Below are 229215 nucleotides of genomic sequence, written 5' to 3' on the forward strand. Positions count from 1 at the left end.
AGTCCGCCGCCCGCCGCCTGCGGGACGCCGCCTCGGCGCAGGACGCGGCGGCGCGGCGCTGCGCGGAGCTGGACGCGCTCTCCACCCGTGCGGCGAGGGGAGTCCACCGGCTCGCCCCGCTGCGCGAGGAGTACGACCGTGTGGCCCGGCTGGCCGGTCTGGCGGCCGGCACGTCGGCGGACAACGAACGCAAGATGCGCCTGGAGTCGTACGTCCTCGCCGCACGTCTGGAGCAGGTGGCCGCCGCCGCGACGGTCCGCCTCCAGCGGATGTCCTCGGGGCGCTACACCCTCGTGCACTCCGACGACCGGGCGGGCCGCGGACGCAGCGGGCTCGGACTGCACGTCGTGGACGCCTGGACCGGCCGGGAGCGCGACACGGCGACGCTCTCCGGGGGCGAGACCTTCTTCGCCTCCCTCGCCCTGGCCCTCGGGCTCGCCGACGTGGTCACCGACGAGGCCGGCGGGGTCCGCCTCGACACGCTCTTCATCGACGAGGGCTTCGGCAGCCTCGACGACCAGACCCTGGACGAGGTGCTCGACGTCCTCGACTCGCTGCGGGAACGCGACCGCAGCGTCGGCATCGTCAGCCATGTCGCCGACCTGCGGCGCCGCATCCACGCCCAGCTGGAAGTGGTGAAGGGGAGAACGGGGTCGGTCGTACGGCAGCGGGGTGCGGAGGCGTGAGGCGAACGGCCGGGGCCCGGACCGGGGCGGTCTCAGTGGCCCAGCGGGCGGCGCGGCAGCGGTGAGGAGTAGACGACGCTCGTCGTCACCGAGCCCAGTGTGCCGATCTTGCCCGAGACCGTCTCCAGGTGAATCATCGAGCGCGCCGCGACCTTGATGACGAAGCAGTCGTCGCCCGTGACGTGGTGCGCCTCCAGGATCTCGGGCGTCGCCTCGATGAGGTCGTGGAACGGCTTGTAGTTGCCGTTCGGATACCGGAGCCGTACGAACGCCAGGATCGGCAGTCCCAGGCTCTCGGGGTCGACGACAGCCGCGTACCCCTGTATGACGCCCGCCTCTTCCAGACGGCGTACCCGTTCGGTGACCGCGCTCGCGGACATGGAGACGGCACGGGCCAGCTCGGCGAAGCTGGACCGGCCCTCGCGCTGGAGGACATCGAGGATGCGCCAGTCGGTGGCGTCCGGGGAATACGCGGTCATCCGTGATGGATACCAGGTGAATCCCCGGCCGATCAACCCCGATGCAGTGGATCGTCACTTCAAGATGGAGATCGACGGACGTAGATTTCTGGCCAGGAAGTCCCGCGAGATCGGTGCGGACGAGGCACCGGGGTGGCGAAGGCGGCACCGGTTCGGCGGGGCTCGGGAGAAAGGCCAGACCATGACTGCGACTGCCGACGCCACCCGGAACGGCACGGTGACCGTTTCCGCGCCGACCACCGCCACGGAGGGCACGGTGACCGGTTCCGGGGCACGTTCCGTGACGGTGGTGAACCCCGTTCTGCGGGTGGCGCCCGCCTCGCCGGCCGCCGCGGCCGCCTACTTCGGGGCGAGCCTCGCGTTCCACGCGGACGTGTCCGACGTGGCCGCCGCTCTCGCCGCCGGCGGTGACCCCGGATTCGTCGTCCTCGACTCCCGCTCCACCGAGTCGTGGGACCAGGGACACATTCCCGGCGCCGTCCACCTGCCGACCGCTCTCATCGCCGAGCAGGCCGAGCAGCTCCTGGACAAGTCGGTGCCCGTCGTCACCTATTGCTGGGGCCCCGGCTGCAACGGCGCGACCCGAGCGGCCCTCGCCCTCGCCGAACTCGGCTTCCAGGTCAAGGAGATGCTCGGCGGCTTCGAGTACTGGGCGCGCGAGGGTTTCGAGTTCGAGACCTGGGAGGGTCGTGAGCGCCCTGCCGCGGACCCGCTGACGGCGCCCGTGGACGCGGACGCCTGCGGCTGCTGACCCCGAGAGGGGGCCCTGCTCCGTCGGCCTCGACACCCGCGTCCGCCGCCGATGTCCGACTCCGGCCTTCTGCGGCGCCTGCGCCACCGGGGTGAATCCCAGCCGTGTAACTTCTGCGCATGGCCAGATACGCGGACCCCGGTGCGGTCCAGTGGGTGGAGTCGGGCGGCGGGCCGCTCATAGCGATCCCGGAAGTGGTGCTCCCGTTCTGGTCGGGGGCCGGCGGCGACGACATGTCCTGCGACTACGACCGGGCGTGTGACGTCGACGGGTTCGTCGGGCTCCTGCCCGTCGGCGACACCAGGGCACTGGTCCTCGGCGACGAACCCGCCTCGACCGCCTACCTTCCCGAGCACGGCACCTTCGTACGCTGGTGCGCCGCCGAGTCCGAGGACGAACTGCTCGCCGTCGTCCCGGCGGCGCTGGCGGCGGCCGTGTGGGAACCCGAGGTGCAGTGGAACGTGCCCGGCCCCGTCGTCCTGTTCGACGCGGCCTGGCCGGGCACCGCCTCCGAGCGCACGGACCATGTGAGGGTGGCCCTCGAACCGGGCCGGTACGGGGTCCGCGCGGCCCGTGTGGAGCCGGGACCCGAGACATGGGTGGGCCTCGTACAGCTCCGTCGGCTGACGCACTGACCCCGCACTGAGCCCGGGCGCGACGGCCGGACTCCACCCGGCGTGCGGCGGTCGGGGCCCCCTTCCCCGTAGCGGCCGGGGGAGCCTTCCGTGCGTACCGGGCCGTGCCGTCGGGTGCCGGTGCCGTGGGACACCGGCAACCGGCACCGGCACCTGACGGGCCGATCCCGGCCGCCGCGTGGGGCCGTCAGAGCCGGGACAGCTCGTCCACCAGGTCGTCCAGGCCCAGGGAGCCCTGGGACAGTGCCGCCATGTGCCAGGCCTTGGCGTCGAAGGCGTCACCGTGACGCTTCTTCGCGTTCTCGCGGCCCAGCAGCCAGGCGCGCTCGCCGAGCTTGTACCCGATGGCCTGCCCGGGGATCGTGAGGTAGCGGGTCAGCTCGCTCTCCACGAAGTCGGCGGGGCGGCTGCTGTGCGAGCCGAAGAACTCCTGCGCCAGCTCCGGGGTCCAGCGCTCGCCCGGGTGGAACGGCGAGTCGGCCGGGATCTCCAGCTCCAGATGCATGCCGATGTCGACGATGACCCGGGCGGCCCGCATCATCTGCGCGTCGAGGTAGCCGAGCCGCTGCTCCGCGTCCGCGAGGAAGCCCAGCTCGTCCATCAGCCGCTCCGCGTACAGCGCCCAGCCCTCGCAGTTGGCGCTGACCTGGCCGACGGTGGCCTGGTAGCGGGACAGGTCGTCGACGACGTACACCCACTGCGCGAGCTGGAGATGATGGCCGGGCACACCCTCGTGATACCAGGTCGAGACGAGGTCGTAGACGGGGAAACGGGTCTGCCCCATCGTGGGCAGCCAGGTGCGGCCCGGACGGGAGAAGTCCTGCGAGGGGGCGGTGTAGTAGGGGGCCGCGGCGCCGCCGGGCGGGGCGATGCGGGACTCCACCTTCCGTACCGGCTCGGCGAGTTCGAAGTGCGTGCCGTCCAGCGCCGCGATGGCCTCGTCCATCAGCTCCTGGAGCCAGGTCCGGACTTCCTCGACGCCCTCGATGTGGCGGCCGTGCTCGTCGAGATGGGCGAGCGCGACCCAGGGAGTCGCGGCGCCGGGCAGGATCTTCTCGGCCTCGGTCCTCATCTCGGCGAGAAGACGGTGGTACTCGGCCCAGCCGTACGCGTACGCCTCGCCGAGGTCGAGATCCGTACCGTTGAAGTAGCGCGCCAAACGGGCGTACCGCTCATGGCCCACCGTGTTCGGCGCGCCCTCGATCGTGGGCGCGTACACCTCGCGCATCCAGTCCCGGAGGGCGACCAGGGCCTCCGTGGCGGCACGCGCCGCCGCGTCCAGCTCCACCCGCGCGGAGTCGGGGCCCGCCGAGACGAAGTCCTCGAACCAGCCGCGGCCCTGCCCGTCCGTGTCCGACCACTCGGTGAGCTGCTCGATGAACGTCGCGGTCGGGCGCGGGCCCGCGTACAGCTTGCGGTCCAGCCCGAGCGCCAGGGATTCCCGGTAGCCCGCGAGCGCGGCCGGTACCGCGCGCAGCCGCTCGGCGACCGTGGCCCAGTCCTCGTCGGTCTCCGTCGGCGTCAGGGTGAAGACCTCCCGCACGCTGTGCGCCGCCGTGTGCAGATTGCCGACCGACCGCAGGCCCTCGCCCGCGTCGTGGACCGCGAGGGCGGCGGTGAGCCGCTCACGCAGCAGCCGGCCGCAACGGCGCTCGATGTCACGGTCCGCGCCGGGCCGGCGCTCCGCCTCGTCCAGCCGCGCGAGCGTCACCCGCGCCAGCTCGGCGACGGCCTCCTGGCCGGCGGGCGAGGTGTCGGGAAGCCTGCCGTGACTTTCCTTCACACCGAGGTAGGTGCCGAGAACCGGGTCGAGGGCGATGAGCTCGTCGACATAGGTGTCGGCGACCTCGCGGGGCAACGGGCTCTTCGTCTGTGACATGAGCACATCCTCATACGGGGGCGGGCGCCACGTCAGCCCGGCCAGCCGGGCTTTTCACCGCATCAGCCGGATTTCGCCGGAGGCGAAGCGCCCGGCGCGACGGGCGGCAGCAGGGGACCGCAGTCCCACTGCTGGAAGATCAACCGCGTCTCGACCCGCGCCACTTCACGCTGCGAGGTGAACTCGTCGAGCACCAGCCGCTGCAGATCCGCCATGTCCGCGACGGCGACATGGACGAGGTAGTCGTCGGGGCCGGTGAGGTGGAAGACCGTGCGGGACTCCGGCAGCACCCTGATCCGGTCCACGAAGGGCCCCACCAGTTCCCGGCGGTGCGGCCGGACCTGCACGGACAGCAGCGCCTCGAGACCCCGTCCCAGCTTCGAGGGGTCCAGCCGCAGCTGATGGCCGAGAATCACTCCTGCCCGCCGGAGTCTGGTCACCCGGTCCAGGCAGGTCGAGGGCGCGACCCCGACCTGCGCCGCGAGATCGCGGTACGTCGTCCGTGCGTCGTTCTGCAAGAGCCGCAACAGATGAAGATCCACCGGATCGAGTACGACAGAATCGGCCATGGCGCGAACGTAACACGGGATGTGGCGCCCGAACCCCGTCCGGTGTTCAGGCTTCGGCCCATGGACTCCGTTGTGTACGACACCCACGGCGCGTACGACGCGCAGGACGACCTGAACGGCGACGGTCAGGTCTTCCCCGTTCCCACGGCCCGGGCACTCGCCACCGAAGCCGTGCACGCCGGCCGGGAGGACCTGGCGGCGCTGGGACTGCACGCGGCCCCGATCGACCTGTCCACCACCTACCCGTCGTACGACAGCCGTGGGGAAGCCGCCCGGATCGACGCCTTCGCGGCCGACGGAGCCGAACCCGAGGGCCCGCCCGTCTACGCCCGTCTCGGAAATCCGACCGTCGCCCGCTTTGAGACCGCCCTCGCGCGTCTCGAAGGCACCGAGAGCGCGGTCGCCTTCGCGAGCGGCATGGCCGCGCTGAGCGCCGTCCTCCTCGTACGGAACGCGATGGGGCTGCGCCACGTCGTCGCCGTACGTCCCCTGTACGGCTGCAGCGACCACCTCCTCACGGCCGGGCTGCTCGGCAGCGAGGTCACCTGGGTCGACCCGGCCGGCATAGCCGACGCGCTGCGTCCGGACACGGGCCTCGTGATGGTCGAGTCCCCGGCCAACCCGACACTCGCCGAGCTCGACCTCCGGGCCGTGGCGCACGCCTGCGGTTCCGTGCCCCTCCTCGCCGACAACACCTTCGCCACGCCCGTGCTGCAACGCCCCGCCGAACACGGCGCTCGCCTGATCCTGCACAGCGCCACCAAGTACCTGGGCGGACACGGAGACGTGATGGCCGGAGTGGTCGCGTGCGACGAGGAGTTCGCCCGGAAGCTGCGCCAGGTGCGGTTCGCGACGGGAGGCGTCCTGCATCCGCTGGCCGGCTATCTGCTGCTGCGCGGCCTGTCGACCCTGCCGGTCCGGGTGCGGGCCGCGTCCTCGAACGCCGCGGAACTCGTCCGCAGGCTCGCCGCCGATCCGCGCGTCGCCCGCGTCCACTATCCGCGCATCGGCGGTGCCATGATCGCCTTCGAGGTCCACGGCGACCCGCACGACGTCATCGCCGGAGTCCGGCTGATCACCCCCGCCGTGAGTCTCGGCAGCGTCGACAGCCTCATCCAGCACCCGGCCTCCATAAGCCACCGCATAGTCCCCACGGAGGACCGCCACGACGCGGGCGTCAGCGACCGCCTGCTGCGCCTCTCGGTGGGCCTGGAAGACGTGGACGACCTGTGGTCCGACCTGGACGGCGCACTGGGGTTCACGAGCGAGGGCTGAGGACCGGGGCGCGAAGCCGGGGCAAGGGGCCGGGCCGAGCACCGGCCGGCCGGTGTGTGGACCGGCGGGCCGGTGGCGGACGGAACGGCTGACCGCCGCCGCGCCACCGGAACCCGGTGTTCCCGCGCCGGGCGGAGCAGGTGACGGCCGGTCCCTGCCCGGCGTCCTCGGGCGGGCAGCGACCGGGATTAGCGTTCGTGCCGTACGGCGACCTGACGGCGCTGCGGGCACGGACCCGGAGGAGCGGGCGGGCTTCGGCCCGTACACACCGGTGGCGCCCGGGGCGGCGGGGCGGCGGGGCGGCGAGGCGACTCGCCGCCCCGCCGAGCCCGGCGGGGCAGCCGCGGCTGGAGTGGGCGGGTCGGGGGCCCGAAGGCTCGGGGCTAGTCCCGCCCGGCCCGCGTGCTGGTCCCCGGCTGCGCCTGCGCCTGTGCCTGGACCTGGTCGTACGGCAGCCGTGAGGTCACCGGTGCCGCCTCAAGGCGGGCGGTGATGACCAGGGTGCCCTCCTCGATCTGGTAGTCGAGCGGGAGGCCGAGGCTGCGCATGGCGGACACCATGCCGGTGTTGGACGCCTGCGTCACGGCGTACACGCTCCCGCACCGGGCCTCGACGGCCATCGCCACCAGGCGGCCGATCAGTTCGCCGCCGATTCCGCGCCGCTGCCAGTCGTCCTCGACGAGCAGCGCCACCTCCGTCTCGTCGCCGTCCCAGAGGAGGTGGCCGAGGCCGACGATCCTGCCGGACGCGGTCTGTACGGCCAGGGTGCGTCCGAAACTGGGGCTGAGCAGGTGGTTGAGGTAGCGGTCCGCGTCCCCGACGGGGCCGTGGTACCGCATGCTCAGCGTGCGCGGCGAGCAGCGCTCGTGCATCGCCTTGGCGGCCTCGAGGTCGGAGACGTCGGCACGCCGTACCGTGATCGCGTTGCCCTCGGGCAGTGTCAGCAGATCCTGTCCGCGCGGAATGCGCGGACCGAGCCGCGCGTCCAGCTCGACGAGGGCCCGGGCCCGCGCGAACTCGGTCGGCGTGAACGGCAGATACGGCCGCTCCACCGTGATCACCCCGCCCTCAGGTGCCCGCAGCCGCATCACCGTGTCCTCGAGTGCCCCCTCCACGGGAGCCCCCTCCGCCGCCCGGCCGGAGCCGGGGGACTTGGCGGGCAGCGAGCGGATCGTGCACCGGCCGAGCAACTGCCGCAGTGCGAGCGGCAGTTCGGACGCGTCGAGGGCCGTACGGGTGGCCAGGCCCAGTACCCGGGTCGGCGCGTCCACCAGATCGTGGGCGTCGGCCCGCTCGATCCAGGTCTCGGTGCCGCCCGCCTGGGCCACGTTCCGGATGATCTCGGTGGTGGCCAGCTCCGCGGGGGCGCGCAGCAGGAACTCGTCGACGGTCCCCTCGGCCAGCGGGTGCGTCTGGAGGCTCAGGATGTCGACCTGGTGCTGCGCGAGCGCCATGCACAGCGCGGCCAGCGAGCCCGGGGCGTCCTTGACCGTCGTACGCATCCGCCACAGCACGGTCGTCTCCGCGACGGTCACCGGTGTGGAGGTGCCTTCCTCTTGCCCAGACGGCCCGGCCGCTCGCCCGGCCGCGAGCGGCGGGGCGCCGGTATCGCTCGTCGGCGGCGCGTGACCGTGGCGCCGTGCCCACCATGTGTGGAACCCGGCCGTGGCGGCCAGGATCACGGCGGACGTCACCAGCAGCGCGGGACCGTCCGGCCCGTGCCCGATCAAGTTGGCCACTCCGTCCGCGACCGCCACGGCCGTGAACAGCGCGGCGAGTTCGACGAGGTCGCGCCGCCAGTGGTGTACGGGGCGTCCGTGCTTCGCACGCGTCACATCAGACATGTCTGGAGTCATACAGCCACTGTGAAGGAATGGTGTTGCGTGATCACGAACGGCTTGTGACTGATCGGTTAAGTGTCGTTCTGCACCTTTTGCAGTTCTTTTTACGGGTCTTTTGCCTCGAACGCGCGATCGGTCCACCCTCCCTGGTCAGGGCCGCGCGGCTCGCGTCGCCATGCCCGCGGGTTGGGAGGTCCTACGTCAGGCGGCGGCCTCCTGCGTCAGCGCCGTCCGTAGCCGGCGGGCCTGCACCGCCACCCTGGACGAGCCGCGCCGCCCGGCGGCCCCGGCGAGATGCGTGAGATCACCGCGTGCCCCGGACCGCTCGGCGCAGTCGGCGGCGACGGTCAGCAACTCGCCCAGCCCCCGGACGGGTCCGCCGCTCGCCCCGTCCGCTGTGAGATCGGCGAGCAGGGCCGGCAACAGGTCGCGCAGTACCGACCAGACGGTGGCGTACGCGCCCGTGGCCGCTGCCGTGCGTATCGACTCGGCCAGCCGGGACGGCTTCACCGCCCCCCGGCGCACCAACTCGCCGACGTCCGCGCCGAGTCGCCCGGCGTCGAGCTGCCCCCGCGCGGCAAGGATCAACAGGGCGTCCACCGCGGCGAGCCGGTCCTCGGGATGCCGGGCTCCGAGCCCGTACGCCAGGCACAGGTGCAGTGCTTCGCCCGCCGTGCCGTCCGCCTCCGCGAGCAGCGGCAGAATCGCGGCGTCCGCGCGGCTGTCGTCCACCGCGACCATGCTGATGTCGCGCAGCAGACGCGCCGCCACCAGCTCCCGCCGTCCCGGTACGACCGCCTGCCAGTGCTGCCTCTCGGCAACGTCCCAGTGCCGGCAGTAACGGCGGTCCTTGAACACGGTGAAGGGGCGTCCCAGCAGCCGGAACTCCGGGGGGAACGAGCCCTGTATCTCTTCGAGTTCGCCGAGTTCCAGCAGGATGCGGACGCCTGCCGTCCGCCGGCGGCTCACGGGCAGCACCGGCGCTTCGGCGGCGAGCCACTGGGCCAGCCGGTATCCCTCGGGACTGCCCAGTGCCCGGGCCCGCGCCGCCGCTGCCTCCGCCGTCGCACGGTCGTCGCGCCGTACCCGCAGGAGTGCCTGGGCGAAGTCGGCGGCTCCCGGACGGGCGTCGAGCCGCCGGTACTCGGTCAGGCGTGCCACCAGCTCGTCCGGCTCCAGCGATCCGGTGGCCCAGGTGGGTGTGGCCAGCAGGAACGGCATCGGCTCGGCGCGGAGCCGGTACGCCACCTCCCACAGGCGCGCGTCCACAGCGCGCGACAGGGCGCTGTGCTGGCAATTCCCGTTCGTCGGGCCCTGCTGCACCGCCGCATGCAGGGTGTCCATGCCGACCTGCTCGAACAGGGCCGCCAGGACCACTTCGAGACCGTGCGGCGCCTCCCGGAAGCGCACGCTCGCGGTCGAGTACCGCGGATCGAGATCCTTCCACCAGCAGCGTGCGACCACGGGTCCGAGGGCCTCCACCAGACCGGCCCGATCACGATGGGCGTGGCGGACCAGACCGTCCAGGGTGCGTTCGAGCGCGGCAACGCCACCATCGGAGGCCAGCAACGCGCTGACCTCCTCGGCCAGTTCGGCCGCCGAATCCGGTGCCGCCGCCAGCCGTGCCGGCTCCGGAACGGGCGGCAGCACCTCCTCCTGGGCGGCCGAATCGGAGTCGAGGGCTTCGATGCCGAGGCTTCGCTGAGCCCGGATCCGCAGCCCCGGGCTCAACTCGGCCGCGAATTCGCCGAGTCGATGCCGCGTGACTCCCGAGTCGCCCAGGGCGGTGACATGGCGCTCCACCAGCTTCAGCGCACGCTCCTGCACCTCCGTGTCCTCATGTCCGAAGGCCTGCGCCACCGCGGGCAGCAGCACATCGGCCGTGGACGGATCGCGTTTGAGGACTTTGCCGAGCAGGATGAGCTGAGCCCGTACGAGCTTCCTCTCCGTACGGAAGAGCACGCCCGAGGACATCTCGGCCAGCTGTCGGGGCGTCAACTCACCGTCCAGTGCGAGAGAGGCGAGCACCGACTGCGCGTGCCAGGCGACGGCCGGCACGGCCTCGCAGGCGAGCGCCGTCCAGTCGGCCGAGCGCTCGCGTTCCTCGTCACGTGTCGGGGCGAGGCACGACAACAGACGCAGGAACACCCGCTGGTCGGCGGGGGCACCGCCGCGCAGCATCCGGGCCACGCAGGCGTCCACCAGGACCTCGCGGTCCAGAGTGCCTTCCTCGGCCAGTTCGGCGAGGGCGTTGTACCAGCTGCCCGGGCCGTCGCCGAAGAGCCAGGCGATCTGCCCCGTGACGTCCAGTGACTCGAAGAGCGCGGCGATCATCCGGGGCAGGTGCGGCTCCTGGCGCAGTCGCTGCGCCACGGTGCCCCCGCTGTGCCACGAAGCACCGATGTGCTCGAACCAGCCCTGCACATAGGCATCGGTCGTCGGCACCTCGCAGCCGGACAGCCCCACCAGCCCCGACAGCAGGGCGAACGGGATCCGGGAAGTCACCGGCCGAGCGGCGAGCCGGTGCGTCAGGTCGGTCAGCCAGTCGGTCTCGCGGTCGCCCAGCACATGGAGGAGGACACCGGGGGAGGCCTGGGACCAGCGCATGTCGGCCGCGGCGATCCAGGTCGCCGCACCGGCGGCGCCGGTGTGGCAGGCGGCTCCCGCCGCGTGCAGCGCGGGATGGGCCACCCGTGACGCCGCGTTCCACGGCGCGGTCCGCAGTTCCTTGCGCAGTTCCTTCAAGTCGGGCAGGCAGGCGCGGCGCTCGCCGTCCGTCATCCCGTCCAGGAGACCGGCGGCCTCGACCGTGTGCCCCGCCCGTACCGCCTTCAACAGCGCTTCGCCGCTCATCACGCATCGCCCCCGTCGACCGGAACTTCCATGAATTCTTCGCGTCGTCCGCCGGCCGGAGCCGGAGCCGGAGCCGGACCGGCCCCGTGTCCGGCCCGTGTGCCCCGCCGCACCATCCGCACCGCGAGGGCATGCTTGCAGGGCCCCCGTCCGCCCCGGTACTTCGCCCACCACAGGCAGGAGCAGCTCAGCGTTCCCGCGTCGTCGCGGACCCGGTGCACATGCCCGTCGTCGGCGGTCACCGTGCCGATGGCACCGTCCAGGGCGACCGCCCCCGCGGCGACCAGGGAACGGGCCGATCGCAGCCGCGGATTGTGCCGCTCGACCCGGTCCGCGTCATAGGGCAGTTCGCGGTGGAAGTACGCCGCCTCCGCGGTGTCGTACCCCACGCGCCCCGACGTGCCCAGCCGGACCAGGGCGGCCCTGACCCGCTCGGCCGGCAGACCGGAGGCGGCGGCCAGGTCACCCACGTCGACGCGCGGCTCCCAGGCCAGGAGCACCGCGATCAACTCCGCGTCCTCGGCGGCCTCGTCGGTGGACAGGGCGTCCAGTACGCCGCCCTCCCCGGAGAAGCCGCGGGAGGCGTCCGGCGACAGGGTGAGGGTGAGCCGCATGCCGGGCAGGACGGCCTCCCAGGCGCCGGCCGCGGCGGCGTCGCCGGTGACCGGTGGGCCGTACACTCGCAGGGACGTCGCATGGCGCAGCACCCGCTGGAGCGCGATCAGCCGCTCAGGGCCCGGCAGACACACGGCGCCCGGAACCGGTCGCGTCGTCGGGCGCAGCCCGCGGCCCGCCGGCACCACCCAGCGCGCACCGCCCGACGCCCCGCGCGTGGTGCCACGCGGGAGCGAGCGCAGGAACCGGACGGCCTCCGCCGCGGGCAGCTCGGCCCGCAGATCGAACCCGGCCGCTGTCACCTGGGCCTCGGCGAATCCCCGCAGCCAGCGGTCGGGCAGCGGCACCTTCTTCTCCACCACCGGCCCGTCCAGCGTCGTCACGGCCATCTCGTCGGGGCCGACCCGAAGGTGCAGCGGGTCGTCCGTGCCGATGCGTGAAAGGGCTTCGCGGAGCGGGTTGTTGACGTCGACATTGGTCGTCCCGTGACCGATCTCGCCGCCGTCGAGGCCCGCTGTCAGCACGTCCAGGCGCGCGTACACCCCGCCGCAGCCGGAGAAGGACTCGAACCGCAGCCGGTCGCCGTTGCCCGTGACCACCGGGTCCAGGGAGGCGCGCAGCTGCCGCTGGTAGTAGCGCGCCGCCGCGACGTCGGCCACCGCCAGAAGCCCCGCGGCCGCCACCTGAGGCGACCTCAGAAAGCCCGCGAAGAACCGTGGGTGGTCCTTGATCCCGCTGGGCGTCGCGCCCCGCGAGGTCTCAAGTCCCAGGCGTCGTCCGCCCGGCGCGGACTCCAGCGCGGAGGGTCGGGTGTAGGCCACGGCCTGCAAAGATCGCGTCATGGAAAAACCGTAGAGGCAACCACTGACAATCGGCTCTGACCTGCGACGACTTGCTCTTCGGTCGACTCCGGCGGTGGGTGCGCGATGCCGCGCACCGGGGGATGACTCCGGTGCGCGGCGCACGGTTCGAGGGTACGGGAGCCGGACGCGTCGCACGGCCGACCGGGTGCCGTGCGCGGCCGCCCGCCGTCCGCTCACGAGTCATCCGTCTGCCGTCTGCCGCCTGCCGCGCCGACGCCTGCGGCGGGTCCCGCTACTGCCCGACGCGCCCCGGCTGGAGCACCTGAGTGAACAGCACGGACCCGTCCTGCTCCCGGAGCCGGACCGTCAACTCGCCGCTGTCGCCGTCGATGTCGACCTCGCCGAAGAACTGGTAGCCGCCGGCGGGCGAGACGTTCGAGGCGACGGGCGCCTTCACGAACACCCGCTCAGGACCGAACGTGTTGTCCAGCGCGCTCGCCGGGAAGGCGCCGGCGTTGAGCGGACCGGACACGAACTCCCAGAACGGCTCGAAGTCGGTGAACGCGGCCCGCGACGGCTGATAGTGCTGTGCCGAGGTGTGGTGCACATCGGCGGTGAGCCACACGGTGCCCGTGATCCTCCGGTGCTTGATGAACCGCAGCAGCTCGGCGATCTGCAGCTCACGTCCGAGCGGCACGCCCGGATCGCCCTGCGCCACGGCCTCGATGTTCGGCTTGCCTTCGGTCGTGTCCGGCACGACGAGGCCGATCGGCATGTCGGCGGCGATCACCTTCCACACGGCACGCGAACGCGACAGCTCGCGCTTCAGCCACTCCAGCTGTTCGGCGCCGAGGATGCCCTGCGGGTCCGTGGTCTGGTTGCCGGGCGAGTTGGCGTTGCGGTAGGTGCGCATGTCGAGGACGAAGACGTCCAGGAGCGGACCGTGCCGCACGACGCGGTGGACGCGGCCGTCCCGGTCGCCGGGCCGCAGGGTCGAGATGGGGAAGTACTCGCCGAACGCGCGCCGGGCCCGGGCGGCCAGTACGTCGACGCTCTTCTCCGTGTAGCGCGTGTCGGTGGTCGCGATCACCTCGCCCGGGTACCAGTTGTTGCGCACCTCGTGGTCGTCCCACTGGACGATGGAGGGCACCTGGGCGTTGAACCGCTTGAGGTTCTCGTCGAGCAGGTTGTAGCGGAAGTTGCCGCGGAACTCCGCCAGCGACTCGGCGACCTTGGACTTCTCCTCGGTCGTGACGTTCCGCCATGTGCTGCCGTCGGGGAGTGCGGCGGTCGCGGCGATCGGGCCGTCCGCGTAGATGTTGTCGCCGCTGCACAGGAAGAAATCCGGGTCGAGCCGGGCCATCGCGTCGTAGATGCGGTAGCCGCCGATCTCCGGGTTGATGCCCCAGCCCTGCCCCGCCAGGTCACCCGACCACAGGAAGCGCACGCCGCCGCGCCGCCCGTGCGGGGTCGTGCGGAATGTCCCGCCGACCGGCTCTCCGGTGCGCCGGGGGTCGTCCGGGTCGGCGAGCAGGACGCGGTAGTGGATCTGTTCGCCGGAGGGCAGTCCGCGCAGCCGGGTGGTCCCCGTGAAGTCCGTGTCCGTGCCGAGCAGCGGGCCGTGCCATCTGCGCGGGTTGCGGAACGACTCGGTCGCCGAGGTCTCGACGATCATCCGGGCCGGGCGGTCGGACCGGACCCAGACCAGACCGGAGTCGGCGGTCACGTCGCCGGCCTGGACGCCCCAGCCCGCCTTCGGCCGGCCGGACAGGGTGAACGCGGGTGCCGAGGCGAGCGCGGTGGGCAGAGCCAGTGCCCCCGACGCGGCGAGAGTGCCGCGCAGCACGCTGCGGCGGTCTGGGAGGGAGCTGGGCGGACGGTGCGACATGAATGCGCCTCCGGGGACGGATTCGGCCAGTGTGCAGTGCCACAACTACTGGTGCGCCGCAGCGCACACGGAAACCGTAGGTGAACAACTGACCCTGGAAGAGGGGGAATTGCCGACGAATCCGGGATCCGGCGGGTGGACGCGGAAGACCGGCCGCGCATCGGGCCCGCGGCGGACCGGGTGCGAGGCGCCGGTGCGGGCGCTGACGGAGCCCGGGGGAAGACCGCCTCCGGTGCTCCTCAGGTGGCAGCAACCCACAGGGGACCTTCCCAAGGGACACTCCCGCCTGCTCGGTGTCGCCGGACGCCTGGCCCGAGGAGCCGTCATGGGCTTGCCTCGGTGGGCCGGGGCCCCACATCGGCCCCCGCGCCCCGTACGGCGTCCGCCATCAGCCGTACCCCGTCGCGTATCCGCGCGGGCGACAGATGCGCGTACCCCAACACCAGCCGTACGCCGTCCACGGCCGTCTCTCCGTAGTGTGCCGTGAGCCGGACCACCGCTCCGGCCGCCGCGGCCAGTTCCAGGAAGCGGTCCTGCGGCCCGTACCGGGCGGGCAGCGCGGCGACGACGTGCAGGCCCGCCGCGATCCCGGACACCTCCGCGCCGGGAAAGTGCTCCTCCAGGGCCGCCACCAGGGCGTCACGCCGCTCCCGGTAGGCACGCTGGCAGCGGCGCAACTGCCGGTCGTAGTCACCCCGTTCCACGAAGCGGGCCAGGAGCGCCTGGTCGAGGACGGGGTTGCCGAGGTCCATCGTGCGTTTGCGCTCGACGACCTCCTCGACATGGGCCGCGGGGACGAGCAGCCAGCCGAGCCGCAGCCCCGGGGCGAGCGATTTGCTGACCGAGCCCGTGTACGCGACATGCTCGGGGTCGAGCCCCTGCAGGGCGCCCACCGGGGCACGGTCGTAGCGGAAATCGCCGTCGTAGTCGTCCTCGACGACCAGCCCGTCCACGGATCGGGCCCAGTCGAGGAGTTCCGTGCGGCGCCGCGCCGAGTACGCGATGCCCGTGGGGAACTGGTGGGCGGGCGTCGTCACCACGGCGCGCACGCCGGACGCCTCGAGCGGAGCGATGGCGAGGCCTTCGCCGTCGAGGGGCAGCGGTACGGTGCCGACGCCGGCGGACGCGAACAGGGAGCCGTGTTCCGGACTGCCCGGATTCTCGACACCCACGCCGGTCGCCCCGCGCGCGTGGAGCACGAATCCGAGCAGCGTCATCGCCTGCGCGACCCCGGAGACCACGATGACGCGTTCCGGGTCCGCGACCACGCCCCGGCGGCGAACGAGCAGTTCCGCGAGGGCGGTCCGCAGCCTCGGCAGACCCCGCGGATCCGGGTAGCCCAGTGCCTGGTGGGGCAGTTCGGCCAGCACTCCGCGGTGCGCCGCGGCCCACGCGGCACGCGGGAAGAGGGACAGGTCGGGGGTTCCCGCGACGAAGTCCGCCCGCACCCCGGCCGGCCGCGGCGCGAGGTCACGCGCGCGTGGACCCACCGCACGGACCGCGCCGCCGACCCAGGTGCCGGCACCGCGGTCGCTGCGCAGATACCCTTCCGCCGTCAACTGCTCGTACGCCTCCGTGACCAGTCCCCGCGACACGCCGAGATCACCGGCCAGCTCACGGCTGGACGGCAGCCGGGTGCCGGGTGCGAGCCGCCCGGAACGGACCGCCTCGCGCAGCGCGGCCTGCAATGCGCGGCCACGCGCGCGTGCCGGAGCGGCCGCGGCCGGCAGGAGCAGTTCCCAGGCGGCCGACCAGGGTGCGGCGCCGGGGCGAGCGTGGTTCGGCGGCCCGTCGCGATTGGTCCCCGATGACGTCATGGAAGTGGACCTTAAACCGGACCACGTTCCTTCATAGCGTCACGGTCATGAACGCCACCACCATTCGGGGCGCCCTGCTCGCCGCCCTCGCCTGTGTCCTCGTCGGAGGTTCCTTCACCGCCAACAGCGTCCTCGGCCACTACCCGTACGCGGGCGGTCAGTTCCTCCGCTACGGCCTCGCCTGTGTCCTTCTGCTGCCCCTGGTCGGCCGGGGCGGTGCCGCCCCGCTGCGGCGGCTGACGGCCCGCCGGTGGGGGCGCCTCGCGCTGCTCGCGGCCGTCGGTATGGTCGGCTTCAACCTCGCGGTGATCGCCGCCGAGCGCACGGCCGAACCGGCGGTCCCGGGTGTCTTCGTGGGCTGTGCCCCGGTCCTCGTGGCGGTTCTCGTGCCTCTCCAGGAAGGCCGTCGGCCACGACGCCGCGTCCTGTACGGGGCGTCGCTCGTCGCCCTGGGCGCCTTCGCCGTTCAGGGGTGGGGCCGCACGGACGGGACCGGGATCGCGTACTCCGTGGGCGCGCTGGCGGGGGAGGTCGGCTTCGCCGTGCTGGCCGTGCCCGTCCTTCGCCCCCTAGGGCCACGGCTGCTGTCGGCCACCGTGTGCGGGATCGCCGCGGCCGAGTCGGCGGTGGCAGGGGTGATCACCGACCGCGGAGCGTGGCTGCGCGTACCGGACGCCACCGAGGCGACGGCACTGCTGTGGCAGGCGGCGGTCGTCACGGTCGTCGGCTTCGTCTGCTGGTACATGGGCATGCAGCGCATCGGCGCGGAGCGCGCCACCCTGTTCTCCGGCCTCATCCCCGTGGCCGCCGCCTGTACCGCGCCGCTCGTGGGCACGGGCGCCTACGGGGTCCCTCAGGCTGCGGGAAGTGCCCTGGTGGGTGCCGGAGTCGCCCTCGGATCAGGCGCGTTGAGCCTTGTCGTGGGGCGTGGCTCACGGGCTGGGTCCGAGGGGGACGGTGGCCGGGGCTCGAAGGCTGCCGCCGAGGGCGGCGGGCGGCGCGCCGCCCGCGCGGGCTTCGCCGGGGCGTCGCGCCGCCGCTCAGCTGCTGCCGTCGAGGATGACGCGGGCCACGAGCGCCGGGTCGTCGTTCATCGGGACGTGGCCGCAGCCGGGCAGCCGCACCAGCCGTGCCCGCGGAATGATCTGCTTGGCCCGGATGCCCTGGCGGCGCACCAGCAGCCGGTCACGGGTTCCCCACGCCACGGTGACGGGAAGCGTCGGGATGTCGTCCGTGAACTGGACGGTCGTCCCCGCCCGGAGGGTCTCGGTGAATCCCTCGGCGTGGGCCAGCGCGAGCGTCTCGGCGACGACGGCGTCCGGTGAACGGCGGCCGGGCCGGGCGTAGATGGTGCTGGTCAGCACCGCCCGCCCGGCCGCCGAACGGGAGAGCCGTTCGACGATCGGCAGAGGCATGCGCCGGGCGGCCTGTCGCATGGCGAGCAGCACCCCGAAGGCGTAGCGCCGTTCCACCGGTGACCAGAAACCGGCGGGCGACAGCGCGGTGACGGACCGTACGAGCTTCTCGCGGCCCAGTTCCAGGGCCAGCAGCCCGCCCAGCGAGTTGCCGGCGACATGCGGCCGCTCGATCTCCAGCGCCTCGCACAGCGCGCCGAGCACGGGTACCACGGTCGCCAGGTCGTGGGTGAGTCCTTCGGGCAGCGCCGGGGACGCGCCGAAACCGGGGAGGTCGACGGCGATGACGTCGCGCTCGGCCGCCAGGATGGGAATGACCGGGTCCCAGGCCTGTCGGTGGTGACCGATCCCGTGCAGCAGGAGCAGCGGTTCACCGGCGCCCACGCGCGCGTAGGACAGGGTGACCGCCCTCGGGCCGCGCGAGGAGGGAAGGCTGACGGAGACCGTGTCGGACATGGGACTGCTCCTCGTCTGGGACGCCGTGACCATCTTGTAGACAGCTTGTCAGCAATTGCTACCGACGGGTAGCCCCAGGTCGCCATGAACCGTACGACGTGGGGCCGGGCAACCCGGAGCCGGATGCTCGTGTCCCGCCGCTGTCCTCCAGGTCCCGCGCCGATACGCTCCCGCTCCTCGCGTCCGGCGCTAGCGCGCCCTGCGCACCTCCACGTTGAAGTCCGGGTGCCCGACACCCTGGAACAGGCCCAGCCACAGGGGCAGATACATCTCCACCGCCCGTGCCGTCCGGATGCCCCCGAGGTCGAGAACACGGTGCGCGGGCCAGCCGAACTCGCCCAGCAGCGCCGTCACCTGCTCCTTGGCGTTCGTGTCGTCACCGGAGACGAAGATCTGGTGCTCGCCCGGCACCCTGGCGGGGTCCACCATCACAAGGCAGTTGACGGTGTTGAGGCTCTTGACGACGCGCGCCCGCGGGAACGCGCGCTGGATCTGCTCGCCCACACTGTCCGACTCGACGGGATCGAGCCGCAGCTCGCCCTCCTCGAACTCCATGGGGTTGGAGACGTCGAGCAGCACCTTGCCGTCCAGGTGTCCCTCGCCGGCCGCCCGCAGCACCGCGAGCGCCACCCGCCCGCCCACGGCGTTCACGATCACCTCGCCGAACGCCGCGGCCTCCGCGAACGTGCCGTGCGACGCTCTTGGACCCGAGCTGTCGGCCCACTCGACGGCCGCCGCGTTGTCCTTCGTGCGCGAACCCAGCGACACCTCGTGACCCAGCTCGACCAGTTTCCCGGCCAGCGTGCGCCCGACGTCGCCCGTGCCCAGAACCGCGTACCGCATCGTCGTTCCTCCCGTGTCGACCGAGCGGGCCGCCGGCGGCCCGCGGTCATTGTGCTCCGGGAGCGGCGATTTCGCCTGGACACGGAGGAATGTGTCGGGTGGGATGGTGCGGTGGCCATCGACACCGCGACCGACATCTTCGAAGAGCATCGCCCCGTACTGATGGGCGTGGCGTACCGCATGCTCGGCCGGGTGGCCGACGCGGAGGACGTCGTCCAGGAGGCGTGGCTGCGCTGGTCGGCCGACGACCGGTCGGACGTACGGGAACCGCGCGGCTACCTGGTCCGTGTCACCACCCGGCTCGCCATCGACCGGCTGCGCCAGGTCCAGTCGCGCCATGAGGCGTACGTCGGGCCATGGCTCCCGGAGCCGTACGTCACCGACTTCGGCGACAGCGTCCCGGACAGCGCCGAACGAGCGGTCCTCGCCGACTCCGTCTCCCTCGCCGTTCTCGTCGTCCTGGAGTCCCTGTCACCGCTGGAGCGCGCGGTGTTCGTCCTGAGGGAGGCGTTCGGCTATCCGTACGCGGACATCGCCGCCGTCCTCGACCGGGGCGAACCGGCGGTGCGTCAGCTCGCCGGGCGGGCGCGCAAGCACGTCGGGGAACGGCGGCCGCGCTACGAGGTCGACCCCGCCGAACGCCGCGACCTCACCGAGCGATTCCTCGCCGCGGCGGGCGACGGAGATCTGGAGGGCCTCATGTCCCTGCTGGCGCCGGACGCGCGCCTGATCGGCGACAGCGGAGGCCTGGCCCAGGCGCCCCTGCGAGTCCTCGACTCCGCCGACAAGGTCGGCCGCTTCGTCATCGGCGTCGCCAGGAAGGGCGTACCCGGCCTGTCGTTCCGCTTCCTCGAGGTCAACGGCGGCTTCGCCGTGGTCGCACTGTCCGACGGCAAGCCGGACAGCGTCATCCAGCTGGACGTCGCGGACGGCCGCATCCAGTGCGTCTACATCGTGCGCAACCCGGAGAAGCTGGTTGCCCTTTCCGCCGACTAGCTCCGCACGACGCTCCTTCCGAAGGGCTCCGCCGGAGTCACGGAAACAGTGCGAAAGCCCCCGTCCCACAGACGGGGGCTTTCGGCGTTGTGACGCGAACATCGCCCAGCGAGAACACCCCGTGAACCCTCCGCGGCCGGGCACCTGTGCAAACCGTATGGGATCGATGATTGGTCTTGACCAAGGGTGGGGGCGGCCCTATGGTCGCAGGGATAGTGCAGGAACCTTTAATAAACAAGGGCGTTAAAACGCCGCCGGGCCACGGCGATTGCGGAGGACAGGGTGGGGACCACGCAGTTGGAATCGGTGCCGGAACCTAAGTACTGGCATCTCAAGACCGTGCTCAGCGAGGCACTGGACTCCGAGTTCACCGTGGGCGAGATCCTGCCCAACGAACGTGATCTGGCGGCCCGTTTCGGGGTCGCCCGGGCCACCCTGCGCCAGGCGCTCGAACAGCTCGAACTGGAAGGACGCCTGCAGCGCCGTCGTGGTGTGGGCACCACCGTCGCCCCACCGCGCGTGGGTGTGGCCGTGGGAACCGAACAGCAGGTGTGGCCCGGGGCGGTCGGCGACGCCTGGCACGCCGCGGACTGCACCCTGGCGGCACCGCCCGCGTCCGTGGCCGCCGTCCTGGAGACAGCCGCCGGCGAGCAGGTGCACGTCGTGCGCCGTTCCCGGGTGACACACGGTCAGCCCGTCGCAGCCGAACTCCTCTACGTCCCGGCGTCCTCGGTACCGGACCTGTCGGCGATCGACGCGCCCTCGGGCGCCGCACGCGCGCGTGCCGTCCTGCGGGAGCTTCAGAGGCTGGAGCTGGAGGGCCAGGACAGCGCCGTCGAGCTCGGTTCGGCCCGCGCGGACGACGCCAAGGAGCTCGACCGCCTTCCCGGAGCGCCCGTTCTCGTCGTCACGACCCGCTTCTTCACCGAGGGACGTACCGCCGCGGTGTCCGTGGCCACGTACCGCGCGGACACCTGCCGGCTCACGTTCGGCGACTCCGGCGGCGTGGAGATCCACCACGACCCCGAGCGCCGCGCTTCCTGAGCCGTCCCGCCCGGACCCGCCGCGCTCTTCGAGCCACGCCCCGGATCACACCCGCCGCGCCCCGGAAACACCCCGGGGCGCGCCGTTTTTCCGCCATTGCCGTGCCGGTACATCCGTGCCGCCATGGTCATGCCCGCCCCGGGGCCGTGCCGCCGACGCCTCAGCGGCGCGCCGTCACGGTCCCCTCCACCGCGAACAGCTGCTCCTCCACATGGTCGAGGGCCAGCCGCAGCGCCCCGGTCGCCACCGCCGCTTCGCCCAGCAGGGAGAGGGCCACCTTGGGCGGGCGCAGGCAGTAGCGCGCCAACTCCCGCCGCAGCGGCTCCAGTACGCCGTCCAGACCGGCCGCCCAGCCGCCGATGACGACCAGCTCCGGGTCGAGGGCGAGGACCAGGGCCGCAACGTCGTGCACCAGCCGCTGGATGAAACGGTCCACCGCCGCACGCGCTCGCTGGTCGCCGCCCTTGGCCAGCGCGAACACCTTGGCGACCGCCTGCTCGTCGAGCGGGTGCAACGGCTCGTCCGTGGTCGACAGCAGCGTCTCGGGGGTGACGTCACGGCCCAGCAGGTGCAGCGCGCCGATCTCACCGGCCGCCCCGCCGTACCCCCGGTGCAGCCGCCCGCCGATCAGCGAGCCGGCGCCCGGACTGAGGCCCGCCAGGACGAACACGACGTCGTCGGACTCGGTCGCCGCACCCTTCCAGTGCTCGGCGACCGCCGCCGCGTTGGCGTCGTTCTCGACGAGCACCGGGCACTTGAAGGAACGGCTCAGCCGCTCGCCCAGGGGCAGACCCGTCCACTCCGGCAGCGCCGTGCCCAGGCGCACCGTGCCGTCCGCCTCCACGATGCCGGGGCTTCCCACCCCCACCGCCCGCAGGGAGCTGCGGGCGACACCGGCCCTGCGCAGCAGTTCGGCGACCGCCATCCGAAGCCGTTCCAGCCGCTCGTCGGCGGACGCCGTCTCGTCCACGTCCTTGGCCATCGCGCCCATCACGCGCCCGTCCAGGTCGGCGAGAAGCGCCGCGACACGGTGCGGGCCGATCTCCAGGCCCAGCAGATGCCCCGCCTCGGCCCGGAACCGGAACCTGCGCGCCGGACGCCCCTGGCGCCGCGTGGCGCCCTCCTCGGCCGCCTTCTCGACGACGAGCCCGTTCTCGATCAGCCCCTCGACGACGCCCTCGACCGTCGGCCGCGACAATCCGGTCACCCGGGTGATCTCGGTGAGGGTCGCGCAGTCCGTGGCACGCAAGGCGTGCAGCACCACCGCGGAATTGATCCGTCGCAGCAGAGAGGGATCCCCGCCGGTCAACTGCCCCAACGTCCGTCCTCCCAGCTTGTACGCGTGTTGGCCGGATCGTACTCGGAGCCGGGGACACCGGCGAGGGCCGGGGACCCTTTGCCCTTCACGGGGCGTCGCCGGGCCGGTTCCACGGGTGCCGTCAGCCCGGCGCCACGAACCCCGACTCGTAGGCCGCGATGACCGCCTGAGTACGGTCCCGGGCCCCCAGCTTCGCCAGTACGGCGCTGACGTGCGACTTGACCGTCTCCGTCCCGACCACCAGCCGCGCGGCGATCTCGGCGTTCGACATCCCCCGGGCCATCAGCCGCAGCACGTCCGCCTCGCGCTCGGTCAGTGCTGCCCGCTCCATGGCCGCCCGCGCGGCCGGATTCCCGCCACTGTCCCCGTACTCGGCCGCCAACTGCCGTACGGAGGCGGGGAACAGCAGGGACTCGCCCTCGGCGACCAGCCGCACCGCGTGCACGATCTCGGCGGGCCGCGCCCGTTTCAGCAGGAAACCGTCGGCGCCCGCGCGCAGGGCCTCATAGACGTATTCGTCGTTCTCGAACGTCGTGACCACGAGGATCTTCGGCGGATCGGTGACGGTCCGCAGCACCGCGCGTGTGGCCTCGATGCCGTCCATCAGGGGCATCCGGACATCCATGGCGACGACGTCCGGCCGCAGCTGCCGGACCAGCGGGATCACCGCGGCACCGTCGGCGGCCTCACCGACGACCTCGATGTCGGGCTGCGCCTCCAGAACGGCGCGCAAGCCCGCGCGGACGAGGGGTTCGTCGTCGACGAGGAGAACACTGACCGCCATCCGGCCAGCCTAGATCAGCGCAACGGCAGCTCCGCGCGCACCTGCCAGTCACCCTCGTGCGGGCCCGTCCGCGCGCGGCCGCCGAGCAGCGCGGCCCGCTCCCGTATGCCGCGCAGGCCGCTGCCCCGTCCGGGCCCCGTGATGCCGGCCGGCAGCGGATTGCGGACCTCCAGGGCCAGCGTGCCGTCGCCGACCTCGATACGGACCCGCACCGGGACGCTCCCGGCGTGCCGCAGCACATTGGTGAGCGACTCCTGGAGGATGCGGTACCCCTCCCTGGACACCGGACCGGGCACGGTCTCCAGGGGGCCCGCCACCTCGGCGTCCACTTTGGCTCCCGACGTGCGCGCCGACTCCAGCAGCCGGTCGGCGTCGGTCAGCGTCGGGCGGCTGCTCGCGGGACGCTCCGCCTCGCGCAGCACACCCAGCACCCGCTCCAGGTCCTCCAGGGCGGCCCGGCCGGTGTCCTCGATGGCGGCCAGGGCGCGCTCGGTGAACGCGGGGTCGGCGGCCGCCCGCGCGGCACCGGCCTGCACCACCGCGACCGTGAGCGCGTGGCCGATGGAATCGTGGAGCTCACGGGCGATGCGGTTGCGCTCCAGGAGCTGCTCGGTGCGCTCCTCCAGGGCGGCGAGCCGCTCGCCGGGGGAGGGGCCGAGGAGCCGGCGCGCGAGTGCCGTGATCACTTCACCGAGGCCGACCACCCCGCCGTACAGGGCGAGCAGGGGCAGCGGGACGAGCAGCGCGCAGCTCCAGTGCGGGTCGAGGAACATCATCACGGGGTCGCCGGCCGACCGGTACCCGATGGCCGCGCTGCCCAGGTCGATGGCGAACAGGGGCATCCAGACGGTGACCCCGCAGGCCACCCATCCCAGCAGGATGCGCGCCTCCAGCCAGAGCACCGTCCGCCACCGGTCCCGCCAGGTGACCGAAGGAGCGACCGAGAACACCCGGTCCTCGCCTCTTCGCTCGTCCGGAGACAGCATGAACCGCGCCTGCACACCCTCGCCCCGCCGCACGGCGGGGATCAGCCCCAGCGGAACCACCAGCAACGCGGGCATCCACGGCTTCGTCATGTCGATGAACAGCCACACGCTGGTGAACAGCATCGGCACCCACAGGTGCAGCAAACGCGTGTACGTCGTCCCCCACAGCAGCGGGCGCAGAAACCGGGCCATCGCGTCATCGTGCCAGCCGGCACCGACAACGGACCTCCCCCGGGCGGGGGAGAGGATCTCCACCCTCGGGGGAGGTGAGGACCGGCCGACGACGGCCACGCTGGGGCCATGACCAGCATCGACGTCCACGACCTGACCAAGGAGTACGGCGGCAAGCGCGCCGTGGACCGCCTGACCTTCAGCGTTCTCCCGGGCCGCGTCACCGGATTCCTCGGCCCGAACGGCGCCGGAAAGTCCACCACCATGCGGCTCGTGCTGGGCCTGGACCGGCCCACGTCCGGCACCGCCACCGTCGGGGGCCGCGCCTACGCCACCCTCGACGAACCGCTCCGGAAGGTGGGCGCCCTGCTCGACGCCGGGGCGGCGCACGGATCGCGGACCGCCCGGGACCATCTGCGGGCGCTCGCCGCCACCAACCGCATCCCCGAACGCCGGGTGGACCAGGTCCTGGAGGAAGCGGGGCTCGCCTCGGTGGCCCGGCGCCGGGTGAAGACGTACTCCCTGGGCATGCGTCAGCGTCTGGGCATCGCGGCGGCGCTCCTCGGCGACCCGCCCGTGGTGCTCCTCGACGAACCGTCGAACGGGCTCGATCCGGAAGGGATCATCTGGATCCGGGAACTGCTGCGCCGGCTGGCCCGTGAGGGGCGCGCCGTCCTCGTCTCCAGCCACCTCATGAACGAGACCGCGTCCTTCGCCGACCAGCTCGTCGTCCTCGGCCGCGGCCGTCTTCTCGCCGACATGCCCATGCGCGAGTTCATCCACGCACGCGTGCGGCATCGGGTCCGGGTGCGCAGCACGGACAGCGGCGCGTTGGCGGGCCTGTTCGCGGAGCACGGTATCGAGGCCGTCGAGGGCGAGGACTGCCGCTGGACCGCCCTCGACGCGCGGCTGGAGGACATAGGGCGCCTCACCTCGGCCGCCGGTCTGCCGATCCTCGAACTCGCCGCGGAGGAAGGCACGTTGGAGCAGGCCTATCTGGATCTGACAGCCACCGAGACCGAGTTCGCCGCCCCGACCCAGCCTCAGGAGGTCTGACCGTGTCCTTCGCACCCGTACTCCGCGCGGAATGGATCAAGATCCGAACCCTGCGCTCGCTCCTCTGGGGCCTGTTCGCCGTCCTCGCGGCCACGGTGGCGTTCTCGGCACTCGCCGGGCTCGACGACTCCGACGGCCAGGAGTTCGACCCGCTCTTCTCGACCTTCTTCGGTGTCAGTTTCGGCCAGATCGCGGCCATCACCTTCGGGGCGCAGGCGGTCTCGGCCGAGTACCAGGGCGGTGCCTTGCGTGTCTCGCTGTCGGCGGTTCCCGACCGGGGTCGCTGGTTCCTGGCGAAGACGGTGGCGATCGGCGGACCGGTCCTGGTCGTCGGTCTGGTCACGGGAGTGGCCAGTCTGGTGGTGGGGACGTCCGTGCTCGGTTCCCGAGCGAAAGGGCTGACCTGGGCGGAGGAACTCCGGGGAGTGGTCGGCTGCGCGATCTACCTGACCCTGATGGCCCTGTTCGCGGCGGGCCTGGCAGCCGTCCTGCGGAGCGGGGTCGCCACGTTGAGCATCCTGATCCCCTTCCTCCTGATCGTGTCCTTCGTCGTCGGGGGAGCGTCGGGGAGCATCGCCGACTTCCTGCCGGACAAGGCGGGGCAGACGGCTCTGCACGAGACGTCGGACGGTGCCCTGGGCCCCTGGAGCGGCCTCGCCGTGACCGCGCTGTGGACCGTCGCGGCACTCGGTGCGGGCGCGTGGAGCGTCCGGCGCCGGGACGCATGACCTCAACGGCCTCCTGACGCCTCACCAATTGTCAGTGGTGGCCGCTTTACTGGACGGCATGACCATCGCGCAGCACCTCGCCACGATCGACCGGCTGTGCTTCGAGGAGTTTCCCCCGGAGCCCGGCCGGTCGGATGTCGGCTCCGCCGGACCCGGTTACCACATAGCCGAGTTAGCGACGAGTGGGGACTTCTGGGAAGCCGACGGCGCGGCACGTGAGGAGACCGAAGAGCAGTACGAGGCCGACCGGGACGGTCTCTCGGAGCTGCTCACCGGCCGCTGGGGTCGTCCGGAACTCCTGAGTCTGTCGAGCGCTTTCGAGCGGGCGACGGACGGCGAGGAGATACCCGAGCCCTGGGGGCTCCTGAGTTCGCACGTGCCCGATGTGCACCTCTGGAAGCCGGAGGGGCAGGACCGCTGGATCGCCCTCGGTATCTCGCAGTGGGACAGCGAACTGCCGTTCCAGCTGCTGGCCGTCGTCACGGAGATCGACCCACCGTGACTCACGGAGCCTGCGCCGCCGCCCGCAGGCGGCCGTACTCCTCGGCCATCGTCGCCGCCGTCCAATGCGCGTTGAGCCCGCTGGGGTTGGGCAGGACCCACACCCGGCTCGAGCCGATCGTCCGCTCCTGAGGGCCGATGCGGGCCTTGCGGTCGTCGAAGGCCGCCCGGTACGCGGTCACCCCCACCACCGCCAGCCACCTCGGGCGCAGCCGCTCGACCTTCTCGGCGAGCAGTCGTCCGCCCTCGCGGTACTCCTCGGCGCTCAGCTCGTCGGCCCGCGCGGTCGCGCGGGCCACCACGTTGGTGATGCCGAGTCCGTAGGAGAGCAACTCGTCCTGCTCGGACGGCTTCATGAGCCGCGCAGTGAACCCGGAGAGATGCAGTACCGGCCAGAACCGATTGCCGGGCCGGGCGAAGTGATGGCCGGTGGCCGCCGTCATCAGGCCCGGATTGATGCCGCAGAAAAGCACCGAGAGGCCGTCCGCGACGACATCCGGCACGAGCCGGTCGCGGGCGGCCTCCAGGTCCGCGGGGGTGAGCCGTGTCAGAGGATCGCTCCGGGCGTGTAGCCGGCGGCCTCGGGGTGCTGCTTGAGGATCTCCTCGACGCGCCCGACGACGACGGCCACCTGGTCGGCGGCGGCGCCCGTGAAGGACAGCTTGTCGGCCATCAGCTCGTCGAGCTGCGCGCGGTCCAGCGGGATCCGCTCGTCCGCGGCGAGCTTGTCGAGCAGCTCGTTGCGCTCGGCGCCCTGCTCACGCATGGCGAGGGCGGAGGCGACCGCGTTCTCCTTGATCGCCTCGTGGGCGACCTCGCGGCCGACACCGGCGCGCACCGCGCCCATCAGGACCTTGGTCGTCGCGAGGAACGGCAGGTAGCGGTCCAGCTCGCGGGCGACGACGGCCGGGAAGGCGCCGAACTCGTCGAGGACGGTCAGGAAGGTCTCCATCAGACCGTCCAGCGCGAAGAACGCGTCCGGCAGCGCGACGCGGCGCACGACCGAGCACGACACGTCGCCCTCGTTCCACTGGTCGCCGGCCAGCTCGCCGGTCATCGACGCGTAGCCGCGCAGGATGACCATCAGACCGTTGACGCGCTCGCAGGAGCGGGTGTTCATCTTGTGCGGCATCGCGGACGAGCCGACCTGGCCGGGCTTGAAGCCCTCGGTGACCAGCTCGTGCCCGGCCATCAGCCGGATCGTCTTGGCCGTCGAGGACGGGGCGGCCGCCAGCTGCACCAGGGCGGTCACGACGTCGTAGTCGAGGGAGCGCGGGTAGACCTGGCCGACGGAGGTGAAGGCCTGCGAGAAGCCGAGGTGCCCGGCGATCCGCTGCTCCAGGTCCGCGAGCTTGGCCGCGTCCCCGCCCAGCAGGTCGAGCATGTCCTGCGCCGTGCCGACCGGGCCCTTGATACCGCGCAGCGGGTAGCGGCCGAGCAGCTCCTCGAGACGGCCGTACGCGACGAGCAGCTCGTCGGCGGCGGTCGCGAAACGCTTGCCCAGGGTGGTGGCCTGTGCGGCGACGTTGTGCGAGCGGCCGGCCATGACCAGCTCGGCGTACTCGCCGGCGAGCTTGCCCAGACGGGCGAGGACCGCCACCGTACGGTCGCGCATCAGTTCCAGCGAGAGCCGGATCTGCAGCTGCTCGACGTTCTCGGTGAGGTCGCGGGAGGTCATGCCCTTGTGCACGTGCTCGTGCCCGGCGAGGTCGTTGAACTCCTCGATCCGCGCCTTCACGTCGTGCCGGGTGACCTTCTCGCGCTCGGCGATGGAGGCGAGGTCGACCTGGTCGAGGACACGCTCGTAGTCGGCGATCGCGGCGTCCGGCACCTCGATCCCGAGGTCCTTCTGGGCGCGCAGCACGGCGATCCAGAGCTGACGCTCAAGTTTCACCTTCTGCTCGGGGGACCAGAGCGTGGCGAGTTCGGCGGAGGCGTAGCGTCCGGCGAGAACGTTGGGGATACGGGGCTTTGCAGGCGCGGCAGTCACGTGTGTGGAGTTTACCGGCTGTCCGGCGCCGGTCCTGTTACGCCCGCCGCGTCCCGAATGCGCAGGTCGGGGCGGAGCGGCACCCCCCGGCGGACCGGGGTGTGCGTGAGAGGTGCGGGGACGGGACGGAGGTGCCGCGCGGGGGCGGGCACCACAGACCGCGTCGTCGCTCCTGCCGGCCGCCGGTGGTCCCGGCGGAATGACGCTCAACTTCCTTTGAGTAAAAGAGAGTTGTTCATCGTATTGGGTAGGGAGATGTCTTGGTGGATCGATTCCGCAGCGCCGTACTCAGGACCCTGAACGCGGGGGGCGGCTTCCGTAGCCCGCCCGCGCGTGGGGATCGGGGTGGGACTGCTCGCTGCCGACCACAGCGCGCAGGCCCCCGTAGGTCTTTGAGGTGAACCGGTCGTGGGCGAGGGTGAGCTCGGCCGTGATCAGCTGGTTGCGCTCGTCATTGACTTCCTCGATCTCCTGCATGAGTGAGGAGTTCTTGGCGCGGAGTGCCGTGTTCGCGTTCCGCGCCTCGTCGAGGGCTCGGGCATGGCTGCCGAGTCTGATGGCTGTGATGGTGGCCCTGCGGGCCATGGCTTTCTCTCGCTGGGACAGCTCCAGCTCGCGTTTGTGCATGTCCAGCTCGAGGTGTCTTCGGTGCTCCACCAAGACGCTCAGATCATGCCGTGTGCGGGCGTCGACCTGGTTGACCGTGTGACGGAGCAGGGCTGCGAGCACCCCTGCCACTCCCATGGTCAACAGGCCGACCCCGACTGCCGCCAACTCCCATGCATGGTGCCAGACGCCTCCGCCCACGAATGTCCAGCCGGCTGTGCAGCTGGCGGTGGACGCGAATGCCAGTCTGTACGCCACGTTTTTTTACCCCCTTGCAGTGGCCCCCCGGTTGTCGTCGGCATCGAGGTCCTTCTGGAGCTCGATCGCTTGGACGATGTTCCCGCTGAGCATTGTGCGGATTCTGAGATCAGTGATTCCCCATGCGTCCATGGCCTCCTCCGGGGTGAGTGTGACTGAGGCTACCCTCCGTACCGCAGGCTGAGGCCCGTGTTCCGGAGGAAGCATTCCGCTGTTGACCAACATCTCCCGCTGGTCGAGGCCAAGCACTGACGCCCATGTCGTCAGCTGCGAGGGGAGGGGGAGGGTCTTGCCTTCGAGTGTTCTGCTGATCGTCGTCAGGCTCACTCCAATCGCGATGGCCAGCTGAGCCCGGCCACCGGCTCGTGGGCGGACGTCGTACCCGGCCGCTGTCGCGGCGTTCGTGAGGTACTCGCCAACCCTCCTTGCGAGAGCTTGTCGCTCACCGCGGGACTCGTGGGGGGACTCTTCCATGCTCCGCATGCCCGGAGAGTAGCGCGCATGTATGCAACTTGCACGCGACTTGCATGCGTGCATCTTCGCAGGTCAACGGCTGTTTGGGCGTCATGCCAGGCCAAGGGGGACGGCTCGCACTCCAGTTCCCAACAAAAAGTCCCGTCGTCATACCGGCGAAGCAACTTGCGTACGTGTACGCAAGTTGCATATGTTGCATGACTGTGAGTTAGTCGCACGTATGCAAGTCCCTTTGAGGGGACCCTATTTGCACCGCCTCGGCATCAGCTCGACCACGTCCGGAGCTGCGAGGCATCTGCGGGGGACGCCTCGAAACCTTCGGACACGACGACCCGGTCATCCGGCGCCCGAGGCCGGCCATGCCGGAGCGGACCGTCGCAGCACCTGCCCACCGCAGTTCATCCACTCATGAACGGAGTAGGCCTTGATCGCCGAGGCTAACGCCGCAACACCGCGGTTCGACACTAGAGAACCGGCCCTTATCGCCCGCGCACTCGCGGGCGACCGGGACGCGTTCGGGGAGCTCTACGCTCTGCACCACCCCGCGGTGCTGGCCTACGTACAGCGCCGTGTACGCAATCGGCAGGTCGCCGAGGACATCACCGGCGAGACCTTTCTCAACGCCTGGATGAAACGCGGCACTTTTACCTATCGCGGCGTCGGCTTCGTCGGGTGGCTGATCACCATCGCCCGGAACAAGGTCATCGACCATTGCAAGAGCGCGCAGCGGCGTGAGTTCGTCGTCGAGGACATGCTCGGTTTCGACGAGGACCTCACCGTCAGTACGGAGGACACCGTACTGATCGGTCTGGACGAGGAGTTGTTGCGTCAGGCGCTGGAGCAGTTGCGGCCGCCGCAACGCGAAGTCCTCACACGTCGATTCCTGATGGAGTTCTCGGTGCTCGAGACGGCGCGCCAGATGGAGCGGACCGAAGGCGCCGTGAAGACCCTCCAGTTCCGGGCTCTGGCCAAGCTGCGCAGCGAGTACCTGGGGGTGGCGGCATGACCACCGTGCCCGGGATCCGTACGGCCGTCGAAGCGCATCTCGCCGAGCAACTCGGCACGTTCGCCCGGGAATTCGTCGCCGAACTGGAAGCGCAGGGGAGGCTGGTCGAGGTGGGCGGTGCCGGTGTCCTCGAACGGCTGCGGACACAGGTCGAGACGTGGCAGAACTGCCCGGAGGCCTACCACGCGGCCGTCGACACGATCGTCGAGGACTGCGGATACCCGAGTGAGGTGGCGATGAGGATCGCCACCGCCCTGAACCGCAAGGGGCTGATCCCCGGCGGCGAGGACCGCGCGCCGGAGCCGGCGCCCGAGCCCGAGCCCGAGCCCGAGCTCGAGTCCGGGCCTGGGCCTGGGCTCGAGAGTCGGCGTGCTTCCGTCCCCTCACCGAACCGCAAGGGACTCATGCCCGTCGGCGAGGACCCCGAGCCGCGGCACGACCGTACCCCCGCGTCCTCGCCTCTGGTGCCGGCCGCACGCGGCGCGATCGTGCTGCACCTCGCCGACCGCGGCGCCGGACGGGCCATGGTGGAGCACGGGGCGGCGCCGGTGCCCCGACGCGTCGACGGCGAGGTGCCGCGGGTCCGGCCGGCCTCCGCGCGGACGCGCGCCGTCGGATGGGGCAGCGCCTCCGCTCGCGCGGTCTCCGTCGCCGCGGCCCTGCAGTCCGACCACCTCGCGCGCCTCGAAGCCATGCAGATCAGCGCGGACGGCGAGCGGGTCACCGTGGCCATCAAGGCCACGTGCCTGGCCGACTGGGAGTACTGGCTCGACGCGATCGGGGCTCCCCGCAACGTCCGGACCAGGACGGCAGGGCACGCCCAGGTGGCAGCGGGCACTCTGGACGGAGTGGCTGTCCACCTCACCGCGCACGGTGTCCCCGAACTCCTCCAGGAAGCGAGCGACGCCGCCGCCGACCCCTTCTACCTCTGGGGACGGATCTACGACCTCGGAATGGGGCAGGTCGACCGGGTCGACCGCATCTGGCTGTCCCTCGGCCGGCGACAGGACGAGCGCGGGATGCCCCTGCTGATCCTGCGGGGAACGGACGGTCCTCCGTATCCGCTGGCTTCGATCGTCATGGCGCACGGCCCGCTGACGGCCACCCCGCCCCCCTCCGAACTCCCCACCGACGGAATGGCCGGCGACAGTGCGTGACGACCACCGGGCGCCACCGCTTCGGCTGGCTGTTTCTCACCCGTGGTGCCCCGCACCTCTGCACGAGGCGACCCGAGGCCATGTGTCCACTGCGGTTCCGGGGTTGTGTACTGCACCTGGCCCAGAACATGCCTGATCTGCAGTAGGCGCGGCTGCTCGATGTGGCTGGTTTCCCACCCTCCCGGTGGCTCGCCGCGGGGGCGCCGATGGGGCACATCGGCCCTGATCCGTCCACCGATGGCGTGACGGTGCGAAAAGGTACGCACACGCTTTTGCCCCGGCCACGCCCGCGAGCCGTTACTGGGAGTTCCTTCGGCGGTGGTCAGGGGCGTACTTCTCAGGCCCACGCATGAGTGCTTTGATGTTGATCCCGGCTGGGTTTCCCGGCTGGCCTGTTACTTGTCATCCACTCCAGGGTGGCGAGACGGCTCCTCTCCATGCTCCGCAAAGCTGGAGGGGCCGTCGGCCGGGTCCGGCACACGCTGCCGGGCCCGGCCGTAGTTCCGGGGCGCGTGAGTGAGCGCATCAACAGCACTCCCGCGCTGTCAAGCGCCCCCCGTGCGCCCTGTGGCGGTCGAGGGGCGAACCGGTAGCGTCCTCTTCATGCGGAGCATGGGCCGCCGTGTCACTCGAGAGAGGGGCACGGCGGAAGCCGCCGGATCGGCGCCCCCTTCAGCCCTCGTGGCCACCGCGTTCAGCCTCCCCGGCACACGGACGTGACCCGGGATTCCTGGAGTCCCCCCGGTGGATCACGGCCTCAGCCGCCGTGCCCACCCGTGACCGGACCCTCGTAGGGAAGCAGCTCCGGCCGTTTCGCCGGAAGTCCGTCACCGGACGAGCGCCCCGTCAGCCGTCGCCCGATCCACGGCAGCAGATGCCGCTGGGCGAAGCGGGCGTCGGCGCCGCGGCGGGCGACCCAGCCGGGCGGTGCCGTGGGCGCCATCGGGGTGTGCCACTCCGCGTCCTCCGCCTCGTACCCGAGGGTCTGCCAGACGGCCTCCGCGACCCGGCGGTGCCCCTCGGCGGACAGGTGCAGCCGGTCCACGTCCCACATGCGCGGGTCGGCCAGCGAGGGGGCTCCGTAGAGGTCGACGACCAGCGCGTCGTGCCGCTTCGCGAGCTCGTCGACGACGGTGAAGAGCTCCTCCATGCGGGGCCGGAAGCGTTCGAGCACCGGACCGTTGCGGCCGGGGCTGCGCATCAGGACGAGCCGCTCGCAGGCGGGGGCGAGCCGCTCCACGGCCTCCTCGAGGAGACCGCGGACACGTCCCATGTCGACCTTGGGCCGCAGGGTGTCGTTGAGGCCGCCGACCAACGTGATCACATCGGGCCGCATGGCGGCGGCCACGTCCACCTGCTCGGCGACGATCTGGCCGATCAGTTTGCCGCGTACCGCGAGGTTGGCGTAGCGGAATCCGGGCGTCCGGGCGGCCATCCGGCCGGCGAGGAGGTCGGCCCATCCGCGGTAGGAGCCGTCGGGCAACAGGTCCGACATGCCCTCGGTGAAGGAGTCGCCGACCGCGACAAGGCTGGTGTAGGTGGCATTCGTCTGCATGGCGGGAAAGATGGTAACCCGAACACATACTCATCGGTCGGTCGGGCTCCCGGGCCGGTCGACCCCGCAGGTCCTTCGGGCAGCCCCGCCCGGCGGCGGCGACAAAACCCACCTCCGTCCGGACGGCCCGGGTAGGGGCGACCTCCGCCCGGACGACCCGCGATCGGCCACCTCCGCCCGGGGACCCCGCCCGGGCGATCTCGGCCCGGGAACCCCGCTCGGGCGCGCCCCCGACCCGGCAGCGGTCGCCCAGCCGGGACCGCCCCCCAGCCGGGATCGTCGTCGGCCGTCGGTTCCTACGCCGGCTGCCCGAAGAGTTCTCTCAGGACGTCCTCCATCGTCACCAGCCCCGTGAGCCGTCCGTCGCTGCCCATGACCGCCGCGAGATGCGTACGGCTGCGGCGCATCGCCGTCAGGACGTCGTCCAGCGGGGTGCTCTCCCGGACGCGAGCGATGGGCCGCATGTCCTCCACGCGGAACGGCACCTCGCGCGGAACGGCGTCCAGCGCGTCCTTGACGTGCAGATATCCGACGATGCGGCGGCCGTCGTCGACGACCGGGAAGCGGGAGAAGCCCGACTCGGCCGACAGCCGCTCCAGTTCCTCCGGAGTGACGCCCACGCGTGCGTAGACGACGCGTTCCACCGGGAGCACCACGTCGTGCACCGGACGGCGCCCCAGTTCCAGCGCGTCGTGCAGCCGCTCCTGGGCGCGATGGTCGATGAGCCCCGCGGCACTGGAGTCCTGGACGAGGCGGGCCAGTTCGTCGTCGGAGAAGGTCGCCGTGACCTCGTCCTTCGTCTCGACCCGCAACAGCTTCAGCAGTCCGTTGGCGAAGGCGTTGACCGTGAAGATGACCGGGCGCAGCGCGCGCGACAGCGCGACGAGCGGCGGCCCCAGTATCAGCGCCGTACGCACGGGTTCCGCGAGGGAGATGTTCTTCGGAACCATCTCGCCGAGCAGCATGTGCAGATACGTCGCCAGGGCGAGCGCGATGACGAAGGAGACCGCGTGGCCCGCACCGGAGGGGACGCCCATCGCGTGGAACACCGGCTCCAGCAGGTGCGCGATCGCGGGCTCGGCCACGATGCCGAGCACCAGCGTGCACAGCGTGATGCCCAGCTGCGCGGTCGCGAGCAGCGCCGAGACGTGTTCGAGGCCCCAGATCACGCTTCGCGCCCGCCGGTCGCCCCGCTCGGCGTGCGGCTCGATCTGGCTGCGGCGCACCGAGATCAGCGCGAACTCGGCGCTCACGAAGAAGGCGTTCACGACGAGCGTGGCGAGCCCGATCAGCAGTTGTACGGCGGTCATCGCGCGCCCTCCTCGGCGTCGTGCGGCGCGTGCAGCAGCACGCGTGCGGCCCGCCGCCCCGAGGCGTCCACCACGTCGAGCCGCCACCCGGCGACCTCGACGGTGTCCCCCTCGGCGGGGATGCGGCCGAGCTCGGTCGCGACGAAACCGGCCAGCGTCTCGTACGGCCCGTCGGGAACCCGCAGTCCGACGCGGGCGAGCTGGTCGGTGCGGGCGGAGCCGTCCGCCGAGTACAGCGCTCTGCCCTCGTCGTCCGTGCCGACCGGGGCGAGGTCGGGTGTCTCGTGCGGGTCGTGCTCGTCGCGTACCTCGCCGACGACCTCCTCGACGATGTCCTCCAGCGTGGCGACGCCTGCCGTACCGCCGTACTCGTCGATGATCACGGCCATCGTGCGCTTGCCGACGAGCCGGTCCAGCAGCCGGTCGACGGTCAGTGATTCCGGTACGAGCAGCGGCTCACGCATGATCTGAGAGACGGCGGTCTGTGTCCTGCTGTCGGCCCGCACGGTCAGCACGTCCTTGATGTGCGCGACGCCGACGACCTCGTCGAGACTGCCGTGGTAGACGGGGAAGCGGGACAGGCCGGTCGCCCGGGTCGCGTTCGCCACGTCCTCGCAGGTCGCCTGGACGTCCAGGGCGATGACCTGGACGCGGGGCGTCATCACGTTCTCCGCGGTCAGGTCGGCGAGGTTGAGGGTGCGCACGAACAGCTCGGCGGTGTCCGCCTCCAGCGCGCCCTCCTTGGCGGAGTGACGGGCGAGCGCCACCAGTTCCTGGGGACCTCGGGCGGAGGCCAGCTCCTCGGCGGGCTCGAGGCCGAAGCGGCGTACGACGTGGTTCGCCGTGTTGTTGAGATGCGCGATGAACGGCCGGAACGCGGCGCTGAACCAGCGCTGCGGAGTGGCCACCCGCTTGGCCACGGCCAAGGGTGAGGAGATCGCCCAGTTCTTGGGGACCAGTTCACCGACGACCATCAGGAAGATCGTCGAGAGCGCCGTACCGATGACCAGGGCCACCGAGCGCGAGGCGGAGGCCGGGACGCCGACCGCCTCCAGGGGACCCGCGATCAGTTTGGCGATCGAGGACTCGGACAGCATGCCGACGACCAGGTTCGTCACGGTGATGCCCAGCTGGGCGCCGGACAGCTGGAAGGTGAGGTTCCGTACGGCTTTGAGGGCGCCCGAGGCGCCTCGCTCGCCGCGCTCCACGGCACGCTCCAGCTCGCTGCGCTCGACCGTGGTCAGCGAGAACTCCGCCGCCACGAAGCCGCCGCAGGCCAGCGACAGCAGAACCGCCACCAGCAGCAGGAACACTTCCGTCATCGGGTCACCTCCGTTCCATGATCGGCCAGGGACGGGGGGATCGCGCGATGTCCGGGGCAGCCGTGGGGAACACGGCTCCGGCTACTGGGAGGCTCGCCCATGGGCGGACGCTCACACCTTTCGTTGGAGGACCGATGGTCCACCAAGGGTAAAGGACGGGCAAAGGGGCCTCCTTGGCGGCCTCCGCCCGGCGCTGCGGAGCCTCTAGTCGGTGAGCGGCTTCACCCAGCGCCGCCAGTGCTCCTCGGGCGCATACCCGGCGGCCCGCCAGGCATGGTGGGCGATTTCGTTCTTGCGCAGCACCATGGCGTCCCCGCGCCGCCCTCCGAGCCGTACGAAACGTTCCTCCGCGGCGGCGAGCAGGGCCGAGCCGATGCCGAGGCGCCGCCGTCCGGGATGAACGGCCAGCCGGTACAGATGGCAGCGCCAGCCGTCGAAGCCGGCGATCACGGTGCCGACCAGCTCGCCGTCGCGCTCCGCCAGGAGCAGGGCCTCGGGGTCGCGGGCGACCAGCCGCTCCACGCCGTTCCGGTCGTCACTGATGCTCGTGCCCTCGGCGGCCACCTTCCAGAAGGCGAGCACGGCATCGAGGTCCTCGGGCCGCGCGGCCCGTATCCGCAAGTCGGTCATGGGCCGATCCCATCACGGAGGCCGGGCGCGGGCCCCGTATTCCATCATGCGGACGGTCAGCGGCCGCGCAGCTCACGGACCACGGGAGCGAAGGCCTCGAGGTTCGGCTCCAGCACGGTCAGATACGAGAATCCGAAGCGCTCGCGCCGGGCCCGCACCTGCTCGACGATCTGCTCGACCGTGCCCACCAGGACGACCGGCAGATCCAGGACCTGCGGCTCGGTCAGATGAGGGATCCGGGGCAGCCACGGCCTGATGGCGGTGCCACGGTCCTCGGTGACGCCGACGATCTGGATCAGCAGGTTGAGCTCGGCGGGTTCCTCGCGGGAGGCGGCCGCCTTCCGGTAGAGCGCGACGCGTTCGTCGAGTTCGCCGGCCGTGATCGGCTCCAGGGTGCCGTCCTGCCGGGTGCGCGCACCCGTGAACGACACGATGTCGGCGTGCTCCGCGGCGATACGGAGCATCCGGTCGCCGTTGGCTCCGATCAGCAGCGGCACCCGCGGCTCCGGTGCGGTCGGAGGCCCGGAAGCCTCACTGCCGGGCCGAGGCGGCACGTGTGGGACCAGACCGGAGCCGAGGGGACCGAGGATCCGCCCCAACTCCTCGACCGTGTGCCGAAGACGGTCGACGCGCTCGCGCGCGGTGCCCCAGGGCAGACCCGCCGTCTCGTGCTCCGCCGGTACGTATCCGGTGCCGAGGCCGAGTTCGAGACGGCCGCCCGTCAGCGCGTTCGTGGTGGCCACCTCACGGGCCAGCAGGGTGGGGTTCCAGAAGGCCGCGTTGAGCACGAACGTGCCCAGCCGCGGCCGCTCGGTCGCCTCGGCGGCGGCGACCAGCGAGGGGAACGGGGCGGGCATGCCCAGATGGTCCGCCACGGTGATCACGTCGTAGCCGAGCTCCTCGGCGCGGCGGCACTTGGCGCGCCACTCGGCGGCGGACGCCGGGGTGAGCAGGCTGACACCGAAACGGAACGGGCGTGACATGAACGTTCCCTCCCTGTCGGGGACCTGCCCCGGTCCGGGTGGACCGGGGCGAGCCGGTCACTCGTGCGCGATGGCGTCGAGCACGTTCATGCGCGACGCACGCAGTGCCGGGAGCAGCGCCGCGACGATGCCGACGACGGCCGAACCGACCACGACCGCGACGATCGTCGTCCAGGGGATCGCGAGCGCCTTCATGCCCTGCAGCGCGAGCACCTGCTGGACACAGACGCCCCAGATGATTCCCAGCGCCAGTCCGAGGACGGCGCCGAACACGGCGATCACCACCGACTCCAGCCGGATCATCCGGCGCAGCTGGCGCCGGCCGAGCCCGATGGCGCGCAGCAGCCCGATCTCGCGGGTGCGCTCCACGACGGACAGCGCGAGGGTGTTGACCACGCCGAGCACCGCGATGACGATCGCCAGCCCGAGCAGCGCGTACACGAGGTAGAGCAGCACGGCGATCTGGTCGTGGATGAGCTTCTTGTAGTCGGCCTGGTCGCGGACCTGCACCTGTGGGTAGGGCTCGAGGGTCTTCTCCAGGCGGGGGCGCAGCTGGTCCGGGGTGGTGCCCGAGGCCGCGTTCACGTAGAGCGCGGAGTCCTGACCGCCGGGCACGAACTTCTCGATCGTGCCGAAGCCGATGACGAGCCCGCCCTGCATCCCGAACCCGTCGCTGCCGTCCTGGTCGGTGAGCGCGCCCACCGTCAGCTCGGTCTTGCGGCCGGCGGGGAACTCGACGGGGATCGTGCTGCCGACCCGCACGTCGTGGTCCTTCGCGAACTCCGCGTCCATGGCGATGCGACCCTCGCCGAGCGCCGCCGCCGTGTCGCCCTGCGCGTACGTGATGTGGGCGACGTCGTCGAGCCGCTCGTCGTAGGCGGAGGCGGCCGTCTCGATCCTCTTGCCGTCCGGCAGCCGCACCGCGACCGGAGTGAACCGCTGGCGGACGACGAGCCCGACGCCCTCGGTGGCGCGGACCTTGTCCGTGAGCTCCTTGGAGAACGGGACGAAGTTGTCGTTCTGGATCACGAAGTCGGCGCCGAGCGTCTTGTCGATCTGGTCGTCGAAGGATTTGCTCATGGACGCGCTGGCCACGGACATGCCGCCGACCAGGGCGAGTCCCACCATGAGCGCGGCGGCGGTGGCGCCCGTGCGCCGCGGATTGCGCAGCGCGTTGCGCTGACTCATCCGGCCCACCGGGCCGAAGATCGCCGGGAAGGCGCCTCCCAGCACCCGGATCACCGGCCGGACGAGCAAAGGCCCCGCGATCACCGTCGCGATCAGCGTCAGGACGACACCGAGTCCGAGCAGGGAGGCGGACGTCGATGTCTTCGACGAGGCCGCGCATCCGGCGAGTGCCGCGGCCCCGGCCGCCCCGACGACACCGCCCACCACGGCCCGTACCCGCAACGACCTGCCCACACCCGCGACCTCGGCGTCCGCGAGTGCCGCCATGGGGGAGACGCCCGCCGCGCGCCTGGCCGGGAGATACGCCGCGACATAGGTGACGCCGACCCCGACGACGTACGCCGCCACAGGAGTTCCCCAACCGATCACCATCTCGGTGGACTTGAGGTTCATGCCGAACGTGCTCATCAGCTTGATCAGCCCGATCGCCAGCCCGATCCCCGCCGCGAGGCCGAGGGTCGAACCGACCAGGCCGAGGAGCAGTGCCTCGGTGAGCACCGACCGGCGCACCTGACGGCGGTCGGCGCCGAGGGCGCGCAACAGGCCGAGCTCCCGGGTGCGCTGGGCGATCAGCATGGAGAAGGTGTTGACGATGAGGAATATCCCGACGAGCACGGCGATCCCCGCGAAGCCGAGCATCACGTACTTGATGACGTCGAGGAATCCGCCGAGTTGGGCGGCGGCCGACTCGGCCTGCTCATCGGCGGTCTTCAAGTCGTACGTCTTGGTGTCGAGTTCGGCGGCGATGCGCTGCTTGAGCAGCTCGTCGCCGACACCCGGCGCGGCGTCCACGGAGATGCTCGTGGCGACGTCGGGGCCGCCCAGCAGCTTGGTCTGCGCGGTCGGGGTGTCCAGGAAGATCAGCGCGGCACCGGGGTTGGTGGTGGTGAAGGTGGCGATCCCGACGATCCGCACCTGGAACGAGCCGGGCTGTGCCTGCACCGTCAGGGTGTCACCGATACCGAGGTGCTTCTTGTCGGCGGTGTCGGCGTCGAGCAGTGCCTCTCCGTCGCCCTTCGGCTCGTGTCCGGAGGTCAGCTTCACCGGACTGCGTTCCGTGATCTCCCAGTTGGTGACGATGGTGGGAGCGCCTGTCGTCGGTCCGACCGACTTGTTCTCGCTGTCGACGACCGGGGCGTTCTCCACCGACGCGTCCACATGGGTGGCGGCGACTCCGTCGACCTTGGCGATCCGGTCCGCGAGCGAGGCCGGCACCGTCTCCGTGGCGCCGGTCGGAAGCTGCGAGTTCAGGTCGTTCTTCGGCTCCACGGTCACATCGGCCGAGGTGGAGGCGAAGAGCCGGTCGAACGTGCGCGTCACCGTGTCCGAGAAGATGAGACTGCCCGCGACGAAGGCCACGGACAGCACGATGGCCAGTGCCGAGAGCAGCAGCCGGCCCTTGTGCGCGAAAAAGCTTCGCAATGTCGCCTTGAGCACGACCGCCTCAGTCCTTGTCGAGGGTTACGTCGCCGGAGCCGCTGTCGGGAGCGGCCTCGCCGGAGCTGCCGGGGGCGGCGTCGCCCTTGCCGGTGACGGGAGCCGTTCCACCCGTGTCGCCGACGCGGGCGCTGCCGTCGGAGTCCCCGTCGGGAACGGGGTCACCGGCCGCGCCGCGCCCGCCGTCGTAGGTCACCCGGATGGTGTCGAAACGCTTCATCCGCTCCAGCACGGCCTCCGCGGTGGGACGCTCCATCTCGTCCACGATGCGCCCGTCCGCGAGGAAGAGGACCAGGTCGGAGTGGGCGGCCGCGCCGGGATCGTGCGTGACCATGACGACGGTCTGGCCCAGCTCGTCGACGGCCTCGCGCAGGAAGCCGAGGACTTCGAGGCCCGCGCGGGAGTCCAGGTTGCCGGTCGGCTCGTCCGCGAAGATCAGCTCGGGCCGGGAGGCGAGCGCCCGCGCGCAGGCGACGCGCTGCTGCTGCCCGCCGGACAGCTGGGCGGGCCGGTGCTTCAGCCGGTCGCGCAGCCCGAGGGTGTCGATGACCTGGTCCAGCCACTGCTGGTCGGGCTTCTGGCCCGCGATGTCCATGGGCAGCGTGATGTTCTCCGCCGCGTTCAGTGTGGGGATCAGGTTGAACGACTGGAACATGAAGCCGATCCGGTCCCGTCGCAGCCGGGTCAGTTCGCGGTCCTTCAGCCCGGTGATCTCGGTGTCGCCCAGCCACACCTGTCCGGCCGAGACGGTGTCGAGGCCCGCCAGGCAGTGCATGAGGGTGGACTTTCCGGAGCCCGAGGGGCCCATGACGGCGGTGAACCGGCCGCGCGCGATGTCCACGTCGACCGAGTCGAGGGCCAGGACCGCGGTCTCGCCGGAACCATATGCCTTGGTCAGGCCGCGGGCGCGGGCGGCGATCCCGTCCCCTTCCGCGCGGCCGGGAAGATGCTCGGCAGCAGCTGTGGACAAGACCGCCTCCTCTGTGATGGATCTCCGGACTCCTCGTCCGCGCCTGAGCGTAGTGTGATCGGAGGCACACTCGGTATCCCCCCTGAGTGCCGGATGGTCTCCGCCCCAGGGTGTGGCCCTGATACCGATGTAAGGGGCACTCTCCACCGGAGTTCTCCACCCCCCGGTCCGGGCGGCCCTCTTGCCGGTGCTAGTGATTCCGCGCTAGCTTCGAAGGATGGCGAAGACTCAGCTGAACGTCCGGGTGGACGAGGGCACAGCACGGGCCGCCCGGGAGCGAGCCCTGGAACGGGGGATGAGCGTGAACCGCTACATCGAAGAACTCGTCCGGCAGGACACCGGGGAAGTGGGCCACACCTTCGTGGAGGCCGCCGCGGACTTCATGAAGCAGTACGAGTCCGTCTTCGCCGAGGAATTCGGCGCGGACCGTGAAGGCACCCGCGAAGGTCGTCGTTGATCCCTTGAGCAGTCTCAGAGTCGATCTTGCCTGGCTCCTCATGATCGCCGAACAGAAAACGCCCGGAGATCCCCAGGTCACCGACTGGGGTGCCCTCGTCGCCGCGGTCAGCCGGCACGAAGCGGAGATCTTCGGCATCCCCGTCTACGACAGCCCGCACGCCCGCGCCGCCGCGCTGCTCCAGCTCCTGCTGCACGTCCCGGCACTCGAACGCTCCAACGCGATGTTCGCCTCGGCCGTCGCGTACGCCTATCTCGTCGCCAGCGGCCTGAAGGTCGTCACCTCACCCGAACAGGTGCGGGAGCTGGCCCGCCTCGTGAAGAGCGGCGAGGCCACGGTGCACGACATCACGAACGAACTGCGCCGCTGGAGCCTGTGACACCGTCCGTGCCCCGCGGCCCGATCCGAACGACGGCCCCTAGCCGAGCGGTCGGCGGGCCGTGCCCAGGACGCAGTACGAGGTGGGCAGGCGCGGCCCCTTCTCGGGCATCAGCAGCCGCCGGTAGGGGCCCAGTTCGAAGCCCGCCGCACGCAGGGCGGCGATCGGGTCGCGGGACAGATGGCAGCCGCCGTTCAGCCGCGGCCACACCGTGCGGTCCAGGCCCCGCTGGGCGGACGCCATCACCCGCCCGCCGCCCCTGCCGTGCTCGAAGAACCGCACCGTGCCGCCGGGGCGCAGCACCCGCCGCACCTCGGCGAGCGCCCTCGGCACGTCCCGCACGCTGCACAGCACCAGGGAGAGCACGGCGGCGTCGTACGCCTCGCTCTTGACCGGCAGGGCCTCCGCGGCACCCGGTGCCACATCGACCGGCACCTCGCTGCGCAGCGCCGCCTCCACGGCCAACCGCCGGAGCAGCCGCTCGGGTTCGATGGCGACGACTTCCGCGACGGTGCCCGGATAGTGCGCGAAGTTCAGGCCGTTGCCCGCGCCGATCTCGATGACCCGCCCCGACAGCCCGGTGAGCAGCCGGTCGCGTACCCGGCCCATACCCATCCGGGTCTCGGCGGCGACACTGACGCGGGCGTAGTAGCGGGCGAACACCGGATGGTGCACGGCCTCCGGAGAGACCTTGCCGGAGCCGGCCGGCCGGAGCGACATGAACGGCATGACGGACCTCCCGGGAGGACGGGTCTTACCGGGATTCTCCCCTCAGGAGGCCCGGCGCACGCGCGGGGCATGCCGGTGCCCTCTTCATGGAGGGGCCACGGGAAGGGGCGCCGACGCCGATGCGCGCGTGGACGGCAGGCCGTGTCGCCCTGGTGTCCATGTCCGGGTACGCCGGGGTGCGGAGACGAGGCTCCTCGCTCCCGCCGTGTCGCGGGAGCGAGGTGCCCGTCAGATCCTGTGCGCCGCGGCGAAGGCGTCGGCGTTCCAGCGTCCGCCCAACCGATGGTCCAGCCAACTCGGCGCCCCCGTACGGAACTCGGCGGGCGAACGGGCCCCCGCGCCCGCCGGTACCGCGCCCAGCAGGGGCCCCCCGGACACCGCCGGGAGGTCCGCGAGATTGCACCGCATCGCCAGATCGGGGGAGTCCGGCCAGCTGCCGATCACCACGCCCGCGAAGTCCAGCTGCCGGCGCCGCAGTTCACGGGCCGTCAACTCCGTCGTGTTGAGCGTGCCCAACCCCGCGGAAGCGACGACCAGCACGGGTGCGTCGAGCAGCCCAGCCGCGTCCGCCAGCGTCCCGTCCTCGTCGTCGAACCGGACGAGCAGGCCACCGGCGCCCTCGACCAGCACCAGATCGTGCTCGGTGGCCAGCTTGGCCGCGGCCTCCGCGGTCACCTGCGGAGACACCGGCGCGAGGCCGGCCCGCCGGGCGGCCGTCGAGGGCGCCAACGGCTCCGGATAACGGCCCAGTTCGAGCGTCGTGACGGCACCCGCGAGCCGGGCCACCTCGTCGGCGTCGCCGCGCTCGTGCGGACGTACACCGGTCTGCGCGGGTTTCAGGACGGCCACGGACCGCCCTGCCGCGAGAGCCGTGGCGGCGACGGCGGCTGTCACGACCGTCTTGCCGACCTCCGTGCCCGTCCCCGTGATCACCAGTACCGGCATCTCAACCCTCCCGCGCCGCCGCGCACACCGCGCGGGCGATCCGTGCCAGATCCGTGTCGCCCGTGACGTACGGCGGCATCGTGTAGACGAGGTCGCGGAACGGCCGCAGCCACACGCCCTCGCGCACCGCGGCGGCCGTCGCCGCCTTCATGTCCACCTCGTGGTCGAGCTGGACGACCCCGATCGCGCCGAGCACCCGTACGTCCCGGACACCCGGCAGGGACGCCGCCTCCGCGAGGCCGTCCCGCAGACCCGTCTCGATCCGCTTCACCTCGGTCCGCCAGTCCTGGCCGAGCAGCAGGTCGATGGACGCGCACGCCACCGCCGCGGCGAGCGGATTGCCCATGAAGGTCGGTCCGTGTGCGAGCACCGGGACCTCGCCGCGCGAGATGCCGTCGGCCACCCGCGAGGTGCACAGCGTCGCCGCCATCGTCAGATAGCCGCCGGTCAACGCCTTGCCGACGCACATCACGTCCGGGGTGACTCCCGCGTGGTCCGCCGCGAACAGCTCACCCGTACGGCCGAAGCCGGTGGCGATCTCGTCGAAGACCAGCAGCACGTCGTGCGCGTCGCACGCCTCGCGCAGCACCCGCAGATATTCGGGGGAGTGGAAACGCATCCCGCCCGCGCCCTGCACCACCGGTTCCACGATGACGGCGGCGAGCTCGTCGGCGTGCCGCCCGATCAGCTCGCGCAGCCGGTCGGCGTACGCCTCCTCGTAGCCGGTCGGCGGCGCCTCGGCGAACACCTGACGCTGGAGCACGCCCTGCCACAGCTCGTGCATCCCGCCCTCGGGGTCGCACACCGACATGGGCTGCCAGGTGTCCCCGTGATAGCCGCCGCGCCAGGTCAGCAGCCGCTGCTTGCCCGGCCGGCCGAGCGAGCGCCAGTGCTGGAGGCACATCTTGACGGCGACCTCGACGGAGACCGAACCGGAATCGGCGAGGAAGACGTGCTCCAGCCCCTCCGGAGTGATGTCGACCAGTAGTTTCGCCAGCCGTACGGCGGGCTCGTGGGTGAGCCCGCCGAACATCACGTGGCTCATGCGCTCCAGCTGGCCGCGAGCCGCGTCGTTCAGGACCGGGTGGTTGTAGCCGTGGATCGCCGACCACCAGGACGACATGCCGTCGATCAGCTCGCCGCCACCTTCGGCCAGGCGCAGCCGGACCCCGCTCGCCGACTCCACGACCAGCGGCTCCTGGCGGCCGGGCATCGGCCCGTACGGATGCCAGACGTGCCGCCGGTCGAGGTCGAGCAGTTCCCGTACGGACAGGTCAGGCATTGGGCGCGAGGTCCGTCCCGGCGCCGCGGCGGCGCACGGAGACAAGGTCCGTGCGGGCCTCGGCGGGCGCCGCCGCCGATGCCGGAACCGCAGCCGCGGAACCGCACACCCCGCCGTCCGCGTGGGACCCGCAGCCGGACTCCGTCTGCGACCCGCACCCGGCGCTGTCGTGCGATCCGCATCCGGCTTCCGCGTGCGATCCGCAGCCGCCGGCCACCGACGCCCGGTGCTCCGGCAGCGTCACCTCGCCCGCGTTCTCCACCTCGAAGCCGGCGTCCGCGATCATCTCCAGGTCGGCCTGGCCCGCCTGGCCCTCGCTGGTGAGGTAGTCACCGAGGAAGATCGAGTTGGCGAGGTTCAGGGCGAGCGGCTGGAGGGTGCGCAGATGCACCTCGCGGCCGCCGGCGATGCGGACCTCGACGTCCGGGCAGACGAACCGGACCATGGCAAGGATGCGCAGACAGCGCTGCGGGGTGAGGTTCCACTCCTTGGCGAGCGGGGTGCCCTCGAAGGGGATCAGGAAGTTCACCGGAACGGAGTCAGGGTCGAGCTCGCGCAGCGCGTACACGACGTCCACGAGGTCCTCGTCCGACTCACCCATGCCCGCGATCAGACCCGAGCAGGCGGACAGCCCCGCGGCGTGCGCCTTCTGGACCGTGTCGACCCGGTCGGCGTACGTGTGGGTGGTCGTGATCTCCCCGTACGTCCCCTCGGACGTGTTCAGGTTGTGGTTGTAGGCGTCCGCGCCCGCCTCGCGCAGCCGTTCGGCCTGGCCGTCGGAGAGCAGGCCGAGGCAGGCGCACACCTCGACGTTCTCGTTCTGGTCCTTGATCGCCTTGATCGTGTCGGAGACCCGGTCCACGTCACGGTCCGTCGGGCCGCGCCCGCTGGCCACCAGACAGACCCGCTTGGCGCCCCCGGCGAGCCCGGCCGCCGCGGCCCGGGAGGCCTCGTCGGGCTTGAGCCAGGTGTACTTGAGAATGCCCGCCTTCGAGCCGAGGCGCTGCGAGCAGTAAGAGCAGTCCTCCGGGCACAGGCCCGACTTGAGGTTGACGAGATAGTTCAGTTTCACCCGTCGGCCGAACCAGTGCCGGCGTACCTTGCCGGCCGCGGCCACCACGTCGAGCACGTCGTCGTCGGAGGTGGCCAGTACGGCCAGCGCCTCGTCGCGGGTCGGCAGCTCGCGCCGAAGCCCCTTGTCCACCAGCGTGTTCAGCAGGTCCATGAGGTCCGATCCTGGACCATGCGACCGCTCTCGGCCAAGGAGAGTTTGCACAACAGAGATGGTTCGACGTGTGGGTATTGCCACATCCTGGGCCGAAGGAGCGACCGCTAGGGTCTGTGCACTGCCTACAAAGCACCCGCCACCGCACTGGCCACGAGCCCCGGAGGACACATGGCGTTCGGCTGGATCGACGAGCAGGCCGAGGCGCGCCGCCGGGCCGGACTCGTGCGTACGTTGCGCCCGCGCCCCGCCGACTCGCCGCTCCTCGATCTCGCGAGCAACGACTACCTCGGGCTCGCCCGCCATCCGGAGGTCACCGAGGGCGCGGCACGGGCCGCTCGCACGTGGGGCGGCGGCGCGACGGGCTCCCGGCTCGTCACCGGCACCACCGAACTGCACGGCGAGCTGGAACGCGAGCTGGCCGACTTCTGCGGCTTCGAATCCGCGCTCGTCTTCTCCTCCGGATACGCGGCCAACCTCGCCGCCGTCACCGCGCTCGCGCCGCACGGCTCGCTGGTCGTCTCGGACGCGGGCAACCACGCCTCACTGATCGACGGCTGCCGGCTGGCCCGCGGCACCACACAGGTCGTGGGGCACGCCGACCCCGACGGCGTGCGCAAGGCGCTCGGCACCCATGAGGGACCCGCCGTCATGGTCTCCGACACGGTCTTCTCGGTGGACGGCGACGCGGCACCGCTCGCCGGGCTCGCCCTCGCCTGCCGGGAGTACGGCGCCGGACTGGTCGTCGACGACGCGCACGGACTCGGTGTCCTGGGCGACGGCGGCAGGGGCGCCGCGTACGCGGCGGGGCTCGCGGGAGACCCGGACGTCGTCGTGACCGTCACGCTCTCCAAGTCGCTCGGCAGCCAGGGCGGCGCCGTCCTCGGCCCGGCTGCGGTCATCGATCACCTGATCAACGCGGCGCGCACCTTCATCTTCGACACCGGTCTGGCGCCGGCGGCGGCGGGCGCGGCCCTGGCGGCGCTGCGGCTGCTGCGCCGCGAACCCCGGCGGGCGGCGCGGGCGCGCGAGGTGGCCACGGCACTGCACACCCGTCTGACGGCGGAGGGTCTCGCCGCGGTACGACCGGACGCCGCCGTCGTCTCCGTGCGGGCACCGTCCCCCGAACGAGCGGTGCGATGGGCGGCCGACTGCCGCGAGGCGGGCCTCGCCGTCGGCTGTTTCCGTCCCCCGTCGGTGCCCGACGGTATTTCGCGGCTGCGGCTGACGGCCCGCGCGGACCTCACCGATGAGCAGATCGAGCACGCGGTGGACGTGATCAGCCGGAACCGGTGAGCCGGTGAGCCGTGGAGCCGTGGTGCGGTGCACCGGTGCGCTGTGCGGGTCAGCTCAGTCCGGTGATGAACCCCTCCCAGACGCCAGGGGCGAACAGCAGGGCGGGGCCGGCCGCGTTCTTGGAATCGCGCACCGCGACCATTCCGGACCAGGGCCCGGAGACCGGACGTGCCGTCTCGACGCAGTTGTTCATTCCCGTGCTGCGGCTGCTGCGCAGCCATCGCACGCCGTGCAGTGAGGTACTGGAGGGTACGTACCGAGGCATTGCAGACATGGGGGTGCCTCCTTACGCGCCGTCAGCTATCCCGGCGATGTAGTCCAACGAGTCCTCGGGCGAAAGGGCGTGGAACTGAAGGGCGTTGAAGGCCTCGGTGTAGGCCTGGAGGTCTTCTTTCCGCTCGAGGTAGAGGCTACTCGTCAAGTGGTCGAGAACAACCACATCCAGATCAGTTGTGTTCGGAAATGAGAAAATAACGAAAGGCCCGGTGACTCCGATGTGAGCTCCGGCGGCGAACGGCAGTACCTGGAGCCGTACTTGAGGCAGGATGGCGGCCTCCCGCAGCCGGCACAGCTGGCGTGCCATGACCTCGGGACCGCCGACCTCCCGCCGTAACACCGCTTCGTCCAGCACCGCGGCCAGCCTCAGCGGCGGGTCCGAACGCAGCACGTCCTGCCGGGCCAGACGCACCTCGACCAGGGCGTCGAGCTTGTTCTCCTCCAGTCCGTCCACGGCGGCCCGCGTCACCGCGCGGGCGTAGTCCGGCGTCTGCAGCAGCCCGGGTACGACGGAGGTCTCCAGGGTGCGCATGCCGCTGGCCCCCGACTCCAGACTGATGAAGTCGCGGTACGCGGGCGGGAGCACCCCGCGATACGCGTGCCACCAGTGATGACGGCCGTTGCCCTCGGACCCCGCCAACACGACGAGGAGCTGGCGCAGTTCCGGATCCTCGACGCCGTACGCGTCCAACAGGCGTTCCACATCGGCCGGTTTCACCCCGCTGGTGCCGGTCTCGATGCGGCTCACCTTCGACTGGTGCCAGCCGAGCAGGCGGGCCGCCTCACCGCTCGTGAGGCCCGAGCCCGCGCGCAGCGCGCGCAGTTCGGCGCCGAGCTTGCGGCGGCGCACCGCGGGACCGTGCTGCATGGCCGTTCTCCTTACTCCCTCCAAGTCGCCCGAATACGCTCTGCCGACGCAGAGTTCACCGCATCGAGCGACAGATATATGCATTACTCGGTGGATCGCACCCGTGACCCGTCCGGTAATGGCAGTCTGGCGCAAGCACCAGTCCGGGACCGTACTCGAACCGTCCGCTCGGTGTCGGGCTCCGGTCCCGTGGGAAAGGGACGACGTCGCCATGGCAGATCACCAGGAAGCATCCGTCACGCTGCGGAGCGAACCCGTCTCGGTTTCCACGGCCCGTAAATTCGTCGCCGAGGTGTTGGCCGAATGGGGCCTGCCGTGCGACTCCGAAGTCGCCGAAACAGTACGGCTGATCGTGTCCGAACTGGCCACCAACGCCGTCCAGCACACCTTCGGGCAGTCGCCCACCTTCACGGTCGACGTACGTCTCGACCGGGAGGAGCACCTGCGCATCGGAGTCACCGACAGCCATCCGCGTTTTCCGAAGCGGCTGCCCGCGGCTGTTCAGCAGGACAACGGCCGCGGCATGGTGATCATCCGCTGGCTGGCCGCCGAATGCGGGGGCAGACTCACCGTCCGGCCGACCACGGAGGGCGGCAAGACGGTCTCCATCGAACTCCCGTGGACGGTACCGGTCCAGCCGGTGACGGCCGGGGGCCCGCAAGAGCCTTAGCGCCCGCGTTCGGAGAGGCCGTCTCGAAGAGGGGCTGCTGCGGACCGGCCCTTCGGACAGGGTCGTCCGGTGAGGCGATTCCGACGGCCGTTCGGACAGGGGCTTTCTGAGAGGCGATTCCGACCGGCCCTTCGGACAGGCCCTAGCCCTCCGCGCGACTGCCGGGCCGGTGCTGTCCGGCCCGCCCGAAGGCGCCGCGCAGCAGGGCACGGAACGCGTCGGCCGCGGGGGCCGTCACATCCGTCCGGTGGACGACGGAGATCGTACGGCGCAGATCACCCGGCTCCAGCGACCGCGTCCCCACCGGCGTCGCCGCGGTCGCCGCCACCATCTCCGGCACGACCGCGATCCCGAGTCCGGCGCTGACCAGCGCGCACACCAGCGCGTACCCCGGAGTCTCGACGAGCACCGCCGGCGTGGCCCCCGCCCGGGCCAGCGCGGCTTCCACACCCTGCCGGGGAGGGTGGTCCGGGGCCATGCTGATCAGCGGCTGCCCGGCGAGCTCGGCGAGCGGCAGCCGTGCCGAACCGCCCGCGAGGATGTGACCGGGGGCGGTCACCAGCACCAGTTCCTCGACCAGGACCGGCTCGATGCCCACGGACGACGGCAGCGGGACCGGTGCGGCGGGCTGGTAGGTGTGTGTGAGGGCCAGATCCACCTCGCCGGCCGCCACCGCCGCGATCCCGTGCGGGGGCTCGTAGTCGGCGACCGTGAGTTCCACGTCCGGGTGGGCCCGGCGGAAGGCGCTGAGTACGGGCGGCAGCAGATGGATGCCCGCCGTCTGGAAGGTGCCGAGCCGCAGCGTGCCGCCCGACAGTCCCGCCAGCCGGGCCAGTTCGTGCCGGGCCAGCTCCATCTCGTCGAGGACCCGGCGGGCCCGTGCCACCAGCAGTTCACCCGCCCCGGTGAGCCGTGTCCCGCGATGGGAGCGCACCAGCAGCGTCGCCCCCGCCTCCCGCTCCAGCTTCGCCACCTGCTGGGACAGCGCCGGTGGGGTGTACCCGAGACGTTCGGCGGCCCGGGTGATCGACCCCGCCTCGGCGACCGCCACCAGCGCCGCGAGTCGCGTCGGGTCGTACATCGATTCCCTCCCGGGTCCGGCGGCACCACGCTGGAGGCACAGGATCGCCGGGTCTGAACGAATGCTCGGGTCTGAACGAAGGCTCAGGTCTAAACGAACGCTTAAGACCGGGGCAGGATATTCGACATACCTCCTGAAGGCCCGGACCGGGCAGCCTGGGGGGCATGGACGCACAGCTGGTCGCCTTCACGGGCGTCGCCGCGGGCATGGTCGCCATGCCGGGCGCGGACTTCACCGTCGTCGTACGCAACGCCCTCGTCTCGCGCCGGGCGGGAGTCGCGTGCGCCCTCGGTATCGCGGGCGGGCTGCTGCTCCACACCGCGCTCGCCGTCGCCGGGGTCGCCGCGGTCCTCACCGCCGTACCGGCGCTGTTCCGGACGCTCCAGCTGCTCGGCGGTGCCTATGTGCTGTACCTGGGCCTGCGCACGCTGCGCTCACTGGAGCGCCCGCGCGGGGTGGTGTCCGACGGGGCGGACCCGCGTCCCGGAGAGGCCGTGGCGGGGGAGGAGCGACCGCGCGCGAGGGCGGCGGGGGAGGCGGACCCGGGTGCGCGCCCGCTGCGGCAGGGCTTCGTCACCAACGCACTCAACCCGAAGGCGCCCATCACCTTTCTCAGCCTGCTGCCGCAGTTCGTTCCGGCGGGCAGTCCGGCGATGCCGCGGACGCTGCTCCTGGCGCTCATCGTGGTCGTTCTGGCCCTGCTGTGGTTCCCGGCGGTCGCGCTGCTGGTGGACCGGCTCGGACGGTGGCTGCGCGGGCCGCGGGCCGCACGCGTCGTGGAGGGGGTCACCGGCGGCGCCCTCACCGTTCTGGGCCTCGTCCTGGTGCTGGAGCCGCTGAGGAGCTGAACCGGACCTCTCGCCTCGTCGCGAGGCGGGCGTGCGGGGCCGGGCCGGGCCGGTGGTCATGGGGAATCAGAAACCGGTCCTGGCCGGGTCGCACCCGGTTCACGAGCCAGGTGGCCCCGGGGCGGCGGCACGTGGGCCGCCGCCCCGGGGGCAGAGTCAGCTGACCCTGCCGTACCAGACGCTTCTCGTCCAGATCTTCTGGAGCTTCACCACTTCCCCGGTCTTCGGGGAGTGCCAGATCTTTCCCTTCCCGGCGTAGATGCCGACGTGGTACACGTTCCGGCCCGAGTGGAAGAACACGAGGTCACCGGCCTTGCGGTGCGAGGCGGAGACATGGTGCGTCTTGTTGTACTGCGCCGCGGCCGTACGAGGCAGCTTCTTGCCCGCCTTCTTGTACGAGTAGAGCGTGAGCCCGGAGCAGTCGAAGCGGTGCGGTCCCGTGGCGCCCCACTTGTACGGGGAGCCGTGCTTGGACGCCGCGACCTGGAGTGCCTTCGTCGCAGGTGTGGCCGCCTGGGCGTCGGGTGCGACGCCGGGGACCACGAGGCTGCCGCCCACGGCGGCGATGGTGAGCGCCGAGGCCGTACCGGCCCGGGTCCACAGCGACGGGACACGATTGAGCGCAGTCATGCGCAACCCTTCGTCAGCCGCCTGTGAAGGATGACCTGTCGGATTCGGGCTGGCGAAGTTGCCCGGCCGCTGCTGCGGCTTCACCCCAAGGACCGCCCGGATTGCTCCGGCGGACCGTCGTGCTGGGTCCTCCACTCCTGCCGATGCACATCTGTCGACCGGTCATCCAGGCGGCGGCAGGACTCGGCGTCCGCCCGGACCGCCCCGCCGCTGCGGCGGGGGCTTGTCGTCGGAAGGGATCTTCACTCATCAGTGTCGGAAAATCCGAGCGGAACCGGTGTTTTGTGGGCTTACTCACCACTCACCCGTTCGGGTGGACACCCCTCCGTTCGAGGGGGTGTTGGGGACACCGACCATGCCCGCACCTGCGACGAAGGGCTCATCCGGCCTTTCTGCTCCGCGTGTTGCGCAACTTGAACGGGTCGCAGAAAGGATCGTTCGCTACGCCATCGGGGGGTACACCATCCGGTCCGTTTGTGTCCCGGGCCGGACGGCGCGGAGTCGTGGCGCGTATCGGCGCCGGTGTGGGTGCGTCAACTGCCGGAATCGGGCGGCACGGTGACCCGGGCCGCCCGCCGCTCTCCGTCGAGAACCCGCAGGGCCTGAGCCAGGGTCGGGGCGTGCACCTCGCTCTCGCCCCGCTGGTGCATCAGCGTCAGGGCGTCCCGCAGGGCCACCGCCTTGCCGACCAGCGCCTGAGCCGCCCTCAGGCCGCGATAGGTGTCTCCGGGGCGGGCCGGGTTGATACGGCCGAGCAGGTCGACCACGTCGAGGTAGCGGTCGATCAGCTCGGCCTCGGCGCGGGTCAGCGCGGGCAGCGGGGGGAGGTCCGGGATCATCGGCCGCTCACCTCGCACCGGGGGTCGCGCGCGAGGCCTTGCGGCTCGGGACGATCCGGTCGATCAGCCCGTAGGCCAGCGCCGCCGGCGCGTCGAGGATCTTGTCCCGCTCGATGTCCGCCGCGACCCGTTCCGGGCTCTGTCCCGTGTGCCGTACGAGCATCTCCTCCAGCGTCGCGCGGGTGCGTGCCAACTCGTCGGCCTGAATGGCCAGGTCGCTCGCCTGCCCCTGGATCGGCTCCGGGACCGACGGTTGGTGGATGAGGACGCGGGCTCCCGGCAGGGCGAGCCGCTTGCCCGGAGCGCCGCCGGCCAGCAGGACGGCGGCGGCCGAGGCCGCCTGGCCGAGGCAGACCGTCTCGACGTCGCAGGTCACGAACTGCATCGTGTCGTAGATCGCGGTCATCGCGCTGAAGGAGCCGCCAGGGGAGTTGATGTAGAGCGAGATGTCCTGCTCGGGCGCCTGGTGTTCGAGGTACATGAACTGGGCCATCACATCGTTCGCCGAGATGTCGTCGATCGGCGTCCCGAGGAACACGATCCGCTCGCTGAGCAGCTTCGAGTACGGATCCTGCGTCCGGTGCCCCGTGCTGGTGCGTTCGGTGAACTCGGGCAGGACATGGCGGGCGGACGGGCTGGTCATGTCGAGCACCTCCTCTGGTTCGACGTATGTAAAAAATGTACAGGACGTACGTCGCTGGGGAAGGGGGCCATGCTGAGAGCGAAACGGCGGCCCGCCGGGCCGGGAAGCGGTCCGCAAGCGTCCTCTCCCGCCGGCAGGCGGGATCTTGTGCACCCCGTGGTGCCGCCGGGCCCGGTCTAAGCTGGACGTCATGGCCTACGAGATTCCGGTGACGCAAGCCAGGGCTGAGCTCGCCGAACTGATCAATCGCGTCGTGTACGGCGGGGAGCGCGTCGTCGTGACGCGGCACGGAAAGCCGCTCGTCGCCCTGGTCTCCGCCGCCGACCTGGAGCGCCTCGAAGAACTCCAGGAGCCCGCGGACGAGCAGGTGATCAGCGCGCTGTCCAGCGTGCGCGAGGTCGCGTCCGCGCCCCGCGAACGCCAGCGGTTCGGCATCGCCGCGGAGCACCGGGGGCCCAGCGCCTCCTAGCCGCCGGGGGTTCGGTACGGGCCACGGCGGGACTGTGCGGCGGCCCACCGGGCATTCGCAAGGACTGGTGTGGTGCAACGTCGTCGTGGGCGTCGGCCACTTCAGTACGTGGCGCCCGCTGATTCCAGCGGCTCATCCTCCGCTAGGAGCGCGTCGCCGGTCCGAGGCGGCGGCGATGCGCTCGCTGTCGGCAGGTCGCTCCGCAGTAGCGGGCAGGGCGGCCGGTGGACCGAGCCTCGAGCCCGGCCCCGCACTCCTCGCACCGCGGCGCCGCGTGAAGAGTGGCGGGCGCGTCACGAAATGCTCGCTCTTCCGTGACGAGTGCTGGACTCCGCAGGCTCTCCAGCGCCAGCCGTACCACGCGGTTGCCGCCGTTCCGGTCCGGGTGGGCGGCCCATATCGTCACGCACCCGATGGTGAGCGCGGCGACATCGTCCGCGCTGACGTCGGTGCGGACCCCACCGGCCTGCTTCGCCGCGGCGAGCAGTTCGTCGAGTGCCTGGCGGAACCGTCGCGCCGACGCGGCCAGGTTCGGGCGCGGCCAGCTCGTTTCCGTGGTCAAGGCCTCGCACGCATGCTTGCGCCCTTTGGACGTTTCGACGACCTCCAGGAGGAAGCCGAAGAACGCCGCGACAGGGTCAGTGCGGGCCGCCCACCGCCGAGCGGCGTCCACCTGGGCGTCGACCTGCTGGACGAGCACGGCCTCCAGCAGGATCTCCTTGCTGGGGAAGTGCCGGTACACGGTGCCGGCACCCACCCCCGCCTGCCGTGCGATCGCGCCGAGCGAGACGTCCGGGCCGTGCTCGTCGAACGCCCGCGAGGCGGCGGCGAGCACCTTCCTGCGATTACGGCGGGCATCGATCCGGCCGACGTCCTCGGGAGCTGCGGTCATGTCACGTAATCCCTTGTCCGTCGGACTCAACCGGGTGGAGCATTCCACATCGACCCCGGGCCCGAGCCGACCGTGCCCACCGACAATCCCGGGGCGGAGGACGACATGACCACTGACCGCTTGGTCCTCGTGACCGGTGCGACCGGTCGGCAGGGCGGTGCCACCACCCGCCGGCTCCTGGCGGCCGGCAGGCCGGTGCGCGCGCTCGTGCGGGACGCGACCGCTCCCGCCGCCAAGGCACTTGAAACCGCCGGGGCCGAGCTCGTCCGCGGCGACTTCGACGACCCGTCGAGTCTGCCTGCAGCGTTGGAGGGAGCAGCGGCACTGTTCGCCGTACCGCCCGGAGCATTCGGGCCGTCCGGCTCCGACGCCGAGCGGGAGTTCGCCCGGGGCCGGGCACTGATCGATGCCGCGGCCGCCGCGGGGATCGGGCACGTCGTGTTCACGGGCGTCGCGTCCACGCCGGGTCGCCCGGGCGGCTCAGAAGGGAAGCAGCGCATCGAGGACCACCTGCGCGAGCGGATCCGGTCAGTGACCGTGCTGCGCCCGGTGCGCTTCATGTCGAACTATCTCGGTTCGACGCCCATCGGTCTCGACGGCATCGTCCACGGCGTGCACCGGCACATCTTCCCACCGGACGAACCTGTCCAGATCATCGCGGTGGAGGACATCGCCGAGTTCGCCGCGCTGGCCTTCGACCACCCGGACCGATTCGCGGGGAGAAGTCTGGAGCTGGCTGGGGACGCGCCCACCCCGGCCGAGGCAGTCGCCGCGATCAGTGAGGCCACCGGTGCCGCGGTGCGCTACGAGCAGATCACCCATGCCGAGGCCGCTGCACTCAACCCCGGGATCGCCCAGGTCCGGGAGCGCTGGGCAGCCGGATCGCGCTGGCACGCCGACATCGAGGTGCTGCGCGTCATCCACCCCGGACTGCGGACGCTCGCGGACTGGCTCGCCGAATCCGGCGCCACCCTGCTGCGCAAGCGACTCCTCGAAACCGCCTAGTACGCCAGCTGTCGGCCGTGCTCCTGCTGGTGGGGGCGGTGAGCGGACGGGTGCGGTCACCGTTGATCATCATGCCTTGTGTGGAGCAACGATGTGACGGTGGCCGTGTCCAGCCGGTCCGCAGCGCGGCCCACCGGCTCGGCCCGACCGGCGACGCCACCGTCAAGTCCGGTCCCGCACCGGTCATGCAGGCGGCAAGCCCCATGCCAGAGGTGAAGATCACGATCCGCGGCTGGAGCGCCAACCCGTATACGGCCCGGGTCGCTGCGGCGTCGCGGCTTTCCAGGATGCCGGCGCGGTCGGGCGAGACGGAACCCGGGAAGCGGGGCGGGCGCTCGTGGGTGACGGTGTGCGGTCGGCCGGCCCTGGGGGGACCACAGGCTGGTTAACGTCCTCGAAACTCCGGCCAACTAGCGTGCGCATCCACGCCACCAGGGGTTTTGGTGGCTGCGGCCACCGGGCCCCGCACGGTCCGGAGCGAGGATGTGAGGTGGGACGCCGTGCATTTGACCCCGCACGAGCAGGAGAGGCTGCTGATCCATGTGGCCGCCGACGTCGCCGAGAAGCGCCGGGCCCGCGGGCTGAAACTGAACCACCCCGAAGCCGTCGCCCTGATCACGTCGCACATCCTCGAGGGCGCCCGCGACGGCCGTACCGTCGCCGAGCTGATGTCCTCCGGGCGCAAGATCCTCACCCGGGACGACGTCATGTCGGGCATCCCCGAGATGATCCACGACGTCCAGGTCGAGGCGACCTTCCCGGACGGCACCAAGCTCGTCACCGTCCACGACCCGATCGTCTGACGGGAGAGCAGGCGCCATGATCCCCGGAGAGATTCTCTTCGCCGACGAGCCCGTCGTCTTCAACGAGGGCCGTGAGGTCACCCGTATGACCGTGCTCAACGCCGCCGACCGCCCCGTCCAGGTCGGCTCCCACTACCACTTCGCCGAGGCCAACCCCGGGCTGGACTTCGATCGCGCCGCCGCGCGCGGCAAGCGGCTCAACGTCGCCGCCGGCACCGCCGTGCGCTTCGAGCCCGGGATCCCCGTCGACGTCGAACTCGTCCCGCTCGCCGGCGCCCGTGTGGTGCCCGGCCTGCGCGGGGAGACCGGAGGTGCCCTCGATGCCTGAGATCTCGCGTGCCGTGTACGCCGACCTGTTCGGCCCCACCACCGGCGACCGCATCCGCCTCGCGGACACCGACCTGCTGATCGAGATCGAGGAGGACCGCTCCGGCGGTCCCGGACTCGCCGGTGACGAAGCGGTGTTCGGCGGAGGCAAGGTCATCCGGGAATCCATGGGCCAGGCGCGCGCTACGCGCGCAGACGGCACCCCGGACACGGTCGTCACCGGTGTCGTGATCATCGACCACTGGGGGATCGTCAAGGCCGACGTCGGCATCCGCGACGGCCGGATCTCCGGTATCGGCAAGGCCGGCAACCCGGACACCATGGACGGTGTCCACCCCGACCTGGTGATCGGCCCCGAGACCGAGATCATCGCGGGCAACGGGCGCATCCTGACGGCGGGCGCCATCGACGCGCACGTCCATCTGATCTGTCCGCAGATCGCCGACGAGGCGCTCGCCTCCGGCATCACGACGCTCGTCGGCGGCGGTACCGGCCCCGCCGAGGGCTCCAAGGCGACCACCGTCACGCCCGGCCCCTGGCATCTGGCCCGGATGCTGGAGGCGATGGAGGGGTACCCGCTCAACTTCGGTCTGCTCGGCAAGGGCAACACCGTCTCGCACGAGGCGATGCTGTCGCAGATCCGGGGCGGCGCGCTCGGCCTGAAGATCCATGAGGACTGGGGCTCGACGCCCGCGGCGATCGACGCGGCGCTCACCGTCGCCGACCGCACCGGCATCCAGGTCGCCATCCACACCGACACCCTCAACGAGGCCGGGTTCGTCGCCGACACCCTCGCGGCGATCGGCGGACGCGGCATTCACGCGTATCACACCGAGGGTGCGGGCGGCGGGCACGCGCCGGACATCATGTCCGTGGTCTCCGAGTCGTACGTGCTCCCCAGCTCGACCAACCCGACCCGGCCCTACACCGTCAACACCGCCGAGGAACACCTCGACATGCTGATGGTGTGCCACCACCTGAACCCGGCGGTGCCCGAGGACCTGGCCTTCGCCGAGTCCCGGATCCGGCCGTCGACCATCGGCGCCGAGGACATATTGCACGACCTCGGCGCCATCTCGATCATCTCCTCCGACTCCCAGGCCATGGGCCGCGTCGGCGAGGTCATCATGCGGACCTGGCAGACGGCCCACGTGATGAAGCGGCGCCGGGGGGCGCTGCCCGGTGACGGCCGCGCGGACAACCACCGGGTCCGTCGCTATGTCGCCAAATACACCATCAATCCGGCGCTCGCGCAGGGCCTCGCGCGGGAGATCGGCTCCGTCGAGACCGGCAAGCTCGCCGACCTCGTGCTGTGGGAGCCCGCGTTCTTCGGGGTCAAGCCGCATCTCGTCATCAAGGGCGGAATGATCGCGTACGCGCAGATGGGCGACGCCAACGCGTCGATCCCGACGCCCCAGCCGATCCTGCCCCGGCCGATGTTCGGGGCGATCGGGCGCGCACCGGCGGCGAACTCGTTCAACTTCGTCGCGCCGCTCGCCATCGAGGACGGGCTCCCGGAACGGCTCTCGCTCGGCAAGCGGTTCGTGGCCATCGACTCGACGCGGGCGGTCACCAAGGCCGACATGCGGGAGAACGACGCACGGCCCGAGGTGCGGATCGACCCCGACAGCTTCGCCGTGCACATCGACGGCGAACTCGTCGAGGCGACTCCGGCCGCCGAACTGCCCATGGCCCAGCGTTACTTCCTCTTCTGATGTCCAGGGCAGCGCTTCTCGTCCTGGCCGACGGCCGCTTTCCCGCCGGAGGGCACGCGCACTCCGGCGGGGCCGAGGCGGCCGTCAAGGCCGGGCGGATCACCGGAGCGGCGACCCTGGAGGACTTCTGCAGGGGCCGGCTGCACACGACCGGACTCGTCGCGGCCGCACTGGCCGCGGCGGCCGCGCTCGGGATCGATCCGTCGGCCCTCGACGCGGCCGCCGACGCCCGCACGCCCTCGCCGGCGCTGCGGGTCGCCGCGCGGCGGCTCGGACGGCAGCTCGTGCGGGCGGCCAGAGCGACCTGGCCCTCCGCCGAACTGGACGCGCTGGCACGGGAGTTCCCCAAGGGCTCCCATCAGCCGGTGGTGCTGGGCGTGACGGCGCGGGCTGCCGGACTGGGGCCCGAGGACGCCGCATATTGCTCCGCGTACGAGTGCGTCAGCGGGCCGGCGTCGGCGACGGTGCGGTTGCTGAGCCTCGACCCGTTCGACGCGACGGCCGTGCTGGCCCGCCTCGCACCGGAACTCGACGTCGTCGCCCACGCCGCGGCCGGTGCGGCGCGGCGGGCTCTCGACGACGGGGTCGAGGCGCTGCCCGCGGCATCGGCACCGCTGCTGGAGATCGGCGCGGAGGCACACGCGGCCTGGCCGGTACGCCTCTTCGCGTCGTAGAAGTCATCGCTTCCGGGGCAGCCGCCCCCACACCCCCGCCGTCGGCCCGCACGGCCCGGTCCGCGAACGCCGGACAGGCCGCCTCGCGTCGGCGCGGACCGAATGAAGTTGGAGCCGTACCGTGCATCTCGACCACACGCATCACGGGCCGTCCGCGATCAGCGCCGACGCCCACCGTCCCGACGGCTCGCGCCGTGCCCTGCGGATAGGGCTCGGCGGCCCCGTCGGTTCGGGGAAGACCGCCACCGTCGCCGCGCTCTGCCGGGCGCTGCGCGACGAGCTGTCCCTCGCCGTCGTCACCAATGACATCTACACCCGCGAGGACGCCGAGTTCCTGCTGCGGGAAGCGGTGCTGCCGCCCGAGCGGATCACGGCCGTGGAGACGGGCGCCTGTCCGCACACGGCGATCCGGGACGACATCTCCGCGAACCTCGAAGCGGTCGAGGACCTGGAGGACGAGATCGGGCCGCTGGACCTGATCCTCGTGGAGTCCGGGGGCGACAACCTCACCGCGACCTTCTCCAAGGGGCTGGTCGACGCGCAGATCTTCGTGATCGACGTCGCGGGCGGGGACGACATCCCGCGCAAGGGCGGCCCGGGTGTCACGACGGCCGACCTGCTCGTCGTGAACAAGACCGACCTGGCGCCGTACGTCGGGTCCGATCTGGGCCGGATGGCGGCCGACGCCAAGGCGCAGCGGGCCGAACTTCCCGTGGTCTTCCAGTCGTTGCGGACCGAGGGCGGGGTCACTGCGGTCGCCGGCTGGGTACGGGAACGGCTCGCGGCGTGGAAGCCGTGACGACGGCGGGAGTGCGCGCCACCGCGCGGATCGAGGCGCGGGACGACGGCCGGGGCGGGACGTCGCTGCCCGTACTGGACGGGGAGGGGCCGCTCGCCCTGCGCCGGGTGCGGAGCGGCGGGTCCGAGGCGCGCGTGATGCTGGTCGGGGCGATGAGCGGACCGCTCGGCGGCGATCACCTCACCGTCGAGGCGCGGGTCGGTCCGGGCGCGCGGCTGCGGGTCGGCTCGGCGGCGGCCACCATCGCCCTGCCGGGACAGACCAAGGGCGAGGCCCGCTACGACGTGCGCCTCGATGTCGCCGACGGCGGCGAACTGGCTTGGCTGCCGGAGCAGTTGATCTCCGCTGGTGGCAGTGAACTGTCCGTCTCCTCGCGCGTCGACCTCGGGCTCGGTGCCCGGCTCGTCCTCCGGGAGGAGCAGGTGCTCGGGCGGGTGGGTGAGGAACCCGGGCGGCTCACCAGCCGTCTCACGGTGCGACGCGACGGCCGGGCCCTGCTCGACCAGGAGTTGGCGTGCGGTCCCGGCGCACCCGGTGGCTGGGACGGGCCCGCCGTCCTGGCGGGACATCGGGCCATCGGGCAACTCGTCGTCGTACGACCGGAGTTCGAAAGGGAGGTGCCGTCGGCGCGACTGCTGGGAGAGTATGCCGCGCTGACCCCGCTCGCCGGGCCCGCCGTGCTCGTGACGGCACTCGCCCCCGACGCGCTGTTGCTGCGCCGGGTGCTGGACGGGGCGCTGCGTGAGCTCGCCTGAAGTCGGCAGTCCGTGCGTGCCCGAAGTCAACAGCCTTTGAGGGAAGGCTGGTTCGCGGTACATTCACCGCTCAACGGAACAAGGCGTACCGGCTATCGGATTAGTAAAGAACCCGGGTCACATCTGTTCTCAGGGACCTCACAGCGGCAAGGATCCCCGTATCACTCGCAACGATGTACGGGGAGGTACCCACTTGAGGTCCAAGAGACCGACAAGACGGGTGACAGCGCTCGGTTCGGCCGGAGCACTGGTTACGGCGACCCTGATAGCCGGAGCCGTGGCGGCCCCGTCGGCCACCGCCGACTCGCGTCACGGTCAGAGCTACGGTCAGAGCCGTGAGCAGCGCGGCGCGGCCGTCGCCGCCGAGCGGGCCGCCAAGGCCGGGATCGACTGGCAGGACTGCCCGGCGGACTGGGGCTTCGAGAAGCCGATCCAGTGCGGCTGGGTCAGCGTGCCGCTGGACTACGCCCACCCGAACGGCAAGCAGATCAAGCTGGCCGTGGACCGCATCGGGAACACCGGTACCAAGGAGGAGCGCCAGGGCGCGCTCGTCTACAACCCGGGCGGCCCCGGTGGTTCGGGCATGCGCTTCCCGCGCCGTGTCACCACCAAGAACCCCCTGTGGGCGAACACCGCCAAGGCCTACGACTTCGTGGGCTTCGACCCGCGCGGCGTCGGCCACTCGGCGCCCATCTCCTGCATCGACCCGCAGGAGTTCGTCAAGGCGCCCAAGGCGGACCCGGTCCCGGACTCCGAGGCCGACAAGCGCGCCCAGCGCAAGCTGGCCGCGGCGTACGCGGACGGCTGCGCCGAGCGCAGCGGCAAGGCCGTGCTGGCGCAGATGACCACGCCCAACACGGCACGCGACCTGGACGTCATCCGGGCCGCGCTCGGTGAGAAGAAGCTCAACTACCTGGGCGTCTCGTACGGCACGTACCTCGGCGCCGTCTACGGCACGCTGTTCCCGGGCCACGTGCGCCGCATGGTCGTCGACAGCGTCGTCAACCCGTCGCGCGAGAACATCTGGTACCAGGCCAACCTGGAGCAGGACATCGCCTTCGAGGGCCGCTGGAAGGACTGGGAGGACTGGGTCGCCAAGAACGACGCCACCTTCCACCTCGGCGACACCCGCGCCAAGGTGCAGGACCAGTGGCTGAAGCTGCGCGCCACCGCGAAGAAGAGCCCGCTGGGCGGCGTCGTCGGCCCCGCCGAGCTGATCTCCTTCTTCCAGAGCGCTCCGTACTACGACTCGTCGTGGGTGCCGACCGCCTCGGTGTTCAGCAAGTACGTCGCCGGTGACACCCAGGCGCTCGTCGACGCAGCGTCCCCCGACCTGTCCGACACGGCGGGCAACATCTCCTCGGAGAACGGCAACGCCGTGTACACGGCCGTCGAGTGCACCGACGCCCAGTGGCCCACCAGCTGGAGGAAGTGGGACCGGGACAACACCCGGCTCCACAAGGACTACCCGTTCATGACGTGGGCCAACGCGTGGATGAACCTGCCGTGCGCCACCTGGCCGGTCAAGCAGCAGACGCCGGTGAACGTGAAGACCGGCAAGGGTCTGCCGGCCGTCCTGATCGTCCAGTCCACGAATGACGCCGCCACGCCGTACGTCGGCGCCGTCGAGCTGCACAAGCGGTTCAAGGGCTCCCGCCTGATCACCGAGCAGGGCGCGGGCTCGCACGGTGTGACCGGTCTGGTCAACCCGTGCATCAACGGGCGGGTGGACTCCTACCTGCTCACCGGCAAGACGGACGCCGCCGACGTGACGTGCGCGCCGCACGCCACTCCGCAGCCGTAGTCCTCGCTGCACGAGGGGGCGGCCGGTCCGACCGGCCGCCCCCTCGGTCGTACGCGTCACCTCGCCGCCTCAGGACGCGAGCCAGGCGTCCTCCGCCGCGTAGTCGAACAGATCCCCGTAGTTCCTGAACATCGCGGGATACGCCTCACGCCAGTCCCGCCCCGCGAGCTGCCGCTCGATCGAGGCGATCGTCTCCGGGAGCGTGTCGGCGTACCGGATCACGGGGCGATGGCCCAACTCCCGCTCGGCGGCGCTCATGTCGCAGATCACGGGCCGGGGGACCGACCAAGGGGTGTCGCCCACGGTGGGGGACGGGGGAGGCCCGTCGACGAGGACGTCCTCCGTCCGGGCGCCCATCACCGCGTCGATGGCCCGCGCGATCTCCGCCACGGTCGGCGCCTCGGGGTCGCACGCGTTGAGGACCCGCGAGCCCGGTCGCGCGGCGGCCAGGCGGATCAGCTCGGCGAGGGTGTGGACGCTCACCGGATGGAAACGGCTCGCGCCGCCGAACGCGAGGATGCGCCTGCGGCGGCCGTCGAGATTGCGCTTGACGACATACAGCTCGCGGGGCGTGCGGCAGTACGGGCCGTGGACGGCGCCCGCCCGCAGCAGCGTCGTCGGCAACCGGTCGCCCGCCGCGAGGAGTTCACGCTCCAGAGCCACCTTGCGCGTGCTGTACGTCGACTCGCCCGGAGGGACGGTCCCCTGGCTCTCCGGAATCGGCAACGGATACGAGGGGAAGCCGTCCGGCTCGGCCTGCGTGTCGAAACCGCGCCCCTTGTCGTCCTCGTACACCGACACGCTGGAGATGACGACCGCCGAACCGACCCGGCCGGCTAGCGCCGTCAGCTGCCGCGCGTGGCCGGCTCCGTACGCCACGATGTCCACCAGCGCGTCGCACCCGTCACCGACCACCGTGGCCAGTGCGGTGTCGTCCTCCCGGTCCAGCGCGGCCGTGCGCACCTCGGCGGGCCAGCCGTCGTCACGGCCGCCGCCGCGCGACGCGGCCGTCACGTCCCAGCCGTCCCCTGCGAGCGCTTTCACGGCCGCGCGCCCGATCTGTCCTGTCGCTCCGATCACCACAGCACGTCTCATACGTAAGAAACGTACAGGACGTACGTATGAGTTCCCGGCTGGATCAACGCAGCGGCATCCGGGGGAACTTGCGCCCCGCCTCGGCCTTCTCCGCGGCCTCCTCCGCCTTGACGACGGCCGCGTACCGGTCGACGTACTCCTGCTCGGAGAGGCTCAGGATCGCGTACATGATCTCGTCGGTGATGGCGCGCAGGATGGCCTTCTCGTTCTCCATCCCGGCATAACGCGAGAAGTCGAGCGGCTTGCCGAAGCGGATCACCACGGGGTGGATCCGCGGGAGCTTCCTGCCCGGGGGCTGCGCCTCGAACGTGCCGATCATCGCGCAGGGGATGACCGGGGCCTGGGCCCGCAGGGCCATGACCGCGACGCCGACCTTGCCCTTGTAGAGCCGTCCGTCGTGCGAGCGGGTGCCCTCGGGGTAGATGCCGAGCAGCTCGTCCTTGCGCAGCACCCCGAGTCCCTCGCGGATCGCGGCCTGCCCCGCCTCCTTGCCGGAACGGTCCACCGGAATCTGCCCGGCGCTGCGGAAGAAGGCGGCCGTCAGCCGCCCCTTGATGCCGGGCCCCGTGAAGTACTCGGCCTTCGCGAGGAAGGTGATCCGGCGCTTCAGGATCGCCGGCATCAGGAAGTGGTCCGCGAAGGACAGGTGGTTGCCGGCCACGATGGCAGGGCCCGACGACGGAATGTGCTCAAGGCCCTCGATCCGAGGCCGGAAGACCAGTCTCAACAGTGGACCCAGAAGCACATATTTGAGCACGTAATAAAACACTGGGGCGCTCCTCATTTCCCCCGGGGAGCGATCAGTGTAGGCGCGGCCGTCGCCGGGCGTAACCAGTGCGGTGTCACCCTCTGTGGCCTCTTGGCCGGTATCAGACCCCTTGCGTCAGGACTTTCTCAAGGGCCCCTAGAGCCGACTGGAGTTCCTCGGCCGTGATGGTGAGCGGCGGCGCCAGCCGGATGGTCGAACCGTGCGTGTCCTTGACCAGAATCCCCTCGTCCATCAGGCCCTGGCTGATCTCGCGGCCCGTGCCGATGGAGGGGTCGATGTCGACGCCCGCCCACAGCCCGCGCGAGCGGAAGCCGTCGACGCCCCGGCCCACCAGGGCCGTCAGCCCGTCCCGCAGGAGGACGCCCAGCTCGGCGGCCCTGCGCTGGTACTCACCGGTCTCCAGCAGCCCGACGACCGCCGATCCGACCGCGGCGGCCAGCGGATTGCCGCCGAAGGTGGAGCCGTGCTCACCCGGGCGGAGCACCTCCATCACGTCCCGGCGTCCGACGACCGCGGAGACCGGCACGATGCCGCCGCCGAGCGCCTTGCCGAGCAGCAGCAGATCGGGGACGACCGACTCGTGTTCCACCGCCAGGGTGGTGCCGGTACGCCCGAGGCCGGACTGGATCTCGTCCGCGACGAACAGACAGCCGGTGCGGCGGGTGAGCTCGCGGACGCCGGCGAGATAGCCGTCGTCCGGGATGACCACGCCCGCCTCGCCCTGGATGGGCTCGAGCAGCACGGCGGCCGTCGTCTCGTCGATCGCCGCCTCGAGCGCGGCCAGGTCGTTGTACGGCACGACCCGGAAACCCGGAGTGAAGGGGCCGAAGCCGGTACGGGCCGTCTCGTCCGTGGAGAAGCTGACGATCGTGGTCGTACGGCCGTGGAAGTTGTCCGCCGCCACCACGATGGTGGCCCGGTCGGGTTCGACGCCCTTCACCTCGTACGCCCATTTGCGGGCCACCTTGATGGCGCTCTCCACCGCCTCCGCGCCCGTGTTCATCGGCAGGACCATGTCCAGGCCGGTCAGCTCGGCCAGGGACTCGGCGAATCCGGCCAGCTTGTCGTTGTGGAAGGCCCGCGAGGTGAGGGTGAGACGGTCGAGCTGGCGGTGCGCGGCCTCGATCAGCACCGGGTTGCGGTGGCCGAAGTTGAGGGCCGAGTAGCCCGCCAGCATGTCGAGGTAGCGGCGGCCCTCGACGTCCTCGACCCAGCTGCCCTCGGCGTGCGCGACGACCACGGGCAGCGGGTGGTAGTTGTGCGCCAGGACAGGAGCCTCGGCTCGGATCAGTTCGTCGGAGCTGCGCGTACCGGCGACGGCGGACGCAGTCGTACGGGCGGGAGCGGTCATGAACGGATCTCCTGAGTGCAGCACTTGATGCCGCCGCCGGCCTTCTGGAACTCCGAGAGGTCGACGGGGACGGGGATGTAGCCGTGGCGGACGAGCTGTTCGGCGAGGGCCTCGGCGCGCGGCGCGATGAAGACATGACGGCCGTCGGAGACCGAGTTGAGGCCGAAGGCGAAGGCGTCCTCGCGGGTCGCGAGCACCGCGTCCGGGAACAGCCGGGCGAGCACCTCGCGGCTGCCCGGGGAGAAGGCCTCCGGGTAGTAGGCGATGTTGTCGTCGTCGAGGACGAAGAGCGCGGTGTCCAGGTGGTAGAAGAGCGGGTCCACCAGCTGGAGGCTGATCACCGGGACGCCGAAGAACTCCTGGACCTCGCGATGGGCCTCGGGTGTCGTGCGGAATCCGGTCCCCGCGAGGACATAGCGGCGCGTCGGGACGAGATCGCCCTCGCCCTCGCACACCGACTCGGGGCGGTAGACGTCGAAACCGGCCGCCTTGAACCAGGTCTCGTACGCGGTGGACTCGGGGCGGCGCTCCGGCGCGTGGAAGGACGAGCCGAAGACACGGCCCTCCAGGACGAGCGCGCAGTTCGCGGCGAAGACCATGTCGGGAAGGCCGGCCACCGGTTCGACGGAGTCGACGGTGTGGCCGTGCGCGCGATAGGCGCTGATCAGCGCCTTCCACTGATCGCGCGCGAGATCGACGTCCACGGGGGTGTCGGGACGCATCCAGGGGTTGATCGCGTACTGCACGGCGAAGTGTCTGGGTTCGCAGACGAGAAAGCGCCGGGGGCGCGGCACACGGCTGTCGGGCACAGAGAGGTTCCTCCGCTTCCTGCGGTGTCGGCTGATGGGATGCCTCCACGGTAAGAAGCGGGGGATACGGACGACAAGCGACGAGAGCTGCGCGTATACGCAGTACTACTGCGCAATGTGCCGGATCAGCGCACGTTTCCTGCGTCGTCCGGGGCTGCGTACGTCGCCCCGGCCTCCGGGGCCTCGGGCAGCAGATGGGACAGCACCATGTAGCTGATCGTCTTCCGGATGAAAGGTTCCACCCGGATGCGTTCCAGGATCTCCTCGAAGTGCTCCACATCGACGGCCCGCACATGCAGCAGCGCGTCCGCGCCCCCGGTCACGGTCATCGCCGCGGTGATCTCCGGATGGTTGCGCACCACCTCCGCGAGCCGCCGGGGCGGCGCCGCACCCTCGCAGTACACCTCGACGTACGCCTCCGTGCGCCAGCCGAGCGCCACGGGCTTCACCGTGGCCGTGAACCCGGTGATCACGCCCGTCTCGCGCAGCCGGTCGACCCGGCGCTTGACCGCCGTCGCGGACAGTCCGATCGCCGCGCCGATCTCCGCGAAACTCGTCCTGGCATTGGCCATCAGAGCCGTGATGATCTTGCGGTCGAGCTCGTCGAACATCGCGGGCTTGCTGTTCATGGCGGCACTGTATCCAGCGACGGCGTCCACCCGGCCGGGGACCACGTCCATGTCCCGCGCATGTCCAGCCGTGGCAATCGCTCTTACACTCCACTCTCATGCTGCGCGCGCTCGCCGTCGACGACGAACAACCGTCCCTCGAAGAACTCCTGTATCTGCTGAACGCCGATCCCCGGGTCGGCAGCGCCGAGGGAGCGAGCGACGCGACCGAGGCGCTGCGCCGGATCAACCGGGCCCTGGAGTCCGGACCCGGCGGGCCCGAGGCGATCGACGTCGTCTTCCTCGACATCCACATGCCCGGCCTGGACGGGCTCGACCTGGCCCGGCTGCTCGGCGGGTTCGCCCAGCCGCCGCTCGTCGTGTTCGTGACCGCCCACGAGGGCTTCGCCGTGCAGGCCTTCGACCTCAAGGCCGTGGACTACGTCCTCAAGCCCGTACGCCGAGAACGGCTCGCCGAGGCGGTACGGCGGGCCGTCCAGCTCCGGGACACCGCACCCCTGATCCCCGTCCACGAGCCCGACCCCGACCACATATCCGTCGAACTCGGCGGAGTGACCCGCTTCGTGGCCGTCGAGGACATCACCCATGTCGAGGCACACGGCGACTACGCCCGGCTGCACACCGCGCAGGGCAGCCACCTGGTGCGCATCCCGCTGTCCACCCTCGAAGAGCGCTGGCGCCCCCGCGGCTTCGTCCGCATCCACCGGCGCCACCTCGTCGCGCTGCGCCACATCGGCGAACTCCGCCTGGACGCGGGCACGGTGAGCGTCCTCGTCGACTCCGTCGAACTCCAGGTCAGCCGCCGTCACGCCCGCCAGCTGCGCGATCTGCTGCTGCGCCGGACCACGAGCTGAGGAGGGCGGCATGCCGCAGGACCCCACCGAACGCCGCGTGGTCGTCACCGGAGCGCCCCGGCGCACCCGACGGACCTCCGGCTACTACCGGCCGCGCACCGAGATCGACGAACAGACCACCCTCGGCCACACCTACGTCCGCTCCCTGATGCGCAGTCAACTTCGAGCGGCACTCGTCGTGTTCGCCGTTCTGGTGCTGCTCGTCGGCCCGCTGCCGCTGGTCTTCGCCGCGATGCCGGACGGCGCGACCCTGGAATGGGCCGTCCTCGGCTTCTGCGTGTACCCGCCGCTGGTGCTGCTCGCCCGCTGGTACGTACGGCGGGCCGAGCGCAACGAGAAGGACTTCGTGCGCCTGGTCGGGGACCGCTGAACCGTGAACGAGAACTACTCCGTTCCCGCGGTCGCCCTCGTCGTCGTCGCGACCGTCCTGGTCGGCGCGTTCGGGCTGCGCATATCCCGGACCACCTCCGACTTCTACGTCGCCTCGCGCACCGTCGGCCCCCGGCTCAACGCGGCAGCGATCAGCGGCGAATACCTCTCCGCCGCCTCCTTCCTGGGCATCGCCGGCCTGGTCCTCGTACAAGGCCCCGACATGCTCTGGTACCCCGTCGGGTACACCGCCGGCTATCTCGTCCTGCTCCTCTTCGTCGCGGCTCCGCTGCGCCGCTCCGGCGCCTACACCCTGCCCGACTTCGCGGAGGCCCGGCTCGGCTCCCAGGCCGTCAGGCGGCTCGCCGGGGCGTTCGTCGTCGGTGTCGGCTGGCTCTATCTGCTGCCCCAGCTCCAAGGCGCCGGGCTGACACTGGCGGTGCTGACCGACGCGCCCGACTGGTTCGGCGGGGTGCTCGTCGCCGTCGTCGTGGTGGCCACGGTCGCCGCGGGCGGCATGCGCAGCATCACCTTCGTGCAGGCCTTCCAGTACTGGCTCAAGCTCACCGCGCTGCTGGTCCCCGCGCTCTTCCTGATCCTCGCCTGGCAGTCCCACGGCGCCCCCCGCGACGCCTTCGACGAACCCCCGGCCTTCCGCGAACGGCGCCTCGTCCAGTTCGACGCCACGCTCGACCTGAAGCTGTCCCGGCCGCTGACCGTCACCGCGACGGGTACCGTCGACGGCCGCCGGTACGAGGACACCCGCGTCCGGCTCCCGCCGGGCGCCCACCACCTCGAGCGCGGCACCCGGCTGACCTTCGACCGGGGCGACCCGGTCCCAACGGCCGACCGCGGCGGCAACGGCGCCATGTCGACCTCGCTGGCCGCCGGACGGGAGGAACGCCCGCTGTACGCCACCTACGGGCTGATCCTCGCCACCTTCCTCGGCACCATGGGCCTGCCCCACGTCGTCGTCCGCTTCTACACCAGCCCGCACGGCGTCGCCGCCCGCCGCACCACCGTCGCCGTCCTCGGCCTGATCGGCGCCTTCTACCTCCTCCCGCCCGTCTACGGAGCGCTGGGCCGCCTGTACGCCCCCGAACTCAGCCTCACCGGCGACGCGGACGCCGCCGTACTCCTGCTGCCCGACCGGATGATCGGCGGAGTCGGCGCCAACCTCCTCGGGGCGCTCGTCGCGGGCGGCGCCTTCGCCGCGTTCCTCTCGACCGCGTCCGGACTGACCATGGCGGTCGCGGGCGTGCTCACCCAGGACGTGCTGCCCTCCCGGGGCGTACGGCACTTCCGGCTCGGCACCGTGCTGGCGATGGCCGTGCCGCTCGCCGCGAGCGTGCTGGTGGGCGGGCTGCCCGTCGCCGACGCAGTGGGGCTCGCGTTCGCCGTGTCCGCCTCCTCCTTCTGCCCGCTCCTGGTGCTGGGCATCTGGTGGCGGCGGCTCACCCCACCGGGGGCGGCCGCCGGAATGCTCGTCGGCGGCGGCGCGGCACTCGTCGCCGTCGGCGCGACCATGGCCGGCTATCCGGGCACGGGGTCCTTGCACGCGCTGCTCGCCTGGCCGGCGCTCTGGTCGGTGCCGCTCGGCTTCGTGACCATGGTGCTGGTGTCCCTGGCCACCGCCACCCGCGTACCCCCCGGGACGGCGGCGATCCTGGCCCGCTTCCACCTCCCGGAGGAACTCACGGACGGCCAGGTCCGCGCGGCGGTGAGCGGAACGGCGAGCGCGGCCGCGGGCGCGAAGGAGTCCGGGGTATGAGGGATTCGGCCGACGGGGTGCGAGGTGAGGGGTGTTCGCTGGGTGTGTGGCAGGTGCGGCGGCCTCCGAGAGGGCTGCGCGGGTACGGCTGTTCGGGCGGCCGGTGGCCGGGCCGCGGTGGTGACCGACGCTCGCCGGGGCGGTCGTACACGCGCGGCCTCGCGGGCGGGGCGGTGACCGGGTGAGTGGATTTCTCGCCGGGCTCTGTGTCGCCGTACTCCCCCTGCTGGCAGCCGGGTTCTGGCTCGGCAGGCGCACCGCGCGGCCCGAGAGCCTCGGCGGACTCGGCACGCCGGTCGAGCACGCCACCTTCCAGACCCTGCACACCGCCTCGCTGGCCGCGCCCCCGCTCCGCGCGGGACTCACCGAGGAGACGGCCCGCCGGTCCGCCCGGCGGCTGCGCACCCTGCTCGGCACGGACGCGCTGTGCCTCACGGACCAGGAGACGGTCCTCGTCTGGGACGGTGCCGGGGCCCACCACCGCACCGAGATCATGGAACGGCTCGGCGGCCCCCTGGAGACCGGCCGCGGCGAGGCCTTCCGGCTGACCTGCGACGAGCCCGACTGCCCGCTGCGCTGGGCCGTCGTCGCACCGCTCACCGTCGACGAACGGGTGCACGGAGCGCTCGTCGCCTGCGCGCCCCGCGAGTCGGCCGTCCTCGTACGCGCCGCGGGCGAGGTCGCGCGCTGGGTCTCGGTCCAGTTGGAGCTCGCCGACCTCGACCAGTCCCGGACGCGGCTGATCGAGGCCGAGATCAAGGCACTTCGCGCCCAGATATCACCGCACTTCATCTTCAACTCGCTGGCCGTGATCGCCTCGTTCGTCCGCACCGACCCGGAGCGCGCCCGCGAACTCCTTCTGGAGTTCGCCGACTTCACCCGCTACTCGTTCCGCAGGCACGGCGACTTCACCACCCTCGCCGACGAACTCCACGCCATCGATCACTACTTGGCGCTCGTCCGGGCCCGCTTCGGCGAGCGGCTGTCCGTCACCCTGCAGATCGCGCCCGAGGTACTGCCCGTCGCGCTGCCCTTCCTCTGCCTTCAGCCCCTGGTGGAGAACGCCGTCAAACACGGCCTCGAGGGCAAGACCGACAAGAGCCACATCAGCATCACCGCGCAGGACGCGGGCGCCGAGGCACTGGTCGTCATCGAGGACAACGGCACCGGCATGGACCCCGAACGGCTGCGCCGCATCCTGTCCGGAGAGGTCAGCCCCTCCGGGGGGATCGGGCTCTCCAACGTCGACGAACGGCTGCGCCAGGTGTACGGGGACGATCACGGCCTCGTCATCGAGACCGCGGTGGGGGCGGGTATGAAGATCACCGCTCGGCTCCCCAAGTACCAGCCGGGCGTGCACTCGGCGGCACGCCGACCGCGACCATGAGCGGCGCGGACGGCGGTTCGGGGCCGGGGGAGGGGAGTGGCCGAAGCGGCGGGCCGGGACCTTGCGGGTCGTCGGCCGAGGCGGCGGGCGGGGACCCGGGGACTGCGCGGCCGGAGCGATGGCCCGGGCTCAGGCGCTGCGTGAGACCACCATCCCCAGCGTGATCAGGCCGAGCACGACCCAGCCGAACCACAGCCAGCCGTTACTGCCCAGCGCCACCGTGTAGGCCGTCACCATGACGAGCCCGCCCACGGTGAGCACCCCCATCGTCTTCGTCGTACCGGGCATCGCAACACCCTCCTCCAGGCGGGTCCGCGACGCGGGCCGTGGCCTTTGGGGCCATTTTCACCCGGAGGGAGGAGGTTCGCCAGGGCCCGGGGGACTACTGCGCTCCCCGCGGCGGTCGTTGGCCTTCCTCGATCGAGCAGATCACCAGGTAGTACGGCCGGGCCCACACACCCGTACTGCGCAAGCCATGACTCCAGTGATCGGTGGGGTCGTAGCCGTACCGCTCCGGTGGCGCGTCGACCGCGCACTGGTCGTTCGCCTGCTCCAAGGCGTCCGTCCCGGGCCGGTACACGCTCAGGTGGGTGATCTCGACGACCTTTCCCTGATGCTCCTTGTCGCAGGCGACCAGCTCGAAGTGCGTACTGACCCGCGCCTCGCCGCCCACATGGCCCAGGCAGTCGTCCCGCTGCATCTGCGTCGCGTCCGTGAAGGTCATCCCGTAGGGACGGAGCTCCCCGAGCGGCCCGAACACCGGCCCGTGCCGGCCCGCGAGCAGACAGGCGACGGTGCCGCCCGTGGTGGCGAAGCCCTCCCGGGTGGGCACGACGGCCATGCTCCTGACGTTCCAGGCGAGCTTGCGGGCGGTGCCCTTGGTCTTCTCCTCGCACCGGCGCGAGCCGTCGCGGCGGGCCGCCTCGAAGGAGGGCGCCTTGATCACCGCCATGACCTGCGCGTCGGGGCTCTCGTCGTGGCAGCTGGTGTCCAGCCTCAGCCGTGGCACGGTGGCCGCCTTCGAGAGGGACGGATCGCCGTAGACACAGTCGCCCCGGTGGAGGGGCTCGGTGAGCCCGACCACCTCGCCGTACGGCAGCCGGGCCGCCTGGTGCGCGCCCGCGTACCAGACCACCCCGGCCGCCAGGCCGAGCGCGAGCAGCCCCGCGACCACGGCCTGCGGGGCGCGTGGCCGCTGCCGCCGTCGCCGCCCGGGGGGTCCGGGGACCGGGGCGGGCGGCGCCCCGGTCCAGGGCGGTCCGAAGCCCTGGCCGTGCCCCGGCAGAGGCCCACCCGTCTCCGAACGGTCGAACCCGCGCCGCGGCGGCGGTGTGTACGAGCCATGAGCATGACCGGTCGGTGCGTACGGGCCGTGGGCATGACCGGTCGGTGCGTACGGGCCCGGCCCCTGGGCCGTCGCCGGGTACGGACCCGCGATGGGGGCGGCCGGGGCAGCGGGCGTGGCGGGCGTGTGGCCACCGGGTGCCGCCAGGCCGCGGTCCTGGGCCGGACCGTGCCCCGCGGCCCGGTTCTGGGCCGGGCCGTGCCCCGCGGCGGCACCCGGTGCCGGGTACGCGCCCGGCAGGGCCCGGCTCCGGTCTCCCGCCGGGCCGGACACCCCCGGGGACGCGTCGGACGTGTCGAGCCCCGACCACGGTGGCTGCGAGCCCGTGTCGAGACGGGTCGGTGGATGAGGCTGTGGGGTGAGAATCCGGGCCAGCGCCGACGCCGTGTCCTCCGCGGACAGCCGCAAGGCCGGATCCTTGACCAGCAGCGCCTCGACGACCGGTCGCAGGGCACCGGCCCGCCGCGGTGGCGGGGCCTCCTCCAGAACCGCGGCGGTGATCGCCTCGAGGTCGGTGTCCCGGTCGAACGGTCCGTGGCCCTCCACCCCGAAGTACAGGGTGCAGCCCAGCGAGAACAGGTCGGCCGCGGTGGTCGGCGGACCGCCCGTGGCCCGTTCCGGGGCCAGATAGCCGGCGGTGCCCACCAGCACGGACGTCTGGGTCCAGCGGGTCTCCAGGGAGTCGGGCTGGACCGATATCCCGTAGTCGGTGAGGAGAACGCGGGCCCCGGGGTTCCCGGTGCGGTCCGGGGCGAGCAGGATGTTGGCGGGCTTCACGTCCCGGTGCATGATCCCGCGCTCGTGCCCGGCGGTCAGGGCGTCAAGGACGGCGAGACCGATACGGGCACATGCGTCGGGGGCCAGCGGACCGCGCCGGGCTAGCCAGTCGCGCAGATCCTCGGCGCCCGCCACGTACTCCATCACGATCCATGGCAGGCCCTCGTGCTCCAGGACGTCGTGGACCGTGACGACGTGCGGGTGGCCGCGCAGTACCGCCGCGTGCCGGGCCTCGGCGCGGGCCCGCGCTGTCCGGGACTCGTGTTCCGCACCGCTCTCCGGGATGTCACGGAACCTGATCTCCTTGAGCGCGACGTCGCAGTCGAGCCGTTGGTCGTGCGCGAGCCACACGTGACCCATCCCGCCCGATCCGACCTGGTCCACGAGCAGGTACCGGCCGGCGATGATCCGGCCCACGCCGGACTGAGGTGCTCCCGTCATCAGGTCGCTCCCCCGTCGGGGGAGGACGGTCCGACGGAGTCACCGACCCCACCGGAATCGGCCCCACCGGAATCGGCCCCACCGGAATCGACCGAACCGGACTCACCGGCGCCGGTGTCGCCGGTTCCCGGGGTGGTGGGGCCGACGGGACCGGTGGTGGTCTGGCCGGTCGCGGTCTGGCCGGTGGTGGTGGCGCCGGCGTCGGTTCGGCCCGCGGTGGTCGTGCCGGCGTCGGTTTCGCCCGCGGTGGTCGCACCAGTGGCGCCGGTGCCTGCGCCGGTCCCACCTGTGGCGCCGGCGCCCGCACTGGTTTCGCCCGCGCTTGTTGCGCCCGTGCTTGCGGCGCCCGTGCTGGTTTCGCCTGCGGTGGCCCCTGTGTTCGTTGCGCCTGTGCTGGTCTCGCCCGCGGTGGCACCTGTCGTGGTTCCGCCCGCGCTGGTTTCGCCCGCGCTCGTCTCGCCCGCGGTGGCCCCTGTGTTTGTTGCGCCCGTGCCGCTCTCGCCCGCGGTGGCCCCTGTCGTGGCCCCCGTGGTGGTTTCACCCGGTCCCGTGCTGGACCCGTCCGGGCTCGATGTCGGCCCACCGGTGTCCTTGGGCGTGTCCGGGGCCTCGACGTGGTCCGTGTCGGAGACGACGAACAGCGTCACGGGCTCGCCCCACTCCAGGGTGCTGCCCTCGACCGGCCGGGAGGAGGTGACCCGGACGTCGTCCCGGGGCAGGGAACCGCCGTCATAGGCCAGGGCCAGTCCCGCGTTCGCCAGCCGGGCGCTCGCCTCGGCGAACGTCAGGCCCGTCACCTGCGGCACGGTCTTCTGAGCGTGCGGGTCGAAGGGTGTGTCGTCCGCGCCCGCCGTGCCGAGCGGGCGCGTGATCCCCCGGTCGGGGTTCTCGACGTCCACGAGTCGGAGCCGGTCGATCCGCGCCTTCCCCGGTGGCGGCTCGACGACGACGATCCCGTCCGGACGATATCCGGACCATTTCCTGTTTCCGCCCTTGAACTGCACCGAGGCCTTTTCGATGTTCGCCTCGGACGGACGCAGTGGGTTGCCGCAGGAGCACTTCACCGCGGGAAGCCCCTGACGGTCGACCAGAATGGCGATTCCGGTCTGGAGCAGGGCGTCGAAGGGGACGGCCTTGCCGTGTTTGTACTCGTGATTCGTCACGAGGGTGTCGTGACGCAGCACAACGGGTGTGAGTCGATCGACATATCCGGGGATCTCGGCCGGCCCGATATTCAGCACGCGGGCCCATTCCCGCGCCTTGGCAGAGTTCTTGGGGGCGGTGAGGAATTTCTTGAGCTTCCCGACGGCGCAGGTGCCGGGCCGCGCCGAGCCGCCGAAGTCGGGGGCGGGCCCACCCGATCCGTCCGGCCGGGGTGTGCCGCCGTTCCCGCCCTGCCCACCGGAGTCCTGGTGGCCGCCGGGTGCACCTCCGTACAACCCTGGACTGTTGCTGGCCTGCACCCCGCCGATCGGCCGGGCCCGCTGTGTGCCGGTGGTGTCCTTGCCGAGTGCGCCGTCCTCCTCGAAGAAGGGATGGGCCTGGGAAACCCCGGCGGCCACGGCACGTATGGCGAACAATTGATCGGATTTACTGCATCCGCTGATTACCAGTACGGAAACCAGCAGTAAAGCCATCCTGCCCGCCGCCGATAACCCGGACCTTCGCATGGACGCGTGAAATGTCATGACCGCTCCCCCTCGCGGTTTCCCCCCTGGACCCCGCGATCCGGAGACCGGGCACGGAGCTTCGTCTCCATGCTACTGAAGGGAAATGCCTTTCACGCAAGCGCGAATGACGCGGTTGAATCAGTTGCCGCGTGCGTTGAGGGAGGCCAGATAGGCGTTGTATGCCTCGAGTTCCTTGTCGCCGTCGCGGTCCGCGGCCCGGTCCTCGCGCTTGGCCTGCCGCTGCTCCGAGCCGTACCACTGGAAGAGCAGCGCGAGCAGGACGAGGACGGAGGGGATCTCGCTGAACGCCCAGGCGATGCCGCCCGCGGCGGTCTGGTCGGCGAGCGCGTCGATGCCGAGGGAGGCCGACGGATTCTTGTACGCCTCCACCATCGGCTCCGAGGCCATCATCAGCGCGATGCCGAAGAACGCGTGGAACGGCATGCCCGCGAACAGCTCCAGCATCCGCATCAGGTAGCCCGGGCGGTGCGGGCCCGGGTCCACGCCCATGATCGGCCAGAAGAACACCAGCCCGACGGCGAGGAAGTGGCACATCATCACGATGTGGCCCGCGGTGGAGCCCATCAGGAAGTCGAAGATGGGGGAGAAATACAGCGCGTACAGGCTCGCGATGAACATCGGGATGGTGAACGCGGGGTGCGTGACGATCCGCATGTACCGGCTGTGCAGGAACATCAGCAGCAGCTCACGCGGCCCCTTGTTGCCCCGCTTCGCCGCGACGGGCAGCGCGCGCAGCGCCAGCGTGATCGGCGCCCCGAGCAGGATCAGGATCGGCGACAGCATGCTGATCACCATGTGCTGCACCATGTGCACGCTGAACATGACCATGCCGTAGTCGTTCAGCCGGGTGCACATGACGAGCATCACGGTCAGCACGCCGATGACGAAGGAGGCCGTACGGCCCCACGACCACGCGTCGCCGCGCCGTGCGAGTCGCACGACACCCCAGCCGTACAGCCCGAGCCCGAGCAGGCACGCGACGAGAAAGAACGGGTCCGCGGACCACACGAGCCCCCGCCCCAGCGTGAACGGCGGCAGATCCATGGTCATGCCGTGCCCGCTGTGATCCATCCGCCGGCTCCTGTTTCTGGGGGTACCTCCCAGGCCCTTTTAAGGCACTGGGGGAGGTTGTGTGCTGTCTGTCCGCACCAGAGTAGAACCGCCCCCGGCCGCTGCTGCGACCGGGGGCGGTTCGGGCTGTCTGCGTCTCAGAGCACGCACTCCGCCTCGGCGTACCGCTCGTCGGGAACCGTCTTCAGGGTCTCGACCGCCTCCGCGAGCGACACCATCACGATGTCGGTCCCGCGCAGTGCGGTCATCTTCCCGAACTCGCCCCGGTGCACGGCCTCCACGGCGTGCCACCCGAACCGGGTCGCGAGCACACGGTCGTACGCCGTCGGCGTTCCGCCGCGCTGCACGTGCCCGAGGATGACCGGCCGGGCCTCCTTGCCGAGTCGCTCCTCCAGCTCGATGGAGAGCTGCCGGGCGATGCCCGCGAAGCGCTCGTGGCCGTAGATGTCCTTGCCGCCCTCGTCGTACTCCATCGAGCCCTCGCGGGGCTTCGCGCCCTCGGCGGCGACCACGATGGCGAACCGCTTGCCCGCCTCGAAGCGCTCGCCGACCCGCGCGGCCAGCTCCTCGATGTCGAAGGGGCGCTCCGGTACGACGATGGCGTGGGCGCCCGCGGCCATGCCGGAGTGCAGCGCGATCCAGCCGGTGTGGCGGCCCATGACCTCCACGATCAGCACGCGCTGGTGGGACTCGGCGGTGGTCTTCAGCCGGTCGAGGGCCTCGGTGGCGACACCGACCGCCGTGTCGAAGCCGAAGGTGACGTCCGTGACCGCGATGTCGTTGTCGATGGTCTTCGGCACGCCGACGATCGGCAGGCCGCCGTCCGACAGCAGACGGGCCGCCTTCAGCGTGCCCTCTCCGCCGATCGGGATGATCGCGTCGAGCCCGAGGTCCGCGACGTGGCCCTTGGCCCGCTCCACGCCGTCACGCAGATGCGCGGGCTGGACCCGGGACGAGCCGAGCATGGTGCCGCCGCGAGCCAGGATTCCGCTCACCGCGTCGAGGTCGAGCTTGAGGTAGTCGCACTCCAGGAGACCCTTCCAGCCGTCCCGGAAGCCGATGACCTCGTCGCCGTGGTCGACGACGGCGCGGTGTACGACCGACCGGATGACGGCGTTCAGGCCGGGGCAGTCGCCGCCGGACGTGAGGACACCAATGCGCATAGCCCGAAATACCTTCTCAACGTGGGCCGGGGACCGGACCACGTTGTCCGGCGAGGATCCCCGCCACCCTACCGGCGGGAGGGGGCCCGGCCGTACCGTGCGTCCGCCTGCTGGACGCACCCGCTCACCTGTGCGGATGTGCTGTCAGACGGGCTCCGGAACGGGCTGCGCGGAGCCGTCCTCGAGCGGAAACGGTCCTCCCGGGAAACGCGAAGAGGTCCTCCGGGGAAACGCGAGGAGATCCTCCCGGGAAACGCGAAGAGGAACCGTTCCTCCTTGAGGAACGGTTCCTCCGGCCCGCCGGGCGGGCAGGTGCTACGCGGGCTGCTGGGCGGACGCGATGCGCTCGGTGCGCAGCGCTTCGTACCAGCGGTCGTCGATCGGCGGCAGAGCGTTGACGTCGAGGGCCAGCTTCAGCAGCAGGTCCGCGATCTGCGGATTGCGGGCGAGGACAGGCCCGTGCATGTACGTACCGAACACGGTGTCGTTGTACGCGCCCTCGGTGCCGTCCCCCGTGCCGTTGCCCTTGCCGAGCCGCACGTTCGCGAACGGGCGGGCGGTGGGCCCGAGGTGGGTCACGCCCTGGTGGTTCTCGAAGCCGGTCAGCTGGGGCAGGCCGAGCCGCGGGTCGATGTCCGCGAGGACGTCGCCGACGCACCGCTCGCCCTCGCCACGCGTGGAGACCACGTCGAGCAGGCCGAGGCCCGGCTCGCGCTGGCCGAGGTCGTTGATGAACTCGTGCCCGAGGATCTGGTAGCCGGCGCAGACGGAGAAGACGATCGCGCCGTTGCCGACCGCGCGGTGCAGACCGCCGTCGCGGCGCAGCCGCTCCGCGGCGAGCCGCTGCGGCCGGTCCTCGCCGCCCCCGATGAGGTAGATGTCGCCGGAGGTGGGGATCGGCTGGTCGCTGCGCACGTCCACGCGGGCCACGTCGAGGCCGCGCTGACGGGCCCGGCGTTCCACGACGAGGGCGTTGCCCTGGTCGCCGTAGGTGCTCAGCAGGTCCGGATAGATCCACACCAGACGCAGGCTGTTGTCACTCATTCTCTTCGTCCTCCGTGGCTCAGTTGCCGACACGACGCCTCAAGTCCTGGAATGCGGTGTAGTTCGCGATGACCTCGATGCGTCCGGGCGGTGCGAGCTGCACGGCCTGGTCGAGGTTCTCGCAGACCTGGAACTGCTGGTTGGCGACTTCGAGGCGCACGGCGAGGTCCAGCTTGCGGTCGCCGAGAACGAAGATCGGGTGCCCGGTCAGGCGGGTGTAGTCGACGTCCCACAGCCAGGAGGTGTCGGTGCCGTCGGCGCCGCGCGCGTTCACCGACAGGATGACCGGGGTCGGCGGCGGGTCGATCAGGGAGAAGGTCTCCAGCCAGCCCGCGGGGTTCTTGGCGAGCAGCAGACGCAGGTCGCGCTGCATGAACTGCACCACGTCGTAGCGTCCGGCCACCGCCTGCACCTGGTACATGCGCTCCAGGGCGACCTGCGGCGGCACCCCGAACACGGCGGCCACGGCGGCCGACGAGGCGGCGTTCGCCTTGTTGGCGCGGCCCGGCAGCTGGAGGTGGATCGGCCAGGCGGAACCGTGCGGGTCGAGGACGTGGTCCCCGGCCAGGGCCCAGGTCGGCGTCGGACGGCGGAAGCCGCAGTCGCCGCAGAACCAGTCGTCGCCGGGGCGCTGCATCACACCGCCGCAGGACGGGCAGGACCAGGCGTCGTCCTTCCACATCTGACCGGCCGCCACCCACATGACGTTCGGCGAGGAGGACGCGGCCCAGACCACCAACGGGTCGTCCGCGTTGGCGACCACGACGGCCTTGGAACCGGCCAGCCCCTCACGCCAGTGCTCGGCCATCATCCGCGTCTCGGCGGCCCGGTCGAGCTGGTCGCGGGAGAGGTTCAGCAGCGCGATGCACTTCGGGTCGGTGTCACGTGCGACACCGGCGAGGTACTTCTCGTCGACCTCGATGACCGCGAACTTGGCGTCCGACCCCCCGGCGAGTGCCGACGTGATGCCCGCGGGCATGTTGGCGCCGAGCGCGTTGGACACGACCGGGCCCGCTGCGCGCAGCGCCTCCGCGATCAGCCGGGTCGTCGTGGTCTTGCCGTTGGTCGCCGACACCAGGATCACGTCCAGGTGCGTGGCGAGCCTCGCCAGCAGGTCGGGGTCGAGCTTGAGCGCCACCCGGCCGCCGATCACCGATCCGCTGCCGCGTCCGGCGGCTCGCGAGACGGCTGCCGCCGCCTTGCCCGCCGTCACGGCCAGCTTGGCCCGCGGCGACAGCGGGTCCGAGTTGCCTGACATCGTTTCTCGATCCTCCTTGCGGTACGCGCCGCGCCCCTGCCCCCGGCACCATGTGGGCCTCAGCCTATCGAGATCCACTCACGTGCCCGAATCGCGGCACCACCTCGGTGCCCGCGCGACATGCGCGCGCTTCCCAGGACCGTACCCTTGCCGCCATGCGACACGGTTCCATCCCGGGCACCCACGGGCGCGTCCGGCCCCTCACCCTGCTCGGCGACCCCGTCCTGCGTACGGCCTGCGAGGACGTCACCGACTTCGGCCCTCAACTCGCCGAGCTCGTCGAGGACATGTTCGCGACGATGTACGCGGCCGAGGGCGTCGGCCTCGCCGCGAACCAGGTCGGCGTCGGACTCAGGGTCTTCGTGTACGACTGCCCGGACGACGACGATGTCCGCCATGTCGGACATGTGGTGAACCCACGTCTTGTCGAGGCGGACGGAGTGGTCCTGCGCGGACCGGAAGGCTGTCTCTCGCTGCCCGGCCTCGAGGCCGGCACCGAGCGGTACGACCACGCGGTCGTCGAGGGCCGCACGGTCACCGGTGAGCCGGTGACCGTGCACGGCACCGGCTGGTTCGCCCGGTGCCTCCAGCACGAGTGCGATCACCTCGACGGCGGGGTGTACGCGGACCGCCTCGCCGGGTGGCGCCGGCGGCGGCTGCTGCGCCAGGTGGCACGGGCTTCCTGGAGCGGCTGAGAACAGTCTTGCGCGGTGGGCCGCGTCCGGCCCGCGGCGGTCCTGTTCCGTGGGCCGTGCACCGCCCCCTCGGGCGGTGCGACGCGCCCTCCGCGGCGCTTCGGCCGCGCGGGCACGCACCGGCCGCGGACTGACGGGGCGTCCGCCTGAGCCCGGGTCAGAATCCCGGTCCGCCGACGCGGTCGCCCGCCGCCGCGAGGCGACCCCACAGCAGGTCGGCCAGGCTTCGCACCAACTCGGCTCGTGTGCAGGGCCGTTCGCCGAGCCACCAGTCCCCGGCGGCGTGCATCATGCCGACGATCCCGTGGCCCCAGACCCGCGCCAACTGCTGGCTGCCCGGACCGAGATCCACCCGCTCCTCGATGACCTCGGCCAGTTCCTCGCCCATGCGGCGCAGCACCGGCGCGGAGTACTTGCCCACGTCGAAGCCGGGGTCGCCCGGCTGGCCGCCCTCCGCCGGATGCATCAGGAACCGGTAGACCTGCGGGCGGGCCTCGATGGCGGCCAAATACGTATCGAGCGTCGCCTCGACGCGCTCACGCCGCTCGGCCGGGGCGTCCAGTGCCGCCCGCAGCGCTCCGAGGAGTGCGTCGGTGTGCCGCTTGGCGAGTGCGGCGTAGAGCCCGCCCTTGTCGCCGAAGTGGCGGTACAGAATCGGCTTCGTGATGCCCGCCTCGGCGGCGATGGCGTTCATGGAGGCCCCGGGGCCGTCGCGGAGCACCACTCTGTCGGCGGCTTCCAGCAGCTCGCGCCGGCGGCGGTCGGCGGACCTCTGCTGATCGGTCCGCTGTGTGGTGTCCATGTGCTCTCCCCACCCGTGGTGATTCGGTGACGCCTGCGCAAACTAACACTGATCGCCGTATGGGTATCGAACGGGCTGCCGAGCGGAGCTCGGGAGTTGACTTTTTCTACTAGCCGGTAACAGACTCCAGTTACCGCAAGTAACAGTTTAGTGCAGCGCTGGAGGGGACATGGCCGAGTTCACCATGGAGCTCAACGACGAACAGAAGGAGGTCCGGGACTGGCTGCACGGCTTCGCCGCCGATGTCATCCGCCCCGCGGCCGCCGAATGGGACGAGCGCGAAGAGACTCCCTGGCCGGTCATCCAGGAAGCCGCGAAGGTCGGCATCTACTCCCTGGACTTCTACGCCCAGCAGTACTTCGACCCCACCGGCCTCGGTATCCCGATGGCCATGGAGGAGCTGTTCTGGGGCGACGCGGGCATCGCCCTCTCCATCGTCGGCACCGGCCTCGCCGCCGTGGGCGTCCTCGCCAACGGCACCGAGGAGCAGATCGGCACCTGGATCCCGCAGATGTACGGCGATGCCAACGATGTCAAGGTCGCCGCCTTCTGCTCCTCCGAGCCGGACGCCGGCTCCGACGTCGCCTCGATGCGCACGCGTGCCGTCTACGACGAGGCCAAGGACGAGTGGGTCCTCAACGGCACGAAGACCTGGGCGACCAACGGTGGCATCGCCAATGTCCACGTCGTCGTCGCGGTCGTCGACGCGGACCTCGGCTCCAAGGGCCACGCCTCCTTCATCGTGCCGCCGAACACGCCCGGCCTGTCGCAGGGCCAGAAGTTCAAGAAGCACGGCATCCGCGCCTCGCACACCGCCGAGGTCGTCCTGGAGAACGTCCGCATCCCCGGCTCCTGCCTGCTCGGCGGCAAGGAGAAGCTCGACGAGCGCCTGGCCCGTGCCCGTGAGCGCGTCAGGGCCGGGGGCGGCGAGCGTGTGAAGAACGCCGCCATGGCCACGTTCGAGGCGTCCCGTCCGGCCGTCGGCGCCATGGCGGTGGGCACCGCGCGGGCCGCGTACGAGGTCGCCCTCGACTACGCGAAGACGCGTGAGCAGTTCGGCCGCCCGATCATCGACAACCAGGGTGTCGCCTTCCAGCTCGCCGACATGCGCACCTCGATCGACGCTGCGCGGCTGCTGGTGTGGCGGGCGTCCTGGATGGCGATCAACGGCAAGCAGTTCACGGCGGCCGAGGGATCGATGTCGAAGCTGTTCGCCAGCGAGACGGCGAAGAAGGTCACCGGTCAGGCGATCCAGATCCTCGGCGGCAACGGCTACACGCGGGAGTACCCGGTGGAGCGGATGCACCGTGACGCGGCCATCTACACGATCTTCGAAGGCACCAGCGAGATCCAGCGGCTGGTGATCGCCCGGACGCTGTCCGGGATGCCGATCCGGTAGAGGGTCCGCGCGGGCGGGGGCGGTAGCGGCCCCGCGCTCGGTTCCCCGCAGCCTCGCACCCGTCACCGGGCGCCCGTCACCGGGCACCCGTCACCGGGCATCCGTCACCGGGCACCCGTCACCGGGCACCCGCGGATCACGGGTGTCCCAGTCCCATGGGGCGTCCGCACGCCCGGCCCGAGGGTGAGCATGTCCGGCTCGCCTTCGGGACGACGAACACCGGCTGGACCTGGGACATCGCACCGGACCGCGCTCGACCGGGGGCGCCGGGTCCCGGCATGGCACCCTGGTCGAAGGGGCTCGGAGTCAGCCGGACCGAAGGAGCACGCGATGACGCCGACGGCCAGGGAACTGCTGGAGAGCACCACCGGGAAACTCGCCCCGGATCCCCATGCCAACCGGCTGCTGCCCGTGATCGCCCGGGGCGCCGCCCAGCGCAGCACGCTCGCGGCCCTCGCCCTCGAACAGCGCCATGTGATCGCCGCGGATCACCGCGCGTTCCTGCATCTGGCCGAACGGTCGGCGATCGGCACCCGGACCTCGGCCCCCGACCCGGCGTGCGCGGCCTTCTTCGAGATGCTCGCGGAGGGTGAGGCGCTGGCCCAGGACCGGCTCGCCGCCTTCGCCGCCGCCGTGGGGGCCGACGAGGCACGGGCGTCCGCGTACGAACCGCTCGCCGACTGCCAGGCCTACCCCGCGTACGTCGCCTGGCTCGCCCTGAACGGGGAGCCGGTCGACGTCGTCCTCGCGCTCGGCGCCGACTACGCGGCGTGGGGTGGCTATTGCGAGACCATCGCCGAGGCCCTGCGCCACCACTACGGCTTCGGCGACGAGGCCTGCGGCTTCTTCGACTTCTTCGCCGCGCCCGCCCCCGAGCTGGAGCGCAGGGCGCTGGGCGCCGTGCAGGCCGGGCTCGACGCCGGGCGGGTCTCGCAGGACGACGTCCACCGCCACGGACGGCTGCTCCAGGCGTACGAGACGAAGTTCTGGCACGCCCTGTGGGAGCTGGACCAGCGGGTCGTCTGACGCCGGGTCTGCGGGGCGTCAAGGGCGGGTCGTTGCGGGGTTCGGGCGGCCGCCGCTCAGCGGGCCGCCCGTCGCCCGTACGGGCCGGAGGCCGGGAGGGAGCCCGTCGCTCAGCCGCCGCTCGTCCCGCTGCTGTGCGCGATGCAGGCGACGTCGATCCGGTCGGCCAGCTTGGCCAGCTCGATCGTGAGCGCGGCCACCGTGTCCTCGTCGAGGCCGTCCTGGCCGGCCTCCACCAGATGCAGCCAGCGGCCGCCCACCGTGCGGAGCAGCTTGCTGACGTCGGCGGCCGACACCTGCAACGTGCCGCGGTCGTCGACGATCAGAGGGAGGGTCACTTCGCGGTTCACAGGGGGGATCGTAACTGCGGAACGCTCACGCTCCGTGCCATACGGTGGTGATGTTGCAGAACTCTCGGATTCCGTGCCCCGACAGCTCACGCCCGTAGCCCGACCGCTTCTCCCCGCCGAAGGGGAACGCCGGGTGCGAGGCCGTCATCCCGTTGAAGAAAACCCCTCCCGCGTCCAGATCGCGGACGAACCGTTCCCCCTCGGCCTCGTCGCGCGTCCAGACGTTCGAGCTGAGCCCGAACGGGGTGTCGTTGGCGATGGCGACCGCCTCGTCGAGGTCGGCCGCCCGGTACAGCGTGGCGACGGGCCCGAAGGTCTCCTCCTGGTGGACGCGCATCTCGGGGGTGATGTCGGTGAGCACCGTCGGCGCGTAGTACCAGCCGTCGCCGAAACCGTCGGGGCGTCCACCGCCGCACAGCACCGTCGCGCCGTTCTCCACCGCGTCGTCGACGAGTTCCTCCAGGTCGGCGCGGCCCTGCTCGGTGGAGAGCGGCCCGATCTCGGTGTCCTCCTCGAGCGGGTCGCCGACCTTGAGGGCCCGCATGCCCGCCGCGAAGCGCTCCGCGAAGACGTCGAACACGTCGGTGTGCACGATGAACCGCTTGGCGGCGATGCACGACTGACCGTTGTTCTGCGCACGCGCCGTCACGGCGATCTTCGCGGCGCGCTCGACGTCGGCGGACGGCATCACGACGTACGGGTCGCTTCCGCCCAGCTCCAGCACCGTCTTCTTCACCTCGTCCCCGGCGACCGAGGCGACCGCCCGCCCCGCCGGTTCGCTTCCGGTGAGGGTGGCTGCCTTGACGCGCGGGTCGCGCAGGATGCCCTCGACCGCTCCCGACCCGATCAGCAGCGTCTGGAAGCAGCCCTCGGGGAAGCCCGCCCGGCGGAACAGGTCTTCCAGGTAGAGGGCGGTCTGCGGCACGTTCGAGGCGTGCTTGAGCAGGCCCACGTTGCCCGCCATCAGCGCGGGCGCGGCGAAGCGCACCACCTGCCAGAGCGGGAAGTTCCAGGGCATCACGGCGAGCACGGGGCCGAGCGGCCGGTAGCGCGCGAGGACTCTGGAGGCCCCGGAGTCCGCGGCGTCGGCGGGGGCGGCCAGTTCGTCGGCGAGCAGGTCCTCGGCGTGGTCGGCGTACCAGCGCATGGCCTTGGCGCACTTGGCGGCCTCCGCCCGGGCCTGCTTGACCGGCTTGCCCATCTCGGTGGTCATCACCCGGCCGATGTCCTGCACGTCCCCGTCCAGGAGCTCCGCGGCCCGGTGCATCAGCCGGGCGCGCTCCGCGAAGGACGTGGTGCGATGGGTGCGGAACGCGGACTCGGCTGCAGCGAGCCTGCGCTCGATCTCCTCGGCGCCGAGCGCGTCGTACGTCTTGAGCGTCTCGCCGTTCGCCGGGTTCACCGTCGCGATGGGCATGGCCGACCTCCTGAAAGCGGGCTGTTCCTCGACCCTCCCGCGCGGCGCGGTGCGGCGCAACGCGGAGGGCGTCTCGGGGAGCCGGTGCACCTGGCCCGGACACCGGTTCTCAGCCCGAGTGCTCCGCCAGCCGGTCGAGGAACACGGCCTGTGCCTTCACGATCAGCGTCCGGGCCCGGTCCGGGGTCATCCACTCCACCCGGTCCAGCTCGGGGAACTCCTGCCGCTGTCCCGACTTCGGCGGCCACTCCATGGTGAACGTGCCGGGGACCACGGCCGCCGGATCGAGATCCGACTCGATGGCCCAGGCCGTGACGACCTTGCCGTTGGTCTGCGTGACCTCGCCGAGCGGGACCGCCTCCCCGTCGGGCGGCGGCAGCCCGAGCTCCTCCCGGAACTCGCGACGGGCCGCGTCCCAGGCCGTCTCGTCGGGCTCGTACTCGCCTTTGGGAACGGACCAGGCGCCTGCGTCCCGCCGTGCGAAGAACGGGCCGCCCATATGGCCGAGCAATACCTCCAGGCCGTTGTCGGTGTGCCGGAACAACAGCAGTCCGGCGCTCCTCTTTCCGTGCTGCTTTCCGCTCATCGCGTCACCTCCGGGTGTGCGGCGAGCAGCGTGTCGACCGTGTCGGCCTCGGCCGGCGGTTTGTCCTCGCGATAGCGCACGACCCGGGCGAAGCGGAGGGTGACCCCGGCGGGGTAGCGGGTGGACCTCTGCAGGCCGTCGTACGCAATCTCGACGACGAGTTCGGGCCGTACGGTCACCACGTGCCCGTCGTCCTCGACGGCCAGCTCCCGGAGCCGTTCGGTCTGCCAGGTGAGCATCGCGTCGGTCATGCCCTTGAACGTCTTGCCGAGCATGGCGAAGGAGCCGTCGCCGGTGCGGGCGCCCAGGTGCAGGTTGGAGAGCTTGCCGGTGCGCCGCCCGTGGCCCCACTCGGCCGCGAGGACCACCAGGTCGAGGGTGTGCACGGGCTTGACCTTCAGCCAGGACGCTCCGCGCCGCCCCGCGCTGTACGGGGCGTCCAGGGCCTTCACGACGACGCCCTCGTGGCCCCGGGCGAGCGTGTCGGCGAGGAACTTCTCGGCCTCGGCGGCCTGGTCGGGCCCCGGCACCAGCGTCCGCCGGACCCGCATCGGCTCGGGCACCAGCCGTGCCAGTTCCGCGTGCCGCTCGGTGAACGGCAGGTCCAGCAGCTCCCGCCCGTCGACGGAGAGGGCGTCGAAGAAGACGGGGGAGACGGGCACCGTCCGCGCGGCCGTCGCCACGTCCACGCGGGACCCCACCCGGCCGGCCGTCTCCTGGAAGGAACGCGGCCGCCCCTGGTCGTCCAGCGCGATCACCTCACCGTCCAGGATGAACCGCTCGCCGCGCAACTCCAGTGCCGCGTCGGTGAGTTCGGGCAGCCGGTCGGTGATGTCGTCGAGGGTGCGGGTGTAGACGCGGACGTCCTCGCCGTCGCGGTGCAGCTGTACGCGGATGCCGTCGAGTTTCTCCTCGACCGCGCAGGCGCCGAGCTTGCCGACCGCCTCGGACACGGAGGCGGCGGTGTGCGCCAGCATCGGGAGCACCGGGCGGCCGACGGTGAGCCGGAAGCCGTCCAGGGCCCGCGGGCCGTCCGCGAGGAGGGCCCGCGCCACCGCCTGCAGCGAACCGGCGAGCATCACCGCCCGGCGTACGTCCCCGGCGGGCGCGCCGGTCGCCTCGGCGAGCCCCTCGACCGCGACCGCGTCCAGCGCGCCCTGACGCACCTCGCCGGTGAGCAGCCCGAACAGGAAACGCTGTTCGTCCTCGGTGGCCGCCGCCATCAACTCGCCCACCAGGCGGGCCCGTTCGGCCTGTGATCCGGTGCCGGAGACCTGGCCGAGCGCGGTGAGCCGGGCGTCGACCTCGCGCACGGTGAGGGTGGGCTCGACGGCCGGGTCGACCTGTCTGCTCAGCACCTTCCAGCCGATGCCGAGCCGGCCCTGCGGCAGCCGGCCCGCCAGATACGGGATCACGATCGGCACGTCGTCCGCTTCGGCATCCCGGAACAGCTCCGCGAGCAGAGCTGTCTTCCGGGACCGCGCCGAGGTGGCGGCGACCTCCTGGGACACATGGGCGAGCCGGCTCAGCAGCATCTAGCCATGGTGCAACGCCGACGCCGGGTTCACACCCGTACGCGGCGGGGCCCGGTCGTACGGCGTCCGTCGCCGCGTGGGGGCGCCGGTGTCGCGGAGGTGCGCCGGGGCCTCGCCGGAGGGGGCGGCACGGGACCCATGGGTTGCGCCCCCGGGCGATGCCGGTCCACGGTCGCGCGATGCCGGGTCGGCCGTCCCGTGCGGCCGCACGGCCTCGCGGGACGGGGCGCCCGGCTCGCCCCCGGGGTGGCCCGGTCCCGCCCCCGCGCGGGCGGGATTCCTGGCCTGCCGCCGGGCGCCCGAGCCGTGCCACCGTGCGGAGGAGTCTCCGGCCCGTTGCACGGCGGCGGCATGGCCTGCCCTCCGCTCGGAGGGCAGGACCGGGCCCCGCTCCCGGCGGTCTAGCCCTGCCCCCGCGCCACGGCCGCGTCGATGTCGGTGAAGAGCAGTTCGCCGTTGAGCGTGGCCGCCGCGCGGTAGCCGCCGCTCGCCGCGTTCACGACCTGCTCCGCGAAACCGGCGGCGTTGCCCGCCGCCCAGACGCCGGGCACGCTCGTCAGTCCCGTCGGGTCCACCACCGGATACGAGCCGAACGGCGTCTCGCGCAGCTCCGCGCCCAACCGGTCGAGCAGACCGGTCTGCGGCACGGGCCGCGGCGCCACGAACAGCACCGAGCGGTCGTGCGTGGTCCCGTCCGCGAGACGCACACCGGTGAGCCGGTCGGCGACGACCACGAGCTCCGCGACCTCGCCCGGCACCACGGCGACCCCCGCCGCGGCGAGCCGGCGCAGGTCCTCGTCGGAGAGCTCGTCCTCGCCGACCGTGTGCAGGAACAGCGTCACGTCCTTCGACCACTGGCTGACCATCAGCGCCTGGTGCACGCTCATCGGCGTACCGGCCAGCACGCCGAAGGCCTGGTCGCGGACCTCCCAGCCGTGGCAGTACGGGCAGTGCAGCACATCGCGCCCGAAGCGCTCGGCGACGCCCGGCACCGACGGCAGCTCGTCGACCAGCCCCGTGGTGACGATCAGGCGGCGCGCGTGGACGGTGGGCCCGGCCCCGACCGTGACGTCGAACTCCCCGGCGCCGTCCCGGACCACGTCCACCACCCGGTCCCGGACGATCTCCACCCCGTACCCCTCGACCTCCCGCCGGCCCGCGGCGAGGAACTCGGCGGGCGGCATCCCGTCCCGGGTCAGATAGCCCTGCAGGTGCGCCGCGGGCGCGTTGCGCGGCTCGCCCGCGTCGACAACGAGCGTGCGGCGCCGCGCCCGGCCGAGGACCAGCGCCGCGGAGAGTCCGGCCGTGCCGCCGCCGACGACGACCACTTCGTATGTCCCGGTCATGGTGACCACCTCCATGTGGAGAAGGTCGCTCGATACGGGCCGGATTGACAAATGGCTTTGCCGATTCTGCAATATGGGCATGAGTGACGCGGCCCATGCGGGTGAGAGTGACGGAGTCCGGCAGGCAGCGGGCGGCGACGCGGCGACGGACGAGGTCCTCGCCGAGGTGGGTCCGCGGCTGCGCCGGATCAGGAAGGATCGCGGCGCGACGCTGGCCGGACTGTCCGAGGCGACCGGTATCTCCGTGAGCACGCTGTCGCGCCTGGAGTCGGGGCTGCGCAAGCCCAGCCTGGAGCTGCTGCTGCCCATCGCGCGGGCCCATCAGGTCCCGCTGGACGAACTGGTCGGCGCCCCGCCGGTCGGCGACCCCCGGGTGCGCGCCGAGCCGATCGTGCGGTACGGCCGTACGCACTGGCCGCTGACCCGCCAGCCCGGCGGACTCCAGGCCTACAAGGTGCTCGAACCGCAGCGGACGATGGCGCCCGATCCGCGCACGCACGAGGGCTACGAGTGGCTGTACGTGCTGTCCGGGCGGCTGCGGCTGGTGCTCGGCGAGCACGACGTCGTGCTGGGGGCGGGGGAGGCCGCGGAGTTCGACACCCGGGTTCCGCACTGGTTCGGGTCGACGGGGGAGGGGCCCGTGGAGTTCCTGAGCCTGTTCGGGCCGCAGGGTGAGCGGATGCATGTACGGGCGCGGCCCAAGGTGCGCGGCAAGGAGCTGTGAGAACCGGCGGCGGGGCCGCTCGCGAGGGGCGTGGCGAAGACGACGGGCGTCACCTGTTCCCAGGTGGGCAAGCGACCGCTTAGTATGCCTTCGACCCCGGTCAGACGACGCAGTCCCCTGGAGGCCCCTCATGCAGGCATGGCAAGTGCACCAGACCGGCGAGCCCGCAGAGGCGATGCGCCTCCAGGAGGTGGATCGGCCGACGCCCGGTGCCGGCCAGGTCCTGCTCAAGGTGCGCGCCGCGAACATCAACTTCCCGGACGCGCTGATGTGCCGCGGCCAGTACCAGGTCAGGCCGCCGCTGCCGTTCACGCCCGGTGTGGAGATCTGCGGCGAGACCGAGGACGGACGCCGGGTGATCGCCAATCCCGCGCTGCCCCACGGCGGATTCGCGGAGTACGCGATCGCGGACGCCGCGGCCCTGCTGCCCGCGCCCGACGCCCTGGGCGACGCCGAGGCCGCGGCCCTGCACATCGGCTACCAGACGGGCTGGTTCGGCCTGCACCGCCGGGCCCGCCTCGAAGCCGGCGAGACCCTGCTCGTCCACGCCGCCGCCGGCGGGGTCGGCAGCGCGGCCGTGCAGCTCGGAAAGGCGGCGGGCGCCACCGTCATCGGTGTCGTGGGCGGCGCCGACAAGGCCGCCGTGGCGCGCGAGCTGGGCTGTGACGTCGTCATCGACCGACGGGCCGAGGACGTCATCGGCGCCGTCAAGGAGGCGACCGGCGGACGCGGCGCGGACGTGATCTACGACCCCGTCGGCGGCGAGGCCTACACCCAGTCCACCAAGGTGGTCGCCTTCGAGGGCCGGATCGTGGTCGTCGGCTTCGCGAGCGGATCGATCCCGAGCCCCGCGCTGAACCACGCGCTCGTCAAGAACTACGCGATCCTCGGCCTGCACTGGGGCCTGTACAACACCAAGAACCCGAAGCTGGTCCTGCACTGCCACGAGCGGCTCACCGAGCTGGCCGCGCAGGGCGCGATCAAGCCGCTGGTGAGCGAGCGGGTGCCGCTGAGCGGGGCCGCCGCCGCCGTGCAGCGGGTCGCCGACGGAGTCACCACCGGACGCATCGCCGTGGTGCCCGCACTTCAGAACGGAGCCGCCGCATGACCGACGCAGCCGAACTGCGCCGCCGCACCCAGGAGTTGCTGGCCGCGCACCCTCCCCTGGAAACCGATCGCCTGGACTTCCTGAAGGCGCGCTTCGACGCCGGACTCGCCTGGGTGCACTACCCGGAGGGTCTCGGCGGACTCGGCGCCCCGCGCAGCCTCCAGGCCGTCGTGGACGCCGAGCTGGCGGCCGCGGGCGCGCCCGACAACGACCCGCGGCGGATCGGCATCGGCCTCGGCATGGCCGCCCCGACCATCCTCGGCTTCGGTACGGAGGAGCAGAAGCGGCGCTTCCTGCGGCCCCTGTGGGTCGGCGAGGAGGTGTGGTGCCAGCTCTTCAGCGAGCCCGGCGCGGGCTCGGACCTCGCCGCCCTCGGCACCCGCGCGGTCCGCGCGGACGGCGACGAGGCAGGCAGCGGGGGAGAGTGGGTGGTCAACGGGCAGAAGGTGTGGACCTCCAGCGCCCACGTCGCCCGCTGGGCCATCCTCATCGCCCGCACCGACCCGGACGTGCCCAAGCACCGCGGCATCACCTACTTCATCTGCGACATGACCGACCCGGGCGTCGAGGTGCGGCCGCTGCGCCAGATCACCGGCGAGGCCGAGTTCAACGAGGTCTTCCTCACCGACGTCCGCATCCCCGACGCGCACCGCCTCGGCGAGGTCGGCGACGGCTGGCGGGTCGCCCAGACCACGCTGATGAACGAGCGCGTGTCCATCGGCGGCATGCGCATCCCGCGTGAGGGCGGCATGATCGGCCCGGTCTCCAAGACCTGGCGCGAGCGGCCCGAACTGCGCACCCACGACACCCACCAGCGGCTTCTGAAGCTCTGGGTCGAGGCCGAGGTCGCCCGGCTCTCCGGCGAGCGCCTGCGCCAGCAGCTCGTCGCCGGCCAGCCCGGCCACGACGGCGCCGGCATGAAGCTCGGCTTCGCCCGGCTCAACCAGGAGATCAGCGGACTGGAGGTCGAACTCCTCGGCGAGGAAGGCCTGTTGTACGAGGACTGGACGATGCGCCGACCGGAACTCGTCGACTTCACCGGACGGGACGCCGGCTACCGCTACCTGCGCTCCAAGGGCAACAGCATCGAGGGCGGGACCAGCGAGGTCCTGCTGAACATCGTCGCCGAACGCGTCCTGGGCCTGCCGTCCGAGCCGCGCACCGACAAGGACGTCGCATGGAAGGATCTCGCCCGATGAGCCAGGAGAGCACCCAGCCCGACCTCCTCTACACCGAGGAGGAAGAGGCGCTGCGGTCGGCGGTCCGGGACCTGCTGACCGACCGCTGCGACCCGGCCGCGGTGATCGCGCGCACCGAGTCGGACGCCCCGCACGACATCGCGCTGTGGAAGGCGCTGGCCGACGGAATGGGCCTGGCCGGCCTGCTGGTTCCGGAGGAACTGGACGGCCAGGGCGCCACGCACCGCGAAGCCGCCGTCGTCCTCGAGGAACTCGGGCGGGCGGTCGCGCCCGTGCCGTATCTGACGAGCGCCGTGGTCGCCACCGAAGCGCTGCTGGAGTGCGGCGCCGACGACCTGCTCACGCAACTGGCGTCCGCGACGTCGATCGGTGCACTGACCGTCGGGCTGCACATCGCTCCGGGCTCCGCCTTCCCGACCGTACGGCTCGAGAACGGCTCTCTGCACGGTGAGTTGACGGGCATCGCCGATGCGGCCGGTGCCGACGTGCTGCTCGTGCCCGCGGACGACGGCGGTCTGTACGCGGTGGACGCCTCCGCCGCGACCATCACCCGGCAGGTGTCCTTGGACCTCACCCGCCCCCTCGCCACCGTCACGCTCACCGGCGCCCCCGGCCGTCGGCTCGGCGACGCGGAACCGGCCGTACGGCGCGCCCTGCGGGCAGGCGCCGGACTGCTCGCCTCCGAGCAGCTCGGGCTCGCCGACTGGTCGTTGACGGAGACCGTCCGCTACCTCAAGGAGCGCAAGCAGTTCAACCGGCCGGTCGGCGGATTCCAGGCGCTCAAGCACCGGCTGGCCCAGGTGTGGCTGGAGGTCGTCAACACGCGTGCCGCGGCGCGGAACGCCGCCGACGCGCTGGCCACCGGCAACGCGGACAGCGACGTGGCGGTCGCCGTCGCCCAGGCGTACGCGGCAGCCGTCGCCGTGCACGCCGCCGAGGAGGCCGTCCAGTTGCACGGCGGCATCGGCATGACGTGGGAGCACCCGGCGCACCTGTATCTGAAGCGCGCCAAGGCCGACTCGATCGCGTACGGCACGGCCGGCGCGCATCGCGCGGCACTGGCCGAACTGGTCGATCTCCAAGCGCCCTGACACCCTTCCGAGCGAAGCCCGTCCCACCTGGGGCGGGCTTCTCCCGTGTGCCCGCCAGGTACGCGGGAACGCCCTGTCCCGCCCGGATCCGGTGAAGTGAACGCGTAGCGTCGGTCCGGCCAACTCCCTTCACGGCAGGGTTCCTTGGGCCCTGCCGACCGCATACTCCCTGAGGTCCCGTACGGCACCCCTCAAGGGAGGCGGAACATGGCCCCTACCACCCGTCGCAGAGCCCTCACCACCCTCGGCGCCGCCCTCGCGGGCTCGATCGCCCTGCCCGCCTCGCGGGCCCTGGCGGGCGAGGCGAAGCCCCGCACGCGCCCCCTGTGGCGCGCCCACGCGCACAACGACTACGACCATCCGCGTCCCCTCTTCGACGCCCTCGACCACCGGTTCGGCAGCGTCGAGGCGGACATCTACCTCGTGGGCGAACAGCTCCTCGTCGCCCACGACCCGGTGGACCTCGACCCCACCCGCACGCTCGAATCCCTCTACCTCGATCCGCTGGCCGCCCGCGTCCGGGCCAACCACGGCTCGGTGTACCGCGGTTACCGCAAGCCGCTGCAACTCCTCATCGACATCAAGACCGAGGGCTCCTCGACGTACCTCGAACTCGACCGTCATCTGCGCCGCCACCGGCACCTGTTCACGACGTACGCGCACGGCCGGGTGCACCCCGGCCCGGTCACGGCCGTGATCTCCGGGGACCGCGCCGCGCGGGCGCCCATGGAGGCACAGACCGTGCGGCGCGCCTTCTACGACGGCCGCCTCGCCGACCTCGGCAGCGCCGCCCCCGCCTCCTTCATCCCGCTGATCAGCGACAACTGGACACTCAACTTCAGCTGGCTGGGCGCGGGCCCGTTCCCGGACGCCGAGCGCGAGAAGCTGCGGGGCATCATGGCGGCCGCGCACGCGCGCCGGCAGAAGGTCCGGTTCTGGGCGACACCCGATCTGGCGGGTCCGACACGCGAGGCGCTCTGGCGCGAACTGCTCGCCGCCGACGTCGACCACCTCAACACCGATGACCTGGGCGGTCTCCAAGAGTTCCTGGACGCCCACGACCGGCGGTAGAAGACCACTCGTTCGGAGGACACGTCAACCGCCCGGGCGAACCCTCCGCTACGCCACACTTACGGCCGAACGCCGCGAAGTGGACGTGGCGGAGGAGGTTGACGATGGCCATTTCCATCTCTGTGGTGCTGCTGCTCCTGGTGCTGGCGGTGATCTTCCTCCGCAACGGAGGGCTGAAGATCTCCCACGCCCTGGTCTGCGCCCTGCTCGGGTTCCTGCTGGCCAGCACGAGCATGGCGCCGACCATCCACAGCGGTCTCACCGCGACGGCGGACATCGTGGGCAGTCTGACGCCATGACGTGCCGCCGCGTCACGGGTGCGCGAACACCCCGATGCCGTTCGGGACGGGACGCTCGGCGCCGCCGCTCGGGTGGTTGAGGACGCTGACGGTGTCCGCCCCCGCCTGCCGGGCGACCATCGTGGTGGATCCGCCGCCGTCCAGGCTGAAGGCGTCCTGTGACCCCAGCTGCCGCATCGCCGCGGTCACTTCGGCGATGGTGAGACCGCCGCGGAACTCCGGGGCGCCGTCCAGGGCGAGGAGCTGCATGCGGCGCCCGTGGTCGGAGAAGCCCACCGCGGTCCGTACGGCGGAGGTCTTGTCGTCCAGACCCGGCAGCGGCACGCCGTCGGTCATCACGGGGTAGCCCCCGACCGCGAAGCGGTACGGCACCCGGGAGGACTCCGCCACCAGCCGGTGCCGTACCCCGACCCACTCGCCCACGGACAGCCTCCGCAGCCGCTGGGCGCCCGCCTCGCGGCCCACCAGCACGGTGGTGCCCGGCGCGATGGACCCGCTGCCCGGAGCGTCGGCGGCGGACACGACCCGCCCGCGGCGGACCGTCACCTCGTAGGTGTCGGTGCTGCACGGCGCGGCCCGGTCGGTGTCCGTTCCGCAGGTCGCCCGCACCCGGGAGGCGCTGCCCCACTCCGCGGTGAACGCGCCGACGGAGCCGACCGGGAGCGCGTACTGATTGAACCCGCCGAGCGGCCAGGTGCCCTCGGAGCTGCGGACGGACCCGTCGAGGGCCACGCTGTCCAGCCGGGCCCGGCGGTCGACGCCCACACCGAACACGTCCTCGGTGGTCGTGCCGGGTGGCAGCGCCGGTCCGAAACGCTGGCCGTCGGGGACCGCGGCCTTGAGCCCGTGACCGCTCGCGATCGCCGGGCCGACGGTCGCGCCCGTCGCCTCGACGCCCGGATGCTGGGTCTCCGTGATGTTGAAGAAGTCGCCGTTGACTCCGGCGACGGCGCCCCGGGAGTCGGCCAGCTGGGAGACGGGCGCCCGGGACGCCACGGCTCCCGGGTACAAGAGGTCGACGCGCACGTGGGGATCGCGCAGGTCGACGCTCAACACGTGGGCGTGCGCCACCCCCTTGGCCGCCGGGATGTCCACCTGCGTGTACTCGACGCCGGGCGCGATGTCCGTCGCACTCTCCGCGCCGCTGGCCGGCGCCGCCCCGATCAGGGCGACACCGGCCAGCGCTCCGCATGCCGTGAAGACCGTCAGTGCCGTTCTGAACCGTCCGTCGCGACGCGTCACAGTGCCCCCTGATGTCTCGTCAACTTTGGCAGGACTCAGGGGAATTGCACCAGAGGTCGGTGCCCGGGCCGGTGGCTAGGCGCCGACGACGCGGGAACGGATCAGAAAACGCACTCCTTCGGGTGCCTCGAGAGAGAAGCCGCTGCCCCGGCCCGCCACGACGTCCACGATCAGCCGCGTGTGGCTCCACAGTTCGTACTGGCTCTTCGACATCCAGAAGGTCACCGGCTCGTCGACGCCCTCGACCTCCAGCTCGGCCAGCAGGACGTCGGAGCCGCCGGTGCGGAACTCGCCCTCCGGGAAGCACATGGGCGCGCTGCCGTCGCAGCAGCCGCCCGACTGGTGGAACATCAGCGGTCCGTGGAGCGTGCGCAGTCGCAGCAGCAGCTCGGAGGCGGCGGGGGTCAGCTCCACGCGCGGGACGACGTCCATCGGCTTTCCCTCTCGGGTCTCACGGCTCGCACACAGGGTGCGCGGCCCGCCGCGGACGAACCGCCGGCGCGGGGCACGACTCAGCAGACCGTCCGGGAGGTTGCGAGAGGGTTGCACGCGCCGGACCCGGAAGAGGCCGGCCCCCGGTGACGCCCGCCTGGTGCGGGTCGCCACCGAGGGCCGGCCTCGGGATCGCTCGGTGTCGGCGGACGAAGGTCAGCCGATGGGGGTGTCGGCGGACGTGGTGTCAGCCGACGGGGTGTCGGCGGACGTGGTGTCAGCCGACGGGATGGCGCCGGACGCGGTGGGTCAGCAGATGCGCGGGAGTTGCTCTCCGAGCGGCATGTCCACCACGCGGGTGCCGCCCAGACCGGTGGCCGCGACCACCATGCCGGGGTGGTCGGGGACGCAGTGGCCGATCGCCACCGACTCCTTGCCGAGCGGGTGGGCGCGCATCGCCGCGAGCACGGCGTCGGCGTGCTCCGCCGCCACGAACGCCACCAGCTTGCCCTCGTTGGCCACGTACAGCGGGTCGAGGCCGAGGAAGGCGCAGGCGTTGGCGACCGTCTCCGGGATGGGCAGGGACCGCTCGTCGAGCGTGATGCCGACTCCCGCGGCCGCGGCGATCTCGTTCAGGGAGGTGGCCAGGCCGCCACGGGTCGGATCGCGCAGCACATGGAGGTCGGGGCAGACGGCCAGCATGTCCGCGACCAGACCGGCCAGGGACGCGGTGTCGCTCTGGATCTCGACGCCGAACTCCAGCCCCTCCCGCACGCTCATGATCGCCACCCCGTGCACGCCGATCGGTCCGCTGACCAGCACCACGTCTCCGGGTGCCGCGCGCTGCGGGCGGATGTCGACGCCGTCCGGGATCAGGCCGATCCCGGCCGTGTTGATGAAGATGCCGTCGCCGTGGCCCGCGTCGACGACCTTGGTGTCGCCGGTCGCGACCACGACCCCGGCCGTCCGGGCCGCCTCGCCCAGCGCCTCGGCCACGCGTCCCACGACGGAGAGCTCGACGCCCTCTTCGAGGATGAACCCGCAGGAGAGGTAGGCCGGTACGGCCCCCGCCATGGCCAGGTCGTTGACCGTGCCGTTGACGGCGAGGTCCCCGATGCTGCCGCCGGGGAAGAACAGCGGGCGGACGACGAAGGAGTCGGTGGAGAAGGCGAGCCGGGCGCCGCCCAGCCGCAGAAGCGCGGAGTCGCCGAGCTCGGCGAGCACGTCGCTGCCGAAGGCCGGCGCGAACAGGTGCTCCACCAGTTCGGCGGAGAGCGTCCCGCCACCGCCGTGCCCCATCACGATCCTGTCGTGGTCGCGCAACGGCGCGGGACAGGTCCAGGAGGAGAAGTCGACGGGAGCCGAAGCGGAGTCACCCAACGGAACTCGCCTCCTTGTTCGGGGCCTCCAGCCGCCGGTAGAGGTAGTAGGCGGCGCACGCGCCCTCGCTGGAGACCATCGTCGCGCCCAGCGGATTGCGCGGGGTGCACTCCTTGCCGAACGCGGCGCACTCGTGCGGCTTGATGAGGCCCTGGAGCACCTCACCGCTGCGGCAGACGGTCGACTCCTGGGTGTCGATGCCGGTCACCGAGAAGCGGTGCTCGGCGTCGAACTCGCGGTACTTGGGCGACAGCCGCCAGCCGCTCTGCGGAATCATGCCGATCCCGCGCCAGGCCCGGTCGGTCACCTCGAAGACGTCGGACAGCATGGCCCGGGCGGCCGGGCTTCCCTCCGGCTGCACCGCCCGCGGGTAGGCGTTCTCCACGGTGTGCTGCCCGGCCTCCAGCTGCCGGACCGCGCGGCGGATGCCCTCCAGGATGTCCAGCGGCTCGAACCCGGTCACCACGATCGGCACCCGGTGCCGCTCGGCGAGTTCGGGATACTCGCCCATGCCCATCACCGTGCAGACGTGCCCGGCGGCGAGGAACGCCTGCACCCGGCAGTCCGGCGAGTTCATGATCGCGTCGATGGCCGGAGGCACCTTGACGTGCGAGACCAGCAGGCTGAAGTTGGGGATGCCCAGCTTCTTGGCCTGGTAGACGGTCATCGCGTTGGGTGGCGCGGTGGTCTCGAAGCCGATGCCGAAGAAGACGACCTGCCGGTCGGGGTTCTCCTGCGCGATCTTCAGCGCGTCCAGCGGCGAGTACACGACCCGCACGTCCGCGCCCTCGCTCTTGACCTTGAACAGGTCGCGTCCGCTGCCGGGCACGCGCAGCATGTCGCCGAAGGAGCAGAAGATCACGTCCGGGCGGGAGGCGATCTCCAGTGCCTTGTCGATGATCTCCAGCGGGGTCACACAGACCGGACAGCCCGGCCCGTGGATCAGCTGGATCTCCTCGGGCAGGAGCTGGTCGATGCCGTGGCGGATGATCGAGTGCGTCTGACCGCCGCAGACCTCCATGATCGACCAGGGCCGGGTGGTGGTCGCCCTGATGTCGTCGAAGAGCCGCTTGGCAAGGACAGGGTCGCTGAACTCGTCCAGGTACTTCATGGCCGTGCCTCCTTCTCGACGCCGTCCAGGGGCGCGGGTTCGGTTCCGGCGGGGCGTTCGGCGCCCGCGTCCCGGGCGGCCTTGCCCCAGGGGTCGCCGAACTCCTCCTCCAGCACCCCGAGATTCTCGAAGAGCTCCAGGGTCTGCTTGGCCGACTCCTCGTCCAGTCGCTGCAACGCGAATCCCACATGGACGATGGCGTAGTCACCGACCCGCATGTCCGGCACGTACTCCAGACACACGTCCTTGACGACACCGCCGAAGTCCACCTTGGCCATCCGCGTCGCGTCGCGTTCCTCGATCTCCAGCACTCGGCCGGGTACGGCCAGACACATGACTCGCTCCTGACTCGTTCCTGCGCTCCCGCCGCGCTAGTCCCGCGCTCGTGCGGCGACGATCAGCTGCCCGAGGGCCAGACCGCCGTCATTGGGGGGAACCCTGTGATGCCTCAGTACGGTGAAGCCGTCCCGTTCCAGAACGGCGCCGCAGCCCTCGGTGAGCAGGGCGTTGCAGAACACCCCGCCGCTGAGGGCCACCGTGCGGATGCCGGTCCGCTCTCGCGCCACCGTGCACACCTCCTGGACCAGGGCGACCACGGCCCGATGGAACCGACGCGCCACCCGACCGGCCGTGACACCGGCACGGACGTCCGCGACGGCGGCGGCCAGGACCGGCGCCGGATCGGCGATCAGTGGCGCCTCGGGGTCCTGAAGGACCGTTCTCAGCATGAACCGGTACCCGTCGTTCCGCTCGTCGTCGCCGAGCGGCCCCGCCAGGTCGTCCAGTGCCGCGTTCTCCAGCTCCATCGCCGCCTGCGCCTCGTACTCCACCCGGTGGCAGACCCCCGCGAGCGAGGACACCGCGTCGAAGAGGCGGCCCATGCTCGACGTGGGCACGCAGTTGAACCCCCGCTCCAGCTGCCGTTCGAGCAGCCGCCGCTCCTCCGGGGTGGCGGCCGCGGCGCACGGCAGCTCGTCCGACCAGGGCAGTCCCGCCGTCCGCAGGTGCGACAGCGCCATCCGGTACGGGTTGCGTACGGCCGCGTCGCCGCCCGGCAGCGCCGTATAGCCCAGATGAGCGAACCGCCGGTACCCGTCGTAGTCGGCGAGCAGCACCTCGCCGCCCCACACGGCACCGTCGTCGCCGTATCCGGTCCCGTCGAAGGCGATCCCGATCACCGGTGCCGAACCGTCGAGACCGTGCTCGGCCATGGCGGAGGCGACATGGGCGTGGTGGTGCTGCACCCGGCGCAGCGGCAGGCCGCGGGCCTCGGCGGCGCGCCGCGCCCACTGGGTGGAGCGATAGCCGGGATGCCGGTCGGTGATCAGCAGCCGCGGCTCGACGGCGGTGAGGTCCGTCAGATGGCCCGTGGCCCGCTCGAAGGCGTTCAGGGTGGCCAGGTCGTCCATGTCCCCGACGTGCGCGGACAGCCAGGCGTAGCGGCCGTCCCCGGCGCAGAAGGTGTTCTTCAGGTCGCCGCCCACGGCCAGCGCCGGGACCACCGGGACCGGGAGCGCGATCGGGAAGGGGGCGTAGCCGCGCGAACGGCGCACCGGAAGCTCGGCTCCCGCGCAGACCCGTACCACCGAGTCGTCGCAGGGCACGTGGATGGGGCGGTCGTGGGCGAGCCAGGCGTCGGCCAGCCCCGCCAGCCGGGTCAGCGCCTCGGCGTCGTCGGTGACGATGGGTTCGCCGGAGCGGTTTCCGCTGGTCATGACGAGGACGGCCGGGCCCGGTGGATCACCGGGCAGACCGAGCAGCAGCCGGTGCACCGGCGTGTACGGGAGCATGAAGCCGAGGTCGGGGCTGCCGGGCGCGACCCCCGCCGCGATCTCGCCGGAGGCCGCCCGCCGCCGCAGCAGGACCACCGGCTTGCGCGGCCCGAGCAGCAGCTCCCGCTCCTCCGGTCCGACGTGGGCCAGCCGGCGCACGGTCTCCAGCGAGTCCGCCAGCACGGCGAACGGCTTGCCGCCACGGTTCTTGCGCTTGCGCAGGGTGCGGACGGCCGCGGGGTCGCCCGCGTCGCACGCCAGGTGGTAGCCGCCGATCCCCTTGACCGCCAGCACGGCGCCCTCGGCCAGCAGCCGGCGGGCCTCGGTGATCGCCCGCGCGTCGCGCAGCTCGCCCGGATCACCGGGTCCGGTGCGCAGGGTGAGCCGGGGGCCGCAGGCGGGGCAGGCGATCGGCTGGGCGTGGAAGCGCCGGTCGGCCGGGTCGGTGTACTCGCGGGCGCAGTCCGCGCACATCGGAAAGCCCGCCATGGTGGTGCGGTCCCTGTCGTACGGCAACGAGGTCACGATGGTGAACCGGGGGCCGCAGTGCGTGCAGGTGATGAACGGGTGCCGGTACCGCCGGTCGGCGGGGTCGGCGAGCTCGCCCAGACAGGCGTCGCAGGTGGCGGTGTCCGGGGAGACGAGCGTGCGTCCTGGGCCGCCGGAGGAGGGGCGGATGGTGAACACCGATCCGTCGTTCTCCAGGGGCACGGCACGGTGCTCGACCGACTCGACGACCGCGAGCGGCGGCGGACGCGTCCCGATGCGCACGCAGAACGTCTCGACGTCGGCGGCGGGGCCCTCGACCTCGGCCTCGACGCCCCGCGCGTTGTTGGTGACCCAGCCGGTCAGCCCCAGCTCCTCGGCGAGGGTGTACACGAAGGGCCGGAAACCCACTCCCTGGACGACGCCCGTGACGGTGACGTGCCTGCGCTCGCGTCCCGGGGTCCGTTTCACCGCGCGTGCTCCTGAGCGGGCGTCCGGCTCAGGCCGGTCCCGTCCTCCCGAGGGTGCGGGTGCTGGTGTCCGTCGGCGGGCGAGGGGCCGTCCGCGTGCGGGTGCTCCTCCGACCGGGGGTGTCCGTCGCCGTTCTCGTGGCGGTGCAGGTACCGCTCGTGCTGCCGCGCCAGGACGGGGACGTGGGTCTCGTCGCCGGCCGCGCAGCGCAGGATGTGGGCCAGCAGCGCGTCGACCCCCTGGCCGGTGCGGGCCGAGGTCTCCAGGACCGGCACTCCGGGGTTGACCTGCTGAACTCCCGCCAGGAACGCCTCCCGGTCGAAGCCGACGGCGTCCGCGATGTCGGTCTTGGTGATCACGACCAGGTGCGCGAGTCCGAAGGCCGCCGGGTACTTGACCGGCTTGTCCTCGCCCTCCGTCACCGACGCGAGCGCGATGCGCAGGGTCTCTCCGAGGTCGTAGGAGGCCGGGCAGACGAGATTGCCGACGTTCTCGACGAACAGCAGGCGCGTGCCCTCGGGCAGCCAGTCCTCGAGCCGGCGCCGGAGCATGCCCGCCTCCAGATGGCAGAGCCCGTCGGTGAGGATCTGCCGCACGGGGGCGCCGGAGCGGGCCAGCCGTGTCGCGTCGTTCTCCGTCGCCAGGTCGGCGGTGACGGCGGCGGCCGGGGTGCCGCCCGCGACGGCGCGGGCGAGCAGCTGTTCGAGCAGGGCCGTCTTGCCGCTGCCCGGACTGGACAGCAGATTCACCGCCACCGTGCCGCGGTCACCCAGATAGCCGCGCAAGGCCAGGGCGTTCTCGTCGTTCTTGGCGAGGACGGCCTGATGCAGGTCAACGGTGCGGCACATGGCTCGTCTCCTCGTCGCGTGTCGGCAGCCCGGCCGGCGCGGCCCGTGGCCCGTCGTCCGCGCTCTTCGCGTCCAGGGGCCCGTCGGCCAGCGTCACCCGGACGATCTCCAGCTCCCGGCCGCTGAGCAGGGTCAGCGTGGCCCCGCAGGCGGCGCACCACAGCACCGGAGGCATCCCGGTCGGCGCCTCGCGGCCGCAGCCGTCGCAGTGCGCCCGTGCCTCGACAGTCTCGATCAGCAGGCGTGCCCCCGCCAGCGCGGTGCCCTCCGTCGCCAGGCCGAACGAGAAGTCCAGCGCCTCGGGCACCACCCCCGCGAGCTCGCCGATCCGCAGGGTCAGCGACGCGATCGTGCCGCCCTGTTCCCGCAGGGCCTCCTCGACCTGTTCGACGACCGCCACGGCGATGGACAGTTCATGCACGGCCCTCACCTCCCGCCGCCGGACCCTCGTGGGGCCGTCCGGCGCCCAGGTGTGGGGTTCGCGCATGGCTGGTTACTCTGAGAAGACGATGACTGGCCACGAGGTCGAGCGACGCGCTCTGCTCACCCCGGTGCTGCTCCTGCTGCTGGCCGAACGCCAAGGGCATGGCTACGAGCTGGTGCAGCGCCTGGGTGCCTTCGGCTGTGCCGACGCCGATCAGGCGCATGTGTACCGGCTGCTGCGGGGCATGGAGAGCAGCGGTGAGGTGACCTCGCACTGGCACGCCTCCGAGAGCGGCCCCGCGCGCCGCGTCTACGCGATCACCCAGCAGGGCGCCATGAACCTCGCCCTGTGGTTCGTCCGCCTGGGCGAACTCCACGGCACCCTGCATCTCTTCCTCGAGCGGTACGTGCAGCTCGAGGACGTCGGTGGCCGTGCGGGGCACACGGGCGAAGGCCCGGGCGCCGGCGCGCGTGCGCCGGATCATGCGCGTACGCCGGATCACATGCGCCGCATGCGCAAGTAGCGGCGGATGTCCGACAGGTTCCTGGCGACTCCGTAGGCCAGTACGAGGCCCGCGGCCATGCCCACCCATTGCCATTCCATCCTTGCCTCCATCGTGGTCAGCTCCTCTGAGGTACAGAGGCAGCGCGGCGTACCAGGTCGAGCACCAGATCGGCGGCGGGCTCCACGGCTTCGGCCACCGGGGGTGTCAGGCCCATGCCCTCGTCCGTGTCGCGGGGTTCGCAGCCGATGACGTAGACCTCCTCGGGGAGAGTGCCGCCCGCGCCGGCGTGCAGATCGTGCAGCAGGGCCAGCACGGTGGCGGGGTCCATGGCGTGTGTGTCCATCGGCCCCGGCTCGGGCCGTGCCGCGGGGGGCTCGGGGCCGACGTCGATCGTGTAGAGCGTGCCCGGCGGGCCTCCCCGGCTGACGATGTCCACCAGCACGAGGGTCCGATAGCCCTCCAGCAGCCGGTAGGCGAGGTGCACCCCGCGGATGCCGGCGTCCATCAGCTCGACGCCGGGCGGCAGTTCGGGCGTGCGGACGGCGAGGCGCCGTACGGTCTCCACCCCGAATCCGTCGTCCTGGAGGAACACGTTGCCGACCCCGGCGACCAGGATCCGGCGGGTCCCGTCCGGCTCCGCCGTACCGGAGGCGTCGGTGCGATCGGGTGCGGTCATGTCGCCTCCTCCTTCAGCGGGGCCACCTCGTCGGGCTTGAAGTACAGGAAGCGGCCCTGGGCGCGGCGTACGTCGGTGCCGGGATCGTCGTCCACGACGACGGCTAGGTGCGTCTCGCCGTCGAGGTCGCCGACCACGGCCTCGACCGTGGCGTGCCGGCCGAAGAGGAAGGCGTCCTGGGCGTCGGAACGCCGGGCGCCCGGCCTGAGCAGGACTCTGCTGCCGGCCCGTACGCTCTCGCCGTTGATGACGACGACGGCCGGCACCTCGGTGGCCCCGGGGTCCTGCGCCGGGTCCCACCAGGGGTGCCCGGGGCCCTCGGGCAGGGTCGGTCCGGTCTCGGGAGCAGTGGGGCGGGTCTCGCCCGGAAGGCTGTCTCCGGTGATCTCGCGCAGCCCCCGGATCGCTCCGTGCAGCCGGTCGCGGACCGCCTCGGGCATGTCGTCCACCAGGTCGATGACCTCGGCGGCGCGGGCGTCCGTGCCGCGGGCCTCGCGCTTCTCCCGTTCGGTGAGCGCGGCCGTGCGCAGCGAGAGGATCTCGTCGATCTCGGTGGCGTCGTAGAGGGGCCCCGGGCTCTCCTCGGCGACGGCCGGGTGGTCTTCCAGGATGATCGGCGAGGACAGCATGACGTCCTCCGTGCCGGGCGGTCCCGCGAGGACGGGCCAGGTGTGGTCGTTGTGGCAGCTCGCGGCGGCCGGACGGGCCCACTCGGGCGGGTCGGTCAGCGACAGGAACCGTCCGCCGGGCACGCCGAACAGCAGATGGGTGCCGATCATGCTGTGGGCGAGGGCGGTCTCGCGGTCGGTGCCGGTGCCCTTCGGGGCGAGGGTGGTGTTGTGCACGCTCACCGTGAGCCGCAGCACCCGGTAGGGTCCCGGCAACTCCTCGATGCGCGGGCGCAGTTCACCCGTCAGCCGCTTCCTGCGCCGCACGAGACGGCCCAGCGTCCGGCCCTCCGTGTCGGTCACCGGCTCGTACTCGACGGCATCGGGCAGGTCGAACCGTACGGCGTGGACGGCCGCCTGATCGCCCATCAGCTCGGCGAGCGACTCATGGATCAGCACGCGTTCCTCGTGACCCTCGTCCCACGGCACCAGCACCCGGTCGGGAAGGTCGAGTTCGGGCACCTCCGTGTAACCGCCGTCGGCGTCGAGCCGTTCGACCGTGCGCCGCCGGACGTGCAGGAAGCGCAGTTCGGCGTGGAGCCGGTCGCCGGCGCGGGGCTCCAGCAGGCATTCGGTGCGCTGGACGGCGTGTTCCCCGGTCGTCGCGGTCCAGGCGGGCGGCACCAGGACGCCGAACTGCCAGCGCAGTTGGTTCTTCGCGGCCGAGGCGCGGTAGGGGTAGAGGACATATCCCTCGAACAGGACGGCGTCCGCCACCGTGCGGGCCTGCTCGAAGCCGTTCTCCAGGGGATTGCTCATCTCAGTCGGCCCCCTTCGCGTCGGCGGTTTCGAGGAGTTCCTCGAAGACCCGCTCCCAGGACGGCAGGGCGTGGGCGGAGCGGTAGCGGCGCAGCGCGTCCAGCACGTCCAGCCGGACGCGCAGCCAGCCCGAGTTGGGGAAGTACTGCTCGATCATGTTCCGCCAGACGTCCACCGGCATCCGGTACGACGTCTCCTTGTGCCAGGGCACCGGCTCGGCCCGGAAGCCGTCCCGGCCCGTGAACACCGTGCCGGAGAAGAGCAGGAGCAGCGGAATCTCGCCGCGGGACAGCGCCCGGAAGTACGACGCGGAGGCGACCTCCGTGTCGTAGGTGCAGGGCACCGGGAGATCGACCTCCGTGGAACCGGTGAACCCCGGGACCGTGATGGAGGCGTGGGCGAACTGCAACGGCTTGAGCGTGCTGTTCCAGCGGCTCGGTTCGCCGAACAGGTCACCCAGCATGCCGACCTCCTCCGGCTCGTACGATCGCCCGGCGGGCTCGATACGGATCTGGCAGCGCAGCGCGACGGCGTGCACCGGCTGATGATCGGCCTCCTCGATGCGCAGCCCGAACAGCAGCGTGGGCCCGGCTCCGTACGGCTCGGGGCGCACACCGGTGCAGGTGAACTGGAGATCGGTCACGGGGCGCCCCCGGAGTGCGTGGCCGGACGCCCGGATTCCGGGGGAGCGGCGGGGGGTCCGGGGCGTGCCGATGCGGCGGTGGGCCCGGTTTCCGCTTCCAGTGGCCGGGCGGCCGCCGTGATCCGTTCGAGGAACTCCGCGATGTCCGAGCGCGCCTCGGTACCGCCGTCGAAGCCCTTCCAGTGCAGCCGCATCCGGCCGACCAGCTCGTAGCAGACGTCGACCGGGACGAGCGTGCAGGTGACCGAGTCGCCGCGGCCGCGGTGCAGCAGCAGCGCCTCCACGTCGGGTTCGAGCAGCTCCGCGAGCCGGCTGCGTCCGAGGACCGCGTCCCAGGTCCGCGGATCGAGTTCGCTCTCGGTGGCGCCCGCCGGGCTCGGGTAGAAGGCCGCGAGCCGGTCGAGTTCGGAGTTGCGGAAGAAGAAGGCGAGCGCGACGGGGATCTGCAGCCGGTTCCAGTCCGACTCGTCCAGGTCGAACCCGGGATCGGTGAGATACCGGTCCGGGACGGCCCGGAAGCGGCCCTGCCCCGCGCCCGGCCGGGTGAAGAGCAGATGGCAGGGCGGGCAGGCGCATTTGAGGGACCGTCGCGAGGTGTCCACGAGATGCCGGTGCTCGGCGGGCAGCGGCTCCCCGCACAGGTCGCAGCGCTCGCCGGCGGGCGGCGGCCTCCGGGTGAACTGCTTGAGGACGTCGGTGGTCATGGCCCCGCCCCCAGCAGCTCGCCGGGCAGCGCAACCCGCACCGAACCGTCCTCCTCCAGCAGCGGTACGGGCTCCAGGTGAGCCCGCTCGCCCCGGCCCGCCCGGTGCACGTCGAACTCGGCGGCACATCCCGCGCACCGCAGCAGTTCGCCGTCCAGGACCGCCGGTGCGAGGCTCGCGGCACAGACCGGGCAGCGGTCGCGGTAGGCGTACAGCTGTCCCGGCAGGCGGACGAGCAGCAGGGTGCGGCCGGCGACGTCGGTGACGCCGGTGGCCCGTTCGCCCAAGGGCAGCGCGCGAGGGCCGAGGGTGTACCAGCGCGCCGCGTCGTCCGCTCCTCCGGACGCGGCCGGGTCACCCGGACCGTCGTCCGGACGGTGCGGCAGGATCTGGAGCAGGGCGGGCCCCGGGTCCTCCTCGGCCATTCCCTCGACCTCGATGTGCTCGACCTCGGGGGCGATCCGGGCGACCGCCTCCTCGATGGTCCAGCGCACGGTCTGGGTGGAGGACGGACAGCCGTCGCAGCTGCCGCGCAGCCTGAGCCGCAGTGTCGGGCCGTCGGCCGCCTCCATGTCGAGCCCGGCCACTTCGACGTCGCCCGCGTGCGAGCCGAGGTAGGGACGGACCTTGTCGAGGGCCCGGCCCACCCGGGTCGCGGTGTCCTCCGGATGCAGATCGTGCAGGATCAGCAGATCGCTGACCAGTTCGTCGGCGGTCAGGACGGCGAGGGGATCCGCGCCGTCCGGGGCCGCGCGCAGCAGCCGTACGGCCCGGGCCAGACCCTCGCCGTAGAACTCCACGAGGCAGCGCACGAGTTCGTCCGCCGTGTCGCGTGCTTCCGGTCCCGCCCGCTGCGCCAGCTCGTCGAGCAGCGCGCCTATCCGCTCACCCGTCTCCTGTCCGGCCATCGGCAAGCCCCTCTCCTGAGGAAGGTCAGACCGCCAGTCCGCTCAGCCCCGTCGGCATGTGCGTCTGCTGGACGGTCCGCCCGCCGCCGACGTACATGTGCACGCCGCACGGCAGACACGGGTCGAAGCTGCGGACGGCCCGCATGATGTCGATGCCCTTGAAGTTCTCGGGCGGGTTCTCCTCGAAGATGGGGGTGTTCTGCACCGCGTCCTCGTACGGACCCGGTGTGCCGTAGCTGTCGCGCACGCTGCCGTTCCAGGGCGTCGGCGGATACGGGTGGTAGTTGGCGATCTTGCCGTCCCTGATCACCATGTGGTGGGACAGCACGCCCCGGACCGCCTCGGTGAAGCCGCAGCCGATCGACTCGTCCGGCACGTCGAACTTCTCCCAGGTCTGGGTGCGTCCGGCGCGCACCTCCTCCATCGCCTGCTCGGCGAAGTGGAGGGCGGCCGCGGCGGCGTAGGCCTGGAAGTAGGTCCGGGCCCGGTTGCGTTCGAGGGCGTTGCTCCACTGCGGGATCTTCCACTCCAGCGCCATCTCCGGCTTGGTCATCGTGCGCGGCAGGTTGATCTGCACGCTGTGCCCGGTGGCCTTGATGTAGCCGATGTCGACGAGTCCGGACAGCGCCGTGGACCACAGCCGGGCGATCGGGCCGCCTCCGGTGTCCAGGGCCAGATGGTCCGTGCCGTCGAACCAGCGCGGCGACATGACCCAGCTGTACTTGTCGTCGAAGTCCCGCTTCTGCGGGGCCGGGATGGTGTGCTGGTTCCACGGGTGCCGTTCGTCGATCGGGTTCCCGAGCGGGTCCTGTTCGACGAACTTCTCCATGCCCGACCAGTCCTCGTAGTACGAGCTGCCGAGCAGGATGCGGATGCCGAGGTTGATGTCGACGAGGCTGTTGGTGACCAGCTTGCCGTCCACGATGACACCCGGGGTGACGAACATCCGCCGGCCCCAGTTCTCCATGTTGGCGTACTGGAAGTCGCAGTACTCCGGGTCGTTCAGCGCGCCCCAGCACCCCAGCAGCACACGGCGCCTGCCGACTTCCTCATACCCGGGCAGTGCCTCGTAGAAGAAGTCGAACAGGTCGTCGTGGAGCGGGACGACCCGCTTCATGAACTCCACGTAGCGGGTGAGCCGGGTCAGGTAGTCGGTGAAGAGCTGGATGGTCGCGACCGTGCCGACACCGCCCGGGTAGAGCGTGGAGGGGTGCACATGGCGGCCCTCCATCAGACAGAACATCTCCCGGGTGTAGCGGCTGACCTGGAGCGCCTCGCGGTAGAACTCGCCCTCCAGCGGGTTGAGCGAGCGCATGATGTCGGCGATGGTGCGGTAGCCGTGGTCGGCCGCGTGCGGGGCCTCGGTGCGCTCGGCGAGTTCGAGTACGCCCGGGTTGGTCTCGCGGACCATCCGCTCGCAGTAGTCCACCCCGACCAGGTTCTCCTGGAAGATGTTGTGGTCGAACATGTACTCCGCGGCCTCACCGAGGTTGATGATCCACTCGCCGAGGTGCGGCGGTGCCACGCCGTACGCCATGTTCTGGGCGTACACCGAGCAGGTGGCGTGGTTGTCACCGCAGATTCCGCAGATCCGGCTGGTGATGAAGTGCGCGTCGCGCGGGTCCTTGCCGCGCATGAACACGCTGTAGCCGCGGAAGACGGACGAGGTGCTGTAGCACTCCGCGACCCGCTTCGCCTTGAAGTCGATCTTGGTGTGGATGCCGAGACTGCCCACGATGCGGGTGATCGGGTCCCACGACATCTCCGTGAGGCCGTCACCGGCCGGCTTGTTCGTCGCCGTCGCCATGGTGCCGCGCCACCTTCCTGTCGAGTGTCCTGCTCAGCGGGTAACCGTGGTCACCACGGGGCCTTGTAGCCGGTCGTGAGCTTCTCGCCCTTGCCGCGCCACTTCGGTTCCTTTTCGACGGTCTTCTCGGTGATGTGCCGCAGTCGCCGTATGACCGAGCCGTAGATGCCGCTCGCCGTCGCGGACACATGGCCGCCCGGCGGCTCGTCCATGAACGGCATGAACTTGTCGGGGAAGCCCGGCATGGTGCAGGCGATGCAGATGCCGCCGACGTTCGGGCAGCCGCCCACTCCGTTGATCCAGCCGCGCTTGGGCACGTTGCACTTGACCACCGGGCCCCAGCAGCCGAGTTTGACCAGGCACTCCGGTGATCCGTACTCGGTGGCGAACTGCCCTTGCTCGTAGTAGCCGGCGCGGTCGCAGCCCTCGTGCACCGTGGCGCCGAACAGCCAGGTCGGCCGCAGCTCCTCGTCCAGCGGGATCATGGGTGCCGCGCCCGCCGCCTGGTACAGCAGGTAGAGCAGGGTTTCGGAGGCGTTGTCCGGGTGCACGGGGCAGCCCGGGATGCAGACGATCGGGATGCCCGCCTTGGACTTCCACTCCCAGCCCAGATAGTCAGGCACTCCCATCGCGCCGGTCGGGTTGCCGGCCATCGCGTGGATACCGCCGTACGTCGCACAGGTGCCGATGGCGACGACGGCGAGCGCCTTGGGGGTGAGCCGGTCGAGCCACTCACTGGTGGTGATCGGCTGACCCGTCTCCGGATCGTCCCCGAAACCGCACCAGTAGCCCTCCGGCTTGACCCGCTCGTTCGGAATGGACCCCTCGACGACCAGTACGAAGGGCTCCAGCTCGCCCCGGTCGGCCTTGAAGAACCACTCGACGAAATTGTCCGCGCCCTGCACGGGCCCGCACTCGAAGTCGATCAGGGGCCAGTGGACCGCCACCTTGGGCAGTCCCGGCAGGGCACCGAGTGCCAGTTCCTCGATGCTCGGCTGGGTCGCGGCGGTCAGCGACACCGAATCCCCGTCGCAGCTCAGCCCCGCGTTGATCCAGAGAATGTGGACGGTCGGATCGTCCTGCGCGTCGTCCTGCGCGACGGGGTCGGCCGTCGTCGCGGTCGGGGCGTCCATGAGCCCTCCTGGGAATCAGCTCATTCCGGTCATCAATGCACAAACAGCCTTTCCTATGGTTACCGACCGGAAGTGTCGGGGGTAAGTGCGAACGGGCCCTATCGTCGGGGCGCACTGTCGTCCCGTGCGTGCATGTGTGAAGCCGGAGTGTCCGAGGTCCGGCATCCGAGGCATCCGAGGTCCGGCATCCGAGATCCCGCATCCGAGGGCCGGTCATCCTCGGTGATCACCGGCTGCTCACCGTGGGTGAGAGCGCGGCGCAGGCGGTGCTTCGCATGCCGGTCCGTCCGCGCGCGGACGGACCGACGCTCCTCAGGGCTGGGCGACCGGATCAAGGCCCTCGACGGCCGCTGCCGCGGCGGCGGAGTCCTGGCCGTAGAAGATGTCGATGTCGACCTCCTCGCCGCCCATGGTGAGTGTGTCCCAGGCGCCGCTGAGCACCAGCATGCGGAGCGTTCCGCCCTCCAGGGTCCCCAGCCGTTCCAGGATCGCCTGGTCGTCCGGCATACCGGGCATGCGCGTCGCCAGCCGGGAGCGGATTCCGCGCAGTCGCTCCAGCAGCGCCGCGGTGTCCGCCTCGCGATCCGGCTCCTCGGAGATTCCTTCGATGCCGTGGGCGATGATGTCCTTGATGGCCCATGTGGCGCCCTGGTCGTCGGTGGTCACCATCGCCTTCCAGGCGCGGCTCTTGTGGCGGTACTGGAGCATCGACATGGCGGCCTCGTGGCGCAGGAAGTCCGCGTCCCGGAAGGGCTTGCCCTTCCACGCTCCGTTGAGGGACCGCGCGAGCGAGATCGCGGAGGACAGGCCGCTGTTGAGCCCCCGCCCCGGCCAGAAGTGGATGGCGTTGGCCGCGTCGCCCAGCAAGAAGCCGTACGTGCCGGTCGAGTTGGCCGTGGGCGGCAGCAACTCGGCGGTGAAGCGCGGGCGTTGCACCATGTCCAGGCGGAATGAGGTGACCGCACTCAGTTCGTCCGGTTCGACGCCGAACAGGCGCAGCCCTTCGCCCACCCGCTTCCACAGGGCCGAGCCCCTGATGAGGGCCGGCAGGAACAGGGTGCTGTGCGTCGAACACTGGAAGTCGCCGTGCTCGTCGCGCCCCATCAGGCAGGGGCGGGAGGCGATGCACTCCTCGAAGACGCGGCGGACCGGATCGATACCGACGACCTCGGCCGCCTCCGCGTCCGTCAGACGCATGTTGAGGAAGCCCTCGCCACGCAAGGAGTTCAGCAGGAACCGGTTCTGCCCCACGGTCAGCAGCACCGCCATGGGGTCGGGCAGGGCCGATTTCACGCGCAGGCCGAGGATCACGTCCTGGAGATGGCGGTTCTTCAGCGAGTAGATGGACGCGTCCGCCGTGCCGAACTTGGCGGCGAAGTGCTCGCGGGTGCGCGACCGCCCGCCGTCGCAGATCGCCAGTACGTGCTGGTCGGCCAGGGCGTCCGGCTGCTCATCGACGCTGAACCGGGCGGGGACGAGCCGGATTCGGCTCGGCTTCTCGTTCGCCACCTCCAGAAGCCGGTCCTCGATGTAGGCGATGCGCATGTTGCGCGGGTGGTGATCGCCGATCGAGTCGGGGCCGGCGGGCCACATCTCGGTGTAGTTGTCCGGGGCGAAGAGCCGGGCCTGTACCTCCTCGGGCAGGCTGAGGTACTGGCGACTCTGTACGGTCACCACCTGCTGGCGCCGCACATTGCCCTGACTCGCGTCCTTCCAGACGATTCTGCGGCCCTGCTTGCGCCACCGGCCGTCGTAGACGGTGATGTTCACCTGGGCGCCGAGGAAGTGCTCCAGCAGCAGGGCGAGTGACAGGCCGACAGGGCCCCCGCCCGCGATGGTGACCCGCAGCACCGGCCCGTGCTCGACCTCCTCGTCGGGATGGGTCAGGGACCTGGGCAAGGAGAGCGCCATGATCGTCTCCATGGCGTCCGGAACCTCGAAGCGGAACCCCTCGTCGCCGATGGTGATGTCGTCCCCGGGCTTGAGGAGCCGGGAGTCGATCTCCTCACCGTTGACCAGCGTTCCGTTGCTGCTCCCACAGTCGCGCAGCACGTAGCCCTGGGTGTCGTCGAGGACGATCTCCGCGTGGAAGCGCGAAACGCTCAAGCTGGAGATGACGACGCTGTTCTCGGGATTGCGCCCGAAGGTGACCCGGGTGCCGATCACCGGTATGCGCTCTCCGACCAGCAGTCCTTCGCGTCCAACGAGCACCGGCGCCACGGTACTTCCTTTCGAGGATGACGACATCGCTGCCGCCGCGGTGCCACTGGGACGCACGGTTCCACGGGCGTGACCGGGGGCGTGAAGGGGAGGGCGGAGTGGCACTCACTCGACGTAGGTGATCGGCGACTGGTTCAGTTCTGACGACAACGCGACATTGCTCGACCGGTGCAGGTGATGCATCATCCCCGATTTCGAAGCCGTCCGGGAGAGGCCCTCCGGCGACGCCGGAGCCGACCGCTGCCCGAGACGCCGGTGCGGGGGTCGGCCTGCCGTCCGCCGGCCCCACGCGTCATTCCTCGATCTTGAGTGGTGGGCCCGGGCCGAACGTCGTCGATCGCCGCAGCCGTCCTCGCTCCGGATCGGCGACTCCGAGAGAGCTCACTGAACGTCAGATCCGCCAGAGTCACGCAATTCGGTATGTATGCCCGAATTTGTCCCTCGGCGTGTCGGACGTCACTGGGTCCGGCTCGACGTGGCCAACTCGGTTGCGCGACATGAATTTCCAAGGGTCATAGGCGCGCTCCGGCGTTGAACAGGCACTTGCGGATCGAGTTCGCCTCGCGCAGAGTCCATCACCGTTCAGTCCGCCATTGCTCAGCCTTTGAGCGTGGCTCAACTGTCGCCTGGGGGGCGAAAGGTCACGCGTACATGCCAATGAATCGCACAATTGATATTCAGCGACACCGCCGTCCTCGCGCCACGCGGACAAAACTGGGTGCGCTTGCGCTAGCCACTGCCGCAATCGCCGGAGGCGTCCTTACGCAAACGAACCAGGCGGAAGCCGCCACCTCCGGCGTCGTGGTCGATTCCCTGGCGGTGTCAGCGGCTCCGAACGGGCAGCTCAAAGCCACCGCCAAGGTCCACAGCACCAGAACGATCAAACCGCAGGCGCTGGCTGTCGTCGTGCGATCCGCAAACGGTGGTCACTATGACTTTCCCGGAGCCACCGCGACCACCCTTGGACCCAAGCCCACCACATACACGTCGGGCTCCCGCGCATTCCCAGCGGGCACCTATACCTATTACGTCGCATACGAGCTTCACGACCGCTGGCGCAGTCTCTCTCCGGTGAAATCCTTCACCACCGGTACCGACGCCACCACGGCGCCGACGGGGACACCGGCGCCGACGGGGACACCGGCGCCCACGGGAACACCGACGTCGACGGCAACGCCGACGCCGACTGCTTCAACTCCCTCGGGCACCCCCACGCAAACCGCAACCCCCACGCCGACACCGACGGCCGGCGCAACGTCCCCTGCTCCGCCCGCGACCGCCGCTGCGCCCGTCGGCATTCCCGGCACATGGCGCCCGGTGTTCGGTGACGAATTCAACGGCACCGGTCTTGACAGTTCCAAGTGGAACGCGAACTGGTTCGGCTGTTCCGGGTGTGTGACCAAACCGCCGAACTCCGCTGAGGGGTCCGCCTATTCCCCGTCGCAGGTCACTGTCGGCGACGGATCCCTCCACCTCAAGCTGATCCAGCAGCCGACCACCGTCGGCGGAAAGACGTATCCCAACGTCTCCGGCCTGGTGACCAGCAACGGAAAGGCCCAGTTCACCTACGGCGCTTTCGAGGCCCGCATCTACACGCCCTCGTCCGGGACGAAGATGGCCAACTGGCCCTCCTTCTGGTTGGACGGGCAGAACTGGCCGACGGATGGCGAGCTGGACGTCCTGGAAGGCCTGGGCGGCTCCGCCTGTTATCACTTCCATTCCACGGCAGGCGGTCCGGGAGGCTGTGCTTCCGGCACCTACTCCGGCGGCTGGCATACGTTCGGCGCCGAATGGAAGCAGGGCTCCGTCACGTACTACTACGACGGAAAGCAGGTCGGTCAGATCACCTCCGGGATCACGTCCGCCCCGATGTATCTGATCCTCAACAACGCCATCAACCCCAGTCACAGCGGAACCAATGTGGTTCCCGCCGACATGATGGTCGACTACGTGAGGGCCTGGCAGCACTGACCCCACCGACGCGCCCGGGCGCCGGCCGCCTCACGCGGTCGGCGCCCGGTGGGCCGTCGGCCCCGAACCGACGATCTCCAAGCGGCAGTGTGCTGTTCGAGGCGAGTCGTCCTACGTCATGACGGCCCGGCCACGGCGGCCTGCTCAGGCGCTCGCACGATGGTCTGTGCCTCCGCCGCGAACCAGTCGACAGTGCGTCGCAGCCCCTCTTCCAGAGGCACCCGCGGCTGCCAGCCGAGCCCCTCGCAAGCCCGGGTTATGACAGGACGTCGGCGGACAGGGTCGTCGACAGGCAGCGGAAGATGGCGCAACTCGCTGCTGGACCCGGTGATCCCCATCACCAGCTCCGCCAGTTCCCGCACCGTGCGCTCCTCCGGATTGCCGAGATTGAACGGGCCCGGCTCGGCGGAGTCGAGCATGGCCACCAGGCCACGGACCAGGTCGTCGACGTAGCAGAAGCTCCGCGTCTGGGTACCGTCGCCGAATATCGTCAGCGGCTCCTCCTGGAGTGCCTGCCAGATGAAGCTGGAGATCACGCGGCCGTCATGCGGACGCATGTGAGGGCCGTAGGTATTGAAGATCCGGACGATCCCGACATCGACCCCCTGGCTGCGCCGGTACGCCATGGAGAGAGCCTCGGCGAATCGCTTGGCCTCGTCATAGACGCTGCGAGGGCCTATGGGATTGACGTGCCCCCAGTAGTCCTCGTCCTGCGGATGCACCGCGGGATCCCCGTAGACCTCGCTGGTGGATGCCAGGACGAAGCGTGCCGCGTGGCTCTCGGCCAGCCGCAGCATGTTCTCCGTGCCCCGGCTGCCGACCGCCAGAGTCTCGAGCGGATGGTGATGGTAGTCGGCGGGGGACGCTGGAGACGCGAGGTGCACGACGGCATCGACCGTCCCGGAGACGCGGAACCGCTCCGTCACGTCGCACGGGGCGCAGTGGAAGCCCGGCCGGCGCAGCAGACGGGCGATGTTGGCCTTTCGGCCCGAGGAGAAGTTGTCCAGGCAGCAGACGCTGTCACCCCTGCGGAGCAGTTCCTCGCACAGGTGCGACCCCAGAAAGCCGCTGCCACCGGACACCACCACACGCATGAGATCCTCCTGCCTCTCAGTCGAGCCGCGGACGGCCCGGAGCGCTCAGCCGCCAGCCCGCCGAGTGCCAGGCCTCGGCGTCAAGGGTGTTGCGGGCGTCGACCATGGCCGGGCTGCGCACCACCGTGGCGAGGGCGGCGGGGTCGAGTTCCTGGTACTGGGGCCACTCGGTGAGGTGCAGGACGACATCGGCCTGCTCGCACGCCTTGGTCACGTCCAGGGCGTACTGCAGGTCGGGGTACGCGGCGCGGGCGTTGTCGACCGCTTCCGGGTCGTGCACCCGGACCCGGGCTCCGCGTCGGCGTATCGCCTCCGCGACCGCGAGTGCCGGGGAATCCCGTACATCGTCGCTGCCGGGCTTGAAGGCGGCCCCCAGAACCGCCACGTCGCGGTCCTCGAAGCTCCCGCGGACGAACCGCTCGGCGAGGTCGACGGTACGCCGGCGCTGCCGTGTGTTGATCTCGTCGACCTGGCGGAGGAACGCCACCGAGTCACCTCGGCCGATCTCCTCCGCCCGCGCGGCGAAAGCCCGGATGTCCTTGGGCAGGCAGCTGCCGCCGAAGCCGAGGCCGGGGGCCAGGAAACTGGGGCCGATTCGGGAGTCGGTGCCCATCGCCCCGGCGAGAGTGAGCACGTCGGCGCCCATGACGTCACAGATCTCGGCCATGGCGTTGATGAAGGAGATCTTGGTGGCGAGAAAGGAGTTCGATGCCACCTTCACGAGTTCGGCGGTGACGGTGTCGGTGGCGATGAAGGGCGCGCCGGCCGCCATGAGGGGCGCGTAGACCGCGCGCAGCCGCGCCTCGGCCTGCTCCGAGCGGACGCCGGCCACGATGCGTTCCGGCCGCAGGGTGTCCTGGACAGCGGATCCCTCGCGCAGGAACTCGGGGTTCCAGGCGATGTCGGCGCCGGTCCCGAGCAGCCGTGCGGCCAGCCGGTCCGCCGTACCGACCGGCACGGTGGACTTGCCGACGACCAGGGCCCCGTCGGGGCCCGCACCGCGCAGAGCGGGTGCCAGCCCGTCCACCACGGCGTCGACATGGCGCAGATCGGCGGCGCCCGTGTCGGGCCGCTGCGGGGTGCCGACGCAGACGAAGTGCGTATCGGCGAACAGGGCGGCCTCGTCCAGCGACGTGGTGAAGCGCAGCAGGCCCGCTGCCACCGTCCGCTGAAGCATCCCGGACAGGCCGGGCTCATGGAACGGGGGATGACCGGCGGCGAGCGCCGTGACCCGCTCCTCGTCGACGTCGACGCCGAGGACCTCATGGCCGATCTCCGCCATACAGGCGGCGTGGACTGCTCCGACATACCCGGTGCCGATGACGGTGAGACGCATGTCATCCTCCACAAAGACCGTATATTTACGACGTATACGTACATAGTCACCCCAGGATGCGCTGAGGTCAACGTGGGTCGTGGAGAGGTCCATGAACCCGGCGGTCTCACGGCCCGGTTACGGACGGAAACAAGCCGTCGGTCATGACGTCGGCGGGGTGCCGGTGGATCCTTCGGTCAACGGCACCCGGCCGGGCCGGAGTGCCGGCCTCAGCAGGCGCCATGTCACCAGCGCTGCGAACCGGACCGCCTCGGCCGCGGCCGGCAGGGGATCGTCCCGGCAGAGCCAGGCCCGCTCGGTGGGCGGCTCGCTCAGGAGGTCGGGTGGCAGTCGGCGCTCTTGGTGCAGCCATGCCACCGCCGACGCGAAGTCCAACTGGCCGGCGACGAAGACCCGCCCCTCGGCCTGAGCGCCGTCCGGCACGGGCCGGCCGGTCAGGTCGAGATGCATGGCGCGGACGACATCGACTCCGTGGACATCCTCGAAGAGGCGGAACTGGGCGCCGGCCCGCGGGTTGAAGTCGACGAGCTTGTACTGCCCGTCCCGGCGGTCGTAGCGCCAGTCGAGGTCCGCCAGTCCGCTGTAACCGATGAGGCGGCACAGCCGCTCCGCCAGTCGGGCCAGTTCGGGGTTGCGCAGTGCCACCGCCCGGGCGGTCATACCCGCGTACGGAGGCCAGGAGCGGAGTTTCAGGCCGGTGAACAGGACGCGCGGAACGCCGCCCGTGCCGCAGTAGAGGTGGGTGATCCAGTCCTCCGCCTGCTGTCTGGGGATGTACTCCTGCACGAGGACGGGCGGCGGAGCGGCCTGGGGGAAGCGGTCGAGCAGCGCCCGTTCGTGGGGCACCACGATGGTGGTGCCGCTGACGGCCGGGGTCCGGAGCCGGCTGAACGCCGCCAGGTTCTTGAGCGCCAGCGGATAGCCGAGCTCCCGGCCCGCCTCGACCAGTTCGTCACGGCTCTCCGGCGCCCGTGACCGCGGCGAGGGCACTCCGGCCTCGGCACAGATCCGGTGCAGACTCGCCTTGCAGGCCAGCAGGCGTGGCAGGTGGGCCGGCACGGCCGGAATCAGGAAGCACTCCTTCAGCCGGTGGGCGTACTCCGCGAGCAGGATCGCCGCCTCGTCGTCGGTCGGCACCGCCACACACCGGGCACCGATCGTCCGGCCGAGGGACAGCAGGCCGTCCGCGAGCCGCTCCGGTTCCTCGCGACCGGTCGTCGGCCACACGATGCTGCTTGTCAGGTGGCGTGAGAGAGCGACCGGAGTGAAGCGGTCCTCGACAACGGCGTGGACCGGGACGCCCAGCCTCCCGACCGTGCGCACCACGCCCAGGCTGCCGTGGTGCAGCGGGTAGTTGCCGATTCTGACGAGGAGAACGGGCACCCCGGTGTCCAGCACGGAGACCCACTCCTCTCCGGGAAGGATCTCCCGAAAGGTATTAATATGGGCGAAGATTAAAGATCTGCTCAATAGTCATGGATCGCCCGTATCCATTATCCCCGGCAAGCGTGGGTCGTGCCGCTGGCGGCCCGGCGAGGTCAGGTATGAAGACACCCGCCAAGATGTCCTCGCTCTCCGGTTTGCTGCCCCTGTACTTCCCACGGGCGCTGGCCGGCCTGGACGACCGCCTCCGGGCCCACTGGCTCGTACGCGGCGCCGCTCCCGGTGACATCACCGTGGTGCGGCGCCGGTCCCTGCCCGAGGCGGGCCTGCTGATGTTCGAGCTGCGACGCGGCGCGGGAAGCCTGGTGGTCAAACACCCCCGTAACGAGGCCGGGGCCGCCGTCACGGCTCGGGAGCGGGAAGTCCTGCAGGAGCTCGACGCCGACAGCCGGCTCGCCCCCTGGCGCCCTCTCCTGCCTCGAGCCATCGGCTCTCCCGGGCCCGCGGGGACCCTTGCCCAGAACACGCTCCCGGGCGTCCCGGCGGAGCGACTCATCCTGGACACCCCTGACGACCCGTACGCCGTCGTGGCCCCCGCCATGCGACTGCTGGCGGATCTGTGGGCCGCCACCGGGCGCCGCCGTCCGGCAGCCGACCGGGCCCCGGTCTGGTGCGAGTCGCAGCTGACGGCTCTCTCCGCCGGAATGCCCCGATACAGGTCCGGCCGGCGAGCGGCCGACTTCGAGGCCCTGCGCCACCGGCTGGACGCGGCCCTGGCCGGTGCCGTGCTGACCGAGGGCTGGACCCATGGCGACTACCACCCCGGCAACGTGCTGCTCGGCGGTGTCCCCCTCCGGGTCACCGGTGTCTTCGACTGGAGCAGCGGCCGCGCCGACGGGCCGTGCGAGATCGACGCCTACTCCTTCGTACTGGCTCTGCGCAGCACCCTCACCGGCCGCCCGCTGGGTGGCCTGGTCGCCGAGACCTTGCGCGCCGGCCGGATACCGGACGCCGACCGCGCCCTGCTCGCGCTGGCCGGGTTGGACCCGGACCGCGATGTCGCCGATCCGGTCGCCATTCCGCTGCTGAGCTGGCTGTGGCATGTGGCGAACAACGTCCGTAAATCTCCGAGGTTCGGCCGCAGCTACGGATGGCTCACCCACACGGTCGCGCCCGTGCTCGACGAATGCGCCCGTTGGGCGGGCGCGCGGTCGTTACCGCCTCGGCGCCACGCGACATCAAAGGGAATGACCATGCCCGCGAACACCGGCTTCAGCGCCCGGCACAGAGGGGCCGGGAAAGGGGGCACCCATGCCTCCCCGCAGCGGCTGCCCACTGTCGTCATCGGGGCGGGCCCCTACGGACTCGCCACGGCCGCCTGGCTGAGCGCGTCAGGAACACCACGGCGGGTGTTCGGGGAACCCATGGAGTGCTGGCACACCAACATGCCCGCAGGCATGTATCTGAAGTCTGTCCCCGCCGCCTCCTCCCTCTCCGCGCCGGAGGCCGGATACCGCCTGGAGGACTTCCGTACCGCGCGGGGACTCGGACCCGTCGGCGACCGGTACCCGATCCCCGTCGAGGAGATGATCGCCTACGGGCGGTGGTTCCAGGAGCGCCGCGTGCCGGAACTGGAGCGCCAGAAGGTCCGTACCGTCGAGCATGAGGACGGGCTGTTCGCCGTCACCCTGGATTCCGGGGAGGAGTTCCTCGCCGAGAACGTGGTGATGGCCACCGGACTGGTCCCGTTCGCCCACGAGCCTGCCGAACTGACCGGCCCCCTCACCCGGGAACTGGTCTCCCACACCAGTCAGCACCGTGATCTGCCGCGGTTCTCGGGGCAGCGGGTCGCCGTCCTCGGCGGCGGGCAGTCGGCCCTGGAGAGTGCCGCGCTGCTGCACGAGGCCGGGGCCTTTCCCACCGTGATCGTCCGCGCGGCGTCCGTCGCGTTCGGCAGCCCGCCCGACACCGACCGGCCGTCGGGCCGGCCGCGTCCGGTACGGATCGTCAAGCCGGGTTCGCCGCTCGGACCGGGCTGGTCGCTGCTGGCGTGCACCCACGGCGCCGGCGCCTTTCGCCATCTGCCGGAGGGGCTGCGGACGCGGCTGCTGCACGACGTCCTCGGACCGTCCGGCGGCTGGTGGCTGCGGCCACGCATGGACGACATCCCCGTGCTGTGCGGCCGTACGGTCCGCTCCTCGGGGGCCGAGGACGGCACGGTGCGTCTCGAGGTCATGGACGCCGACGCGCGCGTCGAGGTGCTGCCGGCCGACCATCTGCTGCTTGCCACGGGGTACCGGGTGGACGTCGACCGGCTCCGGCTGCTGGCACCCGAACTCCGTCGGCAGGTATGGACGTTCCACGGCGCACCGCGGCTGTCGTCCGGGTTCGAGTCCTCCGTGCCCGGCCTGTACTTCACCGGACTGGCCGCCGCTCCCACCTTCGGTCCCGTGCTGCGGTTCGTCGCCGGCACCGGATTCGCCGCGCGCCGGGTGGCCGGCTCCGTGGCGGCCGGGACCCGCACCCGCCCATGACGTCACGGGGCGTGGTGCTCAGTGTGCTCATGCTGTTGCTCGTGGCCTGCGGCGCCTGCGCTCCCACGCCCGGAACCGCGGAGTCCGGGCCCCCGGTGCCCGGCGACTGGCGACGGGTCTTCCACGACGAGTTCGGCGGCTCACGTCTCGACAAGGCCCGGTGGGCCACGTGTTACGACTGGAACGACCGCGGTTGCACCATCAGCAGCAACAACGAACTGGAGTGGTACCAGCCCGGTCAGGTCACCGTGAGCGGGGGGAAACTGACCCTCACCGCCCAGCGCCAGGCCACCAGCGGCAGCGACGGAAAGCTCTACCCCTGGGTGTCCGGCATGATCTCCACCGGCCGGGACAACTGGTACGCCGAGCCACGGGAGACCTTCACCTACGGCTACTTCGAGGCGGCGATCCGGATCCCGGAACAGGGCGGGATGGCACCGGAGTTCTGGATGATGCCCGCGAGCCGCTACACCCCGCCCGAGATCGACATCATGGAGTTCCTCGGCACCACGCGCACGCAGTCGATGTTCGTGCACTGGCGGAACGCCGAGGGCGCCAAGAGGAAGCAACGGGGGACCTTCACCGCGGCCGGTTTTCCCGATGGCTACCACGTCTTCGCGGTGCTCTGGGAGAAGGACAGACTCGTCTGGTACGTGGACGGGGTCGAACGGTTCCGGGTGACCGCCCCCGAGCGCATTCCCCACGTGCCCATGGAGGTCATCCTCAACCTGGCCGTCGGCCTCCCCTACACACCGCCCTCGGGCACCGACTCGGCGCGCATGCTCGTGGACTGGGTCCGGGTCTGGCAGCGGTGACGCGCTGTCAGCGGGCCGCGCCCCTGCGGTGTACGGCGGCGGTCAGGCGGGTATCGCCCGGTACGGCCGCCCGGCCACCGCTCTCGCCCGCCGGTACGCCCGCCAGCCCCTGGTCCGCAGTCCCTCGGCGAACGGTGCCACGGGCGCCCCCTCACCGCTGGTCCAGAGCGCGAAGTGGTCCCGGCCGGTGTCGGCCCGGACCATGAGCCGGGCGAACCGCAGGGGGTCGTCCCGCTCCGAACTGAAGGCCGAGGCCGCCCGGATGGCGGCGGCCGAGGTCCAGCCGGCCTCCCGAACCAGCGCGCGAACGGTGCGGCTGGAATAGCCGTGCGGGTAGGCGAAGGACTCGACACGGTGACCGAGCGCGTCCTCGATCCGCCGCTTGCAGCCGGTCACCTCCTCCCGCACCGCCGTCCGGGGCAACGTGTCGAGTTGAGGATGGGTCACGGTGTGTCCGCCGATCTCGATTCCGGCCGCGTCCAGCTCCCTGACCTGGGCCCAGTTGAGCGTCGCCACGGACGGGAACGGTCCGCCGCCCGACGGCCGGTCGGCGGCGCTCAGGGCGCCCGTGGTCACGTACAGGGTCGAGGGAAGTCCCCGTGCGGCGAGCAGCGGAGCCACCGTGGAGGCGAAGTCCGCGTATCCGTCGTCGAAGGTCAGCACCGCGGACCGCGGTGGCAGAGGAGGACCGCCGAGCAGTGCCGCGACCAGCCGCCGCAACGGGACCACGTGCAGCCCGCTGTCGGCGATCATGTCCAGATGCTCCACGAACGTGCGGGGACTCACCGTGAATGGCGCCAGCCACGGCGGTGAGTCGTCCGACACCCCGTGATACAGGAAGACGGGTATGCCGCTCATGGCCCGGCCGTCGTCGTCGGCTCCGCCGCTGATGACCGGGCGATCGTGGTCGGCTCAGCTGTTCCTTGCGGACGCCGGGAGAACACACGGATACCCAACGGCCGGATCGATCCGACGAGGTAACCGGTGACGGTCGCGCCGACACCCCCGGAGAGCGCTCCGATCGTGCGCAGCGCGCCGGGGCGCCGGATCCGGGTCAGATTGCGGGCGAGGGCCCTCGGGATGACCGACCGCACGTACACGCGCTCGTTGGACAGCGCCGGTCCGCTGCCGCAGCGCCGTGCCACCAGCGCCTTGGACAGTCCCTCGATGTAGCAGCGGTTGCGGAAGTACGCCCAGCTCGTGCGGGATTCGGGGACCCGGTGTCGTATCTCGGCCTTGGGCTCGTACAGCAGGACGGCCTCCGGGTCGCGGGCGGCGAGCCGCAGACACAGGTCGGTCTCGTCGCAACTCGCCGCCGGACGGCTGCCCACGCGTCCCAGGGCGTCGAGAAAGCCGCCGACGGCGATCAGTTCGCTTCGGCGGAAGGACATGTTGGCGCCGATGAAGTTGCGGACGCGGGCGGCCTTCAGGGGCTGTCCCCGGTAGGAGCAGCCCACCACCCAGTCGAATTCCGGAGGGAACCACACAGGGCGCTCGGTGACCCACCACGGCCGCACGAAACCGCCGACACCCTTGACGCGGGGGTCGCCGTACGGCGCCAGCAGACGGCCCGTCCATCCCGGTTCCGCGGTGGCGTCGTCGTCGAGGAAGGCCACCACGTCGGCGTGTGAGACCGCCACTCCGGTGTTGCGGCCGCCGGACAGACCACGCCGCCTCTGGTTGGGCACCACGCGGACGCCGGACAGCTCCCGCTCGGCCCGCTCAAGGAGGACCTGGTTGTGGTCGACCACCAGCACGACCTCGTCGGCCGGCGGGTCCTGGACCAGCACGGATCCGATCGCGGCCCGCAGGTCCTCCCAGCGGTCGAGGGTGTAGGCGCAGATGACGACCGACAGGGTGGGGACGGTGCGTTCGGTGGAGAGTGCGCTGTTCATGATGACCCTTCAGCGACGGGGACGAGCCAGCGGGACCAGGAAAGAAGCAGGAAGACGGCGATCACGCATTGGGTGGCGAGCCAGGCGATGCCCGCGCCCACGACGCCGAACTCCGTCAGCAGCAGCGGGGTGAGCCCGAGCACCAGGACGCACATCGCCGCCTGCAGCGCCACCGCCCAGCGCAGGCGCCGCCGCGCCCGGGCCACGTCGATGGCCACGCTCAACAGCAGGTTCGGCAATGCGGACAGGGCCAGCAGTCGCAGCAGCGTGGTTCCCTCGGCCGCGTACGCGGCACCGAAGAGCGACAGGATCTGCGGGGCCGCGGCGACCAGGACGACCGTGACGCCGCCCAGCAGCAGACCCGAGTGGCGCAGGACGCGCAGGGACTGCTCCACGAGTCGTTCGGGCCCGCGCACGGACTCCGCGAGCAGCGACGTTCCCATGTTGCGGGCGAGTAGATAGGGCACATAGGCGAGGCTCCAGGCCACCGCGAAGTAGGCGCTTTGTTCAGCGCCGAGCTTGTTCAGCACGATCAGCGGGACCAGGGTGTACGCGGCTACCCGGAACAGGGAGCCGAACCAGTCGGCTGCGGCGTAGCCGAGCATGCGGGGCGGAGGTGGCGCGGTCTTCGTTTCCCGCTCGTGCCGGGGAATGCCTTTGCCCATCAGGACGGAGTTGGCCACGATCAGCGAGACCACGAGAGCTCCCGCCCACGACAGCAGTATCCCGGAGAAGAGGCCCAGGACGGCGCCCAGAGCGAGCAGCAGAATTTTCGCGAGGGCGAATATCAGGTTCTCGCCCACGACCCAGCCCGGCATGCGGACCGCGGTGAGCGCGCCGTCCTGCAGAACGAAGACGGCGTAACCCGCGGTCGCCACCACGAAGCAGATCGCGGTGACCGGTGTCAGCAGGAAACTGAGCCTCGGCGCGACCACCGGCACCATCGCGAGGAACGCCACGGCCACCACCACGCTGAAGGACATGCTCGCCGCGTAGCAGGTGAGGACGAGTCGGCGGCTGCGGCGGCCGGCGGTCGGCACGAACCGCACCAGGAAGTCGTTCAGGTTGAGCTGCCCGATGCCCGTGAGCAGGAGGGACGCGGCGAGTGCCGAGGAGCTCAGGCCCACGGTCCGCTCGTCGTACCAGTGCGTCGCGAAGATCCAGAAGAAGAAGCCGAGGCCTGCGTTGACGAGGGAACTGACCGCGAGGACGTGGCCCGTGCGCAGTACGCGCTCCCGCGGGAGCGCGGCGGCGATACCGGCGCGCAGCATGCCCAGGGGGCGTCGTCGGATACCGGCGCTCCTCGTAGCTGAGTCGGTCACCGGACTGGTGTCCACGCCGTTCACCTCGCGATCAGGTTCCGAGGCCGGCGCCGGTGAGACGTCCGCGCAGATAGCCGCAGGGGCCGTAGACCATCCCCCGCATTTCCAGGAGCGCCAGGTGCCGGGACCAGTCGGCCTCGGGATCGGCGCCGCGGTCGCGCGATCTGGTCATGGCGTAGCGGATGCCGCGGGGCAGCCGCCACAGCAGGGCGGGCAGCCGGCGGGGGTTACGCAGCACCGCGCCGGTGAGATAGGCGCCGAGGCCGGCGCCATAGCCGAACGCCTGCGCCGCCAGGGCGTCCCGCGTGCGGCGATGGCAGTGCCACACGATGGCACTCGGCTGGTAGGCGAGCGTGTGACCGGCCGCCAGGATCTCGAAGAAGGCGAGCAGATCGTCACCGCCCCGGCCGGGGGTCCCGGCACCGGTCGCCATGTCGAAGCCGCCCAGGGTGCGGAGCGCACCAGTACGGAAAGCCATATTGGCGCCGGAGCCGAAGCGGCCGGCGGTGAACGGGAACAGCGGGTCCGCCGGCGGATCGAACAGCGACCAGGTGCGCGGCACGTAGCCTTTCGCGAAACCGCCCTGCTGTTCCAGGGCGCTCTGAGCCGGGGTCTCCAGTTCGGCGGGCACGATCAGCCCGGTGACGCACCCGATCCGCGTGTCGCGGGCGAAGGTCCCGGCCAGCGCCGGCAGCCATCCGGGGTCGACGAGGGTGTCGTCGTCCGTGAAGGCGACAACGGATCCGCGTGCCCGGGCAAGCCCCGTGTTGTGCGCACGGGCCAACCCGGCGACGGGTTCGCGGACGTAACGGACCCGTCCGGCGAAGTCTTCGTGGATCAGGGCCTCGGTCGCGCCGTCGGCCGGGGCGTTGTCGACCAGGATGACCTCGAACGCGGGGTACGTCGAGCGCAGCAGCGATCGAAGACAGTGGCGCAGCTTCTCCGGCCGGTCACGCGTGGCCACGATGACGCTGATGACGGGTGCCTGCTGGAGTGCGGGGTGCCGGACGACACCGTCGGAGGTCTCGGTCCGGTCCACGGCGCGGAGCTGGATGAGCTGTTCGGCCAGTTCCACGTTCGCGGTGTCGGCCAGCGCCCGCCACAGTCCGTCGGGCCCGGAGGCATCCGCGGCGCTGACCATGCCGAGGGGGCGGCCGTGCAGTCGTACGAGTGCACGGGCCTGTCCCGCCGGCCGGACCGGCCCCCGGTCGCCGGGCAGCCGGAACTCGCCCGGACGGGCCAGGTCGATGTCGACCACCGGCACCGGGGGCCGGACGAGAGCGGAGCGGACCGGCGCGGCGGTCACGAGGGGCTCCTCTCCGGCCGTGCGGAGGAGGAGCGGGCGGAGGACGGCCGGGCGCCCGGCCGCTCCGAGAGCAGGGTGCGCAGCACCCGGCGCCCGTCGGATATGGCGTGGAGGTTCGAGCAGCCGCTGCGCCGGGGCAGTTCCAGGCTGGGGACCTCGGCGATGCGCAGACCGGAGCGCAGGGCGTGCACGATCATCTCGGCCTCGATCTCGAAACCGGCGGCGTGCAGGTCGAGCTGGTCGAGGAAGCTGCGCCGGAAGGCGCAGAAGCCGTAGCACAGATCGGTCAGACTGGCGTGGTACAGCCGGTTGGCGGCGAGCAGGAGTACGTGGTTGCCCATCTTCCGGATGAGAGTGATGTCGAGCGAGCCGCCGCCCGCGACGAACCTCGAGCCCTTGACGAAGTCGTAGCCGTGCTCGAGGAAGTGCACGAAGTGGGGGATCTCCGCCGGTGACATGCTGCCGTCGGCGTCCATCATCACCACGAAGTCACCCTTCGCCTCGAGGAAGCCGGTACGCAGCGCGTTGCCCTTGCCGGGGCCGCGCTGCCGCACGTTGCGCACGGTCGGCAGGCAGTGCTGCGCCATGGGGACCGTGGCGTCGGTGGAGTCGCCGTCGACGAGGATGACCTCGTCCACACATGCCGGGATCTGATCGAAGACCCAGGCGATGTTGCGCGCCTCGTTGAGGGCCGGGACGACCAGGCTGACGGTGCCGTGTGCCCCGGCTTCTCGCTGGTCACTGATGATCGGCTCGTTGTACATGATCACGCATCTCCGAGTGCCCGCCTACGACATATGTTTACAACGTATATCTACACCTTTACCCGATTTGTCTGCGACGTCAAGGCGGCGACAGGTCGCTACGGACGACTCGAGAACGCCCCCGCCGGGCAGGCGCGGGCGGAGCCGGTGTTCGGCAGGTGCGGGACTGCCGCGACGCCTCACGTGGACCGTTGCGGCAGCTCGGCCAGGCCGCCCCGGCGTCTCACTCCGAGGCGGGTGGCTCGGGCCGACCGGTGTCAGCCGTCCGCGAGCCCGAGTCCGGGGCGGCTCGCGGCGCCCCGCGCCGGTATCCGCCGGGCCTGGGCAACAGGGCCAGGACGGATGTGGCGGTGGCGAGTGCGAGCAGCGCCCGGGTGACGGTGAACGTGTCGCTGAGGAACAGGGGCACCACGACGAGCACCGCCATCGACACACTGACCGCCACGGTCAGGACGCCCGTCTCCAGAACCGCCGTGCGGTCCGTCGCGCGCGGGGTGCCCGACCGTGCCCACCGAGAGGCCGCCAGGCCGGGACAGACGAGCAGGAACGCCGTCGTCACCACGATGCGCAGGACCAGGGCGTCCGACAGGAAGGTGACCACCGTCAAGGCCACCCAGCCGGACAGTGCGAGCCCCCAGCGCAGGGAGGTCATGGTCCCGTTCCGCTGTTCGCCCCCTGATACCGGTAGACCACCGCGTCCTTGCTGCGGTACACGGGGATGTAGTCCCGGGTCTTCGACAGGGCCGAGTCCATGCGTTGCATGGTGTCGGCGGGCAGGATCCCCCTCTGGTAGATGTCGGCGGCCTGAGCCCGGCTCAGGATGATGAAGGCGGGCTGTTGCGGGGTGGCCCGCTGGACGAACCCCGCCAGGCCCTTCACCGGATCCTCCACCAGGCGCCGCCGGTCGCCGATGTCCTGCTCGTCCAACTGCACCTGGGCGTTCTCGTCGTAGTGCAGGTACAGGCCGGGCACGGCCGACGTGAGGGAGACGATCGTGGACCCGGGAGGTGAGGTGGCCGCGACGAAGCGCCCGGCCGCCACCTCGTCCTTCGCGAAGTAGTTCGCCGCTTCCTTGCCGTAGTAGCCGAACATGAGTCCCGCGAGCAGGGCGAGCAGCAAGGGATAGACGGCCAGCACATGAAGGCGCGGCCTGCTGCCCCGATCGAGGAGGAGGGCCGTGATCAGGAGCGAGGCCGCGGGCAGTGCGAAGAGATAGGCGCGAAAGATCATCTCTCCGCCGTAGGCATTCGCCGTCAGGACCGGCAGCGGAGCCACGACGAGCAGGGGAAGGCCGGTGCGGCGGACCCAGGGGCGGGCCAGGAAGGCGATGGCCGCCAGAAGGAAGACCGCGGCGGACAGGCACCGGTCGACCCAGGCCACCACGACATGACCCGGGGCCGCGGTGCCGAGGGCGGCCAGCCCGGAGACGACGTTGGTGTCGGGTTTCAGCAGCGCGCCCAGGAAGTCGTTCAGGTTTTCCGAGATGTAGGGGCGGGCGACGGTGGCGTCCCAGGCCACGGTCAGCAGCACCGTTCCGGCGAGGACGGGCAGCACGACCCGTCGGTTGCGCCGCGGAAGCGACAGCACCACCAGTGCGCTGATCAGCATGAGCGGTGTCAGCGGGTGGGAGGAGATGATGACGGCTGCGATCGCCATGACCAGCACGAACCGGCCGACGGGCCATCGGTCGGTACGGGAGTCGCCCGCACCGTACAGCACCGAGGTGGGCAACTGCCCCATGACCAGGGCGATCACCGTCACGAAGAGCAGGAACGCGAAGGCCTGGGGGGCGAAGTAGTCCTGGCCCACCCAGGAGCACGAGTAGTAGACCCACGCCGCCCCCCAGATCAGCCGGCGGTCACGCGTCACCGTCCGGTAGAGCAGCAGCAGGGGAGCGAGCAGTACGGCGTTGAAGACGGGCGGAGTCCAGGTCGCGTAGCCGAGCGCCGAGTCCAGACCGGTGGCCTGGAGGAAGAACGCGTTGAGGTCGAAGAATCCGGGCCACTGGTTGTAAATGGCGAGCTTGTCCGCGTGGGGCACCTCACCGTGGTGGCGGATCACCGCGTCGACGACCGCGACGTGCTTCCACGCCCAGCTGTAACGCAGGGTGGGGTAGAGCAGTGTGGGCGTCGCGTGGATGACCGCGATCAGTCCCAGGACGTAGCCCGCGAACCATCCACCGCCGGTTCGCCGGTCGGTCAGCGTGAGGCAGAAGCCGAAGGTGAGCAGGCCGAGGGCGACCCAGAAAAGTACCGGCAGCACCTGCAGCAGGCCGTAGTCGCGCATCTCGACGAGGTGCACATGGCGCAGGGACAGCAGCCAGAGGACGAGGGCCGCGGGAAGAGCGAGGCGTGCCGTCCACTGGCGTGCCGTGGTCCGGTCGGGGAGCTGCCGCTCCCCGGGAGCGGAACCCGGCCACCGCGCCACGGCGTTGGTGAAGGACGCCACGCGCCCGCTGGTCAGCGTCTGGAGCTTGCCCATGAAGCGGTCTCCCGGGGAACCGCTGCTCCTACGGCGTTCCTCACGACGCGGGACGCCGGCTTCTCGACAGGACCCACGACTCTCCCGTCATGACCGACAGGGGCGTTGACTCGACGCATGTGGCACCTTCCGGATCCGGCCTGTCGGTCTCCCGCCCCGGCGAACGGCCATCAGTGACACCGGCCGGCGGCACTTCCGCTCGTCGGTCCACATCGACGTTCGATTTCGACCAGCAAGAGGTATTAATACCGATTGTGATGGTATCCACGATCGCTGCAAGTGGCAGCTCGTAGTGATCACGCACAGGACGCGTCGAAACGGTGCCCGGAGGGAGAGCGGTGAAGCCACGAGCGAGGGGCGTACGGCCTGGGTTGGGACGTCTCCTGACAAGGGGGCTCGTCGCCTGGGCGGCCGTGATGGCGATGCTCCTGACGGCAGCGGGCTGTGGCAATTCATCGGCTGGAGCCCGGGTTCCCCGTCCGGACCACATCGTCGTGGTGATCGAGGAGAACCAGTCGTACGACGCCATCATCGGAAGCGCGGATGCCCCGTACCTCAACCAACTGGCCCGGCAGGGCGCCTCACTCACCCAGTTCTACGCCCTCACCCATCCGAGCCAGCCCAACTACCTGGCGCTCTTCTCCGGCTCCTTCCTGGGGGTCAGCGACGATTCCTGCCCGCACACGCTCACGTCGCGGAATCTCGGCTCTCAGCTCCTCCAGGCCGATCAGACCTTCGCGGGCTATGCGCAGAGCATGCCCCGCGTCGGCTTCACCGGCTGCGCCGACGGTGCCTACATGCGCCGACACAACCCGTGGGTGAACTTCAACAACCTTCCCGCCTCCGTCAACCGCCCGTGGACCGACTTCCCTCGCGACTTCAGGGATCTGCCGACGGTCGCGTTCGTCGTCCCGGACCTCGACCACGACATGCACGACGGCAGTGTGCGGGAGGGGGACACCTGGCTGCGGAACAGTCTGGGCGAATACGCCGACTGGGCGATGACCCACAACAGCCTGTTGGTCGTCACCTGGGACGAGGACGATCTGGAAGGGCCCAATCGTGTCCCCACCATTCTGGTGGGTGAGCATGTCCAGCCGGGCGACCACGCCCAACCGAACAATCAGTACGGACTGCTGCGCATGCTCCTGGACGCGTACGGCCTCAAGCCCCTGCATCACAGCGCCGACGTGGAACCCGTCGATGTGTGGGGCGACGACTGAAACGAGGAAGCCTCAGGGGTCCTGGAAGCGGATCAGGCGCTTGACGGCCGTCCGCAGCCGGCGCTCGGCCGCCGAGACGGGAAGTCTTTCCCGGAGGTAGCGCGGGGAGGAGAAGCTCTCCGCTCCGAACCCCGCCTTGAACGTGGCGAGGGAGGAGTCCGGGGCGGACTCTCCCATGTCGAACGTCCGGCAGGCCGCCGCGCACGCGTCCTCGATCGCCAGCCGGTACAGCAGGGGAACGGCATGGACCGGATGGGCCAGTTCCCGATCCATGGCACTGCGCCACAGCTTGGCGTGACGACCATGGCGCAGGACGACACACGCCCCGGCGGGCTCTCCGGCGCGCCAGGCCACCCAGATCGCGCACCCCTCCCCGAACCGGGCCGCCACCTCTTCCAGCCGGCGCACGGGGAACTCTCGCGTCCTGCGCCAGCGGGCCAACGCCAGCGGCTCATGCTGCTGTTCGGCCCAGCGCGCGATCGACTTCTGGTACAGGTGGTAGAAGGCGGGCACGAGCCGGCCGGTGCGATCCACCTCGACCTCGACGTCCGAGCGCTCGGCATGGCGGACCTCCCGCCGCACATGACGGCTGAAGCGGTGCTCCCAGACGGTGCCGAAGCCGCCGTCGAGGTCAACCATCTGTGTCATGTGGGGCTCGGGACGGAAGCCGGGTGCGGCGTTCGCCCATACGGCCTGGTCCGCCGGCCGCAACCGCACACTGACCCGAAGCGCGCGCAGTCGCGCGAGATCGGCGAAGACCGCGCGCGCCTCCGCCGGGCTCACGCTTTCCGGGCACACCGGCCCTCCGATGCCCCAATCGGCCGGCCAGGACTCCTCCGAGCCCAGGATCTGCGGGCGATGCCTGCTGGCGACGAGGGGGAGTACGAGCCGATGGCCTCGCTCGAACTCGTAGAGGCGGCTCGCGTCCCGGTACGGCCCCGTGGCGCACAGGCAGTCCAGCCAGAGCGGAGTCTGGGAAGGATTGGTGTCCGGGTCCTTGCCCGCCAACTCCCACCAGACGTCACGTGGAGCCGGTGTGGTGATGTGCGCGAGACCGGCCGGAGTGTCGATCAGGAGCTCAGCAGGTGCGTTCACGGGCCTCACCTCGATGGGATCGGGTGTCACTCGTCCTTGAAACCGATGAGACGCTTCGCCGCACTCCGCAAGAGCTGATCGATCGATGTCAGGGGAAGCACCTCCCTGCGGTAGCCGAACGACGGGTAGCCGCGAGCGCCGAGCCGTTCCTTGAAGACGCTCACAGAGGAGCCGGGAACCGAGTCGCCCAAGTGATAGAAGCGGCAACCAGCCACACAGGCATCCTCGATGGCGAGCTTGTGCAGCAGGGTCGCGGCACGACTCGGACTAGCCAGTTCTTTGACCATGCCGCTGCGCCAGTACTTCGCGTGCGGCCCGTGGCGGAGCACCATGATGGCCGCCGCCGGCTGGCCTTGGTACGTGGCCAGCCACACGGTGCAGGACTCGGCGAACGTCTCGGCGACGGTCTGGAATTTGCGCAGCGGGTCGATCCGATTCCGGCGCCAGCGAGCGAGCGCCAGTGGCTCGTTCTGCTGTTGCGCCCAACGAGCGATCGAGTGCTGGTAGAGCGCGTAGAAGTTCGGCACCAGGCGCCCGGTGCGGTCGACCTCCACGTCGACCCCCGCCTTCTCGCTCTTGCGTACGGCGGTTCGGACCGGCCCTTTGAACTTCCGCCCCCAGACGTCATCGAAGCCGCCGTCGAGGTCCAGGATGTATGTCGTGTGAGGCAACTCGGTGAATGTGGACGGCACCGCTGACAGCCACGCCGGGTCGATGCCCGGCCCGAACCGCACGGACACGCGGTTCGCACGAAGGCGGGCCAGATCATCGAAGACGGCGCGGGCTTGCTTCGGGTCGGGCGCTTCGGCGGCGACAGGCCCTCCGATGCCCCACTCGGAAGGCCAGGCGTCCTGGGCGATCAGATGGGCAGGCCAGCCGCGTCGGCGGGCCAGTGGCACGACGATCCCGCCGGCATTGTCGAATTCGTAATAGCGACTGGCATCCTCATAGGAATCGGTCGCGCAAATGCAGTCCAACCAGCCCGGGGTCTGGGTAATCAGCGCCTCGTCACTCCCGTCGACCAAGCGCTGCCATTCATCTCGAGGCGCCGGAGTCGTCACGTCGACGTGATCCCAGGTCGACGAGGTTCGCGGGCCCGAAAAACGCATGACGCTACTTCCTTACGCGTCGCAGGCGGTAGGCGTTGTGAACCTTCACCCACCAGGGTGCTCTATCACTCATCAGGCCGCATCTTGGTCGAGGTCACCGACCGTGCGGCCCTTGGCGGAGTCGGCAGGTCGGACCACGCTCACGCCAGGCCGAGAGTCGTCCGCGGTGGTCGCGCCGGACAGACGGCACCCCTCGATTTCTCCCCTTCGAGTCACATTGCGGGACACCGGACCAAAAGGTATTGTCGCTTTAAATTCGCAATACGAGCGACCTGAATGAATACGAGCGATGTGAATATCGCCAATTCGATAGAGGTGCCCGTGGACCAGTTGGACGGAACTCAGACCTCCACGCGCATGGTGCGCCTCCATCAGCGATTCCCCTCGCGTCAGCTGATGAGCAGCACGCGTCGCAAGGTCGACGACGCGATCGATCTGGTCCGCCTCAAGCTCGACGCACTGCCCGACGGCATCTACCAGCCGGTCCCGGGCATACCTGTGCGGAAGGCGAAGCGAGCCGTCGGTACCGGGTCGCGATGGGCGGCGATGGAGCCCGTCGTCGAGCGACTCGGAGTCGAGAGCGCGATGGATGTCGGCGCGAACGTCGGCTACTTCCCGATCAAACTCGCCAAGCGCGGGATACCCTCCGTCGCGCTGGAGTCGGATCCGAAATGCGTTCGGACGGCGATGACAGCCGTACGACGGAACCGGCTGGACAACGTCGCGGTGATGGACCTCGAGCTTCGCCCCGACACACTCGGGCTTCTGCCGGCGACCGACTGCACCCTCCTGCTGTCCGTCTGGCACCACCTGGTGCGGGAGCTGGGGCTTGACACCGCCACGCACCTGCTGCGAGGGCTCTGGACCCGGACCGGCAAGGTGATGTTCTTCGACAGCGGCGAGGACGAGATGCCCGAGTCGTTCGGACTGCCGCGCATGGTGCCGACGCCTGACGTCTGGCTCACGGAGTACCTGCAGAAGACCTGCGTCGGTGGGCGAGTCGAACACCTCGGCCGGCACCGCGCCTTCGACGCCGACGGTCTCCCCACGGACCGGGCGCTCTTCGCCGTGATCCGGGAGACGGCGGACGCGTAGGGACCCCGGAGCCGGTCGATCGGGACGGGCGGAGGGTGCCTGGCGGAAGTGCCCGCCCGTCCGGTGTTATGACGGCCCTGTGGGTAGGTGCGGGGAGCGGAGCACGAGCAGGGTGATCTCGCTGGGGGCGAAGACACGGAACGGCGGGCCCCAGAAGCCGGTGCCGCGGCTGGTGTAGAGCAGGGTGCGGGCGCCGTGCCGGCTGAGGCCGGCGACGGCGGGCTGGTCGATGCGGACCAGGTGGTGGAAGGGCCAGATCTGGCCGCCGTGGGTGTGGCCGGAGAGCTGGAGGTCGATGCCTTCGGCTGCCGCCCGGTCGACGAACTTGGGCTGGTGCGCCAAGAGCAGGACGGGCAGGTCGGGGTCGGCGCCGTCCAGAGCTCCGGCGAGGTGGGCGCGGTGGCCGGCCAGGCCGGAGGACTCGGCGGTGACGTCGTCCACGCCGGCGACCACGAGGGTGTCGCCTCCGCGTTCGAGCAGCAGATGGCGGTTGCGCAGCGGCTCCCAGCCCAGCTCGTCCATCAGGTCGACCCAGCCCTGGGCCTCGCTGTAGTACTCGTGGTTGCCGGTGACGTACACACGGGCCCGGGTGGCCCGCACGGTACCGAGCGGGACGGCCTGGGCGCGGCGGCGTTCGGCCGTGCCGTCCGCGATGTCGCCGGTGTGGCAGACCAGGTCGGCTTCCAGGGTGTTCACCGTCTCGCACACCCGTGCCGACCAGCGGGCGCGATCGAGTGGGCCGTAGTGGGTGTCGGTGATCAGGGCGACGCGCAAGCCGTCCAACCCGGCGCCCAGCCGCGGGAGTTGCACGTCGAGTCGGCGCACGCGTGGCACGCGGCGGGCCTCGGCGTACCCCCAGGCGAGCAGTACGGCGCTGACGCCGAGGACGGCCCAAGTGACGATTCGGGCCCGGTCCTGACTCTCGCCGACGCCGGCCAAGGTCAGGGCGAGCCGCAAGAGGACGCCGAGCAGTACCGACCAGGTGAACAGAACCCAGCTCGTGCCCAGCAGCGTGTCACCGGCGATGGCCGCCCGGTCCTGCTGACGCCGGCCGTGGCCGCGCACCATCGCGAGCGGCATACCGACAAGGCCGAGGGCGAACAGGGCGGTGCCGGCCAGTGTGACGGGCAGCGGCCAGTGCTGGCCGGTGTGCAGGAGCACCCAGCAGGGCACGGCCCACAGCAGGACGGGGGCGATCAGGGGGATGTAGCGCATCAGGCGGTGCAGCCGGCTCTGCCGGGGCGCTCGCGCTTCACTGTCGGCGGGTCGGGTCTGGCTGGTGTCGGTCACGCTTCCCCTCTCTGGCCGGGCTGCCGTCTCGCGCACTGTATCCGGTCGCTCTGGGGCCGGCCGGAGGGGCGTTCATGGAGACGGCGCCCTAGGGGCGAGGGGTTCTCCGCGGGACGGCAGGAGTCCGAAGCAGGAGCAGACCAGCAGCAGGCCGACCAGTGAAAACCGTGAGGAGTGGCGCCCATGCCGGTTGCCTGGAGCGTAACCAAGCCTCCAGGCAACCGACTTCAGACCCTAGAAGAAGCCCAGCTTCTTCGGCGAGTAGCTCACCAGCAGGTTCTTCGTCTGCTGGTAGTGCTCCAGCATCATCTTGTGATTCTCGCGGCCGATGCCGGACTGCTTGTAGCCACCGAACGCGGCGTGTGCCGGGTACGCGTGGTAGCAGTTCGTCCAGACGCGGCCGGCCTGGATGGAACGGCCCGCCCGGTAGGCGGTGTTGATGTCCCTCGTCCACACACCGGCGCCGAGCCCGTACAGCGTGTCGTTCGCGATCTTGATGGCGTCGTCGAAGTCGTCGAACGACGTCACCGAGACGACCGGGCCGAAGATCTCCTCCTGGAAGATCCGCATGCGGTTGTCGCCCTCGAAGATCGTCGGCTGGACGTAGTAGCCGCCCTTCAACTCTCCGTCGTGCTCGATGCGTTCACCACCGGTGAGGACCTTGGCGCCCTCCTGCCGGCCGATGTCCAGGTAGGAGAGGATCTTCTCGAGCTGGTCGTTGGAGGCCTGGGCGCCGATCATCGTGTCGGTGTCGAGCGGGTTCCCGGGCTTGATGAGCTCGGTGCGGGCGACCGCCGCCTCCATGAACTCGCGGTAATGGCCGCGCTGGACGAGGGCGCGCGAGGGACAGGTGCACACCTCGCCCTGGTTGAGCGCGAACATCGTGAAGCCTTCGAGCGCCTTGTCGCGGAAGTCGTCGTTCTGCGCCCAGACGTCGTCGAAGAAGATGTTCGGGGACTTCCCGCCCAGCTCCAGCGTGACCGGCTTGATGTTCTCCGAGGCGTACTGCATGATCAGCCGCCCCGTGGTGGTCTCACCCGTGAACGCGACCTTCGCCACCCGCGCACTGGACGCCAGGGGCTTGCCCGCCTCCACGCCGAAGCCGTTGACGATGTTCACCACACCCGGCGGGATCAGGTCCGCGATCAGGCTCATCCAGTAGTGGATGGACGCCGGTGTCTGCTCGGCCGGTTTGATGACCACCGCGTTGCCCGCCGCCAGCGCCGGAGCAAGCTTCCACACCGCCATCAGGATGGGGAAGTTCCACGGGATGATCTGCGCGACCACGCCGAGCGGCTCGTGGAAGTGATATGCGACGGTGTCGTCGTCGACCTCGCCGAGCGAGCCCTCCTGGGCGCGGATCGCCCCCGCGAAGTAGCGGAAGTGGTCGATCGCGAGCGGGATGTCGGCCGCCAGGGTCTCGCGTACCGGCTTGCCGTTCTCCCAGCTCTCGGCGACCGCCAGCTTCTCCAGGTTCGCCTCCATCCGATCGGCGATCTTGAGCAGGATGTCGGCGCGCGCGGTCACGGAGGTGCGACCCCAGGCGGGGGCCGCCGCGTGTGCCGCGTCGAGCGCGCGTTCCACGTCCTCGGCTGTGCCTCGCGCGACCTCCGTGAACGGCTGCCCGTTCAACGGACTCGGGTTCTCGAAGTACTGTCCGCGAGCCGGCGGAACGTACTCCCCGCCGATGAAGTGGTCATACCGCGCCTGGTAGGAGACGATCGCGCCCTCAGTGCCGGGCGCCGCGTAACGGGTCATGCTGTCTGCCTCCCGGAGAAGCGCTGCCCGCCGTTGGGCAGCTCTCGCCGCGAGGCTAGGAACCCGGACGTTGCAACGACGTTGCGCGCCCCCGGCCGCCCTCCCCACCCCACAGGTGGGAACGTGCCTCCCCCGTCAGCGCGGCTCCGGTCGCCTACGGCCCTTCCGTGCGGAGCGCGCCCATCCGGCCGGTGCGGCCTGCTCGGACTCCAGCTCCGCCAGGCGCGCGTGTACGGCCGCTGCCGGGCGCACCGCGGACAGTGCCCGCCAGACGTCGAGATCGTCCTCGCCCCACGGCGCACGGGCCCAGTCGGCGAGCAGGTCGGGGTCCCGCCGGGCGATCAGCGCCGTCCGTAGCCCGTCGGCGAGCCTTCGCCGCAACCGCACCACCGCGGGCGCCGTCGACCCCGGCAGCAGCGGACCGGCGTACACCGCCGCGGCCGCCGTCACCGCGCCGGTTCCGAGTCGTCGCTCCACCACCGTCACGTCGGTCTCGACCGGCCGGGTGAGCCGGTAGGGACGCGAGCCAAGCAGGCCCGGACCGAGGATTCTGCGCAGCCGCGCCAGCTCGGCGCGCAGCGTCACCGGCGTCACCGACTCGTCCTCGTACAGCGCGCACAGCAACTCGTCGCCCGTCAGACCTTCCGGATGACGGGCCAGCAGCACCAGGATCTCGCTGTGCCTGCGGCTGAGTCTGATCTTCCGTCCCTCCGCGACGAGTTGAGCCTCGTCGCGCCCCAGCGCGGTCAGTTCGAGGGCGTCGGCCATGGCCTGCGGCGGTGCGAGCAGCGCCAGATGGGCCTCGGCGGCCCGTGCCACCGCCTGCACGAAGGCGAGGCTGTGCGGATGCGCGAGCCCGTCCCCGCCGGTGATGTCGACCGCGCCGAGCACCCGCCCGGTGCGCGGATCGTGCACCGGGGCCGCCGCACAGGTCCACGGCTGCACCCGCCGGATGAAGTGCTCGGCCGCGAAGACCTGCACCGGACGGTCCACGGCGACCGCCGTGCCCGGCGCGTTCGTACCGACCGCCGTCTCCGACCACCGCGCGCCCGGCACGAAGTTCATCCGTCCGGCCTGCCGCCTCGTCCCCGGATGGCCCTCGACCCACAAGAGCCTGCCCTGCGCGTCGCACACCGCCAGGAGGTGCTCCCCGTCCGCCGCGAACGTTCCCATCAGCTCACGGAACAGCGGCATCACCCGGGCGAGCGGATGTTCCGCCCGGTAGGAACCGAGTTCGCCGTCCATGAGCTCCACGCTCGCGGTGCCGTCCGGGACGACGCCCGCCCGAGCCGAACGCCGCCACGAGTCCGCCACCACGGAACGCACCGGCCGCGGCACGGTCCCGGCCTCGGTGAACGACTCGTGGGCGCGGCGCAGCAGCCGAACCCGCTCGGCGGGGTCGGTCCCCGGTTCCAGGGCCACCCAAGGATCGGTCAACTCGGCCTCCCGGAAGGCGATGCGGCTGGGTCCCATCGTCACTCCCGGTGCGGGCCCCGACAACCCGTGTGACGCTCACCTTCCGGTCGGTGCCTCCGGTCGGGCCTCGTGGCGCGCCCGCCCGGGCTCACCGCGAGACCTCCCCGGGTCAGGCGAAGTTGACGAGCCTGATGTAGCGCGTCCAGTCCCAGTTCGGACCGGGGTCGGTGTGATCCGTGCCCGGCACTTCGTAGTGGCCGAGGATGTGGGCGCGGTCCTTGGGAATCCCGTACTGGTCGCAGATCGTGGCGGTGAGCCTGGCCGACTCCTCGTAGAGGGCGTTGGTGAAGTAGGCGGGCTTGTCCACCCAGCCCTCGTGCTCGATGCCGATGCTTCTGGTGTTGTAGTCCCAGTTGCCCGCGTGCCAGGCGACGTTGCGCTCTCTCACACACTGGGCGACATGGCCGTCGGCCGAGCGCACGACGTAATGCGCGGACACCTTCTTCTGCGGATTCTGGAAGATGGCCAGGGTGTTGGCGTACGTCGCCTGGGTGACATGGATGATCACATAGTCGAGCTGATAGCTGTCGGGGCGATCGGACGCCGTGTAGTTGGAGCTGGTGGCCGGAGTCCACTCGGCGTCCGGATAGTCGACGGCCGCGGTCTGCGCAGTCGCCCTGACATCGGGGAGTAACGCGTAGGGGAGGGCGGCGAGGGCAGCGCCCTTGAGCAGCCGCCGCCGGCTCGGGAACGACCGTGCTCGCTCCATGGAGTGCTGGCCTTTCGTCGGTGGGGGTGGGGTGGGGCCGTGAGGATGGAAGGTGGGGGACCGGAGGCGGAGTCGGAGAGCCGGTCCGGGTTCCCGCGGGGGCCGCGCGATCAGTACCGGAGCGCCGCGGCCGTCTCGCGCAGTCGCGCGTGCAGTCCGCGATGGGTTTCACGCGCGGGCAGCCATTCCTTGCGCAGCTTGGCGACGCACGTGTAGTTCGTGTCGCAGACGTTGGCGAGGGGTGACTCGACCGTCTGCGTCGCGAACTGGTACGCGTCCAGCTCGCTGAACCCGTAGTCGCGCACCAGCCACCGCACGAGGTCGAGCTGGGATATCCGGAAGGCGTCCTCCAGGGGCCTTGCCGAGCCGGTCGAGATGATGTGGGTGTCGGACTCGATGCGCGGCCAAGGGGTGGCGACCCCCTTGAGAAGCTCGACGATCACCACCGTGTTCATCGCGCACTCGACGGCGACTCCGCAGGTCTCGCCCTCACCCTGCCGGGCGTGCCCGTCACCGAGACTGAGCAGGGCTCCCTCGACGTTCACGCCGAGATAGCAGGTCACCCCGGCTCGCATCTCCGGCGTGTCCATGTTCCCGCCGTGCGCGTCGGGCACCAGGGCGGAACGCACCTCCAGGTTCGCGGGCGCCACACCTACGGTGCCGTGCATCGGATCCATCGGCAGCTCGATCCGGATGTCGCTGTCCCGCGCGCTGAACAGCGCGGTCCGCCGCTCCCGGTCGAGCCGCCAGATCCACACGGTCTCCGGCAGCGGCGGCTGAAGCGTCGCGGTGGTGTGCGTTGAGGTCAGGGCCCCGAAGAGGGGGACCGTCGTCGACGCCGCCCAGTCCCGGGCCGGCTCGATCGAGACGAAGTGGACCGCGACCGTGTCACCCGGCTCCGCCCCCTCCACGTGGAAGGGACCGGTCTGCGGATTGAGGAACGGGAACTCGCACACCTCGGACACCAAGTCCTTCTCGGAGCGCACCCGTCCGGCGAAGCAGTCCTCGGTGTAGAGATCCAGTACGGTGCCCGGCGCGATGCGTGCCACGGGCGGTGCGCCGCCGAACGTCCAGGCGAACTCGCCCGGCTCGGGCCGCACGGTCAGGATCCGGGGGTCGTCACTCATGGCTGCACAGCTCCGCTCTGCCGAGGGGCGGGGGTGGAGGTCTCGAGGTGAACGCGGGCGGTCCCGGCTGTCCGCCAGGGCAGGCGGAGCAGGATGATCAATATCACGACACCGGCCGGCATCCGGACCGCCACGACCGGCCCCGCGTACGACACGGGCGCGGTCGGCCCGGACGGGACGTCGAAGAACCGCGGGCCCGCAGCCGTCGGCGGCGCGAGGACGAAGGCGATGACGCCAGGCGGCGACAGGACCCGAATCCGGCCCAGGACGAAGACCTTTCGCGTGGCGACGGCGGCTCGCGTTCCGGCATCGGCGATCGTCGAGCTGACCACCGTGAGAAACACGAGCATCCAGAACAGCGTGTCCGACATGTGCCCCCCGATCCGCCCGGAATGCAGCCATCGGCAGGACGGCTGCGCCTCGCGTGAATTACGGTACGGCGCCCGCCGGTTGGGCAGGAAGGGCGAAGTGTGGGTCCGTGGACAGCCCGCCGATTGTGGACAAGACGATCACTCGCAAGGGGGAACGGCTCGGCTTCCGCCGGCTTCCGCCGCCTACGACCGCCCGGCCACCGCCGCCGGGTCGTCGAGCACCCCTCGCACCACCGAGTGGGCCGCGCCCAGCAGGGGGCCGTCGGATCCCAGACGGGAGACGGAAACGGCGCAGGCGGGACCCGCCGTGCGTCGCGCCAACTCGCCCTCCAGCGAGGGAAGCAGCCACGGTGCGAGACCGGCGAGCGCCCCGCCCAGCACGACCGTCTCCGGATCCAGCAGGTTGACCGCCCCTGTCAGGGCGATCCCGAGCGCGGTTCCGGCGTCGCTCAGGGCACGGCGTACGTCCGGATCGCCCTCGGCGGCGCGCCGGCCCAGGAGCCCGACCCGGTCCTCGCCGAGTTCCAGACCGGCGGCACGCAGCACGGCTTCCTCGCCCGCATATTGTTCGAGGCACCCGCGTCCACCGCAGGGGCACTCCGGTCCCTCCGGACGTACGGGCACATGGCCCAGTTCGCCCGCGAAACCACGGGTCCCGCGCAGCAGCCGCCCGTCCACGAGCACCGCGGCGCCGATGCCGATCTCCGCGGACACGTGCAGAAAGTCACGTGGGGTCGCGTCACCGAGCCAGAGCTCGGCGAGACCGCCGAAGTTCGCCTCGTTGTCCACGGTCAGTGGCAGTTCCGGGGGCAGCAGCGCGCCGAGGTCCGTGTCGTGCCAGTCGAGGTTCGGGGCGCGGACCACGGTCCGGGCGTCGCGTGCCACGAGTCCGGGGACGGCGACGGCGAGGCCCGCGGGCCACAGGCCCTCCCGCTCGGCCTCGGCGATGACCTGGCGTATCAGCGTGGTCAGCTCGCGGATCACCGGCTCGGCCGGCCGTCCGCGGTTCGTGCCGTGGCGTACCGCCCGGGCCCGCACGGCGCCGCGGAGGTCGACCGCGCACACCGCGAGATGGTCGACGCCCACCTCCGCGCCGATCCCGGCGGGACCGTGCCCGCTGACGGCGAGCGCGGAGCCGGGACGCCCCACCGTGCCCGGCCGCTCGGGCCCCAGTTCTTCGAGGAGCCCCGCGCGGATCAGCTCGTCGACCAGCGTCGACACGGCCGCCCGGGTCAGACCGATGTGGGAGGCGACGGCGGCCCGCGACAGCGGTCCCTCGGCGCTGACGGTGTGCATGACGCGGGAGAGGTTGCGGCGGCGCATGCCCTGCTGTGTGTCGGGCAGCCGCCGGCCGGAACCGGTGGGGTGGGCCTCGTGCAGCGGTGCGGTCATGCCTCCGTCAATCCTCGTCCGGCCGTTCCCGTCGGCCTCTCTCGGTGCCGGTCCCCACCGGGCGGTCTCTCGTCGTGAGAGGCCCGGTGGGTGACCCCGCAGCCGGGCCCGCTCACGCGGGACCGGCACTCGTGGGAACCGGTCCCGCCGGGGCGGCCCGGTCGATCCTGGTCAGTTCCTGTTCGGCTCCCGTTCGAGCAGCGGGGCCGCGTCGGAGAGTACCCCGGTGATCCTCGCGAGCGTCTCCTCGTCCCGCTCCACGGCGTCGAGCACCGGCCCGCGGGCGGTGCCCCAGCGCCGGGCGACCGCCGCCGGGTCCTCTCCGGTCAGCAGACCCGCCGCCTGGGCGGCGGCGCCGAGCGCGACCAGTTCCCTGGCCTCGGGCACCTGAACGGGCCGGCCCGAGAGCCGGCGTACGGTCTGCTGCCAGGCCTTGCCCCGCGCACCGCCGCCGATCAGCAGCAACGGCGCCGAGCGGTCGGCGTCCGCGTCCAGCACCAGGTCCAGGGCGCCCAGCAGGGAGTGCACGGCGCCGTCGTAGGCGGCCTGGAGCAGCTGCCCGCCCGTCGTGTCGTGCCGGAGCCCGTGCAGCAGTCCCGAGGCGTGCGGCAGGTTCGGTGTGCGCTCGCCGTCCAGATAGGGCAGCAGCGTCACCGAGGAACCCGGCTCGACGGCCTCGCGGTCGAGGCCGAGCAGCGCGGCCACCCGGTCGACGGCCAGCGTGCAGTTCAGTGTGCAGGCCAGCGGGAGCCAGTGGCCGTGCGCGTCCGCGAACCCCGCCACGGTGCCGCTCGGGTCGGCGGGACGGCGCGTCGAGACGGCGTACACCGTGCCCGAGGTGCCGAGGCTCACGACCGGCGTGCCGGGGCGCAGTCCGAGGCCGAGCGCGGCGGCCGCGTTGTCCCCGGTCCCGGCCGCCACCAGGGTGCCCCTGGAGAACGGGAGCTCACCCTTGGCGTGCACCGTTCCGGCCACCTCGCCCGGCCGGACGACGCGGGGGAGCAGGGCGGGGTCGAGACCGATGTGGGCGAGGACCTCCTCGTCGTACGCCTCCGTCCCGGATGCCCACCAGCCGGTGCCCGAGGCGTCGCCGCGGTCGGTGGTGCCCTGCCCGGTGAGTCGTTCGGTGAGGTAGTCGTGGGGCAGGCGGACCGCCGCCGTCGCCCGGACGGCGTCCGGCTCGTGTTCGGCCAGCCAGGCCCACTTCGTTGCCGTGAAGGACGCGGCCGGCACGCTGCCGGTCCGTTCGGCCCAGGACTTCGGGCCGCCGAGCTCCTCGACCAGCCGACGCGCCTGCGGTGCCGAGCGCACGTCGTTCCACAGCAGCGCGGGGCGTACGGGTTCGCCCCGCGCGTCGAGCGTCACGAGCCCGTGCTGCTGCCCGCCGATCGACACCGCCGCGGCCTCGTGCGCGGCGTCACCGCACTGGCGCAGCGCTTCGCAGAGCGCGTCCCACCACTGGCGGGGGTCGCTCTCGCGGCCCGCCCCGGTGGAGACGGTGTGCGGCGCCTGTCCGCTCGCCACCACCTGTCCGGTCGACGCGTCGACGACCAGTGCCTTGGTGGACTGGGTGGACGAGTCCACCCCGACGACGAGCGGACCCTCGGCTGCTGACATCGGGCTCTCCCTCTTCCGCGGCTCCGCGGGATCTGTCCTGGTCACGGGGCTGTCCAGGCCGCCACGGCCCGGATCCCGCGCTTCGTCCCTGGACCGACGTGACCAGGGTTTCGTACTTCGTCTCTTCCCAGGGAAGCGTCCGCATACTAATTTGTAAACTGCCATGACGAAATAGTCGGAGCTAGCAAGGAGCCGCAGCATGAACTACCAGCCCACCCCCGAGGACAGGTTCACCTTCGGCCTGTGGACCGTCGGCTGGCAGGGAAGGGACCCGTTCGGCGACGCCACCCGGCGCGCCCTTGACCCGGTCGAGTCGGTGCAGCGCCTGGCCGAGCTCGGCGCCTACGGAGTGACCTTCCACGACGACGACCTGATCCCCTTCGGATCCTCGGACAGTGAGCGCGAGTCGCACATCAAGCGGTTCAGGCAGACCCTGGACGCCACCGGCCTCAAGGTGCCGATGGCCACCACCAACCTGTTCACGCACCCCGTCTTCAAGGACGGCGCGTTCACCTCGAACGACCGGGATGTGCGCCGTTACGCGCTGCGCAAGACCATCCGCAACGTCGACCTGGCGGTCGAGCTCGGCGCCGAGACGTACGTCGCCTGGGGTGGCCGGGAGGGCGCGGAGTCAGGGGCCGCCAAGGACGTACGCGTCGCCCTCGACCGCATGAAGGAGGCGTTCGACCTCCTCGGCGAGTACGTGATCTCCCAGGGCTACGACCTGAAGTTCGCGATCGAGCCCAAGCCGAACGAGCCGCGCGGCGACATCCTCCTCCCCACCGTCGGTCACGCCCTCGCCTTCATCGAGCGCCTGGAGCGCCCGGAGCTGTACGGCGTCAACCCCGAGGTCGGTCACGAGCAGATGGCCGGGCTGAACTTCCCGCACGGCATCGCGCAGGCCCTGTGGGCGGGCAAGCTCTTCCACATCGACCTCAACGGCCAGTCCGGCATCAAGTACGACCAGGATCTGCGGTTCGGCGCGGGCGATCTGCGGGCCGCCTTCTGGCTGGTCGACCTTCTGGAGAGCGCCGGCTACGCGGGCCCGAAGCACTTCGACTTCAAGCCGCCGCGGACCGAGGACTTCGACGGCGTGTGGGCGTCGGCCGAGGGCTGCATGCGCAACTACCTGATCCTGCGCGAGCGTTCGGCCGCGTTCCGGGCCGACCCCGAGGTCCAGGAGGCGCTGCGCGCCTCGCGTCTGGACGAGCTGGCGCAGCCCACCGCGGAGGACGGCCTGGCGGGGCTGCTCGCCGACCGCGCCGCCTTCGAGGACTTCGACGTCGAGGCCGCGGCCGCGCGCGGGATGGCCTTCGAGCAGCTGGACCAGCTGGCGATGGACCATCTCCTGGGCGCGCGGGGCTGATCGGGTCCCCTCCCCGGGTGCACGGACCCGCCTACGGGCGGGTCCGGTCCGCCCTGCTCGGCTGTCGATCTTCGTATGGAATTCACCGGAATCATGCGGTCCATGACATGAGTCCGTATCAACTTCCGCACAGGGGTCGCGCCATGACCGGTTCGCGGCGACTCTTGGCGGTATGGCCATGTCGCCCGAACCGCCTCAGCCTCCATGGTCGCCGCGAGCGGCGCCGCCCCCTGGAGGTGCTGTTCCGGAGCCGCCGTCCGGGGTCTACGGCCCTCCGCCCTCGGGTGGTTACGGTCCCCCGTCCTCGGGTGGTTACGGCCCGCCGTCCTCGGGCGGCTATGGTCCGCCCCCGGGTGGCTACGGCTCTCCTCCGGGGGGTGGCGGACCTCCCTCGGGGGACTACGGTTCGCCGTCACAGGGGGGCGATGGGCCTCCCGGGCAGGGCGGCGGGGGATGGCCGCCACCGCCGCCTCCGGGACCGCCTCCCGGACCGCCGGGAGGACCCGGCGGTCATCGCGGAGGGCGGCGCAGCAACACCCTGGTCCTCGTCGTCGCCGTGATCGTCGGCATCGGCGTCATCGTCGCCGTGGCGGTGGCGGCCACGGGAGGCGGCACCAACGACAAGAAGACCCCCACCGAGAGCACAGGGCGGTCGCCGAGTCCCTCGCTGAGTCTGCCGTCCGCACTGCCCTCCCTTCCCTCGGGCCTGCCCAGTGTCGTGCCCTCGCTTCCCTCGGACCTGCCGACCGAACTCGTACCCACCGAACTCGTGCCCACCGATCTGGAATCGCTCTTACCGTCGCTCGCGGACGACGAAGTGCCCTACTACATGCTCCAGAAGGGCGATTGTTTCGACACGGACGACGGCCTGCCGGGGCAGGCGGTCAAGCGCACGTGCACCGAACCGCACGACGCGGAGGTCGTGAAGGTCGCCGAACTCGACGGCACCTACAAGACGAACGCGGCTCTCAAGAAGGCCGCGTCCACGCTGTGTCAGGGGCCTCTGGAGCGAAAGGCGGCCGGCCAGGCCGCCGGGACGGTGCGGGACACGCTCGTTCAGTACCCGGACTCCGGCGGCTACAAGGTCGGCATCGACAAAGTCGCCTGCAGCCTGGCCGCGGACGTCGGCAAGGGCACCCACAAACTCACGAAGCCGCTGAAATGATCGGCACGCGGGCGTGGCCGCTGTCCATCGTCCACGCCCGCGTGCCGAGCACACGAGGCCGGGATCAGATCCCGCGCGGCAGCCGTACGTAGGTGACGCTCGTCTCGACACCGCTGTCCACGAGCCGGCCCTGCGCGTCGAAGGCGCCGGTCCCGTCGGTCATTCCGAAGTCGTTGTCGTTGATGAGGGCGAGTGTGTCGTGGTCCACGCGCGCGACGCCCTCGATCTTGCCGGGAACCCCCGCGACGGTGCCCAGGTCGACGACAAGACGCTTGCCCAGCACCGGAACACCGGCCGACGCCGGGTCGTCCAACTGCTCCAGGGAGGGCGATGTCGTGTCGCTGTCCCACGGGCCGCCGAGGATGTCCGCGTCGCGCGTGAGCCGTACCGTCTGCAGCCGGGCCGCCTTGTCGGTGCGCTCCTCGACGAGCAGCCGGTCGCGGCCGAGGGCCACCACGGAGGAGATCTTCAGCTCGGAGGTGTCGTCCTCGCTCGGATCGACCACGTTCACCGGGTCGAAGCGGTACGCGTACTCGGCGGTCACAGCCCGCTTCTTGGGTGAGAAGCGCAGCAGCCGCGTCGTGCGCGAAGCGTCTCCCGCGTCTCCGTCCGGCAGCGAGAGCGGACTCTGCAGGGCCATCACCAGTTCGCCGTCCGGGAGTTGGGCGAGCCCTTCGAGGCCTCGGTTGATCTTCCGGTGGAGCAGAATGGCGGGCAGCGCCTCGACGACCGGGTAGTCCGTGCCCGTCAGACCGAGCCCCTTGGGCACATAGCGCGTGAGCACCTTCCCGCGCGCGGAGACATGGATCAGCGACGGGCCGTACTCGTCGACGAGCCAGAACGAACCGTCCTTCGCCCGCACGATGCCCTCGGTGTCCACGCCGTTCGGGTTGTACGCGAGCGGGGTCTGCGCGTCGTAGGAGTACGGCGCCTCGTCGCGTCCCGCCTGGTTGGACAGCCCGGTGACCGGCTTCCCGGAGGACGTGGTGATCGGAATCGCGGCGAGCACCTTCACGCTGTCACCGCACACCCGGATCTTCACGATCGCCGGGTCGAAGCCCGGTACCGGGAACGTCCGTCGCTTCTTGCCGTCCACCTTGATCTGGCCGTTGGGCCCCCGGTCGGTGACCGTCCAGAACTCGCCCTTGCGTCCGGCCGGGTAGAGGTCGCTGCCGATGCCGCCGAGGTCGACACCGCGGTCGTCGTTGACCGTGCCGGGCAGCAGCGTGTTGCTGAACGTGCCGAGGGGCAGGTCTCCGAGCGTCGCGGTGTGCGTGACCCGCGGCTGGACGGGTCCGGACGTCGCGTCGGCGGTGCCCGCCACCACGAAGGCGGCCAGCACGGCGAGCGGCATGCCCAGGGCGACGGATCGGTGGACGTGGCGCCGGCCGACGGCATGCGGGGACATCAGGCCTCCTGAGGCACAAGTTCGTTGACAGCGGCCACAGTTGGCCCCGGCGTCGAACGGTGGGCGACTTGAAGGTGAACGCCGGGCGTCAACCACTCGTCGGGTCTTCCTCGGTCGTGGCGAGGGCGGTCGCCGGGTCCCTGACCGCCGGTCCCGCAGGGGTCCAGCGGCCCCGCTCCTTGCGGTAGGGCCACCACCTGCCGTCGTGTCCGAGCCGCAGCTGCGTGGAGGTACCGACCGCCGTCCAGCGGTTGCGGGCCGCGCGCAGCCTCGGGCGTTCGCCCTCGTCCCAGGCCGCCTGCAGGGCTGCACGCGCGCGTGTCAGTGCTTCCCCTTCGACGGGCCACTCGTCCTCGAGGACCGACAGCGCCGCGAGACCCCCGTACCGCCAGGCCTGTACGGCGAGGCGCAGGTCCTCGCGTTCGCGCCCCGAGCCCGCGGCGAGCCGCCGGGCGGTCTCCTCGTCGGGGTCGCCCGCGGCCAGCCGGACCGCGTCCTGGGCCAGGGTCGGTGCCGCCTCCACCGGATGCTCCTCGTGTCCGGGCGACAGCGCCTCGGCCAGCAGCCGGTGTGCCTCGCCCACGGCCGCGGCGGCGACGAACTCCAGAGCGGCGGGATCGATTCCGGGAGCGGGCGCCGCGTCCGTGTCCAAGGACGGCGGAATTCCGGGCTCGTCGGGCAGGAAGGGAAGGCCGGGCAGCGGGGGCAGGATGTCACCGGCCGCGTACGCCTCGGCGGCGTCCACCCCTTCCTGACGCTCGTCGCGCGGCTCGTGGACGGGCTGTCGGCCGCGCTCCTGGAGGTCGTCCAGGAGGGTGCGTTCACCGCGCCCGCGCATCAGGAGCAGTACGAACGGATCCTGGTCGAGCAGCCGGGCCACCTGGTAGCAGAGCGCGGCCGTGTGGCCGCAGTGGTCCCAGGCGCCGCAGTCGCACTCCGCGTCGAGATCGCCGAGCCCCGGCAGGAGTTCGACTCCGGCGGCCGCCGCGTCCTCGACCAGGTGCGGTGGCATGTCGCGGTCGAGGAGCGCCGCGATGTGCCCGGCGCGCTCCACGGCCATGTCCAGGAAGCGTTCCCACTGCTCCCCGGACAGCTCCTGAAGCAGGACGTCCGCGCGATGGGCGGTGCCGTCACGGTCCTTGACCACGGCGGTGACCCGCCCGGGCCGCACCGACACCGCGCCGACCGCCCCCGCTCGCGCGAGCCGGCGCCCCGTCTTCAGCTGCCCCGAGTCCAGCGCCGCGTCCTCCAGCGCCGTCAGCCAGGCCCGGCCCCACCACGTCTGCGCGAAACCCCGTCCGTGCGCGGGCGGCAGCGCGTCGAACGTGCGCTCCTTGTCGTGGTCCGTCATCGTGCGCCCCCTCGCAGTTCCACCAGGTCGGCCAGTTCCGCGTCGGTCAGCTCGGTGAGCGCCGCCTCGCCGGCGCCCAGGACGGCGTCGGCCAGCCGCTGCTTGCGGCGCAGCATGTCGGCGATACGGTCCTCGATCGTCCCCTCGGCGATGATCCGGTGGACCTGGACCGGCCGGTTCTGGCCGATGCGGTACGCGCGGTCCGTTGCCTGCGCCTCGACGGCCGGGTTCCACCAGCGGTCGTAGTGCACGACGTGCTCCGCGCGCGTGAGGTTCAGCCCCGTGCCGGCGGCCTTCAACGACAGGAGGAAGACCGGGATCTCGCCCTCCTGGAAGCGCTCCACCATCGCCTCGCGTTCAGGGATGGGCGTTCCTCCGTGGAGGAACTGCGTCGGCACGGCACGCGCGCTGAGATGGCGCTCGATGAGGCGTGCCATCTGCACGTACTGCGTGAAGACCAGAACACTCGCCCCCTCCGAGAGGATGGTGTCGAGCAGTTCGTCCAACAGCTCCAGCTTCCCGGACCTGCCGGGAATCCTCGGCCCCTCCTCCTTGAGGAACTGCGCGGGGTGGTTGCAGATCTGCTTCAGGCCGGTCAGCAGCTTCACGATCAGACCCCGCCGGGCCATGCTGTCCGCGCCCGAGATCTCCGCGAGGGTCTCGCGCACCACCGCCTCGTACAGCCCGGCCTGCTCCTTGGTGAGCGCCACGGCACGGTCGGTCTCGGTCTTCGGCGGCAGCTCGGGTGCGATGCCGGGGTCCGACTTGCGGCGGCGCAGCAGGAACGGGCTGACGAGCCGGGCGAGTCGCTCGGCGGCCGAGGGGTCCTTCCCGCCCTCGACAGCCTGCGCGTAGCGGGTGCGGAAGGTGCCGAGCCGGCCCAGCAGGCCCGGTGTCGTCCAGTCGAGGATCGCCCACAGTTCCGAGAGGTTGTTCTCCACCGGGGTGCCGGTGAGCGCCACGCGCGCGCGTGCCCCGATGGTGCGCAGCGCCCGCGCGGTCGCCGAGTACGGGTTCTTGACGTGCTGGGCCTCGTCCGCGACCACCAGGCCCCAGGACACCTCTCCGAGCCGTGGCGCGTCGAGTCGCATGGTGCCGTACGTCGTCAGCACGAACTCGCCGTCGCCGAGGTCCTCCAGGCTGCGCCGGGAACCGTGGAAACGGCGTACCGGGGTGCCGGGGGCGAACCTCTCGATCTCGCGCTGCCAGTTGCCCATCAGGGAGGCCGGGCAGACGACGAGCGTCGGGCCCGCGGCCGATTCGTCGGTCTGCCGGTGCAGATGCAGCGCGATCAGCGTGATCGTCTTGCCGAGGCCCATGTCGTCGGCCAGACAGCCGCCCAGGCCCAGGGAGGTCATCCGGGCCAGCCAGTTGAGGCCCCGCGACTGATAGTCGCGCAGGGTCGCGCGGAGCGCCGCGGGCTGCCCGACCGGCCGTTGTCCCTCGGGATCGGCCAGGGCCACCCGCAGTGCCGCCAGCCACCCCGTGGGCTCGACGGCGACCCGTCCGCCGTCGACCTCCACAGAGCCCGTCAGAGCGGCGCTCAGCGCCTCGACGGGGGTGACCCGGCGGTCCCGCTGGGCCTGTGCACGGCGTACCTCCTCAGGGTCGACGAGGACCCACTGGTCGCGCAGGCGCACGATGGGACGGTTCGCCTCGGCCAGCCGGTCCAGCTCCTGCCGCGTGAGCTGCTGGTCGCCCAGTGCGAACCACCAGTTGAACGAGAGCAGGGCGTCCGCCGACAGGAACGACGGGGCGTCCGAGGACGCTTTGGCTCCAAAGCCGTCCTCGCTGTCCGACGCGATCCCGCCCGGACCACCGGCGTCCTCGTGCGGGCCGACGACCGCCCGGGCCGTCAACTTCCGTGCGAGCTCCTTCGGCCAGTGCACCTCGACACCGGCGAGTGCCAGCAGCCGGGCGCCGGCTCCGAGGAGTTCACCGACCTCCTCATCGGCGAGTTCGACGGAATCGGGCACGGCGGCCGAGAGCAGCGGAGCCAGGGGCGGCCAGGCCCGGACGGCGCGCCGCAGCGCGAGCAGGGCGTCCATCCGCGCGCGCGGGCCGAGGGGCGAGGACCCGGCCCACACGGCCGAGGCGTCCGCGACGAGAGCGGGATCACTGACGCTGTGCAGTTGCAGTACCGCCCGGAACGGCATCCGCGTCTCCTCCGGCACGGCCGACGCCAGCCCCGGCACCTCCACGCGCAGAGAGATCCGTACGTCCGCGTCGTGAACCGCGGCCACCTCCCTGGCCCACGCGCGATGCTGCGGTACGCGCTGTGGCTCCGGCGCCGCGAAGGCCGGACCACCCGCCGCGATCGCCGCCGCCGGAGAACGCGGAAGGGCGTCGGCGACGGCGTCCAGGAAGGCACGCACCAGCCGTTCCGGATCGGGCAGCAGCGGTGGTTCGGTGCCCGCCACCGGCACAGCGTGCGCCTCCGGCGGCATCGCGGCGGCCAGTTCACGCACGCGCTCCAGGTCCTCCGCGCGCAGCGGGCCGGCGCCCCAGACGTCGTGGTCCTCGGCCGTGAGCCCGGGCAGCAGCAGCCCGCGGGCGGCGAACTGGAGGGCGAGGACGGCGGCCGCGCCCCAGAACGAGGTCGCCCGATGGGCGTGTGCGGCGGCACGCGCGCGCGTGAGGACCGGCAGGGCGTCCCTCACCGGCAGCAGCAGGGCGGACACGGACACGGCTTCGACGCCTCCGCCCTCCTCGGGCAGGACCACTGTGAGGTCCTCGGCGGAGCCGGACGCAACGACGGAAGGCCCGTCGTCCGTCGGGTGCCAGAACGCGATGCTGCCCGTACGCGACGGACCGGCGGGCACGAAAACGGCGCGGCAGCGTGCCAGCTCGGAGATCTCGGCGGGTGTGGCCGCGGGAATCCTCTGCTCAGCGATGATGCATTCCTCAAATTTGACTACTGGGGGCCGGGTCGCCGAGGTTACAGCACGCCCGGGGGTGTACGAGAACCCGTATCCGGCCATGATCCGTAGCTTTTGCGTGTACTTCCCGGTCGCGTGCGTGACGGTCGGGCGCCACGCACCCGGCCGTGTCCAACCCCTGGCGCGCGGGCGCTGCCTGGAGTTGGCTGATTCCTGCGCCGGGACCGGACTGTGCGACTCCTGCAAGGTCCACGTTCCGCGGGCACGAGTCGGGGCTTCTCAGGGTCGCGTAGGGGGCACGCGTCAGGGACGTATCAGGGTCGCGGTCCGGAACCGTGGGACACGGGGACCCGTTCTCAGGACAGAGAGCGGCAGCAGCCGCGGAGGAGGCGACATATGTCGAAGAACGCGAAGATCGCCGCAGGGGGTGTGGCGGTCGGCCTGATCCTGTTGATCTGGCTGCCCTGGTGGGCCGCCTTCTTGATCGTGCTGGGAGTCCCGGCGGCCGCGTACCTGGCGCTTGACCCCTCGCAGCGGCGCAGGCTGCGCCGTGCCACCCGTAAGGAGCTCGGTCGCTGAGGAGCGACCACCGCCGCGCCGGCCGCCCCTCGGTTCACCGTGGCCGGTGAGGGTCGGAGAGGCTGACGCGGCGGACCGGCAAGGGCCGCGCCACGGGGACTCCGCGTGGCGCGGTCACTCAGCTGGGGCGGACCGCCATCTTGTCCAGGGCCTCCAGGAGGCCGGGCAGCTCCGGTCCGCGGCCGACGGGCAGGACCTCGCCGGGTTCCTCGTCGAGCAGGACGAACGCGATGTCGTCGGTCCTGGCGACGAGAGACCAGCCGGGGCCGTCGGCCCGCAGGGTACGAGCGTCGCCCGTGGCGAAGGACGAGCGGACACGGCCCAGCGGGGGCGGTGTGTCCACGTACGAGCGCGCCTCGGCGAGAACACGGCGAACACCGGTGCGGTCCGCGCCGTCACCGCTCTCGTCCCCGTCCTCGGCGTCGTCCGGGGCCTTGGCCCCCTCGGCGCCGTCCGAGGGCGCGAACTCACTGTCGTCGATCTGCTCGCGCCACGTCGCCCACTGGAGCGCGATCTCGTCAGCGCCGAGGCGTCGCTGAGCCGGCCCCCAGGTGCTGGTGTCCGGCGGACTGAGCGGGGGCCGATCCGTGAGCTCGGACGACGGATCGTGCGGAGCCGGTACCCCGGGGGCCGATACGGCCACGTCGAGGGGCCAGCCGGGCAGTGCGGCGACGACCGTCCGCTCGTCCGGCGACAGCTCGTGCTCCATCCCGCAGTCCCAGGAGGCGATGGCGACGGCGACCAGCGAGACGTCGTCGATGACGACGGTCCACCGCGCGCCCTCTCCGTCCTGGCCGAGCACCAGTCCGTACCCCTCTGCGAGCGGGGCGAGGTCGAGCGTCGCGCAGGCCTCCGGGTAGTCGTCACCCAGCACACTGGGGAACTTCGCCGGTGTCAGCAACACCGCCGTCAGCACGTACAGTGCGTCGTCGTCCACGGTGGCGACGGCGTCTTCGTCCGTCCCGGCCATTCCAGCCTCCCGATCGCTCCATCTGTCGGCGCACCTTAAGCGACCGGAAGGCGCTTGTCACGGGCCCGAAACACATGCGGAGCTGCAGCTATCCGGCTGGACGGGGGCGAAACGCCCTCGCGGACCCCGCCCCGGTCAGGCCGCGGGCAGTCCGAGCAGTGTTCGGGCGACCGCCTGCGGCGACTCGTCGCGTTCCCGGGCGAGAGCGATCACGGCCCGGCAGGCCAGCTCGTTCACACCGAAGGACAGCGCCTCGGGCGACACCCAGGCGGCCGCCTCGTCGATCTGCTCCTGATTGTCCTCCGCGCACGCGGACACGTACACCGCGGCCGCCTCGAAGAGGTTGTAGGTGCGCTTCCTCGCCTGCCGTGCCCCTGGCGGCGGGTTCCCTTCGGTCGGTTCGGCCGTCTTCTTGCGCCCCATCGTGCGGAGCCTGCCGAATATGCCGGACATCGGGTCACCTTCCCCCTGCGTGATCGATCGCTGACCGTTCATCTGCTGCTACTCAACGTAGAGTTGGAGTCGCGGAGACAGAAGGGGGACGGCCCGGTGAAGCGTTACGAGCGGCTCGAACAGATCCGGCGGATGGATCCGGAGAAGGAGGCCTCGGACATCTACCGGCTCACCTCCGCGTACGAGTTCCCCTGGGACTTCACCCGCGCCCTGGAACTGGCGCTCTACCGCACCTACGCCGTGCCGAGCATCGGCCGGCTGCTCGCCGAGACGGCGGAGCTCACGGACCGCGGTCAGAAGCGCTACGACGACACCGCGCTGCTCCTCGACGCGATCGTCGAGCACGGTTTCGGCGGCGAGGAGGGCCGGACCGCGATCCGCCGCATCAACCAGATGCACCGCAGCTACGACATCAGCAACGACGACATGCGCTATGTGCTCTGCACGTTCGTGGTGATGCCCAAACGGTGGATCGAGGCCTACGGCTGGCGCAGGCTGTCGCGCCACGAGATCGTCGCGTCCGCCGGGCACTACCGCACCCTGGGCCGACGTATGGGGATCAAGGACATCCCCGGGACGTACGAGGAGTTCGAGGCCTGCCTCGACGCCTACGAAGAGGCCCATTTCGGCTGGGACGAGGGCGCCCGGCGGGTCTCGGACGCGACGCTGGACCTGATGGCCTCCTGGTACCCGCGTCCGCTCGCGCCCCTGCTGCGCACCACCACCCTCGCCCTGCTCGACGAGCCGCTGCTCCGCGCCTTCCGCTACGAGCCCCCGGGCGATGCCACGCGCGCGCTGGTCCGGCGTGCCGTACGCGCGCGCGGCCGGCTGGTCCGGCTGCTGCCGCCGCGTCGCTCCCCGCACTTCGCCCGGCAGAACTGGGAGATCAAGGGGTACCGGGACGGCTACCGCGTCGCCGAGCTGGGCACCTGCCCCGTGCCCGGTGTGCGGGGCTGCCCCGCCTCACCTGCCGGCCGCGTCGAGTGAGTCGAGGGTGGTCCGCAGCCAGGTCAGTTCGGCCTGGCTCGTGGCCCGCGCGATGGTGAGGATGCCTCGCCGGAAGGGGTCGTCCAACTCCTCGGCGCGCAAAGGCCGGTCGCCGTCGTAGAAGAAGCTCGCGGGCTCGTCCAGAAAGGCCAGCCTGCGACGCAGTACGGCAGCCTGCGCCTCGGGGTTCTCCAGGTGTCTCAGGAAGGCGAGCACCGTGAACCAGCGGTTCTCGTCCGTGATGTCGCGTCGCGCCGGTTCCGCGAGCCTGCGGCGCAGTTCGCGCCCGCCCTCCTCGGTGAGCGTGAGGACGTGACGCGGGGCGGCCACCGAGCCGGGCTGTGTGGCCCGTTCCAGCAGATGCGCGTTCTCCAGCCGCTTGATCGCGGGGTACAGCGTGCTCTCCGCCACCGGCTTCACGTGTCCCGTCAGGGCGGTGATGCGTTTGCGCAGCTCGTAACCGTGCAGCGGGGCGTCGTACAGAAATCCGAGGATGGCCAGTTCCAGCATGACCACATTCTGCCGCACCAGCGTTGTACATCGCTTTCGCTATACCTCGCCACCGATGTATTCTCCTGGTGCTGGGAGAAACGAAGCAACGGCGAACAGGGGAGTGCTGTGCGACAGGCGGAGTTCGATGGCAGGGGAAGCCGGATCCGTTGGACCGAGGCGGCGGGCGACGGGCCGGCGCGCGTGTACGTGCACGGCCTCGGCTCGGCCTCCACGGTCTACAACGCCCACATCGCGGCCCGGCCCGAACTGGCGGGCCGGCGCACCCTGTTCGTCGACCTGCCCGGGCACGGCATCAGCGACCGCCCCGCGGACTTCGGCTACACCCTGGAGGACCACGCCGCGGCGCTGGCCGTCGCCCTGGACGACGCCGGTGTGACCGGGGCGGAACTCGTCGCGCACAGCATGGGCGGTGCCGTCGCCATCGTGCTCGCCGACCGGCGGCCCGACCTCGTCTCACGGCTCGTCCTCGTGGAGGCCAACCTCGACCCGTACCCTCCGGCGACCGCGGGCAGCAGCGGCATCGCCTCCTACGAGGAGGACGACTACGTCGGGAACGGCGGGCACGCGCGCGTGCTCGAGAAGGTCGGCCCCTCCTGGGCCGCGACAATGCGCCTCGCCGATCCACGCGCTCTGCACCGCACGGCGAAGGGGCTCATGCAGGGCACCAGCCCCACGATGCGTCAGCTGCTCGTCGGGCTGACGGCGGAGCGCGTCTATCTCCAGGGCGAGCTGAGCGGTGAACTGCCGGGCGCCGAAGGCCTGGAGGCGGCGGGGGTACGTGTCGTCAACGTGCCGGGCGCCGGACACAACATCATGTTCGACAACCCCGACGCCTTCGCGGCGGCCGTCGCCGACCCGGCCTGACGGCTGACGGGCAGGGTTCCACCGGCGATCATCCCCGGCGTACGGCGAGGGCGAGGAAGCGGGCGTCCTCGTCCACGTACGAGGTCATGTCCCAGCCCGAACCAGCCAGCAGGGGGCGCAGGTTGGCCTCGGCACGCATGTCGTCCGGGGTGATCTGCCGTCCCTGGCGGGCCGCGAGCGCCGCCCGGCCGATCGGGTGGAAGAGGGCCAGCGTGCCGCCGGGCCGCACCACCCGGGCCAACTCCCTCAGATTCTCACCCGGGTTCGGCAGATGGGCGACGAGTCCGGCCGCGAACACCGCGTCCAGCGACTCCGTACACAGGGGCAGTCCGGTGACATCGGCCAGCAGCAGCCGCCCGTCGCGGTCCCGTCCGGCCTGGACGGCGGCCTCCAGCATGGCCGGGGTCAGATCCGCTCCGACGACCACCCCGCTGCCGCCCACGGCCGCTCGCAGCGGAGGCAGGGCGCGCCCGGTGCCGCAGCCCGCGTCGAGCACGCGGTCACCGGCGCGCAGCCCCATGCGCGCCACCGCGGCCGCGTAAGCGGGCCCGTCGTCGGGAAACCGGGTGTCCCAGCCGGCGGCGCGCGCGGCGAAGAACTCCTGGACGTGTGTGTGGTCGTGGCTCATGTGCCGCATGATCTCTCACCGACACGAAGGATGACGCGGTGCACACGTTCGAGCTTGACGCGATCGCTCTGGTGCACCTCTTCGTCACTTTGCAACAGCTTTCGAAATGCGCCCCAGTTGTGCGCCCCCATGCGCACTAGCGTCCCTGGGTCATGGGACACCTGGACCACGCCGCCTTCGGCTGGCTGACCCCCGTACTGTCGTACGCGATGGCCTGCATCGGTGCCGCACTGGGACTGCGGTGTACGGTCCGCGCGCTCGACGCAGCCGGACGGTCACGCCGCAACTGGCTCCTCGCCGCGGCCTCCGCGATCGGCACGGGCATCTGGACGATGCACTTCGTGGCGATGCTGGGCTTCGGCGTCACCGGCACCGAGATCCGCTACAACGTGCCGCTGACCCTCTTCAGCCTGTTGATCGCCATGGCCGTCGTCGGCGCGGGCCTCTTCGCCGTCGGATACGGCCGAGACAGGAGGCGCGCACTCGTCCTCGGCGGGCTCACCACCGGACTCGGCGTCGCGAGCATGCACTACCTGGGCATGGCGGCGCTGCGCATGCACGGCCAGGTGCGCTACGACCCGGCACTCGTCGGGCTCTCCGTCGTGATCGGCGTCATCGCGGCGACCGCCGCCCTGTGGGCCGCGCTCTCCATCAGGTCGCCCGTCGCCGTGGCCGTCGCCTCTCTCGTCATGGGCGGTGCGGTGAGCAGCATGCACTACACCGGAATGATGGCGGTGAGCGTGCGCGTCAGCCCCTCCGGCGGCGCCCTGCCCGGGGCCACGGCGATGCAGTTCATCTTCCCCCTCGCCGTCGGCCTCGGGTCCTACCTCTTCCTCACAGCGGCGTTCGTCGCGCTGTCCCCGATGTCCGACCGGCGCGAAGCACCCGCGCCGGCCCAGCGGCCGGTCGAGAGCGTCGCCCGCTGACGGCGGGCCCGGAGCCACCCGGCCCGGACGGCACGCCCCGAATCTCTCCGATCGAGGAGGCCATGCGTACACCCCGTAGGACCACCACAGCCGGCGGCCAGCCACCGCCCACGTTGCGCGGCCGCCGCGCGCACGCGGGACCGCCTGCCGACGAGGGCACCGACATCGGCGAGCCGGCCGCCGGGCCTTCGCCGGAAACACCCGCCCGCGGAGGGCGGTGGCACATCCGGCCCCGCACCGTCCGGGCCAAGATCGTCAGCCTGCTGATGGTGCCGATCGTCTCCCTGCTCGCCCTGTGGGCCTTCGCCACGGTGAGCACGGCGCAGGACATCGCCCGGCTGCGCCAGCTGCAACGCGTGGACTCGACGGTCCGGGCTCCCGTCGACACCGCCGTCGCCGCGCTCCAGGCGGAACGGGCGGCGGCCGTCCGCTACGCGACCGACCCCGCCGCGGTGCAGCCGAGTGAGTTCAAGGACCTCTCGCGGCTCACCGACCGCGCCGTGGCGAAGCTGCGCCTGGGGGACCACAACACCGTCGCCGACGGCGCCGACCTGCCCGCCGGAGTCGCCGGGCGGCTTGGCACCTTCGTCACCGAGGCGGAGCGACTGCGGCCGCTGCGCACCGCCGTACTGGACCGCCGTACCGGATGGGGCGAGGCGTACGGCCAGTACACCAGGACCATCGCGACGGCATTCAGTGTCGACGGAGCGCTCACCGGCATCCCCGGCACGGGCCTGCGCTCCGACGACCGCGTTCTGCTCGAACTCTCCCGGGCGGGAGAGGCCCTCGCCCAGGAGGACGCCGTGCTCGGCGGAGCCCGGCTCGCCGGGACCCTCGACGGTGAGCGGCTACGGCTGTTCACGGGGGCCGCCGACACCCGCCGCACACTGACGGACGGCGCCGCGACAGATCTGAGCGGGCCCGAACGAACCGCCTGGAACGACCTCGTGGAGGGGAGCGCGTACGGGGACGTGCGCGCCGTCGAGGACAAGGTGCTCGTCTCGCGCCCCGGCGCCAAGGCCCTCGACGCCGCGCCGGAGACCGTCTGGAACCTCGCCCACGCGCGCGTGCAGGACGCCATGCGCACGATCGATGCCGAAGCGGGCCGCGGTGTCGCGGACCGTGCCGACCCGTTCGGGAAGGCACTGCTCACCCCCGCCGGTGCCGCGGTCCTCTGCGGCCTCGCCGCCGTCGTCGCCTCGCTGATCATCTCCGTGCGCATCGGACGCGATCTCGTCGTCGAGCTCGTCGGCCTGCGCGACAGCGCCCTGGAGATCGCCCGTCGAAAGCTCCCCGCGGCCATGCGCAGACTGCGCGCGGGCGAGGCGGTCGACGTGGACGCCGAGACCCCGCTGGGACGGCCCTCGGAGGACGAGACCGGACAGGTCGCCGAGGCGCTGAACACCGTGCACCGAGCCGCCCTGCGTGCCGCCGTCGAGCGCGCGGAACTGGCCGGTGGCATCTCCGGGGTCTTCGTCAATCTCGCCCGGCGCAGCCAGGTTCTCGTGCACCGACAGCTCAATCTGCTGGACACCATGGAGCGCAGGTCCGAAGACCCGGACGAGCTGAGCGACCTCTTCCGGCTCGACCACCTCACCACACGGATGCGACGTCACGCCGAGAGCCTGATCATCCTCTCCGGAGCCGCGCCCGGCCGGGCCTGGCGAAGGCCCGTCCCCCTGACGAACGTGGTCCGGGCGGCCGTCTCCGAAGTCGAGGACTACGCGCGCGTGGAGGTACGGCAGCTCCCCGAGGCGGCCGTGGTCGGAGGTGCGGTCGCCGACCTCACCCATCTGCTGGCGGAAGTCGTCGAGAACGCCGCCCAGTTCTCGCCCCCGCACACCAAGGTGCGGATCACCGGCGAACCCGTCGGAAACGGCTATGTGATCGAGGTCGAGGACCGGGGCCTCGGCATGGGCAAGGAGAGGCTCGACGAGGCCAACCGGCGTATCGAGCAGTCCGAGGCGCTGGACCTGTTCGACAGCGACCGGCTCGGCCTCTTCGTGGTCAGCCGGCTCTCGGCCCGGCACGGCATCAAGGTGCACCTGCGGACCTCGCCCTACGGGGGCACCACGGCGGTCGTTCTGCTGCCCACGGCGCTGCTGCACGACGGTCCGGCGGAACGTTCCCTCCGTCAGGCCGACGCGGACAGGCCGGTGGAGAGGGAGTACGCGCGCGTGTCGGCCGTCCCGCAGCAGGAGGCCGTCCGGCCCGTCACCGAGCGGCCCGCACTGGTCCCCCCGAGGCCGAGAGCCACCGAAGCCCCGGCGAACGGTTCACAGGAGACCCCGCCTCCGGGAGTCGCGGCGCTCAGGCTGCACCGTCCCCCGGAGGATCCCGAAAGCTCCGACCAACTTCCCCGGCGCGTCCGCCAGGCGAACCTGGCCCCCCAACTGCGCGGACAGCGTGCCGAGGAGCAGGTGGAACCCCCGGTGCCCGGAGTGGACGACGAGCGCACACCCGAACTCGTAAGGGCGCGTATGGCCGCGTACCGAGCCGGCTGGGTACGCGGCGGGGGCCGGTCACCCGGCGTCGGCGCCACCCCCGACCCGGAAGCGGGCAGCGACAGCAGCGAAGGAGACCCCGCATGATCCAGGACCCGAGTACGAGAGCCGCCCACCGGTCCGGCGAACTCGACTGGCTGCTGGACGACATGGTGCTGCGCGTGGCGGAAGTACGACACGCCGTGGTGCTGTCGAACGACGGACTGGCGGTGGGCGCGTCCACCGGTCTGCGGCGTGAGGACGCCGAACACCTCGCGGCCGTGGCCTCCGGATTCCACAGCCTTGCCAAGGGAGCGGGCCGCCACTTCGGCGCGGGCGGGGTGCGCCAGACGATGGTGGAGATGGACGAGGGCTTCCTGTTCGTCGCCGCGGCGGGGGACGGTTCCTGCCTCGCCGTCCTGACCGCCGTCACCGCCGACATCGGCCTCGTGGCGTACGAGATGGCGCTCCTGGTCAAGCGCGTCGGCGAGCATCTCCACGCCCCACCGCGCGTCGCCGCACAGCCGCCGGCCGCGGGATGACCGAGGACGGCCTGTGCAGATGACCGAGGACACTCCGGGAGCCCCGCCCCAGCCGGGCAGCCAGTGGTACGACCAGGAGGCGGGACCACTCGTCCGCCCCTACGCGATGACGGGCGGCCGTACCAAAGCCGGTCCGACCGGGGTCCATTTCGATCTGATAGCCCTGGTCACGCTCGACGCGGGCGCACCCGGAGCCGACGACGACACCTCGCTCGGTCCGGAGCACCGCACTCTGATCGAACTGTGCCGCACCGAGACCCAGTCGGTCGCCGAACTGGCCGCCGACGCCGATCTTCCCCTGGGGGTGGTCAGGGTGCTCCTGGGCGATCTCCTGGAACGGAGCTGCGTCACCGTGAGCCGCCCGGTGCCGCCCGCGCAACTGCCCGACGAGCGAATCCTCCGCGAGGTGATCGCGGGACTGAGGGCGCTCTAGGCGACCCACTTCGGTCGGCACTGTGGCTCATCGCGTTCACACCTGGGCACCGAAGAGGCGCGTTCCGATCGCAAGGGGCAATGTGCGGTCCAACCCCGTCCGGCGGCGCCGCGGTTGTCATGATGCTGACTTCGCTCACCCCTACAGACGCACCGATGCCGACGGTTGTCGGCACTCCCGAGAGAAGTGATCGATGGTCTCCGAGTACTCCGACGCCTCGGGTGGCGACTCGACCGCCCTGGCGCTGAAGATATTGGTCGCCGGTGGATTCGGCGTGGGAAAGACCACCCTGGTGGGGGCGGTCAGCGAGATCCGACCGCTGCGCACCGAGGAACTGCTCAGCGAGGCCGGTCAGTCGGTGGACGACACCGACGGAGTGGACCAGAAGGTCACCACGACCGTGGCCATGGACTTCGGACGCATCACCATCAGGTCAGGTCTCTCGCTCTATCTCTTCGGAACACCCGGGCAGGACCGGTTCTGGTTCCTGTGGGACGAACTGTCGACGGGCGCCCTGGGCGCTGTCGTCCTCGCGGACACCCGACGGCTCGAAGACTGCTTCCCCGCGGTGGACTACTTCGAGCACCGTCACATCCCGTTCGTGGTGGCCGTCAACTGCTTCGCGGACGCTCGCGCGTACGGTGCCCAGGACGTGTCCCGCGCCCTCGACCTCGACCGGGGTACGCCGGTCGTCCTCTGCGACGCCCGTGACCGCGACTCCGGCAAGGAGGTGCTGATCCGGCTCGTCGAATACGCCGGGCGGGTACACACCGCCCGGCTGCTCGACTCCGTCAGCTGACACGGCGGGCGACCGACGGACGCCATTGATCCGCCCCTGGCCACTCCCGCCTACGCGGCCGCTGTGTTCAGTCGGCCACGGCCGCGTAGGCCAGGACCTTCTCGATCCTCACGCGCACGAGCAGTTCACCCGGAACCCCGTTGCGCCTGCCGAACTCCTCCGCGCGCTCCTCGCCCATGTAGCGGCCGCCGATCCGGCCGGCCCAGCGCCGCAACTCGTCGACATCCTCCGACAGCACCGCCCGGCCTTCCAGCACCACGAAGTCGAAGGGCGGCCGGTCGTCGTCCACACACAGGGCGACGCGGCCGTCCCGGACCAGGTTCCGGCCCTTGACACTGTCCTTCGCGGTGTTGAACACCACGTCGTCGCCGTCCAGCAGGAACCAGATCGGTGTCACGTGCGGACTTCCGTCCGCCCGGACGGTGGACAGCTTCCCCGTGCGAGTCCCCTGCGAGACGAATGCTCGCCACTGTTCGTCGGTCATCTTCTCTGCCATGCCGCCCATCCTCCTTGCCCGGACGGCGGCTGTGGGGAAGGCTTGCTGGTCGAATCCTCCGGCCAGGGGGGACGACGCAGGGGGAGACCGGATCATGGAGCAGAACACGGGACTCGGCTGGTTGCTGGACGACCTCACCGAGCGGGTCGAGCATGTTCGGCACGCGCTGGTGCTGTCCAACGACGGGCTGGTGACGGGCGCGAGCACCGGACTCCGGCGCGAGGACGCCGAGCACCTCGCCGCCGTCTCGTCGGGGCTGCACAGCCTGGCGAAGGGCTCCGGCCGTCATTTCGGCGCCGGACAAGTGCGGCAGACGATGATCGAGTTCGACGAGGCGGTGCTGTTCGTCACCGCGGCCGGAGCGGGCAGCTGTCTATGCGTCCTCAGCGGCGCCGAGGCGGACATCGGCCAGGTCGCCTACGAGATGACATTGCTGGTGAACCGCGTCGGCGAACACCTTCGCGTGGACGCGCGGCAGCCGGAGGGCAAACCCATTGTAGACCTCTGACCTGTGGATATGTCGTCGTGGTCGGAGTTGTCCACAGGCTCGACACGATGTCCGGCAAGCCGGATACGGTTTTTCCCGGAGCGAGCGCGCACCGGCGCGAGCGTCCGACAGCCCCGGGGAGACAGCCATGTCCGGAAGCACCGTCACGCAGTCCGCCACCTCGTCGCTCAGCCGCGCGGCACGAGAACTGGAGCTCAGGCGCGGCGAGTTCGATCTCGCCCTGCACCTCGGCTGTGTGCGCTCGGTTCCCGACGAGGGAGGTGGGGGACGCCGGGTCGCGCGCGCCGAGATCGACCGGGTGCGCGCCGAGGACGGCTTCCCGGAGGCGCTGCGCGAACGGGTCAAAACCGTCGGCACCACGGAGGGCGCCGCTCTCATGGGCATCACGACCACCCGGTTCACCCGCCTCGCGCGCCTGGGACTGGTGGTGCCGGTCAACTTTTATGTGAACCGCTACCGAATGGTGGTCTGGCTCTACCTCGCCGAGGAACTGCGGCAGTTCGCCGTGGACCAGCAGAACGCGCCGCTGATGACCGGCCGGACGCCCGAAGGACTCCGCGATCAGCTGGAAGAAGGCCTGGACCTCCGTCCGCGCAACTGGCGCGGCCGCCACCTGGGGTTCCTGCTGAGGCAGACCGGGGATCCCTGGGCCCGGGCCGCCGTGGTGGCGTCCCTGCTCGATCCCGTCGAAGTGGCCGAGATCGTCCAGGATCCCCGCGAGCGCGCCCACCTCGACAGCCTGCGGCCCGAGCGGGTTTCGCAGGCGGCCCCGGAATCGCCGGCGGCGCGGATCGCCGAGCGCATCGCGACGGCGGACGATCCCGACGAGATCAACTGGCTCAGGGCCGACCTGGCCCAGAGCCTTTCCGAAGCCAGGCAGGACCGCCCCGCGCCCCGCCCGACACCGACCGCCTCACCCGTCGTGGACCCTGCGCCTGCGGACCCGCCATCCATGGTTCCAAGGTCAGCGGCCCCGCCGTCACCGATCAGCGCTCCGCACGCCTCGCGACCACGGCTCCCCGCCGCGGACGGCCGGCGCACGACGCCGGAGTCCCCGCGAACACGCGGGCTGCTCGGATGGTTCCGTCGCGGGAAGCCGGACGCGTGTCCGCCTACAGCGCTCTGAACAGCCCCTCCTGCACGACCGAGACGAGAAGACGTCCCTTCAGGTCGTAGATGCGTCCGCGGGCCAGTCCGCGGCCGCCCGTCGCGATGGGGGACTCCTGGTCGTACAGGAACCACTCGTCCGCGCGGAACGGCCGGTGGAACCACATGGCGTGGTCCAGCGACGCCATGTCGAAACCGCGCTGACCCCACAGCGGTTCCACCGGGATGCGGACGGCGTCCAGGAGGGTCATGTCGCTCGCGTAGGTGAGGGCACAGGTATGCACGAGCGGGTCGTCGCCCAGCGGTCCGACGGCACGCATCCACACCGCGCTGCGCGGCTCGGCGCCCTTGGTCTCCTCGGGCGTCCAGCGCAGCCGGTCCACATAGCGGATGTCGAACGGCTGACGCCGCGCCATGCGCTCCAACGCTTCGGGAAGAGCGCCCAGATGCTCCTTGATCTCCTCCGTCACCGTCGGCAGTGACTCGGGATCCGGCACCTCGCGGGCCGGCGGCAGCTGGTGCTCGAAGCTCCCTTCCTCGGGCTTGTGAAAGGAGGCGGTCAGATTGAAGATCGTGCGGCCCTGCTGCACCGCGGTGACCCGGCGTGTGGTGAACGACCGCCCGTCCCGCACCCGTTCGACCTGGTACACGATCGGGACGCCCGGCCGGCCCGGGCGCAGGAAGTACGCGTGCAGCGAGTGCACCGGCCGGTCGCCCTCGGTGGTACGGCCGGCGGCGACCAGCGCCTGGCCCGCCACCTGGCCGCCGAAGACCCGCTGCAGGGACTCCTGCGGGCTGCGGCCCCGGAAGATGTTGACCTCGATCTGCTCCAGGTCGAGCAGGTCGACGAGCTTCTCGGCGGGGTTCGTCATCGGTGGGATTCTCCTGTGCTCACAGCTGTCCGACGTCGGTGACCTTGACGATGGCACGGCCCTCGGCGTCGGAGGCCACGAGGTCGACCTCCGCGCTGATGCCCCAGTCGTGATCGCTGTTCGGGTCGGCGAAGGTCTGACGGACACGCCACAGGCCGTTCTGCGGCTCCTCCACGATCGACAGCAGCTTGGGGCCACGGGCGTCGGGACCCGTACCGAGGTCCTCGTACTCGTCCCAGTACTTGTCCATCGCCTCGCCCCACGCGTCGGCGTCCCAGCCGGCCTCGGCGTCCATCTCGCCGAGTTCGGCGACGTTGTCCAGAGCGGCGAGTTCGACCCTGCGGAACATCGCGTTGCGGACGAGGACGCGGAAGGCGCGGGCGTTCGAGGTGACCGGCTTGACCTGGTCGGCCTTCTCCTGGGCCTCCTCGGCCGTCACCACCTCGGGATTGGCGAGCTGCTCCCACTCGTCGAGGAGGCTGGAGTCGACCTGCCGCACCATCTCGCCCAGCCAGGCGATCAGGTCCTCCAGGTCCTCGGACTTGAGGTCGTCCGGGACGGTGTGCTCGAGGGCCTTGTAAGCACTGGCCAGGTAGCGCAGGACGATGCCCTCGGTACGGGCGAGCTCGTAGTAGGAGACGAACTCGGTGAAGGTCATCGCCCGTTCGTACATGTCACGGATGACGGACTTCGGCGACAGCGGGTGGTCGCCGACCCACGGATGGCTCTTGCGGTAGGTGTCGTACGCGTGGAAGAGCAGCTCATCCAGCGGCTTGGGGTACGACACGTCCTGGAGCCGCTCCATCCGCTCCTCGTACTCGACGCCGTCGGACTTCATCGCGGCCACGGCCTCGCCACGGGCCTTGTTCTGCTGGGCCGCGAGGATCTGCCGCGGATCGTCCAGCGTGGACTCCACGACGGACACCATGTCCAGGGCGTACGAGGGGGATTCGAGGTCCAGCAGGTCGAAGGCGGCGAGCGCGAACGTCGACAGGGGCTGGTTGAGCGCGAAGTCCTGCTGGAGATCGACGGTGAGCCGCACGATACGGCCGGTCGGGTCGGGCTCGTCGAGCTTCTCGACGATGCCGCCGTCGAGGAGCGAGCGGTAGATCGCGATGGCCCGCCGGATGTGCCGCAGCTGCTGCTTGCGCGGCTCGTGGTTGTCCTCCAGCAGATGCCGCATCGCCTCGAAGGCGTTGCCGGGCCGGGCGATCACCGAGAGCAGCATGGTGTGCGTCACGCGGAAGCGCGAGGTCAGCGGCTCGGGATCGGAGGAGATGAGCTTCTCGAAGGTGTTCTCCGTCCAGCCGACGAAGCCCTCGGGAGCCTTCTTGCGCACCACCTTGCGGCGCTTCTTCGGGTCGTCGCCCGCCTTGGCGAGCGACTTCTCGTTCTCGATGACGTGCTCCGGCGCCTGAGCCACGACGAAGCCCGCCGTGTCGAAGCCCGCGCGCCCGGCCCGGCCGGCGATCTGGTGGAACTCACGGGCGCGCAGCGTCCGCACCCGCGTGCCGTCGTACTTCGTGAGCGCGGTGAACAGCACGGTCCGGATGGGCACGTTGACGCCGACCCCGAGGGTGTCGGTGCCGCAGATGACCTTCAGGAGCCCGGCCTGGGCCAGCTTCTCCACCAGCCGCCGGTACTTGGGCAGCATGCCGGCGTGGTGCACACCGATCCCGTGGCGTACGTAACGGGAGAGGTTCTGGCCGAACTTGGTGGTGAAGCGGAAGTTGCCGATCAGCTCGGCGATCCGGTCCTTCTCCTCGCGCGTGCACATGTTGATGCTCATCAGCGCCTGCGCCCGCTCCACGGCCTGCGCCTGGGTGAAGTGCACGATGTAGACCGGGGCCTGCTTGGTGGCGAGCAGTTCGGTGATCGTCTCGGTCAGCGGAGTCAGGACGTACTCGTAGGACAGCGGGACGGGCCGGGTCGCCGAGCGGACCACCGCCGTGGGGCGGCCGGTACGCCGCGTGAGGTCCTTCTCGAACATCGAGACATCGCCGAGCGTCGCCGACATCAGGATGAACTGCGCCTGGGGAAGTTCCAGGATCGGGATCTGCCAGGCCCAGCCTCGGTCGCCCTCGGCGTAGAAGTGGAACTCGTCCATGACGACCTGGCCCACATCGGCGTGCTTGCCGTCCCGCAGCGCGATGGACGCCAGGACCTCGGCGGTGCAGCAGATGACCGGGGCGTCGGAGTTCACGGAGGCGTCGCCGGTGAGCATGCCGACGTTCTCGGTGCCGAAGATCTTGCACAGCTCGAAGAACTTCTCCGAGACGAGTGCCTTGATCGGCGCCGTGTAGAAGGTGACCTCGTCGCGGGCGAGCGCCGCGAAGTGCGCAGCCGCGGCGATCATGCTCTTGCCCGAGCCGGTGGGCGTCGAGACGATCACGTTCGCACCCGAGACCACCTCGATCAGCGCCTCCTCCTGGTGGGGGTAGAGGGTGAGACCGCGTTCCCCGGCCCACGACTCGAAGGCTTCGTAGAGGGCGTCGGGGTCTGCGGTCTGCGGCAGCTGATCGATAAGGGTCACGCCCCCATCTTGCCTGTCGTCGTACGCGATGGGGGAATCGGATGTTCGTCGAAAGATCACGAACGCTACGCTGTGGCGCCGGCGACGCGTCAGCGTGCACGGGCAACTGGACAGCTGCACAAGAGGAATAGGGCGGAATACGGCCATGATGGGACCAGCACACTCACTGTCGGGGGCCGCGGCCTGGCTCGGCGTCGGAGCGGCCGCCGCCGCGGCCGGTCACACCATGCCCTGGCCGGTTCTGCTGGTCGGCGCGCTGATCTGCGCCGGTGCCGCTCTCGCCCCGGACCTGGACCACAAGGCCGCCACCATCTCGCGCGCCTTCGGACCGGTGTCACGAAGCCTGTGCGAGATCGTCGACAAACTCTCCTACGCCGTCTACAAGGGCACCAGGAAGCCGGGCGACCCCCGGCGCTCCGGCGGTCACCGCACGCTGACGCACACCTGGCTGTGGGCCGTGATGATCGGCGCGGGCACCGCTGTGCTGGCGATAACCGGCGGCCGCTGGGCGGTCCTGGCCATCCTCTTCGTGCACATGGTCCTCGCCATCGAAGGACTGCTGTGGCGGGCCGCACGCGGTTCCAGCAGCGATGTCCTGGTCTGGCTGCTCGCGGCGACGAGCGCGTGGATCCTCGCCGGCATCCTGGACAAGCCGGGCAATGGCGCGGACTGGCTGTTCACGGCGCCGGGCCAGGAGTACCTGTGGCTCGGCCTGCCGATCATCCTCGGCGCCCTGGTGCACGACATCGGGGACGCGCTGACAGTGTCCGGCTGCCCGATCCTGTGGCCCATCCCGGTCGGCCGCAAGCGCTGGTACCCGATCGGCCCGCCCAAGGCGATGCGCTTCCGCGCGGGCAGCTGGGTCGAGCTCAAGGTGCTGATGCCGGTGTTCATGCTGCTGGGCGGCGTGGGCTGCGCGGCCGCGCTGAACTTCATCTGAGGCCGTCTCCTCCCCGGGGACTCCGACGCCCGGCGTCACCGGCAAGGGCCTGGCGTGCCGGCTCGGCATCGATGGCCCGGCGTCCCGGTATCGGGCGGCCCCTGCCTGCGGCGGCCGTGGGCGGCGGGAGCGGCGGTTCGGCCACCGACGCGAGATCGGTGCAGACGGCCTCACGCACCTCGTCCTCGGCCGACGTCGGCGCCTCGGCGGGCAGCCGCTTCAGCCCTGGACGTCGGGCTGGGCAGGGGGGACGTCATTCGCTCAGGAGAGGGCACCCGTCCCGCTCAGGCGTTCTCCGCCGCGTCCGACCCCGGCTCCCCGCCTCCGTATCGCCGCTCGAACTGGGCGATGCGGCCCTCGGAGTCCACCGTGCGGGCCTTGCCCGTGTAGAACGGGTGGCTCTCCGAGGAGATCTCGACGTCCACGACGGGGTAGGTCTCGCCGTCGTCCCAGTCGATGGTCCGCTCGCTCGTCGCGGTGGAGCGCGTGAGGAAGGCGTAGCCGGCGGTGCGGTCGCGGAAGACCACGGGGTGGTAGTCGGGCTGCTTGTCCTGCTGCATGGGTGCTCCTTGGGGGAGGGGCGGGCCGGGCGCCGGTCAGCCGGACACGGCGTCCTCGTCGACGATGTGCATCGCGGCCTCCTCGGCCGAGGCCGCGGCGCCGTCGATGCCGATGTCCGTGGCGATGAGCCCGCTCTCCTCGTCCTCGTGCGCGCCTTCGTTCGGGGCGACCAGACGGCCCGAGCGGAGGGCACCCACCTCGTTGTCGAGGGGCTCTCCGTCGGTGCCCTGGCAGTCGCCGATGCCGTCTCCGTCGGGTTCGGCGACATCGGGCAGTTCCTCGGCGAGGCGCTGGTCCAGGGTCTCGCCCGCCTGGCGCTCCGAGGCGGTCACCCCGCGATTCTCCACCGCCCATGGCCGCTCCGGCGGGGACCAGCCACGGTCCAGTGGGTCACTGACGCCGTCGGCGACCAGTGTGTCCTCGCCGTCGAGCAGCCCCGCGTCGTCCTGTACCTCGGATCCGTCGGGCTGGTAGACGTCGTCTCCCCATCCGTCGGCGCTGTTCACGGCTACCTCCAGGGGGTGCGGACGGGACCGGTGCCGCCGTACTCGACGACGGGCCCGCGGGCCACAGGACACCGGCGTCGCCCCGAGCGAACCGGGTGGTTCCCGGGAGTCCCCGAGCGGGTGTCCACGTCCAGGGTTCCACCCCCCTTCGCCACCGCGCAACGCCACAGGGGTCGACCAGCAGTGCCACAAGGGCCGACGTCCGGCCGCGCGGGCCTCTTGCGGGCTGCGCGGAGGACCGGTGCGACCCGGCTCCCGGCGGGACCGCGACCCGGCTCCCGGCGAGAAGCCGGACGCAAGCGGCCGGAGCCCACTGCCGGCCTCCGGTCCGCATCGGCCCACTCCGGGGAGGGGCGGCGAGCGGCGGGACGAGAGCGGCGCGGGGCACCCGGCGGGCGGGTCCGCGCCGCTCCGGTCCACCGTGCGGCGGGAGCGGACCGGCGCGTCGGCCGCCGGGCCGGGCACGGCCCGGCCGGTGCCCTTCGCGCACCCGTGCCCTTCGCGCACCCGTGCCCTTCGCGCACCCGTGCCCTTCGCGCACCCGTGCCCTTCGCTCACCGGTGCCCTCCGCTCGCCTGTGCCCTCCGCTCACCCGTGCCCTCCGCTCACCCGTGCCAGGACCTCCAGAGCGCCGCGTACGCGCCGTCCGCCGCGACCAGTTGGTCGTGGCTGCCGAGTTCGCTGATGCGGCCGTTCTCGACGACGGCGATGACGTCCGCGTCATGGGCGGTGTGGAGGCGGTGGGCGATGGCGACGACGGTGCGTCCGTCGAGGACCCGGGCCAGCGAGCGTTCCAGATGGCGGGCCGCCCGCGGGTCCAGGAGCGAGGTCGCCTCGTCCAGGACCAGGGTGTGCGGGTCGGCCAGCACCAGCCGGGCCAACGCGATCTGCTGGGCCTGGGCCGGAGTTAGCGCGAACCCGCCCGAGCCGACCTCGGTGTCCAGGCCGTCGTCCAGTGCCCGCGCCCAGCTGTCCGCGTCGACCGCTCCGAGAGCCGCCCACAACCGGGCGTCGATCGCGTGGACCGGAGCCTCGGCCGGCGTCTCCTCGTCCGCGCCGTGCCGGGCGTGCGGGACGGCGAGCAGCAGGTTGTCGCGCAGGGAGCCCACGAAGACGTGGTGTTCCTGGTTGACCAGGGCCACATGCGAGCGGACCTTCTCGGCGGGCATCCGGGACAGTTCGGCGCCGCCGAGCGTGATCCGGCCGTCCCGGGGTGCGTAGATCCCGGCGAGCAGCCTGCCCAGCGTGGACTTGCCCGCGCCGGACGGGCCGACCAGGGCGAGCCGGGTGCCGGGCGCGACCGCCAGGGAGACCTCGCGCAGTACGTCCACGCCCTCGCGGTAGCCGAAGTGCACCCGGTCCGCGTGGACGTCGCGTCCCTCCGGCGCCACCGCCGGATCGCCGGTGGCCGGCTCGATGTCCCGGACGCCGACCAGCCGCGCCAGCGAGACCTGGGCGACCTGCAGTTCGTCGTACCAGCGCAGGATCAGGCCCACCGGGTCGACGAGCATCTGCGCGATCAGCGCACCCGTCGTCAGCTGGCCCACGCCGATCCAGCCCTGGAGGGCGAGGAACCCGCCGATCATCAGGACCGAGCAGAGCACCGTCACATGCGTGATGTTGACGACCGGGAAGAGGACCGACCGCAGCCAGAGCGTGTACCGCTCCCATGCCGTCCACTCCTGGACCCGGCGGTCCGACAGCTCGATGCGGCGCTTGCTGAGGCGGTGCGACTCGACGGTGCGGCCGGCGTCGACCGTCTCTGCCAGGACGGCGGCGACGGCGGCGTAGCCGGCGGCCTCCGAGCGATAGGCGGACGGTGCGCGCTTGAAGTACCAGCGGCACCCCACCACCAGCAGCGGCACGGCGACCAGCACGGCGGGGGCGAGCGCCGGGGCGGTCACGGTGAGCCCGGCGAGCAGCAGCGCCACCCACACCACACCGATGGCCAGCTGCGGCACGGCCTCGCGCATGGCGTTGGCGAGCCGGTCGATGTCGGTGGTGATGCGGGACAGCAGGTCGCCCGTCCCCGCCCGCTCCAGTACCCCGGGCGGCAGCCCGACCGACCGCACGAGGAAGTCCTCGCGCAGATCGGCCAGCATGCGCTCGCCGAGCATCGCGCCGCGCAGCCGCACCTGCCGGACGAACACGGCCTGGATGACCAGCGCGATGACGAACAGGGCGGCGGTGGCCTCCAGATGGAGTTCGCGCGCGTGGTCCGAGACCCGTTCGACGACCGAGCCCAGCAGATAGGGCCCGGCCATCGAGGCCACGACGGCCACGGTGTTGACGGCGACCAGGAGCAGGAAGGCCCTGCGGTGCCGTTGGAACAGTTCGGTCACGTAAGCGCGTACGGTCTCGGGCGCGCCGACGGGCAGTGTGTTCGCCGCCGTCGGGGCGGCCGGGTCGTACGCCGGTGGCGCCACGCCGATCATGCGGTCTCCTCGATTTCTTCCAGTACGCCGTCCAGAACGGCCTCGTCGTCCACCGTCACGCCGCCGAGAGCGGCCTGTGCCGCGGCCTCGGCGGCCTCCTCCTCGGTCTCGCGTGTCACCACGGCCCGGTAACGCGGCTCGTCGCGCACCAGATCGCGGTGCACGCCGACCGCGACGACCTCGCCGTCGTCGACCAGGACGACCCGGTCGGCCTGGTCCAGGAGCAGCGGTGAGGAGGTGAGGACCACGGTGGTGCGCCCGGCGCGCAGCGAGCGCACCCCATCGGCGATCCGGGCCTCGGTGTGGGAGTCGACCGCGGACGTCGGCTCGTCCAGGACGAGCACCTCCGGGTCCGTGATCAGCGACCGGGCCAGCGCGAGCCGCTGACGCTGACCGCCGGACAGGGAGCGCCCGCGTTCGGTGATGCGGGCGTCCATCGGGTCCTCGGCGTCCAGCGAGCCCTGCGCGAGCGCGTCCAGCACGTCGCCGCACTGCGCGGCGGCCAGCGCCGCGTCGGCGCTCACGAGACCCGACGCGGGTACGTCGAGCAGTTCGCGCAGTGAGCCGGACAGCAGCACAGGGTCCTTGTCCTGGACGAGGACCGCGGTGCGGGCGGAGTCCAGCGGCAGGTCGTCCAGCGGTACGCCCCCGAGGACCACCGAGCTGCTCCGCGGCACGCCCCCGACGAGCACCTCGGCGCCCCGCTCGGAGGCATGGCCGCCCAGCCGCTCGGCCAGCAGCCCCGCCGCGTCCGGGTCGCCGCACACCACGGCGGTGAACCGCCCCGCGGGAGCGAGCAGCCCGGTCACGGGGTCGTACAGATCGCCGGACGGGTCCTCGGCGGCACGCGAGCCGTCGCTGTCCATGGCCCGTTCCAGGGACAGCACCCTGGCGGCCCGCCGGGCCGACGGACGCGAGAAGGAATAGGCCATGGCAATTTCCTCGAAATGCCGCAAAGGGTAGGTGAGCAGCATGACCGCGCTGTACACGGTGACCAGTTCGCCGACCGTGATCCGGCCGTCGCGGGCCAGCTGCACACCACGCCAGACGACGGCGATCATCAGCAGACCGGGCAGCAGCACCTGGATCGCCGAGATCAGCGACCACATGCGGGCGCTGCGCACGGCGGCCCGGCGGACCTCCTGGGAGGCGCGGCGGTAGCGGTCGAGGAAGAGTTCCTCGCCGCCGATGCCGCGCAGCACCCGCAGGCCGGCGACCGTGTCGGAGGCCAGCTCGGTGGCGCGGCCCGCCTTCTCCCGCTGGAAGTCGGCGCGCCGGGTGGCGCGGGGCAGCAGCGGCAGCACGGCGACCGCCAGCACGGGCACGCCCACGGCGACGATCACGCCGAGCGCCGGTTGATAGACGACCAGGCCGACGCAGACCAGGACCACGGTCACGGCCGCCGCCGTGAACCGCGACATGCCCTCCACGAACCAGCCGATCTTCTCGACGTCGCCGGTGGAGACCGCCACCACCTCGCCCGCCGCCACACGCCGCGTCAGGGCGGAGCCCAGCTGCGCGGTTCTGCGGGCCAGCAGCTGTTGCACGCGCGCTGCCGCGGTGATCCAGTTGGTGACCGCCGCGCGGTGCAGCATGGCTTCGCCCAGGGCGATGCACGCGCCGCACAGCACCATCAGGGCGCCGGTCAGGGCGAGCCGGGTGCCGGAGTGATCGATGACGGCCTGGACGGCCAGACCCACACAGAACGGCAGTACGGAGACGGCCACGAAGTGCAGCAGGCCCCAGGCGAGGGCCTTGAGCTGACCGCCGAGCTGATTGCGCCCGAGCCACCACAGGAAGCGGGGACCTGAGCGCGTGTCCGGCACGCCCGGGTCGGGATACGGAAGGTCTTGGATCTGCATGACATCCCAGTGGCTCGTGTCAAGGGGTGGAGGGAGCCGCGGATTTCGGCAACCTTCCGGCCGTGGGGGCCGGTAGCAAACCGTGAAAGGTTCGCGTCGCAACGTGGTCGGTAGCAAACGATTTTCCGGGCAGGGGGAAGGAATCGGCCCCACCGGACCCGGTCGGCCGGGACGGGGGGAGCGGGCGATTCGTCCGAGACGTGGTGCGAGGATGGGCGGCATGCGAAAGAACGGTGCGATGCGTACGGGGCTCGCGGCAGGGGTCTGCGGGGTCGTCGCGGTCACTCTGTCGGCCTGCGGTGGCTCGGCGGGCGGGAGCGGGACGAACGGGCACGCGGGATCGGGTGGCGCGGCGGCCCGTACGAGCGCGCCCGCGGCCGATCCGAAGCGCATCCCCGATGTGGGTGACAAGCTCCAGCGGAAGATCCCGTCCGAGTCCCGTCAGGTCCTCGCGGTCTACGGCGAGGGCAAGGATTCCGCGAAGTCCACCGTGGTGCTGTACACGAAGTCGGGCACGACCTGGAAGAAGACCCGCAGCTGGGCCGCGCACAACGGGAAGAAGGGCTGGACCACCGACCATCACGAGGGCGACAAGCGCAGCCCGGTCGGTGTGTTCACGCTCAGCGACGCCGGTGGTGTGCTCGACGACCCGGGCGCCCGGCTCCCGTACACGCAGTCGGGGGGCTTCCAGGCTCCGCACTACTGGGCGAAGTCGCACTGGCACGACTTCGACTACGTGATCGCCATCGACTACAACCGCCTCAAGGGCAATCCGCCGGACGACCCGACCCGCCCGTGGGGCGACGAGAAGGGCGGCGGTATCTGGCTGCACATGGACCACGGCAGCGGCACGTCGGCGTGCGTGAGCCTGTCCAAGCCGGCCATGGAGTACCTGCTGCGCACGCTCGACCCGGATCAGCATCCGGTCATCGTCATGGGGGACAAGGCGGACCTGAAGGCCTGACCCCTCCCGCCGGGGCTCCGCCGTTTCGCCACTCCAGCGCGCCGGGGCTCCGGGGCACCATTGCGGACGGCTCAACCGCCCCGTAGAACACCGCACATGAGTAGACCGGTCATCATGTCCATGCTCGCCGGAGTGATCCTCGTGGCGGGTGCCCTCCTCGGGGCGGGCGCGGCCCCGGCGGCCCCCGCGTCCGTCGCGGCTCAGGGGTCCGGCGTACCCGCCGTCGCTCGATCCCTCGACGTGCCCGCCGAGTTCGGCAACGACTGGCACGACCCCGTCACCGCTTCCCCGCCCGTCGGCAGGCCCGCCGGAACCTCCTGCGAAGTGACCCTCGCCGAGGCGCAGTTCCGTGACTTCACGCCCTACAAGGGCACCTACACCCCGCCGAAGGGCTGCGGCGACCGCTGGAGCAAGGTCGTGCTCCGGCTCGAAGGCAAGGTCAAGGGGCGCCAGTTCGACCGCCTCGGGTATCTGCGCGTCGGCGGGGTGGAGATCCTCCGTACGTCCACCCCGGAGCCGTCGCCCGACGGGATCGCATGGTCCGTCGAGAAGGACGCGACGCGCTACAGCGACACGTTCCGGCGGAGCCGCGACGTCGAGATGCTCATCGGGAACGTCGTCGACGACACGTACACGGGCGTCCTCGACGTCAGGGCCACGCTGACGTTCCATGCGGGCAGGCCCGCCGCGACCCCCGACCGTGTCCTGACCCTCCAGGACGGCACCCTGACCACCCCGCGCAACAGCGAGCGGGTGATCGCCGAGGTGTACGCGACCGGGTCCGGCGGCGGCTGCGAGGAGTACTGGTACCTCACGGTCCCGGACGAGGCCCCGTACTCCTGCAAGGCGGACAACGGCCCCTACCGCGAGGTGCAGATCAGTGTCGACGGCCAACTCGCCGGAATCGCCGAGCCGTTCCCGACGGTGTGGACCGGCGGCTGGTCCAACCCCTTCCTCTGGTACGTGATTCCGGGGCCCCGTGCGTTCGACGTCAAGCCCGTCGAGTACGACCTGACCCCGTTCGCCGGTCTGCTCAACGACGGGCGTCCGCACCGGATCGACGTCTCGGTCGTGGGCGTCCCCGAGGGGCAGTCCGGCTGGAGCGTGCCGGTCAACGTGCTCGTCTGGCAGGACGCGCGGCGCGCCCACGTGGGCGGTGCACTCACCCGCGCCGATGCGGGCGACCTCGCCAACTCCTCGACGTACAAGCCTGGTCCGGAGAGCCGGCTCGACACCGAGGGAGGGCACCGTCTGACGGTCGCCGGATACCTCGACACCTCGCACGGCCGGGTGCGGACGACCGTCAGCCGCACCCTCGCGCACACCTCCGTGCACCGCTGGACCGAGGGCGAGATCACGGACGGCCTCGAGGCGAGGTGGACCGACGACGAGAGGGTCACCGTCGACGGACGCGGCCCCGCCGTGACGACGTACACCCGGCGCACGTACACGATGGACGGCACGACGACCCTCGGCGCGGACGACCGGCTGCGGACCGTGCTGACGCTCGGCGACCGGGCCGCCGTGGCCGAGTCGTCGGCGGGCCGGCGCACCGCGTGGTCACGGCTCGAGGACACCTACACGGGCGACGCGACGTACACGGCGAACGTGCCGCGCGACCAGCGTCACGCGGTCGCCACGACGAGCGAGCGCTATCGCCTGTACGGGTCGGCGGGTTGCTACGACCGCTCCCTCGTCACCGTGCAGGGGGCGTTGACGGAGGATCGCACCGGCTGCTGAGGCGGGCGCCGACGGGCCGCGGTTCCCCGGGGCCCGTCGGCGCTGGCGAGGCCGGACGGCGGACGCGGGACGCCCCTCCACGGCGTGCGCCGTCCGTATCCCGTGTCCGGCGTCCGGCGGGGCAGCGTGCGTAGGGGCGGTGTGGCAACGTGCGGAGGGGCGGTGTCCGGAGGGGCGGCCGGGTCACCCGGACCGGCCCTCCGCCACGGGACGGGTCGCGTGTTCGAGCGCCAGCAGGGCGGAGTAGTAGCCGCGGCCCGTCGCGTGATCCATGCCCACCTCGCACATACGGTTCGCCGACAGATGCGCGTCGAAGTCGCGGGAGGTCACGAACGCCGCCTCCTCGCGGGTGGCCGACTCGGTGAGTTCCGGGTGGAGCATGCCGCGGTCGCCCGCGAAGGCGCAGCACCCGGCGTCGTCGGGCACCACCACCTCGTCGGCGCACGCCTCGGCCACCGCACGCAGCTGTGCCTCGTCGCCCAAGTGCCGCATGGAGCAGGTCGGGTGGAGCACGGCGGAGCCGAGGGTGCGGTGCACGGTGAGGTGGGGGAGGAGCTCCTCGGCGGCCCACACCAGCGAGTCGACGACCGTCAGCCCGGCGTGCAACTCCCGGTTGTCGGCGGTCAGATACGGAACGACCTCCCGCGCGATGCCGAGCGTGCAGGACGAGGCGTCCACGACGAGCGGCAGTCTGCCGCCGGCGGTCCAGCCCCAGGCCGCCTCGACGACGCGATTGGCCATCACGGCGTTGCCCGCGTCGTACCCCTTGGAGTGCCAGATCGTCGCGCAGCAGGTGCCCTTCACGTCGTCCGGGATCCAGACCGGCTTTCCCGCTCGCTCCGAGACCGCGACGACGGCCCGCGCGAGCGACACGTCTCCGGGGCCGGCGAAGATGCGGTTGACGCAGGCCGGGTAGTAGACGGCGACGGCCCCCACGCGCGCTGTGGAGGGCATGGCGGAGGTGGCGGCTCCCGGCATCCGCGGCAGCCATTCGGGCACGAGGTCCGGGCGTACGACCCTGCGCGCCGCGCGCGTGACGGCGGTGATCCGCCGGCTGCCGATCCGGTCCGCGGCCGCGACGGCCAGCCGGGCCGAGACCTCGAGGGCGCGGAAGTGCCGCGCGGCCAGCGCGGCGACCTTCTCCTCGCGCGGCGAGTGCCGGGCGTGCCGGAACTCCTTCATCAGGGCGCCGGTGTCGATGCCGACCGGGCAGGCGAGCTTGCAGGTCGAGTCGCCCGCGCAGGTGTCCACGGCGTCGTATCCGTACGCCTCCAGGAGGCCCTTCTCGACCGCGGAGTTGCCGGGCTGGCGCATCATCTCGCGGCGCAGCACGATCCGTTGGCGCGGTGTGGTCGTCAGGTCCTGGCTGGGGCAGGTCGGTTCGCAGAAGCCGCACTCGATGCAGGGGTCGGCGATGGCCTCGACCCGCGGGATCGTCTTCAGGCCCCGCACGTGCGCCCGCGGATCACGGTCGAGCACGATGCGCGGCGCGAGCACTCCGTCGGGATCGATCAGCCGTTTGGTGCGCCACATCAACTCCGTCGCCCCGGCGCCCCATTCGAGTTCCAGGAAGGGCGCGATATTGCGTCCGGTGGCGTGCTCGGCCTTCAGCGATCCGTCGAAGCGCTCGACGGTGAGCCGGCAGAACTCGTCCATGAAGGCGGCATAGCGCTCCACATCCGCCGGCTCGGACGCGTCGAAGGCCAGCAGGAAGTGCAGATTGCCGTGGGCGGCGTGGCCCGCGACGGCGGCGTCGAAGCCGTGCCGGGTCTGGAGTTCCAACAGCGCCTCGCAGGCCTCGGCGAGCCGTTCGGGAGGCACCGCGAAGTCCTCCGTGATCAACGTCGTGCCGGACGGACGGGCACCGCCGACCGCCGTGACGAACGCCTTGCGGGCCTTCCAGTAGCCGGCGACGATCCGCTGGTCGCGGGTGAAGGAGTTCGCCACCGAGGACACGGGGGACACCAGGGGGAGCCCCTCCAGCAGCGCGCGGGCCCTCTCCTCGTACGCGTCCTGCGTGGCCTCGTCCGGAGCGCGGAACTCGACGAGCAGTGCGGTCGTCGGGCCGGGGAGTCCCGCCCAGTCCGCGGGTACGCCCTCGACGCTCACCGAGGCGCGCAGCGTGTTGCCGTCCATCAGCTCGACGGCGGAGGCGCCCGCTGCCGTGAACAGGGGCACGGCGGCGGCCGCGGCCGGCAGCGAGCCGAAGAAGAGCAGCGCGGCGGAGACCCGTCGTTCCAGCGGCAGCGTGTCGAAGACGACCTCCGAGATGAAGCCGAAGGTGCCCTCCGAGCCGACCATCAGACCGCGCAGGATCTCGACGGGCGTCGAGCCGTCGAGGAAGGCGTCCAGGCGGTAGCCGTTGGTGTTCTTGATCGCGTATTTGGCGCGGACGCGGGCGACGAGCCCGGCGTCGGACTCGATCTCCGCCTTGAGCTCCATGAGCCCGGCGCACAGGGCCGGTTCGGCGCGCGCGAGCCGTTCGTCGGCGTCCGGCTCCGCCGTGTCCACGACCGTGCCGGTGGGCAGGACGAAGGTGAGCGACGCGAGCGTGCGGTACGAGTTGCGGGTGGTGCCCGCCGTCATGCCGGAGGCGTTGTTCGCGACCACGCCGCCGACCGTGCAGGCGATCGCGCTGGCCGGATCGGGACCGAGCACGCGCCCGTGCCGGGCGAGCGCGGCGTTGGCGCGCGCGACGGTCGTGCCCGGGGCGATACGGGCCCGCGCTCCGCCGTCCAGGACCTCGACGCCCGTCCAGTGCCGGCGTACGTCGACGAGGATGTCCTCGCCCTGTGCCTGGCCGTTGAGCGAGGTCCCCGCCGCGCGGAACACCACCTCGCGGCCCTTGCCGTGCGCGTACGAGAGCACGGCCGAGACGTCGTCGATGTCCTCGGGGACCACGACGACCCGCGGCACGAAACGGTAAGGGCTGGCGTCGGAGGCGTAGCGCACGAGGTCGGAGATCCCGGTCAGCACCTTGTCGGCGCCGAGCAGCGCGATCAGGTCACCGCGCAGTGGCTCAGGGGTGCCCCCGGCCCGGTCCTCGGGGACCCGGTCGGCCGCCGGGGCCTCGCGGTGTCCGTCGGGGCGCAGTGCGTCGGGGTCGGGCTCCAGCAGAGGCATCGCGCACCCTCCCTCTCGGGCTCATCGAGCGGCGCGCTCCCGTGCTCGGCCGGTCCGGCGGCGGTGTTCCGCTCCGGGCGGCCTCAGCGGCGGAGTTCCGTCCTGAACCGTCTCAGCAACGGTGTTCCGCCCTCGGCATGCCGTCCACCAAGGTGTCCAGCAGCCCGCCGAGCACCTCGCGCTGCTCGTCCGTCAATGGAGCCAGGATCTCCTCCGCGGCGCCGCGGCGCGCGGCGCGCAGTTCGCGCAGCGCCTTGCGTCCCTCGTCCGTGACCTCGATACGGATCACCCGGCGGTTGGTGGGGTCGGGGGCCCGGCGCACCCTGCCGCTCGCCTCCAGGCCGTCGACCAGCGTGGTCACGGCGCGCGGCACCACTTCGAGGCGCTCCGCGAGATCGGCCATGCGGGGCGGTGAGCTGTAGTGCGCGAGCGTGCGCAGCAGCCGTGACTGGGCGGGTGTGATGCCCAGCTCGCGCTGCTCCAGATGGCGCTTCTGGATGCGGTGCACGCGGCGCGTCAGGCGCAGCAACTGCTCGGCGAGCAGACCGTCGGCATCGAGGGTGGTCATGCGGGAACAATATCAGGATGCCGTTCATTGTGAGTATAGGTAACAATGAGCTAGGCTCCGTCAGTCGTCGGAACCTCACTGATGTCCCCGTCGTCCCATTTCACTAGGAGTCCATTGCGTCCCGACCAGTCAACCTGGAGCCCGCCACCTGTCGACAAGGAACAGCCTCGGCAGGTGCGCCGCATCCTCAGTCTCTTCCGGCCCTACCGCGGCCGCCTCGCGATCGTCGGCCTGCTGGTGGGTGCCGCGTCCCTCGTGTCCGTCGCCACGCCCTTCCTGCTGAAGGCGATCCTGGACACCGCGATCCCCCAAGGCCGTACGGGTCTGCTGACCCTGCTCGCGCTCGGCATGATCCTCAGCGCCGTCCTGAGCGGCGTCTTCGGCGTCCTGCAGACGCTGATCTCCACGACCGTCGGCCAGCGCGTGATGCACGATCTGCGCACAGCGGTCTACGGCCGCCTCCAGCGCATGTCGCTGGCCTTCTTCACCAGGACGCGCACGGGTGAGGTCCAGTCGCGCATCGCCAACGACATCGGCGGCATGCAGGCGACCGTCACCTCCACCGCCACCTCGCTGGTCTCCAACCTCACCAGTGTGGTCGCCACGATCGTCGCGATGATCGCCCTGGACTGGCGCCTGACCGTCGTCTCCCTGCTCCTGCTGCCGGTGTTCGTGTGGATCAGCCGCCGGGTCGGCAACGAACGCAGGAAGATCACCACGCAGCGCCAGAAGCAGATGGCGGCGATGGCCGCCACCGTCACCGAATCGCTCTCCGTCAGCGGCATCCTGCTCGGGCGCACCATGGGCCGGGCCGACTCGCTCACGAAATCCTTCGCGGAGGAGTCCGAGGGCCTCGTCGACCTCGAGGTGAGGTCGAACATGGCGGGACGCTGGCGCATGTCCGTCATCGGCATCGTCATGGCCGCCATGCCCGCCGTCATCTACTGGACCGCGGGCGTCGCCCTCCAGCTCGGCGGCCCCTCCATCTCGATCGGCACGCTCGTCGCCTTCGTCTCGCTCCAGCAGGGCCTGTTCCGGCCGACGGTCAGCCTGCTGTCCACCGGTGTGCAGATCCAGACCTCGCTCGCGCTGTTCCAGCGCATCTTCGAGTACCTCGACCTGCCCATCGACATCACCGAACCCGAGAGCCCCGTCCACCTCGACCAGGTCAAGGGCGAGATCCGCTTCGAGGACGTCGAGTTCCGCTACGACGACAAGGGTGCCCCGATCCTCGACGGCATCGACATCACCGTCCCGGCAGGCGGCAGCCTCGCCGTCGTCGGACCGACCGGCTCCGGCAAGTCCACACTCAGCTATCTGGTGCCGCGGCTGTACGACGTCACGGACGGGCGCGTGACCCTCGACGGGGTCGACGTCCGCGACCTCGACTTCGACACCCTCGCGCGCGCGGTCGGCGTCGTCTCCCAGGAGACGTACCTCTTCCACGCCTCGGTCGCCGAGAACCTGCGCTTCGCCAAGCCGGACGCCACCGACGAGGAGCTGCACGCGGCGGCGCGGGCGGCCCAGATCCACGACCACATCACCTCGCTGCCCGACGGGTACGACACGGTCGTCGGCGAGCGCGGCCACCGGTTCTCCGGGGGCGAGAAGCAGCGCCTCGCCATCGCCCGCACGATCCTGCGCGACCCGCCCGTGCTCATCCTCGACGAGGCGACCAGCGCCCTGGACACCCGTACGGAGCACGCCGTCCAGGAGGCCATCGACGCCCTGTCGGCCAACCGCACCACGCTCACCATCGCGCACCGGCTGTCCACGATCCGGGGCGCCGACCAGATCGTGGTCCTGGACTCGGGCCGCGCGGTCGAGCGCGGCACGCACGAGGAACTCCTGGCGCAGGAGGGGCGCTACGCCGCCCTGGTGCACCGGGACGCCCAACTGGAGCCGACAAGATGACGATATGCCGGGTTTGTGTGCTTTAGCGGGTTACCGTGCCCGTTATGCAGATGAACACTCCGCCACCGAGCACGATTCGACTGACGCGCCGGGGCCGGGTCGCCCTCATCGCGACCGGAGCCGTCGTGGCGGCCACCGCCGTGGCGGTGCCGCTGCTGAGCATGGGAAACGAGGACGCGCCCCCGACGTCGCTCGTCATTCCGGAGGGCTGGCGCTCCGGCCAGGTCTACGCGGCCGTCGACAAGGCCCTCCGGGTGCCCGCGGGCACCACCAAGAAGTCCCTCGTCAAAGCCGCCCTCAAGCTCCCGAACGACGCCCAGGGCAACCCCGAGGGCTATCTCTTCCCGGCGACGTATCCGCTCGGCGAGAAGACGACCCCGGAGTCGCTCCTGACGTTCATGGTCAGCACCGCGAACAAGAAGTTCAACGGAGCGCCGATCGCGGCGGGCGCGCAGCGCAACGCGATGAACGTCTATCAGGCGGTCACCATCGCGAGCATCGTGCAGGCGGAGGCGGCGACCAAGGCGGACATGGGCAAGGTGGCCCGGGTCGTCTTCAACCGCCTGGAGCGCGGTATGCCGTTGCAGATGGACTCCACCATCAACTACGCGCTGAACCGCTCCACCCTGAGCACCAGCCAGGACGACACGAGGATCAACAGCCCCTACAACTCGTACCAGCGCATGGGCCTGCCGCCCACACCGATCGCCAATCCCGGTGAGGAGGCGATGCGTGTAGCGATCAACCCGCCCCCGGGCGACTGGCTGTACTTCGTCACGGTCAAACCGGGCGACACGCGCTTCACGGCGAGCTACGAGGAGCACCAGCGCAACGTCGCCGAGTTCAACCGGAACCACCACAGCGCGTCCCCCACGGCGGCCGCTTCCACCGCGACTGCTCCTACTGCAACTGCTCCGACCGCTGCTGCTCCCACCGCTGCTGCTCCCACGGCTGCTGTTCCCACCGCGGTTGCCCCGACCGCGGTTGCTCCCACCGCGGCCTCTCCCGCGCGTTGAGCACCGCGTGGGGCATCACGCGGCGACCGGCGCGCCCGCCAGCAGCCGTCTGATGTCCCGTACGGCGGCCCGTCCGGCCCGGTTGGCGCCGATGGTGCTCGCGGACGGTCCGTAGCCCACCAGGTGGATCCGCGGATCGGCGACCACACGTGTCCCCTCGACGCGGATGCCACCACCCCGCTCGCGCAGCCGCAGCGGCGCCAGATGGTCGATGGCGGCCCGGAAACCGGTCGCCCACAGGATCACGTCGGCGTCCACGCGCCGCCCGTCCGCCCACACCACGCCGTCCGGGGTGATCCGGTCGAACATCGGCCGCCGCTCCAGCACGCCGTCGGCCAGCGCCTGCCGGATCGCGTCGTTCAGCGGCAGCCCGGTGACCGAGACGACGCTCCGGGGCGGAAGTCCCTGGCGGACCCGCTCCTCGACGAGCGCGACGGCGGACCGGCCGAACTCCTCGGTGAAGGGGCCCTCACGGAAGACCGGGGCGCTCCGCGTGACCCAGGTGGTCGTGGCGGCGTGCGAGGCGATCTCCATCAGATGCTGGGTGCCGGAAGCGCCGCCGCCCACGACGACCACGCGCTGCCCGGCGAACTCCTCGGGGCCCGGATACTGCGCCGTGTGCAACTGCCGCCCGCGGAAGGTCTCCTGGCCCGGATAGCGGGGCCAGAACGGGCGGTCCCAGGTGCCCGTCGCGTTGATCAGGGACCGGGTCGTCCATGTACCGTCGCCGGTCTCCACTAGCAGGCGTCCGTCGGGTCCCTCCCGGACGGCCCTGACATCGACCGGCCTGCGTACCCGCAGCTCGAAGGCGCGCTCGTAGGCGTCGAAGTACTCCGAGACGACCTCGGACGACGGGCGGGCCGGGTCGGCGTCCGTGAGTTCCATACCGGGCAGGGCGTGCATCCCGTGCACCTTGCCGTACGTCAGCGAAGGCCAGCGGAACTGCCAGGCGCCGCCGGGGCGCGGCGCGTGGTCGAGGACGACGAAGTCCCGTCCGGGCTCGAAGCCGGTGCGCCGCAGGTGAAAGGCGGCGGCCAGACCGGCCTGTCCGGCGCCGATGACGACCACATCGACCTCACGCGCGCGTACCTCTGTGTTGTTCACGCTTCTACCAACCGGACCGGTCTCCGGGATCTTCCCGCCGGGCGCCCGACTGTGAGCCACCCGACGGGCTCGCGTCGCGGCCACCCGCGACCGGCCGGCCCCGCGGTCCCTGTCACCGCCGGTCAGGATCCGGCCCAGCTGCGAGCGCGACCGGCGAGATGTACGGGTCCCGCATCCCTCCGCGCGGCTTCTGGATCACGTGCGGAATCCGTCGTATGGGAGAGGATTGAGGCATGTCCGATGCCTTCACCACGCACGTCCTGAACATCGCCTCCGGTTCGTCGGAGGCGATCGTCGACCTCACCCGCGACTGCGAGGCCTTCCTCCGCGAGGTCGCGGCGGGCCGTGACGGTCTCCTGAACGTCTTCGTACCCCACGCCACCGCCGGAATCGCCATCATCGAAACGGGCGCGGGCAGCGACGACGACCTCCTCACCGCGCTGCACTCCCTGCTCCCCGCGGACGACCGCTGGCAACACCGTCACGGCAGCCCCGGTCACGGCCGTGACCACGTCCTCCCCGCCATCGTCCCGCCGCACGCGACCCTGCCCGTGGTCGACGGGAGCCTGGAGCTGGGGACGTGGCAGTCGGTGTGCCTCGTGGACACGAACCGGGACAACCCTCACCGTGAGGTTCGCTTGTCGTTCCTCGGCTAGCCCGGGCGCGGCCGGGACTGCGGAGCCCTTCCCGGCGTCAGGCCGGCTTGCGCCACCCTCAGCCCGGCTTACGCCCCCCTCAGGCCGGCTTACGCCCCCCTCAGGCCGGCTTGCGCCACACGGAGATGTGCTTCGCGGAGTCCTGGGTGAACGGCGCCCCGTCCCAGTCCGCGACGCGCCGTTCCGGTTCGAGCCCCGCGATCCGTGCCATCAGGTCGAGTTCCGCCGGCCACGCGTACCGGTGCCGGGAGGCGTCGCGGCGATAGCGGCCGTCGTCGCCGTCGCGGGTGAGGTGGTGCGAGACGAGGATCTGCTCGACCAGGTCGAAGGTGTCGAAGCCGAGGTGCCCCTCGGAGACGTCGAACGGGACCGCGACCTGCCCGGGAGGCAGGAACCGCAGCGGCGGAACACCCAGTTCGATGACGAACCGGCCGCCAGGCGCCAGATGGCGTGCCGCGTTGCGGAAGCACTCGACCTGTTCGTCCTGCGTGAGCAGGTTCGTGATCGTGTTGTAGACGAGATAGACCAAGGTGAACTCGCCGGGGACGACGGTCGTGGCCATGTCCCCGATGGCGACCGGGAGCGTGTCCTCGTCCAGCTTGTGCCGCAGGACCGCCACCATGTGCTCGGACAGTTCGATGCCCACCACCGGCACGCCACGTTCCCGTAGCGGGACGGCCACGCGTCCGGTTCCGATCGCGAACTCAAGTGCCCGGCCGTCTCCGGCGAGTTCGGCGAGGAAGGTGAGAGCCGGCCCGAGAACGGCGGGCGAGGAGTTCTCGGTCTCCTCGGCGTCGTAGCGGTCGGCGGTCGCACGGGTCCACAGTTCGCTGCTCGTCATGGGAGGCCACTGTGGCGGGTGAGACGGGCCCTGTCGACGCGTTTACGCTCCGGCTCCGAGCACACCCCGTCCCATCCGTCGGCTGTCACGGGACAGCGCGTTGGCATCCGCCGGGCACCCGAACCGACACGCGCGACAACGCGGGTACCTACACGAGTGAGGTTTTGATGTCCCCTCGGAGTTTCCTCGTCGCCCTGGCCCTGTTACCGATGCTCGCCTCCCCGGCGATCGCTCGGGCGACACCGGCCGATCGCTCCGGAGTGCCGCTCCACAGAACCCCCTTCGATCTGCAGGCGCACCGCGGTGGCATCGGTATGACGACCGAGGAGTCCCTGGCCGGGTTCGGCAAGGCGATGCGCCTCGGGGTGTCCACCCTGGAGCTGGACACCCAGATCACCGAGGACCGCAAGGTCGTCGTCAACCACGACCGGCAGGTCAGCGCCCAGAAGTGCCGTGACACCGCTCCCGTCACGCCGGGGGACCCGATGTACCCGTACGTCGGGAAGTACATCAAGGATCTGACTCTGGCTCAGATCAAGACGATGGACTGCGGCTACCAGCAGTTGCCCGGCTTCCCCGAGCAGGAGATCGTCAAAGGCTTCAGGATGGTCGAGCTCAAGGACGTCCTGAATCTGGTCAAGAGCTACCGGGCCAGGAAGATCACCCTCAACATCGAGACGAAGGTCGAGGCCGGCGCACCCGAACAGACGGCGCCGCGCGGGCTGTTCGTACGCCGGGTGTACGAGGAGATCCACGCCTCGGGCATCGAGCGCCAGGTCACGATCCAGTCCTTCGACTGGGGCGCGCTCAAGGAGATGCACCGGCTCGCTCCCAAGTGGCCGCTCGTGGCGCTCACCAACTACGACTTCCTCCAGGTCGGTCAGCCGGGTGCCTCGCCGTGGCTGGGCGGGATCGACGCGGACGACTACGACGGCGACTTCGTGAGGGCCGCCGCCACCGTCCCCGGTGTCAGGGCCCTCTCGCCCAACTACGGCTTCCCGCGGAGCGGCAAGGTCGGCGACCCGGGCTTCCGTTTCTATCCGGACGCGTCGATGGTCTCCGAGGCCCATGTCCGAGGCCTGAAGGTCGTCCCCTGGACCTGTGACGACCCGGCCACCGTCGAGGCGCTCATGGACCTGGGCGTCGACGGCATCATCACCAACTACCCCGACCGCGTACGGCAGATCATGGCCGAGCGCGGCATGCGCCTCCCCAGGGCCTACCGGCCGCACTGACACTGACACCGGATGTCGTACGGGCCACCGGGCACGCCGGGTAGGGGAGAGGCGGGAGAGGCGGCCCCACCGGCTGCCGGTGGGTCGGTGCGGCTACTTCGCCGGGATCTTCTGCTCGAACCAGACGACCTTGCCGCTGCTCAGCCTCGTCGCTCCCCAGCGCAGGGCGAGTTGATTGACCAGGAACAGGCCACGGCCGCCCTCGTCCCCGAGGTCGGCGTGGCGCATCCGGGGCACCTGGGGCGAGTCGTCGGTCACCTCGCAGCGCAGCACATCGGTGCGCAACAGCCGCAGCGAGAGGGGCCGCGAGGCGAAGCGCACGGCGTTCGTCACGACCTCGCTGACCATGAGTTCCGTAGGGTCGATCAGCGACTCGAGTCCCCAGCGGCGCAGGGCCCTGCGGGTCAGCCGGCGCGCCTGTCCCGCGGTCATCGGGTGCGGGGCGAGGTACCAGTACCCGACACTGTCGGGCGGGAAGCCCTCGAACCGGGCGGTGAGCAGGGCGATGTCGTCGTCCCGGGTGCCCGGGGTCAGGGTGCCCAGTACGTGATCGCACAGCACTTCCAGCGAGGCGAGCCCCCGGGCGGTGCCCTGCAGCCGGACCCGGAGCGCCTCGACACCGCTTCCGATGTCCGTGTCGCGGGACTCGACGAGTCCGTCGGTGTACAGCACCAGGGTCGCCCCGGTGGGCGCGGCCATCTCCACCGATTCGAAGACGACGCCGCCGACGCCGATCGGAGCACCGGGCGGGACGGCCAGCACCTCGGCGCGGCCGTCCTCGTGCAGCAGCACCGCGGGCGGGTGACCCGCGTTCGCCATCAGCAGGCGGTGCGAAATCGGGTCGTAGATCGCGTAGAGGCAGGTCGCGATGTGGTCGCTGCCCAGTCGCTGGGCCTGCTCGTCGAGGTGGTGCAGGACCTCGTCGGGCGGCAGATCGAGTCCGGCGAGGGTCTGCACGATGGTGCGCAGCTGGCCCATGATCGCGGCGGAGGTCATCGAGTGGCCCATGACGTCGCCGACGATCAGGGCGACGCGGTTGCCGGGGAGCGGGATCGCGTCGTACCAGTCGCCGCCGACCTGGGCGGTCTTCGAGGCGGGCAGGTAGCGGCTGGCCAGCCGGACGCCGGTCGGCTCGGGCAGCGACGACGGGAGCATGGTGTGCTGGAGGGTGTCCGCCACGGCTGCCTCGTGGCCGTACATCACGGCCTTCTGGACCCCGAGCGCGGTGTGCGTCGCGAGCTGCGAGGCGACGAGCAGGTCGTCGCCGGTGAAGACGGGGCGGTCCGTCCCGCGGAGCAGGACGACCGTGCCCATGACGTGGTGGCGGCCCTGCAACGGCGCGATGATCAGGCGGTGGCCCGGTGGCGGCTTCACCGGTGGGTCCGCCCCCGCTCCGAGCAGTTCGGCGACCGCGGGCGCGTTGCCCGGCGCGTCACCGAACGCGGGCCGCCCGTCCCGCAGCAGTTGCGCGAGCCGGCCGCCGCCGGCCGGTTCGACCCGCTCGGCGACCTCGGGGAGCGGCGGCGCGGGCGGAGCCCCGTCGGGGTGCGGCGCCGGCGGGGACGCCCGGTCCGCGCTGTGCAGCTGGAGGACGACGGGTGCCGCCGACTGCTCCGTGCCCAACGGCAGCGGATCGTCGAGGTGGATGAATATCGCGTCCGCGAACGCGGGCACGGCCGCCTGCCGCAGTTCCCGGAGCGTCTCGTCCAGATCCATCCCGCGGGCGATCCGGCGCGTCGCGACATCGAGGTACCGAAGACGGTCCGTCTGCGGCACGGCGTCGTCGGTCACCGCGGCAGGTGCGGCGAGGCCCTGCGGCGGGGTGTCATCGTGGGGGGTGTGGTGCTCGGTCACGCGTTCTGTCCCGTCCAGTGGGTGGCGCGGTCCGCGGCTCGGACCGGGCCTCCTCAGTCACACCTTCTGCAGCAGAGGAAGACCTGTTCCTCGGGCGGGACGTCGGCCACCGCGGGGGCGTACGTGTACGAGGTCTCCTTGACGATCTCGAAGCCCGCCGCCTCGATGACCTTGTGCAGGTCCTCCCGCAGGTAGCCGGAGACCCTGATCGTGTTCCCGAGGAACGGGATCGAGAAGTCGTCCACATCGGCCTCGACCATCGAGAGGACGAACAGGCCCTCGGGAGCGAGCAGATGACGGACGGTCCGCAGGGCGAGGGGAATCTCCGCGCGCGGCAGCATCAGCAGCGAGAAGAAGGCGGCGACGGCGTCGAAGCGGCCGAGGTCGCGCGGGCCTCCTGGCCGCAGGTCGGCGAGGTCCAGCTGGTGGAACGTCGCGTCCGGGACGTATTCGCTCGCGAGCTTCACCATGCCGCCGGAGAGGTCGACGCCCACGACCTCGAACCCGGCGTCCGTCATCTGGCGCGCGGTCGGCACTCCCGTGCCGCAGCCGAGATCCAGGACCCGCGATCCCTCGGGCAGCGATCCGATCAGCCACTCACCCGCGGCGACCTGGCCCTCCTTGTGGGGAAAGGCCTCGTCGTAGCGGTCACCGATGGCGTCGAAGGCCTCGGCCTGGCCGCTGCGGTCGAGCCGGATGCTCTCGTAATCAGTCTCGTGATTGCTGTTGATCACGAAAGGAACCTTTCATGGGGCCTGTCGGATTATTTCATAATGTGGATGAAAGCGGCCATGACGGGATCTCCGAGCCTTATCGGTCGCTCAGGAGACGTCAATTCGAGACGATAGTCGTTCAGCGTTCGGCGAGATGCCCAAGTGTCCGAAATTGCTCGGTCCGCGGGAGAGTTCCGGCCCGGGCATCCGCCCGTGACCGCTGCCTGAACTCGCCCTGGCCGTAGGGATGTTGGCGCATCCGATCGATGATGACACGGCCGGAATCCGTCCGGGCGGCACGGGTGGCCGGGGCGAACCTCCGGGGCAACTCGCCGCCGTGATCGGGGAAACGGCGAAGTCGCCGCCCTCTGGGCGGAGTTGGCTCCCGGACGGTGGCGCGCCCCACTCATCCGCTCCGGGTCCGGACGCGACGTACGCGCCAGGGGTACGACGACCACCGCCCCGCCCGGCGGGTATCCCCACCCGGTCCTGACAGGGCAGGCCGGCCCGCCTCGCCGTACCGGAACGCCGCATTCGTGGAAGGATCGTGTTCAGTCCCGGGTCCGAGCTCGGCAGGGGCCGCCACGGTCCGCCCGTCCAAGGCCCCGGGCCTGCGGTACGTGCTCGCGTGGACCCGGAGGTTGCTGTGCCCGTACACCGCGTCGGACTGGTCGTCCATCAGGGGCGGAGCGCGGCCCGCGACGTCGCCCGCGCCGTACACGCCTGGTGCGACGCGCGAGACATCCGGTGCACCGATATCGACGTCTGGGCCAAGGACCAGCGGCGTCGCGGCGGGCGGGCGGAGGCGGAGGCGGCCGGCAACCCGGACCTCGTCGTCACCCTCGGCGGCGACGGCACCTTTCTGCGCGGTGCCCGGATCGCCGTCAAGAGCGGCGCGAACGTGCTGGGCGTCGACCTCGGCAAGGTCGGGTTCCTCACCGAGGTACCGGCGGCCGACGTGACGCGGGCGCTGCAGGCTGTCCACGATGGACAAGCCACCGTCGAGGAACGCATGACGCTGACCATGCGCGCCTCCCGAGCCCTGGAGATCCCCGAGGGCATGGAGGCCCTGCTCCAGTACGGACGGGGTGCCGGGCTGCCGCCGCCGCAGGTCAGAGCCGAGACGACGGAGGGGGACGGCTGGGGGGTGGCCCTGGACGTCACGGCTCTGAACGACGTCGTCCTGGAAAAGCTGGCCCGGGACCGCCAGGTCAGCGTCGGCGTCTATCTCGCGGGACAGCGGCTCGCCTCCTACTCGGCCGACGCCTTCGCCGTCGCCACCCCCACCGGGTCGACCGCCTACAGCTTCGCCGCCGGCGGCCCCGTGCTCTCCCCGCACATGGACGCCGTCGTCTTCACGCCGATCGCGCCGCACATGACCTTCAACCGCAGCGTGGTCGCCGCTCCGGACGAGCCCGTCGCCCTGCGAGTGCTGCCCCACTCCGGCCAGGCCGCGGTCAGCATCGACGGACAGCTGCGCGGCGTACTCGACCCGGGCGACTGGATCGGTGTCTTCCGGGCTCCGCAGCGGGTGTGCCTCATCCGGCTGGGGCCCACCGACTTCTACGGCCGGCTGCGCGACCGCTTCCGCCTCACGGACGCTCCCGCCACGGCGGCCGACGGCGAGCCCGCCCCCTTCTTCCGCCCCGACTCCCCGATCCCCCCGGACCTCGCCGAGCTGCGCCTGCCGCCTCCTTCGGCGGCTCGCTGACAGAAGGCCGCCGAACGGGCCGCCACACGGCGCGATGCGGAGACAGACGTACGACTCCCGCGCGCGACACGGCATCCCCGAGCGGAACGGGACGTATCCGCTCGTCTTCACCGGTTGACCGATACGGATGGCGATCACGTCGTTACAGTTCTTCCGTGAGCCAGTCGGAGCGCGACAGTGGGGCTGCGTGTGGGGCGGAGATTCTTCATAGCGTTGGGCACGGGCCGCTACTGCCATCTCCCAGCGGAGGAGCAACTCCATGAGGTGCCCGCAGACGTCCGGTCCCTGACCGAACTCTTCGAAGGCTTCGGATACCGGTCCGTGCTGCCAGGACTCGGCGAGTACGACAGTGCCGAGCAGATACGGCAGAAACTGCGCCACTGGTCGGCGGACGCCCGCCTGACCCCCGACGACGTGGTGGTCCTGTACTTCGCGGGCCACGGACTCGTGGAGGACAGGGACCGGCACTATCTGATGTGCTGGGACTCCCACGAGGAGGACCCGGCCACGACCGCGCTGGCCACCGAAGACCTGGTGCGGATCCTCTGCAGAGGGGACCTGCGCCATCTTCTCCTCATCCTGGACACCTGCTCTGCCGGGGCAGGAGGCGCGGACGCCGCGGGAGTCGCGCTTCAGGCCCTGGCCTATCGGCACGGCGGCTCAGGAGCCTCCAGCGGGTTGTGGTTCCTGGCTTCGGCCCGCCGGAAGGACATCGCCGAGGACGGTGCCTTCGCGGCCGCGCTGCGCCTCTCCGTACAGGTCACGACGGACCGCACTGGACAGCGCCAGCAGTACGTGGACCTCACCGAACTCGTGAAAGCCGTCAACGAGTGCTTCGACGCCGACGGGCGCGGGCAGCGAGCCGAGCTCGCAGGCGGGCTGGTGACCGGCCTGGCACCCTTCCTGCCGAACGCGGGCTTCCGGGATGAGCTGCCACCGCTGGGTACCGACCTGGAAGTGCAGCGCCGCGTGGCCGCGCGTGATCTCACCGAGCACTTCGGCCCGCGATCGCGAGGCGTGGAGTTCGAGTCCGAGCAGGGGCTCTACTTCAGTGGACGCATCCGCGTGCTGACCGAGCTGGTGGAGTGGCTCACCGCCGCTGACAGCGACGGCCGGGGGCGGGTCGTCACCGGAAGCCCCGGATGCGGAAAGTCGGCGGTGCTCGGCAGGATCGTCGCTCTGTCGGACGGTCTGTACCGTGCGCGATTCGACCTGGCGGGCGTCGATCCCGCCACCGTGGTCCACGAGGGATGCGTGACAGCCGCTGTGCACGCGCGCCACAAGCGGCTGGAGGAGGTCGTCGAACGGATCGCCACCTCACTCGGCACCGAAGTGGACGGTACGGCGGCTCTGCTCCAGGAACTCACTCGCCGAAGCCGCCAGGGACCACCCGTCGTCATCGTCGTGGACGCCGTCGACGAGGCGGGTTCGGACACCGCCGCCGACGCCGGCGGACACGGCGAGCCGCGCCGCATCACCCGTGAGCTGCTGCGGCCGATGGCGGAAATCCCCGGAGTGCGGCTGCTCGTGGGCACGCGCCACGAACTGGTGACGCCGTTGGGGCCCACGTTCACGTGCCTGGACCTCGACCTCCCCGGCTACTGCGCCGACGAGGAGGACGTCACCGGATATGTGACCAAGGTGCTGCTGGCCACAGAGGAACCCGAGGTCCGCACGCCCTATCGCCACCTGCCTGAACTGGCCCGGACCGTTGCCAATGGTGTCGCTGCACGGGCGGACGGTGTCTACCTCTACGCCAGAACGACAGCTCGTACGTTGCGGTCGGACCGGTCCGTCGTGGACGTGTCGCGGCAGGGCTGGGAGGAGGAGTTGCCCAGCGAGGTGGGCGAGGCGTTCGACGACTATCTGGCCCGCTTCGGCCCGGACGAGTCAAGGGTGCGCCGCATGCTGCTCCCGCTCGCCTTCTCGGAGGGCAAGGGCCTTCCCCGCGGACAGGTGTGGACGACACTCAGCTCCGCGATCTCCGGCGCCGTGTGCACCGAGCGGGACGCTTCCTGGCTGCTCGACGTCGCCGGCGCCTACGTCGCCGAAGTCATCGATGACGACGGCCGCTCGGTCTATCGGCTCTACCACAAGGCTCTGGCAGAACATCTTCGTACCACCACGGGCCGTCCCGCCGCGGAGATTCAACGGACCGTGGTCGACGCTCTCACCGGCATCGTTCCCGCGAGCGCCGACAACGGCCGCGCCGACTGGTTCGCGGCCCCGCCCTATCTGCAGAGGCATCTGGCCACTCATGCGGGCGCGGCGGGAGTGCTCGTCGATCTCGTCAAGGACCCGGGATTTCTCCTGGCGAGCGAACCGCTCGGCCTGTTACGTGCGTTCACCTCGATCGACGGCGACGGGCCGAGGCGGGTGCGGACGGCGTACGAGCAGGTGGCACACCGCATGACTGCTGACCGGTCGCTCGGCAGCCGAGCGTCCGATCTGCAGCTGTCAGCGCGGCGGTGCGAGGCGAACGAACTGGCCGACCGCATCGGCAGGCTGGGTGTCGAGCTGCCGTGGACCGCGCGCTGGGCCTGGTGGTCCGCGAGTGGTGCCCACCGGCTTCTCAGCGGGCACACCAAGGAGGTCGTCTGTGTGGACATCGGAGATCTCGACGGACGGCCCATCGCGGTGACCGGCGGGCTGGACAAGACGGCGAGGGTCTGGGATCTCACGACCCAGCGGCAGATCGGCGAGCCGTTGCCGGTCGGTATCGCCGTGAGCGCGATCGCCATCGGCGACCTGGAGGACTACACGGTCGCGCTCACCGGAGGCGTCGACGGCACGGTGCGGGTCTGGGACCTCTCGGCGGGACAGGAGTACGGGCGGGCGCTGACAGGCCACACCAACCGGATCGATGCCATGCGCATCGGCGCCATCGACGGGCGGCCCGTCGTGCTGACGGCCAGCCAGGACGGCACCGCGCGTATCTGGGACCTGGTCGCCAGGCGGCAGCTCGGATGCGAAATGGCCGTGCACAAGCGCACGGTCCGCGATGCCGCCCTCGGCGATCTCGACGGGCGTCCGGTCGCGGTCACCGGAGGTGAGGACAAGGCCGTCTACGTCTGGGATCTGAGCGACGTTCTGGCCGGTGGCGATCCCCGCATCGACGGCAGCCCCCTCATCGGCCCCGCGGAGGCGGTCACGGCGGTGTCCCTGGGACGGCTGGACGATCGCTCGGTGGCGCTCGTCGGCGACCAGTCCGGCATGCTCAGTCTGTGGGACCTCGCCGAACGGCGTCAGCTCGGCGAGCAGGTGGTTGCCCATCGCTATCTCGTACGCAGTGGAGTCGCCTCCGCGATGATCGGTGACTTCAGCGGCCGCGCCGTGGCCCTGACCGCCGGCGCGCACGAGGCGAAACTCTGGGATCTGCGGACGTTGCGACAGCTCGGTCACCCGCTCCGCGGCCATGTGGGCGACATCGCAGCCGCCGCACTCACCGACCGGGGAGACGCCTCGCTGGCGGTAACGGTCGGCGACGACCGAACAGCGCGCATCTGGGACCTGTCGAGTGACCAGCCGCCGGACGGCCACTCGGGCCAGGTGCACTCCGTCTCCTTCCGGGAGGTACGCGGTCGGCCTCTGGCCCTGACCGGAGGGGAGGACGGTTCGGCGCGGCTGTGGGACCTCCGCACACGCAACCAGGCCGGACGGCCCATGGTCGGTCACCACGGTCAGGTCCTCGCCGTGGCCATGGGAGATGTGGGAGGGCGCCTGCTCGCTGTCACGGGTGGATCCGACACCGATGTGCGTCTCTGGGACCCGCTGCGCGGTGAGCCACTGGGCGCGCCGCTCACGGGACACACCAATGTCGTGCGCTGCGTGGCGATCGGCCGGCTCGCCGACGAGACGCTCGTGATCAGCGGAGGGGAGGACGGGACGGTCCGTGTCTGGTCCACCCGGTCCGGGGAGCCCGTGCTGCCTCCGCTGTCCGGACATATCGGCGCGGTCCGTCACCTCGCGGTCCGCTCGACCGCTCAGCACGTGGAGATCGCGATCGCCACCTCGCTCGATCACGCTTATGTGTGGCGTTTGGGAGCCGGCGAGACGGCCCACCCCTGCGGGCCCGCGGCGCACTTCGACATCGAGGATCTGACGCCCACCGCGCGGGCCGTGGGTGTGGCGTTCCACGAGAGCCGTCCGGTCGTCCTGTCCAGCCGCGAGGGCAACGGCCTCTACGTGCACGACATCGAGTCCCGGACACCCGTGGGTGAACCGTTGCTCGGGCACACCGGGTACATCACCGCGGCGAGTCTGGTCCGTGCCGGGGCGGCCACGCTCCTGGCGTCCACTGCCTACGACGACACCGCCCGCGTATGGAATCTGGATGGGGGCACTGCCCTCGGTGCACCGCTGGAGGGTCTCACCAGGCTCAACCGTACGGAAGACTCGCCCGCTCCGGCATTGGGGCGAGTGGACGGCAACCTCGTGGCCATCACCGCGTACGCGCGCGAGGTGCGTGTGTGGGACCTGGCCACCGCACAGCCGATCGGGGAACCGTTGTGCGGGGTGAATCGAGCCCTCGTGTCCGTGGATGTGGTGCCTGCTCCGGACGGCGGGGAGATGGTCGTCACGGGAAGTGTCGATGGCACGGTGCGGATTCACGATCTCGGCGACGGTACGCAGATCGCGGCCCATGTGGCGTCGGCGGCGCAAGCGGTGTTCGACGGGGCGAGTACCGAGGCCGACGGCGAGATTGTCGTGGTCCGGGGGACCTGGACCGAGGTGGAGGCGTGGGGCCTGAAGCCTCGGCGCCGACTGGGCAAACAGGCCGGCTCTTCGTGGCGGACATGTCTGCACGCGGTCGAGGACGGACTCCTTCTGGTGTCGGCCGCGATGGATCACACCCTGCATGCCTGGGACTTGCGTACCCAGTCGCCCGTGTGCCCGCCCATGTCCGGTCACACGGCCGAGGTGATGGACCTGAGGGCGTGCCGGGTCGGCGATTCGGACATGGTCGCCAGTGCGTCGGTGGACGGAACGGTCAGGCTGTGGGACCTGTGTACAGGGGAGCAACTCTCGGAACCCATCGGTGGCCACGGCCGGGGAGCGTTCAGCGTGGACTTCGTCCAACTCGATCGGCCCGTGGTGGTCGCGGGCGCGGGTGACGGGAGAGTGTGCTTCTGGGATCTGGCCGACCGGTGCGACGCAGGCGTCGAGCTGGAACCCTTCCCGTCAGCCGTCCGGGCACTTCGGGTCGCGGACATCAGCGGAACGCCGATGCTGATCGCGGCTGACGGCTATGGCATCACACGGGTATGGGACCTGAGGTCCGCGAGCTGGTCGGCGGAACTCGACATCGGCAGTGGCGTGCTCGATCTCGCGGTCGGTGGCGATCGGGTGTGTGTCGCGACGCAGATGGGCGTCGTCGTTCTCGGTATCCATCCGGTCGGACTAGGGAAGGAACGGGGCATCATCTCGTGAGTCGTGTCGTCCTCGTCCATGGCATTGCACAGCAGCTCAGAGGCGCCCAAACCCTGCTCGCGCACTGGTATCCCGCGCTGCGTGACGGGATCGACCTGGCCGGCGGGCCCCAACTGAGCTCCTCCGAGGTCGACATGGCGTTCTACGGCGATGTCTTCCGCCCAACGGGTCACAGAGGGCTCGGTATACCCGAGCTCGATGCCGGTGATGTGGAGGAGGGGCTGGAGCGCGAGCTGCTCCTCCGGTGGTCGGAGGCGGTGGCCCGAGAGGAGGGCAGGACGGACGGTCAGCAGGCGGTTGCCAGGATGCGCACCTCGGACACGGTGCAGCGGGCGCTGAATGTGCTGAGCCGTTCCGCATTCTTCGCCGGGTTGAGCGAGCGGCTGATGATCTACAGCGCTCGGCAGCTCCGCCGCTACTTCACCGAGCCGGAACTCCGTGCCCGCATCCAGGACAGACTCTCCTGCGCTGTGACCGGCCGTACGGAGGTGATCGTCGCTCACTCGCTCGGCAGCGTCGTGGCGTACGAGACCCTGTGCGCGCACCCGGAGTGGCCCGACCTGACGCTGGTCACCCTCGGTTCTCCGCTCGGGGTGCCGCGTCTGGTGTTCGACCGACTTCTTCCGCAGCCCAGCGCGGGGTCCGGAAGGTGGCCGGCCCCTGTCAGCCGGTGGACCAATATCGCCGACCGCGGCGATGCCGTGGCGCTGGTGAAGGAACTGGGCCCGCGGTTCGGCAGCCGCGTCAATGACTTGGTGGTCCACAACGGTGCGAAGGCGCATGATGTTCGCCCCTATCTCACGGCAAGCGTGACAGGGCAGGCGATCACTGCCGGGTTGAACCGGTCCTCCTCCTCCGGGTGAGGGCCCGACATGGGCCGGCCAGGAGCGGGTGGCGGAACAGAGGGTGCGGCCGACACCGGGCGCGGTCGCGTGGTATTTCGGGGATTCCGGGAGAAGGTGTCGATCCAGGCGTGTCCCGTTCGACGCATGGGTGAGAGCGGAACCACGGACCCGAGGAGCACGGTCATGCCCCAGCTGCGCGTACACAACATCACGGTCTCGGTGGACGGCTACGCGGCCGGTCCCCGTCAGCGTCTGGAGCACCCGCTCGGCGAGGGCTTCGAGGGGATGCACGAATGGATGTTCGCCGCCATGCGTGACCTGGCCGACGGGAAGGAGGGAATCGATGTCGAGTACGTGGGGCGCGGTGAGGAGAACATCGGCGCCACGATCATGGGCCGCAACATGTTCGGGCCCCAGCGCGGACCGTGGGAGGACGAGTCGTGGACGGGCTGGTGGGGCCCCAACCCCCCGTACCACAACGACGTGTTCGTGCACACGCACCACCTGCGGCCCTCGGTGGCCATGGAGGGCGGAACGACCTTCCACTTCACCGACGAGCCCCCCGAGACGGTCCTCGCCCGGGCCTTCGAGGCGGCGGCGGGCAAGGACGTCCGGCTCGGCGGCGGACCGGCCACCGTCCAGCAGTATCTGCGCGCCGGGCTGATCGACGAACTGCACCTGGCCATCGTCCCGCGGCTCCTGGGCCGGGGCGAGCGCCTGTTCGACAACCTCGGTGACGGGATCGACGGCTACCGGGTCGCCGAGCTGGTCGGATCGCCGGCCGCCACGCACGCCCGGCTGGTCCGTCGCTGACCGTCACGGGGCGGCCCGCGTCCGGCCCGTAACCCGCCCCCGCGGGTGCAGGCTCAGTTCTCCTGCGCGGGGGTGCCCGGTCCGGTCTCCTGTGCGGGGGTGCCCGGTCCGGGGGCGCCCACGCGCAGGCCGTCCATCACCAGGTCCAGCAGGCGCTGGGCGCGCGCCTGCCAGTCCCCGTGCGGGTCGAGCTGCCAGAGCCCGGCGATGGCGAGCAGGAAGTCGTCCGGGGTCACCCCGGGCCGGATGGTGCCCGCGTCCTCGTTGGCCTTCAGCAGGAGCGCGACCGCCGAACTCATCGGCCCGTGTCCCAGCTTCGTGAGCGTGCCCCGCGGTGTGCTGGTGGCCGACCGCAGTGCTTCGGCCAGGCCCGCCTTGGCCATGGCGTACTGCGCGAGACGGTCCATCCACTCCCGCAGCGCCTGATCCGGTGCGCGGGTCGCGAGCAGGTGCGGCGCCGTGTCGGCGACCTGCTGCACCTCGTAGCGGTAGACCTCCAGGACGAGGGCCTCGCGATGGGGGAAGTTGCGGTAGAAGGTCCCCTGTCCGACCCCCGCCTTCTTCGCGATCGCGCTCAGCGGTGTGTCCGCCGAGCGGGTCAGCTCCGCCAGGGCCACGGCCAGGATGCGCTCGCGGTTGCGCTGCGCGTCCGAGCGCAGGGGGCCGTCCGGACGTGCGGGCGCTCCCGAGCCCGCCGGTGTGTCCTTGCTGGGGTGCACGCGTACTCCTTCCGGAACGACGGCCGGATTCCTCCCGGGGCCACGGCCGGACCGCCCTTGCTAACCGGACAGCTGTCCGTTAGGTTCGTCGATAGTGGACAGCTGTCCGCTTAGAGCCCACTTTAGCGGCTGACCCGCTCCGCGCGGATGGCCGGAACCTGTCACCGACCGGCATTCTCGCGCACCCGGCGGATTTCCGGCCGCGACCTCTCGATTTCCCGTACGCCCTCGACGCTCCCGTACGAGTCCGGTTCTCTCCTCGACGACTTCGACGACTTCGACGACTTCGACGACCTCTACGACTTCGACGACTTCGACGCGCACCGCGCAGGCGACTCGACGCGCACCGCACAGGTGACTTCGACGTGCGCCCCACACGCGAAAGAAGGCTGACCATGGCCCAATCGACGGCCTCACCGACGTCCAGCGCGATCACCTTGCACATCAACGGCGACAAGTACACGCTGCCGGTCGACCACCGCACCACCCTGCTCGACGCACTGCGCGAGCGACTCGATCTCACCGGCACCAAGAAGGGCTGCGACCAGGGGCAATGCGGTGCCTGCACGGTGCTGATCGACGGGCGCCGGGCCGTTTCGTGTCTGCAACTCGCCGTGGCCGCCGAAGGGCGGGCGATCACCACCATCGAAGGCGTGGCGGACGGGGACCGCCTGCATCCGGTGCAGCAGGCCTTCCTCGACCTCGACGGCTATCAGTGCGGCTACTGCACCCCGGGACAGATCTGTTCGGCCCTCGGGGTGATCGCGGAGCACGCGGCCGGCTGGCCGAGCGCCGTGACCCCCGACGTCCGGCCGGAAGCGGGACCACCGCCCCTCGACGCCGAGGAGATCCGGGAGCGGATGAGCGGCAACCTCTGCCGCTGCGGCGCCTACGTGTCGATCGTCGAGGCCGTCGCGCGGGCTGCCGGGTCGCAGGTCGAGGGCGCCGTCGAGCCGGGGGCCGCGGCCATCGAGGAGCGCGTCGCATGAGGGAGTTCGGCTATGAGCGCGCCGTCGACGTCTCCGGCGCGGTCGCCCTGCTCGCCGACGACCCCGACGCGCGCTTCCTCGGCGGCGGCACCAATCTCGTCGACCTGATGAAGGCCGGGGTGGAGCGACCGGCCAGGCTGGTGGACGTCCGTGAACTGCCCCTGGACCGGATCGACTTCACTTCGGCGACCGGCCTGCGGATCGGAGCGACCGTCACCAACGGCGACCTGGCGGCCCACCCCGAAGTGCGCGGTCATTACCCGGCGTTGGCGCAGGCCGTGCTGGCGGGCGCCTCGGGGCAGTTGCGCAACATGGCGACGGTCGGCGGGAATCTGCTCCAGCGCACCCGGTGCGGCTACTTCACCGACCTGTCGAAGGCGTGCAACAAGAGGGAGCCCGGGAGTGGTTGCCCGGCCGTCGCGGGTGAGCACCACAACCACGCGATCCTCGGCGCCTCCGCACACTGCGTGGCGACCCATCCCTCCGACATGGCGGTCGCGCTCATCGCGTTCGACGCGGTCGTCTCGTACGAAACGGCCTCCGGTACAGGTGAGTTGCCGCTGGCCGACCTCTATCGGCCCGTCGGTGACACCCCGGACCGGGAGACCGCGCTGCCGCCCGGCGCCCTGATCACCGCCGTCACCCTTCCGCCCGCCCCCCTCGCCGCCCGGTCCCGCTACCGGAAGGTGCGCGAGCGCGCCTCGTACGCCTTCGCCATCGGCTCGATCGCCGCCGCGCTCGAGGTCCGGGACGGTGCCGTGCACGACGTGCGGCTGGCCTTCGGGGCCGTGGCGTCCCGGCCGTGGCGGGCCCGGGAGGCGGAACGGGCCCTGCTCGGCGGCCCGGTGAGTGCCGAAGCCTTCGCCGCCGCCGCGGACGCCGAACTGGCGGCCGCGGAACCACTGCCGCACAACGGCTACAAGGTCCAGCTGATGCGGAACCTCGTCGTCGCCGTGCTGTCCGAACTCGCAGAGGAGGCCTCGCGATGAGTACCACCACCGACAGCGTGACGGTGACGAAGGCGGTCGGCTCGGCGCGCACACGGGTGGAGGGCGTCGCCAAGGTCACCGGATCGGCGCGCTACGCCGGAGAGGTTCCCCACCCCGAACTGGCGCACGGATGGATCGTGTTGTCCACGATCGCGCGCGGCCGTATCCGGTCCGTGGAGGACGCGCCCGTGCTCGCCATGCCCGGTGTCCTCGCCGTCCTGCACCACGGGAACGCGCCCCGGCTCGAGAGCGACTACATGACCCTGTTCGGTCCGCCCGACCCGGGGCTTCAGCTCCTTCAGCACGACCGGGTGCCCTTCGTCGGCCGGCCGGTGGCGCTGGTCGTCGCCGAGACGCCCGAGCAGGCCAGGGAAGCTGCCGAGGCGCTGGTCGTCCGGTACGACGAGGAGCCGCACGACGTCGCGTTCTTCGCCGGGCGCCCCGGGATGTACACCCCGGAGAGCGCCGAGGAGGGCAAGGGCGACGCGGCGGCCGAACTCGCCGCGTCCGCGATCGTGGTGGACTCCCGGTACAGCACCCCCGAAGAGCACCACAACCCGATGGAACCGCACGCCGCGACCGCCCGCTGGGACGGCGGCCGTCTCGACGTGATCGACTCCAACCAGGGCAGCGGGTGGGTGGCGGACGAACTCGCCAAGCTGTTCTCCCTCGACCCGGAGTCGGTGCGGGTGCGGTCCGAGCACATCGGCGGCGGCTTCGGGTCCAAGGGGACCCGGCCGCACGCGGTGCTCGCGGTGATGGCGGCATCGGTCCTGCGCCGCCCGGTCCGCGTCGTACTGACCCGCCGTCAGATGTTCTCGCTCGTCGGCTACCGCAGTCCCACGACGCAGCGCGTCAGGCTGGGCGCCGACCCCGACGGACGGCTGCGCGTGCTCGATCACGAGGGGGAGTGCCTCACCTCGACCGTGCACGAATTCGTCGAGCGCAGCGCCGACTTCGGACGTCCGCTGTACGACGCGGACGCCCACCGCACCGTGACCCGGGTGGTCGCGCTCGACGTCCCGACCCCGACGTGGATGCGCGCGCCGGGCGAGGCACCGGGGTCCTTCGCCCTGGAGTCGGCGCTCGACGAACTCGCCGAGAAGTGCGGCATCGACCCGATCGCCCTGCGTCTGCGCAACGAACCGGCCGTGGGTCCGCTGTCCGGACTGCCGTTCAGCAGCCGCAATCTCCGCGGCTGCTTCGAGGAGGGCGCCCGCCGGTTCGGCTGGGCGGACCGCGACCCGCGGCCGGGTGTTCGCCGCGAGGGCCGCTGGCTGCTCGGCACCGGCACGGCCGCGGCGGCGTTCCCGACCCTGTCGGCCCCCTCGACCGCGGCCGTGACGGCGGAGGCGGACGGCACGTTCACCGTACGGGTCACCGCGATGGACATCGGGACGGGTGCGCGGACCGCGCTGACCCTGGTCGCCGCCGACGCGTTGGAAGTGTCGCCGGACCGCGTCCGGATGCGCATCGGGGACAGCGCGTTCGGGTCCGCCATCATCGCCGGCGGCTCGATGGGCACCCGTTCCTGGTCCTGGGCGATCATCGCCGCGGCGCGCGAGCTGCGGGACCGGCTGGTGCCGGGCGGGGCGGTCCCGCCCGAGGGGATCACCGTGCGGTCGGACACCTCGGCCGCCGTGGGCGCGCTTGCGAACATGGAACGGCACACCTTCGGGGCCCAGTTCGCCGAAGCGGCGGTCGACGTCGCCAGCGGGGAGGTGCGCGTTCGGCGGATGCTCGGCGTCTTCTCGGCGGGCCGGATCGTCAACCCGCTGACCGCGCGCGGCCAGTTCATCGGGGGCATGACCTGGGGGCTGTCCATGGCCCTGCACGAGGAGGCGATCCGTGACCAGGCCTCCGGCGGGCATGTCGGCGCCGACCTGGCCGGCTACCACTTCTCCGCGCACGCCGACGTACCCGCCATCGAGGCGGACTGGCTGGACGACCCCGACCCGCACGACCCGATCGGCATCAAGGGCATCGGCGAGATCGGGGTCGTGGGAGCGGCCGCCGCGATCGCCAACGCGGTCTGGCACGCGACCGGCGTACGCCACCGGACCCTGCCGATCCGGCCGGACCGGGTACTGGCGGCGGGTGCGGGCGGACATGCTTGACATCGCCCGCGAGCTGAACCGGTGGATCGAGGAGGGCCGGGACTTCGCGGTGGCCACGGTGGTGGCCGTCGGGGGCAGCGCGCCGCGCCCACCCGGTGCCGCGCTCGCGGTGGACGCCGGGGGAACGGCCGTCGGCTCGGTCTCCGGCGGTTGCGTGGAGGGCGCGGTGTACGACCTGTGCGTGCGGGCGCTCCAGGACGGCAGGACGGTGCTGGAGCGGTTCGGGTACAGCGACGAGGACGCCTTCGCGGTCGGCCTCACCTGCGGCGGGGTCATCGACGTGCTGGTCACGCCGGTGCGCGCCGCCGCGCCGGTGCTCGCGAAGTGGCCGGCGGCGGTGGTCCGGGGAGACGCGGTCGCGCTCGCCCGGGTGGCCCGGGGTCCGGCCGAACTGCTGGGCGGGGCCATGCTGTTGCGTGCCGACGGGTCGTACGACGGCGATCTGGGCGGCGGTGCGGAGCTGGACCGGAGCGCGGCCGGGGAGGCGCGGGCGATGCTCGACGCGGGGCGCACCGGCACGGTCGAGATCGCGGAGGACGGTTCCCGCTGCCCGGGCGGGGTGACGCTGTTCGTCGAGTCGAGCGTGCCGCCGCCCCGGATGATCGTGTTCGGGGCGGTGGACTTCGCGGCCGCGCTGGTGCGGACGGGTACGTTCCTCGGCTACCACGTGACGGTCTGTGACGCCCGTACCGTCTTCGCCACGCGCGACCGCTTCCCGGAGGCGGACGAGGTCGTGGTCGACTGGCCGCACCGCTACCTCCGGCGCACCGGGACCGACCACCGCACCGTCGTGTGCGTGCTCACGCACGACGCGAAGTTCGATGTCCCGCTGCTGGAGGTGGCGTTGCGCCTTCCGGTCGCGTTCGTCGGCGCCATGGGATCGCGCCGTACCCACCGGGACCGCGACCGGCGTCTGCGCGAAGCAGGCCTCACCGAGGCCGAGTTGGCCCGGCTGCGTTCCCCGATCGGCCTCGACCTCGGCGCCCGTACCCCCGAAGAGACGGCCCTGTCCATCGCGGCCGAGATCGTCGCGGCGGCGCGAGGCGGCACGGGGATGCCGCTGACCGGATCAGGGACGCCGATCCACCACGACGGGGCGGGAACGACGACGGCGGCGGCCGGCTGAATCGGTCGTGGCGGGCGCGGCCGTGGCAGGCCCGTCAGGCCCGGCCGCGGGAGGCCGGGAGCACGGTCCTCGAAAGCCAGTCGTACGCGGCGCGGGCCGTGAACTCGGCCTGGCCGCCTCGCAGGAGCAGATCGGCGCGCGCGAAGGCGGGGTCGTCTGCCTGTGCGGTGACATAGGGGACGGCGATGCAGCGCATGCCGGCGGCGTGTGCGGCGGTGGCGCCCGGCGCGGCGTCCTCCAGGACCACACAGTCCGCGGGGGCGGCGCCCAGCCGCCGCGCCGCCTCGAGGAACACGTCGGGGGCCGGCTTGCCGTGCGCCACCTCGTCGGCCGAGACGACGGCCGTGAGCCGCGAGACGAGGCCCGTGCCGACGAGGATGGCGTCGATGGCCTCGGGCGAGGAGCCGGAGGCCACGGCCATCGGGACGTCGGCGGCGGCCAGCAGTTCCACGAACGTCCGCATCTCCGGGTACACCGGAGTGGAGGCGCGGGCCAGCTCCAGATAGCGGCGGTTCTTCTCGGCGAGCAGGGTGTCGAGCGGGGCCGTCAGACCGTAGCGCTCCTTCCAGAGCGCGATCGTCTCCCGGGTGCTGATGCCGACGTACCGCTCGTGCTCGGCCCAGGTGAAGTCCGTGACGCCCTGCCCGGCGAGGGTCCGGCGTCCCGCTTCGAAGTAGTTCGGTTCGCTGTCCACGAGCGTTCCGTCGAGGTCGAAGATGACCGACGTGCTGCCGAAAGTGCTCATGCGGTCAAGCATGCCCGGGGAAGATCCCGCACAGCCGCACAGCCGCACAGCCGCACAGCCGCACAGCCGCACAGCCGCACAGCCGCACAGCCGTGCTCCCCTCGGTCCTCACCGGGTCCTCCGGAACGTGCCCGCGGGCGCCGGACGTTCCGCGTCGGCGGGGTCAGCTCCTCGCGGCCCGTCCGATCGACTCCACCAGCGGCAGCAACCGGTGCGGGACGCGCTCGCGCAGTGTCACCTCGGTCCGGGTGCGGACCACGCCGGGCAGGCTGATCAGTGCCTGGATCACATCCTCCAGGTGGGCGTTGTCGCGCGCGGCGACCCGGGCGATCAGGTCGCCCCCGCCGGTGATCGAGAACGCCTCGATGATCTCCGGTACGGCGGCGAGCGCGTCGCCGACATCGTCGAGATGGCCCTGCGTGACCTCGATGTGCACGAAGGCGAGGACGGGGTGGCCGAGGGCCGCGGGGGACAGGGACGGGCCCGTCCCGGTGATCACCCCGTCCCGCTCCAGCCGGTCGAGGCGGGCCTGGAGCGTGCCGCGGGCGATGCCGAGAATGCGGGCGTATTCGCGGACGCTGGTGCGCGGCTGTTCCAGGAGCAGCCGCAGGATGCGGGTGTCGAGCTCGTCCACGGCCATGGTCCGTTGGCCTCCCTGTGGCCGACATTCATCACCTTCAACAGTACCAATGGCCCAGCCGGAATCGTGCCGGTTGAGCCAGTTCCAGGCTGCTGCTTACCTTGTGCGTATTGATGGCGCTGCGCAGCGCCGGACGGCAAGGACGCCGTACCGGACCCGCGGCGCCTTTCGCATGTGCGCTGCGCATGCGGAACCTGTACTGAAGTGCGAAGTGGGGGCGGGCCGCCGACGGTGAAGAAGATGTTCATGGCTCCGGATCCGGGACTGTTCCGGCTGCGGGTCTCGCTCCGGGCGGTCCTCGGTATCGGCCTGGCGGTGACCCTGTGCGAACTGGCCGGGCTCTCGCTCCCCGCGTCGATCACCGGCGGGCTGGCGGCGCTCCTCGCCCTGTTCACCGTCGGCGACCCGACGGTGCGCGGCCAGGCCGGAACCACCGCGCTGCTGCCGGTGGTCGGCTTCCCGGTCCTCGCGGTCGCGACGGCCCTGCACGGGGTGCCGGCGCTGCGGGACGTGACCTGGCTCGCCGTGGTCTTCTGCGGGGTGTACGCCCGCCGTTTCGGCCCGCGCGGGCACGCGCTCGGCATCTTCGCGTTCATGATGTTCTTCACCACCCAGTTCCTGCACGCCGTGCCCGGCCAGCTCCCGCAGCTGTACGCCGCCGTCGCGCTGTCGCTCGCGGCGTCCTCGGTGGTGCGCTTCGGTGCCTGGTGCATCGAGCGGCGCAGCCCCCTGCCCGCCGCGCCGCTGCCGCTGGACGGACGCGGGCTGGCGCGCCCCGCCACCCGCCAGGCCTTCCAGGCGACCGCGGCCTGTGCCTTCGCGCTCACCGCGGGCCAGCTGCTCTCGCACGACCGCTGGTACTGGGCCGTCGGCACCGCGTGGTGGATCTTCGTGAACACGGCCTCGCGCGGCGAGACGCTCGTCCGCGGTTTCCGGCGCGTGGTCGGCACGGTCACCGGGATCGTCGCCGGGCTGCTGATCGCCGTACCGCTGCACGGCGCCCCGGCGCCCACCGCCGCCCTCGTCGCGGTGTGCGTCTTCGGGATCTTCTACACGGCCGCGCCCTCGTACAGCTGGATGATGTTCTTCGTCACCGTCATGGCGGGCTCGCTCTACGGGCTGCTCGGCGTGCTGCACCCCGGACTGCTGGCTCTCCGGCTCGCCGAGACCGGCGTCGGCGCGCTCGGTGCCGCGCTCGCCGTCGCGCTGGTCCTGCCCATCACCACGCACACGGTCACCGACCGGTGGATCGAGCGCGCCCTGCACGCGGTGCACGGCTGCACCGCGGCGGCGGCCCGACGCCTCGCGGGCGACGCCCAGGCCGACCCGGCGCCGCGCGCGGGGGAGCTCGAAGCACTTCTGGGGCGCGTGCGGATGGCTCTCGCGCCCCTGGTGCATCCGCTCAACCCGATGCGGGAACGCAAGGCGAGGGCCCGCGCGATCCTCGCCCTGCTCGACGACTGCGCGCGCGAGGTGCGCGGTCTCGCCGCTGTCGCCGCCGACCCGGAGGCCTCGCACGACGCCCGCCTCACGGCGGCCTGCGGACGTGTCGAGACGGCGATGGAGTCCCTGGTCGGCGCCGTACCGGGAGGTGCCCTGACCGCCCACCACGGCGCCCCGGGCCACCACCCCGGTGCCGAGCAGGCGCTCGTCCACCTGCACGGCCTGGAACAGGCGCTCGTCGAACTGGCGACACCGCTGCGCGGCTCGCAGGTCATCGCCGCCTGAGGTCCCTCGGGCCGCTTCCCGAGGCGTCGCACCGCCGTCCGTTCCGCTCCACGGCATTCCTGTGTCTGTGGACACGGACGCCCGGAATGAGGCAGATTTACCGGCCATCTACAGGGTGGATCACCGCACCCGCCGGGTAACTCCGCGGCTATCGGACGCACGGACTCCGCGGACCCGGGCGGGAGCGGCCCGCGGGCGGAACTCTTGGGGGCGGCACCATGCGCGATTTCCCGCGCGGAACCACGGACGAAGAGCGCACCACCGGCACCGCGGACCTGGCGCACCCGTCCCCCGGAGGCGCCGGTCCGGGCGGCTGGCTGGACCGGATGCGGCACGGTGACGAGTACGACGGCGAAGATCCTGAACGGCGGCGCAGACGCCCGCTGGCGGGCCTCGCGACGACGCCCGCCGCCGACGGCCCGCCGTACGCCCGCGAAGCCCGTGACGGCCGCCGTACGGACGCCACGGAGCCTCACGACCCGTACGCGCCCGACGCCCCGGCCGACCGCCACGGGGACCCCGCGCGGTCGCGTGCGCCGCACGAGGTCCCGGAGCCCCGCCGGGCGGACGACGTGTCCCCGCCCGCGCCTCCGGCCGACGCCCCCCTCGGGGAGTCCGTCGCGGAGCTCCGCGCCCTCTCCGCGCAGGTCGACGCCATGGCACGGTTACGGCCCGACCGGGGCGCCACCCCGATCCCGGGGCTCCGCGGGCGGCTGACCGCCGGGGGAGCCGCTGCCGAGGCACTGACCCGACCCGCCCCGGACACCGGCCGGAACGGGCCGGACCCGCGGGCCGGCACCGGACGGACCGGCACCGGACGGACCGGCCCCGCCCGGAACGGACCGCGCTCGGCCCCACTCCCGCCCCCACGCGCTCCGGAAGCGGGCCCCCGCGACCTCCCCGGCGCCGCCGCCGAGTTCATCACGCTCCACCACATCGAGGAGCGCCTGGGGAATCCGGCCCGGCGGATCGCCGCCGTCCGCGCGGAGATCGCGGACACGGGCACGTACCGGCATACCACGCGGGAACTCGTCTTCGGCGCGCGGGTCGCCTGGCGCAACGCCAACCGCTGCATCGGCCGGCTGTACTGGCACTCGCTGAGCGTGCGCGACCGCCGGGACGTGCGGGACGCGCAGGAGGTCGCCGAGGCGTCCGCGGACCACCTGCGGGAGGCCACGCGCGACGGCCGAATCCGGGCGCTCATCACGGTCTTCGCGCCGGACACGCCGCAGCGCCCCGGCCCCAGGATCTGGAGCGAACAGCTCATCCGGTACGCGGGCTACGCACGCCCCGACGGCGGTGTGACCGGCGACCCGCGCAACGTCGGCCTCACCGCGGCCGCCCGCGCGCTCGGCTGGCCCGGCGGCCCCGGAACACCCTTCGACGTGCTGCCGCTGGTGATCGAGGACGCCGGCGCCGGGCCGCGCTGGTTCGCGCTGCCCGGGGACGCGGTGCTCGAGGTCGAGCTCACGCACCCCGAGCACCCCTGGTGGCACGCGCTCGGGCTGCGCTGGCACGCGGTTCCCGCGCTCGCCAACATGTGCCTCGAGATCGGCGGCGTCTGCTACCCGGCCGCACCCTTCAACGGCTGGTACATGGGCACGGAGATCGGCGCCCGCAACCTCGCCGACACCGACCGCTACGACCTGCTGCCGTTCATCGCCGAACGCCTCGGGCTCGACACCAGCACCGACCGCTCCCTGTGGAAGGACCGCGCCCTCGTCGAGCTCAACCGCTCCGTCCTGCACTCCTTCGACCGCGCGGGCGTCACCGTCACCGACCATCACACCGAGTCCCGGCGCTTCCTGACGCACCTGGGACGCGAGGAGCGCAAGGGCCGCCCGGTGGGCGCCGACTGGTCCTGGATCGTGCCCCCGATCTCCGGCAGCGCCACGCCGGTCTTCCACCGCACCTTCGAGACCGTCGAACGGACTCCGGCGTACGTCCACCACCCGGAGGCCCTCGACCGGGCGCGGGGCGTGGCACCGCGCCGACCCGCCGATCCGGCCGCCCCGCCCCACCCACCCGGGTTGGTCTAGACCGCAGCTCCCCGACTGCTACCGTCGCCCCCGACGACGCGGGACCGAGAGGGGACGGCAGTGACAGACGGCGGCAGGGCGCAACAGCGGGCGTTCATCGGCTCGTTCACGGCGGCGGGAGGCCTCGGCGTCCTCACCGCGGCGATGGATCCGAGCAGCGGCGCGCTCACCGTCCTGAGCGCGGTCGACGGCGTCCCCGACCCCTCGTACCTCGCGCTGTCGCCCGCACGCGACGTCCTGTACGCGGTCAGCGAGACGGCCGAGGGCGCGGTGGCCGCCTACCGCGTGCACGCCGACAAGCCGGAGCTGACCGGTCCGCCGATCCGGACCGGCGGCAGCGGCCCCACCCACCTCAGCGTCTTCGACGGACATGTCCTGACCGCCAACTACGGCTCCGGCAGCGTCACCGCCGTGCCGATCCGTCCCGGCGGCGGACTGGCGGGCGCCGCCTCCAGCGTGCTCCAGCACACCGGTTCCGGCCCCCACACGCCGCGGCAGCAGGGCCCGCACGCCCACCAGGTGCAGCCCGACCCCACCGGCCGCTGGGCGGTGAGCGTCGACCTCGGCACGGACTCCGTCCGGGTGTGCTCCCTCGCCGGCGGAACGCTCACCCTGCACCGCGAGATCGCCCTGCGCCCCGGCTCCGGGCCGCGCCATCTCGTCTTCCACCCGCGCGGCGAGCACGCCTACGTCCTCAATGAACTCGCCCCGACCGTCACCGTCTGCCGCTGGGACGCCGCCGAGGGGTCGCTGCGGCCCGTCGGAGAGACGCCGGTGCTGTCCGGGCTCCCGGACGGCGACGCGTACCCCTCGGGCATCGTCGTCTCGCCCGACGGCCGCTTCGTGTGGACCGCCACCCGGGGTCAGGACGTCGTGTCCGTGCTCACGCCCGACGCGGTGGGCGAGGGGCTCAAGCTCGTCGCCACGGTGCCCTGCGGCGGCGTCTGGCCCCGTGCGCTGGCCCTCGACCCCTCGGGCCGCTTCCTGTACGCGGCGAACGAGCGCTCCGGCGACGTGACCTGGTTCACCGTCGACCCGGACACGGGCGTGCCGCGCCGCGGCGGCTCGGTCCAGGCGCCCGCGGCGTCCTGCGTGGTCTTCGGCTGACCCGGCCGGGACGTTCGCGCGGTGCGCCCCGCGCGGCGGCCGGACAAGTCGCGCATCCACGGGAAAGGGCCCCCTCCTGCAGGAGCGGGCCCTTTTTTCGATGTGCGGGTTGTACGGGTCGTGCGGGTGTACCGGCCGACTAGAAGGCCGGTGCTCCCTGGGTCTGCGGCGGGGCGATGCCCAGCGCCGATGTGTACTGGGCGAGCGCGAGCTTGCCGATCGCCGGGTACGGGCCGAGAGCCTCGGCGGCGTTGCAACCGGCTTCCTTGGCGGCCGCGTCGAGCAGACCCGCGTCGAGCTCCGGACCGATCAGGTACGGGGCGAGCGCGAGGTTCTGCGAACCCGAGCCGCGCAGCTGCTCGGCGATGGCCGCGATCGAGCCCTCCGCGTCGAGCGCCGCCGCCATGACCGGCACGGCGAGCCGCGCGGCGAGCAGCATGCCGGTGATCCCGGCCGCCTGCACGGCCTCCTCGCCGCCGACGGTGGCGAGCACGATGCCGTCCGCGGCGGTCGCCACGGTGAACAGCCGGGCGCGGTCCGCGCGGGCCAGACCGGCCTCGGACAGGCGCACGTGCAGGGCCTCGGCGAGCAGCGGGTGCGGGCCGAGCACATCGGTCAGTTCGGCCGCGACGCGGCTCTCCATGACCGCCTGGCGGACCCGGCGCAGCAGCGCGTTGTCCGGACCGGCGAGCAGCGGGACCACGATGCCGACCGGGCCGTCGGGCTCGGCCACGTCGGAACCGGCGGCACGGGCCTGCTCGAAGCGCGCGGTGCGCTCTTCGGCGGCGTGGGTCAGCACGGACTGCAGCGTGGGGAACTCGTCGTCCCCGTCCAGGTACCCGATGCGGGCGTCGAGGCCGGGGAGCTCGGAGCGCGCGATGCTCACGACCTCCTCGGCGAGGCTGCGCGTTGCGGCGCTGGGAGTGCCCGGCACCGCGAGGACGAGCGCGGGCGCGCCCTCGGGAGCCGCCAGGGGTTCCGGACGGCGGTGCCGCCCGGGCTGGCGGGGTCGCGGCATTCGTACTGGCAGGCCGGACGCGGGCCCAGTGGGGGAGCTCATGGCGCCGCATGTTACTGGCTTCCTGGGCTCCCCTGTTCGGGGAGGGTGCAGGTGAGCGGTATCCGTCCGCTTTTGTCTGATGAGTTACGTACGGATCAGAAATGGTCAGTACTCGCGGTCTTGTCGGGACTACGGCGAAATCCGGCCATTGGCTTCCGGATACGTCTTTTCGGTCACCACGTACAACATCCGCTCGTCCCGGGGCAGTACGAGCCGGCCGTCCGCCAGGTCGGCGGCGATCCGGAGCGCGCCGTCGAGCGGGTCGCCCGCGGCCGGCACCTGCCGGGCGTGCGGCAGCCGCTCGGCCAACTCCTCGCGCAGGGGTACGAGGAGCGGGTCGCCCATCTTGAACAGGCCCCCGGTGAGCGCGAGGCGGGGCTCGCCGTCGACCGGGCAGGCCGCCGCGGCCGACTCGGCCAGGTGCCGTGCGGCGGCGCGCAGGATGTCCGCCGCCACAGGATCGCTCCCGGCGAGGGAGGCCACCTCCGGGGCGAAGGAGGCGAGCACGGCGGGCCGGTCGGTGCGCGGGTACAGCCGGCCCGGCAGTCCCGGCATCGGCCCGAACATCTCCTCCGCCCGCGCCAGCAGCCCCGCCGAGCCGCCCGGTCGGCCGTCGAACGCCCGTAGGGCCGCCTCCAGGCCCGCGCGGCCGATCCACGCGCCGCCGCCGCAGTCGCCGAGCAGATGGCCCCACCCGTCGGCCCTGCGCCACGACGCGAGGTCGGTACCGATCGCGATCAGACCGGTGCCCGCGGCGATCACGGCGCCGGCCCGCGGACCCAGGGCGCCCGTGTACGCGGTCACCGCGTCGGCCGCCAGGGCGAGCCGCCGTACCGCTAGTTCACGCTCCAGAGCCGTCGGCAGCTCGGCCCGCAGTTCGTCGCCGAGCGTGGCGAGACCGGCCGCGCCGACGGCGACGGCAGCGAGCTGATCGACGCCTGCCTCGGTCATCAACCGCCGTGCCATCGGCAGCAGTTGATCCAGCAGATGCCCCGCCGAGATCCCGCGCGGACCGGTACGGACCGGCTCCTTGGAGGTCAGCGGGTCACTGAGCGGCGTCGGGGGACCGGAGGGCGTCGAACCCTGTCGCACGGGGGAGCCGGCGTCGCCCGCCACCCCGTGCGCGGCGAGAGCCACGCGCAGTCCCGAACCTCCGGAGTCCACGCCCAGCACCGCGGACGGGCCCGAACCGCCCTGCCGGGTGCCGTGGACGCCGTCGCGGGTCACGGCAGGCGCCAGTCCACCGGCTCGGCTCCCTGCCTGGTCAGCAGGTCGTTGGCGCGGCTGAAGGGGCGTGAGCCGAAGAAGCCGCGGTCGGCCGACATCGGTGAGGGGTGCGAGGACTCCACCGAGGGCAGATCGCCGAGCAGGGGACGCAGATTGCGGGCGTCGCGGCCCCAGAGGATCGACACCAGCGGGCGCCCGCGGGCGGCCAGCGCCCGTATCGCCTGTTCGGTGACTTCCTCCCAGCCCTTGCCGCGATGGGCCCCGGGGTTGCGCGGAGCCGTGGTGAGCGCCTTGTTGAGCAACAGCACGCCCTGCTTCGTCCAGGGAGTGAGGTCGCCGTTGGACGGCTGGGCCACCCCGAGGTCGGTGTTGAGCTCACGGAAGATGTTGATCAGGCTGGGAGGCAGCGGACGTACGTCCGGGGCCACCGAGAACGACAGCCCCACCGCATGTCCCGGGGTCGGATAGGGGTCCTGCCCGACGATGAGGACGCGCACCTCGTCGAAGGGCTGCTGGAAGGCCCGCAGGACATTCGCCCCGGCCGGTAGGTAGGTGCGTCCCGCGGTGATCTCCCCACGGAGGAAGTCGCCCATCTGGGCGATGCGTCCGGCCACGGGGTCCAGGGCTTTCGCCCAGCCCGGTTCGACGATCTCATGCAACGGTCGTGGTGCCACGGGCGTCACCCTACTGCCGTACACGCGGCGGAGATCAAACCGGTGTCCGCCGCGCGACCGAGGATGACCGATTCCTCGTCGAATCGGACGTCCCCGGCACAAGGCGCCTGTCGCGGTGGGCCGTTGGATCCCTCCGGGTCTCAGGCCACCACCGCCGCGCGGACGCACAGGACGTCCGGCAGGTGCGAGGCGAGCTGCTGCCAGCTGTCGCCGTCGTCCGCCGACGCGTACACCTCGCCGTTGCGATTGCCGAAGTACACGCCCGCCGGGTCCGCGTCGTCCGTGCACAGCGCGTCGCGGAGCACTGTGCCGTAGTGGTCCCCGGAGGGCAGTCCCGCCGTCAGCGGCTCCCAGTTCTTTCCGGCGTCCGCCGTACGGAAGACGCGGCACCGCCGGTCGGCCGGGACCCGGTCCGAATCCGCGGTGATCGGGAAGAGGTAGGCAGTGTCGCCGCGGTGCGGATGCGCCGCCGCCGCGAACCCGAACGTCGACGGCAAACCCGCACCGATGTCGGTCCACTGCCCGCCCGCGTCGTCACTGCGGTACACCCCCCAGTGGTTCTGCAGATAGAGCCGGTCCGGGTTGGCCGAGTCGCGCGCGACCTTGTGCACGCACTGCCCGAATTCCGGGTTCGGATCCGGCAGGAACACCGCGGAGACACCGGAGTTGGCGGGCTCCCAGCTCGCGCCGCCGTCGGCGGTGCGGAAGACGCCGGCCGTGGAGACGGCGACCGTCACGGCCCGCGGGTCGCGCTCGTCGGTGAGGATGGTGTGCAGCCCCTCACCGCCTCCGCCCGGGACCCATTTCGAGCGGGTGGGGTGCTCCCACAGGGGACGGACGAGCTCGAAGGACTCACCCCGGTCCTCCGAGCGGTACAACGCGGCCGGCTCCGTCCCCGCGTACACCACGTCCGGTTCGGCGGCAGCCGGGTGCAACTGCCACACCCGCTCCAGCGAGGCGCCCGTGTCCTTGGGGAATTTGACGGCGGGCCGCGCCGGTTCGGTCCACGTCAGGCCCAGGTCGTCGGAGTGGAAGACGGACGGGCCCCAGTGCGCGCTGTCTCCGCCGACCAGCAGCCGTGGCCGGTCACCCCGGGTGTCGATCGCGGCCGAGTACACCGCCTGGGCGTTGAAGTAGGGATGGTCGTCGAACTCCCAGGCGCCACCGCGCCGTCGCCCGATGAAGAGGCCCTTGCGGGTGCCTACGGTGAGCAGTACGTCGGCCATGACAGGCCACCTCCGCGACGTCGTTGTCTGCGATACGGGCCAGTCTGCACCCCGGCACTGACAGTCACCTCCGGGACGCGCGTTTCCGCAGCTCGGACGGGTCGCGTCGGCCGGCGGCAGGGGTTCGCGGTGCCCGGTGCCGGGCGGGCCGTGCGGCCCTGTGGCTCCTGGGCCGGACGAGCCGACGGGCACGGTGTGAGCATCGCGGGGAGCGGGCGCGTAAGGGAGGGAGATGTGGCGTGTCCGTGCGGTGGTGAGGAGGATGCCTCGATGGCGGCATTCCGTGGTCCGAAGGTCTGGCTGTGGCGGTGGCGGCGCAACCCGCTGCGGCGGCGCAGCGATGCCCTGGAGGCCTGGATCATGCTCACGGCCTGGGCGTTCACCGTGCTCGGCGGAGCGGTCACGGGCCTCGCGGCGGCCCAGACCGTGGAGCACGGCCTCGCCCTGGATCGCGCGCGCTGGCATGCCGTTCCCGCCCGGCTGACCGAGGACGCGCCGGACATGAGCGAGACCGAGTCCGGCGCCCGCGTCGTGGGGGCGACGGTCCGCTGGACCGCGCCGGACGGCACCCACCGCTCGGGCCGGGTACGGGTCTACGCGGGCACCCCGGCGGGCACCCCGGTCACGGTGTGGACCGACCCCGAGGGCCGCCTGGTCACCAGACCCACCACCGCCGCCGAGGCCCGGGTGCGGGCCTCCCTGGTCGGCGTCCTGGTGGGCGTGGGCGCGGCGGGCGTCCCCTTCGCCGTCGGGCGGCTCCTCCGCGGCCGCCTGGAACAGCTGCGCATGGAGCAGTGGGACGAGGAGTGGGAGCGGGTCGGACCCCTGTGGGGGCGCATGACGAGCTGAGCGGCCGGTTCAGGACGCGGCGTCCAGGGCCGCACGGCAGTGGCCCAGGAGGCGTTCGTCCTGCAGGACGTCGTCGCTGCCGTGGCCGCCGGGACGGGCACGGTGCCGGCGCGGCGAGGCGAGTTCCGTGCGGACCAGATCATGGACGGGCGCGCCGGCGCCGCCCATCCGGACGAGACACTCGGTGACGGTGCCCCGGACGTACGGGTTCTGGCGCCAGGCGGCACGGAACACCGGCAGGACGGGTTCCGGATCACCGGAGACGTCCCACAGGGCGCTCGCGGCGGCCGTCCGCTCCCACACCTCGGTGGAAGCGGCCAGGCCACGCAGTCCGGGGAGCGCGGGTGCGGCGAACGCTCCCATGCGGCCGAGGGCCTCGGCCGCCACCCGGGGACCACCGGTGTCCCTCTCCGATCCCAGCGCCCGCAGCAACGGGGGCAGGACCGCCTCCGCGTCCGCCTCCACGGACCAGAGCGCGTCGGCCGCCGCCGCGGCGCTCTCGCCGGTCAGCAACTCCCGCAGCGCCGGTATCGCCTCGTGCGCTCCCGCCCCGAACGCGCCGAGCGCCCGGGCCAGTGCCTTCACCAGTGCGTCCCGGAGCCGCAGTTCGCGTGGTGCGCCGTGCAGCAGCCGCAGCACCTCCGGCAGGGCGGCGGCGTACCGCAGTGTTCCGAGCCCGTACAGCAGGGGCGCGGCCCGGCTGTACGTCTCCGGGCTGTCGAGGGGAACAGCGCCCAGCCGCTCCCGCAGCAGCGGGGCCAGCGGCGCAGCGGCCGGGCCCAGATGGCCGATCGTGTACCCGGTCTCGTTGGGCACCACCGGGTGGCGCAGGACCTCAGCGAGGGCCGGGACCGCCCGCGCGTCGCCGGACCTGGCCAGGGCCTTGAGGGGGCGGCCCAGCGTCGCCGTACCGCACCCCCAGGAATCCGGGTCCGACTCCACGAGAGCGGCGAGCCGGTCGGCCGCCGGGGCCGCGAGGGTGAAGAGGAACTCCAGGACGGACACCGCGGCATAGCGCAACTGCTCCTCGTCCGAACCGAGTTGCTCACCGATCAACGCGACCGGCTCCTCGTACGCGGCACGCCACTCGCGGAACAGTCCCGCCGACATCCACACGGCATTGCACCGGTCGGCCGTGTCCTGGCTGCTCAACTGTCCCTCGATCAGGGCGATCCGGTCCGCGGTGCGGGCGCCCAGCGCCTTGTGGAGCGTCCGGAGCAGCTGTGCGCCCTCCTCGTCGGCGGGGCGCATGCGGCGCAGTCGGCCGATGAGGGTGTCGGTGGACGTCCGTGTGGGCTCGACGGACCGCCGGAAGCGCTGTGACCTGGTGTGGAGCAGGCCGATGACGGTGGGCACGAGGTCGGCCGGCAGCCGATCGGGGGCGCACGAGGCGAGCTGTCCCAGCGCCGCGAGCCGCAGCCCCGGTTCGTGCGGGGTGGCGCACAGCGACACCAGGCGGTCCACCGCCGGTGCCGCGGACTCGCCGTACAGCCGGGCGAACAGCCCGAGGCTCTCGACCAGTGCCAGCCGGACGCTCTCCTCCGTCTCGTCCGCCAGCCGCTCCCTCAACAGGGCCAGCACGCGCGGCGGTTCGTCGTGGAAGCGGACGAGCGCCGACGGCACGGCGCCGCGCACCTCCGCGTCCCCGTCGGCGACGAGGTCCAGGAAGACCCCGGCGCTCGCGCGGATCGCGGCGCGCGCCATCGCGTGGTTGTCGTCCTCGGGGTCCTCGGGGTCCTCGCCCGGTACGGCGTCGTCCTCGCCGTGCTCCCCGGGATCGTCCCCGGAGTCCGCTCCTCCGATGCTGGCGAGCAACTCCACGATCCCTCCCCGGTCGGGGAGTTCCACCTGTCCGGCGAGGGAGAAGAGGAAGGGGATGGACGCCAGTGTCGAGTCGTACACATCGCCCTGGGGGTGCACGGCCCCGTACATCCCGTCGAGCGCTGTCTCCCGCTCCTGGGGGCGCGGCGAGGCGAGTCCCCGCAGCAGCACCGGCACGTCCGCGGCGTTTCCGTAGGCATGCTCCATCGAGGCCCAGTCGACCTCGTCGATCCCCCTGAACACGGTGTCCTCCCCAGGCGTACGGCCATTGATCGTGAGTGTGCACCACAGCACTGACAGTGACGCCCGGCAGCGGCCGCGTCGATGGCGACAACCCGGCCAACTACGGCGCGAACGGCCGCTTTACGACGGTCGGAGGGGGTGACGCGGCCGAGATGGCCCGGCGGGGGAGGGGGAATCCAGGAAACAGTCGGTGTCCGCCGCCGCGGTTCAGGGCGCGGCGCGGACGACGCGGGGTGAGTGTGCCGCGCCCCGGGCGCCGTGAGCGGCGGCGTGGGGGCCGTCGGGGCGGGCGCGCCGGGGGCCGCCGAGGCGGGTGCGCCGGGCGGCGGGAGTCGAACCGGGGAAGGGCCGGCCGTGCGAGGAAGCCTTTCGCGCGGGCCGGACGCCTTCAGGGCCGGGGTGGATTTCTCAACGGCCGCCCGAGGTGTGCCGGTTGCGACCCGTGTTTCCGAAGTGCCCGCCCGGGCGCGGCTCCTCGCTCTCCCCGAGCGGGCGGTTGCGTGTGGTCAACCGCCACAGGAGGTCTCCCAGGGCCGCGCCCGCCGACACCAGGGCCGTGATCACCCCGGCCATGGTCAGTCCGTCACCGAGGTGCGGGCGCTCGTGCAGGGCGTGCAGATCGAACCCGCACAGGTGGTACACGCCCACCGCGGCGATCCCGAGACTCGGTACGAGCAGCGCCGGCACGGACGCCGGTCCGCGTCCCGTACGCCCGGCGTCACGTTCCCTCACGGACTCTCCCCCTGTAGGACGCTCACCGCGATGACCCTACGGCACGTAGGGTCACACGGTTCCGGCTGTGCTCCGCCGCGTTCCGACCGGTACCCCGGGCGGCGCCCCCTACACGGCTTCGGGCGACTCCGGGCCCGTCGTGATGCGGATCACGGGTATGCCACCGACCGGACGCGCGGCTGATTTCCGTACCTGTCCATGGCGTTCGAACCCCGGATGCGAGGATGAGGGCCGTCATGACTGCTGGTTGGTGTACTCGCACGGTGCGGGCCGCGATGTTCGCGGCCGTCTGTGTAGTGCTCGCAGCCCTCGGCCACCTCATGATGTCCGGCTCTCCGGTGGCCTGGTGGGCGTTGGCCTGCGCGGGAGCGGCCACGGCCGGCGCGGGCTGGTGTCTGGCCGGCCGTGAGCGTGGACTACCGCTCATCGTGTCCGTCGTGGTGCTCGCTCAGGGCGTGCTCCATACGGCGTTCTCGATCACGCAGTCGCTCACCGCGGACGCGCGGGCGGACATGGGCCCGGCTTCCGGACCGGACCGGTCCGGCACGGGCGCCATGGATGCCATGCATGGCATGAGCGGCATGCCGACGGGCGCCATGGGGCACGACATGGGCTCCCTACCTATGGGTTCCGTGCACATGGCTTCCATGGACATGAGCTCGATGGGTGCCATGGATATGGGGTACATAGGGTCCGGCGCCCTTGCCCACCTGCTTCCCATGGGACATGAGGCGGGCTCCCCTTCCTCGTTCGGCATGCTCGCCGCACACGTGCTCGCGGCGCTGCTGTGCGGCTTCTGGCTCGCGTACGGCGAGCGCGCCGTGTTCCGTACGCTGCGGGCGCTGGCCGGCCGACTGGCCGCGCCTCTGCGGCTGTTGCTGGATCTGCCGACCCCGCCGCACCGGCCGAGGGTCCGCGCGCGCCGAGCCTCCTCGGACCGCGCTCCGCGTCGTCTCCTTCTCGTTCACGCGATCACTTCGCGGGGTCCGCCCGTGGGGACCACTGTCGCCTGAGACAGCCGGTTCCCCGGAGCGCCTCCCGCGCGCTCCGGGCATCGGTCGTACCTCGCGTACGGCCGTACCCCTACCACCGGACCCTTGGCCTCGCGCCGGTCCGGATCACGGATGACCCGAGAAGGACACCTGGTGATCACTCCTGTCCTGCCTGTTTCGCGCCGTGGAGGCGAGAAACGGGACGAAGGCAACAGAACGCTTTCGGCCGACGACTCGATAACCGCCTGGGCGCTGGCCGCCCGGGCCGGTGACTCGGCAGCCGTCGACCAGTTCGTCCGAGCGCTGCACCGCGATGTCGTGCGCTTCGTCGCCCACCTGTCCGCCGATCCGCAGGCCGCCGACGACCTCGCCCAGGACACGTTCCTGCGGGCGCTCGGCAGTCTGCACCGGTTCGAGGGGCGCTCCTCGGCCCGGGCCTGGCTGCTGTCCATCGCCCGCCGCGCGGTGATCGACAGCCTTCGGCACGCCGCTGCCCGGCCGCGGTCGAGCGACGCCGCGGACTGGCAGAGCGCGGTGGAACGCGCGCAGCCGCGTGGTCTGCCCGGCTTCGACGACGGCATCGCGCTGCTCGACCTGCTGGCCGCGCTCCCCGACGACCGGCGCGAGGCGTTCGTCCTCACCCAGGTGATGGGACTGCCCTACGCCGAGGCCGCGTTGGTCAGCGAGTGTCCGGTCGGAACGGTCCGCTCCCGCGTGGCGCGTGCCCGGTCGGCCCTCATCGCGCTGCTCGCCGAGGCGGAGGCCCGTCCCGAGGCGGAGGTCGAGGCGACGACCACGCGGGCCGCCGCCTGACACGCGAAGCGCCGGTGTCCGCCGCGATCGACGGACACCGGCCCTTCGGGGCATCCCGACGCGCCGGAAATGGATGGGAGTTCACCCCGCTTCCCGGCTCGGGCGTGAGTGCGGGCGGGAGACGGAGGTTCGCCTCGGTCCCCGGCTGCCGGAACCCCGACCCGGCACCTTCGTGGCCTGATGCCTAGACGGACCGGTGGTACTGCTCCGGTACGCGGACCTCGGCCCCGAGCTCGCGTGCCGCGAGGCGGGCGAAGGACGGGTTGCGCAGCAACTCGCGGCCCAGCAGCACCGCGTCGGCCTCGCCGTTGGCGATGATCTTCTCGGCCTGCTCCGCCTCGGTGATGAGACCGACGGCGGCGACGGGCAGCGGCGTCTCCCTCTTCACCCGGGTGGCGAACGGGACCTGATAGCCCGGCCCGACCGGGATGTGCCGGCCGCCCGGGACGTTCCCGCCCGTGGAGACATCGAGCAGGTCCACGCCGTGCTCGTGCAGTCGGGCCGCGAAGCGGACGGTGTCGTCGGCGCTCCAGCCGGCGTTCTCCAGCCAGTCGGTGGCGGAGACGCGGAAGAAGAGCGGCTTGTCGTCCGGCCAGATCTCCCGTACGGCGTCGACGACTTCGAGGGCGAAGCGCGTGCGGTTCTCGTACGAGCCGCCGTAGGCGTCGGTGCGGTGGTTGGAGTGCGGGGAGAGGAACTCGTTGATGAGGTAGCCGTGCGCGCCGTGGATCTCGACGATCTCGAAACCGGCGGCCAGTGCGCGACGGGCCGCGTCCGCGAACTGCCCCACGATCTCCTGGATGCCGGCGACCGTCAGCTCGTCGGGGACGGGGTGTGCGTCGTCGAAGGCGAGCGCGCTCGGGGCGACGGTCGTCCAGCCGTACGCGTCCGGGCCGACGGGTCCGCCGCCCTTCCAGGGGCGGTCGGTCGAGGACTTGCGTCCACCGTGACCGAGCTGGACGGCCGGCACCGTGCCCTGCGCGGTGAGGAAGCGCGTGATGCGGCGGAACGCCTCGACCTGGGTGTCGTTCCAGATGCCCAGGTCGTACGGGGAGATCCGGCCCTCGGGGGAGACGGCGGTCGCCTCGACGATGATCAGTCCCGTTCCGCCGGTGGCGCGGGCCGCGTAGTGGGCGAAGTGCCAGTCGTGCGGGGCACCCTCCGAGGGGCCCACGGGCGCGGCCGAGTACTGGCACATCGGGGGCATCCACACCCGGTTGGGGATGGTGACGTCGCGCAGGACGTAGGGCTCGAAGAGCGCGCTCACGGCCGACTCCATTCGTCGCGGGACCGGGGTACTCTCGTACGATAAGCATCGTAGTACGGTGAGTGTCAAACTACGACAGGTCTCGTACAATGCAGGCGTCGGGTGAAGTCCCCGGACGAAGACGAAGGTCCCCGGAGAAGTGGAGCCGCCGTGACGACCGCCGCGACCAGTGGCCGTGATCTGCCGCACCCGGTGCGCGAGGAGATCCGGCTGGAGTCGGTGCTGCACGCGCTGTCCGACCCGATGCGGCTCCAGATCGTGTGCGAGCTGGCCGCCGGTGGCGTCGAGCTCTCCTGCTCGGACTTCGTCCTGCCGGTCACCAAGTCCACGACGACGCACCACTTCCGGGTGCTCCGTGAGAGCGGGGTGATCCGGCAGGTCTACCGCGGCACGGCGAAGCTGAACGGTCTGCGCACGGACGACCTCGACGCGCTGTTTCCCGGCCTCCTCGACCGTGTCCTGGAGGCGGCCACCCGGCAGGCCGGGCGCCCCACGCCGTGACGCTCCACGACACGTGACGGGTCACGACAGCCGACGGTGATGTTCCCGGGCGGTCGGGGGAGAGTGCGAGCGGACCGGTGGGCCGACCACTGGGTTCGACGGAACCGGCGTACGCGGAGCGCCGCTGCCTTGCGAGGGTCCTGCCCGTCGATGGCGGGCGACAGGGGCAAAGGGGAACACCCACCCCTTGCCACTCTCAACTTATAGCGCAGCAGGGGGCTTGCGGCAAGGTCCGGGTGATGCCGCACAATCACTCGCCGAGGCCACAACCTGCGGAAATGGGAGATTCACCAAGTGCGTGTGCTGTTGTCGGTTCACAGGTCGTGCAGTGATGGCGCGGCGGCGGGGGGAGTCGCGCCGCGGTCGCCGGCATCGGGCGGCGGGCCGCGGGTGGGCGCGGCGCCTGCCTTCGCGGGCACGACCCCGGATCGGAGCCGGTGACATGAACCCCTTGACCACCAGTGCGTTCTGCCTTCCCGGGCATCTCGATCCCAAGGCCGACCCGGCGCTGATCGGCGGTGACGAGCGGCACTTCGCGGCCATCGCGGACAGCCTCGAGCAGGCGATCGCCGAACTGTCCGACCGGCTCGACGCCGAGCGCAGGGCGCCCGGTGGCCTCGGCCGTGAGGCGATGGAGCGGGACGCGGAGATCCACCGGCTGACCGGACGTCTGCGCGCCCTGCGCCGCTTCGGCCTCGACCTGTGCCTGGGGCACATCGTCGGCGCGGACGACCCCGAGCCCGTGTACATCGGACGACTCGGCCTCACCGACAGCGACGGCCGCCGGCTGCTGACCGACTGGCGCTCTCCCGCGGCTGAGCCGTTCTTCGCCGCGACCCACGCCGACCCGATGGGCCTGGCGAGCCGCCGCAGGTACCGCTGGACCCGCGGCCGGATCAGCGACTACTGGGACGAGGTGTTCACCGCCGACGGGCTGGAACAGCACGCGGCGCTCGACGACCAGTCCGCCTTCATCGCCAGTCTCGGCAGCAACCGGTCGGCCCGGATGCGCGACGTGCTCGCCACCATCCAGTCCGACCAGGACGCCATCATCCGGGCGGGATCCCGTGGCGCGCTCGTCGTCGACGGCGGTCCGGGCACGGGCAAGACGGTCGTCGCCCTGCACCGCTCCGCCTACCTCCTCTACTCCGACCCCCGCCTCGGCCACCGTCGGGGCGGCGTGCTGTTCGTCGGTCCGCACCAGCCCTACCTGGCCTACGTCGCCGACGTCCTCCCCAGCCTCGGAGAGGAGGGCGTGCAGACCTGCACCGTGCGGGACCTCGTCGCCGAGGGAGCCGGAGCGACGATCGAGCCCGACCCGGACGTGGCCCGCCTGAAGTCGTCCGTGAACATGGTGAAGGCGATCGAGAAGGCCGTCAGGTTCTACGAGGATCCGCCCGCCCAGGGGATGACCGTCACGACTCCTTGGTCCGACGTCCGGCTGAGCGCAGACGACTGGGCCGAGGCGTTCGAGGCGGCGGAGCCGGGCATCCCGCACAACGAGGCGCGCGACCTGATCTGGGAGGCGCTGCTCACGATCCTGATGGACAAGCACGACGGCGACGTTCCGCCCGACCTGTTCCGCAGATCGCTGCTGCACGACCGTGAGCTGGTCGGGACCCTCGACCGGGCGTGGCCGCTTCTCGAGGCGACCGACCTCGTCGGAGACCTGTGGTCGGTACCCGCCTACCTGCGGATGTGCGCTCCCTGGCTCGGCCCCGACGACGTTCGCAGGCTTCAGCGCCCGGACGCCCAGGCCTGGACGCTGTCCGACCTGCCGATCCTGGACGCGGCACGGCAGCGGCTCGGTGACCCGGAGGCGGCACTGCGCGCACGCCGGCACGCGGCCTCCGTCGCCGCCGAACGCGAGCGCATGGCCGGCGTCATCGACAACGTGCTCGCCGCCGACGACGACGGTGAGGGCGCCGTGACGATGCTGCGCGGCCGGGACCTCCAGGACACCCTGATCGACGAGACCGGACTGCCCGTCGCCGAACCGGATCTGCTCGCCGGTCCGTTCGCCCATGTCGTGGTGGACGAGGCGCAGGAACTGACCGACGCGGAGTGGCAGATGCTGCTGCTGCGCTGCCCGTCCCGGAGCTTCACCATCGTCGGGGACCGCGCCCAGGCCAGGCACGGCTTCACCGAGTCGTGGCAGGAACGGCTCGGGCGGATCGGACTCGACCGGATCGACGTGGCCTCCCTGACCATCAACTACCGGACGCCGGAAGAGGTCATGGCTGAGGCCGAGTCGGTCATCCGGGCCGCGCTCCCGGACGCCAACGTGCCGACGTCCGTCCGCAGCGCAGGCCTCCCCGTCGTCCACGGATCGGTCGCGGAGCTGGACTCGATCCTCGACAACTGGCTCCTCACGCATGCCGAGGGGATCGCCTGCGTCATCGGCGATCCCACGTTCCGGGCGACGTCCCGCGTCCAGTCGCTGGCCCCGGAGCTGTCGAAGGGGCTCGAGTTCGACCTGGTCGTCCTCGTCGACCCGGAGGAGTTCGGCGAGGGTGTCGAAGGAGCGGTCGACCGCTATGTCGCGATGACCAGGGCGACCCGGCAACTCGTCGTCCTCACGAGCTCCTGAAGCCGACCGGCACCGCGTGACCGCCGCCTGACGGCCCGGTCGGCGGGGCCATGGCGCGCGGGACCCGCCGATCGAGCAGGAGGCGCCGCCGGCCAGGCGGTTGCCGGTTGTCGGTCTGCCCGGGTGGGCAGGCCGACAACCGGCGGACGGGAGACCGATCGGCGGTACGTGGCCGACGGGCGACGGCCTAGGCGCCGGACGGGGCGGCCTCGGGTTCGACGCCGGCCTCGGACGAACTCGCCCTGCTGGGCAGGTGATTGAACAGAAGGTTCAAGGCGATCGCCGTCAGACACCCGGCGCTGATCCCGCTGTTCATCACCGTCTGGAACCAGTCCGGGAACTTCCCGTAGACGCCCGGCACCCCGACCGGCAGCATGCCGATCGCGACCGAAACGGCCACCACCGTCAGGTTGTTGTTGCCCTTGAAGTCCACCTCGGCGAGCGTGCGCAGACCGCTCGCGGCGACCGTTCCGAACATCACCAGACCCGCGCCGCCGAGCACGGGCGCGGGTATCGCCGCGACCACGGCACCCAGCTTCGGCAGCAGGCCGAGCACGACGAGCATGCCGCCCGCGGCGGCGACCACCCAGCGGCTGCGCACCCGGGTCATGCCGACGAGGCCCACGTTCTGCGCGAACGCGGTGTACGGGAAGGTGTTGAAGACGCCGCCGAGCACGGTGGACAGGCCGTCGGCGCGCAGACCGTCCGCGAGGGTCCGCGGTTCGACCGGCCGGCCGGTCATCTCGCCGACGGCGATGAAGTCACCGGTCGTCTCGGTCATGGTCACCAGGGCCACGACCAGCATCGAGACGATCGCGGAGACGTGGAACGACGGCGCTCCGAAGTGGAACGGCGTGCTGATCCCCACCCAGTCGGCGTCCCCGACCCCGCCGAAGTCCGTGAATCCGAACGGCACCGCGACCGCGAGACCCACGGCGATGCCGATGAGGACCGCGACGCGGCTCAGGAAGGCCGGTGCGAACCGCTGTACGCCGATCACCACGGCCAGGACGAAACCGGCGAGCGCCAGGTTCTTCGGCTCCCCGAAGTCCTTCGAGCCGACGCCTCCCGCGGCCCAGTTGCCCGCCACCGGCAGCAGCGAGACACCGATGATCAGGATGACCGTGCCCGTGACCAGTGGCGGGAAGAAGCGCAGCAGCCTTCCGAAGACCGGGGCGAGCAGGACGATCGCGAGGCCCGCGACGATCACCGACCCGTAGATGGCGGGCAGTCCGCCGTCCGTCGTACCGATGAGCACCATGGGGGAGACGGCGGCGAAGGTGCAGCCCTGCATGATCGGCAGTCGTACGCCGAAGCGCCAGAAGCCCACGCACTGGATCAGCGTCGCGATTCCGCACACGAGCAGGTCCGCGGTGATCAGGTAGGCCAGATCGGCGGGGGAGAGTTTCATCGCGCCGCCCACGATCAGCGGGACGGCCACCGCGCCCGCGTACATCGCGAGCACATGCTGAAGTCCGAACGCGGCCAGGCGGCTCACGGGTGGAACCTCGTCGACGGGATGCACGGGAGCGGTGGTTGCCATGGGCACTCCAGAGGGCTGCGGGAGAGGGGAAGGGGCCGTACGACACGAGTTCGCCCGGACAGCACGAGACCGTAGAGGGCTTAAACAGTTTGTTGATTTCCGGTCTGTTGCCGATATGTGTCATGCCCACGGAACTGCCACGGACTCCGCCGCGACCCCGCGCGGTGCACCGGACACCGCCCGCGCCACGACAGTCTTGCGCCGACCGGATGCCCGCCCCGCCCTGCCTTCGCCGGGGTCACCTGGTCCTCGCCGGGCCCCGTCAGGCCTTGGCCGGCCTATGTCAGGCTCCCGCCGTCCCGGCCGCCGTCCACAGTGCGTCCCAGTCGGGAAGCTTGACCACGCGGCGGCCCAGCTCGGCTCCGAGTTCCGCCTCGGCCCGCTCGATCGCCTGCCACCCGGCCCATTCGACCGGTCGTACCCCCTCGGCCCGCAGCGCCGCGAGCGGATCCTCGGCGACCTCTCGTCGTACGAGCGCGGGGGCGTCCTCCAGCAGGGAGGCCACCGTCTCCTTGGCGCACGGGCGATTGGTTCCGATGACCCCGGTCGGGCCGCGCTTGATCCAGCCCGCCACGTACTCGCCCGGCGCCACCACGCCGTCCCGCAGGACCCGTCCCGCCAGCTGGGGCACCGTGCCGCGGCCGGGGTCGAACGGCAGCCCCTCCAGCGGAACCCCGCGATAGCCCACCGAACGCAGCACCAACTGGGCCTCGATGTCCTCGAATCGGCCGGTCCCCGTCACCCCGCCCGCTCCGTCCGGCACCGTCCGCTCGAAACGCACCGCGCCCACGCGCCCACCGTCGGCGAGGAGTTCGACGGGACGCAGGAAGAAGCGCGGGCGGATCAGGCGCGGGCGGTCCAGCGGCGCGGCCGCCGCCCATCCCCGGAGCACCTCCACGTTGCGGCGCTGCGCGGCGGGCAGTCCCGACGGATCGAGGTAAGCCGGATCGAGAGCCAACTCCGCCTCGTCCACGATGATTTCGGCCTCAGGCAGGGAGCCCAGCTCGCGCAGTTCCTTGGTGGTGAAGCGGGCCTGCGACGGTCCGCGCCGCCCGACCATGCTGATCTCGGTGATCTCGCTCGCGGCCAGTGCGTCGAGTGCCGCCTGCGGCATGTCGGTGGGGCTCAGCTCGGGTGCGCCGCGGGCCAGGATCCGGGTCACATCGACGGCGACGTTCCCGATGCCGATGACCACGGCCGAGCGCGCGCCGCGCACGAATCCGTCGGCCACCGAGTCGGGATGGGCGCTGTACCAGGACACGAACTCGGTCGCCGACCAGCTGCCGGGCAGGTCCTCACCGGGCACGCCGAGATGACGGTCGGTGGCGGCGCCCACGCAGTACACGACCGCGTGGTACAGCTCCCGCAGCCGCGCCACCGGCACTCCGCCCGGGCCCACCTGTACGCCGCCGAGGAACCGCACCCGCTCGTCCTCCAGGACGGTCCGCAGGTTGTTCTGGAGCGACTTGATCTTCTCGTGGTCGGGTGCCACTCCGTAGCGCACCAGGCCGTACGGGCAGGGCAACCGGTCCAGGACGTCGACCCGGACGTCGGGCGGGCCGCTCCGCTGGACAAGACCCTGCGCGCTGTAGACCCCACTGGGCCCCGAGCCGACGACGGCGACATGCAGCACTGCGGAACTCCTTACCCGAGGGATCAGGAAGATCGCTGACAGGACATCGCTGGTGCTTCCAGCATCGCACCACCGGTGCTCCGCTGACAGGGTGCGGTGCGTGGTGTCCGCGCGCGTGTCCGTTCGTATGGAATGTGATGATGCGGTTACGTTCCGTTTGTGCTAGAAGCATCGTTTCTTAATCTGTCCGACCGCTGCCGCACGGACGGCGCGGTGTCCGTGCGGCCGGCCTGGGAGGTGCGGGAGTCCGAGGCCGGGGCCACGTCCTGGTTCGACGTCCGGCTGGCCTTCACCGACGGTGCCCGGGTCGACCTGCTCGCCGTGCTGTCGGAGGCGGGCCTGTCGATCGAGGACGTACGCGCCGAGCCGCCCCTCTCTCTGGACGACCTCGCGGCGGTCGCCGACTGGATCGAGGAGCCGCTGTTCGAGGCGTGCGGGAGCGGCCTCGGCGCCGGCCCCGGCCAGGAGCGCGAGAGTCAGGCGCGTCGTGCCCGGCCCGCCTGGCCGCGCGGGGTCGAGGGCCGGCTGCTGGTCGCGCGGGAGTACCGGGCGGCGCAGGAGGACGGCGTGGACCCGGTGCTCGCGGTCATGGGCGCCACCGGCCACAGCCGCCGCAAGTCCCTGAGGCTGATCGCGGGGGCG

Annotated in this window: 201 protein-coding genes, 2 pseudogenes and 1 riboswitch (2 of these 204 running past the window's edge); of the genes and pseudogenes, 82 read left to right on the top strand and 121 right to left on the bottom strand. The window is 71.5% G+C overall.

Annotated elements, in window-relative coordinates:
• Window positions 1–686, top strand: the 3' portion of a protein-coding gene (locus tag OOK38_RS27525; protein WP_266756139.1) for an SMC family ATPase. 2320 nt of this gene lie to the left of the window's left edge; the window shows 686 of its 3006 coding nt (coding positions 2321–3006); its start codon lies off the left edge, out of view; the stop codon is at window positions 684–686.
• Window positions 687–718: 32 nt separating this feature from the next.
• Here OOK38_RS27525 and OOK38_RS27530 read toward each other — a convergent pair whose 3' ends face one another.
• A complete protein-coding gene (locus tag OOK38_RS27530; protein WP_266756137.1) occupies window positions 719–1165 on the bottom strand; it encodes an Lrp/AsnC family transcriptional regulator in 447 nt (148 codons plus the stop codon).
• A gap of 181 nt (window positions 1166–1346) precedes the next feature.
• On the opposite strand from OOK38_RS27530, the gene OOK38_RS27535 reads away from it, so the two are divergent.
• Window positions 1347–1916 carry a rhodanese-like domain-containing protein gene (locus OOK38_RS27535; RefSeq protein WP_266756135.1) on the top strand — a complete coding sequence of 190 codons (570 nt, stop codon included), beginning with the start codon at window positions 1347–1349 and terminating at the stop codon, window positions 1914–1916.
• Between the two features lie 119 nt (window positions 1917–2035).
• Window positions 2036–2551 (top strand): immunity 21 family protein, encoded by a 516-nt coding sequence (locus OOK38_RS27540; protein ID WP_266756133.1) that lies wholly within the window; start codon window positions 2036–2038, stop codon window positions 2549–2551.
• A 187-nt stretch (window positions 2552–2738) separates the two neighbouring features.
• On the opposite strand, the gene OOK38_RS27545 is transcribed toward OOK38_RS27540, so the two are convergent.
• Both OOK38_RS27545 and OOK38_RS27550 read right to left on the bottom strand, forming a co-directional pair.
• Entirely contained in the window at window positions 2739–4430 is a 1692-nt protein-coding gene (locus OOK38_RS27545; protein ID WP_266756131.1) for a DUF885 domain-containing protein, read from the bottom strand.
• 62 nt (window positions 4431–4492) lie between these two features.
• The gene (locus OOK38_RS27550) at window positions 4493–4999 is read right to left on the bottom strand and encodes an Lrp/AsnC family transcriptional regulator (protein WP_266756129.1); all 507 of its coding nucleotides are present in this window, start codon (window positions 4997–4999) and stop codon (window positions 4493–4495) included.
• Between the two features lie 60 nt (window positions 5000–5059).
• Here OOK38_RS27550 and OOK38_RS27555 point away from each other — a divergent pair, with 60 nt between their 5' ends.
• Window positions 5060–6274: a PLP-dependent aspartate aminotransferase family protein gene (locus OOK38_RS27555; protein ID WP_266848871.1), complete on the top strand. Its 1215-nt coding sequence runs from the start codon at window positions 5060–5062 to the stop codon at window positions 6272–6274.
• A gap of 383 nt (window positions 6275–6657) precedes the next feature.
• Here the strand turns inward: OOK38_RS27555 and OOK38_RS27560 are convergent, their stop codons facing one another.
• The 5 genes from OOK38_RS27560 to OOK38_RS27580 form a co-directional block, all read right to left on the bottom strand.
• The gene (locus tag OOK38_RS27560) at window positions 6658–8118 is read right to left on the bottom strand and encodes a GNAT family N-acetyltransferase (protein WP_266756126.1); all 1461 of its coding nucleotides are present in this window, start codon (window positions 8116–8118) and stop codon (window positions 6658–6660) included.
• Between the two features lie 198 nt (window positions 8119–8316).
• Entirely contained in the window at window positions 8317–10968 is a 2652-nt protein-coding gene (locus OOK38_RS27565; protein WP_266756124.1) for a DUF6493 family protein, read from the bottom strand.
• Window positions 10968–12425 (bottom strand): SWIM zinc finger family protein, encoded by a 1458-nt coding sequence (locus OOK38_RS27570; RefSeq protein ID WP_266756122.1) that lies wholly within the window; start codon window positions 12423–12425, stop codon window positions 10968–10970. Before OOK38_RS27570 ends, OOK38_RS27565 begins: the two co-directional genes overlap by 1 nt.
• A gap of 253 nt (window positions 12426–12678) precedes the next feature.
• Window positions 12679–14274, bottom strand: coding sequence for an alkaline phosphatase (locus OOK38_RS27575; RefSeq protein ID WP_266756120.1), 1596 nt, complete (start codon window positions 14272–14274; stop codon window positions 12679–12681).
• A gap of 323 nt (window positions 14275–14597) precedes the next feature.
• On the bottom strand, window positions 14598–16091 hold the full coding sequence (locus OOK38_RS27580) for a PLP-dependent aminotransferase family protein (protein WP_266756118.1): 1494 nt from the start codon (window positions 16089–16091) through the stop codon (window positions 14598–14600).
• A 47-nt stretch (window positions 16092–16138) separates the two neighbouring features.
• On the opposite strand from OOK38_RS27580, the pseudogene OOK38_RS27585 reads away from it, so the two are divergent.
• Window positions 16139–16975, top strand: a pseudogene (locus OOK38_RS27585) (DMT family transporter); the annotation flags it as partial.
• A gap of 156 nt (window positions 16976–17131) precedes the next feature.
• On the opposite strand, the gene OOK38_RS27590 reads toward OOK38_RS27585, so the two are convergent.
• Both OOK38_RS27590 and OOK38_RS27595 read right to left on the bottom strand, forming a co-directional pair.
• Window positions 17132–17962 carry an alpha/beta fold hydrolase gene (locus tag OOK38_RS27590; RefSeq protein ID WP_266756116.1) on the bottom strand — a complete coding sequence of 277 codons (831 nt, stop codon included), beginning with the start codon at window positions 17960–17962 and terminating at the stop codon, window positions 17132–17134.
• Between the two features lie 189 nt (window positions 17963–18151).
• Window positions 18152–18805 carry an NADPH-dependent F420 reductase gene (locus OOK38_RS27595; RefSeq protein WP_266756114.1) on the bottom strand — a complete coding sequence of 218 codons (654 nt, stop codon included), beginning with the start codon at window positions 18803–18805 and terminating at the stop codon, window positions 18152–18154.
• A 111-nt stretch (window positions 18806–18916) separates the two neighbouring features.
• Between OOK38_RS27595 and OOK38_RS27600 the strand changes: the two genes are divergently transcribed.
• Together OOK38_RS27600 and OOK38_RS27605 are read left to right on the top strand one after the other, a co-directional pair.
• Window positions 18917–19801, top strand: a complete 885-nt coding sequence (locus OOK38_RS27600; protein ID WP_266756112.1) for an RNA polymerase sigma-70 factor — start codon at window positions 18917–18919, stop codon at window positions 19799–19801.
• Window positions 19802–20083: 282 nt separating this feature from the next.
• Window positions 20084–20845 (top strand): GntR family transcriptional regulator, encoded by a 762-nt coding sequence (locus OOK38_RS27605; RefSeq protein ID WP_266756110.1) that lies wholly within the window; start codon window positions 20084–20086, stop codon window positions 20843–20845.
• A 160-nt stretch (window positions 20846–21005) separates the two neighbouring features.
• Here the strand turns inward: OOK38_RS27605 and OOK38_RS27610 are convergent, their stop codons facing one another.
• The 3 genes from OOK38_RS27610 to OOK38_RS27620 all read right to left on the bottom strand — a co-directional run bounded on the left by OOK38_RS27610 (window position 21006) and on the right by OOK38_RS27620 (window position 24125).
• Entirely contained in the window at window positions 21006–22163 is a 1158-nt protein-coding gene (locus OOK38_RS27610; RefSeq protein WP_266756108.1) for an ROK family transcriptional regulator, read from the bottom strand.
• 121 nt (window positions 22164–22284) lie between these two features.
• Window positions 22285–22947, bottom strand: coding sequence for a response regulator transcription factor (locus OOK38_RS27615; protein WP_266756107.1), 663 nt, complete (start codon window positions 22945–22947; stop codon window positions 22285–22287).
• Between the two features lie 14 nt (window positions 22948–22961).
• Window positions 22962–24125 (bottom strand): sensor histidine kinase, encoded by a 1164-nt coding sequence (locus OOK38_RS27620; protein WP_266756105.1) that lies wholly within the window; start codon window positions 24123–24125, stop codon window positions 22962–22964.
• A gap of 108 nt (window positions 24126–24233) precedes the next feature.
• Between OOK38_RS27620 and OOK38_RS27625 the strand changes: the two genes are divergently transcribed.
• The 3 genes from OOK38_RS27625 to OOK38_RS27635 are packed head-to-tail and all read left to right on the top strand — an operon-like array spanning window position 24234 to window position 26390.
• Window positions 24234–25160 (top strand): ABC transporter ATP-binding protein, encoded by a 927-nt coding sequence (locus tag OOK38_RS27625; protein ID WP_266756103.1) that lies wholly within the window; start codon window positions 24234–24236, stop codon window positions 25158–25160.
• Window positions 25161–25162: 2 nt separating this feature from the next.
• The gene (locus tag OOK38_RS27630) at window positions 25163–25888 is read left to right on the top strand and encodes an ABC transporter permease subunit (RefSeq protein ID WP_266756101.1); all 726 of its coding nucleotides are present in this window, start codon (window positions 25163–25165) and stop codon (window positions 25886–25888) included.
• Window positions 25889–25946: 58 nt separating this feature from the next.
• Window positions 25947–26390 carry a hypothetical protein gene (locus tag OOK38_RS27635; protein WP_266756099.1) on the top strand — a complete coding sequence of 148 codons (444 nt, stop codon included), beginning with the start codon at window positions 25947–25949 and terminating at the stop codon, window positions 26388–26390.
• 1 nt (window position 26391) lies between these two features.
• On the opposite strand, the gene mug is transcribed toward OOK38_RS27635, so the two are convergent.
• The 4 genes from mug to OOK38_RS27655 form a co-directional block, all read right to left on the bottom strand.
• On the bottom strand, window positions 26392–26940 hold the full coding sequence (gene mug, locus OOK38_RS27640) for a G/U mismatch-specific DNA glycosylase (RefSeq protein ID WP_266765580.1): 549 nt from the start codon (window positions 26938–26940) through the stop codon (window positions 26392–26394).
• Window positions 26937–28379 carry an adenylosuccinate lyase gene (gene purB, locus OOK38_RS27645; RefSeq protein WP_266756097.1) on the bottom strand — a complete coding sequence of 481 codons (1443 nt, stop codon included), beginning with the start codon at window positions 28377–28379 and terminating at the stop codon, window positions 26937–26939. Before purB ends, mug begins: the two co-directional genes overlap by 4 nt.
• 288 nt (window positions 28380–28667) lie before the next feature.
• Window positions 28668–29153: a hypothetical protein gene (locus OOK38_RS27650; RefSeq protein ID WP_266756095.1), complete on the bottom strand. Its 486-nt coding sequence runs from the start codon at window positions 29151–29153 to the stop codon at window positions 28668–28670.
• A gap of 96 nt (window positions 29154–29249) precedes the next feature.
• Window positions 29250–29726 (bottom strand): transcriptional regulator, encoded by a 477-nt coding sequence (locus OOK38_RS27655; RefSeq protein ID WP_266756094.1) that lies wholly within the window; start codon window positions 29724–29726, stop codon window positions 29250–29252.
• A 415-nt stretch (window positions 29727–30141) separates the two neighbouring features.
• On the opposite strand from OOK38_RS27655, the gene OOK38_RS27660 reads away from it, so the two are divergent.
• Both OOK38_RS27660 and OOK38_RS27665 read left to right on the top strand, forming a co-directional pair.
• Complete coding sequence (locus OOK38_RS27660) at window positions 30142–30723, top strand: RNA polymerase sigma factor (protein WP_266756092.1); 582 nt, start codon at window positions 30142–30144, stop codon at window positions 30721–30723.
• Window positions 30720–31880 carry a BN159_2729 family protein gene (locus tag OOK38_RS27665; RefSeq protein ID WP_266756090.1) on the top strand — a complete coding sequence of 387 codons (1161 nt, stop codon included), beginning with the start codon at window positions 30720–30722 and terminating at the stop codon, window positions 31878–31880. Before OOK38_RS27660 ends, OOK38_RS27665 begins: the two co-directional genes overlap by 4 nt.
• Window positions 31881–32637: 757 nt before the next feature.
• On the opposite strand, the gene OOK38_RS27670 is transcribed toward OOK38_RS27665, so the two are convergent.
• The 7 genes from OOK38_RS27670 to OOK38_RS27700 form a co-directional block, all read right to left on the bottom strand.
• A complete protein-coding gene (locus OOK38_RS27670; RefSeq protein WP_266756088.1) occupies window positions 32638–33435 on the bottom strand; it encodes an SGNH/GDSL hydrolase family protein in 798 nt (265 codons plus the stop codon).
• A gap of 296 nt (window positions 33436–33731) precedes the next feature.
• Window positions 33732–34745 carry a hemolysin family protein gene (locus tag OOK38_RS27675; protein ID WP_266756086.1) on the bottom strand — a complete coding sequence of 338 codons (1014 nt, stop codon included), beginning with the start codon at window positions 34743–34745 and terminating at the stop codon, window positions 33732–33734.
• Entirely contained in the window at window positions 34742–36067 is a 1326-nt protein-coding gene (locus OOK38_RS27680; protein ID WP_266756085.1) for a hemolysin family protein, read from the bottom strand. Before OOK38_RS27680 ends, OOK38_RS27675 begins: the two co-directional genes overlap by 4 nt.
• 204 nt (window positions 36068–36271) lie before the next feature.
• Window positions 36272–36697, bottom strand: a complete 426-nt coding sequence (locus OOK38_RS27685) for a GNAT family N-acetyltransferase (RefSeq protein WP_266756084.1) — start codon at window positions 36695–36697, stop codon at window positions 36272–36274.
• A 56-nt stretch (window positions 36698–36753) separates the two neighbouring features.
• Window positions 36754–37680, bottom strand: coding sequence for an LLM class F420-dependent oxidoreductase (locus OOK38_RS27690; protein WP_266756082.1), 927 nt, complete (start codon window positions 37678–37680; stop codon window positions 36754–36756).
• Between the two features lie 57 nt (window positions 37681–37737).
• Window positions 37738–40305: an ABC transporter permease gene (locus OOK38_RS27695; protein ID WP_266756080.1), complete on the bottom strand. Its 2568-nt coding sequence runs from the start codon at window positions 40303–40305 to the stop codon at window positions 37738–37740.
• Between the two features lie 7 nt (window positions 40306–40312).
• A complete protein-coding gene (locus tag OOK38_RS27700; RefSeq protein ID WP_266756079.1) occupies window positions 40313–41275 on the bottom strand; it encodes an ABC transporter ATP-binding protein in 963 nt (320 codons plus the stop codon).
• Between the two features lie 217 nt (window positions 41276–41492).
• On the opposite strand from OOK38_RS27700, the gene OOK38_RS27705 reads away from it, so the two are divergent.
• Both OOK38_RS27705 and OOK38_RS27710 read left to right on the top strand, forming a co-directional pair.
• Complete coding sequence (locus OOK38_RS27705) at window positions 41493–41732, top strand: toxin-antitoxin system antitoxin component (RefSeq protein WP_028800409.1); 240 nt, start codon at window positions 41493–41495, stop codon at window positions 41730–41732.
• Window positions 41733–41736: 4 nt separating this feature from the next.
• Entirely contained in the window at window positions 41737–42111 is a 375-nt protein-coding gene (locus OOK38_RS27710; protein ID WP_266756074.1) for a fic family toxin-antitoxin system, toxin component, read from the top strand.
• Window positions 42112–42150: 39 nt separating this feature from the next.
• Here OOK38_RS27710 and OOK38_RS27715 read toward each other — a convergent pair whose 3' ends face one another.
• The 4 genes from OOK38_RS27715 to bioB all read right to left on the bottom strand — a co-directional run bounded on the left by OOK38_RS27715 (window position 42151) and on the right by bioB (window position 46292).
• Entirely contained in the window at window positions 42151–42831 is a 681-nt protein-coding gene (locus OOK38_RS27715; protein ID WP_266765579.1) for a class I SAM-dependent methyltransferase, read from the bottom strand.
• A 237-nt stretch (window positions 42832–43068) separates the two neighbouring features.
• Entirely contained in the window at window positions 43069–43785 is a 717-nt protein-coding gene (gene bioD / locus OOK38_RS27720) for a dethiobiotin synthase (protein WP_266756072.1), read from the bottom strand.
• 1 nt (window position 43786) lies between these two features.
• Window positions 43787–45067 carry an adenosylmethionine--8-amino-7-oxononanoate transaminase gene (locus OOK38_RS27725; RefSeq protein ID WP_266756071.1) on the bottom strand — a complete coding sequence of 427 codons (1281 nt, stop codon included), beginning with the start codon at window positions 45065–45067 and terminating at the stop codon, window positions 43787–43789.
• Window positions 45060–46292: a biotin synthase BioB gene (bioB, locus tag OOK38_RS27730; RefSeq protein ID WP_266756069.1), complete on the bottom strand. Its 1233-nt coding sequence runs from the start codon at window positions 46290–46292 to the stop codon at window positions 45060–45062. The genes OOK38_RS27725 and bioB overlap by 8 nt, the downstream gene beginning before the upstream one ends.
• Window positions 46293–46463: 171 nt before the next feature.
• On the opposite strand from bioB, the gene OOK38_RS27735 reads away from it, so the two are divergent.
• Window positions 46464–47588, top strand: coding sequence for an 8-amino-7-oxononanoate synthase (locus tag OOK38_RS27735; protein WP_266756068.1), 1125 nt, complete (start codon window positions 46464–46466; stop codon window positions 47586–47588).
• A 49-nt stretch (window positions 47589–47637) separates the two neighbouring features.
• Here OOK38_RS27735 and OOK38_RS27740 read toward each other — a convergent pair whose 3' ends face one another.
• Window positions 47638–47862, bottom strand: a complete 225-nt coding sequence (locus tag OOK38_RS27740) for a DUF397 domain-containing protein (RefSeq protein ID WP_266756066.1) — start codon at window positions 47860–47862, stop codon at window positions 47638–47640.
• 12 nt (window positions 47863–47874) lie between these two features.
• Window positions 47875–48732, bottom strand: a complete 858-nt coding sequence (locus OOK38_RS27745; protein ID WP_266756064.1) for a helix-turn-helix transcriptional regulator — start codon at window positions 48730–48732, stop codon at window positions 47875–47877.
• 211 nt (window positions 48733–48943) lie between these two features.
• On the opposite strand from OOK38_RS27745, the gene OOK38_RS27750 reads away from it, so the two are divergent.
• The gene (locus OOK38_RS27750) at window positions 48944–49402 is read left to right on the top strand and encodes an ATP-binding protein (RefSeq protein WP_266756062.1); all 459 of its coding nucleotides are present in this window, start codon (window positions 48944–48946) and stop codon (window positions 49400–49402) included.
• Window positions 49403–49544: 142 nt separating this feature from the next.
• Here OOK38_RS27750 and OOK38_RS27755 read toward each other — a convergent pair whose 3' ends face one another.
• The gene (locus OOK38_RS27755; RefSeq protein WP_266756060.1) at window positions 49545–50483 is read right to left on the bottom strand and encodes a LysR family transcriptional regulator; all 939 of its coding nucleotides are present in this window, start codon (window positions 50481–50483) and stop codon (window positions 49545–49547) included.
• A 164-nt stretch (window positions 50484–50647) separates the two neighbouring features.
• On the opposite strand from OOK38_RS27755, the gene OOK38_RS27760 reads away from it, so the two are divergent.
• Window positions 50648–51331, top strand: a complete 684-nt coding sequence (locus OOK38_RS27760; protein WP_266756059.1) for a LysE family translocator — start codon at window positions 50648–50650, stop codon at window positions 51329–51331.
• A 156-nt stretch (window positions 51332–51487) separates the two neighbouring features.
• Here the strand turns inward: OOK38_RS27760 and OOK38_RS27765 are convergent, their stop codons facing one another.
• The 3 genes from OOK38_RS27765 to OOK38_RS27775 all read right to left on the bottom strand — a co-directional run bounded on the left by OOK38_RS27765 (window position 51488) and on the right by OOK38_RS27775 (window position 53443).
• Entirely contained in the window at window positions 51488–51961 is a 474-nt protein-coding gene (locus tag OOK38_RS27765) for a C40 family peptidase (RefSeq protein WP_266756057.1), read from the bottom strand.
• A gap of 2 nt (window positions 51962–51963) precedes the next feature.
• Window positions 51964–52128, bottom strand: a riboswitch (cyclic di-AMP (ydaO/yuaA leader).
• Between the two features lie 366 nt (window positions 52129–52494).
• Window positions 52495–52800: a hypothetical protein gene (locus OOK38_RS27770; protein WP_266756055.1), complete on the bottom strand. Its 306-nt coding sequence runs from the start codon at window positions 52798–52800 to the stop codon at window positions 52495–52497.
• Between the two features lie 7 nt (window positions 52801–52807).
• Entirely contained in the window at window positions 52808–53443 is a 636-nt protein-coding gene (locus OOK38_RS27775; protein ID WP_266756053.1) for an ATP-dependent Clp protease proteolytic subunit, read from the bottom strand.
• 190 nt (window positions 53444–53633) lie between these two features.
• On the opposite strand from OOK38_RS27775, the gene OOK38_RS27780 reads away from it, so the two are divergent.
• Complete coding sequence (locus OOK38_RS27780; protein ID WP_266756051.1) at window positions 53634–53912, top strand: type II toxin-antitoxin system Phd/YefM family antitoxin; 279 nt, start codon at window positions 53634–53636, stop codon at window positions 53910–53912.
• Between the two features lie 142 nt (window positions 53913–54054).
• On the opposite strand, the gene OOK38_RS27785 is transcribed toward OOK38_RS27780, so the two are convergent.
• On the bottom strand, window positions 54055–54804 hold the full coding sequence (locus OOK38_RS27785) for a TetR/AcrR family transcriptional regulator (protein WP_266756049.1): 750 nt from the start codon (window positions 54802–54804) through the stop codon (window positions 54055–54057).
• Between the two features lie 105 nt (window positions 54805–54909).
• Here OOK38_RS27785 and OOK38_RS27790 point away from each other — a divergent pair, with 105 nt between their 5' ends.
• From OOK38_RS27790 to OOK38_RS27825, 8 genes are all read left to right on the top strand, one after another.
• On the top strand, window positions 54910–55809 hold the full coding sequence (locus tag OOK38_RS27790) for an NmrA/HSCARG family protein (RefSeq protein ID WP_266756048.1): 900 nt from the start codon (window positions 54910–54912) through the stop codon (window positions 55807–55809).
• Between the two features lie 500 nt (window positions 55810–56309).
• A complete protein-coding gene (locus tag OOK38_RS27795) occupies window positions 56310–56612 on the top strand; it encodes an urease subunit gamma (RefSeq protein WP_266756047.1) in 303 nt (100 codons plus the stop codon).
• Between the two features lie 16 nt (window positions 56613–56628).
• Entirely contained in the window at window positions 56629–56940 is a 312-nt protein-coding gene (locus OOK38_RS27800; RefSeq protein WP_266756045.1) for an urease subunit beta, read from the top strand.
• Window positions 56933–58654 (top strand): urease subunit alpha, encoded by a 1722-nt coding sequence (locus OOK38_RS27805; RefSeq protein ID WP_266756044.1) that lies wholly within the window; start codon window positions 56933–56935, stop codon window positions 58652–58654. The genes OOK38_RS27800 and OOK38_RS27805 overlap by 8 nt, the downstream gene beginning before the upstream one ends.
• Window positions 58654–59328 carry an urease accessory protein UreF gene (locus OOK38_RS27810; protein WP_266756042.1) on the top strand — a complete coding sequence of 225 codons (675 nt, stop codon included), beginning with the start codon at window positions 58654–58656 and terminating at the stop codon, window positions 59326–59328. The genes OOK38_RS27805 and OOK38_RS27810 overlap by 1 nt, the downstream gene beginning before the upstream one ends.
• A gap of 121 nt (window positions 59329–59449) precedes the next feature.
• Window positions 59450–60127, top strand: a complete 678-nt coding sequence (ureG, locus tag OOK38_RS27815) for an urease accessory protein UreG (RefSeq protein WP_266756040.1) — start codon at window positions 59450–59452, stop codon at window positions 60125–60127.
• Complete coding sequence (locus tag OOK38_RS27820; RefSeq protein ID WP_266756038.1) at window positions 60115–60882, top strand: urease accessory protein UreD; 768 nt, start codon at window positions 60115–60117, stop codon at window positions 60880–60882. Before ureG ends, OOK38_RS27820 begins: the two co-directional genes overlap by 13 nt.
• Window positions 60883–61075: 193 nt before the next feature.
• Window positions 61076–62686 carry an alpha/beta hydrolase gene (locus tag OOK38_RS27825; RefSeq protein ID WP_266756036.1) on the top strand — a complete coding sequence of 537 codons (1611 nt, stop codon included), beginning with the start codon at window positions 61076–61078 and terminating at the stop codon, window positions 62684–62686.
• Between the two features lie 69 nt (window positions 62687–62755).
• Here the strand turns inward: OOK38_RS27825 and OOK38_RS27830 are convergent, their stop codons facing one another.
• From OOK38_RS27830 to OOK38_RS27850, 5 genes are all read right to left on the bottom strand, one after another.
• Entirely contained in the window at window positions 62756–63769 is a 1014-nt protein-coding gene (locus OOK38_RS27830) for an NAD(P)-dependent oxidoreductase (protein WP_266765578.1), read from the bottom strand.
• Window positions 63770–63824: 55 nt separating this feature from the next.
• Window positions 63825–64550, bottom strand: a complete 726-nt coding sequence (locus OOK38_RS27835; RefSeq protein ID WP_266756034.1) for a 1-acyl-sn-glycerol-3-phosphate acyltransferase — start codon at window positions 64548–64550, stop codon at window positions 63825–63827.
• Window positions 64551–64650: 100 nt separating this feature from the next.
• Window positions 64651–65901 (bottom strand): ornithine--oxo-acid transaminase, encoded by a 1251-nt coding sequence (gene rocD, locus OOK38_RS27840; RefSeq protein ID WP_266756032.1) that lies wholly within the window; start codon window positions 65899–65901, stop codon window positions 64651–64653.
• Window positions 65898–66710, bottom strand: coding sequence for a dimethylargininase (gene ddaH / locus OOK38_RS27845; RefSeq protein WP_266756030.1), 813 nt, complete (start codon window positions 66708–66710; stop codon window positions 65898–65900). Before ddaH ends, rocD begins: the two co-directional genes overlap by 4 nt.
• A gap of 125 nt (window positions 66711–66835) precedes the next feature.
• Window positions 66836–67339, bottom strand: coding sequence for an Lrp/AsnC family transcriptional regulator (locus tag OOK38_RS27850; protein WP_266756029.1), 504 nt, complete (start codon window positions 67337–67339; stop codon window positions 66836–66838).
• Window positions 67340–67437: 98 nt separating this feature from the next.
• On the opposite strand from OOK38_RS27850, the gene OOK38_RS27855 reads away from it, so the two are divergent.
• The 4 genes from OOK38_RS27855 to OOK38_RS27870 all read left to right on the top strand — a co-directional run bounded on the left by OOK38_RS27855 (window position 67438) and on the right by OOK38_RS27870 (window position 71720).
• The gene (locus OOK38_RS27855; protein ID WP_266756027.1) at window positions 67438–68193 is read left to right on the top strand and encodes a LytTR family DNA-binding domain-containing protein; all 756 of its coding nucleotides are present in this window, start codon (window positions 67438–67440) and stop codon (window positions 68191–68193) included.
• A 10-nt stretch (window positions 68194–68203) separates the two neighbouring features.
• Complete coding sequence (locus tag OOK38_RS27860) at window positions 68204–68563, top strand: hypothetical protein (RefSeq protein WP_266756025.1); 360 nt, start codon at window positions 68204–68206, stop codon at window positions 68561–68563.
• A gap of 3 nt (window positions 68564–68566) precedes the next feature.
• A complete protein-coding gene (locus OOK38_RS27865) occupies window positions 68567–70333 on the top strand; it encodes a cation acetate symporter (protein WP_266756023.1) in 1767 nt (588 codons plus the stop codon).
• A 181-nt stretch (window positions 70334–70514) separates the two neighbouring features.
• A complete protein-coding gene (locus OOK38_RS27870) occupies window positions 70515–71720 on the top strand; it encodes a sensor histidine kinase (protein ID WP_266756021.1) in 1206 nt (401 codons plus the stop codon).
• Between the two features lie 129 nt (window positions 71721–71849).
• On the opposite strand, the gene OOK38_RS27875 is transcribed toward OOK38_RS27870, so the two are convergent.
• From OOK38_RS27875 to OOK38_RS27905, 7 genes are all read right to left on the bottom strand, one after another.
• The gene (locus OOK38_RS27875; protein WP_266756019.1) at window positions 71850–72008 is read right to left on the bottom strand and encodes a hypothetical protein; all 159 of its coding nucleotides are present in this window, start codon (window positions 72006–72008) and stop codon (window positions 71850–71852) included.
• 94 nt (window positions 72009–72102) lie between these two features.
• Window positions 72103–74283 carry a serine/threonine-protein kinase gene (locus OOK38_RS27880; protein WP_266756017.1) on the bottom strand — a complete coding sequence of 727 codons (2181 nt, stop codon included), beginning with the start codon at window positions 74281–74283 and terminating at the stop codon, window positions 72103–72105.
• Window positions 74283–75863, bottom strand: a complete 1581-nt coding sequence (locus tag OOK38_RS27885) for a PASTA domain-containing protein (protein WP_266756015.1) — start codon at window positions 75861–75863, stop codon at window positions 74283–74285. The genes OOK38_RS27880 and OOK38_RS27885 overlap by 1 nt, the downstream gene beginning before the upstream one ends.
• A gap of 228 nt (window positions 75864–76091) precedes the next feature.
• Window positions 76092–77045, bottom strand: a complete 954-nt coding sequence (locus OOK38_RS27890; protein WP_266756013.1) for a cytochrome c oxidase assembly protein — start codon at window positions 77043–77045, stop codon at window positions 76092–76094.
• A gap of 137 nt (window positions 77046–77182) precedes the next feature.
• Window positions 77183–78208 (bottom strand): 6-phosphofructokinase, encoded by a 1026-nt coding sequence (locus OOK38_RS27895; RefSeq protein ID WP_266756011.1) that lies wholly within the window; start codon window positions 78206–78208, stop codon window positions 77183–77185.
• Between the two features lie 315 nt (window positions 78209–78523).
• Window positions 78524–79252: a type 1 glutamine amidotransferase gene (locus OOK38_RS27900; protein WP_266756009.1), complete on the bottom strand. Its 729-nt coding sequence runs from the start codon at window positions 79250–79252 to the stop codon at window positions 78524–78526.
• 19 nt (window positions 79253–79271) lie between these two features.
• Complete coding sequence (locus OOK38_RS27905) at window positions 79272–80510, bottom strand: MurT ligase domain-containing protein (RefSeq protein ID WP_266756007.1); 1239 nt, start codon at window positions 80508–80510, stop codon at window positions 79272–79274.
• A 155-nt stretch (window positions 80511–80665) separates the two neighbouring features.
• Between OOK38_RS27905 and def the strand changes: the two genes are divergently transcribed.
• Window positions 80666–81205, top strand: a complete 540-nt coding sequence (gene def, locus OOK38_RS27910) for a peptide deformylase (RefSeq protein ID WP_266756005.1) — start codon at window positions 80666–80668, stop codon at window positions 81203–81205.
• A 157-nt stretch (window positions 81206–81362) separates the two neighbouring features.
• On the opposite strand, the gene OOK38_RS27915 is transcribed toward def, so the two are convergent.
• On the bottom strand, window positions 81363–82007 hold the full coding sequence (locus tag OOK38_RS27915; RefSeq protein WP_266756003.1) for a TetR family transcriptional regulator: 645 nt from the start codon (window positions 82005–82007) through the stop codon (window positions 81363–81365).
• 169 nt (window positions 82008–82176) lie between these two features.
• On the opposite strand from OOK38_RS27915, the gene OOK38_RS27920 reads away from it, so the two are divergent.
• Window positions 82177–83406, top strand: a complete 1230-nt coding sequence (locus OOK38_RS27920; RefSeq protein WP_266756001.1) for an acyl-CoA dehydrogenase family protein — start codon at window positions 82177–82179, stop codon at window positions 83404–83406.
• A gap of 330 nt (window positions 83407–83736) precedes the next feature.
• Entirely contained in the window at window positions 83737–84432 is a 696-nt protein-coding gene (locus OOK38_RS27925) for a transcriptional regulator (protein ID WP_266755999.1), read from the top strand.
• Window positions 84433–84542: 110 nt separating this feature from the next.
• On the opposite strand, the gene OOK38_RS27930 is transcribed toward OOK38_RS27925, so the two are convergent.
• The 5 genes from OOK38_RS27930 to OOK38_RS27950 all read right to left on the bottom strand — a co-directional run bounded on the left by OOK38_RS27930 (window position 84543) and on the right by OOK38_RS27950 (window position 89666).
• Window positions 84543–84782 (bottom strand): DUF6213 family protein, encoded by a 240-nt coding sequence (locus OOK38_RS27930; protein ID WP_266755997.1) that lies wholly within the window; start codon window positions 84780–84782, stop codon window positions 84543–84545.
• Between the two features lie 25 nt (window positions 84783–84807).
• Complete coding sequence (locus tag OOK38_RS27935; RefSeq protein ID WP_266755996.1) at window positions 84808–86199, bottom strand: NADP-dependent succinic semialdehyde dehydrogenase; 1392 nt, start codon at window positions 86197–86199, stop codon at window positions 84808–84810.
• A 109-nt stretch (window positions 86200–86308) separates the two neighbouring features.
• On the bottom strand, window positions 86309–86785 hold the full coding sequence (locus OOK38_RS27940) for an NUDIX domain-containing protein (protein ID WP_266755994.1): 477 nt from the start codon (window positions 86783–86785) through the stop codon (window positions 86309–86311).
• Window positions 86782–88320, bottom strand: a complete 1539-nt coding sequence (locus OOK38_RS27945; protein WP_266755992.1) for an ATP-dependent DNA ligase — start codon at window positions 88318–88320, stop codon at window positions 86782–86784. Before OOK38_RS27945 ends, OOK38_RS27940 begins: the two co-directional genes overlap by 4 nt.
• Before the next feature lie 401 nt (window positions 88321–88721).
• Window positions 88722–89666, bottom strand: a complete 945-nt coding sequence (locus tag OOK38_RS27950; protein ID WP_266755990.1) for an NAD(P)/FAD-dependent oxidoreductase — start codon at window positions 89664–89666, stop codon at window positions 88722–88724.
• A 79-nt stretch (window positions 89667–89745) separates the two neighbouring features.
• On the opposite strand from OOK38_RS27950, the gene OOK38_RS27955 reads away from it, so the two are divergent.
• The 6 genes from OOK38_RS27955 to OOK38_RS27980 all read left to right on the top strand — a co-directional run bounded on the left by OOK38_RS27955 (window position 89746) and on the right by OOK38_RS27980 (window position 95158).
• Window positions 89746–90390, top strand: coding sequence for a helix-turn-helix domain-containing protein (locus OOK38_RS27955; RefSeq protein WP_266755989.1), 645 nt, complete (start codon window positions 89746–89748; stop codon window positions 90388–90390).
• 130 nt (window positions 90391–90520) lie between these two features.
• Window positions 90521–91498 carry an NADPH:quinone oxidoreductase family protein gene (locus OOK38_RS27960; RefSeq protein WP_266755988.1) on the top strand — a complete coding sequence of 326 codons (978 nt, stop codon included), beginning with the start codon at window positions 90521–90523 and terminating at the stop codon, window positions 91496–91498.
• Window positions 91495–92697 (top strand): acyl-CoA dehydrogenase family protein, encoded by a 1203-nt coding sequence (locus OOK38_RS27965; protein WP_266755987.1) that lies wholly within the window; start codon window positions 91495–91497, stop codon window positions 92695–92697. Before OOK38_RS27960 ends, OOK38_RS27965 begins: the two co-directional genes overlap by 4 nt.
• On the top strand, window positions 92694–93788 hold the full coding sequence (locus tag OOK38_RS27970) for an acyl-CoA dehydrogenase family protein (RefSeq protein WP_266755985.1): 1095 nt from the start codon (window positions 92694–92696) through the stop codon (window positions 93786–93788). The genes OOK38_RS27965 and OOK38_RS27970 overlap by 4 nt, the downstream gene beginning before the upstream one ends.
• A gap of 207 nt (window positions 93789–93995) precedes the next feature.
• Window positions 93996–94859 carry a phosphatidylinositol-specific phospholipase C/glycerophosphodiester phosphodiesterase family protein gene (locus OOK38_RS27975; protein WP_266755983.1) on the top strand — a complete coding sequence of 288 codons (864 nt, stop codon included), beginning with the start codon at window positions 93996–93998 and terminating at the stop codon, window positions 94857–94859.
• Between the two features lie 104 nt (window positions 94860–94963).
• Window positions 94964–95158: a hypothetical protein gene (locus tag OOK38_RS27980; RefSeq protein ID WP_261704269.1), complete on the top strand. Its 195-nt coding sequence runs from the start codon at window positions 94964–94966 to the stop codon at window positions 95156–95158.
• 12 nt (window positions 95159–95170) lie between these two features.
• Here OOK38_RS27980 and OOK38_RS27985 read toward each other — a convergent pair whose 3' ends face one another.
• From OOK38_RS27985 to OOK38_RS28020, 8 genes are all read right to left on the bottom strand, one after another.
• A complete protein-coding gene (locus OOK38_RS27985) occupies window positions 95171–96400 on the bottom strand; it encodes a phosphodiester glycosidase family protein (RefSeq protein ID WP_266755980.1) in 1230 nt (409 codons plus the stop codon).
• Window positions 96401–96475: 75 nt separating this feature from the next.
• A complete protein-coding gene (locus OOK38_RS27990) occupies window positions 96476–96832 on the bottom strand; it encodes a DUF779 domain-containing protein (protein ID WP_266755979.1) in 357 nt (118 codons plus the stop codon).
• A 309-nt stretch (window positions 96833–97141) separates the two neighbouring features.
• Entirely contained in the window at window positions 97142–98212 is a 1071-nt protein-coding gene (hypE, locus tag OOK38_RS27995; protein ID WP_323178832.1) for a hydrogenase expression/formation protein HypE, read from the bottom strand.
• A complete protein-coding gene (gene hypD, locus OOK38_RS28000; RefSeq protein WP_266755978.1) occupies window positions 98205–99323 on the bottom strand; it encodes a hydrogenase formation protein HypD in 1119 nt (372 codons plus the stop codon). Before hypD ends, hypE begins: the two co-directional genes overlap by 8 nt.
• Window positions 99320–99658 carry a HypC/HybG/HupF family hydrogenase formation chaperone gene (locus OOK38_RS28005; protein WP_266755977.1) on the bottom strand — a complete coding sequence of 113 codons (339 nt, stop codon included), beginning with the start codon at window positions 99656–99658 and terminating at the stop codon, window positions 99320–99322. Before OOK38_RS28005 ends, hypD begins: the two co-directional genes overlap by 4 nt.
• A 36-nt stretch (window positions 99659–99694) precedes the next feature.
• Window positions 99695–102052, bottom strand: a complete 2358-nt coding sequence (gene hypF / locus OOK38_RS28010) for a carbamoyltransferase HypF (RefSeq protein WP_266755975.1) — start codon at window positions 102050–102052, stop codon at window positions 99695–99697.
• On the bottom strand, window positions 102049–102900 hold the full coding sequence (gene hypB / locus OOK38_RS28015; protein WP_266755973.1) for a hydrogenase nickel incorporation protein HypB: 852 nt from the start codon (window positions 102898–102900) through the stop codon (window positions 102049–102051). The genes hypF and hypB overlap by 4 nt, the downstream gene beginning before the upstream one ends.
• Complete coding sequence (locus OOK38_RS28020) at window positions 102884–103321, bottom strand: hydrogenase maturation nickel metallochaperone HypA (RefSeq protein ID WP_266755971.1); 438 nt, start codon at window positions 103319–103321, stop codon at window positions 102884–102886. The genes hypB and OOK38_RS28020 overlap by 17 nt, the downstream gene beginning before the upstream one ends.
• A gap of 64 nt (window positions 103322–103385) precedes the next feature.
• On the opposite strand from OOK38_RS28020, the gene OOK38_RS28025 reads away from it, so the two are divergent.
• Window positions 103386–103847: a helix-turn-helix transcriptional regulator gene (locus OOK38_RS28025; RefSeq protein WP_266755969.1), complete on the top strand. Its 462-nt coding sequence runs from the start codon at window positions 103386–103388 to the stop codon at window positions 103845–103847.
• A 97-nt stretch (window positions 103848–103944) separates the two neighbouring features.
• On the opposite strand, the gene OOK38_RS28030 is transcribed toward OOK38_RS28025, so the two are convergent.
• From OOK38_RS28030 to OOK38_RS28065, 8 genes are all read right to left on the bottom strand, one after another.
• Window positions 103945–104505 (bottom strand): hydrogenase maturation protease, encoded by a 561-nt coding sequence (locus OOK38_RS28030; RefSeq protein WP_266755967.1) that lies wholly within the window; start codon window positions 104503–104505, stop codon window positions 103945–103947.
• On the bottom strand, window positions 104502–105932 hold the full coding sequence (locus tag OOK38_RS28035) for a hypothetical protein (RefSeq protein WP_266755966.1): 1431 nt from the start codon (window positions 105930–105932) through the stop codon (window positions 104502–104504). The genes OOK38_RS28030 and OOK38_RS28035 overlap by 4 nt, the downstream gene beginning before the upstream one ends.
• A gap of 1 nt (window position 105933) precedes the next feature.
• Window positions 105934–106575 carry a DUF6084 family protein gene (locus OOK38_RS28040; RefSeq protein WP_266755965.1) on the bottom strand — a complete coding sequence of 214 codons (642 nt, stop codon included), beginning with the start codon at window positions 106573–106575 and terminating at the stop codon, window positions 105934–105936.
• The gene (locus OOK38_RS28045; protein ID WP_266755964.1) at window positions 106572–107279 is read right to left on the bottom strand and encodes a DUF5947 family protein; all 708 of its coding nucleotides are present in this window, start codon (window positions 107277–107279) and stop codon (window positions 106572–106574) included. The genes OOK38_RS28040 and OOK38_RS28045 overlap by 4 nt, the downstream gene beginning before the upstream one ends.
• Window positions 107276–108187: a NifU family protein gene (locus OOK38_RS28050; protein ID WP_266755962.1), complete on the bottom strand. Its 912-nt coding sequence runs from the start codon at window positions 108185–108187 to the stop codon at window positions 107276–107278. Before OOK38_RS28050 ends, OOK38_RS28045 begins: the two co-directional genes overlap by 4 nt.
• Window positions 108188–108212: 25 nt before the next feature.
• Window positions 108213–109994, bottom strand: coding sequence for a nickel-dependent hydrogenase large subunit (locus tag OOK38_RS28055; protein ID WP_266755961.1), 1782 nt, complete (start codon window positions 109992–109994; stop codon window positions 108213–108215).
• Window positions 109995–110044: 50 nt separating this feature from the next.
• Window positions 110045–111127: a hydrogenase expression protein HypE gene (locus OOK38_RS28060; protein ID WP_266755959.1), complete on the bottom strand. Its 1083-nt coding sequence runs from the start codon at window positions 111125–111127 to the stop codon at window positions 110045–110047.
• A gap of 312 nt (window positions 111128–111439) precedes the next feature.
• Entirely contained in the window at window positions 111440–113338 is a 1899-nt protein-coding gene (locus OOK38_RS28065; RefSeq protein ID WP_266755957.1) for an FHA domain-containing protein, read from the bottom strand.
• An 810-nt stretch (window positions 113339–114148) separates the two neighbouring features.
• Between OOK38_RS28065 and OOK38_RS28070 the strand changes: the two genes are divergently transcribed.
• Window positions 114149–115318, top strand: coding sequence for a glycoside hydrolase family 16 protein (locus tag OOK38_RS28070; RefSeq protein ID WP_266755956.1), 1170 nt, complete (start codon window positions 114149–114151; stop codon window positions 115316–115318).
• 116 nt (window positions 115319–115434) lie between these two features.
• Here OOK38_RS28070 and OOK38_RS28075 read toward each other — a convergent pair whose 3' ends face one another.
• From OOK38_RS28075 to OOK38_RS28085, 3 genes are all read right to left on the bottom strand, one after another.
• On the bottom strand, window positions 115435–116412 hold the full coding sequence (locus OOK38_RS28075; protein WP_266755955.1) for a UDP-glucuronic acid decarboxylase family protein: 978 nt from the start codon (window positions 116410–116412) through the stop codon (window positions 115435–115437).
• Window positions 116413–116428: 16 nt separating this feature from the next.
• Complete coding sequence (locus OOK38_RS28080) at window positions 116429–117748, bottom strand: UDP-glucose/GDP-mannose dehydrogenase family protein (protein WP_266848873.1); 1320 nt, start codon at window positions 117746–117748, stop codon at window positions 116429–116431.
• 141 nt (window positions 117749–117889) lie between these two features.
• A complete protein-coding gene (locus OOK38_RS28085) occupies window positions 117890–119218 on the bottom strand; it encodes an ATP-grasp domain-containing protein (RefSeq protein ID WP_266848875.1) in 1329 nt (442 codons plus the stop codon).
• 74 nt (window positions 119219–119292) lie between these two features.
• On the opposite strand from OOK38_RS28085, the gene OOK38_RS34570 reads away from it, so the two are divergent.
• Both OOK38_RS34570 and OOK38_RS28100 read left to right on the top strand, forming a co-directional pair.
• Complete coding sequence (locus OOK38_RS34570) at window positions 119293–121665, top strand: phosphotransferase (RefSeq protein ID WP_323178833.1); 2373 nt, start codon at window positions 119293–119295, stop codon at window positions 121663–121665.
• Window positions 121662–122480 carry a glycoside hydrolase family 16 protein gene (locus OOK38_RS28100; RefSeq protein WP_266755949.1) on the top strand — a complete coding sequence of 273 codons (819 nt, stop codon included), beginning with the start codon at window positions 121662–121664 and terminating at the stop codon, window positions 122478–122480. Before OOK38_RS34570 ends, OOK38_RS28100 begins: the two co-directional genes overlap by 4 nt.
• A gap of 42 nt (window positions 122481–122522) precedes the next feature.
• On the opposite strand, the gene OOK38_RS28105 is transcribed toward OOK38_RS28100, so the two are convergent.
• From OOK38_RS28105 to OOK38_RS28135, 7 genes are all read right to left on the bottom strand, one after another.
• On the bottom strand, window positions 122523–123338 hold the full coding sequence (locus OOK38_RS28105; RefSeq protein WP_266755947.1) for a polysaccharide deacetylase family protein: 816 nt from the start codon (window positions 123336–123338) through the stop codon (window positions 122523–122525).
• Entirely contained in the window at window positions 123335–124375 is a 1041-nt protein-coding gene (locus tag OOK38_RS28110) for a glycosyltransferase family 2 protein (protein WP_266755945.1), read from the bottom strand. Before OOK38_RS28110 ends, OOK38_RS28105 begins: the two co-directional genes overlap by 4 nt.
• Window positions 124372–125712, bottom strand: a complete 1341-nt coding sequence (locus OOK38_RS28115) for a lipopolysaccharide biosynthesis protein (RefSeq protein ID WP_266755943.1) — start codon at window positions 125710–125712, stop codon at window positions 124372–124374. The genes OOK38_RS28110 and OOK38_RS28115 overlap by 4 nt, the downstream gene beginning before the upstream one ends.
• A 16-nt stretch (window positions 125713–125728) precedes the next feature.
• Window positions 125729–127003 (bottom strand): glycosyltransferase family 2 protein, encoded by a 1275-nt coding sequence (locus OOK38_RS28120; RefSeq protein WP_266755941.1) that lies wholly within the window; start codon window positions 127001–127003, stop codon window positions 125729–125731.
• Entirely contained in the window at window positions 127000–127767 is a 768-nt protein-coding gene (locus OOK38_RS28125; protein ID WP_266755940.1) for a glycosyltransferase family 2 protein, read from the bottom strand. Before OOK38_RS28125 ends, OOK38_RS28120 begins: the two co-directional genes overlap by 4 nt.
• 223 nt (window positions 127768–127990) lie before the next feature.
• A complete protein-coding gene (locus OOK38_RS28130; RefSeq protein ID WP_266755939.1) occupies window positions 127991–128419 on the bottom strand; it encodes a hypothetical protein in 429 nt (142 codons plus the stop codon).
• Entirely contained in the window at window positions 128416–130248 is a 1833-nt protein-coding gene (locus OOK38_RS28135; protein ID WP_266755937.1) for a glycosyltransferase, read from the bottom strand. The genes OOK38_RS28130 and OOK38_RS28135 overlap by 4 nt, the downstream gene beginning before the upstream one ends.
• A 494-nt stretch (window positions 130249–130742) precedes the next feature.
• On the opposite strand from OOK38_RS28135, the gene OOK38_RS28140 reads away from it, so the two are divergent.
• Window positions 130743–131471, top strand: coding sequence for an alkaline phosphatase family protein (locus OOK38_RS28140; RefSeq protein WP_266848877.1), 729 nt, complete (start codon window positions 130743–130745; stop codon window positions 131469–131471).
• Window positions 131472–131483: 12 nt separating this feature from the next.
• Here OOK38_RS28140 and OOK38_RS28145 read toward each other — a convergent pair whose 3' ends face one another.
• Window positions 131484–132566 carry a GNAT family N-acetyltransferase gene (locus OOK38_RS28145; protein WP_266755933.1) on the bottom strand — a complete coding sequence of 361 codons (1083 nt, stop codon included), beginning with the start codon at window positions 132564–132566 and terminating at the stop codon, window positions 131484–131486.
• A gap of 26 nt (window positions 132567–132592) precedes the next feature.
• Entirely contained in the window at window positions 132593–133675 is a 1083-nt protein-coding gene (locus tag OOK38_RS28150; RefSeq protein WP_266755932.1) for a GNAT family N-acetyltransferase, read from the bottom strand.
• A 396-nt stretch (window positions 133676–134071) separates the two neighbouring features.
• Between OOK38_RS28150 and OOK38_RS28155 the strand changes: the two genes are divergently transcribed.
• A complete protein-coding gene (locus OOK38_RS28155; RefSeq protein ID WP_266755931.1) occupies window positions 134072–134770 on the top strand; it encodes a hypothetical protein in 699 nt (232 codons plus the stop codon).
• Window positions 134771–134836: 66 nt separating this feature from the next.
• Here the strand turns inward: OOK38_RS28155 and OOK38_RS28160 are convergent, their stop codons facing one another.
• From OOK38_RS28160 to xylB, 8 genes are all read right to left on the bottom strand, one after another.
• Window positions 134837–136060, bottom strand: coding sequence for a metallophosphoesterase (locus OOK38_RS28160; RefSeq protein WP_266848879.1), 1224 nt, complete (start codon window positions 136058–136060; stop codon window positions 134837–134839).
• Between the two features lie 234 nt (window positions 136061–136294).
• Entirely contained in the window at window positions 136295–137818 is a 1524-nt protein-coding gene (locus OOK38_RS28165) for an aldehyde dehydrogenase family protein (RefSeq protein ID WP_266755928.1), read from the bottom strand.
• 135 nt (window positions 137819–137953) lie between these two features.
• Window positions 137954–139291, bottom strand: a complete 1338-nt coding sequence (locus OOK38_RS28170; protein WP_266848880.1) for a GAF domain-containing protein — start codon at window positions 139289–139291, stop codon at window positions 137954–137956.
• 112 nt (window positions 139292–139403) lie between these two features.
• Complete coding sequence (locus OOK38_RS28175; RefSeq protein WP_266755925.1) at window positions 139404–140003, bottom strand: N-acetylmuramoyl-L-alanine amidase; 600 nt, start codon at window positions 140001–140003, stop codon at window positions 139404–139406.
• A gap of 110 nt (window positions 140004–140113) precedes the next feature.
• Window positions 140114–141130 carry an acetamidase/formamidase family protein gene (locus tag OOK38_RS28180; RefSeq protein ID WP_266848882.1) on the bottom strand — a complete coding sequence of 339 codons (1017 nt, stop codon included), beginning with the start codon at window positions 141128–141130 and terminating at the stop codon, window positions 140114–140116.
• Complete coding sequence (locus OOK38_RS28185; RefSeq protein WP_266755921.1) at window positions 141127–141501, bottom strand: hypothetical protein; 375 nt, start codon at window positions 141499–141501, stop codon at window positions 141127–141129. Before OOK38_RS28185 ends, OOK38_RS28180 begins: the two co-directional genes overlap by 4 nt.
• A gap of 183 nt (window positions 141502–141684) precedes the next feature.
• Window positions 141685–142893: an ROK family transcriptional regulator gene (locus OOK38_RS28190; protein WP_266848884.1), complete on the bottom strand. Its 1209-nt coding sequence runs from the start codon at window positions 142891–142893 to the stop codon at window positions 141685–141687.
• Between the two features lie 171 nt (window positions 142894–143064).
• The gene (xylB, locus tag OOK38_RS28195; protein ID WP_266848886.1) at window positions 143065–144510 is read right to left on the bottom strand and encodes a xylulokinase; all 1446 of its coding nucleotides are present in this window, start codon (window positions 144508–144510) and stop codon (window positions 143065–143067) included.
• A gap of 199 nt (window positions 144511–144709) precedes the next feature.
• On the opposite strand from xylB, the gene xylA reads away from it, so the two are divergent.
• Window positions 144710–145876, top strand: a complete 1167-nt coding sequence (gene xylA, locus OOK38_RS28200) for a xylose isomerase (protein ID WP_266755916.1) — start codon at window positions 144710–144712, stop codon at window positions 145874–145876.
• Between the two features lie 556 nt (window positions 145877–146432).
• A complete protein-coding gene (locus tag OOK38_RS28205; RefSeq protein WP_266755915.1) occupies window positions 146433–147041 on the top strand; it encodes a hypothetical protein in 609 nt (202 codons plus the stop codon).
• Between the two features lie 64 nt (window positions 147042–147105).
• Here the strand turns inward: OOK38_RS28205 and OOK38_RS28210 are convergent, their stop codons facing one another.
• The 3 genes from OOK38_RS28210 to OOK38_RS28220 form a co-directional block, all read right to left on the bottom strand.
• A complete protein-coding gene (locus OOK38_RS28210) occupies window positions 147106–148449 on the bottom strand; it encodes an esterase-like activity of phytase family protein (RefSeq protein WP_266755914.1) in 1344 nt (447 codons plus the stop codon).
• A gap of 88 nt (window positions 148450–148537) precedes the next feature.
• On the bottom strand, window positions 148538–149800 hold the full coding sequence (locus tag OOK38_RS28215; RefSeq protein ID WP_266755913.1) for an SWF or SNF family helicase: 1263 nt from the start codon (window positions 149798–149800) through the stop codon (window positions 148538–148540).
• Window positions 149797–152781: a DEAD/DEAH box helicase gene (locus OOK38_RS28220; protein ID WP_266848888.1), complete on the bottom strand. Its 2985-nt coding sequence runs from the start codon at window positions 152779–152781 to the stop codon at window positions 149797–149799. Before OOK38_RS28220 ends, OOK38_RS28215 begins: the two co-directional genes overlap by 4 nt.
• Window positions 152782–153075: 294 nt before the next feature.
• On the opposite strand from OOK38_RS28220, the gene OOK38_RS28225 reads away from it, so the two are divergent.
• Window positions 153076–153258 carry a hypothetical protein gene (locus tag OOK38_RS28225; protein WP_261703155.1) on the top strand — a complete coding sequence of 61 codons (183 nt, stop codon included), beginning with the start codon at window positions 153076–153078 and terminating at the stop codon, window positions 153256–153258.
• A 118-nt stretch (window positions 153259–153376) separates the two neighbouring features.
• Here the strand turns inward: OOK38_RS28225 and OOK38_RS28230 are convergent, their stop codons facing one another.
• Window positions 153377–154228 (bottom strand): hypothetical protein, encoded by an 852-nt coding sequence (locus OOK38_RS28230; RefSeq protein ID WP_266755911.1) that lies wholly within the window; start codon window positions 154226–154228, stop codon window positions 153377–153379.
• 135 nt (window positions 154229–154363) lie between these two features.
• Complete coding sequence (locus tag OOK38_RS28235; protein ID WP_266765575.1) at window positions 154364–154651, bottom strand: hypothetical protein; 288 nt, start codon at window positions 154649–154651, stop codon at window positions 154364–154366.
• A 126-nt stretch (window positions 154652–154777) separates the two neighbouring features.
• Between OOK38_RS28235 and OOK38_RS28240 the strand changes: the two genes are divergently transcribed.
• Complete coding sequence (locus OOK38_RS28240) at window positions 154778–155668, top strand: oxygenase MpaB family protein (RefSeq protein WP_266755910.1); 891 nt, start codon at window positions 154778–154780, stop codon at window positions 155666–155668.
• Here the strand turns inward: OOK38_RS28240 and OOK38_RS28245 are convergent.
• Window positions 155645–156178, bottom strand: a complete 534-nt coding sequence (locus OOK38_RS28245; RefSeq protein ID WP_266755909.1) for a PadR family transcriptional regulator — start codon at window positions 156176–156178, stop codon at window positions 155645–155647. The two genes, OOK38_RS28240 and OOK38_RS28245, sit on opposite strands and share 24 nt — an antisense overlap.
• A 108-nt stretch (window positions 156179–156286) precedes the next feature.
• On the opposite strand from OOK38_RS28245, the gene OOK38_RS28250 reads away from it, so the two are divergent.
• Complete coding sequence (locus tag OOK38_RS28250) at window positions 156287–157045, top strand: alpha/beta fold hydrolase (RefSeq protein ID WP_266755908.1); 759 nt, start codon at window positions 156287–156289, stop codon at window positions 157043–157045.
• A 28-nt stretch (window positions 157046–157073) separates the two neighbouring features.
• Here OOK38_RS28250 and OOK38_RS28255 read toward each other — a convergent pair whose 3' ends face one another.
• A complete protein-coding gene (locus OOK38_RS28255) occupies window positions 157074–157673 on the bottom strand; it encodes a class I SAM-dependent methyltransferase (protein WP_266755907.1) in 600 nt (199 codons plus the stop codon).
• 152 nt (window positions 157674–157825) lie between these two features.
• On the opposite strand from OOK38_RS28255, the gene OOK38_RS28260 reads away from it, so the two are divergent.
• The 5 genes from OOK38_RS28260 (at window position 157826) to OOK38_RS28280 (ending at window position 162856) form a co-directional block, all read left to right on the top strand.
• On the top strand, window positions 157826–158599 hold the full coding sequence (locus OOK38_RS28260) for an MHYT domain-containing protein (protein WP_266755906.1): 774 nt from the start codon (window positions 157826–157828) through the stop codon (window positions 158597–158599).
• A gap of 62 nt (window positions 158600–158661) precedes the next feature.
• Window positions 158662–161190 carry a nitrate- and nitrite sensing domain-containing protein gene (locus OOK38_RS28265; RefSeq protein WP_266755905.1) on the top strand — a complete coding sequence of 843 codons (2529 nt, stop codon included), beginning with the start codon at window positions 158662–158664 and terminating at the stop codon, window positions 161188–161190.
• Entirely contained in the window at window positions 161187–161624 is a 438-nt protein-coding gene (locus OOK38_RS28270; protein WP_266755904.1) for a roadblock/LC7 domain-containing protein, read from the top strand. The genes OOK38_RS28265 and OOK38_RS28270 overlap by 4 nt, the downstream gene beginning before the upstream one ends.
• 19 nt (window positions 161625–161643) lie before the next feature.
• Window positions 161644–162057, top strand: a complete 414-nt coding sequence (locus OOK38_RS28275) for a DUF742 domain-containing protein (RefSeq protein ID WP_266755903.1) — start codon at window positions 161644–161646, stop codon at window positions 162055–162057.
• A 193-nt stretch (window positions 162058–162250) separates the two neighbouring features.
• Window positions 162251–162856, top strand: coding sequence for an ATP/GTP-binding protein (locus OOK38_RS28280; protein WP_266755902.1), 606 nt, complete (start codon window positions 162251–162253; stop codon window positions 162854–162856).
• 67 nt (window positions 162857–162923) lie between these two features.
• Here the strand turns inward: OOK38_RS28280 and OOK38_RS28285 are convergent, their stop codons facing one another.
• The gene (locus OOK38_RS28285) at window positions 162924–163352 is read right to left on the bottom strand and encodes a PPOX class F420-dependent oxidoreductase (protein ID WP_266755901.1); all 429 of its coding nucleotides are present in this window, start codon (window positions 163350–163352) and stop codon (window positions 162924–162926) included.
• Between the two features lie 94 nt (window positions 163353–163446).
• Between OOK38_RS28285 and OOK38_RS28290 the strand changes: the two genes are divergently transcribed.
• Both OOK38_RS28290 and OOK38_RS28295 read left to right on the top strand, forming a co-directional pair.
• Entirely contained in the window at window positions 163447–163860 is a 414-nt protein-coding gene (locus OOK38_RS28290) for a roadblock/LC7 domain-containing protein (protein ID WP_266755900.1), read from the top strand.
• Window positions 163861–163987: 127 nt separating this feature from the next.
• Window positions 163988–164986: a DUF6397 family protein gene (locus OOK38_RS28295; protein ID WP_266755899.1), complete on the top strand. Its 999-nt coding sequence runs from the start codon at window positions 163988–163990 to the stop codon at window positions 164984–164986.
• On the opposite strand, the gene OOK38_RS28300 is transcribed toward OOK38_RS28295, so the two are convergent.
• Window positions 164973–165839 (bottom strand): acyl-CoA thioesterase II, encoded by an 867-nt coding sequence (locus tag OOK38_RS28300; RefSeq protein ID WP_266755898.1) that lies wholly within the window; start codon window positions 165837–165839, stop codon window positions 164973–164975. The two genes, OOK38_RS28295 and OOK38_RS28300, sit on opposite strands and share 14 nt — an antisense overlap.
• A 19-nt stretch (window positions 165840–165858) precedes the next feature.
• Complete coding sequence (locus tag OOK38_RS28305; RefSeq protein ID WP_266755897.1) at window positions 165859–168372, bottom strand: RNA helicase; 2514 nt, start codon at window positions 168370–168372, stop codon at window positions 165859–165861.
• A 145-nt stretch (window positions 168373–168517) separates the two neighbouring features.
• Here OOK38_RS28305 and OOK38_RS28310 point away from each other — a divergent pair, with 145 nt between their 5' ends.
• Entirely contained in the window at window positions 168518–169312 is a 795-nt protein-coding gene (locus OOK38_RS28310; protein WP_266755896.1) for a metal-dependent hydrolase, read from the top strand.
• Window positions 169313–169596: 284 nt separating this feature from the next.
• Here the strand turns inward: OOK38_RS28310 and OOK38_RS28315 are convergent, their stop codons facing one another.
• The 4 genes from OOK38_RS28315 to OOK38_RS28330 all read right to left on the bottom strand — a co-directional run bounded on the left by OOK38_RS28315 (window position 169597) and on the right by OOK38_RS28330 (window position 174676).
• The gene (locus tag OOK38_RS28315) at window positions 169597–169872 is read right to left on the bottom strand and encodes a type B 50S ribosomal protein L31 (protein ID WP_266755895.1); all 276 of its coding nucleotides are present in this window, start codon (window positions 169870–169872) and stop codon (window positions 169597–169599) included.
• Window positions 169873–169908: 36 nt separating this feature from the next.
• Window positions 169909–170379 carry a DUF5709 domain-containing protein gene (locus OOK38_RS28320; protein WP_266755894.1) on the bottom strand — a complete coding sequence of 157 codons (471 nt, stop codon included), beginning with the start codon at window positions 170377–170379 and terminating at the stop codon, window positions 169909–169911.
• 605 nt (window positions 170380–170984) lie between these two features.
• Window positions 170985–172814 carry an ABC transporter ATP-binding protein gene (locus tag OOK38_RS28325; RefSeq protein WP_266755893.1) on the bottom strand — a complete coding sequence of 610 codons (1830 nt, stop codon included), beginning with the start codon at window positions 172812–172814 and terminating at the stop codon, window positions 170985–170987.
• On the bottom strand, window positions 172811–174676 hold the full coding sequence (locus tag OOK38_RS28330; protein ID WP_266755892.1) for an ABC transporter ATP-binding protein: 1866 nt from the start codon (window positions 174674–174676) through the stop codon (window positions 172811–172813). The genes OOK38_RS28325 and OOK38_RS28330 overlap by 4 nt, the downstream gene beginning before the upstream one ends.
• Window positions 174677–174896: 220 nt before the next feature.
• Here OOK38_RS28330 and OOK38_RS28335 point away from each other — a divergent pair, with 220 nt between their 5' ends.
• Window positions 174897–175640, top strand: coding sequence for a L,D-transpeptidase family protein (locus tag OOK38_RS28335; RefSeq protein ID WP_266755891.1), 744 nt, complete (start codon window positions 174897–174899; stop codon window positions 175638–175640).
• 96 nt (window positions 175641–175736) lie between these two features.
• Window positions 175737–177380 (top strand): peptide-N4-asparagine amidase, encoded by a 1644-nt coding sequence (locus OOK38_RS28340; RefSeq protein WP_266755890.1) that lies wholly within the window; start codon window positions 175737–175739, stop codon window positions 177378–177380.
• Window positions 177381–177563: 183 nt separating this feature from the next.
• Here OOK38_RS28340 and OOK38_RS28345 read toward each other — a convergent pair whose 3' ends face one another.
• Window positions 177564–180503, bottom strand: coding sequence for an FAD-binding and (Fe-S)-binding domain-containing protein (locus OOK38_RS28345; RefSeq protein WP_266848890.1), 2940 nt, complete (start codon window positions 180501–180503; stop codon window positions 177564–177566).
• A 112-nt stretch (window positions 180504–180615) separates the two neighbouring features.
• A complete protein-coding gene (locus tag OOK38_RS28350; RefSeq protein ID WP_266755888.1) occupies window positions 180616–181071 on the bottom strand; it encodes a MarR family winged helix-turn-helix transcriptional regulator in 456 nt (151 codons plus the stop codon).
• Between the two features lie 114 nt (window positions 181072–181185).
• Between OOK38_RS28350 and OOK38_RS28355 the strand changes: the two genes are divergently transcribed.
• Window positions 181186–182985: an ABC transporter ATP-binding protein gene (locus tag OOK38_RS28355; RefSeq protein ID WP_266848892.1), complete on the top strand. Its 1800-nt coding sequence runs from the start codon at window positions 181186–181188 to the stop codon at window positions 182983–182985.
• 44 nt (window positions 182986–183029) lie between these two features.
• The gene (gene mltG, locus OOK38_RS28360) at window positions 183030–184001 is read left to right on the top strand and encodes an endolytic transglycosylase MltG (protein ID WP_266848894.1); all 972 of its coding nucleotides are present in this window, start codon (window positions 183030–183032) and stop codon (window positions 183999–184001) included.
• A gap of 15 nt (window positions 184002–184016) precedes the next feature.
• Here mltG and OOK38_RS28365 read toward each other — a convergent pair whose 3' ends face one another.
• Window positions 184017–185105, bottom strand: coding sequence for an NAD(P)-binding domain-containing protein (locus OOK38_RS28365; RefSeq protein ID WP_266848896.1), 1089 nt, complete (start codon window positions 185103–185105; stop codon window positions 184017–184019).
• A 233-nt stretch (window positions 185106–185338) separates the two neighbouring features.
• Here OOK38_RS28365 and OOK38_RS28370 point away from each other — a divergent pair, with 233 nt between their 5' ends.
• Complete coding sequence (locus tag OOK38_RS28370) at window positions 185339–185761, top strand: secondary thiamine-phosphate synthase enzyme YjbQ (protein ID WP_266848898.1); 423 nt, start codon at window positions 185339–185341, stop codon at window positions 185759–185761.
• Window positions 185762–185861: 100 nt separating this feature from the next.
• Here the strand turns inward: OOK38_RS28370 and OOK38_RS28375 are convergent, their stop codons facing one another.
• The gene (locus OOK38_RS28375) at window positions 185862–186602 is read right to left on the bottom strand and encodes a class I SAM-dependent methyltransferase (RefSeq protein WP_266848899.1); all 741 of its coding nucleotides are present in this window, start codon (window positions 186600–186602) and stop codon (window positions 185862–185864) included.
• Between the two features lie 167 nt (window positions 186603–186769).
• On the opposite strand from OOK38_RS28375, the gene OOK38_RS28380 reads away from it, so the two are divergent.
• The gene (locus OOK38_RS28380; RefSeq protein WP_266755882.1) at window positions 186770–187837 is read left to right on the top strand and encodes a glycerophosphodiester phosphodiesterase family protein; all 1068 of its coding nucleotides are present in this window, start codon (window positions 186770–186772) and stop codon (window positions 187835–187837) included.
• A 93-nt stretch (window positions 187838–187930) separates the two neighbouring features.
• Here the strand turns inward: OOK38_RS28380 and OOK38_RS28385 are convergent, their stop codons facing one another.
• Both OOK38_RS28385 and OOK38_RS28390 read right to left on the bottom strand, forming a co-directional pair.
• The gene (locus tag OOK38_RS28385) at window positions 187931–189553 is read right to left on the bottom strand and encodes a SpoIIE family protein phosphatase (RefSeq protein ID WP_266849381.1); all 1623 of its coding nucleotides are present in this window, start codon (window positions 189551–189553) and stop codon (window positions 187931–187933) included.
• A 191-nt stretch (window positions 189554–189744) separates the two neighbouring features.
• On the bottom strand, window positions 189745–190425 hold the full coding sequence (locus tag OOK38_RS28390) for a class I SAM-dependent methyltransferase (RefSeq protein WP_266755881.1): 681 nt from the start codon (window positions 190423–190425) through the stop codon (window positions 189745–189747).
• Between the two features lie 625 nt (window positions 190426–191050).
• Between OOK38_RS28390 and OOK38_RS28395 the strand changes: the two genes are divergently transcribed.
• The 4 genes from OOK38_RS28395 (at window position 191051) to OOK38_RS28410 (ending at window position 199203) form a co-directional block, all read left to right on the top strand.
• Window positions 191051–192115 (top strand): NAD(+)/NADH kinase, encoded by a 1065-nt coding sequence (locus OOK38_RS28395; protein ID WP_266848901.1) that lies wholly within the window; start codon window positions 191051–191053, stop codon window positions 192113–192115.
• A 189-nt stretch (window positions 192116–192304) separates the two neighbouring features.
• On the top strand, window positions 192305–197545 hold the full coding sequence (locus OOK38_RS28400) for a caspase family protein (RefSeq protein ID WP_266848902.1): 5241 nt from the start codon (window positions 192305–192307) through the stop codon (window positions 197543–197545).
• Window positions 197542–198408, top strand: a complete 867-nt coding sequence (locus OOK38_RS28405) for a hypothetical protein (RefSeq protein WP_266848904.1) — start codon at window positions 197542–197544, stop codon at window positions 198406–198408. The genes OOK38_RS28400 and OOK38_RS28405 overlap by 4 nt, the downstream gene beginning before the upstream one ends.
• Before the next feature lie 165 nt (window positions 198409–198573).
• Window positions 198574–199203: a dihydrofolate reductase family protein gene (locus tag OOK38_RS28410; RefSeq protein WP_266755877.1), complete on the top strand. Its 630-nt coding sequence runs from the start codon at window positions 198574–198576 to the stop codon at window positions 199201–199203.
• A gap of 53 nt (window positions 199204–199256) precedes the next feature.
• Here the strand turns inward: OOK38_RS28410 and OOK38_RS28415 are convergent, their stop codons facing one another.
• A complete protein-coding gene (locus OOK38_RS28415; RefSeq protein WP_323178853.1) occupies window positions 199257–199862 on the bottom strand; it encodes a TetR/AcrR family transcriptional regulator in 606 nt (201 codons plus the stop codon).
• 207 nt (window positions 199863–200069) lie between these two features.
• Here OOK38_RS28415 and OOK38_RS28420 point away from each other — a divergent pair, with 207 nt between their 5' ends.
• From OOK38_RS28420 to OOK38_RS28440, 5 genes are read left to right on the top strand one after another with little or no spacing between them, the layout of a single operon-like run.
• Complete coding sequence (locus tag OOK38_RS28420) at window positions 200070–200315, top strand: hypothetical protein (protein WP_266848906.1); 246 nt, start codon at window positions 200070–200072, stop codon at window positions 200313–200315.
• Between the two features lie 2 nt (window positions 200316–200317).
• Complete coding sequence (locus tag OOK38_RS28425) at window positions 200318–200911, top strand: (2Fe-2S)-binding protein (RefSeq protein WP_266848907.1); 594 nt, start codon at window positions 200318–200320, stop codon at window positions 200909–200911.
• Window positions 200908–201900, top strand: coding sequence for a xanthine dehydrogenase family protein subunit M (locus OOK38_RS28430; protein WP_266755874.1), 993 nt, complete (start codon window positions 200908–200910; stop codon window positions 201898–201900). The genes OOK38_RS28425 and OOK38_RS28430 overlap by 4 nt, the downstream gene beginning before the upstream one ends.
• Window positions 201897–204017 (top strand): xanthine dehydrogenase family protein molybdopterin-binding subunit, encoded by a 2121-nt coding sequence (locus OOK38_RS28435; protein ID WP_266848908.1) that lies wholly within the window; start codon window positions 201897–201899, stop codon window positions 204015–204017. The genes OOK38_RS28430 and OOK38_RS28435 overlap by 4 nt, the downstream gene beginning before the upstream one ends.
• Window positions 204010–205143, top strand: coding sequence for an XdhC/CoxI family protein (locus OOK38_RS28440; protein ID WP_266755872.1), 1134 nt, complete (start codon window positions 204010–204012; stop codon window positions 205141–205143). The genes OOK38_RS28435 and OOK38_RS28440 overlap by 8 nt, the downstream gene beginning before the upstream one ends.
• 34 nt (window positions 205144–205177) lie before the next feature.
• Here OOK38_RS28440 and OOK38_RS28445 read toward each other — a convergent pair whose 3' ends face one another.
• Together OOK38_RS28445 and OOK38_RS28450 are read right to left on the bottom strand one after the other, a co-directional pair.
• Complete coding sequence (locus tag OOK38_RS28445; protein WP_266755871.1) at window positions 205178–205888, bottom strand: HAD family phosphatase; 711 nt, start codon at window positions 205886–205888, stop codon at window positions 205178–205180.
• Window positions 205889–206051: 163 nt separating this feature from the next.
• Window positions 206052–206528, bottom strand: coding sequence for an Lrp/AsnC family transcriptional regulator (locus OOK38_RS28450; protein ID WP_266755870.1), 477 nt, complete (start codon window positions 206526–206528; stop codon window positions 206052–206054).
• A 240-nt stretch (window positions 206529–206768) separates the two neighbouring features.
• Here OOK38_RS28450 and OOK38_RS28455 point away from each other — a divergent pair, with 240 nt between their 5' ends.
• The 3 genes and pseudogenes from OOK38_RS28455 to OOK38_RS28465 all read left to right on the top strand — a co-directional run bounded on the left by OOK38_RS28455 (window position 206769) and on the right by OOK38_RS28465 (window position 211402).
• Complete coding sequence (locus tag OOK38_RS28455; protein ID WP_266755869.1) at window positions 206769–208256, top strand: FUSC family protein; 1488 nt, start codon at window positions 206769–206771, stop codon at window positions 208254–208256.
• Window positions 208257–209164: 908 nt separating this feature from the next.
• Window positions 209165–210295, top strand: a pseudogene (locus OOK38_RS28460) (nitric oxide synthase oxygenase); the annotation flags it as partial.
• A 60-nt stretch (window positions 210296–210355) separates the two neighbouring features.
• Window positions 210356–211402 carry a lactonase family protein gene (locus OOK38_RS28465; protein WP_266755868.1) on the top strand — a complete coding sequence of 349 codons (1047 nt, stop codon included), beginning with the start codon at window positions 210356–210358 and terminating at the stop codon, window positions 211400–211402.
• A 139-nt stretch (window positions 211403–211541) separates the two neighbouring features.
• On the opposite strand, the gene OOK38_RS28470 is transcribed toward OOK38_RS28465, so the two are convergent.
• From OOK38_RS28470 to OOK38_RS28485, 4 genes are all read right to left on the bottom strand, one after another.
• A complete protein-coding gene (locus OOK38_RS28470; protein WP_266755867.1) occupies window positions 211542–212462 on the bottom strand; it encodes a sirohydrochlorin chelatase in 921 nt (306 codons plus the stop codon).
• A gap of 129 nt (window positions 212463–212591) precedes the next feature.
• Window positions 212592–213689: an N-acetylglucosamine kinase gene (locus OOK38_RS28475; protein ID WP_266755866.1), complete on the bottom strand. Its 1098-nt coding sequence runs from the start codon at window positions 213687–213689 to the stop codon at window positions 212592–212594.
• On the bottom strand, window positions 213686–214363 hold the full coding sequence (locus tag OOK38_RS28480; RefSeq protein WP_266755865.1) for a uracil-DNA glycosylase: 678 nt from the start codon (window positions 214361–214363) through the stop codon (window positions 213686–213688). Before OOK38_RS28480 ends, OOK38_RS28475 begins: the two co-directional genes overlap by 4 nt.
• Before the next feature lie 140 nt (window positions 214364–214503).
• Entirely contained in the window at window positions 214504–215589 is a 1086-nt protein-coding gene (locus tag OOK38_RS28485; RefSeq protein WP_266755864.1) for an exo-alpha-sialidase, read from the bottom strand.
• Between the two features lie 270 nt (window positions 215590–215859).
• Here OOK38_RS28485 and OOK38_RS28490 point away from each other — a divergent pair, with 270 nt between their 5' ends.
• The gene (locus OOK38_RS28490; RefSeq protein WP_266848909.1) at window positions 215860–216438 is read left to right on the top strand and encodes a hypothetical protein; all 579 of its coding nucleotides are present in this window, start codon (window positions 215860–215862) and stop codon (window positions 216436–216438) included.
• A gap of 9 nt (window positions 216439–216447) precedes the next feature.
• On the opposite strand, the gene OOK38_RS28495 is transcribed toward OOK38_RS28490, so the two are convergent.
• Both OOK38_RS28495 and OOK38_RS28500 read right to left on the bottom strand, forming a co-directional pair.
• Complete coding sequence (locus OOK38_RS28495) at window positions 216448–218502, bottom strand: HEAT repeat domain-containing protein (RefSeq protein WP_266848910.1); 2055 nt, start codon at window positions 218500–218502, stop codon at window positions 216448–216450.
• Window positions 218503–218910: 408 nt separating this feature from the next.
• A complete protein-coding gene (locus tag OOK38_RS28500; protein WP_266755861.1) occupies window positions 218911–219234 on the bottom strand; it encodes a hypothetical protein in 324 nt (107 codons plus the stop codon).
• Between the two features lie 236 nt (window positions 219235–219470).
• On the opposite strand from OOK38_RS28500, the gene OOK38_RS28505 reads away from it, so the two are divergent.
• Both OOK38_RS28505 and OOK38_RS28510 read left to right on the top strand, forming a co-directional pair.
• Window positions 219471–220247, top strand: a complete 777-nt coding sequence (locus OOK38_RS28505) for a hypothetical protein (protein WP_266755860.1) — start codon at window positions 219471–219473, stop codon at window positions 220245–220247.
• Between the two features lie 132 nt (window positions 220248–220379).
• Window positions 220380–221039, top strand: a complete 660-nt coding sequence (locus OOK38_RS28510; RefSeq protein WP_266755859.1) for a sigma-70 family RNA polymerase sigma factor — start codon at window positions 220380–220382, stop codon at window positions 221037–221039.
• 184 nt (window positions 221040–221223) lie between these two features.
• On the opposite strand, the gene OOK38_RS28515 is transcribed toward OOK38_RS28510, so the two are convergent.
• Window positions 221224–222306: an NADH:flavin oxidoreductase/NADH oxidase gene (locus tag OOK38_RS28515; RefSeq protein ID WP_266755858.1), complete on the bottom strand. Its 1083-nt coding sequence runs from the start codon at window positions 222304–222306 to the stop codon at window positions 221224–221226.
• 150 nt (window positions 222307–222456) lie between these two features.
• On the opposite strand from OOK38_RS28515, the gene OOK38_RS28520 reads away from it, so the two are divergent.
• Both OOK38_RS28520 and helR read left to right on the top strand, forming a co-directional pair.
• Window positions 222457–222807, top strand: a complete 351-nt coding sequence (locus tag OOK38_RS28520; protein ID WP_266755857.1) for a helix-turn-helix transcriptional regulator — start codon at window positions 222457–222459, stop codon at window positions 222805–222807.
• A 442-nt stretch (window positions 222808–223249) separates the two neighbouring features.
• A complete protein-coding gene (gene helR, locus OOK38_RS28525) occupies window positions 223250–225397 on the top strand; it encodes an RNA polymerase recycling motor ATPase HelR (RefSeq protein ID WP_266755856.1) in 2148 nt (715 codons plus the stop codon).
• A gap of 187 nt (window positions 225398–225584) precedes the next feature.
• Here the strand turns inward: helR and OOK38_RS28530 are convergent, their stop codons facing one another.
• Window positions 225585–226940, bottom strand: a complete 1356-nt coding sequence (locus OOK38_RS28530) for a nucleobase:cation symporter-2 family protein (RefSeq protein ID WP_266755855.1) — start codon at window positions 226938–226940, stop codon at window positions 225585–225587.
• Window positions 226941–227223: 283 nt separating this feature from the next.
• Complete coding sequence (locus OOK38_RS28535; RefSeq protein WP_266755854.1) at window positions 227224–228573, bottom strand: FAD-dependent oxidoreductase; 1350 nt, start codon at window positions 228571–228573, stop codon at window positions 227224–227226.
• 213 nt (window positions 228574–228786) lie between these two features.
• Here OOK38_RS28535 and OOK38_RS28540 point away from each other — a divergent pair, with 213 nt between their 5' ends.
• On the top strand, window positions 228787–229215 hold the 5' portion of the coding sequence (locus OOK38_RS28540; RefSeq protein ID WP_266765573.1) for a DUF6214 family protein. 42 nt of this gene lie beyond the right edge of the window; 429 of the gene's 471 nt are visible here — the first part of the coding sequence; the start codon lies at window positions 228787–228789; the stop codon falls past the right edge of the window.

Origin of the sequence: Streptomyces sp. NBC_00568, assembly GCF_026341855.1 — a bacterium.
In the GTDB taxonomy this organism is placed as follows: Bacteria; Actinomycetota; Actinomycetes; order Streptomycetales; family Streptomycetaceae; genus Streptomyces.

Coding starts and splice junctions, on each gene's coding strand:
- OOK38_RS28335 (WP_266755891.1), top strand. CDS start 174,897: ATGCGAAAGAACGGTGCGATGCGTACGGGGCTCGCGGCAGGGGTCTGC.
- OOK38_RS27850 (WP_266756029.1), bottom strand. CDS start 67,339: ATGAACAGCAAGCCCGCGATGTTCGACGAGCTCGACCGCAAGATCATC.
- OOK38_RS28295 (WP_266755899.1), top strand. CDS start 163,988: ATGTCCGGAAGCACCGTCACGCAGTCCGCCACCTCGTCGCTCAGCCGC.
- OOK38_RS28380 (WP_266755882.1), top strand. CDS start 186,770: ATGTCCCCTCGGAGTTTCCTCGTCGCCCTGGCCCTGTTACCGATGCTC.
- OOK38_RS27915 (WP_266756003.1), bottom strand. CDS start 82,007: ATGGACACCACACAGCGGACCGATCAGCAGAGGTCCGCCGACCGCCGC.
- OOK38_RS28440 (WP_266755872.1), top strand. CDS start 204,010: ATGCTTGACATCGCCCGCGAGCTGAACCGGTGGATCGAGGAGGGCCGG.
- OOK38_RS27955 (WP_266755989.1), top strand. CDS start 89,746: ATGAGTGACGCGGCCCATGCGGGTGAGAGTGACGGAGTCCGGCAGGCA.
- OOK38_RS28110 (WP_266755945.1), bottom strand. CDS start 124,375: ATGAACAGCGCACTCTCCACCGAACGCACCGTCCCCACCCTGTCGGTC.
- OOK38_RS27665 (WP_266756090.1), top strand. CDS start 30,720: ATGACCACCGTGCCCGGGATCCGTACGGCCGTCGAAGCGCATCTCGCC.
- OOK38_RS28125 (WP_266755940.1), bottom strand. CDS start 127,767: ATGTACAACGAGCCGATCATCAGTGACCAGCGAGAAGCCGGGGCACAC.
- OOK38_RS28005 (WP_266755977.1), bottom strand. CDS start 99,658: ATGTGTCTGGCCGTACCCGGCCGAGTGCTGGAGATCGAGGAACGCGAC.
- xylA (WP_266755916.1), top strand. CDS start 144,710: ATGAACTACCAGCCCACCCCCGAGGACAGGTTCACCTTCGGCCTGTGG.
- OOK38_RS27810 (WP_266756042.1), top strand. CDS start 58,654: ATGTCCAGGGCAGCGCTTCTCGTCCTGGCCGACGGCCGCTTTCCCGCC.
- OOK38_RS27595 (WP_266756114.1), bottom strand. CDS start 18,805: ATGCGGTACGCGGTTCTGGGCACGGGCGACGTCGGGCGCACGCTGGCC.
- OOK38_RS28100 (WP_266755949.1), top strand. CDS start 121,662: ATGACGTCACGGGGCGTGGTGCTCAGTGTGCTCATGCTGTTGCTCGTG.
- OOK38_RS27735 (WP_266756068.1), top strand. CDS start 46,464: ATGGCGTTCGGCTGGATCGACGAGCAGGCCGAGGCGCGCCGCCGGGCC.
- OOK38_RS27860 (WP_266756025.1), top strand. CDS start 68,204: ATGCCGCAGGACCCCACCGAACGCCGCGTGGTCGTCACCGGAGCGCCC.
- OOK38_RS28045 (WP_266755964.1), bottom strand. CDS start 107,279: ATGACCACCGACGTCCTCAAGCAGTTCACCCGGAGGCCGCCGCCCGCC.
- OOK38_RS27545 (WP_266756131.1), bottom strand. CDS start 4,430: ATGTCACAGACGAAGAGCCCGTTGCCCCGCGAGGTCGCCGACACCTAT.
- OOK38_RS27550 (WP_266756129.1), bottom strand. CDS start 4,999: ATGGCCGATTCTGTCGTACTCGATCCGGTGGATCTTCATCTGTTGCGG.
- OOK38_RS27745 (WP_266756064.1), bottom strand. CDS start 48,732: ATGCAGCACGGTCCCGCGGTGCGCCGCCGCAAGCTCGGCGCCGAACTG.
- OOK38_RS28220 (WP_266848888.1), bottom strand. CDS start 152,781: ATGGCCGGATACGGGTTCTCGTACACCCCCGGGCGTGCTGTAACCTCG.
- OOK38_RS27680 (WP_266756085.1), bottom strand. CDS start 36,067: ATGACGGAAGTGTTCCTGCTGCTGGTGGCGGTTCTGCTGTCGCTGGCC.
- OOK38_RS28375 (WP_266848899.1), bottom strand. CDS start 186,602: ATGACGAGCAGCGAACTGTGGACCCGTGCGACCGCCGACCGCTACGAC.
- OOK38_RS28290 (WP_266755900.1), top strand. CDS start 163,447: ATGGAGCAGAACACGGGACTCGGCTGGTTGCTGGACGACCTCACCGAG.
- OOK38_RS27655 (WP_266756094.1), bottom strand. CDS start 29,726: ATGCGGAGCATGGAAGAGTCCCCCCACGAGTCCCGCGGTGAGCGACAA.
- OOK38_RS27980 (WP_261704269.1), top strand. CDS start 94,964: ATGGCCATTTCCATCTCTGTGGTGCTGCTGCTCCTGGTGCTGGCGGTG.
- OOK38_RS28060 (WP_266755959.1), bottom strand. CDS start 111,127: ATGGACGCCCCGACCGCGACGACGGCCGACCCCGTCGCGCAGGACGAC.
- OOK38_RS28080 (WP_266848873.1), bottom strand. CDS start 117,748: ATGCGTCTCACCGTCATCGGCACCGGGTATGTCGGAGCAGTCCACGCC.
- OOK38_RS27900 (WP_266756009.1), bottom strand. CDS start 79,252: ATGAGTGACAACAGCCTGCGTCTGGTGTGGATCTATCCGGACCTGCTG.
- xylB (WP_266848886.1), bottom strand. CDS start 144,510: ATGTCAGCAGCCGAGGGTCCGCTCGTCGTCGGGGTGGACTCGTCCACC.
- OOK38_RS28260 (WP_266755906.1), top strand. CDS start 157,826: ATGGGACACCTGGACCACGCCGCCTTCGGCTGGCTGACCCCCGTACTG.
- OOK38_RS27560 (WP_266756126.1), bottom strand. CDS start 8,118: ATGTCTGATGTGACGCGTGCGAAGCACGGACGCCCCGTACACCACTGG.
- OOK38_RS28310 (WP_266755896.1), top strand. CDS start 168,518: ATGATGGGACCAGCACACTCACTGTCGGGGGCCGCGGCCTGGCTCGGC.
- helR (WP_266755856.1), top strand. CDS start 223,250: ATGAACCCCTTGACCACCAGTGCGTTCTGCCTTCCCGGGCATCTCGAT.
- OOK38_RS28445 (WP_266755871.1), bottom strand. CDS start 205,888: ATGAGCACTTTCGGCAGCACGTCGGTCATCTTCGACCTCGACGGAACG.
- OOK38_RS27565 (WP_266756124.1), bottom strand. CDS start 10,968: ATGAGCGGCGAAGCGCTGTTGAAGGCGGTACGGGCGGGGCACACGGTC.
- mltG (WP_266848894.1), top strand. CDS start 183,030: ATGCAGATGAACACTCCGCCACCGAGCACGATTCGACTGACGCGCCGG.
- OOK38_RS28490 (WP_266848909.1), top strand. CDS start 215,860: ATGGCGGCATTCCGTGGTCCGAAGGTCTGGCTGTGGCGGTGGCGGCGC.
- OOK38_RS28285 (WP_266755901.1), bottom strand. CDS start 163,352: ATGGCAGAGAAGATGACCGACGAACAGTGGCGAGCATTCGTCTCGCAG.
- OOK38_RS28105 (WP_266755947.1), bottom strand. CDS start 123,338: ATGAGCGGCATACCCGTCTTCCTGTATCACGGGGTGTCGGACGACTCA.
- OOK38_RS27555 (WP_266848871.1), top strand. CDS start 5,060: ATGGACTCCGTTGTGTACGACACCCACGGCGCGTACGACGCGCAGGAC.
- OOK38_RS28130 (WP_266755939.1), bottom strand. CDS start 128,419: ATGACCTCCCTGCGCTGGGGGCTCGCACTGTCCGGCTGGGTGGCCTTG.
- OOK38_RS27895 (WP_266756011.1), bottom strand. CDS start 78,208: ATGCGCATTGGTGTCCTCACGTCCGGCGGCGACTGCCCCGGCCTGAAC.
- OOK38_RS28210 (WP_266755914.1), bottom strand. CDS start 148,449: ATGTCCCCGCATGCCGTCGGCCGGCGCCACGTCCACCGATCCGTCGCC.
- hypD (WP_266755978.1), bottom strand. CDS start 99,323: ATGAAGTACCTGGACGAGTTCAGCGACCCTGTCCTTGCCAAGCGGCTC.
- OOK38_RS28185 (WP_266755921.1), bottom strand. CDS start 141,501: ATGTCGGACACGCTGTTCTGGATGCTCGTGTTTCTCACGGTGGTCAGC.
- OOK38_RS28025 (WP_266755969.1), top strand. CDS start 103,386: ATGGCTGGTTACTCTGAGAAGACGATGACTGGCCACGAGGTCGAGCGA.
- OOK38_RS27540 (WP_266756133.1), top strand. CDS start 2,036: ATGGCCAGATACGCGGACCCCGGTGCGGTCCAGTGGGTGGAGTCGGGC.
- OOK38_RS28155 (WP_266755931.1), top strand. CDS start 134,072: ATGAGCAGCACGCGTCGCAAGGTCGACGACGCGATCGATCTGGTCCGC.
- OOK38_RS27580 (WP_266756118.1), bottom strand. CDS start 16,091: ATGACGTCATCGGGGACCAATCGCGACGGGCCGCCGAACCACGCTCGC.
- OOK38_RS27965 (WP_266755987.1), top strand. CDS start 91,495: ATGACCGACGCAGCCGAACTGCGCCGCCGCACCCAGGAGTTGCTGGCC.
- bioB (WP_266756069.1), bottom strand. CDS start 46,292: ATGGACCTGCTGAACACGCTGGTGGACAAGGGGCTTCGGCGCGAGCTG.
- OOK38_RS27975 (WP_266755983.1), top strand. CDS start 93,996: ATGGCCCCTACCACCCGTCGCAGAGCCCTCACCACCCTCGGCGCCGCC.
- OOK38_RS27690 (WP_266756082.1), bottom strand. CDS start 37,680: ATGTCACGCCCGTTCCGTTTCGGTGTCAGCCTGCTCACCCCGGCGTCC.
- OOK38_RS28470 (WP_266755867.1), bottom strand. CDS start 212,462: ATGAGCTCCCCCACTGGGCCCGCGTCCGGCCTGCCAGTACGAATGCCG.
- OOK38_RS27705 (WP_028800409.1), top strand. CDS start 41,493: ATGGCGAAGACTCAGCTGAACGTCCGGGTGGACGAGGGCACAGCACGG.
- OOK38_RS27535 (WP_266756135.1), top strand. CDS start 1,347: ATGACTGCGACTGCCGACGCCACCCGGAACGGCACGGTGACCGTTTCC.
- OOK38_RS27575 (WP_266756120.1), bottom strand. CDS start 14,274: ATGTCGCACCGTCCGCCCAGCTCCCTCCCAGACCGCCGCAGCGTGCTG.
- OOK38_RS27920 (WP_266756001.1), top strand. CDS start 82,177: ATGGCCGAGTTCACCATGGAGCTCAACGACGAACAGAAGGAGGTCCGG.
- OOK38_RS27940 (WP_266755994.1), bottom strand. CDS start 86,785: ATGAGCGGAAAGCAGCACGGAAAGAGGAGCGCCGGACTGCTGTTGTTC.
- OOK38_RS27785 (WP_266756049.1), bottom strand. CDS start 54,804: ATGACCGCAGCTCCCGAGGACGTCGGCCGGATCGATGCCCGCCGTAAT.
- OOK38_RS28225 (WP_261703155.1), top strand. CDS start 153,076: ATGTCGAAGAACGCGAAGATCGCCGCAGGGGGTGTGGCGGTCGGCCTG.
- OOK38_RS28150 (WP_266755932.1), bottom strand. CDS start 133,675: ATGCGTTTTTCGGGCCCGCGAACCTCGTCGACCTGGGATCACGTCGAC.
- OOK38_RS28430 (WP_266755874.1), top strand. CDS start 200,908: ATGAGGGAGTTCGGCTATGAGCGCGCCGTCGACGTCTCCGGCGCGGTC.
- OOK38_RS28050 (WP_266755962.1), bottom strand. CDS start 108,187: ATGGCCGGACAGGAGACGGGTGAGCGGATAGGCGCGCTGCTCGACGAG.
- OOK38_RS28435 (WP_266848908.1), top strand. CDS start 201,897: ATGAGTACCACCACCGACAGCGTGACGGTGACGAAGGCGGTCGGCTCG.
- OOK38_RS28175 (WP_266755925.1), bottom strand. CDS start 140,003: ATGGAGCGAGCACGGTCGTTCCCGAGCCGGCGGCGGCTGCTCAAGGGC.
- OOK38_RS27625 (WP_266756103.1), top strand. CDS start 24,234: ATGACCAGCATCGACGTCCACGACCTGACCAAGGAGTACGGCGGCAAG.
- OOK38_RS27855 (WP_266756027.1), top strand. CDS start 67,438: ATGCTGCGCGCGCTCGCCGTCGACGACGAACAACCGTCCCTCGAAGAA.
- def (WP_266756005.1), top strand. CDS start 80,666: ATGCGACACGGTTCCATCCCGGGCACCCACGGGCGCGTCCGGCCCCTC.
- OOK38_RS34570 (WP_323178833.1), top strand. CDS start 119,293: ATGAAGACACCCGCCAAGATGTCCTCGCTCTCCGGTTTGCTGCCCCTG.
- OOK38_RS27945 (WP_266755992.1), bottom strand. CDS start 88,320: ATGCTGCTGAGCCGGCTCGCCCATGTGTCCCAGGAGGTCGCCGCCACC.
- OOK38_RS28270 (WP_266755904.1), top strand. CDS start 161,187: ATGATCCAGGACCCGAGTACGAGAGCCGCCCACCGGTCCGGCGAACTC.
- OOK38_RS27775 (WP_266756053.1), bottom strand. CDS start 53,443: ATGACCAGCCCGTCCGCCCGCCATGTCCTGCCCGAGTTCACCGAACGC.
- OOK38_RS27715 (WP_266765579.1), bottom strand. CDS start 42,831: ATGTCGCTCCGGCCGGCCGGCTCCGGCAAGGTCTCTCCGGAGGCCGTG.
- OOK38_RS28230 (WP_266755911.1), bottom strand. CDS start 154,228: ATGGCCGGGACGGACGAAGACGCCGTCGCCACCGTGGACGACGACGCA.
- OOK38_RS27800 (WP_266756045.1), top strand. CDS start 56,629: ATGATCCCCGGAGAGATTCTCTTCGCCGACGAGCCCGTCGTCTTCAAC.
- OOK38_RS28075 (WP_266755955.1), bottom strand. CDS start 116,412: ATGCGTGTGGTGGTGTCCGGTGGCAGCGGCTTTCTGGGGTCGCACCTG.
- OOK38_RS27880 (WP_266756017.1), bottom strand. CDS start 74,283: ATGACGGGAGCACCTCAGTCCGGCGTGGGCCGGATCATCGCCGGCCGG.
- OOK38_RS28180 (WP_266848882.1), bottom strand. CDS start 141,130: ATGAGTGACGACCCCCGGATCCTGACCGTGCGGCCCGAGCCGGGCGAG.
- OOK38_RS28315 (WP_266755895.1), bottom strand. CDS start 169,872: ATGCAGCAGGACAAGCAGCCCGACTACCACCCCGTGGTCTTCCGCGAC.
- OOK38_RS27765 (WP_266756057.1), bottom strand. CDS start 51,961: ATGACTGCGCTCAATCGTGTCCCGTCGCTGTGGACCCGGGCCGGTACG.
- OOK38_RS27615 (WP_266756107.1), bottom strand. CDS start 22,947: ATGGCGGTCAGTGTTCTCCTCGTCGACGACGAACCCCTCGTCCGCGCG.
- OOK38_RS27970 (WP_266755985.1), top strand. CDS start 92,694: ATGAGCCAGGAGAGCACCCAGCCCGACCTCCTCTACACCGAGGAGGAA.
- OOK38_RS27905 (WP_266756007.1), bottom strand. CDS start 80,510: ATGTCAGGCAACTCGGACCCGCTGTCGCCGCGGGCCAAGCTGGCCGTG.
- OOK38_RS28215 (WP_266755913.1), bottom strand. CDS start 149,800: ATGACGGACCACGACAAGGAGCGCACGTTCGACGCGCTGCCGCCCGCG.
- OOK38_RS27740 (WP_266756066.1), bottom strand. CDS start 47,862: ATGTCTGCAATGCCTCGGTACGTACCCTCCAGTACCTCACTGCACGGC.
- OOK38_RS27935 (WP_266755996.1), bottom strand. CDS start 86,199: ATGCCCATCGCGACGGTGAACCCGGCGAACGGCGAGACGCTCAAGACG.
- OOK38_RS27675 (WP_266756086.1), bottom strand. CDS start 34,745: ATGACCGCCGTACAACTGCTGATCGGGCTCGCCACGCTCGTCGTGAAC.
- OOK38_RS27570 (WP_266756122.1), bottom strand. CDS start 12,425: ATGACGCGATCTTTGCAGGCCGTGGCCTACACCCGACCCTCCGCGCTG.
- OOK38_RS27770 (WP_266756055.1), bottom strand. CDS start 52,800: ATGATCCCGGACCTCCCCCCGCTGCCCGCGCTGACCCGCGCCGAGGCC.
- OOK38_RS28245 (WP_266755909.1), bottom strand. CDS start 156,178: ATGCTGGAACTGGCCATCCTCGGATTTCTGTACGACGCCCCGCTGCAC.
- OOK38_RS28345 (WP_266848890.1), bottom strand. CDS start 180,503: ATGCCTCTGCTGGAGCCCGACCCCGACGCACTGCGCCCCGACGGACAC.
- OOK38_RS28035 (WP_266755966.1), bottom strand. CDS start 105,932: ATGAGCAATCCCCTGGAGAACGGCTTCGAGCAGGCCCGCACGGTGGCG.
- OOK38_RS28370 (WP_266848898.1), top strand. CDS start 185,339: ATGTCCGATGCCTTCACCACGCACGTCCTGAACATCGCCTCCGGTTCG.
- OOK38_RS27530 (WP_266756137.1), bottom strand. CDS start 1,165: ATGACCGCGTATTCCCCGGACGCCACCGACTGGCGCATCCTCGATGTC.
- OOK38_RS27780 (WP_266756051.1), top strand. CDS start 53,634: ATGGCCTACGAGATTCCGGTGACGCAAGCCAGGGCTGAGCTCGCCGAA.
- OOK38_RS28350 (WP_266755888.1), bottom strand. CDS start 181,071: ATGACCACCCTCGATGCCGACGGTCTGCTCGCCGAGCAGTTGCTGCGC.
- OOK38_RS27725 (WP_266756071.1), bottom strand. CDS start 45,067: ATGCCTGACCTGTCCGTACGGGAACTGCTCGACCTCGACCGGCGGCAC.
- OOK38_RS28030 (WP_266755967.1), bottom strand. CDS start 104,505: ATGACCGCACCCGATCGCACCGACGCCTCCGGTACGGCGGAGCCGGAC.
- OOK38_RS28275 (WP_266755903.1), top strand. CDS start 161,644: ATGACCGAGGACACTCCGGGAGCCCCGCCCCAGCCGGGCAGCCAGTGG.
- OOK38_RS28235 (WP_266765575.1), bottom strand. CDS start 154,651: ATGGGGCGCAAGAAGACGGCCGAACCGACCGAAGGGAACCCGCCGCCA.
- OOK38_RS28505 (WP_266755860.1), top strand. CDS start 219,471: ATGACTGCTGGTTGGTGTACTCGCACGGTGCGGGCCGCGATGTTCGCG.
- OOK38_RS28455 (WP_266755869.1), top strand. CDS start 206,769: ATGTTCATGGCTCCGGATCCGGGACTGTTCCGGCTGCGGGTCTCGCTC.
- OOK38_RS28265 (WP_266755905.1), top strand. CDS start 158,662: ATGCGTACACCCCGTAGGACCACCACAGCCGGCGGCCAGCCACCGCCC.
- OOK38_RS28410 (WP_266755877.1), top strand. CDS start 198,574: ATGCCCCAGCTGCGCGTACACAACATCACGGTCTCGGTGGACGGCTAC.
- OOK38_RS28280 (WP_266755902.1), top strand. CDS start 162,251: ATGGTCTCCGAGTACTCCGACGCCTCGGGTGGCGACTCGACCGCCCTG.
- OOK38_RS28190 (WP_266848884.1), bottom strand. CDS start 142,893: ATGACCGCACCGCTGCACGAGGCCCACCCCACCGGTTCCGGCCGGCGG.
- hypB (WP_266755973.1), bottom strand. CDS start 102,900: ATGTGCCGCACCGTTGACCTGCATCAGGCCGTCCTCGCCAAGAACGAC.
- OOK38_RS27790 (WP_266756048.1), top strand. CDS start 54,910: ATGACCACTGACCGCTTGGTCCTCGTGACCGGTGCGACCGGTCGGCAG.
- OOK38_RS28170 (WP_266848880.1), bottom strand. CDS start 139,291: ATGGGACCCAGCCGCATCGCCTTCCGGGAGGCCGAGTTGACCGATCCT.
- OOK38_RS27670 (WP_266756088.1), bottom strand. CDS start 33,435: ATGCAGACGAATGCCACCTACACCAGCCTTGTCGCGGTCGGCGACTCC.
- OOK38_RS28530 (WP_266755855.1), bottom strand. CDS start 226,940: ATGGCAACCACCGCTCCCGTGCATCCCGTCGACGAGGTTCCACCCGTG.
- OOK38_RS28255 (WP_266755907.1), bottom strand. CDS start 157,673: ATGAGCCACGACCACACACACGTCCAGGAGTTCTTCGCCGCGCGCGCC.
- OOK38_RS28385 (WP_266849381.1), bottom strand. CDS start 189,553: ATGGATCTGGACGAGACGCTCCGGGAACTGCGGCAGGCGGCCGTGCCC.
- OOK38_RS27590 (WP_266756116.1), bottom strand. CDS start 17,962: ATGTCCGACACGGTCTCCGTCAGCCTTCCCTCCTCGCGCGGCCCGAGG.
- OOK38_RS27890 (WP_266756013.1), bottom strand. CDS start 77,045: ATGGATCACAGCGGGCACGGCATGACCATGGATCTGCCGCCGTTCACG.
- OOK38_RS28340 (WP_266755890.1), top strand. CDS start 175,737: ATGAGTAGACCGGTCATCATGTCCATGCTCGCCGGAGTGATCCTCGTG.
- OOK38_RS28055 (WP_266755961.1), bottom strand. CDS start 109,994: ATGGCGACGGCGACGAACAAGCCGGCCGGTGACGGCCTCACGGAGATG.
- OOK38_RS27875 (WP_266756019.1), bottom strand. CDS start 72,008: ATGCCCGGTACGACGAAGACGATGGGGGTGCTCACCGTGGGCGGGCTC.
- OOK38_RS28420 (WP_266848906.1), top strand. CDS start 200,070: ATGGCCGGAACCTGTCACCGACCGGCATTCTCGCGCACCCGGCGGATT.
- OOK38_RS28300 (WP_266755898.1), bottom strand. CDS start 165,839: ATGACGAACCCCGCCGAGAAGCTCGTCGACCTGCTCGACCTGGAGCAG.
- OOK38_RS27755 (WP_266756060.1), bottom strand. CDS start 50,483: ATGTACGACCCGACGCGACTCGCGGCGCTGGTGGCGGTCGCCGAGGCG.
- OOK38_RS27805 (WP_266756044.1), top strand. CDS start 56,933: ATGCCTGAGATCTCGCGTGCCGTGTACGCCGACCTGTTCGGCCCCACC.
- OOK38_RS27685 (WP_266756084.1), bottom strand. CDS start 36,697: ATGACCGACTTGCGGATACGGGCCGCGCGGCCCGAGGACCTCGATGCC.
- OOK38_RS27760 (WP_266756059.1), top strand. CDS start 50,648: ATGGACGCACAGCTGGTCGCCTTCACGGGCGTCGCCGCGGGCATGGTC.
- OOK38_RS28485 (WP_266755864.1), bottom strand. CDS start 215,589: ATGGCCGACGTACTGCTCACCGTAGGCACCCGCAAGGGCCTCTTCATC.
- OOK38_RS27960 (WP_266755988.1), top strand. CDS start 90,521: ATGCAGGCATGGCAAGTGCACCAGACCGGCGAGCCCGCAGAGGCGATG.
- rocD (WP_266756032.1), bottom strand. CDS start 65,901: ATGACCGCTCCCGCCCGTACGACTGCGTCCGCCGTCGCCGGTACGCGC.
- OOK38_RS27925 (WP_266755999.1), top strand. CDS start 83,737: ATGACGCCGACGGCCAGGGAACTGCTGGAGAGCACCACCGGGAAACTC.
- OOK38_RS27950 (WP_266755990.1), bottom strand. CDS start 89,666: ATGACCGGGACATACGAAGTGGTCGTCGTCGGCGGCGGCACGGCCGGA.
- OOK38_RS27635 (WP_266756099.1), top strand. CDS start 25,947: ATGACCATCGCGCAGCACCTCGCCACGATCGACCGGCTGTGCTTCGAG.
- OOK38_RS27990 (WP_266755979.1), bottom strand. CDS start 96,832: ATGGACGTCGTCCCGCGCGTGGAGCTGACCCCCGCCGCCTCCGAGCTG.
- OOK38_RS28425 (WP_266848907.1), top strand. CDS start 200,318: ATGGCCCAATCGACGGCCTCACCGACGTCCAGCGCGATCACCTTGCAC.
- OOK38_RS27750 (WP_266756062.1), top strand. CDS start 48,944: ATGGCAGATCACCAGGAAGCATCCGTCACGCTGCGGAGCGAACCCGTC.
- OOK38_RS28325 (WP_266755893.1), bottom strand. CDS start 172,814: ATGATCGGCGTGGCGCCACCGGCGTACGACCCGGCCGCCCCGACGGCG.
- OOK38_RS27620 (WP_266756105.1), bottom strand. CDS start 24,125: ATGGCCCGGTTTCTGCGCCCGCTGCTGTGGGGGACGACGTACACGCGT.
- OOK38_RS28165 (WP_266755928.1), bottom strand. CDS start 137,818: ATGACCCGTTACGCGGCGCCCGGCACTGAGGGCGCGATCGTCTCCTAC.
- OOK38_RS28330 (WP_266755892.1), bottom strand. CDS start 174,676: ATGCAGATCCAAGACCTTCCGTATCCCGACCCGGGCGTGCCGGACACG.
- bioD (WP_266756072.1), bottom strand. CDS start 43,785: ATGCCGGTACTGGTGATCACGGGGACGGGCACGGAGGTCGGCAAGACG.
- OOK38_RS28135 (WP_266755937.1), bottom strand. CDS start 130,248: ATGGGCAAGCTCCAGACGCTGACCAGCGGGCGCGTGGCGTCCTTCACC.
- OOK38_RS28450 (WP_266755870.1), bottom strand. CDS start 206,528: ATGGCCGTGGACGAGCTCGACACCCGCATCCTGCGGCTGCTCCTGGAA.